Annotated in this window: 216 protein-coding genes, 5 tRNA genes, 2 pseudogenes and 2 riboswitches (2 of these 225 cut by a window edge); of the genes and pseudogenes, 146 read left to right on the forward strand and 77 right to left on the reverse strand. The window is 52.3% G+C overall.

Annotated elements, in window-relative coordinates; all coding sequences use genetic code 11:
* The 8 genes from H8B13_RS05475 to H8B13_RS05510 form a co-directional block, all read left to right on the forward strand.
* A protein-coding gene (locus tag H8B13_RS05475) for a site-specific integrase (RefSeq protein ID WP_187309829.1) crosses the window boundary here: on the forward strand, positions 1-1,091 show its 3' portion. 283 nt of this gene lie to the left of the window's left edge; only the last 1,091 of its 1,374 coding nucleotides appear in the window; the start codon falls outside the window, past its left edge; its stop codon occupies positions 1,089-1,091.
* 9 nt (positions 1,092-1,100) lie between these two features.
* Positions 1,101-2,702, forward strand: coding sequence for a hypothetical protein (locus H8B13_RS05480; protein WP_187309830.1), 1,602 nt, complete (start codon positions 1,101-1,103; stop codon positions 2,700-2,702).
* A 121-nt stretch (positions 2,703-2,823) separates the two neighbouring features.
* The gene (locus H8B13_RS21670; protein WP_187309831.1) at positions 2,824-3,123 is read left to right on the forward strand and encodes a helix-turn-helix domain-containing protein; all 300 of its coding nucleotides are present in this window, start codon (positions 2,824-2,826) and stop codon (positions 3,121-3,123) included.
* Entirely contained in the window at positions 3,113-4,240 is a 1,128-nt protein-coding gene (locus H8B13_RS05490; RefSeq protein ID WP_187309832.1) for an AAA family ATPase, read from the forward strand. The genes H8B13_RS21670 and H8B13_RS05490 overlap by 11 nt, the downstream gene beginning before the upstream one ends.
* A gap of 490 nt (positions 4,241-4,730) precedes the next feature.
* Positions 4,731-5,108, forward strand: coding sequence for an HNH endonuclease signature motif containing protein (locus H8B13_RS05495; protein ID WP_222841342.1), 378 nt, complete (start codon positions 4,731-4,733; stop codon positions 5,106-5,108).
* A 971-nt stretch (positions 5,109-6,079) separates the two neighbouring features.
* Positions 6,080-7,267 (forward strand): acyltransferase family protein, encoded by a 1,188-nt coding sequence (locus H8B13_RS05500; protein ID WP_187309833.1) that lies wholly within the window; start codon positions 6,080-6,082, stop codon positions 7,265-7,267.
* 382 nt (positions 7,268-7,649) lie between these two features.
* Positions 7,650-7,796, forward strand: coding sequence for a hypothetical protein (locus tag H8B13_RS05505; RefSeq protein ID WP_187309834.1), 147 nt, complete (start codon positions 7,650-7,652; stop codon positions 7,794-7,796).
* A 53-nt stretch (positions 7,797-7,849) separates the two neighbouring features.
* Positions 7,850-8,422, forward strand: coding sequence for a hypothetical protein (locus tag H8B13_RS05510; RefSeq protein ID WP_187309835.1), 573 nt, complete (start codon positions 7,850-7,852; stop codon positions 8,420-8,422).
* 58 nt (positions 8,423-8,480) lie between these two features.
* Here H8B13_RS05510 and H8B13_RS05515 read toward each other — a convergent pair whose 3' ends face one another.
* A complete protein-coding gene (locus tag H8B13_RS05515) occupies positions 8,481-8,930 on the reverse strand; it encodes a hypothetical protein (RefSeq protein WP_187309836.1) in 450 nt (149 codons plus the stop codon).
* A gap of 564 nt (positions 8,931-9,494) precedes the next feature.
* Positions 9,495-9,567: transfer RNA gene (locus H8B13_RS05520), tRNA-Gly, on the reverse strand.
* 150 nt (positions 9,568-9,717) lie between these two features.
* Between H8B13_RS05520 and H8B13_RS05525 the strand changes: the two genes are divergently transcribed.
* The 3 genes from H8B13_RS05525 to H8B13_RS05535 are packed head-to-tail and all read left to right on the forward strand — an operon-like array spanning position 9,718 to position 12,104.
* Positions 9,718-9,966 carry a hypothetical protein gene (locus H8B13_RS05525; protein WP_187309837.1) on the forward strand — a complete coding sequence of 83 codons (249 nt, stop codon included), beginning with the start codon at positions 9,718-9,720 and terminating at the stop codon, positions 9,964-9,966.
* Positions 9,967-10,025: 59 nt separating this feature from the next.
* Positions 10,026-10,562: a GNAT family N-acetyltransferase gene (locus H8B13_RS05530; RefSeq protein ID WP_187309838.1), complete on the forward strand. Its 537-nt coding sequence runs from the start codon at positions 10,026-10,028 to the stop codon at positions 10,560-10,562.
* A 15-nt stretch (positions 10,563-10,577) separates the two neighbouring features.
* On the forward strand, positions 10,578-12,104 hold the full coding sequence (locus H8B13_RS05535; protein ID WP_187309839.1) for a hypothetical protein: 1,527 nt from the start codon (positions 10,578-10,580) through the stop codon (positions 12,102-12,104).
* Between the two features lie 33 nt (positions 12,105-12,137).
* Here the strand turns inward: H8B13_RS05535 and H8B13_RS21150 are convergent, their stop codons facing one another.
* The 3 genes from H8B13_RS21150 to H8B13_RS05550 form a co-directional block, all read right to left on the reverse strand.
* Positions 12,138-14,444: a B12-binding domain-containing radical SAM protein gene (locus H8B13_RS21150; protein ID WP_187309840.1), complete on the reverse strand. Its 2,307-nt coding sequence runs from the start codon at positions 14,442-14,444 to the stop codon at positions 12,138-12,140.
* 136 nt (positions 14,445-14,580) lie between these two features.
* Positions 14,581-15,150, reverse strand: coding sequence for a helix-turn-helix domain-containing protein (locus tag H8B13_RS21505; protein ID WP_133271623.1), 570 nt, complete (start codon positions 15,148-15,150; stop codon positions 14,581-14,583).
* Positions 15,151-15,647: 497 nt separating this feature from the next.
* Positions 15,648-15,992 carry a hypothetical protein gene (locus H8B13_RS05550; RefSeq protein ID WP_187309841.1) on the reverse strand — a complete coding sequence of 115 codons (345 nt, stop codon included), beginning with the start codon at positions 15,990-15,992 and terminating at the stop codon, positions 15,648-15,650.
* A 164-nt stretch (positions 15,993-16,156) separates the two neighbouring features.
* On the opposite strand from H8B13_RS05550, the gene H8B13_RS05555 reads away from it, so the two are divergent.
* Positions 16,157-16,459 carry a hypothetical protein gene (locus tag H8B13_RS05555; RefSeq protein ID WP_187309842.1) on the forward strand — a complete coding sequence of 101 codons (303 nt, stop codon included), beginning with the start codon at positions 16,157-16,159 and terminating at the stop codon, positions 16,457-16,459.
* A gap of 65 nt (positions 16,460-16,524) precedes the next feature.
* On the opposite strand, the gene H8B13_RS05560 is transcribed toward H8B13_RS05555, so the two are convergent.
* Both H8B13_RS05560 and H8B13_RS05565 read right to left on the reverse strand, forming a co-directional pair.
* Positions 16,525-17,616: a DUF5074 domain-containing protein gene (locus H8B13_RS05560; RefSeq protein WP_187309843.1), complete on the reverse strand. Its 1,092-nt coding sequence runs from the start codon at positions 17,614-17,616 to the stop codon at positions 16,525-16,527.
* A 31-nt stretch (positions 17,617-17,647) separates the two neighbouring features.
* Positions 17,648-19,624, reverse strand: a complete 1,977-nt coding sequence (locus H8B13_RS05565) for a TonB-dependent receptor (RefSeq protein WP_187309844.1) — start codon at positions 19,622-19,624, stop codon at positions 17,648-17,650.
* A gap of 159 nt (positions 19,625-19,783) precedes the next feature.
* A riboswitch (cobalamin riboswitch) is annotated at positions 19,784-20,012 on the reverse strand.
* A gap of 112 nt (positions 20,013-20,124) precedes the next feature.
* On the opposite strand from H8B13_RS05565, the gene H8B13_RS05570 reads away from it, so the two are divergent.
* Positions 20,125-20,730, forward strand: a complete 606-nt coding sequence (locus H8B13_RS05570) for a DNA-3-methyladenine glycosylase (RefSeq protein ID WP_187309845.1) — start codon at positions 20,125-20,127, stop codon at positions 20,728-20,730.
* A gap of 125 nt (positions 20,731-20,855) precedes the next feature.
* On the opposite strand, the gene H8B13_RS05575 is transcribed toward H8B13_RS05570, so the two are convergent.
* Positions 20,856-22,073, reverse strand: coding sequence for a class I SAM-dependent methyltransferase (locus tag H8B13_RS05575; RefSeq protein ID WP_187309846.1), 1,218 nt, complete (start codon positions 22,071-22,073; stop codon positions 20,856-20,858).
* A 37-nt stretch (positions 22,074-22,110) separates the two neighbouring features.
* Positions 22,111-22,701 carry a hypothetical protein gene (locus H8B13_RS05580; RefSeq protein WP_187309847.1) on the reverse strand — a complete coding sequence of 197 codons (591 nt, stop codon included), beginning with the start codon at positions 22,699-22,701 and terminating at the stop codon, positions 22,111-22,113.
* 157 nt (positions 22,702-22,858) lie between these two features.
* On the opposite strand from H8B13_RS05580, the gene H8B13_RS05585 reads away from it, so the two are divergent.
* From H8B13_RS05585 to nadD, 9 genes are all read left to right on the forward strand, one after another.
* Positions 22,859-23,599 (forward strand): DUF4397 domain-containing protein, encoded by a 741-nt coding sequence (locus H8B13_RS05585; protein ID WP_187309848.1) that lies wholly within the window; start codon positions 22,859-22,861, stop codon positions 23,597-23,599.
* 124 nt (positions 23,600-23,723) lie between these two features.
* The gene (gene ahcY / locus H8B13_RS05590; protein WP_187309849.1) at positions 23,724-25,034 is read left to right on the forward strand and encodes an adenosylhomocysteinase; all 1,311 of its coding nucleotides are present in this window, start codon (positions 23,724-23,726) and stop codon (positions 25,032-25,034) included.
* A 169-nt stretch (positions 25,035-25,203) separates the two neighbouring features.
* Positions 25,204-25,971, forward strand: coding sequence for a glycosyltransferase family 2 protein (locus H8B13_RS05595; protein ID WP_187309850.1), 768 nt, complete (start codon positions 25,204-25,206; stop codon positions 25,969-25,971).
* Positions 25,968-27,011, forward strand: a complete 1,044-nt coding sequence (locus tag H8B13_RS05600; protein WP_187309851.1) for a glycosyltransferase family 9 protein — start codon at positions 25,968-25,970, stop codon at positions 27,009-27,011. The genes H8B13_RS05595 and H8B13_RS05600 overlap by 4 nt, the downstream gene beginning before the upstream one ends.
* Before the next feature lie 79 nt (positions 27,012-27,090).
* A complete protein-coding gene (locus H8B13_RS21510) occupies positions 27,091-28,323 on the forward strand; it encodes an O-antigen ligase family protein (protein ID WP_187309852.1) in 1,233 nt (410 codons plus the stop codon).
* 77 nt (positions 28,324-28,400) lie between these two features.
* The gene (locus H8B13_RS05610; RefSeq protein WP_166073307.1) at positions 28,401-29,045 is read left to right on the forward strand and encodes a sigma-70 family RNA polymerase sigma factor; all 645 of its coding nucleotides are present in this window, start codon (positions 28,401-28,403) and stop codon (positions 29,043-29,045) included.
* A gap of 22 nt (positions 29,046-29,067) precedes the next feature.
* Positions 29,068-29,352 carry a hypothetical protein gene (locus tag H8B13_RS05615; RefSeq protein WP_187309853.1) on the forward strand — a complete coding sequence of 95 codons (285 nt, stop codon included), beginning with the start codon at positions 29,068-29,070 and terminating at the stop codon, positions 29,350-29,352.
* Between the two features lie 9 nt (positions 29,353-29,361).
* A complete protein-coding gene (gene gmk, locus H8B13_RS05620; RefSeq protein ID WP_187309854.1) occupies positions 29,362-29,946 on the forward strand; it encodes a guanylate kinase in 585 nt (194 codons plus the stop codon).
* On the forward strand, positions 29,946-30,548 hold the full coding sequence (gene nadD, locus H8B13_RS05625) for a nicotinate (nicotinamide) nucleotide adenylyltransferase (protein ID WP_187310301.1): 603 nt from the start codon (positions 29,946-29,948) through the stop codon (positions 30,546-30,548). The genes gmk and nadD overlap by 1 nt, the downstream gene beginning before the upstream one ends.
* Before the next feature lie 58 nt (positions 30,549-30,606).
* Here the strand turns inward: nadD and frr are convergent, their stop codons facing one another.
* The 3 genes from frr to H8B13_RS05640 form a co-directional block, all read right to left on the reverse strand.
* A complete protein-coding gene (gene frr, locus H8B13_RS05630) occupies positions 30,607-31,170 on the reverse strand; it encodes a ribosome recycling factor (RefSeq protein ID WP_187309855.1) in 564 nt (187 codons plus the stop codon).
* 100 nt (positions 31,171-31,270) lie between these two features.
* On the reverse strand, positions 31,271-32,047 hold the full coding sequence (gene pyrH, locus H8B13_RS05635; RefSeq protein WP_187309856.1) for a UMP kinase: 777 nt from the start codon (positions 32,045-32,047) through the stop codon (positions 31,271-31,273).
* A gap of 68 nt (positions 32,048-32,115) precedes the next feature.
* A complete protein-coding gene (locus tag H8B13_RS05640; RefSeq protein WP_187309857.1) occupies positions 32,116-32,619 on the reverse strand; it encodes a biotin/lipoyl-containing protein in 504 nt (167 codons plus the stop codon).
* 97 nt (positions 32,620-32,716) lie between these two features.
* On the opposite strand from H8B13_RS05640, the gene H8B13_RS05645 reads away from it, so the two are divergent.
* The 53 genes and pseudogenes from H8B13_RS05645 to H8B13_RS05905 all read left to right on the forward strand — a co-directional run bounded on the left by H8B13_RS05645 (position 32,717) and on the right by H8B13_RS05905 (position 73,105).
* Positions 32,717-35,317 carry a M1 family metallopeptidase gene (locus H8B13_RS05645; RefSeq protein ID WP_187309858.1) on the forward strand — a complete coding sequence of 867 codons (2,601 nt, stop codon included), beginning with the start codon at positions 32,717-32,719 and terminating at the stop codon, positions 35,315-35,317.
* A 252-nt stretch (positions 35,318-35,569) separates the two neighbouring features.
* A tRNA-Tyr gene (locus tag H8B13_RS05650) sits at positions 35,570-35,652 on the forward strand.
* 99 nt (positions 35,653-35,751) lie between these two features.
* A tRNA-Gly gene (locus tag H8B13_RS05655) sits at positions 35,752-35,824 on the forward strand.
* Positions 35,825-35,899: 75 nt separating this feature from the next.
* A tRNA-Thr gene (locus tag H8B13_RS05660) sits at positions 35,900-35,971 on the forward strand.
* Positions 35,972-36,144: 173 nt separating this feature from the next.
* Positions 36,145-37,335, forward strand: coding sequence for an elongation factor Tu (tuf, locus tag H8B13_RS05665; RefSeq protein WP_187309859.1), 1,191 nt, complete (start codon positions 36,145-36,147; stop codon positions 37,333-37,335).
* 117 nt (positions 37,336-37,452) lie between these two features.
* Positions 37,453-37,523: transfer RNA gene (locus tag H8B13_RS05670), tRNA-Trp, on the forward strand.
* Positions 37,524-37,574: 51 nt separating this feature from the next.
* Positions 37,575-37,769: a preprotein translocase subunit SecE gene (gene secE / locus H8B13_RS05675; protein WP_133271645.1), complete on the forward strand. Its 195-nt coding sequence runs from the start codon at positions 37,575-37,577 to the stop codon at positions 37,767-37,769.
* An 11-nt stretch (positions 37,770-37,780) separates the two neighbouring features.
* Complete coding sequence (nusG, locus tag H8B13_RS05680; protein WP_133271646.1) at positions 37,781-38,341, forward strand: transcription termination/antitermination protein NusG; 561 nt, start codon at positions 37,781-37,783, stop codon at positions 38,339-38,341.
* 131 nt (positions 38,342-38,472) lie between these two features.
* Entirely contained in the window at positions 38,473-38,916 is a 444-nt protein-coding gene (gene rplK, locus H8B13_RS05685; protein ID WP_187309860.1) for a 50S ribosomal protein L11, read from the forward strand.
* A 21-nt stretch (positions 38,917-38,937) separates the two neighbouring features.
* On the forward strand, positions 38,938-39,633 hold the full coding sequence (rplA, locus tag H8B13_RS05690) for a 50S ribosomal protein L1 (RefSeq protein ID WP_133271648.1): 696 nt from the start codon (positions 38,938-38,940) through the stop codon (positions 39,631-39,633).
* A 17-nt stretch (positions 39,634-39,650) separates the two neighbouring features.
* Positions 39,651-40,205: a 50S ribosomal protein L10 gene (gene rplJ, locus H8B13_RS05695; protein ID WP_187309861.1), complete on the forward strand. Its 555-nt coding sequence runs from the start codon at positions 39,651-39,653 to the stop codon at positions 40,203-40,205.
* 68 nt (positions 40,206-40,273) lie between these two features.
* Positions 40,274-40,654 (forward strand): 50S ribosomal protein L7/L12, encoded by a 381-nt coding sequence (rplL, locus tag H8B13_RS05700; RefSeq protein ID WP_084445969.1) that lies wholly within the window; start codon positions 40,274-40,276, stop codon positions 40,652-40,654.
* Between the two features lie 203 nt (positions 40,655-40,857).
* Positions 40,858-44,748 carry a DNA-directed RNA polymerase subunit beta gene (rpoB, locus tag H8B13_RS05705; RefSeq protein WP_222841344.1) on the forward strand — a complete coding sequence of 1,297 codons (3,891 nt, stop codon included), beginning with the start codon at positions 40,858-40,860 and terminating at the stop codon, positions 44,746-44,748.
* Between the two features lie 66 nt (positions 44,749-44,814).
* On the forward strand, positions 44,815-45,024 hold the full coding sequence (locus tag H8B13_RS05710) for a hypothetical protein (protein ID WP_187309862.1): 210 nt from the start codon (positions 44,815-44,817) through the stop codon (positions 45,022-45,024).
* 279 nt (positions 45,025-45,303) lie between these two features.
* On the forward strand, positions 45,304-49,653 hold the full coding sequence (gene rpoC / locus H8B13_RS05715) for a DNA-directed RNA polymerase subunit beta' (protein ID WP_187309863.1): 4,350 nt from the start codon (positions 45,304-45,306) through the stop codon (positions 49,651-49,653).
* A 107-nt stretch (positions 49,654-49,760) separates the two neighbouring features.
* Positions 49,761-50,093 (forward strand): DUF3467 domain-containing protein, encoded by a 333-nt coding sequence (locus H8B13_RS05720; protein WP_187309864.1) that lies wholly within the window; start codon positions 49,761-49,763, stop codon positions 50,091-50,093.
* A gap of 267 nt (positions 50,094-50,360) precedes the next feature.
* The gene (rpsL, locus tag H8B13_RS05725) at positions 50,361-50,789 is read left to right on the forward strand and encodes a 30S ribosomal protein S12 (protein ID WP_084445982.1); all 429 of its coding nucleotides are present in this window, start codon (positions 50,361-50,363) and stop codon (positions 50,787-50,789) included.
* A gap of 86 nt (positions 50,790-50,875) precedes the next feature.
* On the forward strand, positions 50,876-51,343 hold the full coding sequence (rpsG, locus tag H8B13_RS05730) for a 30S ribosomal protein S7 (protein WP_100337277.1): 468 nt from the start codon (positions 50,876-50,878) through the stop codon (positions 51,341-51,343).
* Between the two features lie 98 nt (positions 51,344-51,441).
* Positions 51,442-53,583: an elongation factor G gene (gene fusA / locus H8B13_RS05735; protein WP_187309865.1), complete on the forward strand. Its 2,142-nt coding sequence runs from the start codon at positions 51,442-51,444 to the stop codon at positions 53,581-53,583.
* A 21-nt stretch (positions 53,584-53,604) separates the two neighbouring features.
* Complete coding sequence (gene rpsJ, locus H8B13_RS05740; protein WP_084445992.1) at positions 53,605-53,910, forward strand: 30S ribosomal protein S10; 306 nt, start codon at positions 53,605-53,607, stop codon at positions 53,908-53,910.
* Positions 53,911-54,399: 489 nt separating this feature from the next.
* On the forward strand, positions 54,400-55,299 hold the full coding sequence (locus H8B13_RS05745; RefSeq protein ID WP_187309866.1) for an O-antigen ligase family protein: 900 nt from the start codon (positions 54,400-54,402) through the stop codon (positions 55,297-55,299).
* A 191-nt stretch (positions 55,300-55,490) separates the two neighbouring features.
* A complete protein-coding gene (gene rplC / locus H8B13_RS05750) occupies positions 55,491-56,111 on the forward strand; it encodes a 50S ribosomal protein L3 (protein ID WP_133271654.1) in 621 nt (206 codons plus the stop codon).
* Between the two features lie 6 nt (positions 56,112-56,117).
* Positions 56,118-56,756 (forward strand): 50S ribosomal protein L4, encoded by a 639-nt coding sequence (gene rplD / locus H8B13_RS05755; RefSeq protein ID WP_133271655.1) that lies wholly within the window; start codon positions 56,118-56,120, stop codon positions 56,754-56,756.
* Positions 56,756-57,043, forward strand: a complete 288-nt coding sequence (rplW, locus tag H8B13_RS05760) for a 50S ribosomal protein L23 (protein WP_187309867.1) — start codon at positions 56,756-56,758, stop codon at positions 57,041-57,043. The genes rplD and rplW overlap by 1 nt, the downstream gene beginning before the upstream one ends.
* A 34-nt stretch (positions 57,044-57,077) precedes the next feature.
* Complete coding sequence (gene rplB / locus H8B13_RS05765; protein ID WP_187309868.1) at positions 57,078-57,905, forward strand: 50S ribosomal protein L2; 828 nt, start codon at positions 57,078-57,080, stop codon at positions 57,903-57,905.
* Between the two features lie 3 nt (positions 57,906-57,908).
* On the forward strand, positions 57,909-58,187 hold the full coding sequence (gene rpsS / locus H8B13_RS05770) for a 30S ribosomal protein S19 (RefSeq protein WP_133271658.1): 279 nt from the start codon (positions 57,909-57,911) through the stop codon (positions 58,185-58,187).
* A 1-nt stretch (position 58,188) separates the two neighbouring features.
* Positions 58,189-58,539 (forward strand): annotated as a pseudogene (gene rplV / locus H8B13_RS05775) (50S ribosomal protein L22); the annotation flags it as partial.
* Positions 58,540-58,673: 134 nt separating this feature from the next.
* The gene (gene rpsC / locus H8B13_RS05780) at positions 58,674-59,561 is read left to right on the forward strand and encodes a 30S ribosomal protein S3 (protein WP_187309870.1); all 888 of its coding nucleotides are present in this window, start codon (positions 58,674-58,676) and stop codon (positions 59,559-59,561) included.
* A 38-nt stretch (positions 59,562-59,599) separates the two neighbouring features.
* Positions 59,600-60,022: a 50S ribosomal protein L16 gene (rplP, locus tag H8B13_RS05785; protein ID WP_084446017.1), complete on the forward strand. Its 423-nt coding sequence runs from the start codon at positions 59,600-59,602 to the stop codon at positions 60,020-60,022.
* A 4-nt stretch (positions 60,023-60,026) separates the two neighbouring features.
* On the forward strand, positions 60,027-60,239 hold the full coding sequence (rpmC, locus tag H8B13_RS05790; protein WP_084446020.1) for a 50S ribosomal protein L29: 213 nt from the start codon (positions 60,027-60,029) through the stop codon (positions 60,237-60,239).
* Positions 60,240-60,241: 2 nt separating this feature from the next.
* Entirely contained in the window at positions 60,242-60,532 is a 291-nt protein-coding gene (rpsQ, locus tag H8B13_RS05795; protein ID WP_187309871.1) for a 30S ribosomal protein S17, read from the forward strand.
* Between the two features lies 1 nt (position 60,533).
* Complete coding sequence (gene rplN / locus H8B13_RS05800; protein ID WP_084446026.1) at positions 60,534-60,902, forward strand: 50S ribosomal protein L14; 369 nt, start codon at positions 60,534-60,536, stop codon at positions 60,900-60,902.
* A 12-nt stretch (positions 60,903-60,914) separates the two neighbouring features.
* A complete protein-coding gene (rplX, locus tag H8B13_RS05805) occupies positions 60,915-61,217 on the forward strand; it encodes a 50S ribosomal protein L24 (RefSeq protein WP_084446029.1) in 303 nt (100 codons plus the stop codon).
* Positions 61,218-61,232: 15 nt separating this feature from the next.
* Positions 61,233-61,793 carry a 50S ribosomal protein L5 gene (rplE, locus tag H8B13_RS05810; RefSeq protein ID WP_133271662.1) on the forward strand — a complete coding sequence of 187 codons (561 nt, stop codon included), beginning with the start codon at positions 61,233-61,235 and terminating at the stop codon, positions 61,791-61,793.
* Positions 61,786-62,055, forward strand: coding sequence for a 30S ribosomal protein S14 (gene rpsN / locus H8B13_RS05815; protein WP_084446035.1), 270 nt, complete (start codon positions 61,786-61,788; stop codon positions 62,053-62,055). Before rplE ends, rpsN begins: the two co-directional genes overlap by 8 nt.
* A 203-nt stretch (positions 62,056-62,258) precedes the next feature.
* Positions 62,259-62,657: a 30S ribosomal protein S8 gene (gene rpsH / locus H8B13_RS05820; protein WP_187309872.1), complete on the forward strand. Its 399-nt coding sequence runs from the start codon at positions 62,259-62,261 to the stop codon at positions 62,655-62,657.
* A gap of 18 nt (positions 62,658-62,675) precedes the next feature.
* Positions 62,676-63,230, forward strand: a complete 555-nt coding sequence (gene rplF / locus H8B13_RS05825; RefSeq protein ID WP_187309873.1) for a 50S ribosomal protein L6 — start codon at positions 62,676-62,678, stop codon at positions 63,228-63,230.
* Between the two features lie 9 nt (positions 63,231-63,239).
* Entirely contained in the window at positions 63,240-63,593 is a 354-nt protein-coding gene (gene rplR, locus H8B13_RS05830; RefSeq protein WP_187309874.1) for a 50S ribosomal protein L18, read from the forward strand.
* Between the two features lie 6 nt (positions 63,594-63,599).
* Positions 63,600-64,196 (forward strand): 30S ribosomal protein S5, encoded by a 597-nt coding sequence (gene rpsE / locus H8B13_RS05835; protein WP_133271666.1) that lies wholly within the window; start codon positions 63,600-63,602, stop codon positions 64,194-64,196.
* A gap of 5 nt (positions 64,197-64,201) precedes the next feature.
* A complete protein-coding gene (rpmD, locus tag H8B13_RS05840; protein WP_187309875.1) occupies positions 64,202-64,381 on the forward strand; it encodes a 50S ribosomal protein L30 in 180 nt (59 codons plus the stop codon).
* 13 nt (positions 64,382-64,394) lie between these two features.
* Positions 64,395-64,841 carry a 50S ribosomal protein L15 gene (gene rplO / locus H8B13_RS05845; RefSeq protein ID WP_187309876.1) on the forward strand — a complete coding sequence of 149 codons (447 nt, stop codon included), beginning with the start codon at positions 64,395-64,397 and terminating at the stop codon, positions 64,839-64,841.
* Positions 64,842-64,854: 13 nt separating this feature from the next.
* The gene (gene secY / locus H8B13_RS05850) at positions 64,855-66,171 is read left to right on the forward strand and encodes a preprotein translocase subunit SecY (RefSeq protein ID WP_187309877.1); all 1,317 of its coding nucleotides are present in this window, start codon (positions 64,855-64,857) and stop codon (positions 66,169-66,171) included.
* Positions 66,172-66,174: 3 nt separating this feature from the next.
* Positions 66,175-66,945 (forward strand): type I methionyl aminopeptidase, encoded by a 771-nt coding sequence (gene map, locus H8B13_RS05855; RefSeq protein WP_187309878.1) that lies wholly within the window; start codon positions 66,175-66,177, stop codon positions 66,943-66,945.
* 4 nt (positions 66,946-66,949) lie between these two features.
* The gene (infA, locus tag H8B13_RS05860) at positions 66,950-67,168 is read left to right on the forward strand and encodes a translation initiation factor IF-1 (protein WP_086592757.1); all 219 of its coding nucleotides are present in this window, start codon (positions 66,950-66,952) and stop codon (positions 67,166-67,168) included.
* A 12-nt stretch (positions 67,169-67,180) separates the two neighbouring features.
* Positions 67,181-67,297 carry a 50S ribosomal protein L36 gene (gene rpmJ, locus H8B13_RS05865; protein WP_071890035.1) on the forward strand — a complete coding sequence of 39 codons (117 nt, stop codon included), beginning with the start codon at positions 67,181-67,183 and terminating at the stop codon, positions 67,295-67,297.
* 22 nt (positions 67,298-67,319) lie between these two features.
* Positions 67,320-67,697, forward strand: a complete 378-nt coding sequence (gene rpsM / locus H8B13_RS05870; RefSeq protein WP_084446066.1) for a 30S ribosomal protein S13 — start codon at positions 67,320-67,322, stop codon at positions 67,695-67,697.
* 72 nt (positions 67,698-67,769) lie between these two features.
* Positions 67,770-68,162 (forward strand): 30S ribosomal protein S11, encoded by a 393-nt coding sequence (rpsK, locus tag H8B13_RS05875; protein WP_084446069.1) that lies wholly within the window; start codon positions 67,770-67,772, stop codon positions 68,160-68,162.
* A 143-nt stretch (positions 68,163-68,305) separates the two neighbouring features.
* Positions 68,306-68,911: a 30S ribosomal protein S4 gene (gene rpsD / locus H8B13_RS05880; protein ID WP_187309879.1), complete on the forward strand. Its 606-nt coding sequence runs from the start codon at positions 68,306-68,308 to the stop codon at positions 68,909-68,911.
* A 52-nt stretch (positions 68,912-68,963) separates the two neighbouring features.
* Complete coding sequence (locus H8B13_RS05885) at positions 68,964-69,953, forward strand: DNA-directed RNA polymerase subunit alpha (protein ID WP_187309880.1); 990 nt, start codon at positions 68,964-68,966, stop codon at positions 69,951-69,953.
* Between the two features lie 181 nt (positions 69,954-70,134).
* Entirely contained in the window at positions 70,135-70,734 is a 600-nt protein-coding gene (rplQ, locus tag H8B13_RS05890) for a 50S ribosomal protein L17 (RefSeq protein ID WP_187309881.1), read from the forward strand.
* Between the two features lie 214 nt (positions 70,735-70,948).
* Positions 70,949-72,220 (forward strand): phosphopyruvate hydratase, encoded by a 1,272-nt coding sequence (gene eno, locus H8B13_RS05895; protein ID WP_187309882.1) that lies wholly within the window; start codon positions 70,949-70,951, stop codon positions 72,218-72,220.
* Positions 72,221-72,317: 97 nt separating this feature from the next.
* Positions 72,318-72,632 carry an FtsB family cell division protein gene (locus tag H8B13_RS05900; protein ID WP_187309883.1) on the forward strand — a complete coding sequence of 105 codons (315 nt, stop codon included), beginning with the start codon at positions 72,318-72,320 and terminating at the stop codon, positions 72,630-72,632.
* Positions 72,633-72,667: 35 nt separating this feature from the next.
* Positions 72,668-73,105 carry a hypothetical protein gene (locus tag H8B13_RS05905; RefSeq protein ID WP_187309884.1) on the forward strand — a complete coding sequence of 146 codons (438 nt, stop codon included), beginning with the start codon at positions 72,668-72,670 and terminating at the stop codon, positions 73,103-73,105.
* 2 nt (positions 73,106-73,107) lie between these two features.
* Here the strand turns inward: H8B13_RS05905 and hscA are convergent, their stop codons facing one another.
* Positions 73,108-74,973 (reverse strand): Fe-S protein assembly chaperone HscA, encoded by a 1,866-nt coding sequence (gene hscA, locus H8B13_RS05910; protein ID WP_187309885.1) that lies wholly within the window; start codon positions 74,971-74,973, stop codon positions 73,108-73,110.
* Between the two features lie 518 nt (positions 74,974-75,491).
* Between hscA and H8B13_RS05915 the strand changes: the two genes are divergently transcribed.
* Positions 75,492-76,322, forward strand: a complete 831-nt coding sequence (locus H8B13_RS05915) for a murein L,D-transpeptidase catalytic domain family protein (protein WP_187309886.1) — start codon at positions 75,492-75,494, stop codon at positions 76,320-76,322.
* Positions 76,323-76,397: 75 nt separating this feature from the next.
* Here the strand turns inward: H8B13_RS05915 and H8B13_RS05920 are convergent, their stop codons facing one another.
* From H8B13_RS05920 to H8B13_RS05930, 3 genes are all read right to left on the reverse strand, one after another.
* The gene (locus H8B13_RS05920; protein ID WP_187309887.1) at positions 76,398-77,459 is read right to left on the reverse strand and encodes an Ldh family oxidoreductase; all 1,062 of its coding nucleotides are present in this window, start codon (positions 77,457-77,459) and stop codon (positions 76,398-76,400) included.
* 145 nt (positions 77,460-77,604) lie between these two features.
* Positions 77,605-78,558 (reverse strand): phosphatase, encoded by a 954-nt coding sequence (locus tag H8B13_RS05925; protein WP_187309888.1) that lies wholly within the window; start codon positions 78,556-78,558, stop codon positions 77,605-77,607.
* 51 nt (positions 78,559-78,609) lie between these two features.
* The gene (locus H8B13_RS05930) at positions 78,610-79,491 is read right to left on the reverse strand and encodes a class I SAM-dependent methyltransferase (RefSeq protein ID WP_187309889.1); all 882 of its coding nucleotides are present in this window, start codon (positions 79,489-79,491) and stop codon (positions 78,610-78,612) included.
* Between the two features lie 252 nt (positions 79,492-79,743).
* On the opposite strand from H8B13_RS05930, the gene dapF reads away from it, so the two are divergent.
* From dapF to H8B13_RS05995, 16 genes and pseudogenes are all read left to right on the forward strand, one after another.
* Positions 79,744-80,538, forward strand: coding sequence for a diaminopimelate epimerase (gene dapF, locus H8B13_RS05935; RefSeq protein WP_187309890.1), 795 nt, complete (start codon positions 79,744-79,746; stop codon positions 80,536-80,538).
* Positions 80,539-80,591: 53 nt separating this feature from the next.
* Positions 80,592-81,104: a GNAT family N-acetyltransferase gene (locus H8B13_RS05940; protein ID WP_187309891.1), complete on the forward strand. Its 513-nt coding sequence runs from the start codon at positions 80,592-80,594 to the stop codon at positions 81,102-81,104.
* A 225-nt stretch (positions 81,105-81,329) separates the two neighbouring features.
* The gene (locus H8B13_RS05945; protein ID WP_187309892.1) at positions 81,330-82,553 is read left to right on the forward strand and encodes a glycosyltransferase family 1 protein; all 1,224 of its coding nucleotides are present in this window, start codon (positions 81,330-81,332) and stop codon (positions 82,551-82,553) included.
* A 94-nt stretch (positions 82,554-82,647) separates the two neighbouring features.
* Complete coding sequence (glf, locus tag H8B13_RS05950; RefSeq protein ID WP_187309893.1) at positions 82,648-83,829, forward strand: UDP-galactopyranose mutase; 1,182 nt, start codon at positions 82,648-82,650, stop codon at positions 83,827-83,829.
* A 289-nt stretch (positions 83,830-84,118) separates the two neighbouring features.
* Positions 84,119-84,397: a hypothetical protein gene (locus H8B13_RS20985; RefSeq protein WP_222841345.1), complete on the forward strand. Its 279-nt coding sequence runs from the start codon at positions 84,119-84,121 to the stop codon at positions 84,395-84,397.
* On the forward strand, positions 84,382-84,624 hold the full coding sequence (locus H8B13_RS20990) for a hypothetical protein (RefSeq protein WP_222841346.1): 243 nt from the start codon (positions 84,382-84,384) through the stop codon (positions 84,622-84,624). Before H8B13_RS20985 ends, H8B13_RS20990 begins: the two co-directional genes overlap by 16 nt.
* A gap of 87 nt (positions 84,625-84,711) precedes the next feature.
* Entirely contained in the window at positions 84,712-85,011 is a 300-nt protein-coding gene (locus tag H8B13_RS20995) for a sugar nucleotide-binding protein (protein WP_222841347.1), read from the forward strand.
* An 18-nt stretch (positions 85,012-85,029) separates the two neighbouring features.
* A pseudogene (locus H8B13_RS21000) lies at positions 85,030-85,425 on the forward strand (sugar nucleotide-binding protein); the annotation flags it as partial.
* A 222-nt stretch (positions 85,426-85,647) separates the two neighbouring features.
* Positions 85,648-89,061 (forward strand): preprotein translocase subunit SecA, encoded by a 3,414-nt coding sequence (gene secA, locus H8B13_RS05960; RefSeq protein ID WP_187309894.1) that lies wholly within the window; start codon positions 85,648-85,650, stop codon positions 89,059-89,061.
* A 197-nt stretch (positions 89,062-89,258) separates the two neighbouring features.
* Positions 89,259-89,936 (forward strand): deoxyribose-phosphate aldolase, encoded by a 678-nt coding sequence (deoC, locus tag H8B13_RS05965; RefSeq protein WP_187309895.1) that lies wholly within the window; start codon positions 89,259-89,261, stop codon positions 89,934-89,936.
* The gene (locus H8B13_RS05970) at positions 89,917-90,444 is read left to right on the forward strand and encodes a sporulation protein (protein ID WP_187309896.1); all 528 of its coding nucleotides are present in this window, start codon (positions 89,917-89,919) and stop codon (positions 90,442-90,444) included. Before deoC ends, H8B13_RS05970 begins: the two co-directional genes overlap by 20 nt.
* Before the next feature lie 98 nt (positions 90,445-90,542).
* Positions 90,543-91,781, forward strand: a complete 1,239-nt coding sequence (locus H8B13_RS05975; RefSeq protein WP_187309897.1) for a M20 family metallopeptidase — start codon at positions 90,543-90,545, stop codon at positions 91,779-91,781.
* Positions 91,774-92,625 carry a hypothetical protein gene (locus H8B13_RS05980; RefSeq protein WP_187309898.1) on the forward strand — a complete coding sequence of 284 codons (852 nt, stop codon included), beginning with the start codon at positions 91,774-91,776 and terminating at the stop codon, positions 92,623-92,625. Before H8B13_RS05975 ends, H8B13_RS05980 begins: the two co-directional genes overlap by 8 nt.
* Positions 92,626-92,963: 338 nt before the next feature.
* Positions 92,964-93,428: an Hsp20/alpha crystallin family protein gene (locus tag H8B13_RS05985; protein ID WP_187309899.1), complete on the forward strand. Its 465-nt coding sequence runs from the start codon at positions 92,964-92,966 to the stop codon at positions 93,426-93,428.
* A gap of 188 nt (positions 93,429-93,616) precedes the next feature.
* Positions 93,617-95,125 carry a Do family serine endopeptidase gene (locus tag H8B13_RS05990; protein ID WP_261990250.1) on the forward strand — a complete coding sequence of 503 codons (1,509 nt, stop codon included), beginning with the start codon at positions 93,617-93,619 and terminating at the stop codon, positions 95,123-95,125.
* Positions 95,126-95,235: 110 nt separating this feature from the next.
* Positions 95,236-96,834 carry an aldehyde dehydrogenase family protein gene (locus H8B13_RS05995; RefSeq protein ID WP_187309900.1) on the forward strand — a complete coding sequence of 533 codons (1,599 nt, stop codon included), beginning with the start codon at positions 95,236-95,238 and terminating at the stop codon, positions 96,832-96,834.
* Between the two features lie 74 nt (positions 96,835-96,908).
* On the opposite strand, the gene H8B13_RS06000 is transcribed toward H8B13_RS05995, so the two are convergent.
* Complete coding sequence (locus H8B13_RS06000) at positions 96,909-97,424, reverse strand: hypothetical protein (protein ID WP_187309901.1); 516 nt, start codon at positions 97,422-97,424, stop codon at positions 96,909-96,911.
* Positions 97,425-97,621: 197 nt separating this feature from the next.
* Between H8B13_RS06000 and H8B13_RS06005 the strand changes: the two genes are divergently transcribed.
* From H8B13_RS06005 to H8B13_RS06035, 7 genes are all read left to right on the forward strand, one after another.
* A complete protein-coding gene (locus tag H8B13_RS06005) occupies positions 97,622-98,182 on the forward strand; it encodes an RNA polymerase sigma factor (RefSeq protein WP_187309902.1) in 561 nt (186 codons plus the stop codon).
* 99 nt (positions 98,183-98,281) lie between these two features.
* Entirely contained in the window at positions 98,282-99,031 is a 750-nt protein-coding gene (locus H8B13_RS06010; protein ID WP_187309903.1) for a hypothetical protein, read from the forward strand.
* Positions 99,028-100,278, forward strand: coding sequence for a hypothetical protein (locus H8B13_RS06015; RefSeq protein WP_187309904.1), 1,251 nt, complete (start codon positions 99,028-99,030; stop codon positions 100,276-100,278). The genes H8B13_RS06010 and H8B13_RS06015 overlap by 4 nt, the downstream gene beginning before the upstream one ends.
* A gap of 179 nt (positions 100,279-100,457) precedes the next feature.
* A complete protein-coding gene (locus H8B13_RS06020) occupies positions 100,458-101,015 on the forward strand; it encodes a PPC domain-containing DNA-binding protein (RefSeq protein ID WP_187309905.1) in 558 nt (185 codons plus the stop codon).
* A gap of 29 nt (positions 101,016-101,044) precedes the next feature.
* A complete protein-coding gene (locus tag H8B13_RS06025) occupies positions 101,045-101,557 on the forward strand; it encodes a PaaI family thioesterase (protein ID WP_187309906.1) in 513 nt (170 codons plus the stop codon).
* A 293-nt stretch (positions 101,558-101,850) separates the two neighbouring features.
* Complete coding sequence (locus tag H8B13_RS06030; protein ID WP_187309907.1) at positions 101,851-102,306, forward strand: BLUF domain-containing protein; 456 nt, start codon at positions 101,851-101,853, stop codon at positions 102,304-102,306.
* A 156-nt stretch (positions 102,307-102,462) separates the two neighbouring features.
* On the forward strand, positions 102,463-104,319 hold the full coding sequence (locus H8B13_RS06035) for a PAS domain-containing sensor histidine kinase (RefSeq protein WP_187309908.1): 1,857 nt from the start codon (positions 102,463-102,465) through the stop codon (positions 104,317-104,319).
* Positions 104,320-104,388: 69 nt separating this feature from the next.
* Here H8B13_RS06035 and H8B13_RS06040 read toward each other — a convergent pair whose 3' ends face one another.
* Both H8B13_RS06040 and H8B13_RS06045 read right to left on the reverse strand, forming a co-directional pair.
* Entirely contained in the window at positions 104,389-105,972 is a 1,584-nt protein-coding gene (locus H8B13_RS06040) for a DNA integrity scanning protein DisA nucleotide-binding domain protein (RefSeq protein WP_187309909.1), read from the reverse strand.
* Between the two features lie 94 nt (positions 105,973-106,066).
* The gene (locus tag H8B13_RS06045; protein ID WP_187309910.1) at positions 106,067-106,864 is read right to left on the reverse strand and encodes an energy transducer TonB; all 798 of its coding nucleotides are present in this window, start codon (positions 106,862-106,864) and stop codon (positions 106,067-106,069) included.
* 245 nt (positions 106,865-107,109) lie between these two features.
* On the opposite strand from H8B13_RS06045, the gene H8B13_RS21515 reads away from it, so the two are divergent.
* The 4 genes from H8B13_RS21515 (at position 107,110) to H8B13_RS06065 (ending at position 112,262) form a co-directional block, all read left to right on the forward strand.
* Complete coding sequence (locus H8B13_RS21515; protein WP_187309911.1) at positions 107,110-108,951, forward strand: MutS-related protein; 1,842 nt, start codon at positions 107,110-107,112, stop codon at positions 108,949-108,951.
* Between the two features lie 124 nt (positions 108,952-109,075).
* A complete protein-coding gene (locus H8B13_RS06055; RefSeq protein ID WP_187309912.1) occupies positions 109,076-110,047 on the forward strand; it encodes a bestrophin family protein in 972 nt (323 codons plus the stop codon).
* A 193-nt stretch (positions 110,048-110,240) separates the two neighbouring features.
* Positions 110,241-111,146: a LysR substrate-binding domain-containing protein gene (locus H8B13_RS06060; protein ID WP_187309913.1), complete on the forward strand. Its 906-nt coding sequence runs from the start codon at positions 110,241-110,243 to the stop codon at positions 111,144-111,146.
* An 87-nt stretch (positions 111,147-111,233) separates the two neighbouring features.
* A complete protein-coding gene (locus H8B13_RS06065) occupies positions 111,234-112,262 on the forward strand; it encodes a YeiH family protein (RefSeq protein ID WP_187309914.1) in 1,029 nt (342 codons plus the stop codon).
* A 67-nt stretch (positions 112,263-112,329) separates the two neighbouring features.
* Here the strand turns inward: H8B13_RS06065 and H8B13_RS06070 are convergent, their stop codons facing one another.
* Positions 112,330-112,518 carry a hypothetical protein gene (locus H8B13_RS06070; protein ID WP_187309915.1) on the reverse strand — a complete coding sequence of 63 codons (189 nt, stop codon included), beginning with the start codon at positions 112,516-112,518 and terminating at the stop codon, positions 112,330-112,332.
* 143 nt (positions 112,519-112,661) lie between these two features.
* Here H8B13_RS06070 and H8B13_RS06075 point away from each other — a divergent pair, with 143 nt between their 5' ends.
* From H8B13_RS06075 to H8B13_RS06095, 5 genes are all read left to right on the forward strand, one after another.
* Entirely contained in the window at positions 112,662-112,910 is a 249-nt protein-coding gene (locus H8B13_RS06075; RefSeq protein WP_133271704.1) for a hypothetical protein, read from the forward strand.
* A 10-nt stretch (positions 112,911-112,920) separates the two neighbouring features.
* Positions 112,921-113,649, forward strand: coding sequence for a hypothetical protein (locus H8B13_RS06080; RefSeq protein WP_187309916.1), 729 nt, complete (start codon positions 112,921-112,923; stop codon positions 113,647-113,649).
* A gap of 56 nt (positions 113,650-113,705) precedes the next feature.
* Positions 113,706-115,151: an SHOCT domain-containing protein gene (locus tag H8B13_RS06085; RefSeq protein ID WP_187309917.1), complete on the forward strand. Its 1,446-nt coding sequence runs from the start codon at positions 113,706-113,708 to the stop codon at positions 115,149-115,151.
* Positions 115,152-115,225: 74 nt separating this feature from the next.
* The gene (locus tag H8B13_RS06090) at positions 115,226-116,287 is read left to right on the forward strand and encodes a DUF3089 domain-containing protein (protein WP_261990279.1); all 1,062 of its coding nucleotides are present in this window, start codon (positions 115,226-115,228) and stop codon (positions 116,285-116,287) included.
* Positions 116,288-116,391: 104 nt separating this feature from the next.
* A complete protein-coding gene (locus tag H8B13_RS06095) occupies positions 116,392-116,640 on the forward strand; it encodes a hypothetical protein (protein ID WP_187309919.1) in 249 nt (82 codons plus the stop codon).
* Between the two features lie 53 nt (positions 116,641-116,693).
* Here the strand turns inward: H8B13_RS06095 and tsf are convergent, their stop codons facing one another.
* The 9 genes from tsf to recA form a co-directional block, all read right to left on the reverse strand.
* On the reverse strand, positions 116,694-117,530 hold the full coding sequence (gene tsf / locus H8B13_RS06100; protein WP_187309920.1) for a translation elongation factor Ts: 837 nt from the start codon (positions 117,528-117,530) through the stop codon (positions 116,694-116,696).
* Positions 117,531-117,692: 162 nt separating this feature from the next.
* Positions 117,693-118,460, reverse strand: coding sequence for a 30S ribosomal protein S2 (gene rpsB / locus H8B13_RS06105; RefSeq protein WP_187309921.1), 768 nt, complete (start codon positions 118,458-118,460; stop codon positions 117,693-117,695).
* A gap of 18 nt (positions 118,461-118,478) precedes the next feature.
* Positions 118,479-118,865, reverse strand: a complete 387-nt coding sequence (rpsI, locus tag H8B13_RS06110; RefSeq protein WP_084446168.1) for a 30S ribosomal protein S9 — start codon at positions 118,863-118,865, stop codon at positions 118,479-118,481.
* 39 nt (positions 118,866-118,904) lie between these two features.
* A complete protein-coding gene (gene rplM, locus H8B13_RS06115; protein WP_187309922.1) occupies positions 118,905-119,357 on the reverse strand; it encodes a 50S ribosomal protein L13 in 453 nt (150 codons plus the stop codon).
* Between the two features lie 224 nt (positions 119,358-119,581).
* Positions 119,582-120,295: an RluA family pseudouridine synthase gene (locus H8B13_RS06120; protein WP_187309923.1), complete on the reverse strand. Its 714-nt coding sequence runs from the start codon at positions 120,293-120,295 to the stop codon at positions 119,582-119,584.
* Positions 120,296-120,359: 64 nt separating this feature from the next.
* Positions 120,360-121,433, reverse strand: a complete 1,074-nt coding sequence (locus tag H8B13_RS06125; protein WP_187309924.1) for a sensor histidine kinase — start codon at positions 121,431-121,433, stop codon at positions 120,360-120,362.
* A gap of 121 nt (positions 121,434-121,554) precedes the next feature.
* On the reverse strand, positions 121,555-122,256 hold the full coding sequence (locus H8B13_RS06130; RefSeq protein ID WP_187309925.1) for a response regulator transcription factor: 702 nt from the start codon (positions 122,254-122,256) through the stop codon (positions 121,555-121,557).
* A gap of 103 nt (positions 122,257-122,359) precedes the next feature.
* Positions 122,360-123,196, reverse strand: coding sequence for a DUF3108 domain-containing protein (locus H8B13_RS06135; protein ID WP_187309926.1), 837 nt, complete (start codon positions 123,194-123,196; stop codon positions 122,360-122,362).
* Positions 123,197-123,443: 247 nt separating this feature from the next.
* The gene (gene recA / locus H8B13_RS06140) at positions 123,444-124,523 is read right to left on the reverse strand and encodes a recombinase RecA (RefSeq protein ID WP_187309927.1); all 1,080 of its coding nucleotides are present in this window, start codon (positions 124,521-124,523) and stop codon (positions 123,444-123,446) included.
* A 201-nt stretch (positions 124,524-124,724) separates the two neighbouring features.
* Here recA and H8B13_RS06145 point away from each other — a divergent pair, with 201 nt between their 5' ends.
* Positions 124,725-125,906 (forward strand): hypothetical protein, encoded by a 1,182-nt coding sequence (locus H8B13_RS06145; RefSeq protein WP_187309928.1) that lies wholly within the window; start codon positions 124,725-124,727, stop codon positions 125,904-125,906.
* 35 nt (positions 125,907-125,941) lie between these two features.
* Here H8B13_RS06145 and H8B13_RS06150 read toward each other — a convergent pair whose 3' ends face one another.
* The gene (locus H8B13_RS06150; protein ID WP_187309929.1) at positions 125,942-126,520 is read right to left on the reverse strand and encodes a GNAT family N-acetyltransferase; all 579 of its coding nucleotides are present in this window, start codon (positions 126,518-126,520) and stop codon (positions 125,942-125,944) included.
* A gap of 171 nt (positions 126,521-126,691) precedes the next feature.
* On the opposite strand from H8B13_RS06150, the gene H8B13_RS06155 reads away from it, so the two are divergent.
* Entirely contained in the window at positions 126,692-127,576 is an 885-nt protein-coding gene (locus H8B13_RS06155) for an SDR family NAD(P)-dependent oxidoreductase (RefSeq protein ID WP_187309930.1), read from the forward strand.
* A gap of 72 nt (positions 127,577-127,648) precedes the next feature.
* Here the strand turns inward: H8B13_RS06155 and H8B13_RS06160 are convergent, their stop codons facing one another.
* The 10 genes from H8B13_RS06160 to H8B13_RS06205 form a co-directional block, all read right to left on the reverse strand.
* A complete protein-coding gene (locus H8B13_RS06160) occupies positions 127,649-128,065 on the reverse strand; it encodes a hypothetical protein (protein ID WP_187309931.1) in 417 nt (138 codons plus the stop codon).
* 82 nt (positions 128,066-128,147) lie between these two features.
* Positions 128,148-129,113 carry an AAA family ATPase gene (locus H8B13_RS06165; protein WP_133271721.1) on the reverse strand — a complete coding sequence of 322 codons (966 nt, stop codon included), beginning with the start codon at positions 129,111-129,113 and terminating at the stop codon, positions 128,148-128,150.
* A 92-nt stretch (positions 129,114-129,205) separates the two neighbouring features.
* Positions 129,206-130,594 carry a peptidylprolyl isomerase gene (locus H8B13_RS06170; protein WP_187309932.1) on the reverse strand — a complete coding sequence of 463 codons (1,389 nt, stop codon included), beginning with the start codon at positions 130,592-130,594 and terminating at the stop codon, positions 129,206-129,208.
* Between the two features lie 290 nt (positions 130,595-130,884).
* Positions 130,885-133,206, reverse strand: a complete 2,322-nt coding sequence (locus H8B13_RS06175; RefSeq protein WP_187309933.1) for a peptidylprolyl isomerase — start codon at positions 133,204-133,206, stop codon at positions 130,885-130,887.
* A gap of 174 nt (positions 133,207-133,380) precedes the next feature.
* Entirely contained in the window at positions 133,381-133,794 is a 414-nt protein-coding gene (locus H8B13_RS06180; RefSeq protein WP_187309934.1) for an ATP-binding protein, read from the reverse strand.
* A 21-nt stretch (positions 133,795-133,815) separates the two neighbouring features.
* Positions 133,816-134,145, reverse strand: a complete 330-nt coding sequence (locus H8B13_RS06185; RefSeq protein ID WP_133271725.1) for an STAS domain-containing protein — start codon at positions 134,143-134,145, stop codon at positions 133,816-133,818.
* Positions 134,146-134,159: 14 nt separating this feature from the next.
* Entirely contained in the window at positions 134,160-136,256 is a 2,097-nt protein-coding gene (locus H8B13_RS06190) for a PP2C family protein-serine/threonine phosphatase (protein ID WP_187309935.1), read from the reverse strand.
* A gap of 379 nt (positions 136,257-136,635) precedes the next feature.
* Positions 136,636-138,108 (reverse strand): IMP dehydrogenase, encoded by a 1,473-nt coding sequence (gene guaB / locus H8B13_RS06195; RefSeq protein WP_187309936.1) that lies wholly within the window; start codon positions 138,106-138,108, stop codon positions 136,636-136,638.
* 218 nt (positions 138,109-138,326) lie between these two features.
* Entirely contained in the window at positions 138,327-140,867 is a 2,541-nt protein-coding gene (hrpB, locus tag H8B13_RS06200) for an ATP-dependent helicase HrpB (protein WP_187309937.1), read from the reverse strand.
* Positions 140,868-140,934: 67 nt separating this feature from the next.
* Positions 140,935-141,258: a rhodanese-like domain-containing protein gene (locus tag H8B13_RS06205; RefSeq protein WP_187309938.1), complete on the reverse strand. Its 324-nt coding sequence runs from the start codon at positions 141,256-141,258 to the stop codon at positions 140,935-140,937.
* Between the two features lie 99 nt (positions 141,259-141,357).
* On the opposite strand from H8B13_RS06205, the gene pnuC reads away from it, so the two are divergent.
* Genes pnuC through H8B13_RS06220 form a run of 3 tightly spaced genes read left to right on the forward strand, consistent with a single transcriptional unit; the run spans position 141,358 to position 143,374 of the window.
* Positions 141,358-141,972, forward strand: coding sequence for a nicotinamide riboside transporter PnuC (gene pnuC, locus H8B13_RS06210; protein ID WP_187309939.1), 615 nt, complete (start codon positions 141,358-141,360; stop codon positions 141,970-141,972).
* Positions 141,972-142,499 carry an AAA family ATPase gene (locus tag H8B13_RS06215; protein ID WP_187309940.1) on the forward strand — a complete coding sequence of 176 codons (528 nt, stop codon included), beginning with the start codon at positions 141,972-141,974 and terminating at the stop codon, positions 142,497-142,499. The genes pnuC and H8B13_RS06215 overlap by 1 nt, the downstream gene beginning before the upstream one ends.
* Complete coding sequence (locus H8B13_RS06220) at positions 142,496-143,374, forward strand: aldose 1-epimerase family protein (protein ID WP_187309941.1); 879 nt, start codon at positions 142,496-142,498, stop codon at positions 143,372-143,374. Before H8B13_RS06215 ends, H8B13_RS06220 begins: the two co-directional genes overlap by 4 nt.
* Before the next feature lie 115 nt (positions 143,375-143,489).
* Here H8B13_RS06220 and H8B13_RS06225 read toward each other — a convergent pair whose 3' ends face one another.
* Positions 143,490-143,735: a hypothetical protein gene (locus H8B13_RS06225; protein ID WP_187309942.1), complete on the reverse strand. Its 246-nt coding sequence runs from the start codon at positions 143,733-143,735 to the stop codon at positions 143,490-143,492.
* Positions 143,736-143,935: 200 nt separating this feature from the next.
* Positions 143,936-144,057, forward strand: a riboswitch (TPP riboswitch).
* 59 nt (positions 144,058-144,116) lie between these two features.
* On the opposite strand from H8B13_RS06225, the gene H8B13_RS06230 reads away from it, so the two are divergent.
* Positions 144,117-146,615 (forward strand): TonB-dependent receptor, encoded by a 2,499-nt coding sequence (locus H8B13_RS06230; protein ID WP_187309943.1) that lies wholly within the window; start codon positions 144,117-144,119, stop codon positions 146,613-146,615.
* A 169-nt stretch (positions 146,616-146,784) separates the two neighbouring features.
* On the opposite strand, the gene H8B13_RS06235 is transcribed toward H8B13_RS06230, so the two are convergent.
* The 3 genes from H8B13_RS06235 to H8B13_RS06245 all read right to left on the reverse strand — a co-directional run bounded on the left by H8B13_RS06235 (position 146,785) and on the right by H8B13_RS06245 (position 151,243).
* On the reverse strand, positions 146,785-148,524 hold the full coding sequence (locus tag H8B13_RS06235) for an APC family permease (protein WP_187309944.1): 1,740 nt from the start codon (positions 148,522-148,524) through the stop codon (positions 146,785-146,787).
* A 196-nt stretch (positions 148,525-148,720) separates the two neighbouring features.
* Entirely contained in the window at positions 148,721-149,401 is a 681-nt protein-coding gene (locus H8B13_RS06240) for a potassium channel family protein (protein WP_187309945.1), read from the reverse strand.
* A gap of 21 nt (positions 149,402-149,422) precedes the next feature.
* Entirely contained in the window at positions 149,423-151,243 is a 1,821-nt protein-coding gene (locus tag H8B13_RS06245; protein WP_187309946.1) for a TrkH family potassium uptake protein, read from the reverse strand.
* A gap of 275 nt (positions 151,244-151,518) precedes the next feature.
* Here H8B13_RS06245 and H8B13_RS06250 point away from each other — a divergent pair, with 275 nt between their 5' ends.
* Both H8B13_RS06250 and H8B13_RS06255 read left to right on the forward strand, forming a co-directional pair.
* Positions 151,519-152,754: an acyl-CoA dehydrogenase family protein gene (locus H8B13_RS06250; protein ID WP_261990251.1), complete on the forward strand. Its 1,236-nt coding sequence runs from the start codon at positions 151,519-151,521 to the stop codon at positions 152,752-152,754.
* A 152-nt stretch (positions 152,755-152,906) separates the two neighbouring features.
* A complete protein-coding gene (locus tag H8B13_RS06255) occupies positions 152,907-153,242 on the forward strand; it encodes an HIRAN domain-containing protein (RefSeq protein WP_187309947.1) in 336 nt (111 codons plus the stop codon).
* A gap of 62 nt (positions 153,243-153,304) precedes the next feature.
* Here the strand turns inward: H8B13_RS06255 and H8B13_RS06260 are convergent, their stop codons facing one another.
* Entirely contained in the window at positions 153,305-153,766 is a 462-nt protein-coding gene (locus H8B13_RS06260; RefSeq protein WP_187309948.1) for a DUF4268 domain-containing protein, read from the reverse strand.
* 202 nt (positions 153,767-153,968) lie between these two features.
* Here H8B13_RS06260 and H8B13_RS06265 point away from each other — a divergent pair, with 202 nt between their 5' ends.
* The 3 genes from H8B13_RS06265 (at position 153,969) to queG (ending at position 158,486) form a co-directional block, all read left to right on the forward strand.
* A complete protein-coding gene (locus tag H8B13_RS06265; protein ID WP_187309949.1) occupies positions 153,969-155,972 on the forward strand; it encodes a monovalent cation:proton antiporter family protein in 2,004 nt (667 codons plus the stop codon).
* Between the two features lie 314 nt (positions 155,973-156,286).
* Positions 156,287-157,342: a Holliday junction branch migration DNA helicase RuvB gene (ruvB, locus tag H8B13_RS06270; RefSeq protein ID WP_187309950.1), complete on the forward strand. Its 1,056-nt coding sequence runs from the start codon at positions 156,287-156,289 to the stop codon at positions 157,340-157,342.
* Between the two features lie 154 nt (positions 157,343-157,496).
* Positions 157,497-158,486: a tRNA epoxyqueuosine(34) reductase QueG gene (gene queG / locus H8B13_RS06275; protein WP_315985110.1), complete on the forward strand. Its 990-nt coding sequence runs from the start codon at positions 157,497-157,499 to the stop codon at positions 158,484-158,486.
* A 51-nt stretch (positions 158,487-158,537) separates the two neighbouring features.
* Here queG and H8B13_RS06280 read toward each other — a convergent pair whose 3' ends face one another.
* The 5 genes from H8B13_RS06280 to H8B13_RS06300 all read right to left on the reverse strand — a co-directional run bounded on the left by H8B13_RS06280 (position 158,538) and on the right by H8B13_RS06300 (position 162,622).
* The gene (locus tag H8B13_RS06280; RefSeq protein WP_187309951.1) at positions 158,538-158,726 is read right to left on the reverse strand and encodes a hypothetical protein; all 189 of its coding nucleotides are present in this window, start codon (positions 158,724-158,726) and stop codon (positions 158,538-158,540) included.
* A gap of 260 nt (positions 158,727-158,986) precedes the next feature.
* A complete protein-coding gene (locus H8B13_RS06285) occupies positions 158,987-159,868 on the reverse strand; it encodes a ferritin-like domain-containing protein (protein WP_187309952.1) in 882 nt (293 codons plus the stop codon).
* Between the two features lie 23 nt (positions 159,869-159,891).
* Positions 159,892-160,605, reverse strand: a complete 714-nt coding sequence (locus tag H8B13_RS06290; protein WP_187309953.1) for a ferritin-like domain-containing protein — start codon at positions 160,603-160,605, stop codon at positions 159,892-159,894.
* 195 nt (positions 160,606-160,800) lie between these two features.
* A complete protein-coding gene (locus tag H8B13_RS06295) occupies positions 160,801-161,793 on the reverse strand; it encodes a ferritin-like domain-containing protein (protein WP_187309954.1) in 993 nt (330 codons plus the stop codon).
* 49 nt (positions 161,794-161,842) lie between these two features.
* The gene (locus H8B13_RS06300; protein ID WP_187309955.1) at positions 161,843-162,622 is read right to left on the reverse strand and encodes a ferritin-like domain-containing protein; all 780 of its coding nucleotides are present in this window, start codon (positions 162,620-162,622) and stop codon (positions 161,843-161,845) included.
* Between the two features lie 316 nt (positions 162,623-162,938).
* Here H8B13_RS06300 and H8B13_RS06305 point away from each other — a divergent pair, with 316 nt between their 5' ends.
* The 3 genes from H8B13_RS06305 (at position 162,939) to H8B13_RS06315 (ending at position 166,433) form a co-directional block, all read left to right on the forward strand.
* Positions 162,939-164,399: a BatD family protein gene (locus tag H8B13_RS06305; RefSeq protein ID WP_187309956.1), complete on the forward strand. Its 1,461-nt coding sequence runs from the start codon at positions 162,939-162,941 to the stop codon at positions 164,397-164,399.
* Positions 164,400-164,557: 158 nt separating this feature from the next.
* Positions 164,558-165,637, forward strand: coding sequence for a chorismate synthase (gene aroC / locus H8B13_RS06310; protein ID WP_187309957.1), 1,080 nt, complete (start codon positions 164,558-164,560; stop codon positions 165,635-165,637).
* A 172-nt stretch (positions 165,638-165,809) separates the two neighbouring features.
* On the forward strand, positions 165,810-166,433 hold the full coding sequence (locus H8B13_RS06315; protein ID WP_187309958.1) for a NifU family protein: 624 nt from the start codon (positions 165,810-165,812) through the stop codon (positions 166,431-166,433).
* A 68-nt stretch (positions 166,434-166,501) separates the two neighbouring features.
* Here H8B13_RS06315 and secDF read toward each other — a convergent pair whose 3' ends face one another.
* The 5 genes from secDF to H8B13_RS06340 form a co-directional block, all read right to left on the reverse strand.
* Positions 166,502-169,492 (reverse strand): protein translocase subunit SecDF, encoded by a 2,991-nt coding sequence (gene secDF, locus H8B13_RS06320; RefSeq protein ID WP_187309959.1) that lies wholly within the window; start codon positions 169,490-169,492, stop codon positions 166,502-166,504.
* 149 nt (positions 169,493-169,641) lie between these two features.
* The gene (locus H8B13_RS06325; RefSeq protein WP_187309960.1) at positions 169,642-170,007 is read right to left on the reverse strand and encodes a hypothetical protein; all 366 of its coding nucleotides are present in this window, start codon (positions 170,005-170,007) and stop codon (positions 169,642-169,644) included.
* A 211-nt stretch (positions 170,008-170,218) separates the two neighbouring features.
* The gene (locus H8B13_RS06330) at positions 170,219-170,851 is read right to left on the reverse strand and encodes a uridine kinase (protein ID WP_133271753.1); all 633 of its coding nucleotides are present in this window, start codon (positions 170,849-170,851) and stop codon (positions 170,219-170,221) included.
* A gap of 208 nt (positions 170,852-171,059) precedes the next feature.
* On the reverse strand, positions 171,060-171,644 hold the full coding sequence (locus H8B13_RS06335; protein ID WP_187309961.1) for a non-canonical purine NTP diphosphatase: 585 nt from the start codon (positions 171,642-171,644) through the stop codon (positions 171,060-171,062).
* A gap of 61 nt (positions 171,645-171,705) precedes the next feature.
* A complete protein-coding gene (locus tag H8B13_RS06340) occupies positions 171,706-172,026 on the reverse strand; it encodes a hypothetical protein (protein WP_187309962.1) in 321 nt (106 codons plus the stop codon).
* 226 nt (positions 172,027-172,252) lie between these two features.
* Here H8B13_RS06340 and H8B13_RS06345 point away from each other — a divergent pair, with 226 nt between their 5' ends.
* From H8B13_RS06345 to H8B13_RS06370, 6 genes are all read left to right on the forward strand, one after another.
* The gene (locus H8B13_RS06345; protein WP_187309963.1) at positions 172,253-172,498 is read left to right on the forward strand and encodes a type B 50S ribosomal protein L31; all 246 of its coding nucleotides are present in this window, start codon (positions 172,253-172,255) and stop codon (positions 172,496-172,498) included.
* A 182-nt stretch (positions 172,499-172,680) separates the two neighbouring features.
* On the forward strand, positions 172,681-173,910 hold the full coding sequence (locus H8B13_RS06350; protein ID WP_187309964.1) for a GlmU family protein: 1,230 nt from the start codon (positions 172,681-172,683) through the stop codon (positions 173,908-173,910).
* Between the two features lie 21 nt (positions 173,911-173,931).
* Positions 173,932-175,065 (forward strand): ATP-binding protein, encoded by a 1,134-nt coding sequence (locus H8B13_RS06355; protein ID WP_187309965.1) that lies wholly within the window; start codon positions 173,932-173,934, stop codon positions 175,063-175,065.
* Positions 175,066-175,286: 221 nt separating this feature from the next.
* On the forward strand, positions 175,287-176,255 hold the full coding sequence (hemC, locus tag H8B13_RS06360) for a hydroxymethylbilane synthase (protein ID WP_222841351.1): 969 nt from the start codon (positions 175,287-175,289) through the stop codon (positions 176,253-176,255).
* An 81-nt stretch (positions 176,256-176,336) separates the two neighbouring features.
* Positions 176,337-176,978: a peptidylprolyl isomerase gene (locus H8B13_RS06365; protein WP_187309966.1), complete on the forward strand. Its 642-nt coding sequence runs from the start codon at positions 176,337-176,339 to the stop codon at positions 176,976-176,978.
* 29 nt (positions 176,979-177,007) lie between these two features.
* On the forward strand, positions 177,008-177,913 hold the full coding sequence (locus H8B13_RS06370; RefSeq protein ID WP_187309967.1) for an SDR family oxidoreductase: 906 nt from the start codon (positions 177,008-177,010) through the stop codon (positions 177,911-177,913).
* 116 nt (positions 177,914-178,029) lie between these two features.
* Here the strand turns inward: H8B13_RS06370 and H8B13_RS06375 are convergent, their stop codons facing one another.
* The 5 genes from H8B13_RS06375 to H8B13_RS06395 all read right to left on the reverse strand — a co-directional run bounded on the left by H8B13_RS06375 (position 178,030) and on the right by H8B13_RS06395 (position 182,725).
* Positions 178,030-178,251 (reverse strand): hypothetical protein, encoded by a 222-nt coding sequence (locus H8B13_RS06375; protein WP_187309968.1) that lies wholly within the window; start codon positions 178,249-178,251, stop codon positions 178,030-178,032.
* Between the two features lie 327 nt (positions 178,252-178,578).
* Entirely contained in the window at positions 178,579-179,583 is a 1,005-nt protein-coding gene (locus H8B13_RS06380) for an ABC transporter permease (RefSeq protein WP_187309969.1), read from the reverse strand.
* Entirely contained in the window at positions 179,580-180,380 is an 801-nt protein-coding gene (locus H8B13_RS06385) for an ABC transporter permease (RefSeq protein WP_187309970.1), read from the reverse strand. Before H8B13_RS06385 ends, H8B13_RS06380 begins: the two co-directional genes overlap by 4 nt.
* A gap of 258 nt (positions 180,381-180,638) precedes the next feature.
* Complete coding sequence (locus tag H8B13_RS06390) at positions 180,639-182,375, reverse strand: ABC transporter substrate-binding protein (RefSeq protein ID WP_187309971.1); 1,737 nt, start codon at positions 182,373-182,375, stop codon at positions 180,639-180,641.
* Between the two features lie 143 nt (positions 182,376-182,518).
* On the reverse strand, positions 182,519-182,725 hold the full coding sequence (locus tag H8B13_RS06395; RefSeq protein WP_187309972.1) for a hypothetical protein: 207 nt from the start codon (positions 182,723-182,725) through the stop codon (positions 182,519-182,521).
* A gap of 788 nt (positions 182,726-183,513) precedes the next feature.
* Between H8B13_RS06395 and H8B13_RS06400 the strand changes: the two genes are divergently transcribed.
* Positions 183,514-184,617, forward strand: coding sequence for a hypothetical protein (locus H8B13_RS06400; protein WP_187309973.1), 1,104 nt, complete (start codon positions 183,514-183,516; stop codon positions 184,615-184,617).
* Positions 184,618-184,688: 71 nt separating this feature from the next.
* Here the strand turns inward: H8B13_RS06400 and H8B13_RS06405 are convergent, their stop codons facing one another.
* On the reverse strand, positions 184,689-186,725 hold the full coding sequence (locus H8B13_RS06405; RefSeq protein WP_187309974.1) for an OmpA family protein: 2,037 nt from the start codon (positions 186,723-186,725) through the stop codon (positions 184,689-184,691).
* A 101-nt stretch (positions 186,726-186,826) separates the two neighbouring features.
* Positions 186,827-187,888: a tetratricopeptide repeat protein gene (locus H8B13_RS06410; protein ID WP_187309975.1), complete on the reverse strand. Its 1,062-nt coding sequence runs from the start codon at positions 187,886-187,888 to the stop codon at positions 186,827-186,829.
* 304 nt (positions 187,889-188,192) lie between these two features.
* On the opposite strand from H8B13_RS06410, the gene H8B13_RS06415 reads away from it, so the two are divergent.
* Positions 188,193-188,615, forward strand: a complete 423-nt coding sequence (locus H8B13_RS06415) for a BrxA/BrxB family bacilliredoxin (RefSeq protein ID WP_187309976.1) — start codon at positions 188,193-188,195, stop codon at positions 188,613-188,615.
* A gap of 87 nt (positions 188,616-188,702) precedes the next feature.
* On the opposite strand, the gene recQ is transcribed toward H8B13_RS06415, so the two are convergent.
* Entirely contained in the window at positions 188,703-190,901 is a 2,199-nt protein-coding gene (gene recQ / locus H8B13_RS06420) for a DNA helicase RecQ (RefSeq protein WP_187309977.1), read from the reverse strand.
* A gap of 248 nt (positions 190,902-191,149) precedes the next feature.
* Here recQ and H8B13_RS06425 point away from each other — a divergent pair, with 248 nt between their 5' ends.
* Both H8B13_RS06425 and H8B13_RS06430 read left to right on the forward strand, forming a co-directional pair.
* Positions 191,150-192,127: an SIS domain-containing protein gene (locus H8B13_RS06425; protein WP_410054430.1), complete on the forward strand. Its 978-nt coding sequence runs from the start codon at positions 191,150-191,152 to the stop codon at positions 192,125-192,127.
* Between the two features lie 139 nt (positions 192,128-192,266).
* Positions 192,267-193,355: a mannose-1-phosphate guanylyltransferase gene (locus H8B13_RS06430; protein WP_187309979.1), complete on the forward strand. Its 1,089-nt coding sequence runs from the start codon at positions 192,267-192,269 to the stop codon at positions 193,353-193,355.
* A 111-nt stretch (positions 193,356-193,466) separates the two neighbouring features.
* Here the strand turns inward: H8B13_RS06430 and rlmB are convergent, their stop codons facing one another.
* From rlmB to H8B13_RS06455, 5 genes are all read right to left on the reverse strand, one after another.
* Positions 193,467-194,399 carry a 23S rRNA (guanosine(2251)-2'-O)-methyltransferase RlmB gene (gene rlmB, locus H8B13_RS06435; RefSeq protein WP_261990253.1) on the reverse strand — a complete coding sequence of 311 codons (933 nt, stop codon included), beginning with the start codon at positions 194,397-194,399 and terminating at the stop codon, positions 193,467-193,469.
* Complete coding sequence (locus H8B13_RS06440) at positions 194,360-195,577, reverse strand: GWxTD domain-containing protein (RefSeq protein WP_187309980.1); 1,218 nt, start codon at positions 195,575-195,577, stop codon at positions 194,360-194,362. The genes rlmB and H8B13_RS06440 overlap by 40 nt, the downstream gene beginning before the upstream one ends.
* A gap of 169 nt (positions 195,578-195,746) precedes the next feature.
* On the reverse strand, positions 195,747-198,734 hold the full coding sequence (locus tag H8B13_RS06445; protein ID WP_187309981.1) for a DUF2723 domain-containing protein: 2,988 nt from the start codon (positions 198,732-198,734) through the stop codon (positions 195,747-195,749).
* A 200-nt stretch (positions 198,735-198,934) separates the two neighbouring features.
* Positions 198,935-199,522, reverse strand: a complete 588-nt coding sequence (locus H8B13_RS06450; RefSeq protein ID WP_187309982.1) for a T9SS type A sorting domain-containing protein — start codon at positions 199,520-199,522, stop codon at positions 198,935-198,937.
* A gap of 290 nt (positions 199,523-199,812) precedes the next feature.
* Entirely contained in the window at positions 199,813-200,589 is a 777-nt protein-coding gene (locus H8B13_RS06455) for a biotin--[acetyl-CoA-carboxylase] ligase (RefSeq protein WP_315985111.1), read from the reverse strand.
* 44 nt (positions 200,590-200,633) lie between these two features.
* Here H8B13_RS06455 and rsfS point away from each other — a divergent pair, with 44 nt between their 5' ends.
* Positions 200,634-201,044 (forward strand): ribosome silencing factor, encoded by a 411-nt coding sequence (rsfS, locus tag H8B13_RS06460; RefSeq protein ID WP_187309983.1) that lies wholly within the window; start codon positions 200,634-200,636, stop codon positions 201,042-201,044.
* A gap of 47 nt (positions 201,045-201,091) precedes the next feature.
* Positions 201,092-203,200, forward strand: coding sequence for an ATP-dependent zinc metalloprotease FtsH (ftsH, locus tag H8B13_RS06465; protein WP_187309984.1), 2,109 nt, complete (start codon positions 201,092-201,094; stop codon positions 203,198-203,200).
* Between the two features lie 72 nt (positions 203,201-203,272).
* Here the strand turns inward: ftsH and H8B13_RS06470 are convergent, their stop codons facing one another.
* Together H8B13_RS06470 and H8B13_RS06475 are read right to left on the reverse strand one after the other, a co-directional pair.
* Positions 203,273-204,358, reverse strand: coding sequence for a hypothetical protein (locus H8B13_RS06470; RefSeq protein ID WP_187309985.1), 1,086 nt, complete (start codon positions 204,356-204,358; stop codon positions 203,273-203,275).
* Between the two features lie 107 nt (positions 204,359-204,465).
* A complete protein-coding gene (locus H8B13_RS06475) occupies positions 204,466-205,452 on the reverse strand; it encodes a sulfatase-like hydrolase/transferase (protein WP_187309986.1) in 987 nt (328 codons plus the stop codon).
* A 159-nt stretch (positions 205,453-205,611) separates the two neighbouring features.
* Here H8B13_RS06475 and H8B13_RS06480 point away from each other — a divergent pair, with 159 nt between their 5' ends.
* The 5 genes from H8B13_RS06480 (at position 205,612) to H8B13_RS06500 (ending at position 212,269) form a co-directional block, all read left to right on the forward strand.
* Positions 205,612-206,265, forward strand: coding sequence for a lactate utilization protein C (locus H8B13_RS06480; protein ID WP_187309987.1), 654 nt, complete (start codon positions 205,612-205,614; stop codon positions 206,263-206,265).
* On the forward strand, positions 206,240-207,022 hold the full coding sequence (locus tag H8B13_RS06485; protein WP_187309988.1) for a UDP-2,3-diacylglucosamine diphosphatase: 783 nt from the start codon (positions 206,240-206,242) through the stop codon (positions 207,020-207,022). The genes H8B13_RS06480 and H8B13_RS06485 overlap by 26 nt, the downstream gene beginning before the upstream one ends.
* The gene (locus H8B13_RS06490; protein WP_187309989.1) at positions 206,982-207,944 is read left to right on the forward strand and encodes a hypothetical protein; all 963 of its coding nucleotides are present in this window, start codon (positions 206,982-206,984) and stop codon (positions 207,942-207,944) included. Before H8B13_RS06485 ends, H8B13_RS06490 begins: the two co-directional genes overlap by 41 nt.
* A gap of 301 nt (positions 207,945-208,245) precedes the next feature.
* Positions 208,246-209,406: a zinc-dependent alcohol dehydrogenase gene (locus H8B13_RS06495; RefSeq protein WP_187309990.1), complete on the forward strand. Its 1,161-nt coding sequence runs from the start codon at positions 208,246-208,248 to the stop codon at positions 209,404-209,406.
* Between the two features lie 391 nt (positions 209,407-209,797).
* On the forward strand, positions 209,798-212,269 hold the full coding sequence (locus H8B13_RS06500) for a S8 family serine peptidase (RefSeq protein WP_187309991.1): 2,472 nt from the start codon (positions 209,798-209,800) through the stop codon (positions 212,267-212,269).
* A gap of 140 nt (positions 212,270-212,409) precedes the next feature.
* On the opposite strand, the gene H8B13_RS06505 is transcribed toward H8B13_RS06500, so the two are convergent.
* Positions 212,410-213,222, reverse strand: coding sequence for a M57 family metalloprotease (locus H8B13_RS06505; RefSeq protein WP_187309992.1), 813 nt, complete (start codon positions 213,220-213,222; stop codon positions 212,410-212,412).
* A gap of 960 nt (positions 213,223-214,182) precedes the next feature.
* Between H8B13_RS06505 and H8B13_RS06510 the strand changes: the two genes are divergently transcribed.
* Positions 214,183-215,781, forward strand: a complete 1,599-nt coding sequence (locus H8B13_RS06510) for a regulatory iron-sulfur-containing complex subunit RicT (protein ID WP_315985112.1) — start codon at positions 214,183-214,185, stop codon at positions 215,779-215,781.
* 2 nt (positions 215,782-215,783) lie between these two features.
* The gene (locus H8B13_RS06515; protein WP_187309994.1) at positions 215,784-216,263 is read left to right on the forward strand and encodes a gliding motility lipoprotein GldH; all 480 of its coding nucleotides are present in this window, start codon (positions 215,784-215,786) and stop codon (positions 216,261-216,263) included.
* 190 nt (positions 216,264-216,453) lie between these two features.
* On the opposite strand, the gene H8B13_RS06520 is transcribed toward H8B13_RS06515, so the two are convergent.
* Positions 216,454-216,648 carry a cold-shock protein gene (locus H8B13_RS06520; protein ID WP_084446316.1) on the reverse strand — a complete coding sequence of 65 codons (195 nt, stop codon included), beginning with the start codon at positions 216,646-216,648 and terminating at the stop codon, positions 216,454-216,456.
* Between the two features lie 216 nt (positions 216,649-216,864).
* Entirely contained in the window at positions 216,865-217,056 is a 192-nt protein-coding gene (locus H8B13_RS06525; protein WP_133271788.1) for a cold-shock protein, read from the reverse strand.
* Positions 217,057-217,344: 288 nt separating this feature from the next.
* On the opposite strand from H8B13_RS06525, the gene H8B13_RS06530 reads away from it, so the two are divergent.
* Together H8B13_RS06530 and H8B13_RS06535 are read left to right on the forward strand one after the other, a co-directional pair.
* Complete coding sequence (locus H8B13_RS06530) at positions 217,345-217,569, forward strand: hypothetical protein (protein WP_187309995.1); 225 nt, start codon at positions 217,345-217,347, stop codon at positions 217,567-217,569.
* Positions 217,570-217,629: 60 nt separating this feature from the next.
* A complete protein-coding gene (locus H8B13_RS06535) occupies positions 217,630-218,739 on the forward strand; it encodes a hypothetical protein (protein ID WP_187309996.1) in 1,110 nt (369 codons plus the stop codon).
* Positions 218,740-218,839: 100 nt separating this feature from the next.
* Here H8B13_RS06535 and H8B13_RS06540 read toward each other — a convergent pair whose 3' ends face one another.
* Together H8B13_RS06540 and H8B13_RS06545 are read right to left on the reverse strand one after the other, a co-directional pair.
* Positions 218,840-219,724 (reverse strand): SDR family oxidoreductase, encoded by an 885-nt coding sequence (locus H8B13_RS06540; protein WP_187309997.1) that lies wholly within the window; start codon positions 219,722-219,724, stop codon positions 218,840-218,842.
* A gap of 86 nt (positions 219,725-219,810) precedes the next feature.
* On the reverse strand, positions 219,811-220,680 hold the full coding sequence (locus H8B13_RS06545; protein ID WP_187309998.1) for a hypothetical protein: 870 nt from the start codon (positions 220,678-220,680) through the stop codon (positions 219,811-219,813).
* Between the two features lie 165 nt (positions 220,681-220,845).
* Here H8B13_RS06545 and H8B13_RS06550 point away from each other — a divergent pair, with 165 nt between their 5' ends.
* A complete protein-coding gene (locus tag H8B13_RS06550) occupies positions 220,846-221,646 on the forward strand; it encodes a phosphatase PAP2 family protein (protein ID WP_187309999.1) in 801 nt (266 codons plus the stop codon).
* Between the two features lie 65 nt (positions 221,647-221,711).
* Here H8B13_RS06550 and H8B13_RS21520 read toward each other — a convergent pair whose 3' ends face one another.
* The gene (locus tag H8B13_RS21520; protein ID WP_187310000.1) at positions 221,712-222,707 is read right to left on the reverse strand and encodes a ComEA family DNA-binding protein; all 996 of its coding nucleotides are present in this window, start codon (positions 222,705-222,707) and stop codon (positions 221,712-221,714) included.
* 238 nt (positions 222,708-222,945) lie between these two features.
* Between H8B13_RS21520 and H8B13_RS06560 the strand changes: the two genes are divergently transcribed.
* A complete protein-coding gene (locus H8B13_RS06560; protein ID WP_187310001.1) occupies positions 222,946-223,554 on the forward strand; it encodes a DinB family protein in 609 nt (202 codons plus the stop codon).
* A gap of 3 nt (positions 223,555-223,557) precedes the next feature.
* Here the strand turns inward: H8B13_RS06560 and H8B13_RS06565 are convergent, their stop codons facing one another.
* Positions 223,558-224,319 carry a fatty acid desaturase gene (locus H8B13_RS06565; protein WP_187310002.1) on the reverse strand — a complete coding sequence of 254 codons (762 nt, stop codon included), beginning with the start codon at positions 224,317-224,319 and terminating at the stop codon, positions 223,558-223,560.
* Between the two features lie 394 nt (positions 224,320-224,713).
* Between H8B13_RS06565 and H8B13_RS06570 the strand changes: the two genes are divergently transcribed.
* Positions 224,714-230,686: the 5' portion of an alpha-2-macroglobulin family protein gene (locus tag H8B13_RS06570; RefSeq protein ID WP_187310003.1), read on the forward strand. The gene runs 213 nt beyond the window's last position; 5,973 of the gene's 6,186 nt are visible here — the first part of the coding sequence; its start codon is at positions 224,714-224,716; its stop codon lies beyond the right edge, outside the window.

Genomic DNA, 230,686 nt, shown 5'->3' on the forward strand with positions numbered 1-230,686 from the left:
TGATTGCGCGCAATGATGAGCAGCACACCGCCGCCGACGTAGCCCGTAAGGCAGCCGAAGCTCGTAAGGCTTCACGTCGGGTAAAGCTATTAGCCTACATAGAGGAATTAGCGGCAGGTATGGCAGCCGGTGGACAAATAGGCAATGCGACGGTGTATCGTGACCTAGGTAACCAGCTAGCAAAGTTCATCGCGGCGGAGGATAACACCCCAGAGCCACCATTAGGTAAAGGCAGAGAAAAGGAACGGGCCGAGTGGATACGGCAGCATGATATTCCATTCGACCGCGTAAGCGTAGGTTTCTGCCATGAGTGGGAAGCGACCCTACGTGCCACCGGAGCCGAGGAAATCACGCTTTCCTTACGGTTCCGCACGTTGCGGGCCGTGCTGAATAAGGCTATAGCAAATGGCTTAGCCAAAGCCGAACAGTACCCCTTCGCTCGCAACGTGGCTGAACGCCACAAGTTTCAGGTGGGCAAGTTCGATGTGTCCACGAGCAAGCGAGCTATTACCCGCGACGAGGTACGCAAGATTGAAGCGTATCAACCAACCACTGACCGGCTACGACTGGCGAAGGATGCGTTTATCTTCTCCTTCTATGCTGGCGGCATTAACTGGGTAGATTTAGCTCAACTACAGTGGCGCAACCTAGCTAATGATACCAGTGGCAACCTACGGCTCGCGTATGTACGCGACAAGACAGGGGGGAAATTTGCTTTGAAACTACAGCCCCCAGCCGCTGCCATTATCAACTACCACCGGCCCCATACTTATGCAGGTCCTGAGAGCTTTATCTTCCCCGTTCTCAATGCGGCTACCCACCGCACTAAACAGCAGATCAAAAACCGGCTGCACAAAGTGCTAGGGCAAGTAAATAAGGACTTAAAGCTACTGGCTGCGGAGATTGGTATAGATATACCCCTTACAACCTATGTCGCCCGTCATTCCTTTGCTACAAGCTTAAAGCGGGCCGGAGTGGCTACAGCAATTATCAGCGAGAGCATGGGGCACGCCTCTGAGGCAGTTACTGCCGTGTACTTGGATAGCTTCGCGTCAGACGTGTTAGATTCAGCTTTTGAAAACCTGTTATAGACTCATTTTATGCGATTTATATTAAAAAGTTCTAGCCCTATATTCAACTCACTTTTCCAATCACAGGAGAATCCAGTATCGCGATGGCTCTTTGAGCCAGTAACGCAAGTGTCACATTATAATTTAAATGCCACTGTCAACCCAGTATTCAGTAGCTTCTTACGAAAGGTGGAAATAGCTACCGGAGATATTGAGGAATCTAATGGGGATATAGACTTGGAGTTTGAAGTTATTAGAGATAGAGAATGTCCGCGTCTACTGGCTGCAACTCCCACCCTATTATTCTTAGATGTTGAAAGGTTACTTTCTTCACCGACTCAGACATTCTACGAATTTATCTACCAAACCAATAAGGATGAGGCGCCTCGCAAGACCCCAGGTAGCTTCTCACTCAATTACGAACTAGCTGAATTAGTTGGGCTACTGAAAAAGGACGGGCCGTGTACCTATGAATTGCCTTTTGATTGTCCCCAGCCACCAACATACCGAGAGGCACCTTATACGTTTAGCCAAGCTTATGACTTAGAACTTGAGTTGGAAAGTGCCAAACGCGCATTTATTTCAACAGTTGAAGGCGACTTACTACAACTTCGCTTTCCAACGCACAAATCATTAGAAAGGCAAGCAAGCTTGCTTAAACTTCTACTTAAGAACTTCAATGATGATGAGATACAAATTAAATATTCTCCAACCCCACACTATCTTAAAATATTCAATCAATGGACTGAAGAGCAGCGCAATGAATGGTCAAAATCAGCTCGTATCAGTCAAATCGAACGTTGGGCTGGTGGCAACCCTGATAGCTTAGCCTTTTGGCTAAAGACCGAAAGCAACCGATCTAGTTATATGCAACCCTTTCGGCATAGAGATCTTGAGCGCAATTATTCTCGGTTCAAAATAGAGCTTGAGATGATGCACGAGTACAGAGAGCACGATCGCACATCTGGGGATGCGGAGATAGAAGGGGATAGTTATGCTTTTGTAAGGGTCATAGCAAGGCGGGTGATACAGGAGACGCAGCAATGGGTGTGGAATTGTTACGCACAGTTAACAAGCGAGAAAAAGGCTACTAAGTATCTATTCAATAAGGAGGATAGGCACTTAGTCAAGCTACAACAGGAAGATGCTACAAAGCAGGCTTTGACATTTGAGGAGAGCTGGAATCTTCATCAGATTCCTTTATCACCAGTGAGCTCTATTCAACAAGATAGTGTCGTATCCTCGTTGTCTGATGCTGCACTCACACTCGAGAGAAGAAAAACACCAGGAAGACAAGCTACCTCAATTGCAAAACTTATAGATATTGAGATTGAAGAGGTACAGAGAATATTTACAAGCATACTAGCAGAGGATGCTAGTTCAGGAGAGCGCACAGCAGCGTTAATAGCATTGCGAGTTCAAGAATTTTTATCAGTCGCAAGTGCTACTAGAGCTGCTGAGTGGCTTGAGTTAGCGGGACTGGGAAAATGTACGATGCGTCGTACCCTATCAGACCAATGGGAAAACAAGGAGAAGGATGATTTTAAAAATAGAGCTGAAAGTAGAGTTTTCGAAGCAGTATCTAAAGAACTGAGCAAATACAGAGGAAGGCTAACTATTAATAATCAATAAGTTATATCATGTGATTTGCCTGAATTGCCAATTGGCAATTCTTGGCAATAAGTCCTAACAATCTTTGACCGTCGCCAACCACTAGTAAGCAATAGTGCTTACTGTAAAACGGTGACGCACAATGAACAACCCCTTTATTACAATAGAAGATTGGTTGAAGCGCATAGAAGCCAACCAGCAACGAATACTACAACGGCTGGACCAGCCCCAGCACCAAGGCCCAGAGTTGGGGAATATCGAGTTGGCCTGTGAGATCTTACGCCTGAGCAAGCCGCGTGTATACGCACTTGTCAGCAGCCGCTCCATACCAGTTATGAAAAGAGGCGGACGGCTAACGTTCAGCCGTTCGGAGTTAATAGAGTACTTGAAAGGCGGGAGCCGCGTTGTTGCCGCTGGGAAGGAGGTGCGCAATGGCCGGTAATAGCCACTCTCAAGTTCCCTCTCCGAAACAACGGCCGGCCCTGCTGAAAATCCTGCTGGCTGCGCAGGAACGCATTAAACAGCGGGCTACGGAGGAAAACATTGAGGAGCCCCCTTTCTTGCTACAATACGCGCAAGCTATCCTGTTCGCACGAACTGTCAGTATCATACAGGGGCAAAATGGCTCCCATAAAAGCCGGATAGTGGCTCTCATGGCTGCTGTGATTTTGGCCGGGCCAGACGCCGTATGCGAAACCCTAGGCTTCACGCGCGCCCCGGGCCGCTACGGCATTGTCTACATTGACACCGAGCGCAACCTAAGTAGTGAATACCCCGCCGCCATCCAACGGCTCAAACTGTGGGCCGGCTACCGGCGCGAGCAAATCCCCGCGAATCTGTGGCATACGTCGCTCATTGGTATCACTAATAGAGCAGAACGCTTTGAAGCCCTGACCGCCTACTTAGAGCACGTCCGGACGGAAGCTCAGGGAATGCACCTCGTGGTAATTATCGACATTATCACGGATTGCATTGAGGATTTCAACGACTCACGGGACAGCTTGCAATTCGTGGATATGCTGAACGAGAGCATTAACACCTACGATGTCACCTTTATCTGCGTCATTCACGAAAACCCCGGCACCGCCAAAGCAAGGGGCCACCTAGGCACTGAGATTATCAACAAAGGCGGCACGGCCTTACAGATTGGCTATATCAAAGCAGCGGGCAATACGGCCACTGACGTACTGGAATTGCGCTACGTGAAGCGCCGCCACGGTAAGCCCGGTCTGACGTTTCATGCCCGCTACGATGAGACCACCCAGCAGTTTACCTCCGCTACCCTGGCGCAGGTAACCGAAGCCCGCGCCGCCCGCCAGAAGGTTGCTACCCCCGACCAACTGCCTGCCGCCCTACTGGTTGCTCTTGCTCAGCCAGCCCCCCAACAGCAGGTAGTGGCCGCACTCTGCGAAACGTTAAAGGCTGGCGAGCGCACGATACGCGGCCGACTAAAGGCAACCGTAGGCACCACGTTCCCTAATAGAGAAGGTCAGCTAGTGCGCTTGGAAACCGCGAAGCTGGGCACAAAAACCCTGTACCAGTTGGTCCCGGCTGGATAGTGGCAAGCTGGCAATCCCTTGTAGGCCCTCTACCTGCTGCCACAATGTGCCTGCTTCTTTGTACTTATAGGCAACTGGCAAATACCCTATTAGTCATTGCCACGTTGCCACATTGCCCGAACGGCGCGGCAGTCAGCAAACCTTGACGCTAGGCGCTGAGCCTTCAACCTTCCCTCTGGTCAGGTTGGCCCTTCTCTTTTTTTCCTTTTGCCTTCCTACTCTCAGCTTTTAAAAGTGAGTCGTAGGCCAAGCGGACTGAAAGGAGCATTGGCCGGTCGTTGCTGATGTGTTGTGCTTTCGCTCCGTGTAAATAAAAGCATAGCTCACCCCAGCCGCAGCGGAGCGAAGGCGGCAAGCGGAGCGCGGCAGTACGTCCACGCCTCTCCCCTCTGATAGCCCTAATTGGGCACCCTGAACAGTCGAAACCATCCCTCCGGGCACCCCAAAAATGGGCACCCCGGCTCCCTCATGCCCTTCCCCAATGAATGCCATGACTATTTACCACGCGGAGACGCTGTTCTTCCGCATTAAAGGTTGGCCGCGCTATTACGTGAGCCGATGCGGCCAGGTGCTTTCCACAGTGGGCAAGCCTTGCCTTATGAAACCTAATATTCAAACCAAAGGCTACCGGCAAGTAGAGCTGTACCTAGACAAAGGCAAGCCAAGCCGCTTGCTAGTTCATCGGTTGGTAGCTGAACGCTTTTTGTCGCTTATAGCTGGCAAAGATCAGGTCAACCACAAGGACGGCAACCAACTCAACAACCACGTCAGCAACTTGGAGTGGGTGACCAACCGGGAAAATTACCGCCACGCCCGAGAACTGCGGTTCGCCCGAACTAGGCAGCAACGGTTCCCTTTCTGGAAGTAGGGGTACCTCGCCCTGCTCATAAACTTCTGTCAAGGTCTGAAAAACTACTAGCACAAACCGAGCTTTCACTCCCTTGCCGGGCTGTCTAGCTAGTAGCTGATTTTACCGGTGTAAGCCTCATCCTTTCCTCTCAAAATGCTGCACTACGCAGCCATATCCTCATTTTTATGGCATACGATAAGAGCCACTATTCCGATCCCCACCCCATGCTGTATAGCATTGTTGCGCCAGCCGCTTTGCGTAAGCTCCAGCGCACATACAAATTACCCCCAGCGGCTTTATTGCTTCTGCTGGCAGTGGATCTCGTTCGCAAGGAAACGGTCTATAACGCAAGCGCCGTGTATTTAGAAACTGGCTGGCTCAGTAAGTCACTTTTACGGGCGTATATCCGGCGGTTGGAAGCCGCTGGATACTTACAACGGCTTCCCCCACGACGACGGGCCGCGCGGCAACTTCTGCTGACCATCGATGGATTGGCCGTTGTCAACCAGTTAAAAAGGGACATGCGAGAGTCTTGTCGCAAGTTGGTGCCAGCTGGTCATTGGCCAAGACGTTCCTGAGGGCTATGCTTGCGACAAATGACCAAGTACCCTTCTCTCACCACATCGCTCAAAAAGGAAAACTAATTCTACTTACCCCGGTGAGTGCTAAGTCGAAGGGTGCCCTTATGCCCTTTTTTATTTGGAGACCTGATTTGCTTTCCAACGTGCAACCAAATCTGCCTTTGCTATGAAAAGAAATACCAAACGCCGAATCACACTCCGTGCTTGCATACAATGAATAGGCGAGGCGGAGGTGCTAGGCTGAATCCTGGCCATGTCCGCAGCAGCTTTGCTTGCTTGTCTGGCTCTACGGTTGGTAATTCTTTCTGTGCTATAAACTTGCTGGGATTATTTTTGCGGGAACATGAATGCCACCGCACTTCATGTTGTGTACCCTAATTCCCCTTCCTCTGCTACACTTAGCACCGTATGACATTACCGAATATACCCGAAGCGCATCCATCCAAGCAATCGCCTACCTACTATCCCGCATTAACTGGTATTCGAGCCATCGCTGCCTACATGGTCTTTATTGTTCATGTGAATCCTTTTAATGATTTAGGATTTCTAACGACACTATCTGGTTATTTTAACACGGGGGTGACTATATTCTTTGTCTTAAGCGGCTTTCTGATTACTGCCCGCTATTTCAAACGGGTTGAGATATCCCGTAACTGGGTACAGCGTTATATACGAAACAGGATCGCTCGCATTTATCCGCTATATTTTCTATTGACCATTGTCACATTTGCTGTCTATGAGATAGACCCCTCTTACGATGCCATGCACGTATGGACAAAATATAATGCATCAGATAAGTTGCTCGTGCCCTTTCTTAATTTGACGTTTCTCAAGGGGTTTTCCAATCAACTGATGTTTACTGGCATAAGCCCTGCATGGTCGCTGACCGTGGAAGAATGTTTTTACTTCGTTGCCCCATTTATATTTCTGATACTAGCTAGACGCAAGAACCTGATTATTCTGGTCGCCCTTGTTCTTGTCAGTATCGGTATAGCTTTAGTTTATGGAATAGGCCCAAAAAACTCCTATGGGTTTTTCGGCTCTCTGCCATTTATGTTCAACTTTACATTTTTTGGTCGATGCTTTGAGTTCCTATGTGGGATGGGCTTGGCGCTATTCATGCACCAGCGTAAAATACGCCAATCCAACTCCTTTCCTAAAATAACGGTCTTAGGAAGTGGGTGGATACTGCTGTGCTTAGTGTCCCTTGCTGCAATTGGCTCACCTTCAACGCTACTAGATGGCCCCAGCCACCCGCTATCCATTGCCGTAAACAACATAGTGCTTCCCCTGGGCATCGTGTTGCTCTTCTTTGGCTTAATTCACGAAAAATCCTACCTGCGAAAGTTGCTGGAAACTAAGACGTTCGATCTGTTGGGGAAAAGCTCTTATGCTTTCTACCTCATTCATTGGGGTATTTTGTATGTCGCCTTAGAGAAGCTATTTCCGGGTAGTGCTACTATCAAATTTATAGTAATGAATGGCGTAGCTATCCTACTTTATACATACGTGGAAAAGCCTCTGCATCAATTTATAATCAAACCAAAAAGGTCTGTATCTCCAGTTGAAGCCATTTTACCACAGCCATCTGTTTAGATTAGAAGCACGGAGTAAATATCTGTAGCTCATCTTAGCCTCTCCCAAAACGGAGGGGCTTTTTTGTGCGACTCGCTTGTATTGAGGCCCAACAACCTGTAGGCTTTCCACAAACAAATTCCGACTGACCAGGCCGAGGCGATTCTAAATTATGTGAGTGTGACAAAAGACCAAGTACCGTATTCTCATAGCATCGACCTAAAAGGAAAAGCGATTCTAAAATCCCCGGTGCCTTCTGATTAGGCCCCACCCGCCCTGCTGATATTCATTTTTGAAACTTATTAACGGCTGCTGAGCCATCGTTAGGAGCGCAAGCGTGCTGCGCACACAAGGCTATAAAGCAAAACGCACAACGTAATCATCAACCCTCATCCCATTGCTCATGCACGTACCAACCCCTACGGAGGCTTTCGCCTCATTGATCCAGCAGCTTGCCGCCAAGTCGCTTCCCCTAGTGGAGCGCATTACGCCCGAGTGCTTTGTTTCCGACACCGGCCTGCGCCCGCGTCGAGGCTTTTTAGTAGCTTAGGTGTCCACATTTGGCCTCGGCGCTATTTCCCCCAAATTCTTGCAGATATAATTATGGACCCTTCCCCAGCGAAAGATTCCTTAAGAAGTCCTTTCGACAATCCTCTTTGGCAAGCACGACTGGAGCAGAGCCGCAGGGAATTACAAGAGCATTCAGGCTTTGTGGCCGAATTAAGAGCGGAATCAGACAGAGGGCTTGCCATATTCGCTACTAGTTGGCTAGACCGGGCACTAGCAGATATGCTGGTTGCATTTATGGTATCTGATCAAAAAGCAGCGAGTTTTATAAAGGCAACCACTTACTATACTCGAACAAATATGGCTTATGCATTAGGGCTTATTTCGCCGGCGGAGCGCATAAACTGTGAACTGGTAGGGTCAATACGCAATAAATTTGCTCACAGATTTGATTTGAAGTTTTCCTTTTCGGAGCCAGAAATTGCGGCAATATGTAAAAAGCTAACCGGACCTATTGTTGATGGTGCACCAGTACCTCACAAGCAGGGAGATTCGCCCCGGAACATATTTTTCAGCGTCGTTGCTTTTCAGTACCATATCTGGCGACAACGCAAACCAGAAGCGCGCAGGACGGAGTACACTGAACCGCAGTGGGATTTAGCCTCATAAACAAAGAAGCCCCGGCGTAAGCTGGGGCTTCTGGATTCGGCAGGATTTAGTCTACAGCTTACTTCTTGGCTTTCCCTTTCCCTTTCCCATTGCCCTTCAGGGTGCCGGTGTAGGTAACAGCTCCAGTGGGTTCCGTCACGGCTACGGTATTATAGACCTGACCTTTGGTGGGGCCCTCCGCTATTTCCGTGTAGGTGGAGTTGAAGACAACACGCTGGGCGGGCCGTTTATCGGCCGGCAATGTACCTGTCAGTACCGAAGTGGAATTGCCTGAGGGGGTGATGACAAACTTTACCTGCTTCATGGGCAGGACGGCATCACTGGCCAAGGTGGGGATGCCCAAGCTGGCGTTGGGAATATCATAGACCTGTTCCGTTTTCGAGACGAACGCCCCGTGTCCTTGCTGCGTGGCCGTACGCACCGCGTTTTGCGCAAGGGCGACATTGCTCGTCAAGCATATACCAAGTAAAAAGGCCGCGCCTGCTAATTTTTGTTGTATCGTGTTCATGCGATGGTGCGATTAAGAGAAAAAGTTAGACTCAGCCGCGCATATTCAAATAGCGATCCAATAATTTTTGCTATCGTCTCAGCCTAAGCAAGACAGACGACAAGAGTTTAGCTTATGGCTTAGGCGGCTCGCTTTCGAGCAGGGTGCCCCGACGTAACTACTACTATGGCTTTAGTTGGTTGACGGCTTAGAGCGGAGTTAAACATAGTAAGTCGTTTTACCTCCTTCGTCTCCAATGCCCATTTCTATTTCATATGTATTACCTGTATCGGCCTCTGGGTGCGACGCAGCCCCCTGGTAAGGGCCGCATGGCCGGAAACATTCCTGTTTCTAATGCTCGCTTCGCCCTTGACCTTCGCCATCATATTGAGCCGGTATGAAGCATTTTTTCACACCTCCTTGAAATATCCGCTCCCCTTTCATTCCTAAGAGTAGCTGAGTTGCACACCGCTGCGCCTATTTGCACTACCGGCCAGAAGGAATGTAAAGCGTGGTGTAAACCAACGTGTAAACCAAATACAAGTCAGCCACTCAACATTGTTGTTAAGTGGCTGATTATGAATGAGCGAGAAACGAGGTTCGAACTCGCGACCCTCAGCTTGGGAAGCTGATGCTCTACCAACTGAGCTACTCTCGCGGGAGATTGGTAGAACAAAAATACGTTGCATAAATCAATTTACAACTACCGCGCGTATCGGGTAAGGAAGGCGGTGCGTTGAAGCAACGTCTGTGTTACTGACTTGTCCTGGGGTCTTTTTTTGGTCATTTATCTTTGAATGCATCCGCTATGGCTGATTTGCCGGCTAACCGTTCGCGTAGCTATTTGTATTTGATAGCAGGAGTCACGCTGTTTGTGCTTCAGCTTATCCGTCTGCCGGGCCATTATGCTGCCTGGCAGAGTGGCACTGTGGATGCATTTCGCCTTACCATGAGCGTAATTGCTTTGGTAGTGGCAGTACTTATGATTCGTTTTGGCTGGCGAATGCGGCGCGATGGCAAGGCTTCCGACGAGCCCGGCGACCATTCCATTTCCTGATTTGGTAGCTGCTCCCTGCTCACGGTGTAGCTTTGCACTGTTTTTACCCCTGGCTTACTATGTCTTCTCCGCTCCGCATTACGGTGGCCAAACGTACCGCTCCGGTGGCTGCTCAACTGGCTGAATTAGGTCGCCAAACCTTCCAGGCTACTTTCGCCGCCGATAATCGGCCGGAGGACATGGCCGCTTACATAGCCGAGAACTTCACTCCGGAAAAGCAATTGGTGGAACTGCAAGATCCGCAGACCACGTTTGTGCTGGCCCATATGCAGCAGGAATTGGTGGGGTATGCCAAGTTAGCGCTCAACTCTGTTTTGGGCTTAGAAGAAGGAAAGCCAGCGACTGGCCGCCTGGAAATTGAGCGTTTGTATGTACGCGAAGATTGGCTCGGCACCGGATTAGGGGCTACGCTCATGCGCCGGGCAATAGAAGAAGCGCGCACGCACAACTGCCGCACCATCGTTCTGGGAGTGTGGGAGCATAACCGCCGGGCAGTGGAGTTTTACAAGCGATTTGGCTTCAAGGAGATAGGTCGCCATGCGTTTCAGCTGGGGGATGATGTTCAGAACGATTTGATCCTGCGCAAAGGCTTGTAAAAGCCCCCACACTGCGTGACTGCGTTCTGGACTTACGTGTTCTTTTTAGTACTTACTCGGCAGTTCAAGGAGCAGGGAAATGAAACGCAACCGCGTCTTCCGCGTCAACTGCGTTACTTTGTCGTATTGCTCACCAACCCTTCTGTTGTGCGAAAAGACCGGCGCGTTACCCCTTTGTATTCTTTTTTATCGGTTAAGCTGAGTCATTGGTGGCTGCCATTTCTGCTGATTTATCTGCTCAGTGGCTGCTCATCTGATGGGCGTGAAGCGGCTAATATGCCGCCGCCTACCGGGCATTTCGAGGGGCCAATTACCTACCAGGGCACAGAGTTGCGTGCTACGCTTGATTTGCGTGAAGTAAAGCCCGGCCAGTTGCAAGGCGAGGTGCGCTTAGCCGATCGTCAGAACCTAAGCCTACCTGCCCAGCAGATGACGTATCAGCATCCGCGCCTTATAGTGCGCTGGACTACGGGCACCACTTCCGATTTTGTAATCAATCTGACGCGTGAAGGTGATTTCCTGAAAGGAAAATTCGCGGCTGACAGCACAGAAGCCGAAATTCTAATGGTGCGCCGCGGTGATGCGGAGCCATTGCCTTACTTCGAACAGTCATTGCGCGTGCGCAGTGGCGGCAGTACGTTGCCAGCCACCGTGCTCATGCCTGATGATACATTACAAGTGCATCCAGCCGTAGTATTGCTCCAAAATGCCCCCCAGCGCGCGTCCCTGGCTATGCATATCCTAACGGATCTGTTGGCACGGCGGGGTGTGGTGGTTATGCTGGTAGCCGGACGGCCAGCTACTGCCGTGTCCTCAGTGAGTCCCAATTCGCTGGCCGCTGATGTGCTGGCGGCTGCTCGGGCGCTGAAGCGCGTTGCGGGCGTCGATACCACGCAGATTGGTTTGGTGGGGAGCGGCGCCGGAGCTACGGCGCTGGCTTTGGCAGCCAGCCAAGACAATAAGGAGAACAGCTTAATAAAGTACGTGGTGGCTTTGGGCGCGCCCGGAACTTCCAATGCAGCCAAGAATGCCGAAGAGATTGACCGTCAGTTGCGGCAGCAGGACGCCAGTGCAGCCGACCGGCGACTAGTCGCGCTTACTCGCACTCAACTAGAGCAGTATGTGCGACGCGAAGGACGAGGTGATACGACAAAGCTGCACCGTAATCTGCGCAAAATAGCCCCCCAACCGTGGGCTGCCACTACTGGTTTGCCCACTTGGGTGCCGAGCAAAGCCGAATTGGAACAACCGAAGTGGCAGGAGCTAGTTTTCGACCCTAGGGCAGTTTGGGAGAAGGTACGTGTACCCGTTTTGCTACTGTATGGCGGGGCCGATACAACCCTGAATGTACAAGCCAGCGCCAACCGCCTACGCGGGAATGCCGGTCGCCGGCGGGGCTCCGTGGTGCGGGTTTATGCTGGCGCCGACCAACAGCTCTTGCTGCCAGCCGGCACCCAGAATGGTAAATGGCAATGGCCAAGCCCGGTTCCTGGCTATGTGGACGACCTCACCGCTTGGCTACGCGAGCGACTGGAGCGATAAGAAAGGAGTAGGCAAATTCTCCTCAGTAAGTCCTTAAAACAGCAGCAAGCCTTTCTCGCGGAGCTTCAACCAAGTGCCTGAACTCAGGAAGCGCTCGAAGGAAAGACCGGCTTCGGCCGTTGGAAAACTGCTGGCTGCCTCTTTCAACAACACTTTCGTGTCATAGTCGGTGGTGAGCTGGGTAAGAAGTGTGTACAGCCATTGACCAATGGTGGGTATTGTCTTTACCTCAAAGTCTTCGGCCTGCTCGTAGAAAGTGAGTACGGCCTGGGGGGCTTTTTTGCTTGATTCCAGCCGAATTTCTGGGGCGTTTCCGAGCCAAAATAGACGCAGATTCTGCTTCGCAAAATCTGGCTTGGGCGCTTCCTGTACGGCCTGTTGAATCAGGTGACGTGGTAGCGTAGGGCGGGGTACTTTGAAATCGAACCAAAAAGAAAGCGGCTCCGCCAGATTCACCCCGTGCAGATAATTATAGAGGGCTTTCGCCAAGCCGGGCCCAAATTGCTCATGGTCGGCGCCGGTGGGGTCGTCGTGCCAAAGGTCATTCCAGGCAAAGTCGCCGGGCTCTGGACCGATGGGCACTACCTGATACTTCGCCGGATTTTTCCCCACGGGGCTATGTGCCGTCATGGAAAAGCGGTGCCAGTAGCCCGATTGAATGACGCCCGCCGCGAATAGCTGGCGCACTACTTCCAGCGAATTAATTGTTTCCTGAGCGGTTTGAGTCGGGAAACCATACATCAGATAGGCGTGCACCATGATGCCCGCCTGGGTAAATCCATCCGTCACGCGGGCAACCTGGGCAATGGTTACGCCTTTTTCCATCAGCGCCAGCAGCCTGTCAGACGCTACTTCCAAGCCACCCGAAACCGCAATACAACCAGAAGCCGCCAGCAAGCGGCAGATGTCGGGAGAGAAGGTTTTCTCGAATCGAATATTGCCCCACCAAGTGATGTTGGTGCGGCGTTTTAGTAGCTCCACGGCCAAGTCACGCAGGGCCAGGGGCGGGGCAGCTTCGTCGACGAAGTGAAAGCCCGTTTGGCCGGTTTGCTGCACAATCTGCTCGATGCGATCGGCGAGTAGAGCGGCGGGGGCCGTTTCGTAGCGGGAGATATAGTCGAGCGTAACATCGCAGAAAGAGCAGCGCTTCCAGTAGCAGCCGTGGGCTACGGTAAGCTTGTTCCAGCGCCCGTCGCTCCACAGCCGGTGCATCGGGTTCAGTACTTCTATCACCGACAAATACTCACTCAAAGGCAAGTCGCTGTAGTCGGGCGTACCTACTTCGTGGTGCGGAATATTCGGAGCTTCCGTGTTATTCAAGTATTCTACCTCACCAGCTTCATTGCGCAGAAAGGTGCGTTGGAGATGAGATTTATATAATTGACCGTCATGCAGCGCGGCGCGAAGCATCTCGCGTGCTGACGAGAAGTTAGTACTCCCACTAAACACGCGAGATGCTTCGCGCTGCGCTGCATAACGGTCTATATGTTCTTGTTCAATAAACTCAAGCAGCCGCAGCCACGGTCCTTCACCGTCGTCCAGCGTCAAATAGTCGATATAATCGAAGAAGCGCGGCTCCTTTATCTGACGTAGCTCGGTGTTAGGGTAGCCGCCGCCCATAAGGGTTTTGGCCTCCGGCCGTAGCTCTTTCACACGCCCAGCGAGGCGCAGCGCTCCATATAAATTACCCGGAAACGGCACCGTGAAACCAACGACATCAGGCTCCGTGCGCGCCACAAGGTCATCAAACGATTCTAGCAGCAGTTGATCCAACAGGTTTGGCGGTGCTTGCAACGCCTCATACAGTGGCTCGAAGCTGGTAGCCGATAATGCCAACTTTTCGGCGTAGCGCGAAAAGCCAAACTGCGGCCCTACCGTTTCTTTTATTAAGTCGGCGAGGTCTTCCAGGTAAAGCGTGGCTAAGTGGCGGGCCTGATCGGTGAGGCCCATGGTGCCAAATGCTGTATCAAGGTCGGCTACGTTATCAAAGCGGGAAGCTTCGGGTAGGTAGCGGCCATGACAGATCCGTGGGGCCAGCGTATTGTCCTTGTTCTGCAAAAAGCGGATGACCGGCTCAATAGTAGCTAAGTAGCTGTGTTGCAGCCGCACCATCCGCCGGGCATTATCCGAAAGCTCAAAGCTGCCAGCTTCGATAGCCTCAAACACACGCCGCAGCCCATTCTTCGAAAAAAGCTTTAATACCAGCTCTAAGCCAAGGTCAGCCTGCGTGCTGGCGTAGCCGCGCGCGCGCAGAAAGCCTTTTAGATAAGCTGTAGCCGGGTACGGCGTGTTAAGCTGGGTAAGCGGCGGGGTTACAAGAAGAATGCGAAGACTACTCACGACGGCACAACAACGGGAAAGGGCACAAAGATACCGAACCGTGACGGCGCACGAATCCGTTCCGCCACGCTGCCAGTGTTTTGCCTATGAGGTGCAGTTTGCCCGAACACTGAGGAGCAAAAAGCCCCCAGCTTTCCTATAATTCGTCCAGCGACATCCGCTTCGGCATCAGGTCGCGGCGGAATTCACTGACGGAGCGGCCCGTTACCTGCCGAAACTGATTGCTCAGATGCTGACCGCTGCTATAGCGCATGTGGTCGGCTATTTCGCTGAGCGTCAACTCACCGTAGCTCAACATTTCCTTGACGCGCTCAATCTTAAGACGAATCAGGTATTTCTCAATGGTGAGGTTGGCGGTGCGCGAAAAGACTTTGCTTAAATGTGAATACGTAGCCGAAAATCGGTCGGTGAGGAAGGCCGACGTGGTGAGCGGCATGCGCGCGGTGCGCAAGTGCTCCAGGTATTCAGCTAAGGAAGTTTTTATTTGCTCGGTAAGCTGCTCGGCACGCCCGGTCAGGACATCGAAACCAGCTTCGCGCAGCAAAGGAGCTACCGTAGCGGGGTCGACGGGCGTGGTGTGCTTTAGTTGGGCATGGCCCAATTTGACTTCTGTAGGTTGATACCCAGCCTGTTCGAGCACGTGGTGCACGGCTTCAATGCAACGTGGGCAAACCATGTTTTTAATGTAGAGCAGCGTAGTTTTCACGGGCGAGGTTTTGGTTTTTGGTCTGAACGCGGGGCCAGACGAGCCGACTTCCGCGAAGGTGAGTTAGGAACTGCAACAGAACGCGCACGCTGATCGGATTTAGGCTGATTTACTGCCCAACCCGGACCGAACCAGTTAGCTGCCGCCCAGTTTATGAAAGGGACAACACCTAAAAAGGTAACGGCTAAGAGCCAGAAAAATAAAAAAAACGCGCCAAACACACGGACCAACAATTCATTCTGCACACCGAATACGTAGATCACCAGCAAAATGGCGAGTAGTAGGCTTATGCCGGCTATTATGCCCGTACGGCGCAATAATGGACGATAAGTGACTAGTACAGAGCGACTGGCAGACATTGCAAAAGTGTAAGCAGAATGACAAAGATATTGTTTCTAGAAATTCTGAGCCTTCCGCGCGGCTACCCAGCCCGGTAGCTCGTGTTGTAAGGGTTGTTCTTGGTCGTCATCAGACCAAGTATTCATTTGCTTAAGAAGCTACGTGACAGGCAAGCCAAATTCGGCTTGCAAACGGTGAGATAAAGTCTCGGCGGATGCGGGGCACGAGCCCCAAGTACCCAATTCGGTAAGTGTAGCATCCAGACGAATACGCTTGGAGATGCTGTTTTTGCCATTGGACTGATAGGCAGCCCTCAAGATAGGATATTCCGAACGAAAAAGGTCGAGCCGGTCAGTGCGGCCCTCGGATTCCTCAGCTAGACAAACTAAAACAGACAACTGATTAGGCCCGGATGGGCGGTGTTCGCTGGCCAGTTGTCCCGCTAAGGCTCCGAGCGCAGAAAAGCGTTGCGCAGCATGGAGTGGGGCCGAAGAAATGAGCATAAGCGAAGGGTTGAGGTTCGGTTTGCGAATTCTAATGTACATACATCCATTTAATTTTTCTAGTTCGACATCGTATCGTCTCCGTTGAAAACCAACTACCATCATAAACTACCGTATCATAGCCTGACCCCTTTTATTGCCTTGTATATCCTTGCACCCAACTCATGAAAACTTCCTTTTTGTCTCGAATTGTGCTCCTGGGGGGCATTCTTGCCGTTTCGCTCACCAGCTGCAGCACCGGCACCGACCCAGGCGAAACCAACGTAGAAAGCGGCTCCGCGAAAGAGCAGGTAAACGAAAATAAGTCGGATGCCAACGACCCGGACGATAAGCTCTACACGACCTCCGACGCTGCCACCAACGGCGCTACGGCCGATACCTCTACCGTAAAAACTGGCAAGCAGGTGTATGACGAAGCCGATGACCGCCGTGACGAAAACGTGAATGGCAAGGCCGGCCCACAGTAACTAACTCAATAAAAAAGCCCCCCAGACTTGTCTGGGGGGCTTTTTTATTGAGTTAAACCTAAGTCTTAGTAAAACACAAAGCTATTTGGGCCAATGTTCACGCCAAACGAATCGATGGCCATGCCCGTGGGTTGGTAGCGGATAACCTTACCGGTAGTCGTGAAAGGGGCAATAGACCCGTAAATCGTGTTATCCTGCGGGTCGATGCCTAAGCCGTAGAAGTTCCGACGCAAAAGAGGCGTAGCGGGCAACGTCGTAGCGGTTGCGTTAAGCTGATATACGGCGCTGCCATAGCTATAGTATAGCTGGTCCTTAGCTCCGTTGATAACCAGATTGCTGGGGCCGCCACTAGCAAATGGAAGAACAGTTTGGTTGGTCGGGGTGCCTGGCGCAAACCGAATCATGTTGCCCTTGGTAGAAGAAACAACGGCAAAGGTGGGCGCCGGACCATAGCGGGTAATGCCCGCACAAGCCACCCATATATTGCCATTTTTGTCCTGCACTAAACTGCTAGGGCCATCCTGTACTTGAATGGTGGTTTCTACCGCATCAGAAGTGGGATTGATAACACTGATGGTGTTTTCATCTGAGTTCGCGACGTACAAACGGCCATTAGCCAAAAGCAGCTGCTCGGGCTGACGGCCTACCGGAATAGATTTGGTTACGGTATTCGTGCGCAGATCTATGACCGCCACCCGGCCTGGCTTGCCCCGTTCAACCCACTCCGACAGGTATGCTTTCGATGAGCTTACGGCTACGAGGTAGCGCGGCTGCTGCAACCGGTCGATAGTAGCTACCTGCTTAAAGTCGGCCATGGTTACCACTTCTACCTTGCCAGTCGCATTTACCACAATGTAGCCCTGGTCACCAACTACGGTCATCGACTGCACCACATCGCCCAGAATGCGGCCATTGACTTTAGTGAACAGGTTATTATCGACAACCGTCTTAGACGTTTTGCTAAATAAGCTGATGGCACCGTTAGGAGTGTTAAACTGGCCCTCATTCACGACATACACATTAGACCCATTACCAGCAGGCGCGGGCGGACCGGTAAGCGGACCATCACTTTCTGGATCACAGCCAAACAGGGTAAGCGCGCCGATACCCGTGAGCAGGGTGCGCGTGAGAAAAGGAGAAAGACGGAGTTGGAACATATATAAAAGGGTAAAAAGAAAGGAAGCTTGATTAGCGCCAAGTGAGGCGGAGACTGAGCGCGGCATTGCGGGGCGGCATGGCCCGGTAGGCATATACTTGGTAGTCGCGGTTGGTGAGGTTGAAACCTTGCGCCAGCACTGTCACGGCCCAGTTAGGCGCAATAGCCAGCGTCCGGCCCAGGCTAGCATTCAGTAGGGTGTAAGACGGCAGGAAGTCGACGGCCGAAGCGTCGGTGTAGCGGTAGCCGGTGAAGGTGAGGCCAGTAGTAAGCTGCCATTTGTGCCAGCTCTGATCAGTAGTGAAGGCAAATGAGTGCAGCGGCACGTAAGGCAGCTGGCGACCCGAGGGGTCGGGGTCTTCAGCCCGGCCTTCTACCTTTTCCGACTCGGTAAAGCCATAAGCCGCACGCGCAACGAGTGAATAAGCCCCCCAGTGGCCAGTCAGCTGAGAACTGGCTTCCAAACCACGGGCGCGTACCTGGCGCAGGTTGCGCGGCGTATAATCTCCTTGGGTATTCGGCAACCACTGCACCCAATCATTTACCAACTGGTGATAGGCCGTGAGTTCTGTTTGAAGATTCCAGGGGGCATTCTTAGTGAACTGATGCCGCAGGCCAGCTTCGTAGCCAATGCCGTTTTCGGGGCGAAGGTTCGGGTCGCCTGTACGCCAGAAACGCTCGTTCAGGGTAGGCGCACGGTAGCTACGTGAGGCACTGACTTTCAGCGATACTTGCTGAACAGGAGTTTGCCAAAACTGCCACTCGGCCCCCACGGTAGGAGCGAGCGGTGGCCGTCTGCCCGAGATGAATGCCTGCCGCAGATTGGCCGTGAGTTGCAAGCGAGGAACAGGATCGTAGCGTAGCAGCCCGAAGCCAGAAAACCGGTTTTCGGACACTGGTTTTCCGTAGCCGTCCACTTCAGCCGCGAAGTGTTGCGCTTCGCCACCTATTCGCAGGCTCGCTTTTGAGTTGAAAGTAACTGTGTGTTCGGCCTGTGCCTGTGTGGTGCGGACACGCGAATTACTCGTCAGATCGTCGTTTTGGTAATCAATAACGTCCTCAAACCACGCTACCCGCACCGCCGACTCATGACGCCCGGAGGCTACGTGGCGGTAGCCAGCCAGCAGGCGGCGGCTTTGGTCTTGCTCGCGAGCATGGTTGTTGCCTGAGCCAATGGCGGGCTGAAGCTGCCGGTCGGCATCCGTGAGCCAGATGGCCGCCATGAGCTCGCCATGCTCCCCCAAACGCAGAGTGGCATCCTGACTTAGGCTCCACTGGCGCACAGCCGCATTCTGCTGCCGCCGACGTACTAAGCCCGTTATTTCGGGTGAGTTATAGGGAAAATCGTTGCGGGCTTCACGGTAGGAAGCCGCCGTACGCACAGCTACTTTTTGGTTGCTAAAGCGACCTTCCAGACTCCCAGCCTCCAAACCATACTGGCCCGCATCAAGCTGTGCGCTTACTTGGGTGCCTGCTCCCCATCGAATAGGCGAGGAAAGTAGTACGGTGCCGCCCACGGCGCCGGTGCCATACGTAGCGCCGGCGGGTCCATGTTGTACATCAACTCTGGTATTGCCACCGGCAGGTAAAAGGGCAAAATCAGCCTCTCCTAGCGAAGGCAAGTTGATATTGAAGCCATTCCACAGCACTGCTGTGTGCCTGGCCGAGGTACCCCGAATGGTGATAGAAGACAGCTGTCCCGGCCCGTAGTTCTTAATAAATAAGGGTGTGCGTGCCGCTAGTACGTCTGTAAGTGTGCCCGTGCGGTACTGAGTTAGGGCCAACGAGTCGATAGTAGTGAGGCGGCTTCCTACGGCAAACCGGCCGGGGCGGGCGGCCTGTACCCGCACATCGGGCAACACCTGAACGGTAGAAAGCTGACTGGAATCGGAAGGTGAACTACCGACGGCGTGAGTCTGCTGGGCCTGACTAGAAGAAGCGCCGAAAAAGCCCCCCAACAACCCAATTGCCGCCAAAAGCCAGCGCCGCCAAAATCTTTGTGTACGCATGATCCGAACTAAATTTTCGGTTTAGGAAAATTCAGTTCAAAACCTCGCATAAATTCTCCTAAAGCAGGAAAACTATCGCGAAGCCGAGGCCGAAAACAGGGAAACCGGACGCACGGAGCGGCCACTGCATTCATTCTCCGCCTTTCCTCCGAAAGCGCTGAACATTAAACTTGTACAGGCAGGTCTCCTGGCTTGCTTCGAGTGGTGCCGCCTTCCCATTTCTCGGGCTCCTGCTAGGGTAGAAGCCTTCAACGAAACAGTGGCAGGTGAATTGGCCCACCCTTCTATGAAGCGTACAGTTGCGGGGACAGCTCCCGATTTGAACGGGATTCCCTTTTCAGCCTCGCCCCACAATCGGGGTCTGGCCACCTATAACAGGCGCAAATATAACGGCATTCAGCCGAATACAACGCTTACGAAGCTAAGCCACAAGTTGATCGAGTAAGTACAAACTCATCTGTAGCCGTATAGGAGTTGAAAATACTCTGATAGAATAGATAATGGCCACCAAATTGCCCCCCAGCTTCTACCGTCGCCCCGATCCTGTCCAAATTGCTCGCGAGTTGCTCGGCAAGCATGTTTTTTCAAACCTGAATGGTGAGCTGACGGGTGGTCGCATTGTGGAAGCCGAGGCGTATTCTCATGTCGGCGACAATTCCCTTACGATGCACCTCAAACGGCGTGGAAAACACGCACAGCCTTTGCTGGAGCCGGGCGGCCATGCGTATCTCTATCAGGTATATCAACGGCATACTCTGTTCAACATCAGTACCAATGAAGCCAATAAGCCTGACACTGTGCTCATTCGGGCTATTGAGCCCTCAGAAGGAATAGAGATAATGCTGCAGCGACGCGGCCAAGCAATAATTTCTCCTAAACTGACTGCTGGCCCAGGCTTACTTACGCAGGCCCTGAATATTACGCCTGCTCTCACCGGTACTGACCTACAAGGCGACATTCTTTGGCTAGAAGACCATGGCGAAATAATTCCCGACGAGCAGGTGAAGCGTAGCCCACGCGTAGGCCTAGCCTATGCCGGCGATGAAGCAGCCAACCTGCCTTGGCGCTTTCGCATCATCGGCAGTCCATGGACAAGCAAAGCCTAACTACAAATAAATCGCCCTGATGAGCAGACGGACTTCTTCTCATCTACAGATATAAAAAGCCCCCAGATGTATTATGGGGGCTTTTTATATCTGTAGATAATTATTGAATTGATTACACAATCTGATTACTCTGTCCAGTCTGAAAAATCTGCGGTTTGGCTTTTCTCACAGACCAGCACCATAAGACGGCCGCGCAGGTCGGTGGTAGCAAACAGATACGTATCGCCACCCTCCCGGATACCGGTTCGAAGGCGAAACTCAGCTACGGAGTCAGGGAAGTTGCGCGTAGTGACGTGGGCGCGAGCCTCGGGTCCAAGGTGGGGGAGGAGGGCGTCGCGGTCGTAGCGCTCGGTGGCCCGAATGCGGAAAATACGTCCTGGGAAGTCGGGTCGAAGCGTGTCGGCGGTGTATAAGTGGCTGTGTTGGTGAAGCTTCAGCAGCTCAAAGGCAGTGCCTATGCTCTTGAAACCACCAGCTTTAAGTATTGCCACATTCGGCTCGTACAGATACTGTTGGGGCTCAGCGTAGCGTGGTATCGCGCGCGCCTCCCGGGCCCTGTTTAAACGAAATTCCTGCTGCTCTCCGTTGCGCAGCAGATTGACCGTAAAGCGCTCCGGATCTACGGCAGCCTCTGGCCCTAGCTCATACAATACTTCTTTACACTCATTGTCAACGGCTACCACCCATAAGCGGCGCACTTGTCGCAACTCGCTCAGGGCCTGCTCAATATCAAGCATGGGCGACGTTTTAAGCAATACCCGACGGCTTTTATGCAGTAATAAAGGCAAGAGGCGGAGTACATCGGGCTCGCAATCCTGTAGGCGGAATATTTTACGGGCTGCCGTATCGCGCCGCGCCGGATCGAGGTAAATCCAATCGAACGTATCCGGCGTGTTTTTGAGGAAGTCCACGGCATCACCGGCATGACAGTGCACTGTATTAATGCCGAGTTGCGCCAGATTATATTCTACTACCGCTACCAGTTTGGGGTCGCGCTCTACGTAATGCACCTCTGGTATGAGGGCGGCAAAATACGTGGCATCAACTCCAAAGCCACCGGTCAAGTCAGCTAATCGTTGTCCGCTTACGAGGCTTGCCTTAAAAGCAGCCGCCCGGGCTGAGGAAGCCTGCTCAACAGATACTGCGCTGGGAAAAATCAGGTCGGGATTATCAGCCCAAGCTGGAATTTTGGAGCGAGCCTTCTGGCGCGCCTGAATCTGGCGTACAAGGTCGGGCACTGGCAGGCCCGGAAAGCGTCGGGCCTGGAGGGCAAGTTGGGCGGGGTCGTGGTGCAGGTGGTCGGCAACGTACTGACGGGCCGCGTCGGGCAGCGGAAAGTCCATAGCTATGCTTACGCAAAAACGCTCTCTTTAGCGCAACCTAGCGCAAATTCCAACGCAAAGCCAACTGAGGTTTGCCCGTGGGAGCAGCAGTAAGACCTACAGCAGCAGGCGATATACGCTGAAAAACGCTCCCGCGGGCAGCAGGCCAGCTTGCGTTATGCGCTTCTACAGCTCGTTGAAAATGAGTATTGGTGTTGCGGCTGATGAACACATTAGCCAGCAAACTGGCAGCGGCTACACCTATTGCAATCTTCTGTGGATTGCTGAAGTAGCGCTCCTCGCCTTCGCCCGCCAGCACCTGTTGGCCATAAAAGCCTAAGGCGCCTACAAAAGTTAAACGCTCGGCCAAGAACAGCCATTTTTGCTGCCGGTAGCGATTTAAGTGGTCTAAAGCCTGGGTATTACCAGCCAAATAAGGACGCAAACGCTGCCCAAAAAAGCCGGCGTTCTGGTACTCATTATTACCCTGGGGGGCAAAATAGAAGTTCTTTTGGGAGCCATTCAGGCCACGGCCTTGGTCCTCAGGGCTAAGGCGCAAAATAGTGGGAGTTTGCTGAGCGTGCGCACCCCTAAATGTTAGCAAGAAGCTGAGCAATAAGGCAAAAGAACGAAAAGGATGGATATTCATAGGAGCAGCAAGCGGCAATAGGTAGGTAAAGGATAAGGGACTACAGGGCGGCGGAATTAGTTCAGTGAGAACAAAAACTTTCAACTCCTAACTCAACAAAAGGGCCAAGCTCTACGTTCTGAGGCCAGTTTACCTAGGTTCCACATTTAATTTGCTTATGACAACTCTCGCAACTGCTTTTCGCCGCTACCTTCTGCTGGCTGCAATGCCCGCCGCCGCGTTAGCCTTCTCCGGCTGCGGCGACGATGATGACAATGGTCCGGGTAATGGCCGGGTGATGGCCGTGCATGCGGCTGCTTCCGCCAACGTGCGCGTGAAAGTCCTGATCAATAACTCGGAAGTCGGCCAACTTAATTATGGTCAGAATTCGAGCTACCTGAATGCTCCAGCTGGCGCACAGGAAGTAAAAATCAACGTCGCTGCGTCTGACCAGAATGCTGCAACGCAAACCGTTACCATTGAGCGCGACAAGAATCAGTCGTTGTTTGCTTATGCTCCAAACACGACAGCAAATGCCGTTGCTTTGCTAGCCGTCTCCGATGATTTGGCCGCTCCAGCTACTGGCAAAGCTAAAATCCGCTTAGTACACCTTGGCCAAGGTGCTCCTAGCCCTGTCAACCTGGCGCAGGCATCGGCATCAGGTGCCCCGGTGAATGTTATTCCTACGGTAGCATTTCCCACGGCTTCAGCTTTTGTAGAAATAACGCCTGGTGATTACAACTTTGTAGTGACGAACAGCACCAATGCTACCGTAACCTCGGTAGGTAATGGAACGGGCGCAGGTACCGGCACTCGCAACTACGCTGCTGGCAAAATTTACACTGTGCTTGTGCGCGGTGTAGCCAGCAGCCTCGATCAAACCTTGCAGCCCAGAGCAACGGTAATTGAGAATAACTAGCTTAGCAGCAGCTACTAATTAGCTCTAAAAGAACCTGTTCCTTATCGGAGCAGGTTCTTTGTTTTTCATCTCCAACTAACAATTTGATTACCTTTGTAGTTGAATAGCAAAAAAACACTATATCATGGTTGATACGACCTACGTTCCTTACAAAGTAAAAGACATGTCGCTGGCCGAGTGGGGCCGCAAGGAAATCCGTTTGGCAGAGGCTGAGATGCCAGGCCTAATGGCTTTGCGCGAAGAATTTGGCGCTTCGCAGCCGCTGAAAGGTGCCCGCATCGCTGGCTGCCTGCACATGACTATCCAAACTGCCGTACTCATCGAGACGCTCATCGCGCTTGGTGCTGACGTGACTTGGTCATCGTGCAATATATTCTCTACCCAAGACCATGCTGCCGCTGCTATTGCTGCTGCGGGCATCCCGGTCTATGCTTGGAAGGGCATGAATGAGGAGGAGTTCAACTGGTGCATCGAGCAGACCCTGTATTTCGGTGAAGATCGTCAGCCCCTGAACATGATTCTGGACGACGGCGGCGATCTTACCAACATGGTCCTCAACAACTTCCCTGAGTTGGCTGCTGGTATCAAAGGCATTTCGGAAGAAACCACCACTGGCGTATTACGCCTCTTGGATCGAGTAAAGAACGGCTCCTTGCTAATGCCCGCTTTCAACATTAACGACTCCGTAACCAAGTCGAAGTTCGACAACAAATATGGTTGCAAAGAGTCGGCGGTAGACGCTATCCGTCGGGCAACTGACGTGATGATGGCCGGCAAAATCGCTGTTGTAGCAGGCTACGGCGACGTAGGAAAAGGTACCGCTGCTTCATTGCGCGGTGCTGGTGCCCGCGTTATCGTCACTGAGATCGACCCAATTTGCGCACTGCAAGCTGCTATGGACGGCTACGCCGTGAAGAAGATGTCGAATGCCATTAAAGAGGCCGACATCGTAGTAACTGCTACCGGCAACTGCGATATCATCACGGAAGAGCACTTCCGCGCTCTGAAGGATAAGGCTATTGTCTGCAACATCGGTCACTTCGATGATGAAATCGATATGGCTTGGCTTAATGGCAACTATGGCCACACCAAAGACACAGTGAAGCCACAGGTTGACTTGTATAACATCGACGGCAAAGAGGTGATCATTCTGGCCGAAGGCCGCTTGGTAAACCTTGGCTGCGCTACCGGTCACCCTTCGTTTGTGATGTCAAACTCGTTCACTAACCAGGTATTGGCACAATTGGAGTTGTGGCAGAATGCTGACCAGTACGAGAACAAAGTATATACGCTGCCTAAGCACCTCGACGAGAAAGTAGCTTATCTGCACTTGGCTAAAATTGGTGTAGAATTAGACGAGCTACGGCCGAAGCAGGCACAGTACATCGGTGTAGATGTACAAGGCCCGTTCAAGTCGGACCTGTACCGCTACTAGAATTTAATTAAATTATTGAAAAAGCCCCCCAGATACCATCCGGGGGGCTTTTTTGTTGTTTTAATACATTCTGCCAAAACCCTTATACCTGCTTTGCCTTCTTAGTCGAGCGTTATAGATTTAACAGAAAAGGCCAGCGCTATGCAATCATTACAGATATTTGCCCTCCATGCTCCTTTCTCTCTCCGTCGTCATTATTACGTTTAATGAAGAGCGCAACATCGGCCGTTGTCTGGATGCGCTTGGCGACATTGCCGATGAAGTAGTAGTGGTTGACTCTTTCTCAACCGATAAGACAGTAAGCATCTGCGAGAGTCGGCAGGCCCGAGTTGTTCAGCACGCTTTTGCCGGCTACGTGGAGCAGAAGAATTTCGCCACGGCCCAAGCTCGCTTCGATCATGTGCTCCAACTCGATGCCGATGAAGTGCTGACTGATGAGCTGCGCCAAAGCATTCGAGAGGCAAAGCAGAACTGGCAGGGCGCGGGCTACACCTTAGCTCGTCTCACAAATTACTGCGGTACCTGGGTGCGCCACGGCGGCTGGTACCCCGACCGGAAGCTGCGCCTCTACGACCGGCGCCTAGGTCGCTGGACTGGCCTGCTCCTGCACGAGCGCTACGAAGTGACTGGGGGGCAAAATATCGGCGCCTTATCCGGCGACTTGCTCCATTACTCCTACGATTCGGTAGCACAACACGTCGCGCAGCTCAACCGTTTTACCAGTATTGCGGCCGAGGAAATGGTGCTACGCGGTAAGCAAAACGCTACGCTTTTTCATCTTCTGCTCAAGCCTATCTGGAAGTTTGTGCACGGTTATTTTCTGCGTCTGGGCTTTTTAGATGGTTTTGCCGGTCTGTGTATCGCCAGCATTTCTGCGGGGGGCGTTTTTTTAAAATACGCCAAGCTGCGTACTCAATCGACACCTTCCGCTAAATGAAAACCTTTCTGGTAAGCCGGACCGATGCTATTGGCGACGTGGTATTAACCTTGCCCGTTTGTGGGCAGCTGAAGCGCTTGTTTCCGGGCTGTCGGGTGGTGCTTATAGGCCGCACGTACACACAAGCCGTGGCAGAGGCTTGTCCGCAGGTTGATGGATTTATCAATGTAGATGAGTTGCTAAAATTGCCTCCCAGCGCACAAGTTGGGTTACTAAGAGCAGCGGAAGCTACCGCTATTATTCATGTTTTCCCCAATAAAGCACTGGCTCGGTTGGCGCAGCAAGCAGGTATACCGACTCGTATCGGCACGCGCAACCGCTGGTTTCATTGGCTGACTTGCAATCGGCTGGTGGCTTTAAGTCGCCGTCACTCTCTTCTGCATGAAGCCCAGCTAAATCTACAACTGTTGAGCCCTTTAAGCGCTATTAAAGCCGATTTACCATTAGCTGAGGTAGCTGTCCTAAGTAAGCTGCAGCCAACAGAGCCGTTGGGGGGTAATTTTAGACAGTTGCTTGAGGCTCGTAAAACTGGGCAACTCAATATCATTTTACATCCTAGTTCGCGTGGCAGCGCCCGCGAATGGGGCCATGACCATTTTGCCACCCTTGCGCATTTGCTACACCAAGCTGGACATCGTGTATTCATTACCGGCACTGCTGCTGACGGCGAAATGTTACGCCCGTGGCTTACAGAACATGCTGCTGCTCTTAGCGCAGACTTAACTGGGCAACTCTCCCTACCCCAGCTTCTAGCGTTTATTCACGCCACCGACGGATTGGTAGCGGCCAGCACGGGCCCGTTGCATCTGGCCGCCGCACTGGGCCGACATGCTCTAGGCATTTATCCGCCCCTGCGACCTACCGACCCCGGGCGTTGGGCACCGCTCGGGCCTTATGCTGAGTACCTCGTGTTCGACCGTCCCAACTGTACCGATTGCCGGATGCAGCCTGCGGCTTGCACCTGCGTGCGTGCAATTAAGCCGGCGCAGGTGTTGGCACGTATTTCGGGGTGGCAACCGTTAGCTATTTCTGCATCCTGATATTTTGGCGTTAATTTCTCATTCTGCTCCTCCTACCTCCTTACTGCCAAGTTTGCGTCAAGCTTGGCAACAGGGCCGCGTGTCACAATATCTCTTGTTGCTGGCTTGTGTGGCTGGGGTCGTTGGCCTTTTTGCTTCACGAGCATTGGTAGCGCTGAGCCCGGTGGTGGGCGTAGCTGCCGCCGTAGCTAACCCCAATGCACGACTGGCTTTGGCGCAATGGCTGCGCAATAAATCAGCCTGGAGCTTGGCGCTGTTGTACCTATTGTTGGTAGTAAGTGGCTTGTACACTGAAGACTGGCCAGTTTGGCAGCACCAGATGTATCGGCAGCTTCCCCTGATAGGTGTGCCATTGGCCTTCGCCTTGGCCGTGCCGCTCAGCGGCCGTCAGCGCTATACAGTTGGGTGTGTGTTCGTGGCTGGGGTTACGCTTATAGGCGGCGCCACGGTTGTTCGTTATCTGCTCAATCCGCTTTTCAATAACGAACTGATTATGATGGGACAAAATACCCCTTCCGTAACGGGCATATTCCACATTCATTTCGGCCTGATGCTGGCCTTGGCTGCTTACTTCGGGCCGCTATTAAGCCGTAGTACGTATGCGGGGAAGGTTGCGCGGGTGTTGCTGATTCTGGGGGGCATTTCTGCGGCCATAGCGCTGCATGTTTTGGCCTATCGAACGGGGCTATTGGTGCTCTATGCCGCTTTGCTGGTAAATGGAGTGCTGCTCATTGTTAGGCAGCGGCGCTTTCTGTTGGGGGGCATTTTGCTGGCCTTCCTGTTTATTGTGCCATTCCTGACTTATAATTTTCTCACCTCTTTCCGTTACCGAGTGCTAGGCACGGCCTACGATATATCCCAATTTTCTGCAGATCGGGATATCAATGACTTCTCTGTATCGCAGCGCTTCGCCGCTTGGGAAACAGCCCGTGTAATCACCACTTTTAGGCCGTGGGTGGGCGTAGGCCTTGCCGATGTGCGGGCTGAGATGATGCGCCAGTACGAATGGCGTGACTATGGGCTGACGCCCGCCAACCGCGTCATGATTCATAATCAATACCTGCACTACCTAGTGGGGGGCGGCTTAATCGGCTTGTTTCTTTGGCTGCTGGTTCTGCTTGGACCGCTGGCGCAACCTAGTTTGCGTAGAAACCCGTACGTGATACATTTCCTGGTCGTAATGGGCACCGGAATGCTGGTTGATTCACTGTTGGAGCTGCAAATAGGCTTCAACTTATTCGTGTTTCTTTACGGTTTTCTTGTGGTGGCCGGTGAGCGCCGCAGCCAAGAGGCTGTCGTGAACCTTCCCTGAGCGAACGGGTATAGTAGTATACGTTTCTTGGCCGATTGTCCTTTTTTGGTGATATTCGGCCGTAATTTTTAGCCTCCATGAGCGATTCTCCCGAACGGGTACCCAAACTGAGCAAGGAAGAAAAAGACCGGCGGTTTCAGGCCGAACTGATGCCGGTGCTCGACCCGCTCTACAACTTTGCCTACCGCCTCACTCTCGACGAAGACGACGCCAACGACCTCGTGCAGGAGACCTATTTGAAGGCCTATCGGTTCTTTGAGTATTTCGAACAGGGAACCAACGCGAAAGCGTGGCTGTTTCGCATCCTGAAAAACTCGTTCATCAACGACTTCCGAAAAAAGAGTAAGCAACCCGCCAAAGTCGACTACAGCGAAATTGAGGGTTACTATAATACGGAAGACGTAGAGGCCGAGGGCGATGTAGGAAGCACGTCGTCGGATATGCGGCAGCAGTCTGTGCGCGACCTCATCGGCGATGAGGTAGCCAGCGCGCTCAACTCGCTGCCCGTAGATTTCCGCACCGTCATTATTCTCTGTGATCTGGAAGGATTCACCTATGAAGAAATGGCCAAGGTGCTGGATATTCCTATCGGTACGGTGCGTTCCCGTTTGCACCGGGCTCGCAACTTCCTGAAAGAAAAATTAGAGAAATACGCTAAATCAATGGGCTATGGCAACGAACAAGAAAACGACGCTGACGCTCTCCTCACAGACGAAGATTAACAATAATACTTCTGGCTCCCTTATGGAAACTACCTCTACCACAGCCCCCAACCAGCATGCCGCCGCTTCTGGTCCTGATTGCGAACGTGTGAACACGATTCTCGACCAAATTATTGTGGGGCAGGATCCCAATGAGGAGGATGAAGAATATTTCATCAATCACGCCGAAGACTGTTCTCCCTGCTTCGATAGCATTGATAAACAGCAGGTTTTCGTTGGTTTTATTAATGAGAAAGTAGGTCGCAAGGGTGCTCCTTCTTCACTTCCCCACACCATTATGGCGAGAGTTCAGGCAGAAATGGCCTAATTTCGCCTCATGCAGGGTAAAATCATCGTGTTTTCGGCCCCCTCCGGAGCCGGCAAAACCACTATAGTCCATCGGCTGCTGGAACGGGTTCCAGAGCTAAGCTTTTCAATCTCAGCTTGCACCCGCGATCGACGCGGCCGCACTGAAGCCAACGGCAAGGACTATTACTTCATCTCCGTTCAGGAATTTCAGGAGAAAATCCGCCACGATGAGTTTGTCGAGTGGGAAGAAGTGTATGAGGGGGCTTTTTATGGCACCCTCAAATCTGAGATTGAGCGCATCTGGGAGAGCGGCAAACATGCTGTCTTGGATGTTGACGTCAAGGGTGGCCTGAGTATCAAAGAGTTTTACAAAGACCGCGCATTAGCAGTATTTGTAAAACCACCCTCGCTGGAGGTATTAGAGGAGCGACTAAAATCGCGTGCTACCGACTCAGCGGCCAGCATATCGGCCAGGCTGTATAAAGCCAACTTCGAACTCACATTTGAGGATCGATTTGACGTAACTATCGTTAATGATGACCTTAATGAGGCTATGGCTCAGGCGCAGAAGCTGGTGCGTGAGTTTATAACTGCAGAACCTGCTATTCTGTGATTTCGGGCCCATCATCAGAACAAGAGCACAAAAAGGTAGGATTGCTTTTCGGCTCTTTCAATCCTATTCATACTGGACACCTCATTTTGGCGAATTTTATGGCTACACACACCGATCTGGATGCGGTGTGGCTAGTAGTGTCGCCACAGAGTCCATTTAAGGTAGGCCAGGAAATGCTGCCCGAAGAGGAACGGCTGGAACTGGTTGAAATGGCCATTGCCGGAAACGACCGGTTGCGGACTCTGGATATTGAGGCGCACATGCCGAAACCCAGCTACACCATTAACACACTTGATGAACTGGTTCGTCTGCATCCGCAGCATCAGTTTGTGTTGCTAATGGGTGAAGACAATCTGCCCGATTTGCCGCGTTGGAAGCAGGCTGACCGTATTCTGGCCGAGCACGAAGTGTATGTGTACCCCCGGCCCGACGTCGATTCCACGAACTTGAAAACGCATCCCAGCGTGCGTATAGTAGAGGCTCCTTTGCTTGATATCTCTGCCACGTTTATCCGCGACTGTGTGCGAGGCGGCAAGTCAATTCGTTATCTAGTTCCTGATTCGGTAGAGAAAAGAATTCTGACTGCCGGTTATTGGCAGTAATATTAAAAAAGTCCCCCAGATTAGTCTGGGGGACTTTTTTAATGAATGAAAAGAAGAATCAAACCGTCATAATCTCGGCTTCCTTCTTACTCATCAAATCATCAATTTTGGTAATATAGCTGTCAGTAGCTTTCTGAACTTTAGCTTCAGCGTCCTTCACTGCGTCTTCGGCAGCGCCTTCTTTCAGCAGCTTGCGCAACGACTCGTTCACGTCTTTGCGAATACCACGGATGCGTACTTTACCACCTTCCGATTCATTTTTCACCTGTTTCACTAGGTCGCGGCGGCGCTCCTCCGTCATTGGAGGAATGTTCAGGCGAACACCTTCCGCATCTGACTGAGGGTTAAGACCTAAGTCACTGTTCTTGATGGCCTTTACGATCTCACCAATGATATTTTTCTCCCAAGCTTTGATATAAAGCGAACGAGCATCAGGAGTTGAAACATTTGCTACTTGGCTAATGGGGGTAGGCGTGCCATAATAGTCAACCCGGATACCATCAAGCATAGCTGGTGAGGCCTTGCCAGCCCGTATGCGACTCAGCTCCAAGTTGGTGTGTTGCAGAGCCTTGCCCATTGATTCCTCCGCCTCGCTCAGATAAAACTGAATTTCTTCGTCCATTGTGGAAATATGTGAATGTTAAAAGTTGAGTATTGAAGAAGAACTACGAATTAATTTGGCAGTTACTATTCAGAACTCATGATATCAGGTGTGCGAGTTATTACGCTGGTAAATTCAGATTAGGTTGTAGGCTGCTGTGCTTGGCATCCAATATTTGCCCCCCAGCGCCTTCCATCGACACGCGCGTGCCGATATTCTCGCCGTCGATTAGCCGCTGCAAGTTGCCGGTTTTGTTCATGTCGAATACAACGATAGGCAGGTTGTTTTCTTTGCAGAGCGTGAAAGCAGTCATGTCCATTACGTTCAGATTCTTCTCTATCACCTCATCGAATGAGATTTCGGGGAAACGCACAGCGGAAGGATCTTTCTCCGGGTCGGCAGAATAAATACCGTCTACCCGTGTACCTTTCAATACTACGTCGGCCTCAATCTCGATGGCTCGCAACGAAGCCGCCGAGTCGGTTGTGAAGTAGGGTGAGCCGATACCAGCTCCAAAAATAACGACGCGGCCTTTCTCTAAGTGCCGCAAAGCACGTCGCCGAATGTACGGCTCGCATACCTGCTGAATAGTAAGACCAGAAAGCAGGCGAGTGTTCACCTCAAGCTTTTCGAGGGCGCTCTGCAAGGCCATGGAGTTAATGACCGTGGCCAGCATGCCCATGTAATCACCTTGCACCCGGTCGAGACCAAATGTTTCGGCTTGCACGCCCCGGAAGATATTGCCGCCACCGATTACTACCGCTAACTGCGTACCTGTAGCTGCTACCGCTTTTATTTCTTCAGCATACTGCATCAGTCGATTGGCATCGATACCGTATTGCTGTTGGCCCATCAGCGCCTCACCGCTTAGCTTGAGCAGAATTCGTTTGTACTTCAAAGTGGTGGAAGTTGGTAAATAAGATGCTTACAAAAATGGGTAGCCTACACTACCCATTCCAAATGCATTTATGTGAACTGTACGAGCACTTGGCCCTTCTGCACGTTATCGCGCAAATTTATTTTGATGGCACCAATCGTAACGTCGCTTGGGGCTTTCAGAATATTCTCCATTTTCATCGCTTCCAATACCAGAAGCGGGTCACCTTTCTGTACCGTTTGGCCGGGCTCTACCCGGATATCCACAATCAGACCGGGCATTGGGGCTTTTAACTCGTGCACTTTGTTGGCCGCAGCATTGCTCATGCCCAGCTTATCGAGCAGCAAGTCGAAGCGGTCTTTAGCCTGCAAATCAACGATGCGATTATTCAGCTTTAACTGAAGTGCTTTAGCCGCATAATCAATAGTGATTAGCTCAGCGGAGTAGGAGCGCCCTTCATAAAGGATATGGTAGCGACCAGAACCCAGCGGTACAATATCCCAATTAAAGGGCTCATTATCTACGCTAATAGAGCCGTTGGCCTGGTACTCAATGTCCCATAATTGATCGGGTCCGGTGCGTACTTGCAACATAGGGGAGGGGCGGTAAAAGACGGAAAGGGGCTTAAAGATAGGCCAAATCTGAAATAATTTCGGAACTTTAGCCATCCTTTCCTTATTGCCACCCAGCATGAAATACTCGGTCCTCGGCGCTCTTAGCCTGGTCCTTACGTGTCACTTCGGGGCTCCGGCTCAGGCGGTGAAATCCTATAAACCGGCAACGAATAAGGCTGCTGTAAGCAAAAGAACTCCTTCTGGTGCTGCTTCACCAACTGCCCAAACGGCTCCAGTTGCTCCTTTAGTAGTGCCTTCCTGGTTGCCTCCCAGTAATCCTATACAGCCATCAGCTACCGTCTTCACCGACGTACTTGATACAAAGCTCGACGTGCGGTTTGATTGGGCCAAACAACAGTTGCTAAGCACCGCTTTGCTCACATTACGCCCACACTTCTACACCCAGAACCAAGTTGTACTTGATGCCAAAGGCTTCGACATTAAAAACGTGCGTTTGGTTACGGGCAATAAAGACAAAACGCTTACTTACGGATACGACAAGCGTAAGCTGACAATCAACTTGGATCGTCAATACACGCGCTCTGAGACGTACCAGGTTCGCATCAACTACGTCGCCAAGCCCAACGAATTGCCTGCCAATGGTAGCGCAGCCATTACCTCCGATAAGGGCTTATACTTCGTGAATCCGCTGGGCACCGAGAAAAATAAGCCCAAGCAAATCTGGACGCAGGGAGAGACTGAGGCTAATTCATGCTGGTTTCCGACCATCGATAAGCCAAATCAGCGGATGACTCAGGAAATTGCCATGACGGTAGAGGAGCAATACAAAACGCTCTCAAATGGTCTGTTAATTTCTTCTAAAAAGAACTCTGATGGCACTCGCACCGATGTGTGGAAGCAGTCATTGCCCGCTGCTCCTTACCTGACCATGATGGCTGTCGGCAATTTTGCTGTAGTCAGTGACAGTTGGAGAGGCAAAACAGTGGACTATTATGTCGATCCACAGTACCAGAGCACGGCCAAGGCAGTATTCGGGAACACGCCCGAAATGATGGAATTTTACTCCCAGAAACTCGGGGTAGACTTTCCGTGGGAGAAGTACTCCCAGATTGCTGTGCATGATTTCGTGTCGGGAGCAATGGAAAACACGACGGCTGTTACGTTCGAACAGTCTATTGTGCAGCGCTCGGCCCGCGACATTCATGATATGACTTACGACGCAGAGTCGACCATCACCCACGAACTGTTCCATCACTGGTTCGGTGACTACGTTACGAGCGAGTCGTGGGCCAATCTGCCGCTTAATGAGTCATTCGCAGATTATTCGGAGTTTCTGTGGGCTGAGCACAAGTATGGTGCTGATGCCGCCGCATTAGTACAGCAGAAGAGCCTAGGTCAATATTTAGACGAAGCAAGAAGTAAGCGTGAGCCACTAATACGCTATCAGTATGCCAGCCAAGAAGATATGTTTGACCGTCATTCCTATAATAAGGGAGGGCGGGTGCTGCATATGTTGCGCAAGCATGTCGGTGATGAAGCCTTTTTCGCTTCCCTAAATCGCTACCTAACTCAACACAAATACACAGCTGTTGAGCTATCCGAGTTGCGCACGGCGTTCGAGGATGTGACCGGTGAGGACTTGATGTGGTTCTTCGATCAGTGGTTTCTACAACGGGGGCATCCTGAGTTGCGTGTTACCCACAGTTATGCTGGGGGGCAAATTGCACTCCGGATTCAGCAACTCCAAGATTCTACCTTCTCGCCTATCTACCGTTTGCCTATTACCGTCACAACGTGGGTAAGCAATCAGGCTACCGACCATAGAATCGTTATCACGAAAGCCAACCAAACCTTTCAATTACCCGCCAGTCAGCGCCCTACTTTAGTGAAATTTGATTCTGGGGGGCAATTATTAGCTGATATTGATGAAGAGTTGACGCAAGATGAGTTGCTCTATCAGTACTATCACGCTCGCAACTACTTGCAGAAATACGAAGCCATTGAAAAGCTGCGCCCAAAGCTAGCGGACTTGGCGGTAAGCGGTATGATGCGCAACGCCCTGAATGATAACTTTTGGGCCGTGCGCCAAGCCGCTGCAGAAGCGCTCCGGCGCTACAAAGGATCGGAAGGAAATGCTGTGCGAACTGAGTTGAAACATGTAGCAACTACGGATAAGAAAAGCCAAGTCCGAGCTGCCGCATTAGCAAGCCTATCCTCCTTTCAGAATGAAGATTTTGGGTCTATATACACTGTTGCTCTTGCTGACAGCTCCAATCTTGTGGTTAGTGCTGCTATCAACGCTCTTGCTAAGGCCCCCACTATTGAATCGAGAGCACAAATAAATAACCTACAGGAAAAAGCCAGCCCCAGTTTATTAGGTGCTTTGTCAAATTACTACGCCCTCAATGGTAGCGTTGATCAGTACCAATGGTATTTGGGCCGCATGAGCGAAGTAAGCGACGAAGATCTATACGAATCTTACTTGCAGAACTTTGCCACCTTCATGTTGCGAATGCCTCCTGTTGAGCGCGATAAAGGAGTGCAGCGCTTAGAAAGCTATGCCCGTTCACATTCGCGTGACATTGTGCGACTGGGGGCCTACAAGGCACTAAGCACGATGGCTCCCAGTATGCCGACTCTAAAAACAACACTTCAGGACATTCGCACAAAAGAAAAAGACCCCAACCTGAAGACCATGTATACATTGCTTCAGTAAAGCGAAGGCAATCCTTTGTGACTCTCAGACAGGCAATTGACTTTTAAATTAGCCGTTCTTCTACAGCGCCGTGGGGGGCAATTTCGGAAAGAAGCCATCCGCACCCAGAAAAAATATTGAAAGCTTTTCGCTCGTGAGCTTGACTTACATCAGAAAGCCGTTAATTTTGCAACTCCTTTTGCCACCCTGCCACTTAGGGTGGTTATTTTAAAGGAGAAAATCTTCTCTATAAATGGTAGAGAAAATACACTTGGGGAGGTTCCAGAGCGGCCAAATGGGACAGACTGTAACTCTGTTAGCGTAAGCTTTCGAAGGTTCGAATCCTTCTCTCCCCACAGAGTAAGCTCAGAAATTTGAGAATTGAGTTGTTAGAACGGTAGCTAGTATGCCACTTCCTTTAACAGTTCAACTCTCAAATTCCTAAGCCTAATATCGCGGGAGTAGCTCAGTTGGTAGAGCGACAGCCTTCCAAGCTGTAGGTCGCGAGTTCGAACCTCGTCTCCCGCTCTTTGTCGTTTATTAGTCTTGCACCAATGCTTAGTTGTGGTAAGGCTCTTAGAAGATGAATAGCATCTATACCAAGCCGTTTTAGCTCAGTGGTAGAGCACTTCCTTGGTAAGGAAGAGGTCATGGGTTCAAATCCCATAAATGGCTCACAATATCTAGTACTAATACCGGCGGAGCAGCGCGACTGCACCGTTTGGATCTGTCAGCGAGATAAAGCGACATGCAGATGCTTTAAAAATAGCGCTGCGTTTCGCTTTCTTGTAGGTTAGCTCAGTCGCGTTTTCCTCTCATCACCACTACATTTCTCTAATCTCATTACAATGGCTAAAGAAAATTTTGATCGTTCCAAACCGCACGTGAACATCGGTACCATCGGGCACGTCGACCACGGCAAAACAACCCTGACCGCTGCTATCACCACGGTATTGGCGGGCAAAGGTTTGGCCGCTAAGCGTGACTTCTCCTCAATCGACAATGCTCCTGAGGAAAAAGAGCGTGGTATCACTATCAACACGGCTCACGTTGAGTACGCTACCGAAAACCGCCACTATGCTCACGTTGACTGCCCTGGTCACGCTGACTATGTGAAGAACATGGTAACGGGTGCTGCTCAGATGGACGGTGCTATCCTCGTGGTAGCTGCCACTGATGGCCCAATGCCTCAGACCCGCGAGCACATTCTGTTGGCTCGCCAGGTAGGTGTACCTCAGCTAGTAGTGTTCATGAACAAAGTCGACATGGTCGATGACCCTGAGTTGCTCGAACTTGTTGAGATGGAAATCCGCGAGTTGCTCTCATTCTACGACTTTGACGGCGATAATATTCCAGTTATTCAAGGTTCTGCTCTGGGTGGCCTGAATGGTGACGCTGCTTGGGTTCCTAAGATCGAGGAGCTGATGGCTGCAGTTGATAGCTTCATTCCAATCCCTGCTCGTTTGACTGACCTGCCTTTCCTGATGCCTGTAGAGGACGTGTTCTCTATCACAGGTCGTGGTACGGTAGCAACTGGGCGTATCGAGCGTGGTATCATCAACTCTGGTGAGCAAGTTGATATCCTCGGTATGGGCGCTGCCCCCGGCTTGAAATCGACGGTAACTGGCGTGGAGATGTTCCGCAAAATCCTTGACCGTGGTGAAGCTGGCGACAACGTAGGTTTGTTGCTACGTGGTATTGAAAAAGAAGCCATCCGTCGCGGTATGGTTATTTGCAAGCCAGGTTCTGTAACTCCTCACCAGAAGTTCAAGGCTGAGGTTTACGTTCTATCGAAGGAAGAAGGTGGTCGTCACACGCCATTCTTCAACAACTACCGTCCTCAGTTCTATCTACGTACTACTGACGTTACTGGTATTATCACTCTGCCAGAAGGTGTAGAAATGGTAATGCCTGGTGACAACATCACTATCCAAGTGGAGTTGATCAGCAAAGTAGCTATGGAGAAAGGTCTTCGTTTCGCTATCCGCGAAGGTGGCCGAACCGTAGGAGCTGGTCAGGTAACTGAAATCCTCGACTAATTATTAATAGTCAAGACGATCCGCCTCCGATTTTTCGGGGGCGGATTTGTTTTGAACCTATATTACCTTACATTTGCACTCCCAATTGAGACATTTGTTTCGTGGGGTGCATTTTTTACGGGCGTAGTTCAAGGGTAGAATAGAGGTCTCCAAAACCTTTGATGGGAGTTCGAATCTCTCCGCCCGTGCAAAAAGGCCGTTTGTGCGGTCAAATCTTAAAGCCTAACCTGGCTCCAGACATGAGTAAGCTGACAAATTACATCCGCGAGACTACTGAGGAGATGCGTTACAAAGTAACGTGGCCTTCTTTTGAGGAACTGCAAAAGAGTGCCGGTTTGGTACTACTTGGTTCACTCATCTTTGCTGCTGTCGTTGGTCTGATGGACTTAGTGTTCAATACAGGCTTGGAGGCTTTCTACAATTCATTCCGTTAATCGGCTGATCAATGGGAGAATTGAAATGGTATGTAGTTCGTTCTGTGAGCGGACAGGAGAAGAAAGCTAAGCAGTATCTGGAAACAGAACTTGGCCGACACAACCTGACGGAAATGGTGCCACAGGTGCTAATTCCAATTGAGAAAGTATTCGAAATGCGCAACGGTAAGAAGCGCGTTCGGGAACGTAACCTCTACCCAGGTTATATTATTATTCATGCCGATCTAACCCACGGTGAGGTTGATCACATTATTACTAGCACGCCGGGTGTTATCGGATGGGTGGGTGATAAGGATAGCAAAACTGCCTCTAGTAAGCCCGCTCCATTACATATTTCAGAGGTTAACCGCATTCTGGGTATTGTAGATGAGCAGGAAGAGCAAACGGCATCATTGGAAACCCCTTTCATCACAGGTGAGCTTGTTAAAGTAATTGACGGCGCATTTAGTGGATTCTCAGGTACTGTTTCTGAAGTGTTTGAAGAGCGTAAGAAGCTCAATGTAATCGTTAAAATTTTCGGCCGTAGCACTCCAATGGAATTGAGCTATACACAGGTCGAAAAGGAATCATAAGATCAAGATTTTATCGTCGCTGGCTAGTCGCTTCGAGTCAGTGATGCTTCCACATAGTATAATTCGAAGCAAATTTTAAAACTGATGGCCCACGGTGTTACGACCAGCAAGCCTGAAGCCTTTTAACACCAATGGCCAAAGAAATTAAAGGTTATCTGCGACTGCAGATAAAGGGAGGCGCCGCGAATCCTTCGCCGCCGGTTGGACCTGCACTTGGTAGCAAAGGCCTTAACATCATGGAATTTTGCAAGCAGTTTAATGCTCGCACCCAGGATAAGGCCGGCCAGGTATGTCCCGTTTTGATCACCATGTACACCGACAAGTCTTTTGACTTTGTGGTGAAAACGCCCCCCGCGCCGGTATTGCTGCTCGAAGCTGCAAAAATACAAAGTGGGTCGAAGGAGCCTAACCGTAACAAGGTTGGCTCGGTTACCTGGGATCAGGTGCGCCAGATTGCTGAAACCAAAATGACTGACCTCAATGCTTTCAAGATTGAGTCGGCTATGAAGCTTGTGGCTGGAACAGCCCGTAGCATGGGTATCACCGTCAAGGGCGATTCTCCCTTTGCCAACTAACTTTTAATCCTAGAAAAGCTCATGGCAAAAGTTAGCAAGAAACGCAAGGAAGCCCTTGCCAAGCACGACCTGACGCAAGTACGGTCACTAGTTGAGGCAGCGAAAATAGTGAAGGACATTACTTACACTAAGTTCGACTCATCTGTTGATATCGATGTGCGTTTGGGCGTTGACCCCCGTAAAGCCGACCAAATGGTACGTGGCGTAGCCACATTGCCCCACGGTACTGGCAAAACCGTTCGTGTACTAGCTCTAGTAACACCTGATAAAGAAGCTGAAGCAACTGCTGCTGGAGCCGACTTTGTTGGCCTTGATGACTATATCTCGAAAATCGAGAAAGGCTGGACTGATATCGACGTGATCATCACAATGCCGTCAGTAATGGCTAAAGTAGGCCGTTTGGGTCGTGTACTTGGTCCTCGTGGTCTGATGCCTAACCCTAAGTCAGGTACTGTTACGACTGACGTAGCTAAAGCTGTGCAAGAAGTAAAAGCTGGTAAAATCGACTTCAAAGTTGATAAGACAGGTATCATTCACTGCAGCGTAGGCAAAGTATCATTCGACGACAACAAACTCGCCGAAAACGCTTTCGAAGTGATTCAAACGCTAACGCGTCTGAAGCCTTCGTCGGCTAAGGGTACTTATATCAAGAGCATCACGCTTTCGAGCACGATGAGCCCGGCTGTTCCGGTAGACACGACGGTAACTTCCGCCTAACTAACTGACGACGAACTATGACCCGGGAAGAAAAACAAGACCTCGTCAACGAGTTGAGCGAAAAGTTTCAATCGCACAACGCGTTCTATATTACGGATGCCTCTACGATGTCCGTGGCGAAGATTAACGATTTCCGTCGCCTGTGCTTCAACCGCGGGATGGAGTACAAAGTGTACAAGAACACGTTGATCCGAAAAGCACTCGATACCCTCGGTGGTGATACTACCGAGATGGACGAAGCTTTAAAAGGCCAATCAGGCATCCTGTTCTCAAAAGAGTCAGGTAATGCACCAGCCAAATTGTTAAAGGATTTCTACAAGCAGCAGAACTACAGCAAAACTGCAGTTCCTAAGCCAGCACTAAAAGGCGCACTTATTGACAGTGGCGTTTACGTTGGTGTTGATAAGTTAGAAATGCTTAGCACTATTAAAGGCAAGCAGGAACTCCTCGGTGAAATCATCGGGTTGCTGCAATCACCTGCCAAGAATGTTATCTCTGCTCTGTCGAGCGGCGGCAGCAAACTGGCTGGTATCCTTAAGACACTTTCCGAAAAAGAAGAGGTTGCAGGCTAACCGCTGCTCATCTTTTTCACTTTCAATTTCCAAACGATTCAATAACCTTTTTTTAACAATCTACAGAAATGGCAGATTTGAAAGCATTCGCTGAGCAGCTCGTTAGCCTGACGGTGAAAGAAGTAAACGAACTGGCTACTATCCTGAAAGACGAGTATGGCATTGAGCCTGCTGCGGCTGCTCCAGTAATGATGGCCGGTGGTGGTGGTGGCGCTGCTGCTGAAGCTCCTGAGGAGAAGACCTCGTTCGACGTAATCCTGAAGGCTGCTGGCGGCGCTAAGCTGGCTGTAGTTAAATTGGTGAAAGACCTGACTGGTCTTGGCTTGAAAGAAGCTAAAGAACTAGTTGACGGTGCTCCTAAGCCTTTGAAAGAAGGTGTTACCAAAGACGAAGCCGACACGCTGAAGAAGCAACTGGAAGAAGCCGGCGCTGAAGTAGAAGTTAAGTAAGCTGCGGCCCGCTTTTTCTCCTATAAACTTGGATAGGCCTGGCAACTAAGCCAGGTCTTTTCCTGTTTGTAGGCTATAAGTTTTAATAAAATGCCCCCCAGCGCCGCATTGCGGCTTTTCGTGCCTACGGGTACGTAGGTGGGATTGGTCAAGTTGACCAGAGTGAGTAAGCTTCAGTGTCCATTTCTTAAGACCCAAACGCATTGGCTACACCGAAAGCAGAGGCTTTACAGAAAGCCGTTGAGCGAATCAATTTCGCCAAGATTAAAAAAGTTATCGAGTATCCGGACTTCTTGGACGTGCAACTGCAGTCGTTTCAAGATTTCTTCCAGTTGGAGACTGCGGCCGAAAGCCGTGCCGACGAGGGCCTATTTAAGGTGTTCGCAGAGAACTTTCCAATCTCGGACTCGCGCGAGAACTTTGTGCTGCAGTTTATGGATTATCACGTCGATCCGCCGAAATATTCGGTCGACGAGTGTATTGACCGTGGTTTGACTTACTCTGTCCCGTTGAAGGCTAAGCTTCGTCTTATCTGCAACGATACGGATAATGAGGACTTCGAGACGATTGAGCAGGAAGTATTTTTGGGAAATATCCCTTACATGACAGAAAAAGGCTCTTTCGTTATCAACGGTGCCGAGCGTGTTATTGTGTCGCAGTTGCACCGGTCCCCTGGTGTATTCTTCGCCCAGAGCAAGCACACAAACGGTACTAAGCTGTACTCAGCGCGTATCATTCCGTTCAAAGGTTCGTGGATTGAGTTTGCCACAGACGTGAACAACGTGATGTACGCCTACATCGACCGGAAGAAGAAGTTCCCGGTAACGACTCTGCTCCGTGCTATTGGTTACGGAACTGACAAAGACATTCTCGACCTGTTCGGTTTGTCGGAGGAGGTGAAGGCTGAGAAGAAGAGCTTGAAGAAAGCAGTAGGCCGTAAGTTGGCTGCTCGGGTACTACGTACTTGGACTGAAGACTTCGTGGATGAGGATACTGGTGAAGTGGTATCTATCGACCGTAACGAAGTTCTGTTGGAGCGTGACTCCACTATTCAGGAAGAAGACATCGATGTAATCCTGAATGCAGGTCCGAAGTCTATCATTCTTCACAAAGAGAATGTGAACATTGCGGACTTCGCCATTATCTATAACACCCTACAGAAGGACAACTCCAACTCGGAGAAGGAAGCTGTGGAGCAAATTTATCGTCAGCTCCGTAACACGGAGGCTCCTGACGAAGAAACTGCTCGTGACATTATCCAGAAACTGTTCTTCTCTGATAAGCGCTACGACCTCGGTGACGTTGGTCGTTACCGCATCAATAAGAAGCTTGGTCTTGATAAGAACTGGGAAGCTCGGGTACTGACCAATGAGGATATCGTTCTCATCGTAAAATACCTGATCGGTCTTATTAACTCGAAGGCAGTAGTCGATGACATTGACCACTTGTCTAACCGTCGGGTACGTACGGTTGGGGAGCAGCTTTATGCCCAGTTTGGTGTAGGCCTGGCCCGTATGGCGCGTACTATCAAGGAGCGTATGAATGTGCGCGACAACGAGGACTTCAAGCCAGTTGACTTGATCAACGCTCGTACGTTGTCGTCAGTTATTAACTCCTTCTTCGGCACGAACCAACTTTCTCAGTTCATGGACCAGACCAACCCGTTGGCCGAGGTGACGCACAAGCGTCGCGTATCGGCACTGGGGCCAGGAGGTCTATCACGAGAGCGTGCTGGTTTTGAAGTACGTGACGTGCACTATACCCACTATGGTCGTCTTTGCACCATCGAAACTCCTGAGGGACCTAATATCGGCCTGATCTCTTCATTGTGCGTTCACGCCCGCGTGAATGGCATGGGCTTTATCGAAACTCCTTACCGCGCAGTAAAAGAAGGTAAGGTTGACGTAAGTCACGAAGTGAAATATTTGACCGCTGAAGAAGAAGATACTCACCACATCGCGCAGGCTAATGCTCGCATCGATGATAAGGGTAACTTCTTGTCAGAATTGGTTAAAGGCCGCTTCGAAGGCGACTTCCCAGTTGTAGAGCCAGCCGAGTATTCCTATATGGACGTTGCGCCTAACCAGATTGTATCAGTAGCTGCTTCGTTGATTCCTTTCTTGGAGCACGATGACGCTAACCGGGCACTGATGGGCTCGAACATGCAACGTCAGGCTGTGCCGCTTCTCCGTCCTGAAGCTCCTATCGTGGGCACGGGTTTGGAGGGACGTACTGCTATTGACTCGCGCACGCTGGTTGTAGCCGAAGGTGATGGTGAAATTGATTATGTAGACGCTAATAAGATTATCGTTCGCTATGATCTGACTGCTGAAGATGTACTTGTGAGCTTTGATGCTGAACGAGTATCCTACGACCTTATTAAATTCCGTCGTACTAACCAAGACACTTGCATTAACCTCACGCCACTGGTGAAGAAAGGCCAGCGGGTAACGAAGGGCGAGCCGCTGTGCGAAGGTTATGGTACCAATAAGGGTGAGCTAGCTCTAGGTCGTAACATGCAGGTGGCCTTTATGCCATGGCAAGGTTACAACTTCGAGGATGCTATCGTTATCTCAGAACGTGTAGTTCGCGACGATATCTTCACTTCTATCCACATTGAGGAATTCGAGCTAGAAGTTCGGGAGACGAAGCGTGGTGAGGAGGAGTTGACGTCGGAGATTCCCAATGTGAGCGAGGAAGCTGTTCGTAACCTCGACGATAACGGTATTATCCGTTTGGGTGCAGAGGTGAAGGAAGGCGACATACTCATCGGTAAGATCACCCCTAAGGGTGAAACTGACCCAACGCCTGAAGAGAAGCTTCTTCGCGCCATCTTTGGCGACAAAGCTGGTGATGTGAAAGACGCTTCACTTAAGGCGCCGCCATCTTTGAATGGTGTGGTTATCGGTACCAAGCTGTTCTCGCGTCCGAAGAAAGACAAGAACCTGCGCGCTAAGTCGAAGAAGGAAGTAGAAGAGTTGAAAGACCGCTACGCCCAAGAGCTTCGGAGTGTGAAGGCAGTGATGGTTGACAAACTAGTGCAGCTTTTGGAGGGCAAAACCTCTCAGGGTGTAAAACACAAGTTTGGCGACGAGATCTTGTCGAAAGGTGTGAAGTTCGGTAAGAAGAACGTCACCGAGGCGCTCTTCCCCGAGAAGAACCCTTATAAGGATGAGAGCAACTACGCTGTACCGGAAGAGGTAAATATGTTCAAGGACCTAATCCTAGAGAACTGGACCGCCGATGAGAAAGTGAATAACATGCTGCTGCAATTGGTGAAGAATTACGCCAAGCGCCGAAACACTATTACGGCTCGTTTCAAGCGTGACAGGTTTACCCTGGAAGTAGGTGATGAACTCCCCGCAGGTATCGTGCAGCTGGCCAAAGTGTACATCGCCAAGAAGCGTAAGCTGAAGGTAGGGGACAAAATGGCTGGTCGTCACGGTAACAAGGGGGTTGTAGCCCGCATCGTACGCGATGAGGATATGCCTTTCTTGGCTGATGGTACGCCAATGGACATCGTGCTTAACCCGCTCGGTGTACCAAGCCGCATGAACATCGGTCAGATATATGAGACTGTATTGGGTTGGGCTGGCTTGAAGCTAGGCCGTACCTACGCTACCCCGATTTTCGATGGTGCTACCGAAGAGGAAGTATCCCGCGAGTTGGCAGAAGCTGGACTGCCGCACTTCGGTCGCTCCTACCTACACGATGGTCTCACTGGTCAGCAGTTCGACCAGCCGGTGACCGTAGGTGTCATCTATATGCTGAAACTGGGTCACTTAGTTGATGATAAGATGCACGCTCGTTCCATCGGACCATACTCGCTCATTACGCAGCAGCCGCTAGGTGGTAAGGCACAGTTTGGTGGTCAGCGCTTCGGCGAGATGGAAGTGTGGGCGTTGGAGGCCTTCGGTGCTTCGAACGTGCTACAGGAAATCCTGACGGTGAAGTCGGACGACGTTGTCGGCCGAGCCAAAGCTTACGAAGCCATCGTGAAGGGTGACGTGCTACCTAAGCCAAATATCCCTGAGTCATTCAACGTACTCATTCATGAGTTGCGTGGACTGGCGCTGGAAATCACGCTTGATTAATGCTTGAAATTAATGGCTGCTGGTGTTTCAATACCAGCAGCCAATTCTTGCTTCACTTAAACCTAAATGACTGCTCTTCCATTTCTGTTTGGCGGTGTAAGGTTGATTTTAGGATTAGTAATATTGATTAAGACGTTAGGAATGTTTGGTCAAACAGCCAACCCTGATAGCTTTTTCAAAAAACGCCAAGGTGTTTCTGTTGTCTTGGCTACTTTTTTAATTCTATCGGGTCTTTACACTTTGCTTTTCTCCACAGTTGATACATATAATATGTAGTCTAAGGCAAGCTAATTGTAACGCATAATGCTAATAGCTCAATAGATACTTTTCAGGCGATGTTCCGAGACAAGGTCAGAACATCAATATCAAGCCTGATGAGTTTTACGAGAGTTTGATTGTAAAATTGACCTGGCGAAAACCTACTGTGTGGCGTACCTGTCCGACCCACAGAGCACTTTTTGCGGAGTCAAACTGTTATTTTCTTCTCGACTTCTCATAAGCGCGACGAAATTAATTAACAGAAAAAAAGCCAACAGCTAATAAAAGCTACCATACATGGCATTTGCAAAGAATAAAAAACTGGTGCAGGACTTCTCGAAAGTCACTATTTCGCTGGCCTCGCCCGAATCCATCTTAGAGCGGTCGAATGGGGAAGTAGTGAAACCCGAGACTATAAACTACCGGACGTATAAACCCGAGATGGGGGGGCTTTTTTGCGAGCGGATTTTTGGTCCTGTGAAGGACTGGGAATGCCACTGCGGTAAATACAAGCGCATCCGTTACAAGGGCATCATCTGCGACCGTTGCGGCGTGGAGGTAACTGAGAAGAAGGTGCGTCGGGAGCGTATGGGCCACATCGAACTGGTGGTGCCTGTTGCTCACATCTGGTATTTCAAGTCCCTGCCCAATAAAATCGGTTACTTGCTGGGCCTGCCTACCAAGAAGCTTGACCAGATTATCTACTACGAGCGCTATGTGGTAGTTCAGCCTGGTGTATTAGCCGAAGAAGGCGTACAGCAGCTTGACTTCCTTACCGAAGACGAGTACTTGGACATCATCGATAAACTTCCCCGCGAGAATCAGATGCTGCCCAATGAAGACCCCAATAAATTTATTGCCCGGATGGGGGCTGACGCGCTGCAACTTCTGTTGGAGCGTACCAACCTCGACGAGCTTTCCTATAGTTTGCGTGACTCTGCAGCCCACGAGACTTCGCAGCAGCGTAAAGCTGATGCGTTGAAGCGTCTGCGTGTAGTAGAAGCTTTCCGCGACGCGGCTACTCGTATCGAGAACAAACCTGAATGGATGGTGATTCGCATGGTGCCGGTGATTCCACCGGAGCTGCGTCCGCTGGTTCCATTGGATGGGGGGCGTTTTGCTACCTCCGACTTGAATGACCTATACCGTCGCGTTATTATCCGTAACAACCGCCTCAAGCGCCTGATCGAAATCAAGGCTCCTGAGGTGATTCTGCGGAACGAGAAGCGCATGCTGCAGGAAGCTGTTGACTCGCTCTTCGACAACTCGCGTAAGGTGAATGCCGTGCGCGCCGAAGGTAACCGTGCGCTGAAGTCGCTGTCCGATATGCTGAAAGGCAAGCAGGGCCGCTTCCGTCAGAACTTGCTCGGTAAGCGTGTTGACTACTCTGGCCGTTCGGTTATTGTGGTTGGCCCTGAGTTGAAGCTACATGAGTGCGGTCTGCCTAAGAACATGGCAGCTGAGCTGTTCAAGCCATTTATTATCCGGAAGCTTATTGAGCGCGGTATCGTGAAGACGGTGAAATCAGCGAAGAAGATTGTTGACCGTAAGGATGCCGTAGTGTGGGATATTCTGGAGAACGTGCTGAAAGGCCATCCAGTCCTGCTCAACCGTGCTCCTACCTTGCACCGCTTGGGTATCCAGGCTTTCCAGCCTCGCCTGATCGAGGGTAAAGCTATCCAACTGCACCCACTCGTTTGTACGGCATTCAACGCTGACTTTGACGGTGACCAGATGGCTGTGCACGTTCCGCTAGGACCGGCCGCTATCCTAGAAGCCTCAACGCTAATGCTGGCTTCGCACAACATTCTGAACCCAGCCAACGGCGCGCCTATCGCGGTACCGTCGCAGGACATGGTACTCGGTCTGTACTACGTAACCAAAGGCAAGCGCAGCACCGACGACGAGAAAGTACAGGGCGAAGGCCGTGTATTCTACTCGGACGAGGAAGTTGTTATTGCTATCAATGAAGGTCAGCTTTCGAAGCACGCCTTTATTAAGGTACGTACGAAAGTGCGGAACGAGAATGACGAGCTTGTTACCAAGATTATCGAGACCGTAGCTGGCCGTGTTCTGTTCAACCAGTTGGTTCCTGAGGAAGTAGGCTTCGTTGACGAACTACTGACTAAGAAGAAGCTTCAGCAGATCATCTCGCTTGTATTCAAGCGTACGGGTATGGCCCGCACGGCTCAGTTCCTCGACGACATCAAGACGCTGGGCTTCCAGTCGGCTTACAAAGGTGGCTTGTCGATGGGTCTAGGTGATATTCAGATTCCAAAGGAGAAGGATGCTCTTATCGCTCAGGCGCAGGCCGACGTGGTAGCAGTAACCCAAAACTACCAGATGGGTCTGATTACCGATAACGAGCGTTACAACCAGGTTATCGATATTTGGACGCGTATCAATAACCAGATCACGGAGACACTCATGGGCCGCCTCGAAAAGGAGAACCAGGGTTTCAACTCGATCTACATGATGATGCACTCCGGTGCTCGTGGCTCACGTGAGCAGATTCGTCAGCTCGGCGGTATGCGGGGTCTGATGGCTAAGCCTCAGAAATCGCTGCAAGGCTCAGTAGGTGAGATTATTGAAAACCCGATTCTGTCTAACTTCAAAGAAGGTCTGGACGTTATCGAGTACTTTATCTCAACCCACGGTGCTCGTAAAGGTCTTGCCGATACAGCTCTGAAAACAGCTGACGCTGGTTACTTGACTCGTCGTCTGGTAGACGTATCGCAAGACGTTATTGTAAACGAGGTAGACTGCGGTACTCTTCGTGGCCTAGAGGTTTCGGCCTTGAAGGATAACGAGGACATCGTAGAGTCACTTGCTGAGCGTATTCTTGGCCGTGTTGCAGTTCACAATGTTGTGAACCCGCTGAATGACGAGATAATCTTGGCCGCTGGTGAGGAAATTACCGAGGAAATCACTCGCCTAATTGACAATACAGCTATTGAGACGGTAGAAATCCGTTCGGTACTGACTTGTGAATCGAAGCGTGGTATCTGCGCTAAGTGCTACGGTCGTAACCTGTCTTCTGGCCGCATGGTACAGAAAGGTGAAGCCGTTGGTGTAATCGCCGCTCAGTCCATCGGTGAGCCTGGTACCCAGCTTACCCTGCGTACCTTCCACGTAGGTGGTACTGCTTCTAACATTGCTGTTGAAGCTAGCATCCGTGCTAAGTTCGCTGGCACGGTCGAGTTCGAAGATATTCGTACGGTAGCTACTACTACCGACGAAGGTGTGAAGGGCAAAGTAGTAATGGGTCGCTCAGGAGAGGTTCGGATTGTAGATTCTGCCACTGGCAAAGTCTTCATTTCAAACCACGTTCCTTATGGCTCTTTCCTGATTGTTGACGAAGGTCAGCAAGTGGAGAAGGGCGATGAGCTTTGCAACTGGGATCCTTACAACGCTGTCATCCTTTCGGAGTTTGATGGTACGGTTCAGTATGACGCTATTACGGAAGGCATCACTTACCGTGAGGAGTCGGATGAGCAGACGGGTCACCGCGAAAAGGTTATCATAGAGTCAAAAGCCAAGGATCAGAACCCATCGATCATCGTTAGAGCCGCTAAGAAAGGCGACACTGAAGGTCAGAAGGGTTACAGCATCCCAGTAGGTTCTCACCTTAACGTGGAAAATGGCGACAAGATCAAGGCTGGTCACATTCTGGCTAAGATTCCTCGCGCTATTGGTAAGACTCGCGACATCACCGGTGGTCTGCCCCGAGTGACGGAACTGTTCGAAGCCCGTAATCCATCGAACCCGGCCGTAGTGTCGGAAATCGACGGTGTGGTAACGTATGGTACAGTGAAGCGTGGTAACCGTGAAATCTTCATTGAGTCGAAAGACGGCGTGAAGAAGAAGTACATGGTGCCGCTGTCCAAGCACATTCTAGTGCAGGATAACGACTTCATTCGTGCTGGTATGCCGCTCTCCGATGGTGCTATTACGCCATCCGACATCCTGAGCATTCAGGGCCCGGGTGCTGTACAGGAGTACCTCGTGAACGAGATTCAGGAAGTATACCGCTTGCAGGGTGTGAAAATCAACGATAAGCACATTGAGGTGGTAGTTCGCCAGATGATGCAAAAGGTGGTTATCCTTGATGCCGGCGACACGACTTTCCTCGAAAATCAGGTGATTGATAAGATCGTCTTCATGGAGGAGAACGATACCATCATCGACATGAAGGTGGTAACCGATGCTGGCGACTCTACGGAGTTGAAGCCTGGTCAGATTGTGAGTGCCCGCCGCCTGCGCGACGAGAACTCCAGCCTGAAACGCCGTGACTTGAAATTGGTGGAAGTGCGCGACGCACAGCCTTCCGTTTCGCGTCCGACCTTACAAGGCATCACCCAAGCCTCATTGGGTACGCAGAGTTTCATCTCGGCCGCTTCCTTCCAGGAAACGACCAAGGTACTTAGCGAAGCGGCTATCCGTGGCAAAGCTGATGAACTGCTAGGCCTGAAGGAGAACGTAATTGTTGGTCACCTCATCCCGGCTGGTACCGGCTTGCGCGAGTACACTCGCCAGGTTGTGGGCTCGAAGGAGGAGATGGAAGCAGCTGCCGCTGCTCCTAAGGCTGACACTGAAACGAAGCGCCCCGCTCGCGCAAGCAAGCGTGAGGCTTCTATTCAGGAGTAGTATTTGATACGTGAGTAAAGAGAAAAGCCGACTGGATACTTTCCGGTCGGCTTTTCTCTTTTCACTAATTTTGATTTCAATCTATTATTTGCTTCCAACCTTACCTTATGAATCTCCCTCCTGATCAAAATGCCCCCCAAGATCCGAACGCAATTAATATTGAGCTGTCAGAGCAAATTGCGGAAGGTGAGTACGCCAATCTGGCTATGATAGCGCATAGCAGTGGGGAGTTTGTTATTGACTTTATCCGACTGATGCCGGGCTTGCCAAAAGCGAAGGTTAAAGCTCGCATTGTTATAACACCAGAACACGCTAAGCGCCTACTTGCCGCGCTAGCTGATAACGTAGACCGTTTCGAGCAGACATTTGGACCGATAAAATCTCAGCCTGATATGCCAAACTTCCCGATGAATTTTGGCGGTACAATGGGGGAGGCGTAAACATTGTAAGTAAGCTGAACCTTATCAGGGTGTTTGTAGCTTATTTATAAACAACTCGAAAAAGCCCCCCAGCTGCTATTTGCGACTTTTTGGGGCAAATATGAGAGTGTTATGTATGGTTAAGTGGAGTGAGAGATAAGTTACTTGCTATAAAGCACTTTCCCTAAAACAAACTATTTCAACCTGTTTGCTATTGTAAAGCAACTTCTATACCTTTGCAAGCCTAATTTTTTGGGAGAGAACCCTCCTTGACAAACCATTCCGTAGATGCCTACCATCAATCAGTTAGTACGAAAGGGAAGAGAAAAGCTGACGACTAAGTCAAAGTCGCCGGCACTCGATTCCTGCCCGCAGCGCCGTGGCGTTTGCACCCGTGTATATACCACTACGCCCAAGAAGCCAAACTCGGCGATGCGTAAAGTCGCTCGTGTGCGTCTCACCAACGGCAAAGAAGTCAACGCCTACATTCCAGGCGAAGGCCACAACCTGCAGGAGCACAGCATCGTGCTAATTCGCGGTGGCCGCGTGAAGGACCTTCCCGGTGTACGTTATCACATCATCCGCGGTGCTCTTGATACCGCTGGCGTAGGTGGTCGTACCCAGCGTCGTTCGAAGTATGGCGCTAAGCGTCCGAAGCCAGGGCAGCCCGCTGCAACCGGCAAAGGCGGTAAGCCAGCACCCGGCAAGAAAAAATAATTAAATAAGAGATGAGTAGTAAGAAGTGAGAGGTGAGACGCAGTTCTTATCTCACTTCTCACTTCTCGGTACTCACTTCTGATAAAATGAGAAAGTCAAAACCAAAGAAGCGCATTCTCCTGCCCGACCCTAAGTACAAGGAGACGCTGGTAACCCGTTTCGTCAACTACATGATGTATGACGGAAAGAAGAACTTAGCTTACACCATTTTCTACGATGCCTGCGAACTAGTAGAGCAGCGCACCAAGGAGAATGGCCTCGAAATGTGGCGCAAGGCTTTGAACAATGTAATGCCGACTGTAGAAGTAAAGAGCCGCCGCGTAGGTGGTGCTACCTTCCAAGTGCCGATCGAAGTTCGTCCTGATCGTCGTATTTCAGTAGGTGCCAAGTGGATGATTCAATACGCTCGTCGTCGTGGTGAGAAGACCATGAAAGATAAACTGGCCGGCGAAATCATCGCCGCTGCTAAAGGCGAAGGTGCTTCAGTGAAAAAGAAAGACGATACGCACCGGATGGCGGAAGCCAACAAGGCTTTCTCGCACTTCCGTTTCTAAAGGAGAAAATTAGGGACTTGGGGACTAAGGAGCTTCAGGAGATGTTGTATCATTTCTACGCTCTTTGGTCCCCAAGCTCTTAAGACCCTACAAATAAAATGGCTAAACAAGACCTCAAATACCTCCGCAACATTGGGATTATGGCGCACATCGACGCCGGTAAGACCACGACTTCGGAGCGCATTCTGTATTACACAGGCAAAACCCACAAGATCGGGGAAGTGCACGAAGGTGCCGCCACGATGGACTGGATGGAGCAAGAGCAGGAGCGGGGCATCACGATTACGTCGGCTGCTACTACTACCTTCTGGAACTATCCAACAGACGCCAGCGGTGAACCCACAAGCGAAACCAAGCAATACAAAATTAACTTGATTGATACTCCAGGCCACGTTGACTTTACCGTAGAGGTAGAGCGCTCGTTGCGTGTACTGGATGGAGCTGTTGCGTTATTCTGTGCAGTATCAGGTGTAGAGCCTCAGTCGGAGACTGTATGGCGTCAGGCTGATAAGTACAAAGTACCCCGCATCTGCTTCGTTAACAAGATGGATCGTGCCGGTGCTGACTTCTTCAAGGCTGTAGCTGAGATTAAGGATAAGCTAGGTGCGAACCCAGTTCCATTGCAAATTCCGATTGGCGCCGAAGACACTTTTAAAGGTGTAGTTGATTTGCTGACCGGTAAGGCAATCGTATGGGATGATGCTACACAAGGCAAAGCCTATCACGAGATTCCCGTACCCGAGGATCTGGTGGAGACGGTAGCCGAATGGCGTCAGAAACTAATAGAAAGCGTTGCCGAGTATGACGACGCTCTGTTGGAGAAGTTCTTCGAAGATCCAGAGAGCATCACACGTGAGGAAATGATGGTTGTTATCCGCCAGGCGGTTATCGACATGAAGTTTTCGCCGGTAATGTGCGGCTCAGCCTTCAAAAACAAAGGTGTTCAGTCGATGCTGGACGGTGTAATGGCTTACTTGCCTTCACCGCTGGATATGCCTCCCATCATTGGTACCAACCCAGATACCAATGAAGAAGAGGTTCGTCTGCCTACTACCGACGCACCATTTGCTGCTCTAGCTTTCAAAATTGCTACTGACCCCTTCGTAGGTCGCTTGTGCTTCTTCCGTTGCTACAGTGGTACGCTGGAAGCTGGCTCTTATGTGTTCAACAACCGTACGGAAAAGAAAGAGCGTATCTCGCGTTTGATGCAGATGCACTCTAACAAGCAGAACCCAATCGACCGCCTAGAGGCTGGTGATATCGGTGCTGGTGTTGGTTTCAAAGACATCAAAACGGGTGACACCCTCACTGATGAGAAGCACCGTTTGGTGTTGGAGTCGATGAGCTTCCCTGAGCCTGTAATCGGCTACGCCATTGAGCCTAAAACTCAGGCTGACGTTGATAAGATGGGTATGGCCATCGCTAAACTCGTAGAAGAAGACCCTACCTTGACCGTAAACACTGACCCTGAGACGGGCCAGACTGTATTGCGTGGCATGGGTGAGCTTCACTTGGAAATCATCATCGACCGCATGCGTCGTGAATTCAAGGTGGAGATTAACCAGGGTGCTCCTCAGGTTGCCTACAAAGAGATTCTGACCAAGAAAGTAGAGCACCGCGAGACTTACAAGAAGCAGACTGGTGGTCGTGGTAAATTTGGCGACATCGTATTCGAAATCGGTCCGAAAGAGACTGAGCCAGAAAAAGCTGGTTTTGAATTCGAGAATGCTATCGTTGGTGGTGTAATTCCCCGCGAATTCATAGCTCCAATTCAGAAGGGCTTTGAGGAAGCAATGAAGAACGGCCCTCTGGCTGGCTTCCCATTGGATTCCATGAAAGTTCGCTTGTTCCATGGCTCCTTCCACGACGTTGACTCGGACGCCCTGTCGTTCGAACTAGCTGCCCGTGGTGGTTTCCGTGAAGCGGCCCGTCAGGCTGGTCCCAAACTGCTTGAGCCCATAATGGCTGTTGAGGTTGTTTGCCCAGACGAGTACACTGGTCCCGTAACTGGTGACTTGAACCGTCGTCGTGGTATCATGAAGGGTATGGATACCAAAGCTGGTGCTCAACTCATCAAGGCCGACGTACCATTATCGGAACTGTTCGGTTATGTAACTGACCTGCGCACCATTTCGTCGGGTCGCGCTTCTGCTTCGCTCACCTTCTCTCACTACGAGCAGGTACCATCGAACTTGGCTGAAGGCATTGTTGCCAAAACCAAAGGTCACGCCGTTCGCTAATTCGCTTTCAAGACTTAAGACATGAACCAGAAAATTCGCATTAAACTCAAGTCCTACGATCACAACCTCGTAGACAAGTCGTCCGAGAAGATCGTGAAAGCGGTGAAGGCTACGGGCGCTATCGTGAGCGGTCCAATTCCGTTGCCTACTAAAAAGGAGAAGTTCACAGTTCTTCGTTCGCCCCACGTGAACAAGAAGTCGCGTGAGCAATTCCAGCTTTGTACGTACAAGCGCCTCGTTGACATCTACTCAACTTCATCGAAGACAGTAGATGCCCTGATGAAGCTTGAACTGCCCAGCGGTGTAGATGTAGAAATTAAAGTCTGAGGACTGGTTTCAACGGTCAACAAAAAAGCCCCCCGGATTGATTCTTGGGGGCTTTTTTGTTGCGTAAGTTATAATATGAGCTATAATTGTGCTCGTTTAAGATGTTTATATACAGTGTCCCTAGCCACCACTCTCACTGCTGATCGGACCGAACTATCAACTACGGCTAGTTTAGCATTGATACTTATTGGCCTTTTTACAAGTGACTTTCTATCTCAAGTTTCCACTATAGGTATATTATGCTTACTACTAACGGCACTGTTGCACAGCATTGCGCATCGGCAAATCATCCAAAAGAAGCAATAGCGAGTGTATGCTGCATTTACTGGTGTGTTCTTTCTACAATTGGTTGCAGGCCTCAACACAAGTGTAGCAAATAAGGTAGCATTCTTAGCTGATGTACAACAGCAGCTTCCTTTTCTGGTGCTGCCTAGATCATTCTGGCTGCTGCCACCGCTATCATCACGGACTTAGCGGCGACTTTACCTAATGTTCTATTATCTGGTTGTACTATCAGCGCTCGGAAGTACAGCTTATTATCTGCTGCATACAACTAAGATAAATCAGCTTTATTATCAGTCTCAGATTATGCCGACGGTTCCCGATTATATACGGTTTAGCCTGATGGTTACTTTGGCTGTAGCTATTGGGGGGCTTTTCTTATCAAATAATGTAGTTAAGAGAGGCCATCGAATAACAGTGTTTCTGGCAACTGCCTTTTTAATTCTGTATTTATACTTGCTATCGGTACGAAGCGGATTTATAGCTTTTAATATGCTGGATTTTGTAACGCTACTCTGGTATATGGCAAAACGACGCTATTTCCGGGCACTATGCACAGGAGGTCTTTTACTAATGCTTCCATTCCTAAGCTTTTGGTGCTTTCCTACCTTCTACAATAAATACTACAATACCAAAGATGATGTAGGGAGGGTGGAGGAGGTGAGTTCAGCTAATAACTTCTCGCTAGTCGGACGAGTGTATTCTTATAAAGTTGGCTTGCAGCTCGCGCAAGCACATCCTTTTGTAGGAGTGGGAAAAGCGGATATGGAGGATGAGATAACCACTTATTATAAAGCCGATTTTCCAGACATAAAACCATCAGCCTATCTGTTACCGCACAATCAGTTTCTATACGGCTTGGTGGCTTTCGGTGGGCTCGGTCTGCTAATTTTCATCGGGTGCTTTTACTACCCATTATATTGGTCCCTGACCAAAACGGCACCTTTGCTGATGGCTCAATACTTAATTATCTCCTTATACTTCCTAGCAGAATATAGCCTTGATCAGAAAAATAAAACAGGCTTATTATTCGCTTTACTATTCCTGTTATTACCAGTAAACGACCTGATGTCTCCGGGCCCGTTCAGAAGCAGGCTGGAGACTTAGCTAGCCTGGGAACCATTAAGCAGAAATGATTGATAAAGAGCCTGTAGCTTGTGGCTCCGAAACGTGGCGCCTCCAAAAATATTTTAAACCGTAGTTTGAATAAAGCATTAAAATTGTCTAGCTTTGCACTCCCATTACGAAAACGTCATAAGGGCGTTTTCTCTGTGTCTTCTTAATTAAATCAAAAACGAATGCCTGGCATCATCGGTAAAAAAATCGGTATGACAAGCCTCTTCACTCCGGACGGGAAAAACATTCCCTGCACGCTCATCGAAGCGGGTCCGTGCGTAGTGACGCAGGTTAAGACTATCGAAAAGGACGGCTACACAGCTGTTCAGCTCGGTTACGGCGAGAAAAAAGCCAAGAATACCACCAAAGCACTGGCTGGCCATTTTGCCAAAGCCGGTACTACTCCTAAGAAAAAACTTGTTGAGTTTCGCCTCGACGCAGAGTCTACGTACGCTGCTGGTGCCGAAATCAAAGCTGACCTTTTTGAGGAAGGCGAGTTTGTCGACGTAGTAGGAACCTCAAAAGGTAAGGGTTTCCAGGGTGTTGTGAAGCGTTACAACTTTGCTGGTGTGGGTGGTCAAACCCACGGTCAGCATAACCGTCTTCGTCACCCTGGTTCTATCGGTGCCTGCTCTTGGCCTTCACGCGTATTCAAAGGAATGCGCATGGGTGGTCGTATGGGCGGTGATCGTGTGAAGATCCAGAACTTGAAGGTAATGCGCATTGTAGCCGACAAAAACCTGATTCTGGTTAGCGGCTCGGTTCCCGGCGCCAAGAATTCTTATGTGGTCCTGGAAAAATAACGCGAGATGGAACTGTCAGTATATAACATCAAAGGCGAGGACACAGGCCGCAAGGTTACGTTGTCTGACGCTATCTTCGGTTTAGAGCCGAATGAGCACGTGATGTACCTCGACGTGAAGCAATACTTGGCCAATCAGCGCCAGGGCACGCACAAGTCGAAGCAGCGTCACGAAGTGCAGGGCACTACCAAGAAGCTCAAGAAGCAAAAAGGTACGGGCGGTGCTCGTGCTGGTAGCATGAAGTCGCCCGTATTCATTGGTGGTGGTCGCGTATTTGGCCCCCAGCCCCGTGACTACGGCTTCAAGCTGAACAAAAAGACGAAGCGGGTTGCTCGTTTGTCGGCTCTGAGTACGTTGGCTCAGGAAGGCAAAGTAGCTTTGGTAGAAACCATTACGTTAGATGCCCCCCGTACGAAAGATTTCCTTTCGATTCTGACTGGGTTGAAGCTGAACAACGGCAAGAAAACCTTGCTCGTAACCGGCGAAGCCAACAAGAACGTGCTGCTATCGGCGCGCAACATTCAGAAAGTGACCGTGGCTACGCCTGTTGCTCTGAACACGCACGACCTGCTTAACACGGATACCTTGTTATTGTCAGAGGACGGGCTGAAGTCGTTGGAACAACTTTATACCCCTGCTGAGTAATGAGCACGTTGAAGAAACCTATCGTGACCGAGAAGGCCACGGCGCTGAACGAAAAAGGTCAGTACGCTTTCGAAGTAGAGCGTACAGCTAATAAGGTTCAGATCAAAAAAGAGATCGAACAACTGTATGGTGTAACGGTAACGGGCATTAGCACGATCCGCACCAATGGCAAGATGAAGTCTAAATTTCAGAAAGGTGGTGCCGTATCAGGCCGTCGTCCTCATGGAAAGAAGGCTATCGTGACTGTGAAGGAAGGCGATATCATCGACTTCTATAGCGGTATATAAGCAGAGCTTACTCGCAAGCGCATTTTAAGATAAAATGGCACTCAAAAAACTAAGACCAACATCACCGGGTCAACGATTTCGCATCGCCCCGGCCTTCGACGAGATAACCACGTCGACGCCGGAGAAATCGTTGTTGGCACCCATGGAAAAATCCGGTGGCCGAAACAATTCGGGTAAAATGTCTAACCGCTACATCGGCGGTGGACACAAGCAGAAGTATCGTATCATCGACTTCAAGCGTGACAAAGCTGGTGTTCCAGCCACGGTGAAGACGATCGAGTACGATCCTAACCGCACGGCGCGCATCGCTCTACTTAACTACGTTGATGGCGAGAAACGTTATATCATCGCTCCCGCTGGCTTAGAAGTGGGTACTACTGTAGTTGCTGGCCCTGGGGTCGCTCCTGAAGTAGGCAATGCTTTGACATTGCGCGAAATGCCCCTTGGTACTATTGTTCACAATATTGAACTTATGCCTGGTGGTGGTGCTGCTATCGCTCGCTCTGCTGGTACTTATGCTCAGTTAGTGGCACGCGAGGATAAGTATGCTACGCTGAAATTACCTTCTGGTGAGATGCGTATGGTGCTCGTTACCTGCATGGCTACGGTTGGTACCGTTTCAAATGGCGACCATATGAACGTGCGCCTTGGCAAAGCTGGTCGCAATCGTTGGATGGGCCGTCGTCCACGTGTACGTGGTGTTGCAATGAACCCAGTCGATCACCCAATGGGTGGTGGCGAAGGCAAATCGTCAGGTGGTCACCCACGTAGCCGTAATGGCATTATTGCTAAGGGTCAGAAGACTCGCAATAAGAATAAGTACTCCGAGCAACTCATCGTAAACCGTAAAGGCAAAAAGTAAGCAATGGCACGTTCGCTAAAAAAAGGGCCGTACATTGACTTCCGGCTCGAGAAGAAAGTAACGGCAATGGAAGATTCTGGTAAGAAATCAGTGGTGAAGACTTGGTCGCGTCGCTCGATGATTTCGCCAGACTTCGTAGGCCACACCTTCGCTGTACACAATGGGAATAAGTTTATCCCAGTGTACGTGACTGAAAACATGGTTGGACACAAGCTCGGTGAGTTCGCACCTACACGCAACTTCCGTGGCCACGTAGCCAAAAAAGATAAAGGCAAGCGCTAAGATGGAAGCAACAGCTAAACTCCGCAATGTGCCTACCTCGCCTCGCAAGATGCGTTTGGTAGCCGATATGGTCCGCGGTCAAAAAGTGACCCGCGCCTTGGGCTTGCTAAAGTTTGAAGCTAATTCAGGTGCTGAGCGCATCGAGAAATTGCTTCTTTCTGCTTTGTCTAACTGGCAGCAGAAAAACGAAGACGGGCGCATCGAAGACGCTAACCTTTATATCAAAGAGATATTCGTTGATGAAGGTCGTCAGTTGAAGCGTCTGCGTCCTGCTCCTCAGGGTCGCGGTCACCGCATCCGCAAGCGCAGCAACCACGTGACGTTGGTAATTGATTCGAAGGTTGAGCCGCTAGGCAGCAAGGCTGCAGTTAAGCAAGCCTCCGAGCAAAAACCAACTGAAGCGAAAGCTGGTGCTACTCGCACCCGTCGTAGCTCGACTAAGAAAACCACTACTGAAAACAAGGCAGAAGCCACCGCATAAGCACTATGGGACAGAAAGTAAATCCGGTTGGCTTCCGCTTAGGTGTCATCAAAGGATGGGACTCGAACTGGTACGGCGGTAAGGACTTTGCCGACAAGCTGGTAGAGGACGAGAAAATCCGCAAATATATCCTCGCGCGTATCCCGAAAGGCGGTATTTCCCGCATCGTAATCGAGCGTACCTTGAAGCGTATCACCATTACTATCAATACGGCTCGTCCAGGTGTAGTTATTGGTAAAGGCGGTCAGGAAGTTGATAAGATCAAAGACGAGCTGAAGCAGATCACTAGCAAAGACGTTCAGATCAACATCTTCGAAATTAAACGTCCGGAACTCGATGCTAAGCTAGTAGGTGAGAGCATTGCTCAGCAGCTACAGGCTCGTATCTCGTTCCGTCGTGCAATGAAGCAGGCTATCCAAGCTGCAATGCGTGTAGGTGCTGAAGGCATCAAAGTGCAGTGCGGTGGTCGTCTCGGTGGCGCTGAAATTGCTCGCTCGGAGCAGTATAAAGAAGGGCGTACTCCGCTGCACACTCTCCGTGCTGACATTGATTATGCTTTGTCAGAAGCTCAGACTGTGTATGGCAAGATCGGCATCAAAGTATGGATCATGCGTGGTGAGGTATTCGGCAAGCCTGACTTGTCACCTAACCAGCAGCCAGCTAACCAAGGCGCCGACAGCCGTGGCGGAAACGACCGTGGTCCACGTGGTGAGCGTGGTGACCGTGGTGGTGATCGTGGCCCGCGCCGTGACCGCAATGATCGTGGTGGTGAAGGCCGTGGCGACCGAGGTGGTGATAACCGCGGTGGTCAAGGTGGTGGCCCACGCCGCAATAGCGGTGCCGGTGGTGCTGGTGGAGGGCAAAACCGCGGTGGTGGTGCTCCTCGTCGCTAACCCTTTTTCTTTTTTCGAATCTCTATTTTTCGATAATCATGTTACAACCGAAAAGGACCAAGTATCGCAAGATGCAAAAGGGTCGCGTAACAGGCCTAGCCTACCGCGGCAGCTCCATTGACTTCGGTTCATTCGCTATCAAGTCGCTGGAAACTGCGTGGATCACGGCTCGCCAAATTGAGGCAGCTCGTATCGCTATGACCCGTGCTATGAAGCGTGAAGGTCAAGTTTGGATCCGCATTTTCCCTGATAAGCCTATTACCAAGAAGCCCGCTGAAGTGCGTATGGGTAAAGGTAAAGGCTCACCCGAGTATTGGGTTGCCATTGTACATCCAGGCACTATCATGTTCGAATCGGACGGTGTTCCACTTGAAGTAGCCCAGGAGTCACTGCGTCTAGCGGCGCAAAAATTGCCCGTGAAGACCAAGTTTGTTGTTCGTCGCGACTACGTAGAAAACTAGTAAGATGAAAAACGCTGATATTCGTGCTCTCTCAGTAGAAGAGCTAAAGAACCAGATTAAGACCGAACAGACTAGTGGCCAGTCGCTGCGTTTCGCGCACGCTATCTCTCCTCTAGAGAATCCGATTCGCCTGAAGCATAGCCGCAAGAACGTAGCTCGTCTGAAGACTGAGTTGACCCGTCGCGAGAACGAGCAGGCAAACCAAACTGCTAAATAACGATGGCAACTAACACAGACCAGCAGGTTACCGGCACCCTTGACCGGAACATGCGTAAAGAAATTACTGGGCGTGTCTCTAGCTCCAAAATGGATAAATCTATCACGGTAGTGGTAGAGGAAAAGCAGAAGCACCCCATTTATGGCAAGTTCGTGAGCAAGACCACAAAGTTCATGGCTCATGATGAGAACAACGAATGTGGCGAAGGTGATACCGTACGGATTATGTCCACTCGGCCGCTAAGCAAAAACAAGCGTTGGAGATTAGTAGAAATCGTAGAGCGCGCCAAGTAAGATGATACAACAAGAATCCCGTCTGACCGTCGCTGATAATAGCGGCGCTAAAGAAGTGCTCTGCATCCGTGTCCTCGGCGGCACCGGTAAGAAATATGCTAGCGTAGGCGATAAGATCGTTGTTTCGATTAAATCAGCTATACCTTCTGGCAACGCTAAAAAAGGCACTGTATCTAGAGCAGTAGTTGTTCGCACGAAGAAAGAAGTGCGTCGTAAAGACGGCTCTTACATTCGTTTCGATGATAATGCTGCGGTACTGCTCAATAACAACGATGAACCCCGTGGCACCCGCATCTTCGGACCTGTGGCTCGTGAGTTACGTGAGCGTCAGTTTATGAAGATTGTTTCACTGGCCCCTGAGGTTTTATAAGCATAGTAGCAAATGGCAACGAAAGCAAAAGACCAAAAGCCAGTGAAATTGCACGTAAAAACTGGCGATACCGTTAAGGTGATTGCTGGTGATGAGCGTGGCAAGACTGGTACCATCAAATCGGTTAACCGCACTTCACAGCGCGTTATCATCGAGGGTTTGAACCTAGTGACGAAGCACAACAAGCCGAGCGCTAAAAACCCTCAGGGTGGTATTACCAAGATCGAGGCTCCCATTCATGTGAGCAACGTGCAGCCCATTGACCCCAAGACGGGTGAGCGGGTACGCAAAAATGCCCCCCAGCAAAACGCCTAACCCGGCTTTACGACAATGGCTCGACTCAGAGAAATATATCAGAAAGACGTGGTGCCTGCGCTCCAGGAGAAATTCCAGTTCAAGAGCGTAATGCAGGTGCCACGCATCACTAAGATCTGTATCAACCGCGGTATCGGTGCAGCAGTAGCTGACAAGAAACTTGTTGATAATGGTGTGGATGAGCTGACGACCATCACTGGTCAGAAAGCTGTTCCTACTATCGCTAAGCGTTCGGTATCTAACTTTAAGCTTCGCGAGGGCATGCCCATCGGTGCTAAAGTCACCCTGCGTGGTGAGCGCATGTATGAGTTCATGGACCGTCTGTTGACAGTTGCTTTACCTCGTGTACGCGACTTCAAAGGCATTAACGATAAGGGCTTCGATGGCCGTGGGAATTACACCCTTGGTATCAAAGAACAGATCATCTTCCCGGAAATTTCCATTGACAAGATCAAGTCAATTTCTGGTATGGACATCACTTTTGTTACAACCGCCGAGAACGACGAGCAGAGCTATGAGCTGCTTAAGGCTTTCGGAATGCCCTTCACTAACGCCAAGAAAGAAAATAATGGCTAAGGAATCCGTTAAAGCAAGAGAAAGAAAGCGTATCGCTACAGTTGCTCGTTATGCTGAGAAGCGTAAGGCACTCAAGGCTGCTGGCGATTATGAAGGTCTAGATAAGTTACCACGCAACGCTTCACCAGTGCGTGTTCACAACCGCGACAAGATCAACGGTCGTCCTCGTGGTTACATGCGTAAGTTCGGCATCAGCCGTGTTACGTTCCGTGAAATGGCACTAGCTGGTAAGATCCCCGGAGTAACTAAGTCGAGCTGGTAGTATGAATATAGCCAGTACGCCTTCTCAAACGGTGTGCTGGCTATTTTTTACTTCAATTACGAAATAGGCTCAAGAAACCATTGGCCGTGCCCCGATAGCCGAGCCAAGTAGTCTTAACTGAAAATTTCGCTGTTGCTTTCTGCAGCTGCGAAATTTTCTTATCTTTGCGCTCCCTAAAAAGGAGTGTAGCTTTTCTATATCAAATGAATACAGATCCAATTGCTGATTTTTTAACTCGGGTGCGTAATGCCATCAAGGCAAACCACCGGGTAGTAGAAATACCGGCCAGCAACATCAAAAAGGAAATCACGAAAGTGCTCTACCATAAGGGCTACATTCAGAGCTACCGCTTTGATGACTCATCGGTACAAGGCACAATCAAGATTGCGCTTAAGTACAATCCTGCTACCAAGCAGCCAGCTATCACGAAGCTGGAGCGTGTGAGCACGCCTGGTCTGCGTAAGTACGCTCACGTGGAGAATCTGCCACGCGTATTAAGCGGCCTTGGAGTAGCTATCCTGTCTACGTCGAAGGGCGTGATGACAGAGAAAGAAGCCAAAAACGAAAACGTGGGCGGCGAGGTGCTGTGCTACGTTTACTAAGCGAGAGGAAACAGAAATATGTCACGCATTGGTAAACTGCCGATCAGCCTGCCCGCTAACGTGCAGATTGATATTAGCAAAGAAAACGAAGTAACCGTTAAGGGTCCAAAAGGAACTTTGACCACTCCTGTAGACCGCGACATCACCGTTTCTACTGCCGATGGTCAACTCGTAGTTGAACGTCCTACTGAGCAGAAGCGTCATAAGGCTATGCACGGTTTGTATCGTTCGCTTATCAACAACATGGTTGTTGGTGTGAGTGATGGCTATTCGGAACGTTTAGAGTTAGTAGGTGTAGGTTATAAAGCTGCAATGGCTGGTACTACGCTCGAACTTTCTTTAGGTTACTCGCACAATATTTTCTTGGCACTGCCTAAGGAAGTAACTGCTACTGCTCTTACAGAGAAAGGTAAAAACCCTATTGTTACTCTGACTAGCATCGATAAGCAATTGTTAGGTCAAGTGGCTGCAAAAATCCGTTCGTTGCGTAAAGTCGAGCCCTATAAAGGCAAAGGTGTACGCTTCGTGGGTGAGCAGATTCGTCGCAAGGCTGGTAAAACGGCTTCGAAATAATTTCGCATTATGGCTTTTGATAAAGCAACAAGAAGAAAGCGGATCCAGCGCATCATCCGTACGCGGGTGGCTGGCACGTCCGATCGGCCGCGTTTGTCGGTGTTTCGTAGCAATAAGGGTATCTACGCCCAAATTATTGACGACACCATTGGCCAAACGCTGGTATCTGTATCATCTAAGCACGTAACAACGGCTGATGATGTTACCCCAGTAGCTTCTGCTGCTGCAGTAGGCAAAGAAATTGCCTCCCGCGCTCAGGAGAAGGGTATCACAAAAGTAGTGTTCGACCGTTCAGGTTACCTCTACCACGGCCGCGTAAAATCATTGGCAGAAGGAGCCCGCGAAGGCGGCCTCAATTTCTAAATCATCATGGCAGAATTTAACAACAGCAACCGTGGTGGTGGCAATGACCGTGGCGGCAACGATCGTCGCGGTGGTGGCAATGATCGTGGTGGTAACCGGGACCAAACTCCCCGCGCTGGTGACACGGACCTAAAAGAAAAAGTAGTAGCCATCAACCGAGTAGCCAAAGTGGTAAAAGGTGGTCGTCGCTTTAGCTTCTCTGCAATTGTAGTGGTAGGTGACGGCAACGGTACTGTAGGTTTCGGCCTAGGTAAGGCTAACGAGGTAACTGATGCTATTGCAAAGGGTATCGATGATGCTAAGAAGAACCTAGTAAAAGTTCCTCTCTATAAGCATACCGTTCCTCACGTGATGGAAGGTAAGTATTCAGGTGGCTTCGTTCTAGTACAGCCAGCAGCAGCTGGTACCGGCGTAATTGCTGGTGGTGCTATGCGTGCTGTATTCGAAAGCGCTGGTATCAAAGATGTGCTAGCTAAGTCGAAAGGCTCGTCTAACCCGCACAACGTGGTGAAGGCTACCTTCGATGCTCTTTTGAAGATGCGCGACCCCATGCAAATCGCACAGCAACGCGGCATCACTCTCCAACAAGTTTTTAACGGCTAGAAGAGATGGCGCAGATTAAAATCAAATTGATAAAAAGCGTGATTGACCGCCCTGAGCGTCAAAAGCGCACGGTTCAGGCCTTGGGTCTGGGTAAAATCGGTAGCACCTCGGAGAAAGAAAACACCCCCCAGATTGCTGGTATGGTGGCCGCAGTGCAGCATTTGATCGAAGTAACCGAACTTTAAGAAGTAACTCAACATGAATCTCAGCAATCTAAAACCTGCCGTAGGCGCAACGCGCAATGAAAAGCGCATTGGTCGCGGTACGGGTTCGGGCCGCGGTGGTACATCTACCCGTGGTCACAAAGGGCAGAAGTCACGTTCGGGCTACTCTAAGAAGTCAGGCTTTGAAGGTGGTCAGATGCCTCTGCAGCGTCGTGTGCCTAAGTTTGGTTTCACGAACATCAATCGTGTAGAGTACAAGGGTATCAACCTTGACGCTCTGCAGAGCCTAATGGATAAAGACAGCACAACCACTATGGATGTAGCTTACTTTGTATCCAATGGCCTTGTTTCTAAGAACGCTAAAATCAAAATTCTTGGCCGGGGTGAAATCACTCAAGCTGTAGAAGTGCATGCGCATGCTTTTTCTAAATCTGCTGTTGAGGCGATTGAAAAGGCAGGTGGCAAAGCAGTGACTTTATAAAGCCTGACTGGCAATGAAGAAGTTTATCGAGACGATAAAGAATATTTTTGCGATTGAGGATCTGCGTATGCGGATTCTCAATACGCTTTTTTTCATTGCTATCTACCGGCTAGGTTCTTTTGTAGTGCTGCCTGGGGTAGATGCTACCAGATTAAAGCAAGGAGCTGAAGGTCTCTTCGGAATCCTAGATACATTGCTAGGTGGAGCATTTAGTAATGCCTCCATCTTCGCACTCGGCATTATGCCCTATATATCGGCTTCTATTGTACTGCAATTGCTAACTATAGCAGTGCCTTACTTCCAGAAGCTTCAAAAGGAAGGAGAGTCAGGTCGTAAGAAGATCAATCAATACACCCGTATTCTGACCATCCCGATTGTGATGGCTCAGTCGATTGGCTTCATTGCAACTATTACCCCTGAGGCTATCATTTCTCCCGGTACATTCTTTACAATCTCCACCATGATCATTATCACGGCTGGAACATTGTTCTGCATGTGGCTTGGAGAAAAGATTACTGATAAAGGCATTGGTAATGGCATTTCCATGATCATTATGATCGGAATCGTTTCTCGATTCCCAGGAGCCATTATCGGTGAAGCAGCTGCTAAAGGCATGCGTGGATCGTTGATCTTCTTGATTGAGATGGTTGTGCTCTTCCTAGTTGTAATGGCTGTGATTGTGCTGACGCAAGCGGTTCGCCGTATCCCAGTACAGTACGCAAAGCAGGTAGGTGGAACCACGCAGCTCAATGCTCAGCGCCAGTTCATTCCCTTGAAGGTGAATGCTGCTGGTGTAATGCCAATCATCTTTGCTCAGTCATTGATGTTTGTTCCAGCTATAGTTGCTTCGATTTGGCAGAACGACAGTGATACGGCTAGTTATATTGGAGTTAAGTTTTCGGACTATACATCTTGGCAGTACAACCTTGTGTTCGCTACTCTGATTATTGTCTTTACTTATTTCTACACTGCTATCAGCGTCAATCCTAATCAGATTGCTGATGATTTGAAACGCAGTGGTGGCTTTGTTCCCGGAGTGAAGCCTGGTCGTGATACGTCCGAGCATATGGATGAGATTCTGACTCGTATCACATTGCCAGGGGCTATTGCACTTGCTCTCATTGCAATCTTCCCTGCTCTAGCTTTGTTGGCAGGCGTAACTCGTCCTTTTTCTGCCTTCTACGGTGGTACTTCTCTTATTATCATGGTAGGTGTTGTTTTAGATACGCTGAATCAAGTGGAAAGCTACTTGCTCATGCGTCATTATGACGGCATGATGAAGACAGGTAAGCTGAGAGGTAGATCGCAAAATGTAGCGATGGCTTCTTAAGTCATGGTTGTTTACAAGACCGAAGAAGAAATAGAACTCATTCGGGCTAGTGCGAAAGTTTTAGCCCAGGCTCACGGAGAAGTCGCGAGCCTTATCAAGGAGGGAGTAACCACCCGTGAGCTGGACAAGCGTGCGGAGGAGTTTATTCGAGATAATGGGGGGCAACCTTCATTTAAAGGCTATAACGACTTTCCTTTTAGCCTTTGCATCTCACCTAATTCAGTTGTAGTACATGGGTTTCCCAGTGATTATACTTTGAAAGGTGGAGATATTGTTTCGATCGACTGTGGTGTATTCCTCAATGGTTATCACAGTGATAGTGCTTACACTTACCCAATCGGGGAGGTAGAGCCTGAGGTGCTCAACTTATTAGCTCATACTAAGCAGTCTTTGTATCTCGGTATCGAGCAAGCTGTGGCCGGCAACCGGATGGGTGACGTTGGCTATGCGATTCAGAGCTTTGTTGAGAAGCAAGGTTATGGAGTCGTTAGAGAGTTGGTTGGTCATGGTTTAGGTAAGAAGCTACACGAGCGGCCTGAGGTGCCTAACTACGGTAAACGTGGTTCTGGCCTCAAGTTGCAAACGGGGTTAGTCATTGCAATTGAGCCTATGGTCAACTTAGGTGTCAAGCATATTGTCCAAGAAAAAGATGGTTGGACCATCCGCACCAAAGACAAGAAGCCCTCAGCCCATTTTGAGCATACAGTAGTTGTTAGAAAAGACAAGGCGGAAATTTTAACCTCCTTCGAATACATAGAAAAAGCCTTACAGTAGCCTTATGGCCAAACAATCCTCCATTGAGCAGGACGGAGTAATCTTAGAAGCACTCTCTAATGCGATGTTTCGTGTTGAGTTGGAAAACGGTCATCAATTGGTGGCCCACATTTCTGGGAAGATGCGTATGCACTACATTAAAATTCTGCCTGGAGATAAGGTGAAGCTGGAAATGTCGCCCTACGACTTATCAAAGGGACGCATTGTTTACCGTTACAAATAATTTACTGACGACATGAAAGTCAAAGCATCGGTCAAAAAGCGCAGCGTTGACTGTAAGGTAATTCGCCGCAAAGGCAAACTTTACGTCATTAACAAAAAGAACCCTCGCTATAAGCAGCGTCAAGGTTAAACCATTCGTTTTATAAAAGCATATGGCTCGTATTGCAGGGGTTGATATCCCGGACAACAAGCGCGGCGAAATCGCCCTCACGTACATTTTCGGCATTGGCCGTTCTTTAGCTCAGAAGATTCTTGGTCAAGCCGGCATCTCTGTTGATAAGAAGGTTAAAGACTGGACGGAGGCTGAAGCCAGCGAAATCCGTGCTATCATCGCCGCCCAGCACAAGACTGAGGGTGTTCTACGCTCAGAAGTGCAGCTCAACATCAAGCGCCTGATGGACATTGGTAGCTACCGTGGATTGCGTCACCGTAAGGGACTACCAGTTCGTGGTCAGCGCACCAAGAACAATTCACGTACTCGCAAGGGTAAGCGTAAGACTGTTGCCAACAAGAAGAAGGCTACTAAATAAACAGTAGCGGAAATCGTTGCTTGCTGATACGAAGTGAGCATCAACACCTTCCGCATTTTTTGCGATAACTAAATGGCACAAAAGAGAAAAGACAAAGCCAAGAAGCGCGTTGTAGTTGTAGAGCAAGTTGGTCAGATTCACATCAAAGCCTCTTTCAACAACATCATCATCTCCATCACCAACAACAATGGCCAGGTTATTTCCTGGGCCTCTGCTGGTAAGATGGGCTTCCGTGGCTCAAAGAAGAATACTCCATACGCTGCTCAGATGGCAGCTACGGATTGCGGTAAAGTTGCCCATGACCTGGGCATGCGCAAAGCCGAAGTATTTGTAAAAGGACCAGGCTCAGGTCGTGAGTCGGCTATCCGTACCCTCCAGAATGTGGGCATTGAGGTAACTACCATCCGCGACGTAACACCGCTGCCCCACAACGGCTGCCGTCCGCCTAAGCGTCGTCGCGTCTGATATACTGAACAGGCAAAGCGTAGGTTGTTCGTCTACGAATTTGCCCCCTGGTGTCGGGTTTCCGATGCGTATGCACCTGTTGCAACGCGTCTGCGAGGCTCGACATTCGCGGTTCAACCCCTGCAAAACTCAACATCCTCGAAATGGCACGTTACACCGGTCCTAAAACCAAGATTGCCCGTCGCTTTGCTGAGCCGATTTTCGGTCCGAGCAAGGCACTCAACAAAAAGAATTATCCTCCCGGCCAGCATGGTCGTGGTCGCCGCAAGAAACAGTCGGAATATGCTATCCAGTTGATGGAGAAGCAAAAGGTAAAGTACATGTATGGTGTACTAGAGAAGCAATTCGAAAACCTATTCCATAAAGCTGCTGCTCTTCCCGGCATTACTGGTGATAACCTGCTGGCTCTGCTAGAGTCACGCTTGGATAACACAGTATATCGCTTAGGAGTAGCTCCTACCCGTCGTGCTGCTCGCCAGTTGGTACTGCACAAGCATATCACGGTGAATGGTGAAGTTGTTAACATCGCATCATATAAGCTGCGCCCTGGTGACATCATTGGTGTTCGTGAGAAGTCAAAGTCGCTGGAAACCATCACCACTAGCTTGAGCGCTCGCAACGCCCGCGCTTTCTCGTGGTTAGAGTGGGACGGCAAGGAAATGGTGGGCAAGTTTACCAATGCCCCCTCGCGTGAGTTGATCCCGGAGAAGATTCAGGAGCAGCTGATTGTCGAGCTTTACTCTAAGTAATTGCCCCCGGCAACCTTCGTTTTTCCCTTGTTGTATTTTTAAAGCCCCACTTATGTCAATCTTAGCTTTTCAAATGCCGGAGAAAGTTGTGATGGAGAAATCCGATGACTTTTACGGAACGTTTGAATTCAAACCGCTGGAGAAAGGCTACGGCGTCACGATAGGCAATGCTTTGCGCCGTATCCTGCTGTCGTCGCTGGAGGGCTATGCCGTTACATCGGTTCGCACGCCCAGCGTGCTGCACGAATTTATGACCATTGAGGGGGTGATCGAGGACATGTCCGAAATCATCCTTAACCTGAAAATGGTCCGCTTCAAGAAGGTAAGCGACGCTATTGAGGACAAGATAACCGTTCGCATCAAGGGCCAGGAGACATTCACAGCCGGCGATATCAATAAGTTTACCAACGGCTTCCAAGTACTGAACCCAGATTTGGTTATCTGCCATGTAGACGTTAACACTGAGCTGGAATTTGAGTTAGCCGTGCAGAAAGGTCGGGGTTATGTACCCGCCGAAGAGAATAAGCCTACCGATCAAGTATTCGGACAGATTGCTATTGATGCCATCTTCACACCTATTAAAAATGTGAAATACAGCATCGAGAACACCCGTGTAGAGCAGAAGACTGACTATGAGAAGCTTCTCATTGAGATTCAGACGGACGGCTCTATTCACCCCGAAGAAGCACTGAAAGGTGCTGCTAATATCTTGATTCAGCACTTCATGCTGTTCTCAGACAATACAATGACCTTCGAAACGGCTAAAGCCGAAGAAGAAGAGACTGTAGACGAAGAGACGCTGCACATGCGCAAGGTTCTGAAGACGCCATTGGCGGACATGGACCTGTCAGTGCGCGCTTACAACTGCCTCAAGGCTGCCGATATCAAAACGCTCGGTGACTTGGTACAGTTGGATATGAGTGACATGATGAAGTTCCGCAACTTCGGTAAGAAGTCGCTGACTGAGTTGGAGAATCTTGTAGAAGAAAAAGGTCTGAACTTCGGTATGGACTTGAGCAAGTATAAGCTCGACGAAGACTAGTATTTCCGGATAATGGCTGAACTGTTGATGGCTACATGCCTGGACAGTTCAGCTATTGTTTTTAATTTTATTTCAGTGTGCCCGAGGTTGGGCGGTTCTAATGAGGTGGCTGCGAAAAGCAAGCTGCCCGCCGTGGTCGCCCAGCGCAAGCACATACACCCCGCATACGCACAATAACAAAATGAGACACGGTAAAACCCTAAACCACTTAGGCCGCACAGCTGCGCATCGCAACTCTATGCTGTCTAACATGGCTTCTTCGCTGATCATGTATAAGCGTGTATCAACGACGGTAGCTAAAGCCAAAGCTTTGCGCAAGTTTGTAGAGCCTCTGCTGACCAAAGCGAAGAGCGACACTACGCACGCGCGTCGTACGGTATTCGCTACTCTGCAGAACAAGGAGTCACTGAAGGAGTTGTTTGGTGATGTAGCCGCTAAAATCGCTAACCGTCCCGGTGGCTATACTCGCATTATTAAGCTTAGCGAGAATCGCTTAGGCGACAATGCTGAGTTGTGCATCATCGAGCTGGTTGATTACAACGAGACTTTGCTGGAAGCTAAGAATGTTGGCGAAGCCAAGACGACGACTCGTCGCTCACGTGGCCGCAAGAAGTCGGCTACGGCCGGTGAAGGTGGTTCTTCGGCTGAAGTGGTATCTGAGCCTACAGCTGCTGCTCCGGTAGTAGCTACCGCCGCTCCTGAAGATACGCCTACGACGACCGTTAAGGAAGACGAGACGCGTAATGAAGCTAAAGCTAAGGACGAAGAAGCTGCTTCTTAGTCTTAAGTTAACAAAGTGAAAAGGGGCATGCCAACTGGTATGCCCCTTTTTCATTTTAGGGGCTTTGGTGGGCAAATCTTAGCTTATACCGTGTAGTACGCTTTCCTCTACAGCTAATTCCTTACCTTGCCAGCGCCTTTTGGCAGATCCAAACTCTAACTTAGTTTTAAGCAAAGCGGCTTTTCGCTTCATTTTTAACCTTTATTCTTTCATCATGAGCATTATCTCCGCCATTCACGCCCGGCAGATTTTTGATTCACGCGGCAATCCTACAGTTGAAGTGGATGTTACGACAGACAACGGGGTTGTAGGCCGTGCGGCCGTGCCATCAGGGGCTTCAACCGGTAAGCACGAAGCCGTGGAGCTCCGCGACGATGATAAGTCGATGTACATGGGCAAGGGAGTGCTCAAAGCTGTTGAGAACGTCAATAGTACGATAGCTGAAGAGCTGATTGGCTTCTCGGTATATGAGCAAAGTCTGCTCGACCGAATTATGATGGAGCTGGATGGTACGCCTAATAAAGCTAACCTAGGTGCTAATGCTATTCTGGGTGTATCGCTGGCAATTGCTCGCGCGGCGGCCCAGGAAGCAGGCATGCCGCTTTACCGCTACGTGGGTGGGGTAGGTGCCTCTACACTGCCGGTGCCGATGATGAACATCCTGAACGGCGGCTCGCACGCTGATAACTCTATCGACTTTCAGGAATTCATGATCATGCCCGTAGGGGCCGAGTCATTCTCGGAAGGCTTGCGCTGGGGCACTGAGATATTTCACCATTTGAAAAATGTGCTGAAAAAGCAGGGCCTGAGCACCAACGTAGGCGACGAAGGTGGCTTTGCACCAAACATCAAGTCAAATGAAGAGGCCATCAAGGTAGTATTGCAAGCCATAGAGACGGCCGGATACCGCCCAGGTGAGGATGTGATGATTGCCATGGACGCAGCCGCTTCTGAGTTTTACGAGAATGGTATGTACCACTTTAAGAAAAGCTCAGGCGACAAGCTGACGTCTTCTGAGATGGTTAACTACTGGGCTGATTGGGTTAGCAAGTATCCTATCCTAAGCATCGAAGATGGTATGGACGAAGATGACTGGGCTGGTTGGAAGCAGCACACGGAAAGCCTGGGGGGCAAAATTCAGCTTGTAGGCGACGACTTGTTCGTTACCAACGTAGACCGTTTGCAGCGCGGTATTGATGAGAATATTGCCAATGCTATTCTCATCAAGGTAAACCAGATTGGTACGCTCACGGAGACTATCGACGCTATTAATCTGGGTCGTCGGAATGGTTATAAGAGCGTGATGTCGCATCGCTCGGGTGAAACCGAGGATAACACGATTGCTGATTTGGCGGTGGCATTAAACACCGGCCAGATCAAAACGGGCTCTGCTTCGCGCTCTGACCGGATGGCGAAATACAACCAGTTGCTTCGTATTGAGGAAGAATTAGGTGAAATAGCCTACTATCCTGGCCGCAAAATGTAGTTAATTAGATTGTGCTAATTCTTTCCTGATTAGCTAATACTAAAAACGGCACCATAGCTCAATAGGCTGTGGTGCCGTTTTTAGTATATTTGAGCCTATGAGCTTTTCCGTTTTTCTTGCTACCGCAGCGCGCGTTGTACGCAGCTTTTACTTTCTGACTGGAGTAAGCTTCGTTGTGTGGATGTTCGTTTTTGACGCTAACGACCTGCTTAAGCAGTATGATATGTATAAAAAGTGGCGTGAGCTGCAAACGGAAAAAGAGTACTATCTGACTAACATTGAGACGGTGAAGAAGGAGCGCGCTGAACTGCTCAGCAGTCCTGAGCTATTGGAGAAGTTTGCCCGTGAGCGGTACATTATGAAGCGTCCTGGTGAAGATGTATTCATATTGGTACCGCAGGAAGAAGAATAATGCAGATTTCCATCATTGACAACTGTAACCCGCATATGCGCCCTTGGCGCTTGGGGGGCAAATTGGTTGTCTTAGCACTGCTGTTACTACTAAGCCTGCCGGCAACCGCTCAATCCTCACAAATTCAAGTAGCCCGACAGTTCCTGATTTCAGTGCTGCGCGGCGATAACTCCGCGGCGTATAAGCTGCTAGCGCCGGAAGTAAGTAGCACTATCTCAAAGAAGCAGTTTCGGGCAGCGGTGCGGCCCTTGTATGAGCAGGGCCGCGAGCTAGGCAGCCCAATCGCACTGTATAAGCTGGGCTTACGACTAGGCGAAGAGGCACAACCTCGCTATTTCTATACTTTCTCATTCAAAAGCGACACACTGCAGCCTATGCCCCGCGTAATGCTCGACGTTACATTTCGAGATACTACGGCCATGCGTATTCTGAGCTTCGGTATGATTCCGGCCCCGCAGAGCAAACGCAAGTAAGGCTACTCAATTTTCTTGCCCGTCATGGCCTGCTTGATGGAAATGTTCATCACCCGCTCAGCAAATGGGCTGGTTAGGCTTTCTAACTCGTCTACGGCTTTCAGAATTGTGTCCTTATCCTGGGTAGTAAGGGCATCTTTCAGATTCTGAACCGAGGCGGCGGTCAGCGTAATTTCGTCTTCGGTTAGATACTGAGAGTTCTTATCAACGAAGCGTTCTACCTGATAAATCATCTGCTCGGCTACGGTACGGGCTTCGATGACCATACGCGCTGTCACGTCCTCACGAGCGTGAGTAAGCGAATCCATGAGCATCTTCTCTACCTGCTCATCGGTGAGGCCATATTGCGGCTTTATCTCGACTGCTTGATGAGTATTCGAGCGGAGCTCCAGCGCCTCTACTTTCAAAATGCCGTCAGCGTTCAGAATAAAGTTGACATCAACTTTGGGCAAACCTGCGGGCATGGCGGGGATACCGCGAAGGTCAAACTCGGCCAGCTTACGGTTTTCCTTTACTAAATCCCGCTCGCCTTGGTACACGGAAATCTTCAGATTCACTTGCCCATCGACGCTGGTGGTGTACTGGCGCCCGGCTTTGGTCGGAATCTTAGAGTTTCGGGGGATGATAGGGTCCATAAGCCCGCCCAAGGTTTCAATGCCTAACGTGAGTGGTGTGACATCGAGCAGGAGAACATCGCGACGGTTGCCACCTAATATGTCGGCCTGAATAGCAGCTCCTAAGGCTACTACTTCATCCGGGTTGAGCGAGCTGTTAGCCGGTTGCTGGAAGAATTCGGACACCGTATCGTACACTAATGGCACGCGCGTCGAGCCTCCTACCAATAACACAGCGTCGAGGGCGCTGGGGGGCAATTTGGCGTCTGTTAGAGCTTGCTGGCAGGCGTTGATGGTACGAGCTATCAAAGGGCGGATCAAATCATTAAACTCCGCTTTGGTAAGCTGCACCTGGCCAGCGCCGGGCAGGTCAGCGATAAATTCGTCGTGTTGGCTTAAGTGCTTTTTAGCTTGCTCGGCGGTTAGTCGGAGCTGTTGCTTGAGTTGGCCATCGGTGGCTGCGGCGAGCTGGCCGTTTAGATTATACCGTTGAATCCAGTGCTCACTCACCAGGCGGTCAAAGTCATCACCACCAAGGTAGGTGTCGCCATTGGTGCTAAGTACCTCAAATATTCCCTGCTGAATGCGCAGAATGCTGATGTCGAAGGTCCCACCGCCGAGGTCGTACACGGCTACGGTTTTCTCCTCATCGGGTGATAAGCCAATGCCGTAGGCTAGCGCGGCGGCAGTGGGTTCATTCACGATGCGCAGCACTTCCAGGCCGGCTAAGCGGCCGGCGTCGCGGGTAGCCTGGCGTTGCGAGTCGTTGAAGTAAGCAGGTACCGTAATTACTGCCTTATTTACGGGCGTCTTAAGCGCGTGCTCCGCACGGGCTCGCAGCTCTTTCAGAATCTCAGCAGATAGCTCGATAGGGGAATAAAAATGCCCCCCAACGCGGATTTTGACTAATCCTTCCGAGTTATCATCAATGATTTTATAGCCCAGCTGTCCAGCGTGCTCCCCCAGGTCGCGGTACGATTTGCCCAGCAGACGCTTTACGGAGTAAATCGTGTTCTGCGGATCGGTGAGGAGGTATTGCTTGGCCTCGGTGCCTACAATGGGATCATCATCGGCGGGGAAGTGAACTACGCTGGGCACAATGGTGCCGCGGCCCTGATCGTTGATGGCCACTGGCTGCCGGCCTTCGGGGTGAATGTAGGCCACTAAGCTGTTCGTGGTGCCCAGATCAATGCCGACGATGATTTCTTCCTGCTGAATACTCCCGGTAGAGAGGTTTATTGCGACTTTAGCCATGAATGCGAAGGACAACGCGCCGAAGCGGTAGATGAGCAAAGCGAATTTGCAGCTAGCAACTAACTAGAACCGCTTTGGAGCAACAAAAGTAGATAAGAAATGTGGGCAGCCTTTGTTTACGCCTTCAGCGAAGAAGTGATAGTAAGATTGAGAAGGAAATAAAATCATTTCACGAAAACGACCGCGCAGCCCCAAACGGTTGGAATACGCCCTCTACATTGTTCAGACATTGTTTTTTAACGTAAGCCGCTTAACTTGTATAGTGTTATAGATTGAGGCTGACACATGAAACTAGCTTGCTCGACGGTGGTATCCGAAGGCCGGAAAAACGGCTGATAGGGGGCTAGTGAGGTACAGATGAAAAGCCTTAAAGGAATCAAAAAGGCCTTCAGGATGTTGAAGCAACTCCAAGTAATCTTAAATAAATGGCTATATCGTAAGGCTTTGCGTATAATAGCTTTTGTGTGAAGAAGGTAAGCTCTGCTTAGCTAAGTTACTCATCCTAAAGAACCAAGCAGATGGAAAAGACCAGTGTAGTACATCGTCAGCGTTTGAAGCGCCGTGCCCGCCGGGTAGTTAGGCGCATGCTGCCCTTTATGGCTTCGCTGTTTATGGCCACCCCGCTGGCTACGCCCATCAAAAGCACTATGGCTAATGCGAAGGGCGTAGAGGTAAAAATGCCGACGGAAAAGGAAATGGAAACTGCCTTTTTCAATCAGCGCATGAGCGATCTTTACCGCGACCTGAATGTGGAGCAGCAGGGCTTACGCTTTGAAGTGTTTGAGAAAGCGATGACGGGCTATCTCAATCTACGTAATGAAGATAAGCTCGGCGACAAGCAGCTTCTGACGGTCGTTGACTTCGAAAAGCCTTCCACTGAGAAGCGTCTGTGGGTATTAGACCTTGACAAGAAAGAAGTAAAGTTCCATACGCTCGTGGCTCATGGTCGTAACTCAGGCGAAAACCTGACTAGCACTTTCTCTAATGAGAATGAGTCAAATATGAGCAGCCTGGGCTTCTATGTAACTCAGGATGAGTATATTGGCAAACACGGCCGTTCACTCAAGCTGGAGGGCGTAGATGAAGGCTACAACAGCAATGCTTTGGCCCGTTCCGTAGTAATGCACGGTGCCGATTATGTGAGTGAAGAGTTTGTTCGGCAGTATGGTCGTTTAGGCCGCAGCCTTGGTTGCCCAGCCTTGCCCATGGACCAGTACGCTCAGATTATTGATGAAGTAGGCGGCAAAACCTGCTTGTTCCTCAATGGCCCGGATGAGAACTACTCCTCTAAGTATCTGAACCATGATGTAGCCTTGTCTACTTTGGTTAGCGCCAATCAAATGATTTAAGTTTAGTCGATTGATAAAAAAGCCCCCCAGAACCAGTTCTGGGGGGCTTTTTTATGCTGTATGTTGCGTCAGGGACTAGAGTTGCACGCCGAATTTTCGACCAACCGTTTCCAGATCCTGTACTACGGTTTCAAGTAAAGGAATGCCTCCCAGCAAGCGCTCGGCGGCCATTTCGCGCTCTGGGTCGCCGGGGATGAGCACTTGCTGGCCATCGACGGCGCGGGCTTGGCGGAAAGTGGAAATCCAGTTATCCATATGCGCTTTGAACTCGGCAGCCGGGCGGAAAGCATCGACGCGCATGGCCCCAAAAAAATGGCCGATGCCTTGACCCACCGGGTCGGCGGGCGGCTGGAGGAAGGCAACGAAAGGCGGCACCCAAGGTCCATAGTTAGCCCCTGATAGCACCGCCGAAAAAATATCGACTATGCTGCCCAGGCAATACCCTTTATGCGAGCCAGTTTCGCCCCCCAGTGGCAGTAAGGCGCCCCCGTCTTTCAGCTCATTCGGGTTAGTCGAAGCTTGTCCCTGCGCATCCTGAATCCAGCCAGCAGGCGCGGGCTGCTGCTTACGCTGCAGAATCTCAAGCTTACCATTAGCGGCCGTCGTAGTGGCAAAGTCAGCCACAAAATCGGGCTGCTCGCCGGCGGGGATGGCCACGGCAATGGGATTAGTGCCCAGCAAACGATCGAGCGAGTGGGTGGGCGCTACCAAAGGGCTAGCATTGGTCATAGCAATCCCAATCATATCGTGGGCCAGCGCTTTCATGGCATGGTAGCCCGCGATGCCGAAGTGGTTGGAGTTTTTTACCGAAACCCAGCCTGTGCCCGCAATACGCGCTTTTTCCAAAGCCACCTGCATCGCCTTGGGCGCCACCACCAGCCCTAGGCCGCCATCGCCATCTACTACAGCCGTGCTGGGCGTTTCGTACACTACGCCCACCCGCGGCATTGGATTGATACGGCCTGCTTCCCAAAGACGCACATAGCCAATGAGGCGGGCTACGCCATGCGAGTCGATGCCGCGCAGGTCAGCCGCCAGCAGTGCTTCCGTGGCCGTTGTAGCGTCGGCTTCGGGGCAGCCAATACTGCGGAATACGGCCTCGGTGAACGTGAACAGGTGATTATAGGAAAAGGTCATAGCAGGAAATAGCAGCAAGCTCTGCCGTGTAGTCGTGAGTTATTAAAGAGGAAACTGCGCAGCTGTATGCGCAGAATAGGTGAGAAGGCGGCTGGGGGGCAAATCTTGCCTTATTCACCCAAATAGTACTGGCGCTTGCGTGGATTTAGGCGCTTAGAATCTCCGCCAGCAAGCCTTCCTTCAAGGCATAAGTTGAGGCTCTTATGTTGGAATCAGTGAGTTGGTAGGTTGTCAAGATGAAATCAACCAGGACGCAGGCCACCACAATCATATCGGCGCGCATGGGCGTCATGCCGGGCATTGCCAGGCGCTGGGCGTGGGTGGTAGTGAGCAGCATTTCGTAGCTCTGATAAAAGCTCTGAAGCGTGATTTCAGTAACGGGCGGCGGCATTTCAGGACGAAACTCGTTGCGCTGCGCTGCCTGCAAATCCCCCAGCGTATCAAAGGTGCCAGAAGCCCCAACCAAGCCAACCGGACGGAACTGCTGTACAGCCGCTGTCAGCGGCGCAAGCTGCACCGCCAAGTATTCCTTCTCCTCGCGCACATCGTCGGCCGTAAGAGGATCATGCTTAAAAAATAAGTCCAGCAAGCGCTGAGCCCCAATCTCAAAGCTTTGTTTCCAGAAAATGGTGTCCTCGTTGGCAATAATGAATTCGACACTACCGCCGCCAATATCTACCAACAAATGGGGCGTGTGGCCTAGTGCCACGGCTTGTCGCATGCCTTTGCAGATCAGCTCCGCTTCCCGGTCACCCGGAATAATATCTACTTTAATACCTGTCTGCTCGAAAATGTCCTCGGTTAGCTCTACGCCATTGCGGGAGCTGCGCACGGCGCTGGTAGCCGTAGCACGTACATCCGTAACTTGGTGCAGCTCTATTTCCTCCTGAAAAGCCGTTAGCGTGTGCAACGCCCGCGCATACGCCTCGGGCGCAATTTCGCCGCTGCTGATGCCGCCTTCGCCCAGTTTCACGCCCACTTTGGTACGCAGCAGTACGGTGGGCTCAGCATCGGAGCCCGTGGGGGGCATTTCTACGATGAGCAGGTGAAACGTGTTAGTGCCCATGTCAATCAGGGCCAGACGCGGCGATTTGGTCATCGTCATGGAGTATGAATTCAATAAGAGGCTCACCTTATCCAAGGGGTGGCCCTAGGAGCTAAAGCGGCAAAACGTGCCTAGTGGCAGCTTGCGCTGGCCTTGGTCGTGCAGATAAATCTCGCCGATTTCGCGGGTACCTCGAACAGCCGGAAAAATATCAGCGACCAGATTATCCAGAATAAGCGCCGAGAAACCCAGCGAGTACAAGTTGATCAGAAAAAAATGGTCCTGCGGGTCAAGCAGCTCTTTACAGAGCTTAAGCAATTCATTTAGCTCATCTTCCAGCTGCCACTTCTCCCCATTCGGGCCACGGCCGTAGGCGGGCGGATCGAGGATAAGGCCTTGGTATTTGCTGCCGCGTTTTACTTCGCGGCGCACGTACTTCATCGCATCTTCCACCAGCCAGCGTACTCCATCGAGCTTGCTGGCTTCCATATTGTCGCGGGCCCAGAAGTTGACTTGCTTCACCGAGTCGAGGTGAGTGACATCGGCGCCGGCGGCACGGGCAGCTAAGGTAGCCGCGCCAGTGTAAGCAAACAGGTTGAGTACCCGCGGCAGCGTGGCTTTTCGCTTTTTGGTTTGCTCAAAGATGAAGCGCCAGTTAGGATCCTGCTCCGGGAATAACCCTACGTGCTTAAAAGCCGACAACCCCAGCCGAAAGCGCAAATGCAAATCGCCCTGGTCATAGTTAATCACCCATTGCTCGGGCATGCCAGACTTCAGCTGCCACTGCCCGCGCTCCTGGCTGCCCTTTTCGCGGCGAAACGTGGCGTGGGCCCGTTCCCACTCGCTGGGGGGCAAATGTTGGTCCCAGATGGCCTGGGGCTCGGGTCGGGCCAGCACGTATTTGCCGAAGCGTTCAAGCTTTTCAAAGTTGCCCGCGTCGAGCAATTCATAATCGGGCCAAGTGCCGGTAGTGAGGAAGGAATACATAAGGCGTCGTAAAGCTGCCGCTGGGCAGGCAGCCAAAGGTAAGGCAGTCGCGTAAGCTTTGTGGTTGATCGTGTTATTTTAGGACCGGCGGCTGGTAGCGGAACCAGTTACGAAGCGCCTTTTTACCGGCTGATGCTGCATGACTTTCGTTGTATCGGTCAACCGACGGTATCATAAAAACGGAATTTTTGCCTAAGTGAAGTACTGCCATCAAGCTACATTTTTACCGCCCATAAATGCGACCTTTGCCTTATGACACTTCGTTTCTATAAATACCAGGGCACCGGCAACGACTTTGTGATGGTGGATGACCGTGAGCGGCAGTTTGATGAGAGCAACCATCAGCTGGTGCGCCACCTCTGCGACCGGCGGCTGGGAATCGGAGCCGATGGTCTGATTCTGCTGCGTCTGCACGCCGACTACGATTTCGAGATGGTGTATTTCAATGCCAATGGGTATCTGGGTTCGATGTGTGGCAATGGCGGGCGCTGCACCGTGGCCTTCGCCCACCACTTAGGAGCTATTGAAAACGAAACTCGCTTCATTGCCGCCGACGGTGCGCACGAAGCCCATATAGAGACTGATGGCACCGTAAACCTGCGCATGCAGGATGTGCTGGGCCAGCAGGAGGTAAGTGAAGACGGCGTATTCCTGAATACGGGCTCGCCCCACATTGTGCGGTTTCTGGACCCAAGCCGTTTGGCCGAGCTAAATGTGGTTAGTGAGGGCCGGGCCATTCGCTACAATGAGCGGTTTCGGGAGCGCGGGACAAACGTAAACTTTGCAGAAATGCCCCCCACACCCGATTTGCCTTGGCAGGTACGCACCTACGAGCGGGGCGTGGAGGATGAGACTCTCTCCTGTGGCACCGGCGTAACGGCTGTTGCGCTGGCAGCTTCGCGGCGCGGGGCCGTTAGTCCAGTAAACTTGCGTACCCCCGGCGGCGACCTACGGGTAACTTTTGAGGCGCAGCCCGATGGCTCCTTCATCAATATTTACCTTAGTGGCCCCGCCCTGCGCGTATTTGAGGGCAGCATAGACGTATAGTTGACAGGTATTTTGCCCCCCAGCAGACTGCTGAGCTTATAAATTTCAGGTCAATGGCATCTGCCCCGGTTTTTTTGCGCGCCCTCGAAGACTCTGATCTGGAGTTTCTGTATGCATTGGAAAATGACCGTGATATATGGGGGGTGTCAGATACCATGGCGCCCGTGTCGCGCTACGCGTTGCGTGAGTACTTAGCTCATGCTGCTGCCGATTTCTACGAAGTGCGCCAGCTACGGCTCGTTATCTGCGCTCAGACGGATGGACGCGCCGTGGGCATCCTCGATATCTTCGACTTCCAGCCGCTGCATCTGCGGGCTGGGCTAGGTATTACGGTGCTGAGCGCAGAACGACGGCGTAGTTTCGCCTTGGCCGCACTAACGCTAGGCTTGGAGTACGCTCGCCTCACGCTGCGTCTGCACCAACTGTATTGTACAGTAGCGGCTACCAACCAAGCCAGTTTGCGCCTATTCCGGAAAGCTGGTTTCCGGCGGGTTGGTGTTCGAAAGGATTGGCTGCGGACTACTAGTGGGTGGGATGATGCTGTTGAGCTTCAAAAGATATTATAATAACTACTGTATAAGGCAATTAGCGACATGCTAGTTACTTACAGATTTTGGAGCAAAGTGGAAGAAGAGTTAGTGTTGAGGTTATTTTTTGCTAATTAAAATAGCATTAAAAAATAAACATCTTTTTTAGCAAACGGCCGTATAGATAAAGCGTTGTAGCACCGGAGAATTATACTGTTGAGTTAGCGCTTCCGGTTTACCACGATACTTTCTAGCCATTTGTCTATGCCGATTTCTACCTCGGCGGGAACGCCTACGCGCGCTTCAGCCTCCGTACCAACCCAAATTCCCGCTTCTTCCCAAACCACTACCATTACTTCTTCCTCTTACACTTTACCAGATCTGGTTTGCTTTGCGCACCTGCATTGGGATTTTGTATGGCAGCGTCCTCAGCACTTGCTGTCGCGTTTTGCGCAGTATGGGCGGGTTTTCTATGTAGAAGAGCCATTTGTGCACGGCGATGATGCGTCGCTTGAAGCGCACTTCGAAATAAAAGAGCGTCAGAATGGAGTGAAAGTGCTGGTGGCTCATCTGCCAGCCGGCCTTAGTGAGGCTGCTACTGATCAGGCGCAGGCGAAGCTGCTGACGCAGTATTTTGCTGAAAATAGCATCAATCAGTTTGTATCGTGGTACTATACCCCTATGGCACTGAGCAAATCACGCCATTTGCAGGCCGCACTCACCGTGTACGACTGCATGGACGAGTTGGCAAATTTCAAATTTGCCCCCCCGCGGTTACGTGAGTTGGAGCATGAGCTTTTTGAGCGCGCCAACCTAGTATTCACGGGCGGTCAGAGCCTGTACGAGGCCAAAAGCTTGCAGCACGCCGATGCGCACGCTTTCCCGAGCAGCATTGATAAAGCCCATTTTGGCCAAGCCCGTGAAGCCGGCGTTGACCCTGCCGATCAGGCTACTATTGCACATCCTCGTGTCGGGTTCTTTGGCGTAGTCGATGAGCGTCTGGATATTGAGTTGCTAGGCCAACTAGCCAAAGCTCATCCAGAATGGCAGTTTGTCATTATCGGGCCTGTGGTGAAGATTGAGCAGGCCGCGCTGCCGCGAACTTCCAACATTCATTATCTGGGGGGCAAAGATTATAAGGAACTACCTATGTATTTGCGGGGTTGGGATGTAGCTACGTTGCTTTTTGCTGATAACGAGAGCACTAAGTTTATTTCGCCCACCAAAACGCCCGAGTACCTAGCAGCGGGCAAGCCGGTAGTTAGCACGCCTATTCGAGATGTAGTGCGGCCTTACGGAGAGTTGAACCTTGTGCAGATTGCGGCGGCCGCCGACGAATTCGGACAAGCTATTGGGCGAGCACTGAAGCAAAAAGACGATGCCGAGTGGCTCGCGCGCACGGATGATTATTTGGCCACTATTTCCTGGGACCGTACCTGGCAGGATATGGTAAACCTGATGCAGCAGCGCCTCGCCAACAAGAAATAATAGGACAAAACCGAATAGACGGTGGTCCTCGTAACTGTTCAATCTTTAAGTAGCCTTACCGCCCCTTATTCCTCACCAAAACACAAACTTAGCTATGTTCGATTATCTGATCGTTGGGGCCGGCTTCGCTGGCAGCGTACTAGCCGAACGGCTCGCTACCCGCTCTAACAAAAAAGTTTTGATTATTGATAAGCGCAACCACATTGCTGGTAACGCCTATGATCATTACAACGAAGATGGTGTGCTGGTGCACAAATATGGCCCTCACATTTTCCACACTAACTCAAAAGACGTATTCGAATACCTTTCCAATTTTACTGATTGGCGCCCTTACGAGCACCGCGTACTGGCCTCCGTCGATGGTCAAATGGTGCCGATGCCGATTAATCTGGACACCATTAATAAGCTTTATGGGCTTAGCCTGAATAGCTTTGAGGTGGAGCAGTTTCTGGAGTCGTTGGCCGAAACCATTCCGGTTATCAAAACGTCGGAAGACGTGGTAGTAAGCAAGGTTGGCCGCGAGCTGTACGAGAAGTTCTTTAAGAACTACACGCGCAAGCAGTGGGGCATGGACCCGTCGGAACTGGATAAGTCAGTGACCTCGCGCGTGCCTACCCGCACCAACCGCGACGACCGCTACTTCACCGATACGTACCAGGCTATGCCGCTACACGGCTATACCCGTATGTTTGATAAGATGCTCGATCATCCGAACATCAAGGTGATGCTCAACACAGATTATCACGAAATCATCGACTTTGTGCCCTTCAAGGAAATTATCTTTACGGGACCGGTTGATGAGTATTTCGACTTCAAGTTTGGTAAACTGCCTTATCGCTCGCTGGAGTTCAAGCACGAAACACTGAACGTAGAGAAGTTCCTGGCTGCGCCGGTAGTTAATTATCCTAACGAGCACCTGTACACGCGCATTACCGAGTTCAAGGCTCTCACTGGTCAGCAGCACCCCAAGACCAGCGTAGTATATGAGTATCCTAAAGCTGAAGGAGACCCTTACTACCCAATTCCGCGCCTCGAAAATGCTGAGTTATATAATAAGTACAAGAAGTTAGCTGACGAAACGCCCAATGTTCACTTTGTAGGTCGCTTGGCTACCTATAAGTACTACAACATGGACCAAGTAGTGGCACAAGCGCTCACCTTGTATAAGAAGCTAACCGAGAAAACGGAAGAAGCTCAGCAAGCCAAAAAACCAGCTATTTCCGGCTCGACTTCATTAGTAGAAAAGCTGGTTTCCCGCGCTCCGGCTAAGGAATAACGTTTTAACTACAAACGGATGTCAGACGTCTGTCACCCTGTGTAGGGAATGAGTCAACTTTAAGTCAAAAAAGCTCCCCAGCTCCTGACCATAAAGCTCCTCGTTCCGCGCAGGGTGACAGAACTGTTTTCGAATGGTGCCAACTCAACAGTTTTGATGCAGGTGCAGGCAGCCCTAAACTGATAGAAGGATGGAAAAAGTAGACATGTGGGGAGGCGTTGAGTGCACCATACGACGAATTGGCGATGGGTATTCCGACTAGCTCGTGAGCAGTGGCAACCGCACCTGAATGGAGGACTTAGACCAATTCGCTGAGTTAGGAATTAGTAAGCTGAGCTACCCCATACTCTGGGAGCAGGTAGCGCCGGAAAGCCTAGATAATCCAGACTGGACATGGACCGATGAGCGCATAGCCCGCCTGCGCGAACTGGGAATCGACCCCATTGTTACCTTATTACATTACGGCAGCGGCCCGCGCTACACGGCCCTGCACAAGGATAGCTTTGCGCCCCACTTGGCGCGCTTTGCCCGTATAGTAGCCGTGCGCTATCCGTGGATAAGTGGATAAAGCACTATACGCCCGTAAACGAGCCTCTGACCACTGCCCGCTTCAGGGGCCTGTACGGCATCTGGTATCCGCACGCTTTCGATGATCATACGTTCGTCCGGATTCAGCTGAATTATATAAGGGGCGTGAGGGATGCGATGAAGACTATTCGGGAAGTGAATCCGGAGGCCCAACTCATACAGACCGAGGATCTGGGCAAGACGCATTGCACTCCAGGCTTGGCCTGACAAACCGAATTCGAAAATATCCGGCGCTGGCTCACCTGCGATTTGCTCTGCGGGTACGTTGATCGGCACCATTCCTTTTGGTGCTACTTGCCTAAGAATGGTGCATCGGAGACCGAATTGCTGGAGCTTGCCAAAGACCCTTTTCCACCTGATATATTTAGTATCAACTACTACATCACTGCCGCCTGCGCCTACCGCGAAATTCCTTTTCTAACATTTTCTTCTGACCTCGTATTCGACGATAATAAGTCGTCCCCTTATGTAGAAACGGATACTCCTTGCCCCCTAAACGTGTATGGCAATAGCAAGCGCCCCGCCGAGCGTGATATGCTGGCTGGCTTGCCAAATGCGTTGGTAGTGCGTACAAGTGCCTTTTTTAGCCCCTAAGATGAGTACAACTTCGTATACTTTGCCTTGCGGACGGGGCATCACAAGCAAGCATTCGAGGCTGCCGACGATGTTTTGATTTCGCCTACCTATGTTCCGGATTTGATAAATAAGTCGCTCAACCTGCTCATTGACGAGGAGAAAGGCGTGTGGCACTTAGCTAATCAGGGTACCTATACCTTGGCCGATTTGGCGCGTTTGGCCGCCGATATGGCTAATCTGGATACCTCCTTCGTGGTACCGCGCTCTATGCAGGCATTTGGCTTGGCTGCGGCTCACCCGATGTATAGCGTTCTGAGCAGCGAGCACGGCAATATGATACCCTCAGTGGAGGAGCGGCTGGGGCGGTGCGTATCCGAAATGATGGATAATATCAGCAACTCTTCCGAAGAGCATATTGCCGTAGCGTCTTAAAGTAGCTTGGAGTCGCAACGGCTACACACCGTCATTTCTGTTCTGATTAGTCAAAAAAGCCCCCCAGAGCCTGACAACTTTTCTGTCCCGGAAACCCCGCACACTCTTTGAGGTGACGGGGTTTCGCCGTTTTGGAGGCTGGGGGGCATTTTGGCCGGTACTTTCCCAAAAACGCCGTAAATTTGGAGTGCGCCTTGGCGTTTTAAGCTAAATAATATCCGCATGTTTGATTTTCTAGGGAAAACCGTCGCCAAGATTTTCGGCTCCAAATCGGAGCGGGACTTGAAGGAGATTATCCCATACGTGGCGCTTATCAACGCCGAATATGCCAAACTGGCATCGCTCTCCGACGACCAGCTGCGCGAGCAGACCCAGGAAGTCCGTGCGCGTATCGATGCTCACCTCAAGGCTACCGACGACCAGATAGCCAGCCTGCATCAGCGCATCACTGACCAGCCGAACCTGGATATCACGCAGAAAGAGCAGCTCTTCGACCAGATCGACGCGCTCGAAAAGCAGCGTAATAAGGAGCTGGAAGTAGTGCTGCTGCAAGTGCTGCCTGCGTCTTTTGCTATTGTAAAAGAAACGGCGCGCCGCTATAAAGAAAACGGTCAGCTCACCGTTACTGCCACCGACTACGACCGCGAATACGCGACCCGCAAGCAGAACGTCACCATTCAGGGCGACCAGGCCGTGTGGGCAAACAAGTGGATTGCCGGCGGCGCCGAAATCACCTGGGACATGGTGCACTACGATGTGCAGCTGATTGGCGGTGTGGTGCTGCACCAAGGTAAGATTGCCGAAATGGCAACGGGTGAAGGTAAAACGCTGGTTTCGACTTTGCCTGCCTTCCTCAATGCGCTGGCTAAGCGCGGCGTACACCTTGTAACGGTGAACGACTACCTCGCCAAGCGTGACTCGGAGTGGAATGCGCCGCTGTTCGAGTTTCACGGCATCACCGTAGACTGCATCGACAAGCACCAGCCGAACACGGATGCGCGCCGCCGCGCCTACGCTGCCGACATTACCTACGGCACCAACAACGAGTTTGGCTTCGACTACCTGCGTGACAACATGGCGCGCGAAACCGAAGAGCTAGTGCAGCGCAAGCACCACTACGCTATGGTCGACGAAGTTGACTCTGTACTGATTGACGATGCCCGGACGCCGCTGATTATCTCCGGCCCGGTTCCACGTGGTGATGTACACGAATTTTATCAGCTGAAGCCCCGCATTCAAATGCTGGTGGACGCTCAGAAAAAGATAGTGCAGGACTATTTGGTGCAGGCTCGTAAGCTCATTAAGGAAGGTAAAGACGGTGCAGAAGCTGGTGGGAAGGATGGCGAAGGTGGGTTGATGCTGTTCCGTGCTTACCGTGGCCTGCCCAAGAGCAAGCCACTGATCAAGTTCTTGTCGGAGACCGGTATGCGTGCCATTCTCCAAAAGACGGAGAACTTCTACCTAGCCGACAACTCGCGGCAGATGCCAAAGGCCGATGAGCCGTTGTACTTCACGATCGACGAGAAAAATAACCAGATTGAGCTGACTGAAAAGGGCATCGACCTGATTACGGCTCAAGGTGAAGATCCGCAGCTATTCATCATGCCCGACATCGGGATGGAAATAGCCAAAATCGAGAATAGCAAAGCCATTGGCGACGAGGATAAGCTGCACCAGAAGGAAAAGCTGATGCAGGACTATCAAGAGAAGTCTGAGCGGGTACACACCGTAAACCAGCTGCTGAAGGCCTACACGCTGTTTGAGCGCGACGACCAATATATCCTAACCGAAGATGGCAAGGTGAAAATCGTGGATGAGCAGACCGGCCGCGTAATGGAAGGTCGTCGCTACTCCGATGGCTTGCACCAGGCTATTGAAGCGAAGGAGAACGTGCGCGTAGAAGATGCCACCCAGACCTACGCTACCGTTACCCTCCAGAACTACTTCCGCATGTACCATAAGCTGGCCGGTATGACTGGTACGGCCGAAACGGAAGCGGGCGAGTTCTGGCAGATCTACAAGCTCGACGTAGTCGTGATTCCGACCAACCGTCAGATCTCACGCAAAGACGAGCACGACAAGGTTTATAAGACGGTGCGTGAGAAGTACAATGCCGTAGCCGAGGAGATTCAAACATTGGTACAAGCTGGCCGCCCCGTGCTGGTGGGTACTACTTCGGTAGAAATTTCGGAACTGGTAAGCCGTATGCTGAAGCTGCGCGGTATTCAACACCAGGTGTTGAACGCTAAGCAAAACCAGCGCGAAGCAGAGATTGTGGCCGGTGCAGGCTTCCCCGGCACTGTGACCATTGCCACCAACATGGCTGGTCGTGGTACCGACATCAAGCTGAAAGAAACCTCTCGCGAGTCGGGTGGTCTGGCTATTATCGGTACGGAACGGCACGAAAGCCGCCGGGTTGACAGGCAGTTGCGCGGTCGTGCCGGTCGTCAGGGCGACCCAGGTTCTTCACAGTTCTTCGTGTCGTTGGAAGATAACTTGATGCGTTTGTTCGGCTCGGACCGCATTGCTAAACTCATGGACCGTATGGGTCTGGAGGAAGGCGAAGTGATTCAGCACTCCATGATTACAAGCAGCATTGAGCGAGCCCAGAAGAAAGTGGAGGAAAATAACTTCGGTACGCGGAAGCGCCTGTTGGAGTACGACGACGTAATGAACGCTCAGCGCGAAGTGGTGTACAAGCGTCGCCGCAACGCCCTGTTTGGTGAGCGTCTAGAATTGGATATCTGGAACATGATTTACGATGTCTGCGACGACATCGTGAACGTGCACAAGATCAGCAACGACTACGAGGACTTCAAGCTGGCCGTTATCCGGGTGTTCGGTTACGATACCCACCTTACGGCTCAGGATCTGACGGGCTCGCAGGCGCCTGCGTTGGCGCAGAAGCTGTACGATGAAGCTCTTGGCTATTATCAGAGCAAGAATGACCACATCGCGGCCAACACCTTGCCGCTGGTTAATGACCTGATCAACCAGAATGCGCCTTTCGAGAACATCGCCATTCCGTTCACTGATGGCCGCAAGCAGATTACGGTAGTTACCAACCTACGCCGCAACCAAGCCACCGGAGGCCACGAAACAATTCGGGGCATGGAGAAAATCGTGGTGCTTTCAACCATTGATACGGCTTGGACTCAGCATCTGCGTCAGATGGACGATTTGAAGCAGGTAGTTCAGAACGCGGTGTACGAACAGAAAGACCCGCTGTTGGTGTACAAGTTTGAGTCGTTTGAGCTGTTCAAGCAGATGATTGGCAAAGTGAACGAGGAAACCGTATCCTTCCTTTTCCGCGCCGACATCCCGATGCAGCAGGAAAGCGGCCACACCCAAGAGCCGGAGTTCTTTGTAGAGGCCGATTTGCCCCCCGCACCGAAAGCTCCCAAGCTGAAGGCGCAGAAGGAAGTATCCTCAGTTTCACTCGGTGCCGGACCAGAAGATATGGGCCCCGAGCCGGCTCCGGTACTGGAAAAACAGCAGCCAGCGCGCGCTCACAAAGTGGCTAATCGCAACGATAAAGTAAGCGTGCAGTACATGGATGGCCGCATCGTGCGCGATGTGAAGTACAAAACCGTAGAGGATGATGTGCTGAATAACCGCTGCGTGTTGGTTGACTAACATCAGCCCTGAGTTCAGCAATTGAAGCGAGTGGCAGGTGGCTTTTTAGGAAGCTGTCTGCCATTTGTTATTTGGCAGTGTTTCTGTGTATGCTAGGCACCGGAAATACTGACCATTGGCGTGCTAAAGCAAACACTGGTGGCTGTGCAAATCCGATTTAGCGCTACCTTACCTTTGCCTTCTTGTTGATTCAGTTTATGAGCCTTCCTGTTGCCCAACTTGCTGCTTCCATCGATCATACCTTATTGCGCCCCGATGCTACGCCAGATGAAATAGCCCAATTGTGCGCCGAAGCAGTGCAGTTTAAATTTGCTACGGTGTGTGTGCCGCCTTGCTACGTGCGTTTTGCCGCCGAGCAACTGCGGGGGGCAATTCCGGTGTGTACCGTGGTTGGCTTTCCGCTGGGGTATCAAATCACCAAAGTCAAGTTTTTTGAAGCTCATCAAGCGCTCAACGATGGAGCGACAGAAATTGATATGGTTATCAATATCGGCGCCTTTAAGTCGGGAAGAGTAGAGGAAGTAGAAGACGAAATTGGCCAGTTGGTAGAGCTTTGTCACTTCAAAAACGCAATTTTGAAGGTGATTATCGAAACGGCTCTACTTACGGAAGAAGAGATAATAACCGCTTGCCGGATCTGCGCGGCTGTGGGGGCCGATTTTGTGAAAACATCGACCGGGTTTGCTGCCCGTGGGGCTTCTGTAGCCGATATTACCCTTATGCGTGACCATTTGCCCCCCAGAGTCCGCATAAAAGCTGCGGGGGGCATTCGGACCCGGGTAGCGGCGCTAGCTTTGCTGGCAGCTGGTGCCCACCGAATAGGGTCCTCCAATAGTTTGGTTCTGTTGAAAGAAGATGAAATTCCTGCTACGTAACGTGTTCTTATTTTCCGCCTTACTCTCGCTGGCGTCGTGTGCGGCCTCAGGAGTTGGTAAGGCCATTACCCCCGATACTACCCGGCGGTCGGTGCCGGCCGAAGATCTGAGCCGTTACCGGCCCGTATTCACATCGCCGGCAGCTACTGCCCAGCCCGTTGGTCCGAAGCCCGCCGTAATGCCGACAAATCACGTGAACAGCCAGATTGACCAACGTCTTCGCGATCAAGCTGTCACCAACATGAACGTGAAGTATGCCCAAGGCTACCGCATTCTGGCTTACGTAGGCTTGGAGCGTGACCAGGCAATGGCAATCCGCCGCGCTGTTATTAGTCGCTACCCAGAGGAAACGGACTATATTACTTTTAAACAGCCGACCTATCGTCTGCTTATTGGTGATTACTTAACTCGTTTGGAAGCCGAGCAAGCTATGCTGCGCATCAAGCCCCTGGCGCCGAAAGCCCAACTACAGCCGACGCAAGTAGTGCTGAACAAAACCCGTTTTTAGTCTGCCGGGGGCTACATACCAGATGGCCTGCTAAGCTCTAGCACGCATTCTCTGTATAAAGCCGAATTACCTGCTACCAGAAACACTACGTCTTTACTATGAGCCAGAACCTTATTTCCCGTATCCAACAGCTAGCTGCCGCCACCGCTGCCGAAACTGTTGCTTTACGCGAGCATCTGCACGCGCATCCTGAGCTTTCTTTTCAGGAAGTAAACACGGCTGCTTTTGTAACGGCAGAGCTGAAAAAGCTTGGTTTGACTCCGCAGCCGCTGGCCAATACGGGTGTAGTAGCGCTTATCGAAGGCAATAACCCCGGTAGCCGCACCGTAGCCCTGCGCGCCGATATGGATGCGCTGCCCATTCAGGAAACCAATGACGTACCGTACCGCTCCACTAATCCGGGCGTAATGCATGCCTGCGGTCATGATGTGCACACCTCTTCCTTGCTGGGAACGGCCCGTATTCTGACCCAGTTGCGCACTGAGTTTGAAGGTACTGTTAAGCTCATTTTCCAGCCCGGCGAGGAAATTCTGCCCGGTGGTGCTTCGCTAATGATTAGAGAAGGCGTCCTAGAAAACCCGGCCCCGGCCAGCGTATTTGGTCAGCACGTATTTCCAATGCTGCCTGCAGGTAAGATTGGGTTGCGGCCCGGTCGCTACATGGCCAGCACCGACGAACTCTACATGACTGTGCGGGGTAAGGGCGGCCACGGCGCCATGCCCGAGCAAAATATAGACCCTGTATTGGTTACAGCCCATATCATCGTCGCTGCCCAGCAGATTGTGAGCCGCCGTGCTAATCCTAAGCTACCCTCGGTGCTTTCATTTGGTAAAGTCATCGCGAATGGGGCTACCAATGTCATTCCGAATGAAGTGTACGTGGAAGGTACTTTTCGCACCCTAAATGAAGAGTGGCGTAATGAGGCCCACGTGCATTTGCGTAAGCTGGTGGAAGGTATAGCCGAATCGATGGGAGCCACCTGTGAACTGGAGATTCGCCGAGGCTATCCGTACCTCGAAAATGAGCCGCAGCTGACAGCTCGTACCCGTGCTGCGGCTGAGGAATACTTGGGCGCAGAAAACGTGGTTGAGCTCGATCAGTGGATGGCCGCTGAGGATTTTGCCTACTTCTCCCAGCAAGCTGATGCCTGTTTTTACCGATTAGGCACGAGTACTTCCGACGGGCGCCACAGGTCCTCGGTACATACGCCCACCTTCGACATCGACCCCAAAGCTCTCGAAACTGGTCCTGGTCTTATGGCCTGGCTTACCTTGCGCGAGTTAGGTACCACCGCTCACTCTGTTGCTGCCGATACTTCGGCCACTCTCAATGCATAAAGCTTATTTCGAAAAAATGCCCCCCAGCGTCTGGGGGGTATTTTTGGTTGTTCTAGTAGTTGGGCTGCTAAGCGGATCCGTTGCCCAAGGTCAAAGCCGTCGGGTTGTAAATGGTCTGGGCTTGGCGCCATCACTGCAAGCTGAATATGCGTTGTCCGGCGATGACTATGTATTCTTGGGAACCAATACGCCCTTCTCCACTGGCGGCTTCGATGGTCTTGACCTTGATCGGGTGGGACTGAATGTCGGCTATGAGCGTTTTTGGAACACCCACTGGAGCGGTGGCGCAACTCTAGCACTGAGTGGCTATTCCACGGCTCGTGATGGGGATGTGTCACCGCTTTATGTTGATGTGATTCCAGAGCTGTTTTTGCGGCATTGGAATACGCTAGGCAGCTTCAATTTTCGCCAGAGGCTCGGTCTTGAATACCTAATTCCGGGTGGGGAAGGCAATGAAAGCCGAGCCCGTACACGCCTCCGTTTCGACCTTGATCGGCTGATTCCGGTGGGTAGTGTGGTGCTGCGGCCGCGCCTCTCGTATGAAGCATTTGCATACCTGCGCTTCCAGCGGGACGAAGATGAGCCCAAAGAGCGCACCATTGACTTCACGTCTCTGCGCGCCGAAGTTGGTTTGCGACTATCTGACCATTTGGACTTCACCCCTTGGTTTGCTTACCAAAGTGCGTATAATAACGTGCTCCAACAGACCGACATTGATGGCAAAGTCGTGATTCCGGGAGGCCGCCGCAACTTTGTGACCCCCGTGCTCGGCTTGGATTTGCGCTATACTATTTTCAAGGGTAAGCAGGTATTTGAGCGGCGTCAGCTACCCACGCAGCACTAGCGTTGTCTAAGCATTCTTGGGTTAAATGATGCAAGCGCTAGGGGGCTTTTTTGTTGGATCAGCTTTCCAATTTATGGTAGACAAGCCGAAATCTGTTGCTTGGTCTGATTAAAATTTGCGACATTAAGTCACTGTCTTACACAATCCTAATAGTGTCCCTGAGGTTTATAATGACATTTTTTTGGCCATACTAAAGATCAACTAATTAGCTGTTGTAGCTAATGCAGACTTTTTGGCAGTAGAAATTAGCTATATGAGTGTTGGTACAGAATTTATTCAATGAGGATGTCGCCGCTTTAAAACGGCCTTCTCTTTGACTCTTAAAATTATCTGTAACCATGGCCACTATTCTGTATAACAACCGTCCTGCTACTCGCCCAACCCGCGCTTTCAACTCTGTATTAAATGAGCTTTTGCGCGACACGCTGCCAACCGCTACTGAGCCTGCAAAATCCTTCATTCCCCAGGCCGATATCCTTGAATCTGAGGCTGGCTTTGAGCTGCATTTAGCGTTGCCCGGCGTAGCGAAAGAGGCTGTAAAAATTGATTTCCAAGAAGGTAAGCTTGTGATCAGCGGCGAGCGAAAAGCGCCCGAAGCTCCTGAGGTGAAAGAAGGTGAGACGCAAAATGCCCCCCGATTCCGTCGCGTAGAAACCAACTATGGCAACTTCACCCGCACCTTCCGCCTGCCCGATACAGTGGATGTGACGGCAATTGAAGCCGAAATGACAGACGGTATCCTGCGTGTTCGTTTGCCTTTTGACAATAAGAAAGTGACCAAGCACCACATTGAGGTGCATTAAGAATATGATTTAAAAAAAGGCTCTGTATTTGGAGCCTTTTTTTAAATCTCTCCTGTTGTACATACAAGCAACCTCGCTACGTTAGGTTGCATCTTATAGTAGATAGTAGAAGCGAGATTCATATTTGAACCTTGCGTTTTTTGCTTTAAATTCATCTTCTTCTCATATCCAATCCTCGTTTCTTACCCATGCAAGCAAAACAAATGATGCTCGGCCTGCTCGGTTCTGCCATTCTGGGCGGGGGCGTGGCCGTGGGCGGGTATAAGCTATTAGAGCCTACCAACTCCAACGCGCCGCAGGTAGTAGCCGCCGATCCGAATGTGCGCTATACCAGTGAGTTGCGCAACAGTGATTATGTAGTGCCGGAAGGGCTGAACTTCGTGGCGGCTGCTTCGTCGGTGACGCCGGCCGTGGTGCACGTAATGACGGAGTACGCGCCCAAAATGCGCAGCAATGCCGGCTCTCAGCGCATGGACCCGCTTTTGCGTCAGTTCTTCGGTGAAGATTTTGATCAGTATCATCAGTCGCCGCAGGCTGGCCCTCAGATGGGCTCGGGCTCGGGTGTTATCATCGCGGCTAATGGCTATATCGTCACCAATAATCACGTGATTGACAAGGCCGATAAAATTGAAGTCGTACTGGACGATAAGCGTAAATACAAGGCTGAGTTGGTGGGCACTGATCCTACCACCGACCTTGCCCTCCTGAAGGTACAAGCCGACAACCTGCCCTTTGTGCGCTACGGCAACTCCGACAATGTGAAGGTTGGGGAGTGGGTGCTGGCTATCGGTAACCCGTTCAACCTTAACTCGACCGTAACGGCTGGTATTATTTCCGCGAAAGGCCGCAATATTGGTATTCTGCAGCGCGAAGACCGCATGGGCCTTGAGTCGTTTTTGCAAACTGACGCAGTTGTAAACCGGGGTAACTCGGGTGGTGCGCTGATAAACCTGAATGGCGACCTAGTGGGTATCAACTCGGCTATTGCCTCTCAAAGCGGCAATTTCGAAGGCTATTCTTTCGCGGTGCCTAGCAGCATTGTGAGTAAAGTAGTAGATGACCTGCTGAAATATAAAGTAGTGCAGCGCGCTTTGCTAGGTGTTCAGATCCGGGAAGTAGACGCCCGACTGGCTTCTGAGAAAAAGCTCAAGAACCTCAACGGCGTATATGTTGAGGAACTGAGTGAAAACAGCGCCGCCGCGGCCGCTGGCCTCGAAAAAGGCGACGTGATTACCGAAATCAACGGCGCGAAGGTGAACACTTCATCGCAGTTGCAGGAGCAGGTAGCTCGCTACCGCCCTGGCGACAAGATTAAAGTAGCCTTCCTGCGTGGCAACAACGAGCGCACTGCTACTACTACGCTCCGCAATGCTACCGGCACTACCGATGTGGTACGGGCTGAAGTAGCGAAGGCGGTGAAGTACGAGGGTGCTACGCTGGAGCCTGTGACGAGCCAGGAGTTGAGCAAGCTCGGCATCGAAGGTGGAGCCAAGATCAAGGGCATCCGCGACAGCAACTTCCGCCAGACGGGCATTGCCGATGGCTTCATCATCACCCGCATCGACAAGAATAAGGTTGTTAAGCCCCAGGACGTGCAGCGCTATTTGGAAATTGCCAAAAACGGTGACGGTGCCTTAGTTGAGGGTATTTATCCTGATGGCCGTAAAGCTTACTATCCTATCGGTCAGGCCGAATAAGCGACTTAGTTAGAGCACTAAAAAAGCCCCCCAGAAAACTGGGGGGCTTTTTTGTTAGTTTTGTTACTCTTACATCCCACCCCTTCCCAGCCTTTACTCTCCTTGATTTTATGAAACAAGCACTCGAAGAAGCCACCGCCACGGGCACCGATGTACAAGAGCACGATCCGCACGGTATCAAGGCGGTATTGCGTGAATTAGGCATTGAAGCCCGCAATCCAGCCTTCAGCACCGGTTTGAAATGGGGCGGTGCCAGCAACACCAAGACCCGCGCTATCCATTCGCCCGCTGATGGGCAGCTGATTGGGGAAGTAAGCTTTGCCACCGCCGCCGACTATGAGCAGGTAGTGCAAACGGCTCAAGAGGCATTTCAGACCTGGCGCCTCGTGCCCGCTCCCAAGCGCGGCGAGATCGTCCGCCAAATCGGTAATAAGCTGCGCGACTACAAGGAGCCACTCGGCAAGCTGGTGAGCTACGAGATGGGCAAAATCCTGCAGGAAGGCTTAGGCGAAGTGCAGGAAATGATTGATATCTGCGACTTCGCCGTGGGCCTGTCACGTCAGCTGCACGGCTTCACCATGCACTCGGAGCGGCCCGCCCACCGCATGTACGACCAGTATCACCCGCTGGGCGTAGTCGGTATTATTTCGGCTTTTAACTTCCCGGTAGCCGTGTGGAGCTGGAATGCTATGCTGGCCGCTGTCTGTGGTGATGTGAGCGTCTGGAAACCCTCCGAAAAAACGCCACTCACGGCGGTAGCTGTGCAGCATATTCTGCGCGACGTACTGACCAAGAATGAACTGCCCGAGGGCATTTTTAACCTCATCATTGGTGATGCTGAAATTGGCCAGTTGATGGCCGCCGATGGCCGCGTGCCATTGGTATCGGCTACTGGCTCTACTCGTATGGGCAAGAAGGTAGGCGAAGTAGTAGGCGCTCGTTTGGGCCGGGCGCTACTAGAGTTGGGGGGCAATAATGCCATCATCCTCACCGAGCACGCCGATCTGGATATTGCCATGCGCGCCGTGGTATTCGGTGCTGTGGGCACGGCCGGTCAGCGCTGCACCACTACGCGCCGCCTCATCATTCACGAGTCCATTTTTGAGGACGTAAAGCAGCGTTTGCTCACCATATACCCCAAGCTGCCCATTGGCAATCCGCTGACGGAAGGCACGTTAGTAGGTCCGCTGATTGACGAAGCCGCCGTGCGCGGATTTAGCGAAGCGCTAGCAGCCGTACAGCAGGAGGGAGGTAAAGTGCTGACTGGGGGGCAAATTCTGACCGGCGACCAGTATCCGGGGGGCAATTATGTGCAGCCCGCTTTGGTCGAAGCCGAGAATCAGTACCACACCGTGCAAGAGGAAACCTTCGCGCCCATCCTGTATCTGATTAGATATAGCGGCGACGTGGAGGCAGCCATTGCCTTACAAAATGGTGTGCGCCAAGGCTTATCCTCGTCCATCTTCACCCTAAATATGCGCGAAGCCGAAGCATTTCTGTCGCAGGCGGGCTCCGACTGCGGCATTGCCAACGTCAACATCGGTACTTCCGGTGCCGAGATCGGGGGCGCATTCGGTGGCGAAAAAGAAACCGGCGGTGGCCGCGAATCCGGCTCCGACGCCTGGAAAATCTATATGCGCCGCCAGACAAATACCATCAATTATTCGCGGGAGCTACCCTTGGCGCAGGGGATTAAGTTTGATATATAATCTAGAAAGTAGATAGTTGTAGCCTAAGTTAATTAAGAACAAAGCCCGCCTGGACTACTAGGCGGGCTTTGTTCTTAATCGGCTATCTTGATGTCTCCATGGCCTTTATAATAAAGAATCGAGCCTTCATAAAACACGTAATACATCCGGTATATCTTACCTTTTTCAAATTTGTCGCCGCCGAAAATTGGTAGTTGCAGGCCAAAGCTTTTAGGGGGAATTTCAGTGTTGAATAACACTTTGTAGTTTCCGTCTACGATTACGCATCTACCTGAAAAATTAGATGCCGCAGTTTTTCGATAATCGAAATTAGCAACTCCATATGCTGGATTGACAGGATTGGGGTAGAAACTAATTTCCTGGATACCACCCTGGGGTAGACCATTTAGGTCAATTTCTAAATCAGCAAAAAGCTTTTTTTCTTCATTGCTCCAAGTATTATCTAGCGTCCAGTCAGATGGGTCCTTTTGTGTTTGACGACGGTTCACATCGTCACGGTATTCAATGCCCTCGTATGGACTAAAATCGTCTTTATCCTGGCAGCTGCTGATTACGCCGATCGAAAATAATAAGAGTAAAACTTTCTTCATAAAAATAGTAGTGCAGGTATTAGGAAAGCGTTTCAACAATAAGGCCAGCGTTCTAATTGTTTCCTTAAACCCCGTGCAACCCCACCCTGCATCGACTTGTCTTTCTCTCGCTTACCCATCAGAACGAGCAGTTTAGCGAAGAAATTCGGATATTCACGGGCTGTTATTTTTGAGCATGCACAACCCAAATACCGCACATGGAGGCTTTTGCGTATACTGATATCAACGCCCCATTGGTGGAGCGTTGCCGCCTGGGCGACCGCCGTGCCCAAGCTGAAATCTATAAGCGCTACGCGAAGGCAATGTTCAATGCCTCCCTGCGCATCACCGGCGACTTTGCCGAGGCCGAGGACGTGTTGCAGGAGTCATTTCTGAGCGCGTTTCGCGAGCTGCATAGCTACAAAGGCGACTCATCGTTTGGTAGCTGGCTCAAGCGCATCGTCATTAATAAAAGTATTAACTGCCTGCGCAATAGGCGCTTGCAGCTGGTGCCGCTAGCTGATCAGCACGATTCGGTGGGCTCCGATCAGGACGACGACACCGACTTTACGGAAGTAAGCTGGCGCGCCGACCGATTGCGGCGCTGCATTCAGGAACTACCCGATGGGTATCGCGTAGTACTCTCACTGTACCTGCTCGAAGGCTATGACCACGCTGAAATAGCAGGTATCCTCAACATAACCGAATCAACCTCCAAATCGCAGTATAGCAGGGCCCGAAAAAAATTGCTGGAACTAGGGCGCCAGCACGGATTGTAAAGCACCTAGTAAGTGTTGGATAAACCGGCCGGACTAACGCTCCACCCACATAGCCGCGGATCATGGTCGAAGGGAAGAAACGTGCGAATAACCACCTGTATGAACGAGAATAAGAAATCACTTGAAGCTTTCGTAGAGCAGCACCGCGCCGACTTCGACGCGTTCGAGCCGCGTCCCGATCTGTGGGACAGCATCGAAGAGGAGCTGACGACGCACTCTGTGGCGTTCGACGACACGGAGGAAGTGCCCTTGCGCGTGATAAAACTGGCCCCCGAGCCAGTAATACCAGCCAAAAAAGCTTCCTGGAATAGCCGCTTTGGCATTGCCGCCGCTATTGCCGTTACGGTACTAGCCGGTGGGGGGCTTTTCTGGCAAAACTCCGCCTCGCCAACTGCCTCTGTTTGGACAAGCATTAGTCCTGCGCCTTACCTTACCATGGCTCCTACTGAGGAAGAAACCAACGACTCCTTTTATTACGGAACCAACCCTGTAGCTACAGCGGCAGCTAATGCGCCTACCCAGCGTCTGAACACGGCGGTGAAGCAAATGGAAACCTACTTTGCCTCCCAGATTAAAGAACGGGCCGGCGAGTTGCGCCAGTTGGAAGAAGAAAGCTCTAACGCTCCCGCCGCTGATTGGCAACGGGAGCTAGCAGTGCTCGACTCAACGTATGCTCAACTCAAAACCGAGCTATACCGCAACCCAGAGCCTGATATGGTGCTCGATGCCATGAATCGCAACCTGCAAATCAGGGTTGATATCTTAAACCAGCAGTTGCGGACCCGCGAAAGAATGCTGGAGTACCACACTGATGAGCCAGAAGTGGCCAAAAACAGTCGCAAGCGATGAAAACGGTCCTGATGGGTTTTAACTATTGTCTGTTGTCGCTGGCTGCGAGCCTGCTGCTGATTTCGCAAGGAAAAGCTGAGCAGCTTTCTCCACTGGAGCCGACGACTGTTGTCATTGATAATTATCACCAAGGAACTGGCACCGCTCAGCCAAGTATGCCGCAGCAGGGTGGCGCTTCACCTTCCACGGCGCCAGTACAGCAAGGCAGCCAAGGCCAGCAGGAGATGAGTGCAGTGCCTGCCGTAGAAAAAAGCCGCAAGCTGAGCCGCACCTTTGCGGCTCGTGCCGACAAGCCATATTCCCTGCAAACCCGTTACGGCCGCGTCCAGATTAATACCTGGAACCGCACCGAAATCCGCACCGACGTCGACATCATTACCCGCGCCGACTCTGACGAAAAAGCGCAGGAGCTGATGAATATGATTCAGGTGAAAATGCTGGAAAACGACCCAAATACGGGCGGAATTGCCGTTCAGTCGAAGTTTGGGGCTATGCCTAATGGCTGCGCCAGTCGGCAGCGACTCTACGAAGTGAATTACACCGTTTGGCTGCCCAAAAACACGAATTTACGGGTGTACAATACTTTCGGCGACATCAGCATCAATAACGATTTGACAGGCACTACGGAGCTGGCAGTAGAATACGGCAGCCTGCGCACAAGCCGCTTGGATGGTCCGCAGAACCTGTTACGTGTAGGTAATGGTCAGAGCACCATTGCTTTCGCCGGCAAAGCCAGCATCGATGCTTCTTACTCCAAACTCCGCTTAGATGCGGGGGAAGTGGTAGACTTGCGCAACAACTACTCCGACATCGACATCGGTACTGTGCGCGATCTGACGGTACACAGCAAGTACGGCGACGTGGCTCTGGGTACTGTTCGCAACCTGCGCGGCTCGTCGGGCTTCTCCAAGTTTAGCATTGATCAGTTAAATGATCAGTTGGATATGAAAGTGCAGTATTGCCCTGTGTTTGAAGTTCGCAACACCGGTAAAAACTTCCGTCAGATTAATCTGGATGGGGGCTACAGTACTTTCCTGCTAAATTTCTCGGAAGGTGCCGGCTTTGACTTTGATGTAAATACTCAGCACGGCAAGCTGTTAGTAGACAAAGAGTTAGTGCGCGTCCGGTCGGAGGAAAGTAGCTCCACCACCAGCGATACGCAAGGCAAGTTCGGTGGGGCCAGCGCCAAAAATTCGGGTAACGTAAACATCAAAGTGCGCTACGGCAACGTGAGCTTTAATAAATAGGGCGCTGCAACGCCCTCATCACTATCGTTCTGGTGGTGAGTGCAGAAGGATAGTGAGAAGAGGAGAAAAATCAGCTAGAGCTGGCTTTTCTCCTCTTTATTTTTTGCTATACTCTACACTGGGGGCAAAATTCATTCACTGTTGGTCAGCGGCTACCTTTGCGCTACCAACCTGTATATATGCGCCTTTTACTCACTATTTTTTTGCTGGGACTAACTGTTTTAAAGGCTATTGCTCAAACCAAGACCGCTATGTCCTCGCCTGCTACACCCGTCGTAGCCGCCCTATCGTCGCCTATGCGCACGTATGCGCTCCGCTTGGCACCTGGTCAGGATTTGCGGCAGCAACTGCAGGTTTTTGCACAGGCCAATCAGATAAAGGCCGCCACTATTGTTACGGGCGTTGGTAGCCTAACCACTGTTAAGTTGCGCCTCGCCAATCAGCCTGGACCAACTGAGTATAAAGGGCATTTTGAGGTAGTGTCGCTGGTGGGTACGCTCTCCATAAATGGCAGCCACCTGCATCTGGCCGTTGCTGATTCTACGGGCCGGACTATTGGGGGTCATTTAGTAGATGGCAACCTGGTTTACACCACAATGGAACTGGTAGTGGGTGTGCTGGAAGAGCTGGACTTTCGGCGCGAAACAGATCCTGTTTCTACCTATCAGGAGTTGGTGGTTTATCCGGCTGATCATAAGGCCAAAAAGGCGCGACAAAACAAATCTCCAAAGCCATAAAGTAGTGCCATTCCAGTAACTTACCTACTATGATGTCTTCCTCACCCGTTGTGCCCGCCGACACGCCCCAGGCTGCCGCTTTTCGTCGTGCCATCCAGAATCCGTTGAAGCTGCGCCTGTTTATGCTGCGCAGCTTACCCATGGCTTACCTGGCAGGTCTGCGCGTGCGCGACGTAACGCCGGAACAGGCTACAGTGACGGTGCCGTATAAGTACCTGACGAAAAACCCCTTTCGTAGCATCTACTTCGCCTGCCTGAGCATGGCCGCCGAAATGGCTAGTGGTGTGCTCGCGCTGATGCATATCAGCAGCGGCTCGCCTGTATCGATGCTTGTAACGGGGCTAGAGGCGGAATTTATGAAAAAGGCTGTGGGGCTCATCAGCTTCACTAGCTTCGATGGTGCCCGTATTGGTCAGGCTATTGCCGAGAGCCGTGCTACTGGCGAGGGTCGCACCGTAGTATGCACCAGCACCGGAACCGATCAGGCCGGTGATATGGTGGCCATTTTTCGGATTACGTGGTCGTTTCGGGCTAAGCGCTAAAAAGACTAAGCTGTACTTCAGTTGGGTAGAATAAGGTTGGAATTCCGACTCTTGGCGTTGCTGGGGGGCTTTTTTACTGGAAAACTGCGTATTTTTAAATCGAAGTGCCTGAATTACAGTTGAGATTGTGCTTGTCTCAAATGCCAGTATACTACTGATACCCGGCGCAATCTCCGTCTGCGAGAACCAGATAATAAAGACTCCGTATCTTGCAAGCTCGTCATTAGAGCTGCTTGCCACTTGGCAGATTCTGAGACTTTTTGAACCCTGTGTAGTGGCCCATGTTTTCTCGTATGAACCATATTGCTTACATGAGCCGGGCTGTTCGGCCTCTATCTGATGAGGAATTGCAGGAGCTGCTGGCGCAATGCCGCCGCGATAATGCCCGCAACAATGTCACTGGCATCCTGTTTTACAGCCACGGCAACATCGCCCAACTGATTGAGGGCGACCCAGCTATTATTAGGCCGCTCTTTGAAAAGATTGCTCTGGATGGGCGTCACTCTAACGTGGTCAAGCTCACGGATAAGCCGATTGAATCGCGGAGCTTCCCTGACTGGTCGATGGCATTTCATCCGATTGATCCGGAAGGGTTTAGTACACTGACGGGCTTCTTTCTGCCCCATCAGATGCCTGCTACACCTGATACGCTCAGTATTGCTGACGCCCTTCTGGTTGATTTGGTGCGCCAGGCCGTATTTGGGGCTAATGATGCAGTCACTGAGCCAGTAAGCACTGACAATCAGTAGTGCTGCTTCCTGCTAAGGCAGTTACTACTCATGAGGATAAAGATTGAGCCCCTTTAGCAGAAAAACAGTTGTTGGTCCGCGTTTAGGCTGCATTTTCTTCTGTTCGCGGCTAGACTAATGCCACATTTCATTTTGTTGCTGTCTTGATTTATCTACATGCGTGACCAGGAGCTTCAGCGTATCCTACGGCACATGCCGGCTGGTATTGCTACCCTGTTGGGCCCTGAGCTGCGATATGGCTTTGTAAACGAAGCCATGCAGGCCTTATTAGGCGGAAATACCCCTGAGGGCCAGCCCTTGGCCGATGCATCGCTACCCGCCGATCTGCGTGAAGTCATGCAGAAGGTCTACGACTCGGGAAGTCCTTTCGTCGCCAAAGCCTATGGCTTGCCTCTTCCCGCAAGCAACGACGAGCCGCCTACGCCGCGCTACTTTGATATTGCCCTCGAACCCTTGCAGGATGATGCAGACCAAGTACATGGCCTGCTATTATTTGCGGTTGATGTGACAGGACAGGAAGAGGCACGCCAACGTGCCCATGAACTGGCTCTCGAAACGCGCCGACTGGATGCGCGCTTACGCGTTCTAACCGAAACTGCCCCCCAGATTACCTTTACCGTTGACGCAGCTGGCAAATACGAGTATGTAAGTCCGCAGTGGTACTACTTCACCGGGCAGCCTCCCACCGCTGATCTGGATGCGATTTGGCCGCTGCTTGTCCACCCCGAGGATCGGTTGCGGGTGTTGTATCAAATGGAGGCCGCGCGAAAGGCTGGTATTGGGTGGAGCCACGAATACCGGCTACGGCGCCATGATGGGCAATACCGCTGGCTGCTTAGCCGGGCCGTACCCGAGCTGCACGCCCCTGACCAAGCCGCTTACTGGCACGGGGCCGTTACGGAAGTGCACGATCAGCGCGAGTTAGCCGATGCCCTGCGTCGGGGTGAAGCGGAACTACGTTTTCTGGCCGATAGTATTCCCCAGCTTATCTGGACGGCCACCGCTGAAGGATTTATCGACTATTATAATCAGCACACTGCCGAGTATACCGGCATGGCGGCCGATGAGCTAGGGCCCACGGGCTGGGTGTCCTTGATTCATTCTTCTGAGCAAACCAGTGCTGCACGCCGCTGGGTACAATGCGTAGCCACCGGCGAAAGCTTTGACGGCCTTTTCCAGATGCGCCGCCACGATGGCCAGTACCGCTGGCACATCATCCGGGCCCGGCAGCTGACCGATGCCCGGGGGCTGCGCTGGTTTGGCGCGTGCACGGATGTAGACGATCAGCACCGTCTGCGCGAAGTGCTACAACACCAATATGACGAGCTGGCGCGCACCAACCGCGACTTGGATACTTTCGTGTACACCGCCTCACATGATCTGAAACAGCCTTTGTTTAACCTTAGGGGGCTTTTTGATGAGCTGCGCCGCACAGCCACCTTCGATGACGAGGAGCACGAAGTGCTGCTGCGAATGGTTGATGGGGCTTTGGGACAGCTGGACGTTACGCTCCATGATTTGGCCGCTACGGTGCAGGAGCAACGGCAGTTAACAGCCCCCACTGAGGCAATCGACTTGCGTAGTGTAGCCGAGGAAGTGCTGCTGGGTTTGCGCGTACTCGTAGAGGATGCGGAAGCAACTGTAACCCTTAACTTTGGGGCTGCTCCTACCTTGATATACGGCCGCGCCAACTTGCGTAGCGTACTGCACAATCTGCTGAGTAACGCCATTAAGTATGCCTGCCCTGAGCGCCCGCCGCGCATAACCATAACGAGCGGTGTGACTGATACTAGTCAACCCTGGCTGAAAGTGCAGGACAATGGCCTAGGTATGGAAGTGAACAAAGAGGCCGACCCAATATTTCAACTCTTTGACCGTCAGCATTCACACATTAGTGGCACTGGTGTGGGGCTCTATCTGGTACAGCGCATTGTTACGAGCCGTGGGGGGCATTTAGACGTAGCTAGTACTGTGGGCGAAGGCACAACCTTTACGGTATATTGGTTTAGCTAAACTCAAAGCCAATACGCCTTCCATGGCTTTGTAAGGCTGGACACTAAGTGCAATTTGCCCCCCAGCGCTCTATTCTTCCTCCGCCAAGCTTTCCTTCGTAATCACGTCCACCATTCCGTCTTCGCTTACCACAATCGCCATGCACGGATATGGGCTGCTCTCCACGTAGCGAATGGCAGAGTTGTAGCGGGCGCCGCGCGTACTGGTGCCCCGCCCCGAAGCCTTGCCATCGAGAATAACCCCGATAGAATAACAGTAAGACTCGGGATCCACGAGCACGGCGCCATCAATAGACGTAACGAGGCGGGTGATGAGCGGCGTGAGCGGAACGGGCTCAATAAGTGTGCATTGTAGCTTGAGGCGGTCGGCTTCGGCCAGCGCTTCGGTCGTGACGACGACGAGCGTACCATGCTTTTGCCGACTTGCTTCCAGCACCACGTCCCAGAGGCGCTCCACTTTTTCGGGGGCGGTCAGATCGAAGGTGCGGCGCAGGTCTTTGCGGAACTGGCTGCGGTTGAGGCGCGCACGTGGCAGACTAGGGTTGCCATAGGTGGTACGCATCAGTACTTTGCCATCGTGCTGAAACTCCCACGCATAGTGCGTCACAAAGTTGATAACGAACAGATCTTCCCGGCTTGGATCGTAATGACCGATAGGTCGGCCGAGGGCATACACATTCTCGCCATCAGCGAGCAAGCTCACGTCGGAAGTAGTCATTTCAAGCAGCTTGCGCACAGCCCGGTAGTCGGTGAGTGGGGTAGGGCAGGTAAGGGCAAAAACTTCCTCCAGATTAGGGTGGCGGCGCTTGGCCAGATACATCTTGCCCACACCCTCCGCGCCCTCATAGCGTAGGGAAGAAATAGTGTTGTAGGTAGCAAACAGCTTTGCCGTGGCCGGACTGAGGCCCAACGCCTGTGCAGGCGTATCCATGAGCAGCTTACCAGCGGCGCGCAGTAGCTCGTCGGTTTCGCGGTGACGCAGCAGCATACCCGAGCCAGGTTCGGGCTCCGTCAATGACTTCACGCACTCCTCATGAAAACGCAGCACCGCCGCCAGGCCCAGCGAGGACGCCAGCAAGCGGCCATCGGTGTAATAGCGGTTGGGCGTGAGGGCCGGGTGAGTGCGCAGAACTTTGCGGTTGAGGCGCAAAACCGTCAGCACGTAAAAATCACCAATTTGAATGGGTATGCCGGCGAAAGACTGGCGCTTTTTATCAACTGAATCTACTTTATCGAGGACTTCCTGCACCGCCAGACGCAGGCCAATGGCGTGCTGCTTCCGGCGAATCATTTCCTCACTCATTACCTGCTCGCGGTCAAAATAAGCCCCCCAGGGTTCCCGGAGCTGAAATTCCTGGCCCCGCGCCAGCACTCGACTGAAATGGGCGAAATCAAGGCCACAGTCAGCAGGCTCCAGGCAGATGGCAGAGAGTACATCTTCGTTTTTCTGGTGAGGCTCAGCCACCGGAATACCAAGCAGGAGCACGTCAGGCGCTAAGTCATCATCGAGCGTATCGAAAATGCCATTAGCAATAGCCTGAGCTGCCTGCTGGAAACGAGATTGGTACACCCATATTACCTGCGAGCAGGGTGCAGGCAAGGGCATGGTGGGTGCTACAGGAGGAGCCGAAACGAGAGGAAGCGGAGAAAGCATAGTGTAGGCAGTAAGAAAACGGAGCGGAACAAATAAATATAAGTCACTGATTTATAATGATATGGATTACAATTGTGTTGCTGATGCGTAGCTTTTACAGCTGAAACACAACCGGCAACACCATCTTTTGCTTCATCGGCTGTCCTTTATAGCGGGCGGGCGTCCATTTGGGGGCCGCTTTGATAAGACGCAGCGCTTCCTCATCGAGGCCCGAGCCAAGGCGCTTAATAACCTTAGGCTCAACGAGCGAGCCGTCCTTCTCCACGATAAACTCCATCATCACGCGGCCTTCCACCTTGCGCTGACGGGCCAGGGTCGGGTATTTCTGGTTTTCCTGAATCCAAGTAAAAAAGGCCTCGGTGCCGCCTACGGGGCGAGCCGGCTCATCGGGTTTTACCATGGTTGCGCCCGATGGAGTAGTAGCTCCGGCAGGCGCCGCAGCAGCAGTAGCCCCCAATTCATCCGCTGGAATAGCAAATGACACAGGTACCGTGACACGCTGCCGAACTTTTGCCCCCCGGTGCTGCGCCGGCGTCCACTTTGGGCCACCTTTTATGAGGCGAATAGCTTCCTGATCCAACTCTGAGTCGAGGGGCTGCGTGACGGTCACATTGGAAATAACGCCCGACTTTTCTACTACAAACGTAACGGGCGCCGTGCCCTGCACGCCGCGCTTTAAGGCGCCCGTGGGGTAGCGTTGATTATCGGCCAGATACTGCGCGTACGCTTCCACGCCACCCACGGGCACAGCGGGCTGACCGACACTGTCGTAAATCTCGTTGGCGTCGGGCTTGGGGGCTTTCAGCTTTTGTTGCGCTTGAGCGCTAGAAAAGCCTGCGACACTTATCATCAGAAACAAGCTCAAACGGCGTAGGGAACGCAATAGCGGCATAAAGCAAAAAATAAGATTGGGTACACGCTTGTGACACAACAACCACACCAGTGGCCCACTGGGTTCAGATGAAGCCCGATGTGACGCAAGCCGGCTCTTTTGATGGTCTGGTACCTGACAAAAAGTAGTATCGTTTACTAAGACCTTAGGCATAGAATAACTTGAGTCGCCTCTAGAGCACTAGACGGATAACTCCGGGAAATGCCTTAGGCTTTGGTACTTTTAGGCTCAACTGTCGCTTGCCCGTGCCCCAACCTGCTGCCTTTCGCCCGCTTTCCGTCGCGCCCGCCGACGTATTCACTGACAATCTTGCTGCCCACGCCAAGCAGGAGCAGTACTATGGGCGCCGCCACCAAGCAGTGGCTTGGATTCGGGTAGTCGTGTTCGGGGCGGGGGCGCTGGGAGGCTATTACTTGTTCAGCAATGGCAGCAACTTGGCTGGACTGGCCTATGTGCTGGCTTTGTACGTGGTATTTGTGCTGGTCATGCGTTGGCACAGCCGCCTCGGGTACCGCTACAATCACTATCGGCTGTTGGGCCTGATCAACCAGGAGGAGCTGGCACGCCTGGGGGGCAAATTGATGCAGTTCGACGCTGGCACCCGTTACCTGGATTCCAGCCACGCCTACGCCGCCGACCTCGATGTGTTTGGTCCGCACTCCTTGTTCCAACTGCTCAGCCGCGCTACCTCCCGCCTGGGCCAGGATCGACTTGCTGACTGGCTGCGGCAAGCTGCCACGCCAGCCGTCGTGCGCGCCCGTCAGACTGCTGTGGCCGAATTGACCCCTGATGTTACCTGGCAGCAGGAGTGGCAGGCGAGGGCCCGGCACTTTCCGCGTCAGAACGACGATCCGCGCCGCTTCGCTGCCTGGCTACAGCAGCCCGATTTCTTCGCCGACAAAGCGTGGCTTAAAGTGGCTTTGTTCGTTCTGCCGCCGCTGGCCCTCACCAGCGCAGGGCTGTGGCTATCGGGCTATTCGTTTGGAGTCGTTGTGCCGTTTTTGCTGCTGCTGGGAGGCATTAATCACTATTACCGCGTAGCCCGCGACGACTACTTCGAGCACAGCGACAGCATGTACGATGTGCTGCGCGCCTACCGCGACCAGCTAACATTGCTCGAAACACAGACGTTTACATCGCCTCAATTGGTAGAATTGCAGGCTGTCGTAAGTGCGCCGGGCGCTGTGCCTGCCTCGCAGCTTATTGGTCAGCTAGCCAGCATTGTGGCCTATTTCTCTATGCGGCAAAGTACGCTGGCGGCCTTTTTTGCCAATAATCTGCTGTTCTGGGATTTCTTCTGGATGTGGCGCCTCGAAGCCTGGAAGCGGAAGCTGGGGGGCAAATTGGCGACTATGCTCGATGTAGTGGCCGAGGTAGAAGCTTTGGTAAGTCTGGCGGCGTATCAGTTTGCTAACCCTACGTACACAGTGCCCGAGTTCAGCCCGGAAGCGCTGGAGTTTACGGCCGAAGCCTTGGGACATCCGCTTATCTTCAGCACCGAGCGCATCACTAACGATTTCAGCACAATAGGGGCGGGGTGCACGGGTGTGGTTACAGGCTCCAATATGTCGGGCAAAACCACCTTTTTACGTACCGTGGGTGTGAATATGGTGCTGGCGTTGGCTGGCGGGGCCGTTTGTGCCCGCCACTTGCGCCTAAGTTCGGCCCAGGTGTATACGGCCATGCGCACCCAGGATAATCTGGCCGAAAGCACTTCCTCATTCTATGCTGAATTGAAGCGTCTGCGCCTCTTGCTGGAGCTAACGGCCGCGGGTACGCCCGTTTTTTACCTGCTCGACGAAATTCTGAAAGGCACCAACTCCCGCGACCGGCACCGCGGGGCGCGCGCGCTTATTCACCAGCTCCACCAGCGCCCCGCCAGCGGCCTCATCAGCACCCACGATCTGGAGTTGGGCGCGTTGGCCGAGGAGTTGCCTGGTGCCGTTACCAATTACAGCTTCAACAGCACCATCGAAGGCGACGAAATTCGGTTTGACTATCACCTCACGCCGGGCTTATGCCGTAGCTTCAACGCCAGCAAGCTGATGCAACTCATGGGCATCGCCATTGATGTTTCGGCCGATTAATTCAGACAAATGCTAGCCTTCAACTGTTGCGTACTGCCTGATTGTTGAGCTTTTGCGTAAAGAGCAAATGGCCCCTGCACCTCTGCGGGGTCTCTCCATCTGTAGCTTTTTATTTTACTGAAGCGTGTACGTTCGTAATAATATTCGCTGGCGCGTCGTCTGGAAGTTCTCCTGGCGTAGCGTATGCATCTTTCTACTTCATGCCTTTTTGGTGTGCGTAGTGTATGGTCCACTGAATTTCAAGTCAATTGCTATTCCGTGGCAGCCCGTGGCCACGCTGGGTATTGCGGTTTCCTTCTATATCGGCTTTAAGAATAACGGTTCCTACGACCGTTTCTGGGAAGGCCGGCAGCTATGGGGTGGTATCGTTAACTACAGCCGCCTGTGGGCGGTGCAGGCGCTGGAGTTTGTGACTTCCCGCGTAGATGCCCCCGACGTAGATGCCCCCGAAGCCACCGCTGAGGAACTGACTGGTCGGCACCAGCGGCTCGTGCACCGCCAGATAGCTTGGTGTAATTCCGTACGATTGCAATTGCGCCGCCAGGTACCCGACTATTGGGATAGCGATGTAGCTCCTTTTCTGAGCCAGAGGGAAAGTGACAATATTCGGGATTTACAAAATCCAGCGGCGCATATCATCCGGCTTCAGGCCGCCGAGCTGCGGATTCTTCGTGAAGATCGGGGCCTACTCAACGACTTTCAACACATGCGCCTTATGCAGACGCTGGAGGAGCTATATAACCTGCAAGGTGGCTGCGAGCGAATCAAGAACACGCCTTTTCCGCGCCAGTATGCCTACTACAGCTTCGTATTCGTGTGGTTGTTTTCCTTGCTGCTGCCTCTGGGTCTGATCAGCGAGTTTGCTCAAATGGGCCCCGATCATATCTGGCTCACTATTCCGTTTTCGGTGCTCATATCATGGGTGTTCAACACGATTGAAGTGGTAGGGCATACCAGCGAAAACCCGTTCGAGAACCAGATGAACGACGTGCCCATGACCAGCATTTGCCGCACCATCGAAATTGACCTGCGCGAAATGCTGGGCGAAACGAATGTGCCAAAAAAGCTGGAGCCCATAGACGACATCCTGTACTAGAAGTCTATTGAACACCTATATGACGGTCATGCAGAGCGAAGCGAAGCATCTCGCGTGTTTAGTGAGATTACTACTCCAGATAAACACGCGAGATGCTTCGGCTCTGCTTCTGCATGACGGCCTTTGAGAATTTAAGATTAAAGCTGAAAACGCCTGCACAAGTCAAATTCTGGCGCTAATCGTAGCTTGCAGCATGCCTGATTTTCGTTTGCGTGTTTTTCAAGCGGTGGCGCGTCACTTGAGCTTTACCAGAGCCGCGCAAGAGCTATTCATTACCCAGCCCGCCGTCACAAAGCATATTCGGGAGCTGGAAATGAGCTACGGCCAACGCCTCTTTGAGCGGCGGGGCAACCGCGTGAGCCTTACTACTGCCGGTACGCTGCTACTTACCCACGCCGATGAAGTAGAGCTATTACACGAGCGCCTGCAAAACCAGCTCCACGCTCTGCACGATGAAGCGGCCGGACGACTGCGTCTGGGAGCCAGTACCACGCTGGCTCAGTATGTGCTGCCGCCCATTTTGCCCGGTTTTCAGGCTCAATATCCGCGCGTGGAGCTGACCTTGCTCAACGGCAACTCCGAGCATATTGCTGAGGCGTTGCTCAGGGGGCAAATTGACCTGGGCTTTGTAGAAGGTCAGATTAAAAACCGCGACCTCCATTATGAGCTTCTCCTCGAGGATGAGTTGGTAGCCGTGCGTTGCGCTAATCCTGGAAAAAAGCCCTCCGAGAACATGACATTGGCCGATGCGCTTCAGCACCCTCTGGTATTGCGGGAGCGCGGCTCCGGTACGCTTGAAGTGCTGGAATATGCGTTGCGCGAGCACAAAATCAAGCTCTCAGATCTAAACGTTGCGCTTTATCTGGATAACACGGAAGGCATTAAATCATATCTGGAGGCAGCGCCCCATTGCCTGGGTTTTGTGTCGCGGCGCGCCTTGATGAAGGAAGTAGCGGCTGGCTGGCTGGAAATTGTGCTCATGCAGGAATTGCACCTCTCTAGGCGCTTTGAAGTAGTGTGGGTTCAGGGCCAACCCTTATCCGCTCAGGCGCAGCGTTTTCTGACGTATACACATCGGCATAGGAAGCTTAGCTTATAACTATAAGTTATTATTGATAATCAATTTTGATTATCGAATGCGCTCAAAAAGCGTTGTTCTGGAATAGAGCTTGTAGCACTTTACTCCATGAAACTTGCCCGCCCTTTTGCTTCCCATTCTACCCACGATGACTCAGCACACCATAATCCAGCGTCGTTTTTAAAGCATCCATTCTTGGTGTTTGGCTATCCGCTGACACCACAGCAGGTCCTTTTCTGGGTCGGGCTGATCTTCTGCCTCACACCTTTGGCCTCGCCACCGGTGGCCTTGGGTTTGGGCTTGTTGGTAGCTCTGCTGATCGGCAATCCATTTGCTGCCCAAACGCATAAGTACACGAGTAAGCTGCTGCAATACTCGGTAGTAGGGTTAGGTTTCGGCATCAATGCCAGCGCCGCTGCTCAGGCCGGGCGCCAGGGGTTTGTGTTTACCATTGCTACTATTTTGGGTACACTGGTGCTGGGCTACGGGTTGGGCCGCTGGCTGGGCATTGAGCGCAAAACGGCCCACCTGATTTCGTGTGGTACTGCTATCTGTGGCGGAAGCGCTATTGCCGCAGTAGGCCCGGTAATACAAGCCGAAAAGTCACAGTTTTCGGTGGCTTTGGGTACTGTGTTCGTACTCAATTCGGTGGCGCTATTGGTTTTTCCAGCCCTGGGCCACGCCATGCAGATGACCCAAAATCAATTTGGCTTGTGGTGCGCCATTGCCATTCATGATACCAGCTCGGTAGTAGGCGCTGCCAGCCACTACGGCGACCAAGCCTTGCAGGTGGCTACTACCGTGAAGCTTTCCCGCGCTCTATGGATAATACCGGTGGCGCTTGGCACGGCCTTTTTGTTTAAAACGCCCGGCACCAAGGTTAAGGTGCCTTACTTCATTCTGGGGTTTATTGGAGCTATGCTGCTAACTACCTACGTGCCGGCGTTGCGCGGGGCGGGGGCAGTGGCAGCCCAGATAGCGAAAGTAAGCCTGACGCTGACGTTGTTCCTGATTGGGGCGGGCCTGTCGATGGAGGTGGTGCGCGAAGTGGGCGTGCGGCCTTTTGGGTTGGGAGTGCTGCTGTGGCTGGTTATTTCGGCTACTTCGCTGTGGGTTATTCTGCACACCGTGGCCTAGTTTTTAGCTAATAAAAAAGCCCCCAACGCAATGCTGGGGGGCTTTTTAGTGATCTGTAGGTGGTCGATTACTCTTTTGTAGGCTTCTTGAGGCCCGAGCCGCTTTTCTTACCACCACCATCTTGCTTATTGACGGTGGCCCAAGCCCGACGCTCCGCTTCGTCTTCCGACAAGCCTTGCTTTTCGTAAGTTTCCTCAATGTGTTCGGCCTTACGCTTCTGCTTGTTGGTGTAAGCCGATTTATCTCCTTGTGGCATGATAAAAATGGTTGACGGGGAAAAGAAGGGGGCGGTAAAGTCGTATAGGCGACCATCAGATTGCGGGGTTTCACGGCGGCACAAGTCGTTGTTGAGCGCGGGCTGCCTATCTTCGCCTATTCGTCAGAAAAAGTCCCCCAGCCATGCGCCACGTAGCCGATATTCCGCACCCTGATGCCAAAATCACGCTTTTTTCTTGGAACGGTAAGTACCTGATCAAGTTGGAAAAAGGTCCTTTGGAGCAAACGTACAAGGTCAGCGAAATGGACCTGACCGGTGGCGATGCCGAAGTCCGCACCTTGCTCGACGATGAGTTTCTGCAAGCTGCCGTGCAACGCTTCGAGCACATGCGCCAGGATCTGCACGCTACCTTCGAGCGCCACGACATTTAGCTCGCCTCCGATGAAAAAAATATACCTGCTTATGCTCCTGGGGGGCTTTTTAGGGTTGCTGTCTCAGCCCGCCGCTGCGCAGCTTTACGATGTGCGCGACGGCACCGTCAGTTTTGAGCGCAAAGAGCGCGAGGCCCTGAAGGTACAGGTTGATGGCACTGCGCAGTGGCTACGCGATTACTGGCAAGCCTGGCTGAAAGACACCTACAGCATCCGGCTGAAGGGCGACGGCACGTTTGGCGTGGGCAAAAAGGACTTGCTGGTAGCTAAGCAGACGCCCGTTTCCAGCGTATCGGGCAAGCTGATCGACCTGTACTCCAGCGTCGTTGCCCCTGCCGATACCGTAGCTGAATTGGCCGTGTGGGCCACGTTGGGAGGCAATTCTTTCATGTCGGCCAGTCAAACGCCTTCGGAGTATGCGGCCATGCGCACCATGGTTCAGAGCTTTGCTGCCGCCGCCCGCAGCAAAGCTTACAGAGACCAAATAGCGGAGGCAGAGAAGCAAGTGAAGGATGTGGAAAAGGAGCGGGAGAAGCTGGAAAAGAACATCCAGAACCTGCAAGCTAACACCACCAGCAATCTGGCCCGCATCGAAACGCTCCAAAAGCAAAACGTAGAAAATACGCTCAAAGCCCGTCAGGATTCGGTTAAACTGATAACCAACGCTCAGCAATTGGAGCTGCGCAAACTTCGCTTAGAACGGCGACGTGATCGTCTGACCACACTTGAACGTAAGTAGGTAGCAAATGCGTTTTGCCGTTGCTTTTGCTTCGGTTTATTTGCCGCCTTTGCCCTATGGAAAACGAGCCTTCTGCCCTTGCTACCTTACGCCAGTTGAAAGAATGGCTGGATGCAGGCGCCATCACGCCCGCTGAATTTGAGGTACTCAAACGCAAGCTGCTCTTCAGCGATACAAGCGAGTCAACTGCTGCCCCCGCGACGCCACCGTCTGCACTGCCAAGCCCGCCCCCAGCGCCGGCTGACTCTGTTGCTACGCCTGCTACGGTAGTCACATCTTCTGCGCCCCTGCCGCCACCGCCTCCGTCTTGGGACTTTAAGCATGATCCGACGGTCACGGTTCGGCCGGCAGAAGATCCAGTGACGCCTGCTGCGAATGTAGCCCCGTCGCGCGTAGAGCCCGCGCCGCGCTCTGCCACCCCGATTCCACCTGTATTCACACCGCCAGTGGTGCCGCCTGTGCCACCGGTTGTGCCTCCGCGCGAGCAAAGCCAGGCCTCACCCAAAAGGCCAGCTCCGCCAATTGATACTTTTACGCGCCCTGTTGAGATGGTGAAAGTGGGTTCATCGTCTTACCGCGACGCTGATTCTCTCACGCCCACCGAGCCCCAGGTTTCGGATAGTCGACGCTCTCGTCCGGCTATCCCGCCGCCGTCTGGTCGAAGCCCGCTGGCTACTGCTCTTATTATCGGAGGTATTTTGGCCTTGCTCGCCCTGATAGCCTACTTAGTGATGGATGATCGGGAGTCCGAACGCCTCACGAGTCTCTCGCGCTCCGGAGCCGATACCGTTAGTGTTGCGCCGGAAATCGGCCCCCAAGTCGAGCAGTTGGAACTTCCGCCCGCAACTGATACCAATTTAGAATCAGATACTGCCCGGGTAACCCCTGCCTTACCTGCCACGCCCCCCGTAGCTACCACCGATTCTGCTCGTAGCGCTCCGTCACCCGCCGCGCAGGCACCCGTAATAACAGTTCCCTCACCTTCAGCGTCAGAAACGACGGCGCCTGCTACCAATTCGGCTCCATCTACTGCCCCAGAGGAAGGTCAAGCTGATCCTACAGAGCAGCCACCAGTTACCACTCCGGCACCAAGCGCAAAAGTGGGGGAGGTTGAAGCAAAAGTTCGTAGCGCGCTTAGCTCATACTATGAAGATCTGAAAGCGCCGCCTTTCAATGCGGCACAGCATTTTGCGCCCATCGTCGAGCGATTTTATACTTTGCAGAACACCACGCCGGCCGCCATTAGCGCCGAGTTAGATAGGTCGCACTTTCCGGAGTTTTTGGAAGGTGAAACCCAGGGCGTACCCGGCAGCCTGACTATCAGCGAGCCCGTGCGCGATGGGTCGCGGGTAGTCACCTATTTGGAAAAAAGCCGGGCATTCCGCAAATCCCGTCAGCAGTACCAGAATACGACTGCCCAAGTGCGCATCCGCTTTAACCGCGATTTCAAAATCGTATATCTACGCCAGGAGCGACTACTGGAAAACACGTTTTCAGAGTAAATTTGCGCTTTGTCATTTAGCGCTTGGCAGCCCACGGCTTCTGTGCGGGCTTCCATATTTTTGCTTTTCGTGTGATGCTGCTTATTGCTTTGACGCGCCCGTTGCGCCAGTTCCACTGGATTCTGTTGCTAGGCGTACTTTCTTCCTGCTTAGGCGTTATCAAGCCAGTTCGGAGCTTCACAGCCTATAAAACTGCCCCCGCCCCCGATTATGCGCAGGAAACCAATTGGGCTGCGCTTCCCTCGCGCCGTGATTCCGCCGATGCCGTACCCAAAAACTCCGGTCTGCGCGACCAACAAGCTACTGCGGCGGCTGATGTATTTTTCATTCACCTCACGACGCTCATCCGCCCGCACGGCTGGAATGGCTCTACCACAGATGCGGCGTTAAACACCTTCACCGATCAGTTTAGCATTCGTCGCCAGGCCTCAGTTTTTAATGCTGCTGGTCGGGTATATGCCCCGCGCTACCGTCAGGCTGCCCTCTATAGCTTCTTCGATAGTGATAGCAGCGCGAATGCCAGTGCTGCCCTGGATCTGGCGTACCAAGACGTAAAAACTGCTTTCCAGTATTACCTGGACCATTATAACGAAGGCCGCTCCATCATTCTCGCGGGCCATAGTCAAGGTGCATTTCATGCTCAGCGCCTCCTTCATGATTTCTTCGACCAAAACCCTAAGCGTCGTAGCCAATTGGTGGCCGCGTATTTAGTGGGCTTCAAAGTAAATCCTGCCGCATACCAAAACTTGCGTCCCTGCGAGGATTCCACTCAAACCAACTGCTTTATAAGCTGGAATACCGGTGAGTGGGGCTACAGCTACGAGCCCTACCGTGACGCCCTAGCTATCAATCCGCTCACCTGGACCCGCGACACCGCCGCCGCGCCCTCTTCTCTTAACAGAGGCAGTGTTCCTCAATCCTTCAACCGCATTGACAAAGCTGTCGCTGATGCTAAAGTACACGACGGCGTACTTTGGGTGCATCCGCCCACTGTTTCCGGCTACCCACGCTTTTTGATTCCCGGCCGCCCTGAGCTACGGCATTCTTTCCACATTGCCGATTATGGGCTGTACTATATAAACGTGCGCGAGAATGCTGTGACGCGGGTACGGGCATGGCAGCGAGTCAATCAATAAGCTATCTATAATGAAAAGGTATCTGACGCGACTGATGGCAGCAATTGGTGCCTTCACTATTTTAAAGTTTTTCTACGATACTTATCGTCTACAAAAAGATGCCAATGGGTACTTGGCTAAACTGTGAAAAAGTCAAAGTTGGGATGACTTTAGAGGCTGCGAAAAAGCTAATGGGAGACTATAATTACTATGAGCGCGCCAACCGAAGTGAGATCTGGACATTTTATAACAACGAAAAAGCGAAGCAGTATTTCTTGACTTACCCTGCTCCATTTGCAGCATCAGAAGGAACTTGGATTCACTTTGATCCCGAAACTCAATTAGTAATTGGGGTGACTTGTGGGGAAAAATAAAAGCCCCCCAGCAACTTGCTGGGGGGCTTTTTTATTGTCGAAGCTAAGAAAGCTTAGCCACCAATAACTACGCGCTTGAAATCCGTTACCGTCATGCCCTTCTGCTTCTTGTCGAGCAACTGAGCGATGGTGATTGAATTGTCTTTCACAAATTCTTGGTTCAGCAAAGTATTGTCCTTGTAGAACTTGTTCAGTTTGCCTTGCGCAATCTTCTCCAGCATAGCTTCGGGCTTGCCTTCGGCACGCGCTTGCTCTTTGCCAATTTCGATTTCACGCTCAACGGTAGCAGAGTCAACACCTTCTTTGTCTACGGCTACTGGCTTCATCGCTACGATTTGCATCGCTACGTCGCGGCCCACTTCAGTCACATCGGCGCCGGCTACATTCTTCAGGCCTACAAGCACGCCTTTCTTGTTGTCGGAGTGAATGTAAGAAGCTACTTTCTCAGCAGTCAGCGTAGCGTAAGTTACGTCCAGCTTCTCGCCGATTTTACCCATCAGATCGGTGATGTGGTCTTGCAGAGTCAGGCCGTCAGCTTCTTTGGTTGCCAACAGATCTTCCTTGGTGCCAGCGTTAGTACGCACGGCAGCATCCAGAATCTGCTGGGTCAACTCACGGAAGTTAGCCACTTTAGCTACTGATTCGGTTTCGCAAGCCAAAGCAACCAGCTTACCAGTGGTGCCATCTTCGCTTACCTGTACCAATACTAGGCCTTCGGAAGTAGCATTGTCAGCACGCTTGTCAGCGATTTTCTGGCCTTGCTTGCGCAGAATGTCACGAGCGGCTTCGAAATCGCCGTTAGCTTCGGTCAAAGCTTTTTTGCAATCCATCATGCCCGCGCCAGTCATAGCGCGCAGCTTGTTCACGTCTTGGGCGGTAATTGCTGCCATTTCTTAAAAAGTTAGTAGCTAGCTAAACGCTAGAAATTAGAATGTTATGTAGGGGCGTTTATACAAGAAGCTAGGAGCTAAGAGGAAAAACAGAATCCGAAAGTTGGTTCAACCCACCGGATCCTATCTTCTATCTCTTAACTCCTAGCTTCTTCTAAACGCTTATTCGTCGGCGGCTTGCTTTTCCTTGATGCCTTCCTCTTCGGACTGCTTCTTGTCAGCTTCTTCCTTATCAACTTTGCGCTCCGACAGACCTTCTTCGATGGCCTTGCTCATAGCACCTACAATGAGGGAGATAGACTTTGAAGCGTCGTCGTTAGCAGGAATTGGGAAGTCAACCAGCTCAGGGTTAGAGTTAGTATCGCACATTGCGAATACCGGTATACCTAGCTTCTTAGCTTCTTTTACAGCAATGTGCTCACGCTTTACGTCGATTACGAACAGAGCAGCAGGCAGACGGCTTAGGTCGGCTACGCCGCCTAGTACGCGCTCCAGCTTCTCACGCTCACGCGACATCATCAGACGCTCGCGCTTGGCCATAGCAGCATAAGCAGTATTCTCTTTTACCATCTTGTCGATGGTGCTCATTTTCTTCAGCGACTTACGAACCGTAGCGAAGTTGGTGAGCATGCCACCCAACCAACGATCGGTTACGAAAGGCATTTTAAGGCGCTTAGCCTCTTCAGTTACAATCTCCTGAGCCTGCTTCTTGGTAGCAACAAACATTACTTTCCGACCGCTCTTGGCGATGTTACGGATAGCGTTGGTAGCCTGATCCAGCGAAGCGAGGGTTTTGTTCAGGTCAATGATATGGATGCCGTTCTTCTCCATGAAGATGTACGGCGCCATTTTTGGATCCCACTTGCGCGTAAGGTGACCAAAGTGGGCACCCGCGTCGAGCAGGTCTTTATATGTGGTGGACTGAGCCATGATGAATTTCCTCTGGTTTTAGCGTTTCGAGAACTGGAACGAGCGGCGGGCCTTACGCTTACCGAACTTCTTGCGCTCCACCATGCGGGGGTCGCGCGTCATGAAGCCTTCTTTCTTAAGAGCCGGCCGTGATTCAGCGTCCTCGCCTACCAGCGCTTTCGAGATAGCTAAGCGAATGGCCTCGGCCTGAGCCGAAATGCCGCCACCGCGCACATTTACTTTCACGTCGTACTGCCCGAGTTTCTCGAGTGTAGCGAAGGGCTGGTTCACGATGTTTTCCAGGAGTTCGTTGCCAAAATAGGCCTTCATTTCCCGGTCATTGATAGTGATATTCCCTTGCCCGGCCTGCATGTAGATGCGGGCCACCGAGGTTTTTCTTCTACCAGAGGTGTTGGAGATTTCCATTAAAGAAAAGTTAGAAAAAAATACGAAAGCCGTCGTGACTTACAGTTTGTTCAAAGTGGCATCCACAGGCTGCTGGGCAGCGTGGGGGTGCTCAGCGCCCTCATACACGAACAGGCTGCGGAATTGCTCGCGGCCCAAACGGTTGTGAGGCAACATGCCGCGTACGGCGTGCTCTATCACACGAGTCGATGACTTCTCCATCACCTCACGCATAGTTTTGCGCTTTTGACCACCGGGATAACCCGAATGCGAGATGTAGATTTTTTCAGTCATTTTCTTGCCCGTCACACGCAGCTTATCAGCGTTGATGACGATAACCGAGTCGCCGCAATCAGAGTTGGGCGTAAACGAGGGCTTGTGCTTGCCGCGCAGGATGTTGGCAATCTGGCTGGCAACGCGACCCAGCGGGGCCACGCTGGCGTCAACGACAACCCAGCCCTTGTTGGCGTTGGCTTTGTTGACGGATTGCGTCTTGAAGCTCAGATGATCCATTGGGAAGAAGGTAAGCGGTTGGAAATGAGAATAGAACGGACCAGGGTCCGGGAAAAACGGACACAAAGTTACCGCCTTTCGATTGATATGCAAGGGTGCCTATGATATTTGTGCCTGAGTAGCACGTACTTTCAAGAACTGTAATGATTTGTGGGGGGCAATTTTGGGTTTATCCAAATCCCTAATTAGATCAGCACGTCGGGCATTTGAACCAGTTGTTTGGTCTATTTGAGTTGCCGCATATTTTCCACCAATACCCGAAAATCCTTTGGGTATGGTGCTTCCACGGTCACCTCTTCACCATTGAGGCGAGCAAACGTGAGTTTAGCTGCATGCAAAGCGAATCGCTTGATGAAAGGCTGTTCCTCTTCGCCGGACTTCATGTTAAACTTCTTTTTCAGCGAAGACAAAAAGAATTCTTCCCCTCCGTACAGCGTGTCGTTTACGATGGGTGCCTGCAGGTACATGAGGTGCAAACGTATTTGGTGCATACGGCCGGTTATAGGCACGCACTGGACCAGCGTATGCTTGGCAAATGTTTCGAGCGTGGTGAAGTAAGTTTCGGCGGCCTTGCCTTTATAAGCCAGCCGAGCCTTGCCTTTCGTGGTTGTTTCAATACTCCGATCTACCAATTTATTGTCGAAATGATGGACGCCCCAAGCTACAGCGTGGTAGTTCTTTTTCACCTCCCGGTTCTCAAACTGCATGGAGAGGTGACGGTAGGCCTCTGGGTTCTTGGCCAAGGCCAAAGCACCAGACGTTTCCTTGTCTAGGCGATGGCAGGCCTGCATATCGGAATGGTACTGGCGGGCCATGCGCAGAATGTTGGGTGCACCGCCCACGCGCTCATCAAGCGTAGCTAGAAAAGGCGGCTTGTTGATGACGATGTAATCGTCGTCTTCAAACAGGATAAGATCTTGAAAATCGGGTTGCTTCATAACGGGCCGCAAAGGTACGAAGCAAAACACGCTTTACAGCCTATGCGGTAGACGACCTTATGGACTACGCCTGGGGTGTTTCTGTAGCCTTTGTCGGCCTACGTGGCTTTGCTAACTTAAACTCCAGCGAGGTGCCTTGTCCAGCTTCACTGCGCACTCGGATGGTCGATTTGTGCGCTTCTACGATATGCTTGCTAATGGCAAGGCCTAACCCCGAGCCGCCGGAATCGCGGGAACGGCTTTTATCGATACGATAGAAGCGCTCGAAAATGCGGTTTTGGTGCTGCTTTGGGATGCCCTCACCATCGTCGCGAACGGAAACACGGACAGCTTTGCTGGTTTCGGCCAGCATGACGGTTACATGACCAGCCTCGCGACCATATTTTATGGCATTATCAATCAGGTTGACCAGCACTTGCCGAATGCGGTTGCGGTCGGCAAGCACCAAAATGCCTCCCACAGATTCGTTCGACAGTATTAATTCGAGCTTAACTTGGCGCTGGGTGGCTCTGGATTCCAATTGCTCAAATATCTCGCGTACTAGCTCGCCCAAGTCGAATGCTTGCCGTCGCATCCGAACTACTCCTTTTTCCAGCTGAGAGATGGTTACTAAATCCTGTACTAACTCGTCAAGAGTATCGAGGCTGGTAGCGGCTTTCTTGAGAAACTTCTGGCGCAGAAACTCGTCGTCCATGTCGCCATCCAAAACGGTGTGAAGAAAACCCTGAGCGGCAAAAATGGGCGTTTTCAACTCGTGTGATACATCGGCCAAAAACTCGCGGCGAAGTGTTTGCAGGCGTTTTAGCTCGTCTATTTCCCGTTGCTTTCGCTCCGCCATTTGTAGTATCTCATCCCGCATGCGCTTTAGAGGCTCAGGCCGAAACAAAAATTTATTCGACAGCTTCCGAAACTCCTTGCGCTTGACGTTTTCTAGGCCAGCGTAGATGTTGTTGATTTCACGAAAGATCAACGCCTCAAACGCCAAATAAACGAGTAGAAAGCAAGCCGCTACGGTGATACCCGCAGCCAAAAATGCTTGCTGAAACGGGAGCGTCGGCACCGTCCAAGCGAACGTAACGAGCACCGCTGCCACAAGCAAGGCAATAAGAATGGCAATCGAGCGGGAAGAGAAATCCATGAGCTGAAGCGAGGTGTTGTGCGGGGCTAAGACTAGCTGCCGCAAGCCCAAATATAAAGCCGACCCTGTAGCAGGGCCGGCTTTTTACCGGTGCAGATAAATCAAATTCTGACTCCGCAAATCATTCATCGATGTTAAACTTATAACCCACACCCTTGATAGTTTGGATGTGATGGTCGCCGACTTTTTCTCGCACTTTGCGCACATGCACATCTACCGTACGAGCCAGTACAAACACATCATTACCCCAAATATTTTGAAGCAATTCTTCGCGGCCAAATACCTTATGAGGCGAAGCAGCAAGGAAAGCCAATAGCTCAAACTCCTTTTTGGGCAATGATATTTTGCGTCCTTCCTGATACACAGCAAAGCCCGTCCGGTCGATGCGCAAACCGTTGATTTCGATGGTATCCAGCACCACTTGCGGATCTTTGTCGCGGCGTACGAAGGCGGCCAGGCGGCCCATAAGGGCGCGGGGCTTGATAGGCTTGGCAATGAAGTCATCAGCGCCGGCCTCGAAGGCGGCTACTTCCGAAAACTCCTCGGCACGGGCCGTCAGGAAGATGATGTACGTGTCTTTGAACTTGGGCAAGGTCCGCAGCTGCCGACAGGTATCGATACCATCAAGATGGGGCATCATTACATCGAGCAATACAATGTCGGGCTCGAACTGGGGGGCAATTTCCAGAGCTTTGCGGCCGTCAGGAGCAGTCGCTACGTCGTAGCCTTCCTTGCGCAGGTTGTATTCCAGCAGTTCTACAATGTCTGGGTCATCATCGACTACCAGAATTTTGTAGGAGTTAGGGGGTGCGGTTGGTTGCACAGGGCAGAGGTTTGAGTCAGAAGAATAATCGACTACAAAATTACCGTTTGCTGAGACCAACCTAATGTTACCTTATTGTGAACTGCCTCGGCGAGTAGTTTACTCAGGGATTGGCACCAGCGCGAGCCAATACATTCAAACGGTGCTTTAGGCCTTGATATTTATACATATCCACTTTAACAGCGCCTACAAACATCTCAGCTTGAATAAGTACCGGAATCTTGTTGCGGTCATCGGAAAGATAAACAGAAACGCCGTCCTCTCCGCGGAAGAGCTTGTTGGGGGGCATTTTGGGTACTAACCGAATAGCGCGAATAATGCCTGCCTTGGTTTCCACGGTTTCGCGGCCTTTGTACACCACGTCCATGTTGTACACCTCATTACTGAAAAAACCCTGTACCCGAATCACTTCGCCCACCCGCCGCTTGTCGTAGTCGAGGGTACGCAGGAAGTAAAAACCGCTCACCAGATCCTGCACATTCTCCGGTATTTTATACGTGCCCCGCTTCACAGGGTCCTTTTCTTTCTTGCGCGACTCTACGCTGGCCATATTTTTATAATGGTCAAAGTCAACGGTTTCGCGCTTGCGGTAGGTGTTCTCCTCAATATTGCGGTAGAAGCGCTGGGGGAGAATACTGGTCGTATCGATAAAGGTGCGCCAGGTGTCGCGGACACGCAGAAAAAAATCGAAAGAGCCTAGTGTGCGGCCCGTTACGGTAGCCTGGTAGCAAGGCCGGTCGTTGATGCGATGCAATGCGCTGGAGACTTCAATGGTGGCCTCAGCTGCGTTTATTAGCCCATAATGCACTTTGTAATGCATTTTCTCGCCCTTAGTAAAGCTGGTGTTCTTAACTGTGCGCGACCCGTCTGCCGGCTGCCAGGCCAGCAGCGCCAGCAAAGGCAGCAAAAGCGGAAAAAGCAGAAACCAGCGGCGAGTCATGAAAGGCAAACCAAAAAGTGATTCAGCTGACACTAAGTCAAATGAAATGCCAGCAAATATATCCCTAACCCTGCGAACGACCGGCAAGATAGGACTAAGCGAAACGTCAACGCTTAAAAACGAGTTGCACGCCGATGTGGATTGCAGTTTGCACTCAACGGCTTAAGGACGCAGCTATATTGCTGAATAAAAAGCCCCCCAGAAATCATCTGGGAGGCTTTATTTGAATTACAAAAACGCAGAAAGATTAATCGTCGTCTTCGTCAATCGACTCATCGGTAGGAATGGCAGCCAGCGCAGCCGCAGGCTCGCCCTTCACCATTGCCCGAATCTTTGCTTCAATCTCGTCAGCTAGCTCAGGATTGTCGTGCAGAATGGTTTTCACACCCTCACGGCCCTGACCCAAACGGTCGCCGTTGTAGCTGAACCAAGAGCCCGACTTTGCGATAATGTTCATATCAACGCCCAAATCGAGAATCTCGCCGACTTTGGAAATACCCTCGCCATAGATGATGTCGAACTCAACTACTTTGAATGGCGGTGCTACTTTGTTCTTCACCACCTTCACTTTCGTGCGGTTGCCGGTCACGTTGTCCTTGTCTTCCTTGATCTGACCAATACGGCGAATATCAAGCCGAACAGATGCGTAGAACTTCAGTGCGTTACCACCAGTAGTTGTTTCGGGCGAACCGAACATAACCCCGATTTTCTCGCGAAGCTGGTTGATGAAAATGCAGCAGCAGCCGGTTTTGTTGATAGTGCCGGTGAGCTTCCGTAGGGCCTGGCTCATCAAGCGGGCGTGCAAGCCTACTTTCGAGTCGCCCATGTCGCCTTCCAGTTCACCTTTCGGCACAAGTGCAGCTACGGAGTCAATAACGATGATATCGATGGCACCGCTGGAAATCAGCTGGTCAGCAATTTCAAGGGCTTGCTCACCGTTGTCGGGCTGCGAGATAAGCAGGTTTTCGGTGTCGATGCCTAGTTTCTCGGCATAGCTACGGTCGAAGGCGTGCTCGGCGTCGATGAAAGCAGCCATGCCGCCTTTCTTCTGAGCTTCGGCAATGCAGTGCAGCGTAAGCGTAGTTTTACCGCTCGACTCAGGACCGTAAATCTCTACGACCCGGCCCCGGGGCAGACCACCGATGCCGAGGGCAATGTCCAGCCCGAGCGAGCCGGTACTGATAGCAGGAATATCAACGACTTTGTTGTCGCTCAATTTCATGACAGTGCCTTTGCCGTAGTTCTTGTCGAGCTTGTCCAGCGTAAGCTGAAGAGCTTTCATTTTCTCGGCGTTGGCGTTGACAACTTTGTCAGTGGATGCAGCCATTAGAATGGGGTTGGGGTATAAATGCTTAGGTTTGGTGAAATTAGGCTTTTTAGGCCGTTTTTACAAGTTGAAAGGCCGCTTTCTAGGTGTCAGTTAAGGCTGTTCTAGGTCGGCTGTGGGTAACATAGGTAAGCTATATTTTGTGCCCGCAATGCTAAAAATATTTGCTGATTCTGGGAAAAATAAATAATGCTAAAATTTTTGTCAAAGGTAGTCATTGATACCCAGATCAAACCGGTTTTTTGGCGAGCAGTTGGCCTGCTTTTTAGTTTATTGCTAAGCAGCTTTCCGGTCGCTGCCCAGCTCGATAATCACGCCTTTCAATACTCGTTGCCGATCAAGCCAGAGTATGAAGGCCAGCTTCGAGTAGCTGTGCAGGGCTTCCTGTTTACGAAGGATAACGAGTATTTCAACAAAATAGACGAGGGCCGAACATATTATGGAACGCAGTTAGCTCCACGTCTCGTGTATTTTCCTAGTGCTAACATCCGCTTGGAAGCCGGCATCTTTCTGTATAAAGACTACGGCACTTCACGCCTGCGGCAGGTGCGGCCCATGTTTACGGCCAAGTACCAAAATGGCCCCCACAGCTTTCTATTCGGAAATATTGAAGGGCATTTGCAGCACAACTACATTGAGCCGCTGTTTGATTTTGAGCGTGTGATGACCAACCGGCTAGAAGAGGGCATGCAGTACAAGCTCCAGACCGACCGCGTAAAGCTCGACGCCTGGGTTGACTGGCAGCGGCAGCAGTACCGATTCAGCAACTTTCAGGAGCAGGTAGCCGGCGGCCTCACTTCCGAAGTCACGGCGTATCAGGACTCGGCGGGCTGGCGGCTGGGCGTTGTGCCGCTGCAGTTTCTGGCAATGCACCGTGGGGGGCAAATTGACACGATTGCCACTCCTTTACAAACCTTGTTCAACTTCGCTACCGGCCTGCGCGTGCGGCGTAAGCTGTCCGCCACTGGCTTTGTGCATGCAGTACATTTTGATGGTTACTTCACGCGCTATACCGACTACTCTTTCACGGAAGTATTGCCTTACGATAAGGGAAATGGTCTGTATCTGAATGCGGGGGTGAATACGCGACTCTCCAATATTATGGTCAGCTATTGGTCGGGAAATGGTTTTATCTCGCCCCAGGGCGGCCGGCTATACCAGTCTATTTCCAGCACCGTCAACAACGCCGACTTCACCCAGCGTCGCCGCGAATTGCTCATTCTACGCATGTTCAGCGATTTTCACCTGCCCGGCAACATCCTGCTGACAACCCGCTTTGAGCCTTTTTATGACTTTAACCGCCGGCAGATAGAGTTTTCCTTCGGAACGTACCTGAACTTCAATCAGGAGTTTTTTCTGACCAAGCTACGGCGGGCAGACTAATGTAAGCGAAGGCTTTTTTGCCTCAAAGAAGCGTATCAGGGCCGGTTAAGCGCGAAATAGAGAATATCGGACCCCTTCTCTGATTTCCGGGGAGACCATAAACGCGGTTGTGGTGGCACTAGCTGAAAGCCATTCGCGACCGCGACCGCACAGCTGCGCGGGTTATCGACCCGGCAACGGATAATCAGGCGGTCGGCGTTGATAATGGAGCTAAAGCCTAGCTGTACGGCCGCTGTTAGCGCCTCACGAGCGTAACCATGACCTTCGGCTTCTGAAGCAAGGTAGTAGCCAATTTCGGCCGTAATAATGCGGGCCCAAGTAGGCTTCAGACTGATGTCGCCTAAATATTGCCCCCCAGCCGTGCCCCAAATGCCCAGCACGAACATCCGCTTGGTGTGCCAATCCAGATCGAAGGACTCTAAGATGCGGCCAGCATCGGCAGAAGTTTGAACGGCGGCCAAGCGGGCCGGAAACGCTTCCTGAAGCCTAGCACGATCCTTTTCAAGAACCGCGAAAAATGCTGCCTCGTCGGATGGCACGTAGGGCCGCAGAGTGAGGCGGGGCGTGAGCAAAGGCAAGCGAGCCGGTGAAAGGGGCTGATCGGCGGGGTACATAATTTGGCGCAAGCAACAAGCTACCCTACGCGCAAACCAAACTCTGGGATGATAGAAGCAGGGCAATAGTAACTCTGGGGGGCAAATACCGTTTGTTTTAATCAGCTATCAATCAATGAGAAGGGGTTTTTCTTCATCATCAAACCTATTATCAACCTAACACTAACTGCTATGAAAAGAAGGTTGGAAGGCAAAGTTGCTATTGTAACTGGCGGCGGTACTGGCATTGGCGAAGCTATCAGCAAACGATTTGCGCAAGAAGGCGCGGCCGTAGTGGTCGTGGGCCTCGATACGGACCCCGTGCGCGAAGTAGTAGACGAAATTCAAGCTCGTGGCGGTCGCGCCATCGGCTTCCTGGGCGATATTTCCTGGCAGGAAGCGGCCGAAGAATGCGTGAAACTAGCGATACATGACTTCGGCAAGCTGGATATTCTGATCAATAATGCCGGCGTGTTTCCCGCCACCTCAACTATCGATAAGTATCCGATAGAGGCGTTTGAGTACATGATTAAGCACAATGTGTACTCCAACTTCATGATGACCCGCGCGGCCATTCCTTACTTGCAGAAAACGCGCGGCAATATAGTATCGGCTGGCTCAGAAGCAGGGCATATGGGTATTCCCCAAAACTCACCGTATGGCGGCACCAAAGGCTTCGTGCACGCTTTCCAGCGCGGCGTAGCCGTGGAGCAGGCCAAGTTCGGGGTGCGGTCTAATATTGTGGGTCCTGGCCCTATCGACACGGCCTGGACGCACAAGGAAACCGGCCCGATGACTGCCAAAATGGAAAAGCAAACAGTGCAGGGCGTACCAATGGGCCGCCGCGGCACGCCGGAAGAAGTAGCCAACGTCTACTTGTTCCTAGCCTCCGATGAAGCCAGCTACGTAACCGGTGCGACGTATTTCGTGGATGGCGGCGTAACACTCTCTAAAGGTCCGCACGGCGATGAAGTGCCCAGCAAGCTTCGCCAAGAGCCAGCTAACGACCTCAACCTTCAACACGAGCGCGACGGCCATACGAAGGTGAAATCTGAGTATAAAGCAACAATGAGCTAATACTTCTTTTGCCTTAACAAAAAAGCCCCCCAGAGTCAATCTGGGGGGCTTTTTTGTTCGTGAGCAATCTGTTTATGGATGCTTATACTGCAAAGGACTTCCTAGTGCTTGCTGAATGCGCATTACGTTTACCTGACGGGCAGCCTCGTTGAAAAACTCCAAACGGCGAATCAGCATTTCTTTCACCAGCATACGTCCTTCTGGGGTGCGCATTACGGCTTTTTTGTCATCAAGAATGCGTTGCATGATGGCTTCAGTTTCGGCTTCACGCTGTACATACTGGTCACGAAACTCAGCTAGGCGAGCCAAGCCGTCGGAAGTCAAGCGGAATTGAGCGCCGCCCTGGTTCAATACTTCGCAGAGTACATATACTTCCAGCGGCAGGGAGGTTGCCAGCGTGGTGGTGCGCAAATCGAGGCCCGCCTGCAAGGCATCCAGAATAATAGCAATGTTGCGCTCGAATTGCTGGTAATAACCGGAAGCTTCCATCCTTGAAAAATTGGGCGTTAAATGTTGAATGCGAAAGGGAATAGAAATTACAAATCTAGGCTCTATTCAAGCTTTCAGCGCACTAGAGTAATTCTTTTACAATCTGCTCTACTGAAATTCCTTCGGCTTCGGCTTTAAAATTACGCACCAAGCGATGGCGCAGAATAGGCAGCGCCACGGCTTTCACGTCCTCAATGTCAGGCGAGTACTTGCCGTTGAGCAAGGCGTTACATTTGGCTCCCACAATAAGATGTTGTGAAGCCCGCGGTCCAGCTCCCCACTCCAGCAACTGCGTAGCCCGGGCGGCGCCCCGATCCGTGTTTGGACGGGTTTTGTGCACTAGATTAACGGCGTACTCTACTACATTATCGGCCACGGGTACACGGCGCACCAAGTGCTGAAACGCCTGGATATCATCGCCGTGTAATATTTTGCTTACCGTAGGACGATGATCGGAAGTCGTGTTTTTCACGATTTGCAACTCGGCATCGTAGCTAGGGTAGCCGAGCTGAATATTGAACATGAAGCGGTCGAGCTGGGCTTCGGGTAGGGGATAGGTGCCTTCCTGCTCAATGGGGTTTTGGGTGGCCAACACAAAGAAAGGCCGCTCCAATGGGTAGCGCTGCCCCGCCACGGTTACAGAATATTCCTGCATGCTTTCCAGCAAAGCCGCTTGTGTCTTGGGTGGCGTCCGGTTAATCTCGTCCGCCAGCACGATGTTGGCAAACACGGGGCCTTTTACAAAGTGAAAATCGCGCTGCTGATTCATCGTTTCCGAGCCCACAATGTCGGAAGGCATCAGGTCAGGAGTGAACTGAATGCGGTTGAACGACAGATCCAGGGAGTCGGCAATTGTTTGGATGAGTAATGTCTTGGCTAGGCCCGGCACTCCTACCAATAAGCAATGCCCCTGCGAAAATACGGCCGTCAGCACCAGGCGAACTACCTCGTCTTGCCCAATGATAATTTTACCGATTTCCTGCCGCAAGGCTTGGTAAGACTGAGCCAACGCATCAGCAGCTTCTTTATCGGAAGAGAAATTTCGCATGTAAGGGGGGAGCTAGAAACCAAGAGCTAGGAGTGAGAAGCCGGAAACACACTGGTAGGTGTTCCTCTCCTCTCACTCCTAGCTCCTAAAAGTTAATTAACTGCATTAAGCAGCTTACAGTCAGCGTACTGCGGATCTACTTCGATATAGACGTCGCCGCGGTTCTTCTTAAACCACTCATCCAGCGCCTTGTTTTTCTTTTCGTTGAGAGCAGCGGCGGCTATTTTCTGGTAGTCGTCCTGTAGGTTGGCTTGGTGGGGCGGATTGTTCGATTTCAGCCACAGAATACGCATAGCGTCCTTTCCGTCGTCGGTGCGGTAAGGCATGGGAGGCGTGATGCTGCCCACTTTCATAGTATCAATGGTGAAGAAAATGGCCGGATCGATCTTATCTAGTGGCAAGTAGTTGCTCCGGTCTTGTGGGTTCTGAATCAGGCCGCCGTTGCCGCTGGTGTTTTTGTCGTCGGAGAAATCTTTGGCAGCTTTGGCAAACGTGATACTGTCGGCCAAAATGCGCTTGCGGATTTTGCTGAGTTGCACGGCCGCCTCACTCACGTCGGAGGTACCGGTAGCTGGCTTCAGCAGAATGTGACGGGTGCTGAAAGTCTCACCTTTGCGCTCGATGAGCTGGATAAGATGAAAGCCAAACTGCGACTCTACAATGGGTGACAATTGGCCAGGCTCCAAGCGTAAAGCGGCGGCCTCGTACTCGGGTACCAACTCACGACGCTTAAAAAAGCCTAAGTAGCCACCTTGCGCCGCGGAGCCAGGATCTTGGGAAAACTCCTTAGCAAGCTTCTCAAAGTCTTCACCTGCTATGATGCGCGCCCGAATCTCATTGAGCTTCGCCTGTGTTTCCTGCTTGGCCTTCTGGTTAACTTGGGCAAACTTAATAATCTGGCCTACTTCTACTTCGGTGGAATAGTAAGGCAAGCTGTCCTTTGGAATGCGGTTGAAAAACTGCTTTACCTCGCGAGGTGTAACCGTTACTTTACCGGCAATCTCTTCCTGCATCTTCTGCTGAATGAGCTGCTCCTTCACTTGTGGCCGCAAGTCGTCCTTAAGCTGCTTAATGGGCTTTTTGTAATACTCTTCCAGCTTCTGCTCCGACCCAATTTGCTGTACGAAGTAGGCCATACGCCGGTCGAGCTCACCTCTTACTTGGTCATCTTCCACCACCACGGAGTCAACCTCGGCTTTTGCCAGCATGAGCTTATTTAGCACAATGCTTTCCAAAATCTGGCACTTCACATTAGGAGGCAATGGCTTGCCCTCAGCGCGCGATAGTTCCTGCTGATAAATATTTTCGAGGTCGGAGCGCAGGACAATCTGATTGTCCAGCTTCACGATAATGGCGTCCACGGTTTGGCGACCTACGGGCCGGGCCACGCCTAGCTGAGCCAAACCAGTGCTAACCGCACCCACTAGCAAGCCACCGCTCAACAGCGCTACACGAGCCGCCGTACGAAATAATTGAGTCATGTAATTCAGAAAATAAGAGGCTGAAAAGCAAAGAATATTCAGCCCACCGGCTACCGAAACGCGAAAAGCCGCCGGTAAATTTCAACATAAATCCCTTCTCCGGCAAAAAGCTGGATTTGAGGCCCGAAAAGAGCGTTTCGGAGTAAAGAGACCGGGTTGCTAGCTAACGTTGCGTGGACCACCAACTTTTAGCGGGCAGCACCGAGCTGGCGGTAGGAATGAAAAAGCCCCCCAGAAACAGCAGCCTTCGCTAGACTCTCTGGGGGGCTTTTTTCGGAAGCTGAAGCAGCTTACTTAGTGATCAGCTTGTTTACTTCCGCCTCATTGACTTGTACCGGGTACTGAGTACGCAACTGCCCCAGCCATTGCTTTTCCAGATAATTCTGATAGTCGGAAGTAGCCTGGCCACGCGTTTCAGATAAGGATTTAGGTCCGGCAGGTAGTGCTTTTTCAATGGTAACAGCATAGTAGCGGCCATCTTTCTGTACCGGATAAGTGCCCGGTCCACGGTCCATTACTTCATCTACCACTTTGCTGTCGCCCTTCTGGAAGCTCTGCTTGATAATCTGCACGGCCAGGGGGTTCTTGGCATTCAGGTTCTCCTCCAATACAGCAGGGCTCGTGCTAGTCAGGGCGAGCAAGGCCGAAGCGTCAGCAGCTGGAGTCGTAGTCGTCTTCGTGCTGATGCGGTTAGCTGGTACGCCTTTACCCGTTAGGTGGGTTGCTACTGCCGCCACACGGCGCTGAGCCAATGCAGCTGTTTCGCCCCGCTTTACCCGGCCAGTTATGGTCAAACTCAGGGTTGTATCAGCCGTCAGGCTAGCTGCCAAGCCGTCGAGGCTAGCTTGGGTGGCGGGCAAAATAGTAGCTTGACCTGTGCGAAAGGTTACTGGCAGCGGCTTGTTGCGCGTCACTTCGTAGCGACCAACTGCCAATTGCTTTTGAGCCTGAGTTAGCAACGCTGGCGAGGCCGCATTAATCATTGTGGCCTGTACACGAGGTCCCCACTGATAATTAGCTTGGTTAGCGGTGAAAAACTGCTGCAATCCCACTGTATCCGTCAGCGCCTTCGACCATACTTTCTCATCCATCAGCTGGAAAAGCAATATGCCGTCGCGGTACTCTTTTACCAGCATGCGATAGTCCTCATACTTGGTATCGAGGTTAGCCTTTTCAAATTCCGTCAGACTTTGATCCACATACTGATCGTACAACTGCTGCATCACAAAGCGCGGATCAGCACCAGCGCGCGGGCGCTGGCTTTGCTGCACGTAGGTTAGGAAGTCCTTAATAGGATAGGCTTTGCCTTTGATGGTGAAGAGCGGAGCATCACTGCTTACAGCTATCTCGCCTTTTTTGCGCTTGCCACTTGGGAATTTGCTTAAGAAAGTGTCTGACTTGAAACGGCCATTTACCAGTGCTGTATCGGCCTGGGCCAACAAAGCGTCACGTACGGGGGACATTTCTACAAACTGATTTTCCTGCCGAATGCGCTTGAGAAAGGCCGCCCGGTTTAGCTCCGAGCGCGAGTCCTTGGCTACTTTGCTCTTGAGGGTAGGAGCCATGGCCTCAAAAGTGGGTACAGGCTGCTTTTCGATAAGCTTGATAATATGCCAGCCATACGGCGTCTGAACCGGCGCCGAAATGTCGCCGGGCTTCTGAAGCTTAAAGGCTACTTCCTCGAAGCTTGGAATCATGCGTCCGGTGCCGAAAGCGGGCAACTCGCCACCATTGGCCGCCGAGCCAGCATCTTCCGAAAACTGCGTTACCAGCTTGTCCCAGTCTTCGCGCCGACGCAAGCGGGAGTACAACTCGTCCGCTTTCTTCTTAGCCGTTACTGAATCGGCCTTAGGCATGCCGGGCGTGGCCCGAATCATGAGGTGAGCTACTTTAATCTCGCCCTGCGCAGGTCGCACGTCGTTTACCTTAATCACGTGGTACCCAAAACGCGTCCGAACCGGGGCGGAAACTTCGCCGGCTTTGGTCTTATATGCTACGTTTTCAAATGGATACACCATCTGCATAGCCGTGAAATAGCCGAGCTGCCCGCCATTATCGCGAGCCGAAGGATCTTCCGAGGCCTGACGAGCTACTTGGTTGAAGTCTTCGCCGCTGGTAACGCGCTGGCGCAACGCCACCGCCTTCTGATAGGCTGCCAAGGTATCCCGTGGGTCAGCATCAGGAGCGACGCGCACCAAAATATGGGAGGCGCTGATCTCCTTGCTCAACCGGTCGTAGGCCTCCCGCACGAGTTGATCGGTCACGCTTTTCTCAGTCAGGTAAGGCTGGGCCAGCTGCTGCTTATAGCCGTCAAGCTCGCGCTGAAAGGCCTGCGTGGTATCGAGGCCACGCTGCTCTGCTTCCAGCACCTTCAGCTTGAAGTTGGTGTACAGATCCAGATACTCCGTCACGTTGGCACGGGTGCCGTAGTCGGGAGCCGTGGCGTTGTTTTTCCGGTATACGTAGGCAAATTCCGAGGCCGGTACTATCTGCTTTCCCAGCGTAACTACTGCCGGCTGCTTAGCGGCGGACGTTGTGGACTTGGTAGACTGGCATCCGATGGCCAGTAGCGCGCCAGCACCAAGGCTAGCGTACAAAATGCGTTTGGGCATAAAGAAAAAAAGATGCGACACGAACAATAACTCTATCATGACCCTGCGGGCCGAGTCGTTGCCAGATGCAATTTTACGGATTTTTTTTGGCCTAACTCAGCCTGCTATCAAACTGAGCGTGTACAAAAAAGCCCCCCAGCGGCTGGGGGGCTTTTTGAAAATCTGAACGTTGGACTACACCACTTTCTTGTAGAGCCGGCAAACGTTGTGGTTGCCGGAGGAAGAAAACTCGACGCGGTCCATAATGCGGTTGACGAGTGCCATGCCTACGCCGCCTTTCTTCCCGAGACGAATGTGCTCCAGCAAATCGGGTTCCCGAAAGGTGGATGGCAAATACGATTCCTTGCTGTCGTCTTCTATCTCGATGCCAAACATATGGTCTTCCATGGCCAGCTTGAGTTGCAGATACTGCGATTCGTTCTCCGCATTGGCATGAATGATCAGATTGGCCACCACCTCATCAACGGCCAGTACAATCTGGTTGATGTGCAATTCGGATAAGTGGTACACAGACAGATAGGCGCTCACGAAGTCGCGTACTGTCTTCAGGTTAGCCCGGCTACAACTTATGCGAATTACGTTTTTCATCCCCTCGTTACACTGTCAAGCTTATATAGCAGTCGCCTCCGACTCGGAAGGCACGATGGTCATCAGCGTATCTAACCCCAGAATCTCAAATACGTTGTGCACTTTTTCCTGCATGTTAAAAAATACCAATTTCACATTGGCATCCTGGAAGCGCTGTAAGTGGGAAATGAATACGCCAAGGCCTGCGGAAGAAATGTAGTTCAGGCGCTGGCAATCAATTAATACTTTCTGATAATTCAGGATTTCGGGCTTGGTTAGTTCCGTATCAAGAATCACAGAAGAGCTAGCATCCAACTCGCCATCGAGGCTGAGCGTGAGCGTGTGCGCGGTGGTTTGTTGCGTGATTTTCATAGGACCCATCTACGTCAGACAATTGGTTCTGGTTGGGACGCCCGGAACTTGATAACAAGCAAGGTCTGGTCGTCGTGCATTGGCTGACCGCGGCTGAATTCCGCTAGGTCTTCCAGAATCATATTCTTGATTTCGTCGGCCTCAAGGTAATACGTACGCTCCAGCATCTGTTGCAGACGATCCTCGCCGTATTCTTCCTTATTTGCCCCCCGTGCTTCCACAATGCCATCTGTGTAGATTACCATTACGTCACCAGGGTTATAATCGTAGAATTGGTTCTTAATATGTTTTTCGTAGGCGTCGTGGCGAATAATGCCCAAGCCTAAGCCCGCCGTGCGGAAGTACGACACTTCCTCCTTGATGGAATGGTAATATAGTGTGTGACAATGACCGGCTCGTGCAAAAACAAAGCCACGGTTCTCATAATCTATTATATATAGAGATGCTGTAATAAAAGACGACTTTTCGAGACAATGAACCAAGGCTTTGTTGGCCATAGCCATAAACTTGCTGGGCACCGGAAACTTCTCGCGCTCATTGCGGGCCAATGGATTTTCCTGCATCAGAGCATGGAAAATACCTTTCATTTGGGCCATATGAAAAGCCGCCGTAATGCCCTTACCCGACACATCACCGATCAGAATGGCAAGGCGCTGACCCGGTAGGTGCAAGAAGTCGTAAAAATCGCCCCCCACTTCCTTGGCAGCCATCGCATGTGAGCTGATTTCAAACCAATTATCAATAGGCAGGTCCTTCGGAATCAAACTTTCCTGTACGGTGGAAGCAATTTTAAGCTCCTCCTGCACACGCTCATTCTGAATAGAAGCCGCAACTAGCTGAAGGTTCTCGATGCTAAGAATCGTCTGGCTGGTGAAGGTTTGCAGAATGCCCAGATTCTCACGATCAAAGCCCTGAGGCTGATTTTTTAGCATGTACAAAGCCCCATACTGGCGCTTTGTAGAGCGCAAAGGCATCACGATAAGCGAACCGAAAGGTAGGCCTAAACTGCGAAAGCCGCTGCTATTGGGCAGGTCATTATTCAGGTACTCAATGTGGCCCAAGTTGTAATCTGCCAGCAGCCCCCGAATAGCAGTGCACTGTTCCTCGGTGATGTGGTAGCGCTGACCTTTATACATTTCGTCGCTCGCCTCTACATCAAGCCAAGCGGCGTCGGCCTCCACGGTTTGCACGGTAGCATCGAAGAGCATACTGTATACGTCTTCTTCCGTCTGACCACGCTGGATAAGCTGCGTAAGGCGCTGCAGACTTAAAATTTCCTCTCGCTTCTGCTCAAAGACGCCCGCTGTGGGCAAATTAAAGAACGTAACAAACAGCCCCATCACGGCATAGAAAGCCGCGAAAAATACTGTAAGCAGTAAAAACGCATGCTGAGACTCAGGAGCTATCAGCTTAGGATCGTACTGAATTCGCACGAAGTAGGCCACAAAAATGGTCATGCACAGCAGGATAGCTAGTTGCATAAATACCACCTCCCACTTCTGCCGCCGGTTCAGATAGGCCACCCATTTCTGGTTGCCGCTCAGATACACACCAAAAATGGCCAATCCACCAATAACTAACAGCGATACGGGGGTTGGCAACTCCCAGCCCAACAGCCGGAATAGCAGCGTGCCACCTAACAGGATTTCAAAAAACTCCCACTCGCGGCGCAGCCTGCCCGAAGACCGGAACAGCACCAATGACCGCCACGTGTAGGTCGTGCTGGCCAAGAAAAGAATGAACAGACCTAAGTTGATGGTATAAATAACCGCGAAAAAGGTCCGGTCGCTACTTGGTAGCTGGTACTGTACAAAGCGCTCCAGTAAGTGTAGGGCAACACAAATACTGGCCAGTATACCTGGTCCGAGCACTAATCGACGGAACAAACCGACAAAGTCGGTGCCCCGCAACGGGTCCGGCTGGAGACGGTAGTACATAAATACTCCGGCAGCAAAAACAGCTTGGGCAACCAGAATCACCCACTCAGGTGGGGCAGATAGAGAAGCCGTTTCAGGCTGGCTAGCGCGAAGAAGCGTACTAACCAGCAGCACGACCCAGCTAATTAGCGTAAGGGGTAATAGCGTGGCTGTTAGCCTCTGGCTAGAGGGCATAGAGAGTAATTAAATACAAATTACGCGTAATTAAGAAACAACCGGAGCAAACTGAAAGATTGAGCAAGATAAAGCCTTATAAATTAAGTAAGGCCTGATGTCTTTTCGCTTATCCACGACCTGCATTCAGGATAAGACGGCTCCGAATTGGGGCCACCTAAAGTAATCTAAATCTGTATGAGTCGATTATAGGCTGTAGAAAGCACATTATATAAACTCTATGTCTACGTACTTATGGCGGTTTTTTTGAGTACAAATACAGGGCCTGAGTTATTTGTTGTATGCTTTCGACCGGACAGAAAGGCGGGCTTATTAGTCATAAGAATGCCACCAGCTGATAAGCTGGTGGCATAGTATAATTCAATATAAACGCGTGGAGTTAACGGCTGCTATAGTTAGGCGACTCACTGGTGATCTGTACGTCGTGAGGGTGGCTTTCACGTAAGCCAGCGCCTGTGATGCGTACCATACGGGCTTCCTGCAATACGGCTATGGTAGGGGCGCCACAGTAGCCCATGCCAGCCCGCAAGCCACCTGCTAGTTGATACAGAACCTCGCTCACGCCGCCCTTAAACGGTACGCGGCCAACGATGCCCTCTGGTACGAGTTTCTTTACATCATCTTCCGAAGACTGAAAGTAACGGTCCTTTGAGCCGTCTTCCATGGCCTCCACCGAGCCCATTCCCCGATAGGTTTTGAACTTGCGGCCTTCGTAAATAATTACTTCACCAGGAGCTTCCTCGGTGCCCGCCAGCATAGAGCCAATCATGACGGAGGAGGCGCCACCCGCGAAAGCTTTGACTGCGTCGCCTGAGAACTTCACGCCCCCATCTGCAATAAGCGGAACTCCAGTGCCTTCGAGGCCGCGAGCTGCTTCTAATACAGCGGAAAGCTGAGGTACTCCAATGCCGGCAATAATGCGGGTGGTGCAGATAGAGCCAGGCCCAACACCCACTTTTACAGCATCAGCACCCGCGTCGGCTAGGGCTCGGGCACCTTCAGCGGTGGCTACGTTGCCAGCAATTACTTCCAGCTCGGGATACTGTTGCTTGATGCTGCGAACGGCATCCAGTACGCCTTTTGAGTGACCATGTGCTGTGTCTACACTCACTACATCTACGCCGGCTTGCACCAAGGCTGCTACCCGGTCAAGCAAATCCGGGGTTACGCCCACGGCGGCACCTACGCGCAGGCGACCGTACACGTCCTTACACGCTCGGGGAGTGCGACGGCGCTTACGAATGTCTTTGTATGTAATGAGTCCCGTAAGGCGGCCTTGCTCATCCACAACCGGTAGTTTTTCAACTTTGAACTCCTGTAGTAAGTCCTCGGCTTGAGCCATGTCGGTGCCGGTAGCGGCGGTGATGAGATTGTCGCGGGTCATTACCTCCGCCACCGAGCGCTCCATATCCTTTTCAAAGCGCAAGTCACGGTTGGTTAGAATGCCCTTCAAGTGACGTTCTTCGTCCACAATGGGGATGCCGCCGATTTTGTGCTGGCGCATGAGCTGCTTGGCGTCGCCTAGGGTAGCCGTTTCAGAAAGCGTAAACGGGTCCAGAATCATTCCGCTTTCCGAGCGCTTCACCCGGCGCACCTGCTCGGCCTGAGCCTTGATGCTCATGTTCTTATGAATAATCCCGATTCCGCCCTCCTGAGCCATCGTGATGGCCAGCTCGTATTCAGTTACGGTATCCATGGCTGCCGATACGAAGGGCAGGTTCAGACGGATATTGCGGGTAAGCTGGGAGCTGGTGTCGGCGTCGCGGGGCAATACCTCCGAATAGGCAGGTAGCAGCAGAACGTCGTCGTAGGTAAGGGCCTCGAAGGCAATTTTGGCAGATTGGTCAGCCATGGCAACAAGAAGATTAGGTGACTCTTATTGCCGGGTAAAGCTACGACGAAAAGTTGGGTTACGTCGCTGAGATTGAGAATCTTCTCATTATTAAATGGTGAAGCAACCCAACAAAGGGGCCTTTGTCAGGCATGTTTATCAAAGATTTGCCCCCAATGACCCCATATAAAAAGGACCGGGGCAGGCCTGGCCTAGGAGTACGCAATAGGGGTGCTCCCTTACTTTAAGCCATTTTGCCGACGCGTGCCCCGCCTAGGTTCCGCTTCCAGGGGGTTATCGGGCCAGTAATGTTTCGGATAACGGCCGCGCATATCCTTGCGTACCTCGAAGTAGCCCGTGGCCCAGAAAGAGCGCAGATCCCGCGTGACCTGTACGGGTCGGTGGCCGGGCGAAAGCAAGTGCATAGTAAGCGGAATTTGCCCCCCAGCTACTCGCGGCGTATCCAAAAGCCCAAAAACCTCCTGTAAGCGCACCGCCAGCGCGGGCGCTGCGGAGTCAGCGTAGTTAATGCGAATGCGCGAGCCGGTTGGAACCACAATATGGGAAGGCGCTAAACGGTCCAGCTCTTGGCGTTGCGCCCAGCCGCTCGGCAACCAGCTCAGCAGGGCTTCACTTAAATCCAGCCGGTTTACCTCGGCAAGAGAGCGCATGCCTATAAGAAAAGGTCCAAGCCACTCTGATAGACGGAGTTGTAGAGCAGCATCTGACACATCAGGCCACTCAGTAGAGCTTATATGGTGCAGAAAAGCCAGCCGCTCGCGCAAATGCTGCGCCTCTTCAGTCCAAGGCAAGCGTACAATTCCCTGACGTTGTAACCCATGCAGTAAAGCTTCTTCTACAGCGGCCGGATCAGGTTGGGAAAGTGGCTGGTCAGCGAGAGTTAGCGCTCCCAAACGACGCAGACGGCGGGCGACCACTCGCCCAGCGGCCTCATCCCAGCGTACTTCTTCTGAATTGGTTATGAGCTCTGGGAAATGATGTTCGAGTTCGGCGCGGTCGAGGGGGGCAGCAAGTACGGCACGCGGCGCGGTGGCATTCCCATCCAGGTGAGCCACGGCAAAAAACACAGCTTCCTGACCAAAATGCTCGGCTGGCAACAAGGCGCGCTGACCAGTTACGAGTCGGACGCGCTCGGGCGTTTCGCGCTGGGCCAGGCGGTCGGGGTAAGCAAGGGCAGCCAGCAGGCCGGCCGCATCAGGTTCAATAGTGGAATTAAGAACATTAGCCCGATTTCGGAGCACTACTGCTGCCTCACGTACTCTGTGCATGGCTCCGCTATCGGGCACCAAGCCGGGCAGGGGCGTCCGACCCGTCATTAGGGCTTCAAGACGCAGACGCAAATCGGGTGGGGCGGGGGCGCTGTCGGCTGGTCGCAATAGGTCGCGTTCCGTGAGCAAAGCAGCTAATGCGCAGGCAGTGGAGCCGTGTCCCGCTTCTTTGCCTCGTAGTACCAGATGGCCTAAACGAGGGACCAACCCCAGCCCAGCTAAAGCACGACCATGCGGCGTTGGAGGTCCGGGGGGCAAAATAGCGCCCAACCTGACCAGCAAGTCGCGGGCCTGTGCTAGGGCCGGAGCAGGTGGCGCATCAAGCCAGCGCAAAGCAGCTGGGTCGTAGGTTCCCCATAGCGCCAACTCAAGGGCAAGGCCACTCAAGTCGGCGGTAAGGATTTCGGGGGGCAAATGTGCCGGACGTTCAGCATGCTCAGCTTCAGTCCAAAGGCGTACGCAGGTTCCTGGCCCTAAACGGCCGGCGCGCCCACGGCGTTGGTCGGCCGCAGCCTGACTCACGGGGACCGTTTGGAGCGTGCTCAAGCCCGTGCGGGGCTCAAAGTGTGGGACTCGGGCGTAACCCCCATCAATCACCACTCGCACTCCTTCAATGGTCAAGCTGGTCTCAGCAATGCTGGTGGCCAATACTATTTTGCGGCGCCCTGCCAGTGCAGGTCGAAGAGCCGCATCCTGCTGCTCAGCGGGCAACTCACCATGCAGCACATGCACGTCAACAGCAGGCGCCAGTGTGCCGACTAGGCGCTCAGCCACGCGGCGCTGATCAGCTAGGCCAGGCAGAAACACCAGCACGTCGCCGAGCGGATGATGAGCCAGCGCCTCACGAATAGCAGTCGGTACCAAGGCAGTCAGGCGCTCGGTGGGGCGATTTCCGGCCGCTGCAACCCGACTGGGGGGCAAATAATGCGTACTGACCGGATGTTGCAGACCTGCGCTTCGTACTACTGGCGCTCCCAGCCAAGTGCCCAAGCGCTCTGCTTCCAGCGTAGCACTCATGATAAGAATTCGCAAGTCGGGGCGCAGTACTGCCTGGGCATCAAGGGCCAGGGCTAAGCCCAAGTCGGCCTGCACGCTGCGCTCATGAAACTCATCAAACAGCACGGCCGCTACACCTTCCAGCGCCGGATCATCCTGCAACATGCGCGTCAGAATGACCTCCGTAGCTACTTCAATGCGGGTTTTGGCCGAAATCCGACTTTCTAATCGCACCCGATAACCCACGGTTTGTCCTACCGGCTCGCCGAGGAGCTGAGCCATGCGTGCCGCCGCCGCCCGTGCGGCAAGCCGCCGCGGTTCGAGCACGATAATGCGCCCGGTGGGCGGCATCCAGGGTGCGTTTAGCAAAGCCAGCGGAACCAATGTCGTTTTGCCCGCTCCCGGCGGCGCCTGCAATACGGCGCAATTCGTTGAGCCAAGCGTAGAAAGTAGCTCGGGTAGGGCCGCGCGAATAGGCAGATCTGGGAGTTGCAAGTCGATGGATTATGTAGAATATCTTATCTGGAAGGTGGATGTATGCCAGCCAGACCGTTATGACCAACTAATATATCGCTACTGAAGGGTCAACCTGTACGCTCCAAGCATGAATTCCTCCTCGCAGATTCAGTAGGTTCGTGAGGCCATGACGATGCTGCAAATAACCCAGCGCCTGCGCCGAGCGGACTCCGTGGTGGCATATCAGAACTACCGGCCGGTCGGTGGCCAGCTTTTCTACGTGCTGCGGAATATCGCCCAAAGGCAGCAGCAAACTGCCTTCTATATGACAGTATTCATACTCCTCCGGCTCGCGCACGTCCACGAGTTGCAGCAATTCGCCACGCTGTAGACGGGCGTGCAGATCTTGAGGAGTGAGTTCAGGAAGCATAGCGTAAGGTTAGGGTTGGGCTGCAAAAAGGCGGCTGGGGGGCAAAAATAAGGGAAGCCTTGCTACCTTCGGTCTTTCCCATGGTCTAAACAACAGTGTGTGGCCTTATCTGATTTGTGGTCTGGCTTGCTGGCCAGCAGCCCCGTAGAGTTGGCTGGGGTGATAACGGGTATAGCCTGCGTATGGCTGGCTGCTCGCAATTCTATCTGGAACTTCCCCACCGCGTTAGTTAGCTGCGCCCTCTACGTTATCGTGTTTTGGGAGGCGCGCCTATATTCCGATATGGCTTTGCAGGGCGTATTTATTGCCTTAGCATTTTATGGCTGGTACCAATGGCTGTATGGTGGTCCGCAAGCGCAGGAACTGCCCGTAACGCGGGCCACGTCGCAGCAATGGACGTGGTTGAGCGCCGTAGCGGTAGCCTATGCAGTAGGAGTGGGCTATGCTTTAAGCGAGCACACCGATGCCGCCATTCCGTACTGGGATAGCTCTACCACAGCCATCAGCTTGGTAGCACAAGTGCTGCTGACGCGCAAAAAGCTCGAAAACTGGATACTCTGGCTGGTGGTCGATGTCGCTTATATCGGCTTGTACTGGCACCGCGAGCTTTATCTTACAGCGGGGCTATATGCGGTGTACTTGGTGCTGGCAGCCTATGGCTACCTAGAGTGGCGTCGGCTGCTACGAGCCAACCTTCAGCCGCAAACTGCCTAATGCTGCGCGTCGCTATTACCGGCCCTGAGTCAACGGGGAAATCAACGTTGAGCCGTCAGCTAGCCGAGCACTACGGTACCACCTGGGCTCCTGAGTACGCCCGACACTATCTGGAAGAGCACGGTGCGAGCTACACTCTACAAGACTTAGAGCAAATAGCCCGCGGCCAACTAGCTGCTGAAGCTACGGCGGCAGCCGCGGCGCACGAAGTCGTATTCTTCGATACGGATCTGTTGGTGATTAAAATATGGGCGGAAGACGCGTTTGGGCAATGTCCAGCCTGGATTCAGCGCCACTTAGAGCAACAGCGCTACGACCTGGTTCTGCTGCCTGGCATCGACTTGCCTTGGGCGTTTGATCCCCTACGCGAGCACCCACATCGTCGCCAGTATTTTTATGATTTATACCTAGCCGAGCTGCAAGCGATGGGCGCTACTTGTCTCGAAATAAGCGGCCCAAGTGGCCAACGGTTTGAGCAAGCGCGTAAGGCAGTAGATCTCCTGAAAAAACAAGCTCTATCTACATGATTTTTTCTCTCGAAAACGACCAGTGCCGCGTAACCGTGAACTCTCACGGCGCCGAATTAAGCAGCTTTATTCGCAAAGATCTTAACAACCTAGAGTATATCTGGCAAGCCGACCCAGCCGTGTGGGCGCGCCATGCGCCCGTACTCTTTCCCATCGTAGGCCGCTTGCCGCTGGATACGTACCTGCACGAAGGCAAGGAGTACAAGTTACCCCAGCACGGATTTGCTCGCGACCAGCAGTTTGCTTTGCTTAGCCAAACCAGCGATGAGCTGATTTTTAGCTTGAAGGCTGATGAAAACACGCGCGCGCTCTATCCCTTCGATTTTGAGCTGATCATCCGCTACCAATTGCGGGGCAATAGGCTGGTAGTAGGTTGGCAAGTACATAACCGGGCTGCTGAGCAGGAATTGCTGTTTAGTATTGGGGCGCACCCGGCGTTTCGGTGCCCGTTGCTGCCCGACGAGCAGTTTGAGGACTATTGTTTCGAGTTCGATCATGCCGTCAGCTTTGAGCGGCATTTGCTGGCTGGTGGTCTGCTCACAGGCCAGACGGAACCCGTATTAAATGACCAAACGGAGCTGCCCCTGACCTACGAGTTATTCGCTGATGATGCGCTGGTGTTGAAAAAGTTCGACTTCACTCACCTCACCTTACGGAGCCGTACATCCGAGCGTGCCGTGCGCGTGCGCTTCGATGGGTTTCCATATTTAGGTCTCTGGACCAAAGGCCCCGGTGCTCCTTTCGTATGCGTAGAGCCTTGGCAGGGCGTGGCCAGCACGGTCGGCGGCCCACAGGAATTAGCCAATAAAGAAGGTATTCTGAATTTGCCCCCCAACCAGACATTTACCACCGAATACAGCATTACAGTGGAATAACGGAACCGCTGGTTGGCTTACACGAAAAAGCCCCTATGGCCTGCTCCAAGGTGCTGCGTCAGCCACGATGACAGCAGGGGAGCGGGCCGCAGGGGCTTTTCTTGCTTAACTACCGCTACGAAAGGAGCGGCGCAGTCGGGCGACTCGGGGAAGTAGGCCGACGGTTGTAGTCGGGCTCCCAGTCGTTGATGGGGCGCGTGATGCCAGGGGGCAAATCCAGGTCTGGCAGGCCGTCGTCGAGCGGCTCACCGCCCTCATCGTCGTTATCAGAAGAGGGTGGACGCTGGTAACGACGCCGGGGCACGACCATGAAATAGGCGAGAATGGCAAGAACCACGAGCGTATAAACAAGGCTGATCATGGTGGGTAATGACTGAAGTTCAACGCAGTATGAGGATCATAGGCTCCGATGATAAACTAACGGGGCCGGGGCAGAGTTGTTTTCGAACGACACAATTTTCCTGGCCGGGTAGTGCCTTCCCTAAGTTACATAGTTTTTGAGTGAAAGTAAAGCCCCACGCTCTATCGGTAGGAACTATAAATCACTGGTTGTAGCTTTGCAACGAAGTTTAGGGGTGCCCCACCAACTTAACCGGTCATTTTGCCGGCAGCGGGGCTGAGATCATACCCATTGAACCTGATCCGGGTAATGCTGGCGAAGGGAACAAACGGTCCGCGAACGTAAAAACCGATCCTCCGACCCCTGGAGGGCGGTTCGTTCCACCTTTTCCATTTTTCACTTTTGAAAAAGTACGTATTGACCGTCGCGGCGCTTCTGGCGCTATCCGGCGCGGCATGGGCGCAAGGCTCAGTGTCCGGAACTCTGCATGCCTCCAGCCCCGACGCCAGCCAGCAGCCTGTGCCCGGAGCCACTATCTACCTCGACGGCCAGGCCGTGGGCGCTACCGCCGCCGACGGTTCGTTTCAAGTGCCCGCCGTGCCTGCCGGTTTGCATGCACTCCGGTTTACGGCCATCGGGTTTGAGCCCGCCACGGTGCAGATAGTTGGGCAATCGGAGCTTCAGCAGGTGCCGGCAGTGCTGCTGCAATCTGCGTCAGTCATTATTGGCGAAGCTCTCGTAACGGCCTCCCGCGCCAACGACCGCACAGCCACTGCTTACTCCAACCTCAGCCGCGAAGACCTCGACAAGCGCAACTTCGCCCAGGACCTACCTTACCTGCTCGACCAGACGCCTTCTGTAGTCGTGACCTCCGATGCCGGCGCCGGCGTGGGCTACACCGATATTCGCATTCGGGGCACGAGCAATACGGGTATCAACATGACCATCAACGGCGTGCCGTTGAACGACCCGGAGTCGCGGGGGGCTTTTTTGGTGAACCTGCCTGACCTGGCTTCGTCGGTGAGCAGCCTGCAGGTGCAGCGCGGCGTGGGTACCAGCCAAAACGGCGGCGCGGCTTTTGGGGCCAGCATCAATATCTCAACGCTTGATGTGCGCCGCGAGGCTTACGCCGAAACCCAGAATGCCTACGGCTCTTTTAATACCTGGAAAAACAACGTGCAGTTTGGCACGGGACTGCTTGGGGGGCATTTTACTATTGATGGCCGCCTTTCGCGCATCGCCACCGATGGCTACATGAACCGCGCCGAGTCGGATCTGAAATCGTACTATCTGGCCGCTGGCTACCAGGCCAAGAATACGCTAATTAAGTTCATCACTTTCTCGGGGCGGGAGAAAACCTACCAGGCCTGGAACGGTGTGCCCGAGCCGGCCATTACCGGCAACCGCGACTTGCTGCAAACCTATGTGGACAACGGTGAGCTGTCCACCACCGATGCCGAGCGCGTGCTGCAAGAAGGCCGCCGCTATAGCTACTACACTTACGATAATCAAACCGATAATTACCAGCAAAACCACTACCAGCTTCACCTCTCGCAGGGCTTGGGTCAGGATTGGAACATTGGGGCGGCTCTGCACCTCACGCGTGGCTTTGGCTACTACGAAAGCTTCCGCGCCAATCGGCGGTTTTCGGCTTACAACCTTCCCAACGTAGTGCTAGGCAACCAAACCGTTTCCCGCACCGACTTGGTGGATCAAAAGTGGCTGGATAACTACTTCTACGGCGGCACCTTCGCCTTGAATTACCAGCCCAAAAACAACGACAAGTTCGAGGCGACGCTTGGCGGGGCCGTAAATCGCTTCGACAATGACCACTACGGCGAAATCATTTGGGCGCAGTACGCTTCTACCAGCAACATTCGCCAGCGCTACTACTTCAACGAAGCGACCAAGTCGGATTACAACACCTACGCCCGCGCCACCTGGCAGGTGCTACCCCGGCTCGGCATGTACGGCGACCTGCAACTGCGCCACATCAAATACAGCATCGATGGGGTAGAGGACGACCAGAACGACGTCACGACCCGCGCCGAATACACATTTTTTAACCCTAAAGCCGGCGCCACTTTCTCTCTGGCCGAAGGGCAGCAGCTCTACGCCAGCTTCGCAGTGGGCCAGCGCGAGCCCGTGCGCGCTGACTTCACCGACCGTCCCGCCGGCGACCAAAGCGCCAAAGCCGAACGTCTCGAAGACTTCGAAGCTGGCTACCGCCTAAACCTGTCGGCCCTCAACCTGCTGACGCCTCGCACGGCGCTGCGCTTGGAGGCCAACTACTTCTACATGAATTATCGCAACCAGCTGGTCGCTACCGGCCAGCTAAACGACGTGGGCACCGCGCTGCGCACCAACGTGACCCGCAGCTACCGCACCGGCGTCGAGCTAACGGGCTTTATATCAGCCGATGATAAAATCAGCCTGAGCAGCACGCTCACGCTCAGCCGCAACCGTATTCTGGACTACCGCGACGTTTCCTACGACGAAGACTTTAACCCCGTAGTAGCCACCGAAGGCCGCACAACCACTATTTCCTATTCGCCGTCGGCCGTGTCGGCGCACACGCTGGAGGGCCAGCCGCTGAACGGGCTGCGTGTGGCGTTGCTCTACAAAACCGTGAGCCGCCAGCATCTCGATAATTCTGCCAACGAAGCCCGTAGCATTCAACCCTATCAGGTGCTCGATTTTCGGGTGCGCTACGCACTTCGCCCCACGTTTATGAAGGAAATAGAGCTGGCTTTGCTCGTCAATAATGTGCTCAACCGTGAGTACGTGGCCAATGGCTACACCTACGGCTACCTTGGCGCCAGCGGACAGCAGGAAACTTTCAACTGGTATTACCCCCAGGCTACACGCAACTTCCTGGTTTCGGTGGGCTTAAAGATTTGAATCGCGGATTTTGCAGATTAGTCCGCTTCCTCAGATGGTGGCGGGGATTTAACGCCCATAAAAAAGCCCCCCCAGAACTGTTCTGGGGGGCTTTTTTGCTCAATGAAAGCGACATATTTAGTAAAAAGCAATTGTCACCACCATCCGAGGAAGCGGACTAATCTGCAACTCAAATAATTAACCGCACGCCACCTAGTTCGGAGACGTGGTAAGGAAATTGGTCGCCGGGCGAGCCAATAAACATGAAGTTCTTCGGTATCTGCCATTCCTGTGAGAGCTTGTCAATCAGCTCAGGGCCAAACTTGCCCTCCATACTCACAAAATCTACTTCAATTTGGTCGTATGCACGATCCAATACACGGATATCAGTGAGTAAGTCCTGCGGATACGTTTCACCAGGTCTGAGCAGCGTCACGATTTTTAGCTTGGTCGTAAATTCATTTTCTACCACGTAAGCCATCACCTTGTTGAGGTTCGATACGTTGTCACCCTTCGTAAAAAAGACGAACTCCTGTTGGTGCAGCTCCCGCAGCATCTGCCGCAGCTTAAGACGCACTAGGCGCGAAAAGCGAGGCGACTGCTCGGCAAAGGAATTAGCGGCTGCCAATATTAGGTTTAGGATGCCAATGCGGTTCAGCATCACATAAATCAGCACCATGGCTGGCAGAAAGTACGACAGAAACACAACCAGGTAATCCGGGTGAATTTTGATGTTGCCATACAAGGCCACCAGAATACTGATAAGGGCCAGCGTTACGGTAAGAATACCCGCGTACACTGGCCGTGGTAGCTTGGGCCGCTTACGCTTGAGCAAAAAGTTGCCCAGCGCGAAGAACGCCATGACCGCCAAAAACGAAATGGTGTACACCCCCGATAGCGGCCCCAGTTGCCCATTGGTAATCAGCAGCACCGATACGCACAGCAGGAAGAAGGTTATGAGGATGATATAATTGCTCTCGTTCTTGTTTTCCTTCAGAAAGAATTGGGGCAGAATGCGGTCTAGGGTCATGCGCTTCATCAGGCCGCTTACCCCCACAAAAGACGTAAGCACGGCCCCACTGAGTACGGCCACCGCATCCACCGAAATCAGCATACCCAGCCAGGCGCCGCCGGTAGTGTTGCCCAGATGCGACAGTAGCGTTTCGGTATGCTTCCCAACCTCGCCCATCGGTAGGGCCGCTACGGCCAGAAAGGCAATAGCTGGGTTGAAGAAGCTCACCACTATCCACATATTGCGCAGGGTTTTGCCAAATACGCCCCGGGCCTGCTCTTCCACAAAGTTGGCGGAGCTCTCAAACCCCGAAATGCCTAGCATAGCCGCGCTAAACCCGAAAAACAACGCATTCGCTATGCTGCCGCCTTTCAGAGGCAGACTGAAATTAGCGGTGAGTACATCCGTACCGTGGGTGGTTAAGTACCAGATGGCGCTGCCTACCAGCAAGGTAAGCGAGATAAGATGCACCAGGAAAATAGCCACCGCCACCTTTGCCGACTCTGATATGCCCAGAATAGTAAGCACCAAAAATAGCCCCAGTAGCCCTAGCGTAGCCCAGATTATCGGCAGGCCGTGCCACAGCGTGTGTAAGTAGTGCATGGCTTCGCTGGCCGAAATAACCGCCGTAGCCATGTAGGATAGAATAGTTAGACAGGCCGCCAAGGCTGCGTTGCGCTTACTGGTCGTGTTCAGGAGCACGTTATAGGCGCCGCCATTCAGCGGGAGGGCGCCCACCACTTCGCCGTATATCTTCCGAAAAAGGAACAGTACGGCGCCCACCATAAGGAGCGCAATCCAGGCGTATTGCCCGGCGTAGGCAATGGCCAAAGCGGATACGTACAAGCACGAAGAGGAAATGTCATTGCCGCAAATGGCAGTGGCTTCCAGTTCGTTAAGCTTCTTCTCGTGACTCATATAAGTAGGAAAAGCGGGCGTAGAAACGACAAACCGCAATTTGCCGGCTGAATACCAGCTAAGCAGCCGCTGGGGGGCTTTTTAGCTTTAGTGGAACTGAATGTAAGGGTAATGCAGGAACGACTGTACGGCTAAGCCAAATAAATGGACAACTCTGCAAAAAAATGCCTCCATATGTATCAAAAGCAGCTTTAAGCTATTGCAATAATTTCTTTATGTCTTCCATTCTGCCGAAAAGCACTAGCGTATCACCGGCTTCAAACACGGTATCGGGGGCTACTACGCCAATAGCCGCTGGCTTGCGCTGGGGGCGGCCAAATAAGTTGGTATCATCCTTCAATCGAATGATAGTCAGTACATTAATATTGTATTTCTGACGAAAGTTGGTCTCCTGTATTGTTTTGCCCACGTAATGCGTGGGCACCGTCGCCTGAATGATATTGTAATCTTCGGTTAGCTCCAGCGAATCCAGAATGCCTTTCAAGTCGAGACTTTTAGCGAGGCGCTCGGCCGATTCCATTTCGGGCCTGATAATCTTATCTACTCCAATGGCCTCCAGTACTGTTTGGTGCAGGGGTGAAATAGCCCGGCCAATAAGCCGTTTTACTCGAAGCTGCTTGAAGTTGGCCACGGCCATCACCGAAGCCCCAAAATCTTCGCCAATGCCCACCAGCACTACATCGGTATCGTTGATGGGGAGTGTAGAGAGGGCCTGCTGATCTTTAGCGTCTAGGCAAACAGTATGCGTAATGCGGTCTTTGTATTGGGTAACCTTGGCAATATCGTTATCAACGGAAATAACCTCGTGGCCCATTTCCGTAAGCCTAATTGATAGCGACGAGCCAAAGTAGCCCAACCCGACAATGATGAATTTCATGTGCGTTTGCTCAGCAGTATGTTAGGTAATAATAATGTTTTCGGAAGGGTAGCGGTAGTTCAGATTGTTAACCTTGCTTAATACACCAGCAATCAAAGTGAACGTACCTACGCGCCCCAAAAACATAGTTACAATGATGACTAGCTTGCTGCCGGTAGTCAGCTCAGGCGTCAGATTTAGGCTCAGCCCGACGGTGCTATAGGCAGAGAAAGCCTCAAAAGCCACTTTTAAGAGGGGTATGCCGGGGTTGAAATACGCAATAAGAAGCGTAGCCAGACCGATAACCAAGAACGACAGCATCATGACGGCAAAAGCCTGCTGCACGGACTTGCTCGGCACCTGACGACCAAACAACTCCAACCGTTCCTTGCCGCGCGCAATACTGGAAATGTTCAGGAAGGCGAGCGCGAATGTGGTGGTCTTGATGCCGCCGCCTGTCGAGCCCGGCGAGGCCCCCACCCACATGAGCAGCAGATAAATCAATACCAGCGGCACGCTCAGCTGAGACATATCAACGGTGTTGAAGCCAGCGGTACGGGGCGTAACACCCCCGAACAAGGCCGCTACAAATTTGCCAAAACCGCTGTGTTCACTCAGGGTATTATTGTACTCAATAGCATAGAACAGAAAAGTGCCCCCCACGAGCAAAATGGCTGAAGTAAGCAGTACCAGCTTGGTATTCACATTGATAATGCGCGGGATATACACGTAGCGCTCCCGATGATATACTTGCTGCCAGCGGTTTCTGATTCTTTTCTGCAGATAGCTGTATAGGTTGAAAATGATAGGGAAGCCAAGTCCTCCTATAACAATTAGCGCAATTACTACAAGTTGCAAGCTATAGTTGAAGCGAAAGTTGATGTCGTATAAGCCGGCTGAGAGGGTCGAGAACCCGGCGTTGCAGAAGGCGGAGATGGAATGAAAAATGGCAAAGCCGATGCGGTCGTGTAGCTGCGGTATTTCTGCTGGCCCGATGGATGCATAAATGAGGCACGCGCCCACAAATTCAACCAAAAAGGTGATCCAGACAATGTTGCCGATGGTGCGCATGGTGTTGCCAATACTATCCTCATTAACAAGACCTTGCATGAAAAGCTGGTTCTGAAATGACGATGAGCGTTGGAAAAACAACGTCAGGAAGCTGGTGAAAGTCATGATACCTAGCCCACCAAGCTGAATCAGGACGATGATGACCACTTTGCCAAAGGTGGTAAAGTAAGTGGCCGTATCAACGGTAATCAGACCCGTGACGCAAACGGCGCTGGCGGAAGTAAAAAGGGCATCGAGCAGACTAATGCCATTTACGGTGGCTCGGGGCAGCAGTAGTAAGCCGGTACCCAGCAAAATCAACAGAATAAAGCTGGCTATAAATAGAAGGGCTGGGTTGTAGCGCAGCTGATAAAACGTGAGAGAGCGTCGGGAGAGCTCGATCAGGAACACATACAGCAGCACGATCAATATCAGAAAATCCTCTTCTATATATCGACTCAGCCGGGTACCTGTCAGCACAAGTTGCTCGGGAAAGAAGGTCAAAAACGCTCCATACGCCCCCAGTAGAATCAAAATACACTCTACTATCACCCAACCCTTCGGTACGCCCGACCGGTTGAGCAGAATCAGGCGCAGACTTAGAACCAGCACAAGGCCCAGTGTATACACGCCGTAGAAAGTGTTGAGCGTAGCATCGGCGGCGGCTGTATGAGCAAATCCCAGATCGTACAGAAATACGAGTAAACCACCCAAGCTCAGGTAAAACAGCACCGAATCAGCCTTGCCGATCAGCTTTGAGCGATGCTTTTCTAGCTGGCCATCAAGGTGTTCTCTTATTTTAACACGGTACATCTTCGTTCAACTAAAGACTTAAGCAAACTGCCGCCCTGCAAAGGGGCTATCGTAGGTAATAGAGCGGTAAGCTTAGCTGCTCGGGCTTACAAGCTACTTCGCAATGGATATGCGCTACGTAGTTTGGAGACGGAAAGATGATGAATCAATTTGGGATGCGCTGGAACCCGCTTAGCGGTGGGCTGTTCTGAGAGTGTGCCGGATTGGATACGCGAACAGCCACCCCAGCCCGAAATTTTTATCTTTGAGCTTCCCACCCCATTTATACTTCTGTTATGTCATCTCAAGCCGACGTTCTCTCGCCCGAATCCAAAGCTCACACCGCCCAGAAAGGCAGTACCAACGCCGCCGGCTTCACCGATTATTTCGACCTCGACGGCCTGCTCACCGAGGAGCACAAGCTCATCCGTCAGAGCATCCGCGACTTCGTGAAGCGCGAGATTTCGCCCAGCATCGAGAAGTGGGCCCAGCAGGCGCATTTTCCCTCCGAAATCGTGCGCAAGTTTGGCGATGTCGGCGCTTTTGGTCCTACCATTCCGGCCGAGTACGGCGGCGGCGGCCTCGACTACATCAGCTACGGCCTGATTATGCAGGAAATTGAGCGCGGCGACTCCGGCATGCGCTCCACGGCCTCGGTGCAGGGCTCCCTGGTGATGTTCCCGATTTACCAGTACGGCTCGGAGGAACAGCGGCGCAAGTTTCTGCCCAAGCTGGCCTCGGGCGAATGGCTGGGCTGCTTCGGTCTTACGGAGCCTGACCATGGCTCCAACCCCGGCGGTATGGTTACGAAGCTGGAAGACAAAGGCGACTACTATATCCTGAATGGTGCCAAGCTCTGGATTTCCAACTCGCCCAAGTGCCAGGTTGCCGTGGTATGGGCAAAAAACGAACAAGGCCGCATCAAAGGCGTTATCGTGGAGCGTGGAATGGAAGGCTTCACTACTCCCGAAATTCATAACAAATGGAGCTTGCGCGCCAGCACCACCGGCGAGTTGGTCTTCGACAACGTGCGCATCCCGAAAGAGAACATCCTGCCCAATGTGGAAGGCCTAAAAGGCCCCCTGAGCTGCCTCGACTCGGCCCGCTTCGGTATTGCCTGGGGGGCAATTGGTGCCGCCATCGACTGCTACGAATCGGCCCTGAAGTACTCGCTGGAGCGCGAGCAGTTCGGCAAGCCGATTGCCGCTTTCCAATTGCAGCAGCGCAAGCTGGCCGAAATGATTACCGAAATCACCAAGGCACAGCTTATGGCTTGGCGCTTAGGTGTTTTGAAAAACGAAGGCAAAGCTACCAGCGCCCAAATCAGTATGGCCAAGCGCAATTCCGTGGATATGGCTCTGCATATTGCCCGCGAAGCCCGTCAGATTCACGGCGGTATGGGTATCACAGGCGAGTACCCCATCATGCGCCACATGATGAACCTAGAGTCGGTGATTACTTATGAAGGCACCCACGATATTCATTTGCTCATTACGGGTGCGGATATTACGGGTATTCAGGCGTTTAAGTAATATCTAGTTGTTTGAAGAAGGGCCAGCTTATGTATATAAGCTGGCCCTTCTTGCTTAGATCGTTTTGCCAATACGAACCAAGATTGACACTGCTTTCTCCAGTAAACCTATATTAGCTCATCTTTTACGAATTACTCTCCTTGCTTGCTGCTATGGCTGCTGACTCCGCTTCGCCTTTAGTATTACTTGAATGCCTGATTGCCGGTACTTCACACCGCGAGGGCTTGAAGGCCTACGAGCCAAATTTGCAGATTGGTCAAGATCTGACCGTAGCCCGAGAAGCTGACAGCGCCTACGATGACTGGGCCGTGCGCGTATACACCGCCGGCGCTGAGCCGATGTGGCTGGGGTACTTGCCCGAGGGTCGGAACGAAACTGTAGCTCGACTGCTCGATGCTGGTTTTGAGCTGACGGGCCGCCTCACGCACAAAGCCTGGGAAGATGACTGGCTATACCTGGAAATGGAAGTGCTGCTCTTGCGCAAGTAAATAGCTAAAAGAACAAATGTGTAAAAAAGCCCCCCAGCATGCTAGGGGGCTTTTTTGACCTGCTACCGCAGTTCCTCAAACGCGTACTGCGCGTTGCTCCAAAACTCGTCCAGCGCAATCAGGCGCGGCTTGAAGAAGGAAATTAGCGCGGGCCAGTCGTCGCGGCTGAATAGGTTGACGGGCTGCAACTCTTGGTAAATGCGGCTGAGGGGCTGACCATTCGCATCCTGCGCTTCCAACTCCCAATGCCAGGCTTCGCCCAACGTTTCCTCCAGCATAGCTTTCAATTGCTCAAACTGCTCGAAAAACAGCTGGCGAATTTCCGCGTCGGCGTGGGTGAGCTCAATGCCAATGGTGGCGCGGCGGTTGTCGGCGTGCAGGCGGAAATACAGGTTTTTGTAGCCGGTTTTGTAGTTGATCCAGTTGATGGGCGTGCCTTCGGTCGAGGGTACGGGGGCCATGTATTGGCCAAACGTAGTCCAGAAGGCTTGGCGAAACTGCGCTACTTCCGCTTTACTATACATTCTTTGTTTGCTCCTTTTTGCGTCTTTGTCAGCACTTGGTACGCAAAAATAGTGTTAGCGGCTTAGTGAGCAGCAATGGCTTTATTGCCCATAGACCGAGCTTACCAAGGTCTTGACTACTATCTTGAGGTGTTTGGGCAAAATTCACGGACCTTTGGAATAAAATTGCCCTTAGCGCCAGTTTTATTTACCTCAGAAGTTTATGCACGTTCCTATATTTTCTGATGTCATTATTATCCTGCTGCTCTCGGTAGGCGTCATTCTGCTGGTTAATAAGCTGCGGCTGCCGTCTATTGTGGGGTTTCTGGTCACGGGTATTGTGGCGGGCCCGTCAGCGCTGGGCTTGGTGAAGGCCCAGGGCGACGTGGATATGCTGGCCGAACTGGGTGTAATTCTGCTTATGTTTACTATCGGCCTGGAGTTCTCGCTCTCCAGCCTTTCGCGGCTCAAGCGGGCCGTATTTCTGGGAGGTAGCTTGCAGGTTGGCCTTACCATTGGCGCTACTTACCTGCTGGCAGTGGCATTCGGGTATTCGACGCCTGAAGCCGTATTTCTGGGCTTTCTGCTGGCTTTGAGCAGCACCGCCATCGTGCTCAAGCTCCTGCAGGACCGGCTGGAGATGGAGTCGCTGCACGGGCAGGTAATACTGGCCATCCTCATCTTTCAGGACTTGATTGTAGTGCCCATGATGCTGCTTACGCCCATGCTGGCAGGCAAAGGCGCCGGCAACCCCTGGGCCGATCTGGGCTTGCTGGCAGTAAAAATCAGTGGGGTGTTGGCGCTGGTGTGGTTTGGGGCGCGCTACCTTATGCCACGCCTGTTGTTTGTGGTGGCCCGAACGCGCAGCCGCGAGTTGTTCTTGCTCACTACCATCGGCACCTGTCTGGGTGTGGCGTGGCTCACGTCTACAGTGGGGCTTTCGCTGGCGCTGGGGGCCTTTTTGGCGGGCCTTATTATCTCCGAATCGGAGTACAGCTACGAGGCCGTCAGTAATATTCTGCCTTTCCGCGAGATTTTCGCTAGCTTCTTTTTTGTGTCCATTGGTATGCTGCTCGACGTCCGGTTTTTCTTGGAAAATCCGCTTACCATCGTGCTCATTACCTTGGCCGTTATGGCCGTCAAGTTCCTGCTCACGGTGGGCGCTGCCCTAGCCCTGCGGCTGCCCATGCGCTCGGTGCTGCTGATTGGTCTGGCCCTGTGCCAAGTAGGGGAGTTTGCCTTTATTCTGTCTAAAGTGGGGCTGGAAGCGGGCCTGATGCAGCAGCGCGAGTACCAGTATTTCCTAGCCGTTTCTATCCTGACCATGAGCCTGACGCCCTTGGTAATGCTGGGCGCCGAGCCTTTTGCCACGTTTCTGCTGCGACTACGGATTTTCCAGTCGCTGGACCAGGGCCTGCGCATGCAGACCGACCAGCTGCCCCCCGAGCAGGAGCAGAAGCTCAGCGACCACTTGGTGGTGATGGGCTACGGCTTCAACGGCCGCAACCTGGTGAAAGCTGCCAAATATGCCAAGGTGCCCTATGTAATTATCGAGACGAACCCCATTACGGTACGCCAGGAGCGGGAAAAAGGTGAGCCTATTCTGTACGGCGACGCCTCGCAGGAGCATGTGCTGGAGCAGGCCCACGTAGCGCATGCCCGCGTGATGGTAGTCGCTATATCGGACCCGGCCAGCAGCCGCCGCATTGTGGTATCTCTGCGCAAGATGAACCCCAACTCCTGCATTTTTGTGCGCACCCGTTACATCCACGAGATGGAGGAGCTGTACCGTCTCGGCGCCACCGAAGTAATACCGGAGGAGCTGGAAGCTTCTATTGAGATCTTCTCGCGGGTGCTGGCCAAGTACCTGGTACCTATGCCTGAAATCGACAGGCTCATCAGTGAACTGCGCGCCGGGCGCTATGATATGCTGCGCCGCCGCTCCCTCACGGATGGCGAGTGGTCATCGATGCACATTTCGCTGGCCGACGCCGAAATGTCGACCTTCCAGGTGTCCAAAGAAGGGGAACTGGTGGGCAAATCCTTATCGGAGACCGAGGTGCGGCAGCGCTTTGGCATCAGTTTGCTGGCTATCCGGCGTGGGGGAAAGATGTTATACGAAATGACCGGCGACACGGTCATCGAGCCCAACGATACGCTTTACATCTTTGGTCAGCCCGAGCGTGTACAGGAATTCGTCCGTAGCGCGGATTCAGTCCTACACTAATTAATTGACTCAAAAAGGCCGTCGTGCAGAGCGTAGCATCTTGCGTGCTGTCGTTGCCAAGCCGACTCATCTCCCAATAGAATGTCATGCAGAGCAAAATGAAGCATCTCGCGGGCTGACGCGGGATTAGCACTCCAGCTAAACATGCTAAATGCTTCGCGCCGCTCTGCATGACGTTCTTCTGTATCAAGTTTATTTTTTTTTGCTAAAATGTTTAGTTATAATAGACTATACTAAATATTTTTACTAAAACGGGAAGCATTTTGCCCCCCAAAGCGTTATCTTCACTCAACGCCAAACCTAGTATTTACGCTATGCGCGAAGCATTTCTCACCGGTGGCAGTGACCACATGGACCCTTCTGAAAAGGAGATTGATAAGGCACTGCGGCCGCTCAGCTTCTCCGACTTTACGGGTCAGGATAAAATCGTCGAGAACCTGAAAATATTCGTGGCAGCCGCTCGTCGGCGGGGCGAAGCCCTCGATCACGTCCTGCTCCACGGACCTCCCGGCCTGGGCAAAACCACCTTGTCGCACATTATTGCGGCCGAGTTGGAAGCTGGTATCAAAATGACCAGCGGTCCGGTGCTTGACAAGCCTTCCGACCTGGCGGGGCTGCTGACCAACCTGGAGCCCAACGACGTACTCTTCATCGACGAGATTCACCGCCTCAACCCCGTGGTGGAGGAATATCTGTACTCGGCCATGGAGGATTATCGGATCGACATTATGCTCGACTCCGGTCCGAATGCGCGCTCGGTACAGATTTCACTGTCGCCATTTACGCTCATCGGTGCTACTACGCGCTCCGGCTTGCTGACCTCACCACTTCGTGCTCGTTTTGGTATCAACGCCCGCCTGGAGTACTACGACTCAGCCCTGCTAACCAGCATTGTAAAGCGCTCAGCTGAGATTTTGAATACGCCTATTCATGATGATGCGGCCTTCGAAATTGCTCGCCGGTCGCGTGGTACGCCGCGTATCGCCAATAACTTGTTGCGCCGCACCCGCGACTTCGCCCAGATAAAAGGCACTGGCACCATCACCGTCGACATCGCTCAGTTTGCCCTAAACGCCCTCGACGTGGACCAAAACGGCCTAGACGAGATGGACGTGCGCATTCTAACGACCATCATCGACAAGTTCAAAGGTGGCCCGGTTGGCTTGAGCACCATTGCTACGGCCTGCTCCGAGGAATCGGAAACTATCGAAGAAGTGTACGAGCCTTTCCTGATTCAGGAAGGATACATTAAGCGTACTTCCCGGGGCCGCGAAGCTACGGAGGCCGCGTACCGGCACTTGGGCAAGCTCATGCCGCAGCACCTGCGCGGCAACTCGCCCGGCGATTTGTTTGGAGAGCAGCCCGTTTAGGCAACTCCTTATTTGATTCAACTATTACATGGAACGCACCGCCCACAGCGGTGCGTTTCTTTTTTTCAGCCGTACTTTGCCCTGAAGTGGCGGGGCCGCACTGCCGTTTTTTATCTTGTTGCAGCCGTTTTGAGCGACATTTTCAGTATACTCCGTGACCGTAAGCGAAACCATCCAAAGCCGTAATGCCGCTTTTATCAAGCGCCGGGCGGCAGAGCTGGGCTTTATGTACTGCGGCATCTCGAAGGCGGAATTTCTGGAGGAAGAAGCCCCCCGCCTCGAAAACTGGCTCAACCGGCAGATGCACGGGCAGATGGGCTACATGGCCAATCACTTCGATAAGCGCCTCGACCCGCGCCTGTTGGTAGATGGGGCCAAATCGGTGATTTCGCTTCTATTGAATTATTACCCTGCCGAGGAAGACCAGCAGCCCGCTGATACGCTGCACATCAGCAAATACGCCTACGGCCGCGATTATCACTTCGTCATCAAAGACAAGCTCAAAACGCTGCTGGCCGATATTCAGCAGGAAATAGGCGAAGTAGGCGGCCGCGTGTTCGTCGATTCGGCGCCGGTGATGGACAAGGTGTGGGCCAAGAAAAGCGGCCTGGGCTGGGTGGGCAAAAACTCCAACCTCATCACGCCCGGCGTAGGCAGCTTTTACTTCATTGCCGAGCTAATTGTAGACCTGGAGTTGACCCCCGACGGTCCCATCAAAGACTACTGCGGTACCTGTCGCAAGTGCATGGACGCTTGCCCCACCGACGCCATTTCGGAGCCCTATGTGGTGGATGGCAGCAAGTGCATCAGCTATTTCACTATTGAGCTAAAGGACCAGATTCCGACGGAGGTGGGGGGCAAATTGGGTAACTGGGTTTTTGGCTGCGACATCTGCCAGGACGTGTGCCCCTGGAACCGCTTCGCCAAGCCTCACCAAGAACTGCAGTTTCGGGCTCACCCCCAATTCAAGGAAATGCGCACTTCCGATTGGCAGGAAATTACCCACGAGCTATTTACGGAGCTGTTTCGGCAGTCGGCGGTAAAGCGTACGGGCTACGCGGGTCTCACGCGTACTATTCAGTTTGTAAGCGAGACTGACTCCACTTCTTATAACGAAGCAAGAGCCACGAGCGAGGAAGCCTGAGTGGCTTTCCTGGCTTGTGGCTCTTGCCTGGATGGGTACTTACCTTCGGCTTTAAGCAGCTTGGGCAAAAACGCGGTTGAGTATGCGCTGGTAGATGCTCGCGAACTGCTCGTAGCACCAGGTTTTTAGTTGAGTTAACTCTTCTGGCACAAGCATGCGAAGGGCCTTGCGCAACTCTTTTTCAAATAGGATTTTGTCGAAGCTTACTTTAAGCAGAATGGTTTTCGCATATTCCAACATCGCAATGAATAGTAATAAAGGTGGGTGGTAAAGGGTAGGACGCGAGGGGTAATAGATATACGAAAGCCACATAAAAAGGCTTTCTCCGAGGAGCAAAAGCGTTAGTATATTTTCAAATGGTACAACGCCATTAGAGAATAATACCAAAGATAAGATATGTCCCAATCAGGTTGCAAGCTCATGAATGAAAAAAGAGCGACATAAGTCGCTCTTTAGAAGTATATTAAGTATAAAATCAGGGTTTATCAGTAACCTGTCTGTTAGTAGGTGAAAATACTTACGAGCGAAGTCGCCGTGCTGGCTGGTATCGGCTCATCGAAGGCCTCAGCCACTTTAGCTACGGCTACTACCGTGTTCAGCGGTGCCTGATCGAAGGGTACTTGTCTGAGGCCAGCCATAAACTGATTGACTAAGTCTTCGCTAGCGTATACCGCGTCGGTTTTGCCTGGCACCGCAATACTGGTATCACTCGCGCTTACCCAGTTCTTGACATTTGCCCCCCGAGCCCGCCGCATACTGCGAATGTGGGACGCGTGCCGAGCCTCTACAGAATGAATACGCAAAGCTGCTTCGAGCAGTGAATTATCCGTTTGCAGGAAACCAACCTGCCCTTTGTAAGCCCGTACGCCGGCATCTTCCAGAGTTTGAGCTACTTGCAGAAACGTGTCGAAGTTTGTAAACACATCAGCGAATACGGCGGGTTGAGCGCCATTCTTACTGCCTGTGAAGTCGAAGCGGGGCTTAGTAGGCAGCGTGCCGCCCGACGCCTGAATAACGCGCTCCATAAACCGCACGTGCTGCTGCTCGTGGCGATAGATAGTCTCAATTGCCGGGCGAGTGCCCGCAGGGAAGAAACCGGCGGGCACGCTGGGCGCGCCAGCCACTAGCCCCAGAGCGCGGGCATAAAACTCGCTCTCGAGGTATTCCAGTATAAGGGCGAGGTTCAGGGAGTCGAGGATAGTGCGGATGTCGCGGGCCTGGGCCGGCATGATGGCCGTGCCAAGTGCCAGGGGCAACGCAGCTAGCGCCGCCTTACGACCTAACTGACTCAGGGGGGCAAATGCGGCCCGACGCGAGCTAAGCCGGTCGTACAGGGTGGGATCTACTTCGGCCAGATCGGCGAGGAGTTTAAGAATATTCATAACGCAGGAGTAACCGAAGACGCTTAGGCAGGAAGGCTGGCCGCCGAGATAGTAATGTTGAGAAAAGTGTTTACCACGGCTATTACCTGAGCAGGCGTTTTGGCCGCATCGAGCCCATCAAGCGCGCTACCATCATTGACGACTACATCGGCCGTAGCGAACGAATTGGGCTGCACCAGGTCACGGACCAAGGCCGCGTGGCGCGCTTCTACGGAGGCAATTTTGCCCGCTATGCCCAAGTATACCGGATCGGTGAAGAGCTTGCCGGCGCCATTGTAGGCGGCTACTCCCAGGTCTTCCAGCGTTTGAGCGGCTGCGAGTACTCCTGCGCGCGTGGTTAGTGTAAAGGAGCTGAAGTTGAATACAGCCGTACCGATGGCGCTCGTGCCCAGCGCAAACTTGAAGAACTCGCGGTGAATGACTTCGTGGTCGCGTATATCGGTGAAGTAGGCCAGTTCAGTGGACGGCATATCGGCGGGGGGCGTGGCTACTACTTTATCGTAGAAAGCGGCCTCCAATTGCTCCAGCAGATAAACATAGTTGAGCAGGCCAGTGTCGCCGGTGCCGAGGGTAAATGCCTGCTCGGGCGTAACCTCCGGCGTTTCGTCTTCTTTGTCGCAGCCCGCCAATACCAAAGCTGATGAAGCGGCCGTAGCGCCGGCTACTCTGAAAAAAGTACGTCTTAGCACCGGTCGCGCCGAAAACAGGCGAGAGAGAGAAGTAGATTTCGTATCCATAAAAGCGAAAGAATCAATCTAAAAAAGCCCCCCAGAAGCGAAAGCGGGCACAACACAAGCAAAGATAGCCCGATAAGCCAACTCCGGTTATGGGTAGGAGCGTGCAAAGCGGTAAAGTGTTGCATGGTTGAGCTAAAAAACAAAAAAGGACGACCCGTAGGCCGTCCTTTTCAAGAAAATAACAGTGGGCAGCGACTAGATGAACGTGCTGCCAGTAATTACGAACGTACGAGCGATATCCGATACTACTGGTACGGGTAGCGCCTCATCGAAAGCCTCCGAGAAGGCCGCCGCTGGGAAGTTCAAAGAAGATAAAGCTGTCTGAAGGTTTACACCGCCTTGCGTCACGTTTTCTTCACCAGGGAAGGTGATAACCGCAGGAGTGTAAGCTGGAGCAGCGCCCATGGCGTATACTGGGGCCGTTTGTGCTGGGGCTGGTCCGCCACCGTCGTTGCCAGAAACCCAACTCTTAGGCGAAGCGCTTCGGTCAGTGCCGGCAGCAGCGGTTTGCGAAGCTGCATTGTTCATGGCACCAGCACGACGCATCGTACGAATACGCGAGGCGTGACGAGCTTCTACCGAGTGAATGTTCAGAGCTGCGGTTAGCACGTCTTTGTTGCTGGCAAGGTAAGGAGCACCGCCTTTGTAGGCACGTACGCCTGTGTCTTCTAGTGCCTGCGCTACGGCCAGGAAGGTAGCAGGGGCAGTGAATACCGTGGCAAAAGGACCAGGAGTACCACCTTTGCCACCCGTGAAGTCGAACGTATTAGCGGCTGGGGCATCAATAGCGTTCGTGCCTAGAGCCGTGCGCAGAAAGGCTACGTGAGCCGTTTCGTCGTTACGAATTTTTTCCAGGGCCGCCAGGTTGGTGGCGCTGAAGCCAGCACGCAGGGCAGTTTGTACAGCAGTAGCCGTAGCGCCCATGGCACCTAAGCCTTGGTTGTAGAAAGCGGCCTCCAGATATTCCAGCTTCAAAGCGAAGTTGAGAACATCATTTACGCCGGGTGCCATGCTGGTTTGCGCATACGCCTTGTTCAGAACGGCACCGAACGCCATCGGCACTGCGGCGGCAGCCAGGGTTTTGCCCATGCCGCTCATGTGCTTGAAAATGCTGCGGCGAGAATCCAGACGATCGTACACCTCAGGGTCTACTTTCTCGATTTCAGAAATTATTTGGAAGATGTTCATAACTACAAGTCAATGATTGAGTGGGGATGAAGACTACAGGCAACCTGCGTTACACAAGGCCGGAAACATTCAGCTTAGAGCCTTCAGCCAAGAATGTGTTGGCGGCAGCTACAACTTCCGTTGGGGTTTTAGAGATTTCTAAGCCACTTGAGTTAATCACGTCAGTTCCAACGAAATTGCCTTCCTGCAGCAAGTCACGGATGATTGCGGCGTGACGAGCTTCAACCGAAACGATTTTGCCAGCCAGCAGCAAATAGAGAGGACCATTGCCGGTAGTAGAGATAAACCGGCCGGCACCGTTGTATGCCGATACGCCTAAGTCTTCGAATGCTTTGGCGGCACCCAACACACTGGCCCGATCATTAAAGTTGATAGCGCTGAAGTTTGGAGTGAGGTCCTTAATAATAGCCGTTGGGGCTGCGCCAGTAATAGCTGCCTTAAAGAACTCGCGGTGAATAACTTCGTGATAATAAAGGTCGTCCAATATCTGACGTTCTGCGCTGCTGGCATTCAGGCCAGTATAGTAAGAGCCCGTCCGCAGCTGGGTATAGAAAGCCGCTTCTAGCTGCTCCAAGGCATATGCATAGTTCAACACGCCCACATCACCTGAGCCTACACTAACGGTAGTGGCACCGGGAGTAGGTGTAACGGGCGGGGTAGGAGCTGCGGGGTCAGGGAATACTTCATCGTCATCGCAACCTGATAGAAGTAAAGCCGTGGCACCAGCCGTAGCACCGGCATACATAAAGAATGAGCGACGCTTGATGGGCACGTATAAGGGCTTATCAAAGCCAGTATCGTCTCCGCCTGCTTTGGTGATCTTGGACATGAGAAAAAAATTAGGGTGAATAGTGAAGAAAAGTTTAGGCAATAGCTTTCCAGCACGCCTGTGTAGGCGTTTTTTGTAATAATCTTAGAAAAGAAGATTATTTAAACACCACTTACGGCTCAGTTCACAGATCGGATTGCAGTGAGCGATTTTATTTTGTGTAACTTTTTGTCATAAGTCTTAAACAAAATATTAGTCCAGTTGCAAAAAATGGGGCTGCTGGCACCAAACCCACTTTCTGCGTAGCTTTGGTAGGTTGTCCTGTATTGCTATGTTCAGTCGATGGTTTGCTCTGTGGGGGGCTTTTTTTCTGGTTTTGTTGTTCGGAGAGGGCGTTCAGGCGCAAGCTCCTGATGCAAAGGCGCGCATTATTCTGGGCAAAGCAGAATTTCCCATTAATGAATACTATACCATCAGTTTTAGCCTGAGCGGGGCGCCGCTGGAGCGCTACTCTGCGTTCCCAGATCTGGAAGGATTTAAAAAGAGCGGAAAATCGAGCACCACTACCACCCGTATCGTAAACGGGCAAAGCTCGTCGGAGCTGACCATCACGCAGCGTTACGCGGCTTATGATGAGGGTGAATTTGTGGTGAAGCCATTCACTATGACCGTTAATGGGCTGACTATACGCTCACCGGGTGCCACCCTAACCGTAAAAACGCAGCCCGCCACCACCTCGGTCCCGGCTACTCCGCCCCCCGCGCCCGCGCAGGAAGCACCGGGCATTGGACTGCTGGACCAGTTGTTTGGCAAACCTAAGCCCCAGGAATATATGGAGCCCAAGGACAACGCTTTTCTGGCTTTGGTCCCCGACAAAACGACCATTTTTACGGGTGAAGGTGTGCATATTGGGCTGTACTTCTACCTCACGCCCGCCGACCAGGGCCTACTGGCCTTTCACAACTTTGCCGGCCAGCTCCCCGATATTCTACGCCAATTGAGGCAGCCTACAGCTTGGGAAGAGTCGTTCGACGAGCAGGAGATTTATCCCGAAACAGTAGTAGCAGGGGGCAAAACCTACTTGCGCTACCGCTTATATGAGGCAGAATTTTATCCGCTCAACGCTCAGCCTTTAGTATTTCCGGAGGTGGCTTTGCAAATGATTAAGTACCGCATAGCCAAAAAGCCCGAAGCGGGCCTCGATAACCGGCTGGCCGGCTACAAAACCTACCGCACCACGGCCCGCACTATTCCGGTGCGGGTGCTGCCGCCTCATCCGCTCCGCGACCAGGTGCCGGTAGGTAATTATCAGTTGAGGGAAGCTATCGACCGCACTACTTTTCGCACGGGGCAGCCATTTACTTACTCCTTTATAGTGGAAGGGGAAGGCAACCTAAGCACGCTAAATGCCCCCCAGCCGCCGCAGTCCAGGCCCAGGCTGGAAATTTATGGGCCCGATGTGCAGCAGGAGCTAAAGCGCCAAAGCGGAAGGGTAGGCGGCAGCAAGCAGTTTCGCTACCGCCTGGTGCCAACTAAGCCGGGTCCAGTGCCGCTCGATAGCTTGTTTTCGCTTATTATTTTTAATCCGACCACAGCCCGCTACGATACGCTGCGGCCCGAAATTGCCCCCCAGGTGCAGGGGCAGAAGCAAGCCGGAGCTGCCTTCCACGCCCGGCCCGACGATCCTTTTTATCAGCAAGTGCTGACCTCCGCCGACAATACTTTGCAGCCAGTGGATGCGTATGCCGCTGTGCGCCGTTACGCCAATATTATTCTGGGGGCGCTGCTCATTCTGGCGGGAATAGGCTGGTGGCGTGGCCGCCGTGTGGAGCCCTAATGCTTCATGAAATTGAATTGGCGGCGCGGACTTAAACAGGTAATATAGACTAAACTTACGTCGCGTCTGACCAGCCCGGCCGCAGCTTTGTTAGTAGCTTTGAAGCCACTTTAGATTCAGCTTTTGAGGTCAGGCTTCTAACTACTAGCGTATTTCATATGAGTAACTCTTTTGGTAAGCTATTTCGAATCACCACATTTGGAGAGTCGCACGGGGTTGGTATTGGCGTAATAATAGATGGCTGCCCGGCTGGTCTGGCCGTTACCACCGATACAATTCAGACGGCGCTGGACCGGCGGCGGCCGGGCCAATCAGACTTAACTACGCCCCGTAGCGAGGCTGATAAGGTTGAGATTTTGTCTGGGTTGTTTGAGGGCAAAACGACTGGTACGCCCATTAGCTTGCTTATCCGCAACCAGGACCAAGCCAGCCACGACTACGCCCACGTGGAGCATGCCTACCGCCCATCGCACGCCGACTATACCTACGATATGAAGTATGGTCGCCGCGACTATCGGGGTGGGGGCCGTAGTTCGGCCCGCGAGACGGCGGCCCGCGTGGCAGCCGGTGCTGTGGCCGCTCAGTTGTTAGCTCATTATGGCATTGTGGCGCAAAGCTACGTGTCGCAGGTAGGCGGCGTAGCCGTGCCAGTGGGGTATGAGCAGCTCGATTTGACTCTAATAGAAAGCAACGCCGTGCGCTGCCCTGATCCCGCCACCGCCGAGCGGATGATGAGCCTCATCCGCCAGACCCGCGACCGACAAGATACTGTTGGTGGCTTGGTGACAGGCGTGGTACGTGGGGTGCCCGCTGGCCTGGGCGAGCCCGTGTTTGATAAGCTGCACGCTGAATTGGGCAAGGCAATGCTCAGCATCAATGCCGTGAAGGGCTTCGAATACGGCTCCGGATTTGAGGGTACACTGTTATTCGGCTCGGAGCACAACGATGCTTTTTATACTGACGAAGCTGGGGCCGTGCGCACCCGCACCAACCACTCGGGGGGCATACAGGGGGGCATTTCGAATGGGCAGGATATTTATTTTCGGGTGGCCTTCAAGCCTGTGGCGACCATTTTGCAGCCCCAAACTACCATAAACGACCAAGGCGAGGAAATTACATTGGCCGGTAAAGGCCGGCACGACCCATGCGTGCTGCCCCGCGCCGTGCCCATCGTGGATGCTATGACCAACTTGGTACTGGCGGATATGCTGCTGCGCAGCCGGGCCAATAAGGTGTAGGACATTCACAGAGATGCGGTAGGGAAAGAGCTGCCGCCCCAGCATTCCCCGTGGTTTTGGTATCTTTGCAACATCCGGCAGGCGTCGGTGGTTTTAGCTCTAACGGGCTAGCAATTCACCGTTAACCTGCGTAATTTCTCTTCGTATTCTCGCTTTTAAGCCCTTCAACCTTATGGCTGAACTAACTGCCCCGGCCGCTCCGGTTTCTATATACGCCGAAGCCAGCCCCAATCCCGAATCCATGAAATTCGTGCTCAACACCCAGTTCCTCAGCGAAGGGGTGAGCGTGGATTATCCTAACCTGGAAGCTGCGTCGAACTCGCCGTTGGCTCAGGAACTGTTCAACTTCGACTACGTCGGTCGTGTATTCATTGCAGCCAACTTTGTTACCATCACCAAGACCACTGATCATCAGTGGGCACACCTCATCCCGGAGCTCCGCAGTTTCCTGAAGTCGTATGTAGAGGCTGGTGGTCCTATTTTCCTCGTCGATCCGGCGGCTGAGCAGAAGGCCGCGCAGGAAATTGCCGCCAACGGCAGCCATTCCGAGCAGGATCAGCAAACAAGCCAAAAGATTATTGATCTGCTCGAAAACTATGTGCGGCCCGCCGTGGAGCAGGATGGTGGCAATATCACCTTCAAAAGCTACCAAGACGGCATCGTGACCGTGAACTTGCAAGGCTCGTGCTCAGGTTGCCCATCGGCTACTGTCACGCTCAAGTCGGGTATCGAAAACCTGCTTAAGCGTATGGTCCCCGAGGTAAAAGAAGTAGTAGCCGAAGGCATTACGATTTAATAAATTACCAGCATAAAAAAGCCCCCCAGAACTATTCTGGGGGGCTTTTTTATGCTGGTAAACTAAGCCTAGCGCGTAGCCGTCGAGGGCGAGAGCTTCGACGCGTCAGTGTCAGGTGTGTCGGTAGCCAGCGGATCGTGATGACGGCGCTCCTTGCTGCCATAGGTATCCAACACAAGCGGAGTGGCAATAAACAGTGTCGAATAGGCACCCACAATTACACCCACAATCATGGAGTAAGAGAAGGAGCGCAGGGTTTCACCACCAAAGATGAACAACACGATTACCACCATCAATACCGTAGCAGAAGTGATAATTGTGCGAGAGAAGGTGCTGTTCAACGCTGGGTTTGCTACCTGAGCAAACGTCAGCTTGGGGTTCTCCTCCAAGTACTCCCGGATACGGTCGTAAATAACCACGGTATCGTTGATGGAGAAACCCAAAATGGTAAGCACTGAGGCCACAAACACCTGGTCCATTTCGTAGGTAACACCAAAAAGACGAGCAATCGGGAAAGCCACGATTACGATCAGCACGTCATGCAACAAAGCGACAACGGCGGCCATAGAATACTGCCATTTTTCGAAGCGGAAGAGCACATACACGAAGATGCCGATAACGGATAGCAGCAGGCTAATTACTGATGACTGCTTGATGTCGTCGGCTACGGTAGCGCCTACTTTCGAGCTGCTTTTAATAACTGGATTAGCTGAGGCGTACTGACGCAGACCCACTTGTACGGCTTGTTCCACTTTTTGATCAGCCTCAGTGCTCTCGTCGTTAGCCAAGTAGCTGGTAGTGATGCGCAGGCGGTTAGGCGCGCCGAACGTTTTCACTTCGGTGCCCGCACCTTCCAAGTCATCGGCTAGTGCGGCCCGAACATCGGAGGCTACCATGTTTTTGTTGAAATCGACGGTGTAGCTCCGGCCACCCCGGAAGTCAACGCCCAAGTTTGGCCCGCCCTGAATAGCCATCAACACAAAGCCAAATATGATAACGGCGGTGGAGGCTATGTAAGCAATCTTACGTTTGCCTACGATGTCAAAGTTGAAGGCCTTATTCAGGTTAAGGGAGAGAGGACCTTTGAAGCTTAGGTTCGCGGTAGTCTTACCCTTAATCATCCAATCGATGATGAGGTGAGAGAGGAACACAGCCGTCAGGAATGAGGTAAGAATACCGATTCCGAGCGTGATAGCGAAGCTTTGTACCGGCCCCGTACCGAAAAAACCTAGGATAAGGGCGATGAGAAGCGTAGTGATGTTGGAGTCGAAGATAGCTGAGAACGCAAGGCTATAGCCTTTGTTAACCGCATCCTGAATACTCAAGCCTGCCTGTAGTTCCTCGCGTATCCGCTCGAAGATCAGTACGTTGGCATCAACCGCCATACCGAAAGTCAATACCAAACCGGCAATACCGGGAAGCGTGAGGGCAGTGCCAAACTGCGCCAGTACACCCAACACCAGGAAGATGTTGAAGATAAGAGCCAGGTTAGCTACCATACCGGCCTTACCATAGTATAGGCCCATGAAAACGATGATGATAATCAGACCAGCCAGCGAAGAGTACAAACCCTGAGCAATAGCTTCCTTACCCAATGACGGACCAACAACGGCCTCTTCTACAATGCGCGTAGGAGCGGGCAGCTTACCAGCCTTCAATACATTGGATAAGTCTTGGGCTTCTTCAATCGTAAAATTGCCGGAGATGCTGGAATTGCCCCCCGAAATTTCAGCTTGTACTACCGGTGCAGAGTACACATTGTCATCAAGCACGATGGCTACCTGACGGCCAACATTGGCGGCGGTTAGCTTCTGCCACCGGCGGGCGCCAGTGGGGTTCATTTGCATTGAAACTTCAGGGCGTCCGCCTTGGTCGTAATCCTGGCGGGCGTCGCTTACTACTTCACCACCCAAGGGCGCTACGGCATCAGTCGTTTTGCGAATAGCGTAGAGCTGCAAATATTCCTGCTTGTCTACTACAGTAGGCTTCACATCCCACAGGAACTTCAGATTGGGGGGCAAAACTGCTTTAGCTTCCGCACTAGCTAGTAGGTCATTCACCCGAGCAGTGTCGCGTACGTTGGAACCAAGCGCTCCGGGCATCGTGAACAAGCGAGCCAACAGGCTGCTCTGTTGTAGGTTGGCAGAGTCGGTAGTAGCCGCCGCGTTCTTCTTGGCAAGCTGGCTGGCCAGCGAGGTAGAATCGCCAGTGACGGCGGTAGCAGCAGTGTCGGTAGTTGTGGCGGCTACCGCAGGCTTATTGGTAGCGTCTTTAGCTACCAGCACTTCATTTAGTTGATTGAGGTAGGGGGCAAATTCGTCGTTGCGCCATACTTCCCAGAATTCCAGTTTAGCTTGGCCTTGCAACAGCTTGCGTACACGCTCAGGGTTATCAACGCCGGGCAATTCAATCTGAATGCGACCCGTGCCTTTCACCCGCTGAATGTTGGGCTGATTTACACCAAACTTGTCAACGCGGGTACGCAGGATGTTGAAAGAGCGGTCGATAGCTTCTTCCACTTCCCGGTCGATTGCACCAATAATCTGGGGATTCGTGGAGTTGATGTCGATGCCACGGCTTTTGTTGGTGGTGTTCGCGAAAATGCGAGCCAGTTTTCCATCAGGCGCAATTGAACGATATGCCTGAGCAAACAACGACGTGAATGGCGTGCCCGAGTTGGTCTTTTGCAACTCCTGAGCCTGCGCCAGCGCTTTAGTGAAAGCAGCATCTTTTGAGTTGCCGGACATGGCCCGCACAATCTCAACGGGCGATACTTCCAGCGTCACGTGCATGCCGCCTTTCAAGTCAAGGCCAAGGCCCAACTCGCTCTGGCGCACATCCTTGTAAGTGTAGTCTACCCCCAGAACGTTAATCACAGGCGCGCGCCATACCGAGTCGAGGTAGCGCTGACGCTTCAGCTGGTTCACCTCCCCGTTGCGGGTGGCATACGTTTCAGCCTGTTGCTGCACCCGGCGCGACACCATGGTGAACGACAGGAAGTAAATGCACAACACCGATACAATAAGGGTGAGGGCGATAATAAGTCCTTTATTACGCATACTAAGTAGTTGATTTGTTACTGTGCTATTATACTATTATGCTGAGTACTTCAAATGCTGTTTTTCTACTGAAGTGGATTGGCGAAAGCGATAAGCACCCGGCACTAGCGGCGCATTAGCTTTTTATTCAGTAGAAGGCAGCAACTCAGCTAGGGCGCCTGTGGCGAGAGCGCGGCCAAAAGCAGGCGGGCGCGGAAAAAATCCGGTAAAGCACCGGGCTGGGGGGCAAATTTCAAGGTCTGCGCCAGCAGGCGAGGCCAGGTAAGCGGCACCGACGCTGGAAACCAGGCGTCAGCGGTGGGGGCCAGCCAAACGGCCACGCTGCCCGTTGCTTCCAGAGTTACTTTCTGCTTTACTACGGCTGCCTTCGGGGCCGCGCCAATACGCGCCATTTGCCCCCCAGGTACCTGCAGTGTAGCCACCGTCCGATGGTTCAGCCCTAGCACAAATAGCAACGTAGCCGCGAGCAGCACGAAACGGAAATGAGCTAAAAAAGTGAGGCGAGCGGAGATCATTAGCAAACTAAACGCTACAAATATAGCCATTTGGGCTGCGCAGCCCAAAGTAGTTGCATCTCAGGGGGCTATTTTAACTGCTAAATGCAACTGCTGCTACCACCAAATGATTCAAAAATGAATCATTCAAACACTACTCAATAGCTATTCTAAACAGAAAGAGCGTAGCTACACGGCTACGCTCTTTCTGTTTGCTTCCCTACGAAAAAGCCTACTCTTGGCGAGCGGCTGCCACTTTGGTGCGCAAAAACGACACTAGTACCTCAAGACCTTTATCAAAGTGTCGGTTATTCGGAATCACAATGTCAGCATCCTGCTTAAAAGGCTTGATATATTTCTCGTAAGTAGGCGCTACGTGGTGGGTGTAGCGGTAGAGCACATCTTCCAAATCGTAGCCTCTCTCGTCGCGGTCGCGGACAATGCGGCGCTGCAACTTCACGTGCTCGCGAGCATCGATGTACACCTTCAGGTCGAGCAGGCGAGCTACTTCCTCGAAGTAGAAAACAAAAATGCCCTCCACCACGACAATTGGGGAAGGGCGAAACACCAGCTCTTTAGGCTGAACATTCGGGTTGTTGAACGTGTACTCCGGGCGCCGAACCTCCAGTCCCTGACTGATACGCAATACATCGGCTGCGTAAGCCGCCGAGTCAATAGAGGAAGGCAAGTCGAAGTTAGTGACGCCGTTGGGGTCAACCAGTTGGCTTTCACGCGGGTGGTAATAGTTGTCCTGCGATATCAGACAAATATCGTCTTCAGGAAAAGAAGCAAGCAGACGGCGCAGAAAGGTGGTTTTGCCAGAGGCGCTGCCACCCGTAATACCGACGATGAAAGGATGTTGCATGGGGTGGGAAAGCGGCCCGTACCAGCAGGGCCAACCGTGCAAAATTAAGCAAAATGACGCCAGCGTCACGTCTTTTTCGAAAAAACGTGGTTGTGTCGGGCTAGTGGTGTCTCTGTAGTAAAGTCGTTGAAAGGCCCCATAAGTCTCAGCTAGCGAGCAGCAAAACTCACGCTGGGGGGCATTTTTTGCTGAAAACAGCAAGCCTGATTTAGCTCTCCCTTTCGGCCAGAAACGTTATTAACTGACCTACTGCCCGACCCCGATGGCTCAGACTATTCTTCTGCTCAGGTGTCATTTCAGCAAAGGTTTGGTGGTGACCAGCAGGCTCGAAAATCGGGTCGTAGCCGAAGCCGGCCTGTCCGCGTGCCTCTTCCACAATGCGGCCTTCCACTACGCCATTAAATTCCTGCCACTCTCCATTGGGCAGCACCAGCGCAATGACCGTGCGGAACCGGGCACTACGGTCAGCCGTGGGGGGCAAATCCTGAAGCAGTTTGGCCATGTTGTCGGCGGCGTTGCGCTGGGGGCCGGCGTAGCGAGCCGAGTACACGCCGGGCGCGCCGCCAAGGGCATCTACCTCCAGGCCGGTGTCGTCGGCGAAGCAAGAGGTTTGGTAGTGCTGCCATACGTACTCAGCTTTTTGCCGGGCATTGCCCGAGAGCGTATCCTGGGTTTCGGGCAACTCTTCGAGGCAGCCAATATCCTGCAAACTCACCAGCTCAATTGTCGACGGCAGTAGGGCCCTGACTTCGCTAAGCTTGTGCTCGTTATTGGTGGCAAAACAGATACGCATGCGTTCGGATGGAAATGTGTGTTGAAAATCCGGACAGAGCCGGTATTGGGAACAAGATTGATTATCGAAACATAATCCTGATGCTGCGCCAGGCCTGCTCTAGCTCTTCAGAAACAGAATTCCAAAACAGGATAAAGCCATCCTGAGCGTTTTTTTGATTCTGATAACCGGACACCTTGATTGCTTCAGCACGCAAAGCGCTGGAGTCGGTTTCGCTGGACAAATCGAGGTCACGCTCAAGATTATGCGCTACTTTTTCGGCAGGAAATTGGTACGCCAATGCTCCTGGAGCAAAGGGTAAGGGCTGAGCCGTACTCGCTGCATATTGAGCATAAGGGTAAACCGGACTAGCTGGTGGCAAAGTGGAAAAGCGCAGCTGCAAAGCAAGCGTAACCAAGAGCAAACCAGATGAATACAACATAAATGTATACTAAAAACGCAATAAGGATAGCGCTCAAAACTAATCAAAAACCGCTAGTATGCTCACTGTAAGGCGTAAGGCCTAGGAAAAGCCCCCCACAAGTTTTTAATTTCAAACGGAACGCGTACTTTTGCAATCCCTTCCGCAAAATCGGCAGGCATAGAAGGTTTTAACGGTATTTCCGACCATGAAAAAAGACATCCATCCCGAGTACCGCGAAGTCGTGTTTCAGGACACTTCCAGCGACTTCAAATTTATCACTCGCTCCACGATGAACTCTACTGAGAGCATCACAATGGAGGATGGTAAGACTTATCCAGTTGTAAAAGTGGAAGTTAGCAGCGCTTCGCACCCCTTCTACACCGGCAAAAACGTATTTATTGACACTGCTGGCCGCGTGGAGAAATTCCGCAACCGCTACCAGAAGAAGTAGTCATTCGGTTATCCGTTCTGCGTTGCCTACCATGGCGACTTAAAGAACCAAGTATTAAAAACTCCCACTGGCATGTCTGGTGGGAGTTTTTATTTGTGCCAACTTGCCGACGAATATATCTGGGGGCCAAATTGCCCCCCAGTCCTGACAACCGACTCGTGACACCTGTCACCAAAAAAGCTATGCACGTCCTACTCTTCGACGACCCTGCTATTCGGCCGCGCCTGTTGCCCTTCACGTTTACTCGGCCCGTAGCTGCCCTGCGTTGCGGCATCCTGACCATTGCCGAAAAGTGGCAGCACCGCTTAGGCCAAGAGGTTTTTTATCTGACGGAAGCCTACCTGCAAGCCAAGTTTCCGGCTGGAGCTGTAAGCGGCCCGGCATTAGTAATCAATGGTGCCGTGCTGCCCGATGACTTATTGGCGCGACAGGTGCAAAATTTGCCCCCCGGACAAGCGCTCGTCGATGGCGACTTGCTGGTGGCTGCTCATCTGCCCGATGCCAGCAAAGTAGCTGAGCTAATTCAGGATGGCTTAGCTAGCACCACCGAAGTAGCCGAGCCCGTGACCGTAATCAGTGAGTTATGGCACCTGTTTCTGCGCAATGGCGCCGAGATTCGGCAGGATTTCGACCTACTTACTCGTGGCCGAAAATCAGAACCTATCGGCGATGTGCATACCATCGTGTACGAAGCTGAAAGTATCTTTATTGAGCCCGGAGTGAAGATTCGAGCGGCCATTCTGAACGCGGAAGAGGGTCCGATTTATCTGGGCAAAAACTCCCAAGTCCACGAAGGTGCTATTATAAAAGGCCCCCTGGCTTTGTGCGAGGGCTCCCACATCAACCCAGGAGCCAAAATGCGTGGCGACAACACCGTGGGTCCTTACTGCAAAGTGGGCGGCGAAGTGGGTAATTCTATCTTTTTCGGCTATGCCAACAAAGGCCACGACGGCTACCTGGGCAACTCCGTGATAGGAGAGTGGTGCAATCTGGGCGCCGACACCAATACTTCTAACCTTAAGAACAACTACGCCCCGGTCAAAATCTGGAGCCACGCGGCGGGCCGTTTCGTAAATACGGGCCAGCAATTCTGCGGACTGATGATGGGCGACCACAGCAAATGCGGCATCAATACCATGTTCAACACCGGTACGGTGGTAGGCGTAGGGGCCAATATTTTTGGGGCAGGATTTCCGCGCACGTTCATCCCGAGCTTCAGCTGGGGTGGCTCAGCGGGCTTCGAAACCTTTAAGCTCCCCAAAGTAGCCGAAGTGGCTGAGCGCGTAATGGCTCGGCGTCAACTGGAATATAGCGCCACGGAGCAGGCAATCATGCAGCATGTATTTGAGGCAACGGCCAAGGATAGAGTGTGGGAAAGAGCTAGCGGAACGCAGCCATCAGTTATAGAATAGCCTAACCAAGCGACTACGTTCATGCGCTTCGCTGAAATTCCTGATCAAATTAAAGTAAAGCAGTTGCTGGTGCAGTCGGTGCAGCGGCAGCACGTGGCGCACGCGCAGCTTTTTCGTGGTGCCGAGGGCTCGGCCGCTCTGGGGCTGGCTCTAGCCTATGCCACTTTCTTGAACTGTGAGGGCCGCACCCCCGCCGATGCGGATTCTTGCGGGAAGTGCCCGGCTTGTCAGAAGATGGATAAGCTGATTCATCCTGATTTAAACTTCATAGTGCCTGTCACCAGCACCAAGCAAGTGCCGAAGGATGCAGTAACCAGCAAGTTTGCCGCCGACTGGCGCACCTTTGTGCTGGATAATCCTTACCAGGGACTTAATGACTGGATGCAGCACATTGGTGCTGAGAACAAACAGGGCAGTATTTCCAAGGAGGAAAGCCTGCAACTATTAAAGTTGGTGTCGCTGAAAGCGTTTGAGGGACGCTTTAAAATCGTGATTATCTGGCTGCCCGAGCTGATGCATCCTGCTGCTTCCAACGCGGTGCTGAAGCTGCTGGAAGAACCCCCGGCCGCCACTATTTTTCTGCTGGTCAGCCATGCGCCCGAACAGCTCCTGCCCACCATCATCAGCCGAGTGCAACCAGTAATAGTGCGGCCTTTCACCGAAGATGAGCTGACAGCTTATCTGCACAATGAGCAGTACATACCTGAGGCCAAAGCCCGCCAACTCGCTCAGATAGCCGACGGTAACCTCGGAACTGCCCTGGCCTCTCGTACCGCCCCAGACAACGACTACTTTACCTTTTTCACCGAATGGATGCGCCTGTGTTTTCAGGACAACTTTTCCAAAGTGCTGGAGAAAAGCGACGAGTTTCAAAAGATGGGACGCGAAAATCAGAAGGAGTTTTTACATTACGCCCTCGGATTACTGCGCAAAGTGTTGCTGTACGGCCTCGATCCACAATTAATCCCGCATCTGCCCGCCGCCGAGCAACAGTTTGTGACGCGCTTCAGCCGCTTCGTGCATCCCGGCAATGCTGAGTCCATTACCACTGAGCTGAACGATGCTCACTACCATGTGGAGCGCAATGCCAATCCGCGCATGGTGTTCGTGGATACCTCTTTACGGATAGCAGAATTGCTAAAAATGCCTGTCTAAGCCCTGTAAAGGCACAAAATACAATTTGCTAATTAGCTATAGCTACTGCTAAACCAGCTATAGCCATGTCGTTGGTGAAGGCATTTGTAGCTTTGCACAGTGTCACGGATGGGGGAGTAAAAGCAATCTAAGCGTCATCATGCAGAACTTACTAATGTCTGACAGGCTCAAAATTGCCCCCCAGCAAGCTTTAATGAGTTGTATTTAATTAAAATAGTTAGTTGAAAACCACGCTCTTCGACCATCCCATCCGCATAGGTACCCGTGGTAGCCGATTGGCACTGTGGCAGGCTAACCACGTAGCGGCCTGCCTAGAGCGGGAGTTATTTCAAACTGAAATCGTCATTATCACTACTAAAGGCGACATGGTGCTCGACCGCTCCCTCGATAAAATCGGGGCTAAAGGCGTGTTCACGGAAGAGCTAGAAGAAAGTCTGCGCAATGGCACTATAGATATTGCAGTACATAGCGCCAAGGACGTGCAGAGCACTATTCCGGATGATCTGGAACTGCTGGCCTTCATGGAACGGGAGAAGGTGAACGATGTAATCGTGAGCTTTGACCCTAGCTTCTCTCTACAGCAGCCAAACATTATATTGGGCACCAGCAGTACGCGGCGGCGCTCCATGCTCAAGCGCTATTACCCTGATATCATCACGGCAGAAGCTCGCGGTAATCTGCAAACCCGTTTGCGCAAGCTAGAAGAAGGTCAATATGATGCGTTGGTGCTGGCCTTTGCCGGCGTACACCGTATGGAGTACGACCACCTGATTACGCATGTGCTACCCGAAACGCAGTTTGTGCCGGCGGCCGGCCAGGGAAGTGTCGCTATCGAGTGCGCTAAGAATCTAGATTTAGGACGTAAAGTGGCTATCCAAGGTATTCTAGACCACGCTGACACGCATGCCTGCCTGCGCGCCGAGCGAGCCTTTCTGCGCACTATGGAGGGTGGCTGCAGCATTCCATCCTTTGCCCTTGCAACGTACACCGATGAAGGCTTGCTTCAGCTCCACGGTGGCCTCATTAGCCTCGATGGGCAGCAGTACGTAGAGGAAATCAGCGCCATCACCGACGTAGATCAAGCAGAGACTATGGGCATCAGCTTAGCTGAAACGGTGCTCAGTCGTGGTGGCAAGCAAATTTTAACTGAGATCCGCAGTCATCGTGAGTCGGAGTCAAGTACGTTTTAAGCTGATTCAGCCTGAAATGCGAATTCGGCATTTGGCACACCAACCTTATTTAAACCCATTACTACCACAGTTCTTAGTGTCATGAATAGTACTTTCCGCGTTTGGGCGTTAGTGTCAGCGTTCTTGTTCCTTATTTCACCCGCTATTCAGGCTAAAAAAGCCTCCCGCAAAAGCAAAAAGGATCAGGTAGTCACCATCAATACCAATCTGGGTGAAATGAAACTGATTCTCTATGATCAGACTCCTCAGCATAAAGCTAATTTTTTGAAGCTGGCCGAAAGCGGCTTCTATGATGGCACAGCATTTCACCGCGTTATACGGGACTTTATGATTCAGGGGGGCGATCCAAACACCAAAGACGCCGATCCTAACAACGATGGTGCTGGTCAGCCTGATGCTGCTTCTATTCCCGCCGAAATTCGGCCTGAGCTACAGCATAAGTTCGGGGCGGTGGCTGCCGCTCGTCAGGGGGACTATGTTAATCCTACCCGCGCCAGTAGCGCCTCGCAGTTTTATATTGTTCAGAATCATCAGGGCACCAAGCATCTGGATGGTGCATATACAGTATTCGGACAGGTAATTAGTGGGTTGGATATAATCGACAAAATTGCCGCCCAGCCAACCGGACCCCGCGACCGGCCCACCACCGATGTGAAGATGACTGTGAAGGTGGACAAGCTGAAAAAGAAGAAAATCACGCAGCTATACGGGTACCAATACTAAGATCTCCCCACTATAAAATTCATTCGTGTATGCGTATTCTACTCACCGGTTCTAATGGGTTGTTAGGCCAGAAGTTAGTCGAATTGCTTCGGCAGCAACAAGGCGTCGAAATCATTGCTACTTCGCGTGGCACTAACAAGCTGGCAGACCATTATCCTGACCTTCGCTTCGTGCCACTGGATGTAACCGACCGAAGCCAGGTACAGCAGGTGATAAGCACCGAAAAGCCGACTCATCTTATTCACACGGCTGCCATGACCAATGTGGATGAGTGCGAATTAAATAGGGAGTCGTGCTGGCTTCAGAACGTAACAGCCGTGGAGCACCTCGTGGAGGCCTGTGAGCAGCAGCAGGTTCATCTCACTCATGTGAGTACTGACTTTATATTCAGCGGCGAAAAAGGCCCCCTGACAGAGGAAGAAGTACCGGCTCCCATCAACTTTTATGGAGAAAGCAAGCTGGCCGCTGAACAAGCGGTACAAGCTAGTAAAGGCTCTTGGGCCATTGTGCGGACGGTGCTTGTCTATGGCATCGTGCATGACTATGGCCGCACCAACATCGTGCTCTGGGTGCGCGATTCGCTACGCGCTGGGAAAGAGATTAAAGTTGTCGACGACCAGTTCCGCACGCCTACTTTAGCCGAAGACCTGGCGCAGGGCTGTTGGCTGGTGGCACAGCATAATGCGACGGGCATCTACAATATCAGTAGCAGCGAGCTGCTGACGCCTTACCAGATGGCTTTGCAGGTTGCCGACTATTTCGAACTCGACAAATCGCTGATTATAAAAGCCGACGGCAGTACGTTTACGCAGCCCGCCAAGCGCCCTCCGCGCACTGGCTTCATTATTACCAAAGCCCAGCGCGAACTAGGTTTCAAGCCACACACTTTTCAGGAAGGAATAGCCTTACTGGCCCGCCAAACGGGAGAGGCATAAACGCAAAAAACCCGCGGGCAGAACCTGCGGGTTTTTTAACACACCTATTGCAACAACCTTTATTGTTTCGACAGCGCCGCGAGCAAATGCCGCGTGCCGAAACCATTTATTTTAATTTACCAATTGCCATCCGTTGCTGAGGCGACCATGCCTACAAGCAAATTGCCAACTATAACTGCCCGGCCACTGCGCAAAGCAGATTGTGCCACAGCATAGGGGACCAAGTCTCCATCAATAGTTTCAAAATCGGACATCTGCGGGGCCGATTGCCGCGCCATTTCTATCAATAAGTAACGCAAAGCGTACCCCTGACGACGTTTCAAAAGTAAAGAGGGCATAAGAGCTTAGATCAGGCAAGCGGAGTAAAAACCAGTAGGGCTTCCAAGCCCTTCCCGATCTTCGTTACAATAGTACGACTGTAATATACCTTGTGGAAAGGAACACAAACCTACTTTTGTGACTTGAACTATTTTAATATTTTATACTTATTCTTCTTTATCCTAGGAGTGATAATTGTGTAGCAATAGCAATATCTATCCTTTTATGAGGTTTTAATGAATTTGAGACTTCAAAACTGATTATTAATGCTACCAAACCCCTATTGGCTATATATCTTCTAAAAAGGAATAATTCTTCGCTTTTTGTGACATATGAAAAAATATATATTATGCAGTAATTCTGTTAGCAGTTAGTTGGCGGAGCGCTAATGTGGTTCCTGCTAGCGCTAAAGCAGGAAAAATAATCAGCCACCAGGCGGTTGGATCAAGCCGGGCGGCGGCTAATGTGCGGCCCCAACTAGGCATTCCGGATGGCAGACCAACTCCGAGAAAGGAAAGCGTGGTTTCTAAACCAATGAGATCACTAAGGCTGAGAGGAAATGCTGTGCGCACCGTTCGCCAGGCATTTGGCAATGCGTGACGCCACAGAATTTGCCCCCCAGACAAGCCTATAGCTCTAGCTGATTCGATGTAGGGCAGAGCACGCACTCTCAGAAGCTCTGCACGCACCAGGTGAGCTGGCTCGGGCCAATAAGTGAAGGTTAAGAGTAGAAATAGACCTATCAAGGAAGAATCCTGCACGGCAGCTAACGCCAGAATAAGCACCAAACGCGGCACTGAAGCCAGCAAAGATGCAGCACCCAGTACCAGACGATCAATCGGCAAAGGCCACGAAAGCCGTAGCATAGGGATTCGCATCAGCGGTTTGCTTATCACAGTAACAGCCACTAAGCCCAAAAGCAGGGTCCACCAAAGTGGAGGGAAATCAGAGGCAAGTCCTACTGCTCCCAGAAACAACAAGCTCGTTATCAGCCAGTAAACAATAGGAATATGAAACCCGGAATTACCCCAGAAGCCAGCTGTACTGCCCAGAAAAGTGCCTAAGACAGTTGCAGCAAAGGCTGCTGGCAAGCTCACCAATAACGCCGTGCGCGCTCCGTACACCAAAGCTGTTAACACATCACGACCGTATCCATCAGTTCCCAGCCAATGACGAGAAGGTTTGACGTCGCTGGGGGGCAAAAACGGAGACTGAGCTATATTATTTAGGTCGACAGAATCGGGCGGAAAAGGCAAGGGGAGCCACGGAGCCAGCAGGCCAACACTGGCTACCAGCAGCAGCCAGCCGATTGCAATCATCTGTAGAGTTGATCCCTTTTTGTGCAGCCTCATGCCTGCAAACGAATTCGTGGATCCGTTAGAAAGTACAGCATATCAGCTACTACAAGCCCAAGCAGACGCATCATTGCTACCAGTAAAACGCCCCCCACAAGCACCGGAAAGTCATGCGCTGCGGCGGCGTCAGCCAGCAGCCTGCCCATGCCAGGCAATGCAAAAATTACCTCCACTACCACGGCGCCTGCCACAAGTGCGGGCAGCAAATCGGTGAGTAAGACAATGATTGGCAGCATCGCATTACGTAAGGCATGCCGCGTGGCTACTTGATAAGCCGAAAGTCCTTTAGCGCGAGCGGTATTTGCATAATTAGCTCCCAGTTCATGACGTAGAGCGTCATGGAGCTGCACAACTAAGGACGGCAGCTTCACTAGAATTAAACTAGCTAGCGGGAGCGCGCTATAATAGAGGTAAGAACTGATTTGAACGTTCCAGGGGGTATTTTCGGTGGTTTGTTGGCCCATGCCATACGCCGGGAAAAGCGGAATAATATCAGGATTGGCCAGCAGTAACATTAACCCCAACGCCACTACAAATAGCGGCAAGGCATCAATTCCGTACAAAATACTGAGCAGAAACGCCGGTCCACCGCACACGAGCCACAAGGCCAGAATAACCGATAGCAGGGTAGCTAGTAACGCGGCGCTAGTAGTTAGGGGCAACGTAAACCACAGTGCCTCACCTAAGACGGCCGTAACCGGTTGGCCACTACGATATGATTGGCCCAAATCCCCTTTTACTGCGTTGCTAAGCCACCGATGATATTGATTGTCAGTACCATTCCATTGCCACACCGTACCAGCCGTAGAATGAATACGAGAAAAGTAGAAGACTGGCCCCGCAAGTCCTAGTCGTTGTTGTACCCTCAGAAGTGTAGCTTCACGTTCGGCTGCAGTAATGCTCCGGCTTCCCACACTTTTATCGATTAGGGCTTGGCCTAATAAATCATCGGTAGGGAGCGTCCGGCTAAGCAGAAAAACAATTGAAACAATGGCCCAGGTGGCTGGAATAGTGCGTAGAAGCCGGTACAAAAGAAAACGCCCCATGCTGATCTAGCTTTCCGGCAGCGGTTCGATCGTCGTAACGTCGTAGCCTGGTCGTAGGCCCGATACGCGCAGATTGGTAAGTCGTCGGTCTGCAGCCAGGCGGTAGCGATAAACAAACAGAACAACAATAGGGCTCTCTGTTCGCATAATCACCTGAAACTTACGCAGCAGTTGTGCTTTGCGGGCTGGGTTTTCCTCACGCACAATAGCTTTAATAAGCTTGTCACTTGTTGGTGTCCCAAAGCGAGTAAAGTTGCTGATGTCAATACTCGCAGAGTGTAAGATAGGACTGAAATCGTAGGCAAAAGGATTGCCCGACAGTGTACGCAGGTAAACATCAAAGTCGCCGGCTCGTAGCTTACTTAGCAGTAGAGTTGATTCAGTAGGCCTCAACTGAATGGGAATGCCAATCTGGGCTGCCGCGTTGCGGAGCTGTAATGCGATGGTTTCGAAGGTAGCATCACCTGCCCGATAGGTAATACTCAACTCCAGAGCTTGAGTTTGCCCCCCCGCTGTAGGCCGTGTCCAGCCGCCTGCACCTTGCCTTGCCCAGCCTGCTTGACTCAATAGTACTTCTGCTTGTTGGGGCGCAAAAGTGAGCAGGGGAAGACTATCATTATACAATGCCTTTTCCTGTGGATTAATAAGCCCAACACTCGGATATGCCATGCCATTTTGGGTGGCTTTAATGAGTGCTGGTATATTAAATAAGTGGTTCAGGGCTTGGCGTGTCAGCCGGTCATTAAGCGGAGCGCGGCTGGTATTAAAGCCTGCCAGAACCATTTCGTAGGAGTCGGCGGTGTAGAAGCGCAACGCCTGCTTGCCGTTTTCTGATGTACGAAGGCGGTCGAATTCGTTTGCGGGCACCATTGGATAAACGTCTATGTCACCCCGCCGCAACGCCAGCAACGCAGTAGCGTTATCAGGAATTATCTGAAAGTCAATCTGTTTTGGGACTGCTAGTAATGGAGGCTGCTGTACGGGCAGCTGGTCGGCCCACCAGTTCGTTTTACGGCGAAAGGTAAGGGCTTGCCCACTGCGCCAGGCTGTCAATTGATAAGGGCCTGAACCAGGAAGATTCATTGGGCTCTTATCCAGATTAGCTGCGTTATAACGCCGCACAAAATCCGCTAGTACGGGATATTGACTTAAGGAAACGAGAGCGGGCTGGGTCAGAACGGTTAAAGGAATGGTACGTAGCTGCCGTTTTGGATCTAATACATACTCTGGGAGAATTGGATAATCGCCGGAGTCATGCACATACTCAGGCGCACGCCCACGGCATACAAGCGTAAATTGGCGTGCGTCAGCTGAGTCCAGCCGCACATCCTGAATAAAGCTAAAACGGGTCCGGGCTGCTTCATTCGGCAAACCCGGAGAGTTCATTAATTTCAGGGTAAAGGCCACATCCTGAGCCACTATGGGTTGTCCATTATCCCATTTGGCAGCATTGCGGAGCCGGTACGTAAGCAGTGTGAGCGAGTCTTGGTGCTGCACTATAGGCAGCTTTTCGGCCAACCATGGTACCCACACCTGCTTTTGGTTATCTACGGTCAGCAGGTTTTGGTATAATAACCCAATGGCTTGGTTAGCAAGATCATTAGGAATTATGAGCGGATTTAATGACTCAGGGTCTCGCACCCACCGCACCCGAACCGCATCAGAAGGCGAGGCTTGTGGATTGCAAGCGGGCAAAAAACCAATAAGAATGTAGAGACTCAGCCCCCAGATTAATCGCCGCATAAGCTAACAACCGCGTAGAAACGGCGCCGGGCAAGTTAGCTAAGATTCCCCAACTGATGGAGGTGTATCTTAGCTAACTTGCCCGAAGCGTATATGAAATGGTAGGTAAAGTGCCTACTGAGCGTTTCTAATATCTATAGACCCTAGCGAACGTTACCGTCGCTCCAGCCGCTGCTGCCGCCGTCAGCCGTTAGGTTGCCATCGCTCCAGCCGCTACTGCCACCCTTAGTCGATGCAGATACATTGCCATCGCTCCAACCGCTGCTGCCACCTTTAGCAGTTGCATTAGTAGTAGGAGAGGAAACTAGAGTAGCAAATTGAAGAAGGGCGAGAGCAAGTAATTCTAGCATGATGTCAGTTAGTTGTGGAGAGTTCAAGTATTGAACTACACAAATGTGAGACGTTTGGGATGGATAAGAAAGGAAGATTAACGTTCAAATATGACTAGGATATTATAAATATTAATTTGGGCGTAATTGATAATAAAAAACAAATCTAAACTTATTTATATTAATTTTTTTATGTAATTGGCATTATAGTTAGGGTATTCAGAGTGGGTTTAGTATAAAATTAAGATATAGTTTAATTATGAACTTACTGAGCTTGAAAGCCAATTGCTATGGGTAGGTTGCTTAATTTGGAAGCACAAATCACGGATATTTGCCTCATTACATAACAAGCCCATCTGACTTTCTAAAATTGTACTCTATCTATGGAAGACATCAGTAATCTGGCTAAAATAATTATTGATAGACGAGTTGGAATGCCTCCTCTAATTGATTTTAGCGCAAAATCATCCTCTAATAAAGAAATTGATTTGGTCCAGATGCTGAGTAGTGAGCAACAGGCTACTCAGCTTCAAGTTGTTAAGGCGCTCTATGCTAAGGTTAATTCCACAAACCAGGCAGCTTTCCGTAAGCTGAAGTCGAGAGTACAGAAGAAGCTGCTCAACCACTTATATTTCCTTGATCATACAGATCCCCGTCATCTGATCTCAAGGCGGTACGAACTGCAATGCTTAGAACTGTTTCATCAGGCAAATATATTGTTCAGGGAAAGTGAGTTTGAGCTTGCTGAACGTTTAGCACGAAAGTGTCTGCGACTGGCGCTGGATGGCGAGTTTACGCAGTATACAGTAATGAGTTTAGGCTTCCTGCGCGATTTGTATGCACAGTTAAGAAAGCCTACACAATATCGTACGATTTCTGATCAACTGGTTCACTATCAGAATGTGGCAGTGGTAGAAGAGCAGGCCAAAAATGTGTATCTGGGTGTGCGGATGGAGCAGGCCCAAACGGTGCGTTCGCGGCGTGTATTGCTAAATGAGCTCTCCGAACACATCACTAAAATTGAGGCATTGCATCGCAAAATTAACACCTACAATACCTTCGAATATGTGTATCGTTTGCAATTGATGCGCGAGGAACTGTCAGGAAATTTTGAAGAAATTATTAAGATAACCGGTACAACAGAGGCGTTATTTGAGGAAGGTAAAGTCAACAAAAAGCGGTTTGACACCCGATTCAATAAGTTCATCAGTGTGTGGGCGCATTTGCGGGGCCGCCAGGTAGAGCACGGACTACAGCTCGCTGAGGAATACATCAAGGACTTTCATCCTTCCTCAGCGAACTGGTTCTACTTCTTGGAGCACTACATGCTGCTGGCATTGCACGCCAAGGAGTACAGTAAAGCATACGAAATACTACGTTTAGCGCGCAAAAATCCCTACTATGGGAAGCAGCGCGCGGCGGCCATACAGCGTTGGGACCTGTTTGAAGTGTACCTGCACTTCATTCAGCCCGAGGGAACTGCTCTGCGGCTACAGTTCAGCCAGTTTATTCAAACTGTACCTGACTATAGCCGCGACAAGCAAGGCTATAACGTGGCCATTCTGGTGCTACAGTTTCTGTATTATCTGCGGCAGCGCAATCTGGATGCATTGCTTACCCGTCTGGAAGGGCTGCGTAAGTATGAGCAGAATCACTTGCGCGACCCGGCTACCTTGCGTAGTCAACTGTTTTTTCGGCTGCTGCTGCTGACTGTGCGGGAAGATTTTGCCCCCCAGGCCTGCGAGAAGAAAGGCCAAAGTCTGCTTAACCGCTTGCGGGAAGCTCCGCAGCCTGGCGACGCGTATGCGGAGAGCGAGATCATTCCCTACGAAGACCTCTGGGCATTGACTCTCAATATCTTGCGGGTTAATGCCGAGGCACAGGCTGCCGAAGAAGCAGAACATGAACGCTAAAGCCCGCGTTACATCATAAAAAAGCCCCCCAGCAGTATAATGGGGGCTTTTTTTATAAAATTCCTGCCAGGTTACTTACCTGTCACTTTAAACTCCGTGCGGCGGTTGAGCTGGCGGCCTGCTTTTGTGCCGTTTGGTGCCACGGGCTGCGCATCACCATAGCCAGCGAAGGTAAGGCGCGCTTTATCGATGCCTTTGCCCACCAAATAATCTACGACCGCCTTCGCGCGCCGCTGCGACAAATCTTTATTGTAAGCGCTTTGGCCTACGTTATCGGTGTGGCCGCTGATTTCCAGACGCAGGGCTGGAGCTTCGGTCAATAGTTTCTGCAAACGCTCCAGTTCACTGGTGCTTTCGCGCCGCAAAGTGGCCTTATCGAAGTCGAAGAAAATATTGTTGAGCACGACTTTAACCCCGACATCCAGCTTTTTGAGGCCAATATCTTTTATCACCTCTGAATATGCCGCGCCGGCTGGCAGATCAAAGTTTTCAGAGTGGAACAAGTACCCCTCCTGACGCACTACAATGCCGTAATTAACGCCCGAGGGAAGCGACACCAGATAACGACCCGACTGCGCATTCGCCAGAAAGGAAGCAATAACTTCATTGCGCTGGTTATCGATTACCTCGATTGTGGCTTCCAGCGGTTGCTTTGTGACATCGTCCGTCACTACACCTTTCAGAATAGTTACCTGAGCTGTGGCAATAGGCACCGGTGGAGCCAACATAGTTTCTTTTATTGGCTGTATCCGACTAGCCAACAATTGATCTTCCTGAGAAAGTATGGGGGGCTTTTCCGGACCTAGAAAAGTGATCTGGTAAATGTCTTTGCCCCCCAAACCTTCTTCACGAAAGCTGGAATAGTAGCCGTGGCGACCGGAAGCAGAGATTACAAAAAACACATCGTCGTCGGGGGTGTTGATCGGCCAGCCAAGGTTTTCGGGCGCGCTCCATTTGCCGTTTTCAAACACCGATTTGAAGATATCGTAGCCGCCCATCGAGTTGTGACCCTCCGAGCTGAAGTACATTGTTTTGCCGTCGGGGTGGAGGAACACGCCTTCCTCGCCATACGGAGTATTAATGGTAGAACCAAGGTTCAGGGCCGGGCCGCGGCCTTCCAATTCCACTTTGTAAATGTCGCGGCTGCCCAGTCCGCCTTCCTTGTCGCTCACGAAGTACAGGCTGCGTCCGTCAGGCGTGTAAGCCGCCGACGACTCGTGGCCTTTGCTGTTGATGCGGGCGCCCAAGCGCTGGGGCTTGCGCCACTCCGCGCCGCGCAAGTTGGCTTCGTGCAGGTCGCCGCCATTGTCCTCCACATACACCAGCATGCGCTGCCCATCGGGCGCGAGCCCGACGGTAGCATCGTGGCCATCGGTGTTTACCGGGGCCTTTAGATTGCGGGCCGCGGCCCATTTTTGGCCTGTGCGGGTGCTTTGATAAATATCTTCGAAAAAGCCGCCGGTTTCGGGGTCGGTTTGCTCTCCGGTTGAGTTATCGCGCCGCGAGGTAAACATCAGCACCGATTCATCAGCCGAGATTACCGGACTGTAGTCAGCGTAGGGCGAGTTGATGCTCGGGCCAGCGTTATCAATAAAAGCACGAACGGGCTTTTTGCTCATTTTCTGCCCGTTCTCGCACTCGGTTATCTTCTTGCGAATATCAGCCAAGATCGGAGCGGTATTTTTGCCCCCCGAGGCCGGCTGAGCGGCTTTGTATTCAGCAATGGCTTCCTGCCATTTTCCATTTAAATGTAATCCCCGACCCAGCAAGTAATGAATGCGCGGATCAGCATCGGGGCTCAGCTTATACGACTTTTGCAAATAGCTAAGCGCCCGCGGCTTAAAACCCGAGTGCAAGTAGCAATCGCCGATTTTAAGGTTTAGCTCCGCATTATCTGGGTTAAACTTTTGGGCGGCTAGGTAGTGAGGCAATGCCTGCTCGTAGCGGGGCGGGTCCATATCGTAACTACCGTCACCTTCTTTCATCTCGCGCAAGGCAGCTTTCAGACCCTCTTTATTGTCACCAAAACGGTCTTTGCTAAACTCAACGCTCTGCGCATGGGCTGCTTGTGCGAAGAGCAGGATAGCGAATAGAAATAGCTTATACATTGTGGTACTGTATTAATCTGACGTGTTTTCCTCTGCGCTGATCAGCGTCTGGGGATATTTAGCATTTGCCGTCGTGCAGCTCGCCGCGTATATATCAGGCTTTATTCGCTGCCACAGCCGGAGTTCGCGGCATAGCTGCTGGCGGCTTCCAGGCCAAGCTCGGCGGCTTTGCGCCAGTCTTGGCAAGCGCCACCCGCGTCGCGGATCATTTCGCGTGCGTGGCCGCGGTTGAGATAAGCTTCTGCGTATTGTGGATTAAGGCTGATAGCCTTGCTTGCATCAGCAACCGCTTTTTTGTAGTCCTCCAGCTTGAGGTAGGCTGCCGCCCGATTATTCCAGGCAAAAGTATAGGAAGCATTGAGGCTGAGCGCCTTGCTAAAATCCTCAGCAGCTCCGCGATAGTCGGCCGCCTCGTAGCGGGCACTACCACGGTTGCTGTAGGCTATGGCGTTATCCGTTTTCTTGGTCAGATAGTCGTTGTAATCAGCTATAGCGCCTTTTAAGTCACCTGCACGACGGCGGGTGGCTGCCCGATTTAGAAGGGCGGGCAGCAAATCGGGCTGTAGGGTCAGGGCTTTCGTGTAGTCCTGAATGGCCGCCGTAAAGTTGCTGAGCTGCCGTTGAGCACTAGCTCGGTCGTGGTAAGCGTAGGCATAGTTTGGGTCAGCTTTTAACGCCTGATCAAAGTCGCTCTTAGCCGCTTGGTACTCGCCTTTTTCGAATCGCAATGCCCCCCGATAATACCAGGCCGGCGCGAAATCGGCTTTGGTTTCGGTGGCTTTTGTATAGTCCTGCTCGGCTTCAGTGCGTTGCCCCATTGCCTCGCGAGCTTGGCCCCGCCCGAAGTAGGAGGTATGACCCGTCGGCTCCAATCGGATGGCCGCGTCATAATCCTGCACGGCCTGCGAATACTCTTTTAGCTCGTAGCGCGTGGTAGCGCGGTTGTAATACGCTTTGGCGAAGTCGGGGCGAGCAGCCAGTGCTTTGTCAAAATCCTGAATTGCAGCCTGATAGCTCTTGCTGTTGTATTTCGTTACGCCACTGTTATAAAGCTTCTCCGCTAGTTGGGCCGGTGGTAGCGTGCTGGCACGCACAGTGTCGACCTGAGCGTGGGTAGTGCCAGCAATACCAGCCAGAATAAACAGTATATAGATGCGTAGCATGTTATTCAGTATAGATGATTTTCAGGTGTTAAATATAATTTTATTTGCTCAATAAGCCTGTATGATAGTTATTAACTTTATTGAATTGTATTTTGTTAATAATAATTTGATTTATGCTTTAGTCAAAATACTTTATAGTAATCATTGCTAAGGCGGCACAGCTTGTGCTTTATCTTTATTTAAATTCGATGGGGCGCAACCAGTGTCCTTAAATAATGGTTGTGCAGGCGACGCCGAAGTTTGCGTATTTTTGCGCAGCCTCCGGGCCACTCATTTGATTTTTTCATTTCAGCCTACATCTCTCATGGCATCATATCCCGAATACATGGTAGCTCCTATCCGCCAAGACCTTACGTCGGCCGGCTTCGAGCAACTTATGACCCCCGAAGAAGTTGATTCAGTGCTCAACGAGCAGAGCGGTACCGTGCTGGTAGCCGTCAACTCGGTATGTGGCTGCGCCGCTGCTAAAGCCCGCCCAGCCCTAAAAATGGCCTTGGCCAGCGCCGACAAGAAGCCTGCTAAGCTGGTGACTGTATTTGCCGGCATGGAAACCGAAGCCGTTGAGAAAGCACGTCAGCATATGCTGCCATATCCGCCCTCATCACCTTGCATTGCCTTGTTTAAAGATGGTGAGCTAGTGCATATGATTGAGCGCTACCACATTGAAGGTAGCGACACGATGCGTATTGTAAATAATCTGCAAGGCGCATTCGAAGAGTATTGCTAGATATTTGATTCAGATCATACTGTTTATCTAGCACAAAAAAGCCCCCCAGATATGTCTGGGGGGCTTTTTTGTGGGTCAAGCTGCTATTTAGTTGGCGTACTCGCTCAGAAACTTGATGCGCATGAGGCGCAGATCTTCCTCTGTATACTCATCAGGGCCGAGTTCTTTCAGGGCTACAGCAATATTGTCGGTGTTCGACTGCAGGAAATAATCCGTGATTTCGGCCTGGCGGTCGTGGTCTAGGATGCCGTCGATGTAGTAGTTAAGGTTGAGCTTGGTGCCGGCGTAGCAGATGTGCTCAATCTCTTCCATTAGCTCACGCATGTCGATGCCTTTGGAAGAAGCTATTTCCTCCAAATCCATCTTCTTGTCGATTTGCTGAATGATATAAATCTTGATTTTTGACTTGTTGACGGCCGATTTCACCACTACATCAGCAGCCGTCATGATGTCGTTATCCTCAACGTACTTTTGAATCAGCTGCAAAAAAGGCCCCCCAAACTTGGTAGCCTTGCCCTGACCAACGCCGCCCACGTGGGCAAGATCATCCATCTTCACAGGGAAGGTGGTGGCCATTTCCTTCAACGATGGATCTTGGAACAAGACGTAAGGAGGCAGGTTTTTATCCTTCGCAATCTTCTTGCGCAGGGCCTTCAGCATTTCAAATAATGCCTCGTCGTGGCCGGCGGCCTGCTGCACCTCTTCTTGTTGCTGCTCCTGCTGAACCTCCTCGTCGTAGTTGTGGTCCTTGGTGAGCTTAATTGAATGAGGATTTTCGATAAATTCTTGACCTTTAGGACTCATTTTAACGACCCCAAAATTTTCAATATCCTTTTCTAAAAAACCATTGAGTAGCACCTGACGGAGCACCGAGTGCCAGAAGGCAGCATCATGTTCTTTGCCTTGCCCATATACGTCCAGTTTGTTGTGGCCGTAACTTTCCACATGGGCATTATTCATACCCATCAGCACCGTACCGATGTGCTCGAGGCCGAAACGCTCCTCCGTAAGAACTACGGCTTTTAAGGCCATTAGTACTTCGTCTTTAGCCTCAAAACGCTCTTTCGGGTGTTTGCAGTTGTCGCAGAAGCCGCAGTCTTTCTCAAACGTCTCGCCGAAATAGTGCAGCAGCTGCTTGCGCCGACACACCGCCGAATCGGCGTAGTTGGCCATTTCCTGTAAGAGCAGCTTGGAGTTGTCGCGCTCCGTAACGGGCTTATCCTTGTTAAACTTCTCCAGCTTCACGATATCATCGTAGCTGTAGAACATAAGGCAATTGCCCTCTAAGCCATCACGACCGCCGCGGCCAGTCTCCTGGTAATAGCCTTCAATGCTTTTGGGCGTATCGTAGTGAATCACAAAGCGCACGTCGGGCTTATCGATGCCCATGCCGAATGCGATGGTGGCCACAATAACGTCGGCTTCCTCATTCAGAAACGCATCCTGATTAGCCATTCGGACCTGCGGATCGAGGCCAGCGTGGTAGGGTAGGGCCTTCACGTCATTTACGCGCAGTAACTCTGCAATCTCTTCAACCTTCTTGCGCGACAGGCAATACACAATGCCAGCCTTGCCTTTGTGCTGCTTGACGTATTGAATCAGCTGCTTTTTAGTGTTGTGCTTCGGCCGGACTTCGTAATAGAGGTTGGTGCGATTGAACGACGTTTTGAACACTGAAGCGTCGTCCATTTGCAGGTTTTTCTGAATATCCAGCTGCACTTTGGGCGTGGCCGTAGCCGTAAGCGCAATGATAGGCACATTAGCCCCTAGGTTATCAATAATGCCGCGAATTTTGCGGTACTCGGGCCGGAAATCGTGGCCCCACTCCGAGATGCAGTGCGCTTCGTCGATGGCTACGAATGAAATGGTAGCCTTTTGCAGGAAGTCGATGGTTTCGTCTTTGGTGAGCGACTCAGGGGCAACGTACAGCAGGCGCACCTCACCACTGATTACATCTTTTTTGACCCGATTAATTTCTGATTTCGATAGCGTTGAGTTCAGAAACTGGGCATTCACGCCAAAAGCATTCAACTGATCGACCTGATTTTTCATCAAGGCAATCAGGGGAGAAATCACTATGGCTGTGCCCGGCAACACTAGCGCCGGCAGCTGGTAACAGAGCGACTTTCCCGCCCCAGTTGGCATGATAACGAAGGTATTATGACCGTCAATGACGTTTTGGATGACGGCTTCCTGGGTGCCGCGGAACTGGCCGTACCCGAAAACTTCCTTTAACTTGCCTTTCAGATCAGCCGTGGGCGCTGTTACTTGTTTTAGGGCTGGCATGGTCTCTCTCACTTACTCGGTTTTGAATTGCGAACAGGAGTACAACACCGCATGTTGAACTCTCAATCTAATGGTTTTTTGGTATTTATCTAAACAGTAGTTGGTTACTATCCAATTAAGTACAGCGTTGAAGCAACGATATCCGCCATGAAAAAAGCAACACGGCCAGCCTAGGGCTTGAAACCAACAACGGGATGAACAACCAACTACTAGGCACCGACTACTCGGTACCGACTATCAAATTTAGATTGAAACCGCAGAACGAACTCAACTCAATTGCAAAAAAAGTGCTTCATGAAGAAGCAAGCGCTATTCAGGGCGTAGCAGAGGCCTTGGAGAAGACACCTGATTTTGCACTATGCATAGAATCAATACTCTCTTTGCGGGGTAGGGTAGTGGTAACCGGCATTGGTAAAAGCGCCCATATTGCGGCCAAAATAGTGGCTACACTGAACTCTACGGGTACTCCGGCCCTGTTCATGCACGCCGCTGATGCTATTCATGGCGACTTGGGTATGATTCAAGCAGAAGATTTTGTCATTGCCATCAGTAAAAGCGGTGACACACCGGAAATAAAAGTGCTAGTGCCCTTACTAAAGCGTAAAGGTGTGCCCTTGGCTGCCTTGGTTTCCAATGCCGATTCTTATTTAGCTGTACAGGCCAACTACGTGCTGCACGCGCCCGTTACCCGCGAGGCTTGCCCCCACAATTTGGCCCCCACCACCAGTACAACCGCCGCACTAGCTCTGGGCGATGCCTTGGCTGTGTGCCTGCTTGAGTCGCGGGAGTTTACTTCCGCCGACTTCGCTCGGCTGCATCCAGGTGGCACCTTGGGGAAGAAGCTTTACCTGAAGGTAGGTGACTTAAGTAGGCAGAATCAGGCGCCGCAAGTGCTTGAAAATGCCCCCCTGCGGGATATTATTCTCGAAATATCAGGCAAGCGACTGGGTGCAACGGCTGTGCTCAGCGAGGGTGACAACCGTCTGTTAGGTATTATAACTGATGGTGACCTACGCCGGATGCTCACCAACTTCACCAATCTGGAAGATGTGCGGGCCCACAATATCCTCACGCCAGCGCCTGTCACTATTGATGTTGAAGACTTTGCAGCCGAAGCGCTGGCTCGCATGCAGCAGCGCAATATCACACAGCTCATTGTGACAGATGCTGGTCGGTTTAGCGGCTTTATCCATCTTCATGATTTGCTGCGTGAAGGCTTGGTATAGAAATCAGGAAGCTACTTCTTTCAGTGCGTTTTAGCCCTCGCGTTTTGGCCGGATTCGTGCACAAGGGGGCGCAACCCTGAAATATTTCGGACCTTCGCTTCTGATCTTACTTTAACCCGGCTTCGGTGAGGCCTGCTCTATGACTCAAAATACGTATCTCGTCGTGATGGCGGGCGGCATTGGTAGCCGCTTCTGGCCCTTTAGCCGCACGAATCATCCCAAACAGTTTCACGATGTAATGGGAGTCGGTCGATCGATGCTGCAGCTTACAGTAGATCGTTTTACCGGAATTTGCCCCCCAGAGAATGTTTTTGTAGTAACTAACCGCGATTACAGTGAGTTGGTGGAGCAGCACTTGCCGGATTTGCCCCCCGACCAGATTCTGGGTGAGCCAATTGGCCGGAACACGGCGCCGTGCATTGCCTACGCCAGCTACCGCATCGCGCAGCGCGACCCCAAAGCAGTCATCATCGTGACGCCCGCCGACCACGCCGTGCAGCGTGAGGAGGAGTTTCGGGGTATTATCAGCCAGGCCGTAGCAAGCGCCCGCGCTCAGGATATTCTTATTACGCTCGGCATTCAGCCTTCCCGCCCTGATACCGGCTACGGCTACATTCAGTTTATTGATGGCGACCAGAGCGAGTTGTATGGCAACCTGCGGAAGGTGAAGACCTTTACTGAGAAGCCGAATCTGGAACTGGCAAAGATGTTTGTGGATAGCGGCGACTTCCTATGGAATTCCGGCTTATTTATCTGGCGGGCCGAAGTGATTTTGCAGGCTTTCCATCAATACCTCGGCGACATTGCGGAAGTGTTTGATGAAGGACTCGATCAGCTGGGAACCAGTAAGGAAGCAGATTTTATTACGAATGCATATTCCCGCTGCCGCAACATCAGCATCGACTATGGCATCATGGAAAAGGCCGACAACGTGTACGTGCTGCCCGCTGACTTCGGTTGGAGCGACCTAGGTACCTGGGATTCACTGCATCGCATCGGCCGTGGTGATGAGAATGGCAACGTTATAGATGGCGATGTCATTCTGTATGATACCCGCGAGTGCGTTATTAAAACTCCCTCTGAGCGTTTGGTGGTAGTACAGGGCTTAGAGGGCTATATCGTGGCTGAGTACGATAACGTGCTGCTCATTTGCAAGCGCACGGAAGAGCAGCGAGTGAAAGAATTTGTGGCCGATGTTCGGGCCAAAAAAGGTAGCGGCTATAACTAGCCTGCATCCGTAGCAAGTAAAAGCAGTACCCGGCGGCTGACTCACTGAGATAGCCGCCGTGTGCTGCTTTTTGTTGAGTAACGTAACGAAATCTTTACTAAGATCTGATGGCTACTTGCTTTGTAGGCGTTGCCGCGAAACTTCAAACAACATAATCCCACTGGCTACGGATACATTCAGGGAGCCAATTTGACCAGCCATTGGAATGCGCACTTTATGGTCGGCGAGCCGCAAGTATTCGGGTGAAATACCATCTTCCTCGCTGCCCATGAGCACCGCAACAGGCCCGGTAAAATCTACACTGGCGGTTTCGAGGCTGGTCTCGGCCTTTTCCGTACACGCTACTACCTGCACGCCTGACTGTTGAAGGAAGGTAATAGTTTCCTTCAAATTAGGCTCCCGGCATACCGGAATCAAATTTAAAGCACCAGCAGAGGTTTTAAGCGCATCGCCATTTATTTGAGCAGCGCCGCGGCTTGGAACTACGATGGCGTGTACGCCTAAACACTCAGCATTACGGGCAATAGCGCCAAAATTGCGCACGTCCGTTACTCGGTCAAGCAGAAGGAGCAAGGGCGTTTTGCCTGCCTCAAATAAGCCCGCCAGAATACTGTCTAGGGGAGCATAATCGATAGGTGAAACGAAGGCAACTGCGCCTTGGTGGTTTTTGCGGGTCAGGTCGTTGAGCTTCTCCAGCGGCACCAGCGACACCGGAATCGTAGCGGCTTTGGCCAATTCCGTTATTTCCTGGGTAATGCTGTTTTTGGTGCCCCGCAGCAGATAAATCTTCTCCAGCGTCCGGCCCGCGCTCAGAGCTTCTTGAATAGGACGCAAGCCAAACAACATATCGATACTACGGTCGGCAGCTGGCCGGTGCGGATAACGCGGCTTGTAGTCAGGCTTAGGCCCTGAATTACCCGAGCGGGCAGCATCTGGCCGGTCACGGTCGCGACGGGGCTCGTGGCGCGTGCCGTTTTCATCGTAAAAAGTACGGCGCTGCTCGTTCAGCGGGCGGGACGGGCGTTCGTCAGGGCTTTTCTCCATTGCTCCACGGCGGCATACCAAAGCATTTCGTGCTCGGGTCGGCGCACCAATTCATAGTGTTCGGGAGCAAAGGTACTGGGTTTGGCGCGGAACACATAGGTGCTGTTGCCCACGTTGGGCTGGCGGTAGATCCAGCGTTCCTCCGAGGCGGTACGATACACTGCATCAGGCGGTCCCATCACCACGTAAAGCATGCCCCTATCAGTCATCCAACCGGCTTTGTAAGCGGAGAAAAGCTGGTTAGCCGCTGACACACGGCCATAATACGTACGGATAAGCTGGCGAGCTCCGGCCTGCTGCCCGTTAGCTGCATTCAGCCAAAATTGGTCGACTGCTTTTTTAGGCGAAGGAGCATCATACAGCTTTTTGCGCTCAACAGACGAAGTGAGGTAAATAAGTGGCTGGATTAAATCAGAGGCGGTAGTCAGCTCCGGAAAGTTGTTTTCCTCGACTAACAAGCTACTGGCTGGACCACCTGAGCCATTATTCAGCAAATACAAACCAGCCCGCTGCAATGCCACTAGTTGCCCTGCCTGAAAGGTGATGGAATCTTGGACGCCCAGCGTACGCGAAGCCGGTGGCTGGGCGGCTGGATTGGTCATGGGGGGCAAAGCTGCCGTAAAATTGCTTTCGTAGCGCCGCAGCAGTAAGGGCTGATCTAGGCCGAAAGTGCTTACTTCGAATGGTTCGTTTGCATGCACATACCGGCGCAGAAGAGGAGCCCCCGCAGAATCGATGAGGATAAAGGGCCGTGCAAGTCGCTCGGCGGTGAGTAGGAGCCAAGCCTCGTCGCCAGTGTCAGCAGCGTTGGGGCCCGGCTGTAAGCTTAGTACTTGCCCGGTCCGCAACCTGGAGAGGGGCACACAAAACTCAACTAAAGCCGAAGTGCCTACACGTTTGGTGTGCTTAGCAAGCTGACTTACTGAGTCTTGCCATACAGGCTGTTGAGCATCGTAGCTCGGCCACACTGCTATACGCAACGGCTGACCTGACCCAACGACGCTCCCATTTGGAAAGCGCACATACAAGCGCAAACTATCCGCTTCTTGACGAGTGTCGACTACTACGCGCCGCGCTAAACTGTATTGCCCAGCAAAGTCGCGGCGTGTAGCTGCCTGCCTGCTGGATACCAGTAAGAGCAGAAAGCAGAATAGTAGCAGTAAGGGGCGTTTAGTCATGGATTACAGCATATACAGCCTTAAACGAATTTTATCGACTGGTCATTAATTAATAACGAGTTAGCTTTATTTTAATTGATTGATATTAAAAAGCCCCCCAGGTTGATACTGGGGGGCTTTTTATAAAATGGTTGCTAGTCTAACTCCAGAAATCAGGTTAGCAGGAGCTTTACTGACGTGGGTAATACTGGTTCAGCAACTCCACAGCCTTAGCCGCACGTGCTTGATCCTTGATCTGCTCAGCGGCCTGATACACACTTTGCAGCGTAAGCAGGTTGCTCTGAATTTCCATCTCAAACAAGCTGCCATTCGTGGTAGAATAATACGCCAGCGCCTGCTGGGCGCGGTTGGTCATTGTATCCAGAATATCGGTGGCTTTCTTCCGCTCACCTACTGCCACTAGTGGTCCTACAAATTGCGGCGTGTAGTAATCATACGGAATAGACGCATCGGGCATCACAGTGAAGGCCTTATCCAGTATCTGCTTCGCTTTTACCTTGTCGCCGGCGGCCAAGTAAGCCTCGGTTAGGCGGGCAAATTTCTCACGATAGTTAGCCGGGAAACGCAAGCTGTTCTCATCGTAATAGACCTTGGGGTCGTTTAGGTTGCGGAAGGCGAACTTCTTCATCATGTTTTCAAACATGAGGTCCTTGGCCACGTAACCTTCATTGCCGCGTGGGTCATAATTGGGGTCCCGGGCCGGCAGGATGCGATAAGCCATACCTTCCAGCTGGAAGTAAGGCTGCAAGTTCATCATGTCAGACGGCACGACAGTACTGGAGAAGTAAATAGGGCGCTGCCAGTTGCTGGTAGCCAGCATGTCCAGAATCACCAGGTTTTTCTTCTCAATGGCGCCACCTCCCATGTCCCACTCCATGCGGGGCACTAGCTGTTTGCGACGCTCGGCTGGAATAATGCCGGAGCGCATAATCGCAGCTGTATCGACGGGCAAGAAAAACTTCTTGGTAGGGAATGACAGCAGCGAACGGCCACTCTGGGTTTGCACTTGCAGCAGCGGGCTGTTCTCGTCAACCAGCTGAATAAACTCCTTCAGATTAACTTGCTGTACCGCCGGATTCTCTACGAAAGGCAGATAATCGTTGGTGCCTTGCACGTAGTTCTGCGGCTTCATCGAAATAGGCAGCGGCTGCGACTTATAGGCGCGGCGACGCATCTGCTCGATGTACCAATCGGTGTTCAGGTAGCTGAGTACGGCCACGCGCACATCTGTACGAATGCCTTCGACTTCCTGGGCATACCAAAGCGGGAAGGTGTCATTGTCACCGTTTGTGAACAGGATGGCATTCGGTGCTAGTGAGTTAAGCAGATTCTTGGCCGAGTCTACGGAACTGTAGCGGTCCGAGCGGTCGTGGTCGTCCCAGCCTTGCGCAGCCATAATGCCAGGCGCCAAAAGGCCAAGCGCAAGCGCTACGCCAGCCCGCACCGTGTCGGCTTTGAGCACACTTCGTAATAGCTCTGCCAATCCAATCACGCCTAAGCCAATCCAGATGGCGAAGGCGTAGGTAGAGCCCGTAAATGTATAGTCACGCTCCCGGGGCTCAATGGGCGGCTGGTTCAGGTAAAGCACGATGGCCAAGCCCGTGAATAAGAATAAAAGCCCTACAATGAAGGCATTTCGTCCGTCGCGCTGGGCATGGAAGAATAAGCCCACTAAGCCCAGAATCAGCGGAATAGCCAGGAAGTTATTGTGGGCTTTGCTGCCACCGATACGAACGGGTAGTTCGCTCGCACTTGCACTGGAAGGCCATACTACCCCCGATTGCTGCACGTCACTTTCGCGGCCCACGAAGTTCCAGAGGAAATAGCGCCAGTACATATGGCCCATCTGGTAGCGGAACAGAAAGCTCAGGTTCTGGCCCATGGTAGGCTTCACTTCTGGCTGCACATCTACCCACTTCTGGTAGTAGCGAATATGATCAGGCTGCGGGCTATAGAGGCGCGGAAGGAGCATTTTGTCTTCGTCCCGATAGATGGTTTCGAGACGACGCTCCGCAATTACATATTTGTCGCCATCGCGCACATAGCGCGGCGCACCCTCAATCTGATCAACAGGCTGAGCGCTGAACTGCGGACCGTAGAGCAAAGGCCGGTCGCCATATTGCTCGCGCTTGAGGTAGCTCACGAAGGAAAGCACATCGTCGGGCTTATTCTCATCGATAGTCGGGTTAAAACCCGAGCGAATCGGCACAATCAGATACGACGAGTAGCCGATCAGAATAAACACGAACACCAGCATACCGGTGTTCACAAGTTGGCTGCCTTTGCGGTAGGAGTAGCGGAAGCCAAAATAAATAATGGCCAGCAGCAGCAATACAAAGATAATAACACCCCAGTTGAAGGGCAGACCTACGCTGTTCACAAAGAACACCTCGAAGGCTCCAGCAATAGTTGGCAGACCAGGAATAATTCCTGCTAGGATAGAGCCCACGATAATCATACTCACCACCAGCGTCAAAATGCCCCCCAGCAGGGTAGGATTGGCCGTGCGACGGTAATAATAAATAAAGCCCAATGCTGGCAGTGCCAATAGGTTGAGCAAGTGAACGCCGATAGACAAGCCAATGATATAGGCGATTAAGATTAGCCACTTATCGGAATCAGGCTCCTGAGCGCGGTTTTCCCACTTCAGCATAATCCAGACAACCACCGCCGTACACAGCGACGACATGGCGTATACCTCACCTTCCACAGCATTAAACCAGAATGAATCGGAGAAGGCAAAAGCCAACGCACCTACCACACCGGCTCCTAGAATCAGCAGGGTTTGGCCAAAAGTTGGCTCTAGGTTAGGCTCCAGGTTTGGTACGGCGCGGTGCAGCACCAACTTCTTAGCAAGCATGGTGATGGTCCAGAACAGGAAGAGCACGGTAAACGAGCTGCTCAGCGCCGATAGAGCATTCACCAGCACCGCCACTTTGGTTACGTCGCCGAAAGAGAACAGCGAGAAAATGCGTCCTAATAAAAGGAAGGTAGGAGCACCGGGCGGGTGAGGTACAAGCAGTTTGTAGGAGCAGGCAATAAATTCGCCGCAGTCCCAGTAACTGGCGGTGGGCTCCAGGGTAATCAGGTAAGTAAGTGTGGCAATGGCGAATACGAGCCAGCCAACCAGGTTATTCAGACTTTTATAAGGGTGCATACTAGCTTGGTCAGAGAAGGGCCAAAAGTAGATAATAAATCCGGCCGTACCGCAGATTTGCCCCCCAGTTCATTTCTGACTGCTTTTTTAGTGCACAAAAAAAGCAGCTGATTGGTTCGGCTGCTTTTTAGAATGCGGAATATGCTGTAAAAAACGGTCAGGCGACGACTTGCTTGACGAGCAAAACTAGCCTTTTTGATCTAGTTCTGTAGTACCAAACGCTTCGTGCTTACCACTTTATCGTTTACGAGTAGGCTATAGAAATACATGCCAGCTGGCAAATCAGAGAGATTCATTGCAATACCGGTGCTAGCCATATCAGGACGTAGGGGCAGGGTGCGCACCTCGCGGCCAATGATGTTGCTAAGACGGAATTTATAGTCTGGGCCAGGAGCCTGTGAAAGACTAACGACCACCATTCCACGGGTCGGGTTAGGGTACACGCTCAAAGTAGGCGCGTTAAGCCGAGCTTCTTGGATGGGAGTTGCCGCGGCAGTTACTGCCTTAGCCGAAGATTGCCCCCCAAGGCCCGAAAATGGGCTGCGAAACGCGAAAATGGTCGGCGCTGGCAAATTGCTAAACGGCGTGTTGCGGAAAGTATTAGTAGAAAATTCTGTGCGCAGAGGAGTAGTGAGGCGGCTTGAGCGGCTGCCTAAGCCCATTTGATATTGTTGGGGGCCACCACTTATCGGTGGCGGATATTGGGGCGGCTGCACCGTGGTGGCAACCGCCGACAGCTGCGCCATAAACAGCGTCAGCACTAATAATAAACGAGTAGAGATAATCATGGTGTGTTCAGTTAGAATGAGCTTGGCACCTGAAGAGTAATCAAGTAGTCAGCGCGTAGTAAAAAAAATGCTGAGCTTTATACAGTTAGTGAAAAAAACAAACGTCGTGCCTGCTTCCTCAGAATGCCATTTACTCAGCAGATAGATACTTCCTTAGATGCAAAGGTTGCAAGAAGGTTTATTGTTCCATTAAATTATTTGAATGTAATCAAAAACTTAGATGTTACTATGTATTCTATATTAACTCCCTGTTAGTCTAGACGAAACGCTCGTTTATATCGACTAGATATTTAAGGCGATTGAGGGCTAGGCAAATACTTTATCTGTTGTAAACCAAAGTGTCTCAGTTCGCTGTCTATTTCCACAAGCAGTTGTCCGGCCTCATCTACGCCCCTTATTCTGCCTGTTACTGCTCGCCCGTCTACTTCATAAAGATGGGGCTCTTGGTAGCGGTAAAGTACTTTCAGGTAGGCTCGATGCAAAGCTGCGACCTGCCCAGACCGTAGCTGCAAATAGCGTTTCTCCAGACACTCCAGCAGCCGACTAGCCAGCGCGGGCAGTGCATATTGCCTGCCCGTAAGGCAAGCCAAAGACGTGGCTGTAGGCACCGCAAATTCTCGCTGGTTTATATTTAAGCCCAAACCAACGATACTTGATTGAATTTTAGGGCCGCTTAAGGTGTTTTCGATTAAAATGCCCCCCAGCTTTTGTTCCCCGAAAAAAATATCGTTTGGCCACTTCACCCGAAGCGCGGGGTCGGGGCCGAGCATACCGCTAGCCCAGTCGTACACGGCTAAGGCTACGGCCTGGCTGAGCTGAAACTGATCGGGGGCAGCTAAGAACGTGGGGCGCCAGACGACCGACATCGTCAGATTTTCGCCGGGCTGGGCTTCCCAGCGGTTGCCACGTTGGCCGCGGCCGGCGGTCTGTTTGTCGGTAATGACCACGCAGCCGTCGGTGGCGCGGTTTTGGCCAACTAAGCGCTGTGCCTCCGTGTTTGTAGAGGCACATTCGGGCAACCAGATTAGCTGTTGGCCCGTGAAGAGGGTTTGGGGGGAAATAACCACCGCCTGATTTTCTTACTTTGTGATTTCAAACCTAACAATACCCTATGAAAAGTACCCTGGTTCGGCAAGATTCGGACAGTTTGGCAGATGTAGTCGTGCGCGGCATGCAGGAGAAAAAGGCAGTTGACATTGTAGTGCTAAACCTTAAGGAACTTAAGAACGCCGTTGCCGATTACTTCGTTATCTGCTCCGCTTCCTCCGACACCCAGCTCGACGCCATTGCCCGCTCAGTAGAAGAAGAAGTAGAGAAGATAACTGGTCAGAATCCTTGGCAAACTGAAGGACGCACCAACCGCGAGTGGGTGCTGCTGGACTACGTAGATGTCGTCGTACACGTTTTTCTGCGCGACCGTCGTCAGTTTTACGCACTCGAAGAGTTGTGGGGCGACGCGGATATAAAGTATTTAGAGGAGGAAAACGTCTCTGTTCCTAACACAGTGGGACCGAACAAATAGCGCAGGCGGCGTGTTCCGCCTTTGTCTTTCCCTGACATATCTCATTCATGCCTAATACAACACCCAAAAAGAAAAAGCCCATGCTACCGACGCCCACGCCGCGGCCAAGCATGCAGCTTTTGGTGCTGGGCGGGTTGGTATTGTTCATCTTCGCGATGTTCTATTTCAACCGCAGCAACTCTACCGTTGACATCAATCAGCAGAAATTTGAACAAATGCTGCTAGCCGGTGACGTGCGCGACGTAACACTCGTGAACGACCGGGCCGTAGAGGTGACGCTGAAGCCGGAAGCCGCCAAAAGCGCTAAGTACAACGATGAGCTGTCTCGCCGCGGACCGCTCACCCTCGAGCAAGGCCCACAGTTTGCCTTCCGGGTTGTGGATGGCAAAACATTTAAAGAAGACCTTGATAAGATTCAGGCTAATCTGCCGCGCGAGCAGCAAGTAGGCCTGAACATCGACCAGCGTCAGGATGGCTACGGCCTGCTTTCTAGTTGGGGCCTAATTATCCTGCTCATGGTAGGTTTCTGGTTCCTGATGCGCCGCATGAGCGGAGCGGGCGGACCTGGGGGGCAAATCTTCAACATCGGCAAGTCACGCGCTGCTCTCTTTGAGGGTGGCGACAAGGTAAAAATTACTTTTAAGGACGTAGCCGGTCTGGAAGAAGCCAAAGAGGAAGTAGAAGAAATTGTAGAGTTTCTCCGCAATCCTTCGAAGTTTACGGTTCTGGGGGGCAAAATTCCGAAAGGCGCACTGCTCGTAGGTCCTCCCGGTACGGGTAAAACCCTTATGGCGAAAGCTGTGGCCGGTGAAGCCGACGTGCCTTTCTTCTCGCTGTCTGGTTCCGACTTCGTAGAAATGTTTGTGGGTGTAGGTGCTGCTCGGGTACGTGACTTGTTTAAGCAAGCCAAAGCCAAAGCGCCCTGTATCATATTCATCGACGAGATTGACGCCATTGGCCGCAGCCGCAGCAGCGGCAAGATGCCCGGCGGCAACGACGAGCGCGAGAACACGCTGAACTCGCTGCTGGTAGAGATGGACGGCTTCGGCACTGATTCCGGCGTTATCATCCTCGCCGCTACCAACCGTCCTGATACGCTTGACTCTGCGTTGCTGCGTCCCGGTCGTTTCGACCGTCAGATCAGCATCGATAAGCCAGACATCAATGGTCGCACCCAGATTTTCCAGGTGCACTTGAAGCCGCTGACATTGGGTCCTGATGTAGATGCTCGTAAGCTGGCTGCTCAAACTCCTGGTTTTGCCGGTGCTGAGATAGCTAACGTCTGCAACGAGGCCGCGCTTATTGCCGCTCGCCGCGACAAGAAGATGGTAACAATGCAGGACTTCACCGACGCCGTTGACCGCGTGATTGGTGGTTTGGAGAAGAAGAACAAGATCATTTCGCCTAACGAAAAGCGGATTGTTGCCTACCACGAAGCTGGCCACGCCATTGCCGGTTGGTTCCTGGAGCACGCTGATCCTTTGGTGAAAGTGAGTATTGTGCCCCGTGGGGTGGCCGCGTTGGGTTATGCCCAATATCTGCCTCGTGAGCAATTCCTATACAACACGGAGCAGCTCACCGATGAGATGTGCATGGCCCTTGGAGGTCGTGCGGCTGAAGACTTGGTTTTCGGTAAAATCTCGACGGGTGCCCTCAGCGACTTGGAGCGCATCACCAAGATGGCGTATAGCATCGTAACTATGTATGGCATGAATGAGAAGCTGGGTAACATTTCCTTCTATGATTCGAAGGGGCAGAATGAATATGGTTTCAGCAAGCCATATTCGGAAGCTACTTCCCAGATGATCGACGAGGAAGTACGCACCATCATCTCTGATGCCTACGAGCGCACGAAAGCGCTGCTCACCGACCGTCGTCATGAGCTGGAAATTGTAGCTAAAGAGTTGCTGGAAAAGGAAGTACTGCTGCAAGACGACTTAGAGCGTCTGGTAGGTAAGCGTCCTTATGATACCCAGACCAGCTACCAGGCTCACATGGCTGGCACCGACCGCAGCGAAACCCTGAGCGAGCGTAAAAATGAGCACCCCATTCCGCTCAGCGACGACCTGCCCGAAAGCAATCTGCCAGGCTTGGATTATGGCCCGGATGGTAGCAACGAAGGCCGCCAGGATACACCTGTAGGAACGACCTTATAAGAAAAAACAGCCATAAAAAAGCCCCCCAGATACACATCTGGGGGGCTTTTTTATGGCTGTTCCTGAAATGCGTTACTCCAATCCTTTGACATTCGTGTACCGTTGGCCATTCCTGATTCCAGCACGCACAATACTGCGCTCAAAGTCCTTAGAGTTATTCAGCGTTTTATAAAAATCATCTAGATACTTGGTAGCGAAGAGCTTCTCTTCCTGGTCTAGATAAGGACACGTCAAATAGACATTATAGATAGCTGGTCGTCGGCTGTTAAATAGCTTAATAACCTCTGCATACATCTCAGGCGGGAAGTCGTAGCCCCGAAAAAGGCGCTGCCGCACCGATGTGATACCGAGTTGCTCAGGGGGCACAGCGTATGGCGCCATCACTATACCGCTGTAGTCAAAATCGTAAGCCACTGGAACGGGCTTGGCTTGCTGATTTATGCTTAGTATGCGGATGTTGTGCCGATAAGGAACCGACCAATCCGTATTGCCTATCATGTATTGAAAGAGCGCAAGCGTGGCCATGTCTTTCTGATTCATGTGTTCCATGCCAATAAAAAACTGCTTTGGAACTAGGGTCGCATCGTTGCGCGCTGCCATGGCCTTTGCCTCTTCCAGGAAAAATGCATAATGAACGTCGGCTCTGCCTTTACGTTCGTTGTCCTTGTAGGTGATGCGGCAAAGTCTTACCCGAAAGCTCTTGTCGGTCAGGAGATTGTAGACTTTATATACCAAGTATTCCCGCAGCGTGTAGGTGTCGCTCAAGCAATGGGTGATGAGTTTCAGCTCTTTCACTTTACCGAAAGGCGAGCCCAATATGTCCGGTGGAAAGCTTACCAGCAATGGTGGGAAGCCGCATACAGTCGGGTCTTTGCGCCGGTTTCCACGCACTTTTACCTGCACTGCCACGGTTTTTAGCGCGGCAGCGGTATCCCGATACATAAGGACGGCTGGATGGAAGCCAGGAGTAGCCCCCCGATCCTTCAAAATATTCTGTAGCGGTAGCGCCAGCGTAAGCTCTACTACTTCGTCTCGGGCAAAGAAGGGATTTTCGCTGGTGGTGGCAGATACCTTTTCCTGATTACCAGCCGGTGTAATTTGTGGCTGGTAAAGCAGCAGGCATAGGCTTGCTATAACCGATGAAATCCAGACTATCACAGCGAAATGCCATCTTATAGCTTAGGAGTTGAATGGTCTGCCTAATAGAGTCGCAACTAGCTATACAGTAACGATTTTTTGTATCAGAATACTCTGAATATAGCTGATTACCAGCGCTTAAACAAGCCCTGAATTACTTTTCCCTGGCTTTGCTCCAGCGGAAATTCTAGCAGATGGGCCACCGTAGACGGTACATCTGTCAGCGTGTACGTTTCGGTTAGCGTGCGGCCTCTTTTAAAGTCCGGCCCAAGAGCCAGCAGACTAATATGTCGGCACCCTTCGCAGTCATCCCCATGATCCACGAACCCTCCATCGATGCCATCGAGATGGCGGCCGTGGTCATTGGTGATGAGTAGGGTCGTCGAATTTCTATAGGCCTTGTTCTTTTGCAGAAAATCGTACAGCTCGCCTACGTATTTATCATCGCGTGCTATGCCCCGCAGGTAATTCTCCCAGTTAGCGGCGTGCGCGAAGCCATCGGGCTCCATAAAGTTGATAAGCACTAAGTTGGGCTTGTGCTGGGTTAGGATTCGTTTAGCAGCTACCAATGTCAGCGAATCGGCGCGGTAGCCGCTGCCGGGGCCACTTATGCCGCAGTCCATTGAGGGCTGAAACTGATCTTTCCATTCTGGATTTTGGGTATTCGCCAGGATGTGCAGCTTGTCTTTGCTGGTAATCAGCCAAGCCGCCGTGGCAGGCTTGCCGGTAGCTTTGCGCCAAATCTGAAAAATAGATGGCTGCTGCGGTAGCTCCGCCTCAAAGTTGTCGATGGGCTGATTGATGCCCGTTGTAAGGGCGACGTGGCCGGAATTAGTGTAGGTGAAGGCGTTGTTGTAAAAGTTGGAAAAGAATACGCCGCGGGGCTTCATCCGACTGGCCATCTGAGGAATAATGCCGGGATTAGTGCCCCAGGTTTCGGAATACCGGGGACCATCAATAACTACGATGATGACGTTTTTGGTGCGCAGGCCTTTCTTTGCGGGTGGGGGGGCAAATGAAAAGAGGATAAGCACCCACAAGAAAAGAGCATATCGCCGCCAGTTGATGCTAGCTACAAAAAGGCCTAGTCGGGCACGATTGATAAATAAAGCCATGGCGTTTAGCTTGATAAAGAGCGTTTTGGCTTTCGATAATCGGAGGCAAGAAATTGAGGGCAAATGCTATATAACTGGTAATCAATATATAAAATAATCGCCACTTGTCCAACAGAGAATGGGGCGTTGCTTGGTTTGACTCTGCTACCTTTGCCTATCATGTCTGATACCTCCCGCGACCGTATGCTGCGCCGCATCCGTGAGGCGCTGCTGCAACCGGCGCCCCAGCCGGCTGCCCCCGATTTTTCTGCTCCGCTGCATCCTCCACTAACCGATGATCTGGCCATCCACTTTGCCCAAAGCTTCGCTAGGGTTGGGGGGGCTTTTTATTACTGCGAGTCGGAAGAGCATTTCTTCGACCAACTCTTCATCTACAAAAAAGACAAGCAACTGGATAACCTCTTTGTCTGGGAGCCGGAGCTAAAGAAGATGCTGCACGAAGGCGGTGTGGCTTTTAGCGGCGACGAAGCCAACTTTATTAAAAAAGCGGACGCTGGTCTTACCACCTGCGAAGCGCTGGTTGCCCGCACGGGCAGCATTTTGGTAAGCGCTGCTTCGGCCGCCGGCCGCCGCCTGAGCATTTACCCCGATCAGCATTTAGTACTAGCCCGAACCTCTCAAATTGTGCCTGACATCGGCGATGCGCTAGGAGTAGTAACCAACCGCTACGGTGACCGGCTGCCTTCCATGATTTCGCTGACTACGGGCCCCAGCCGCACGGCTGATATCGAAAAAACGTTGGTGCTCGGAGCCCATGGTCCGCGTAGCCTCGTGTTGTTTTTGTTGGATGACGCGCCCCTTGCAACTACCTGATCTAGCGCTGCCACCCGGCCGCAAGGTGTATTTCGCCTCCGACTTTCATCTCGGCGCCCCCGACGCTGCTAGTTCCGCCGCGCGGGAGCGCCGCATTGTGCGCTGGCTCGACACCGTGGCTCAAGATGCGGGCGCTATCTATCTGCTGGGGGATATTTTTGACTTCTGGTTTGAATATCGCCATGCCGTGCCGCGTGGCTTTATTCGCTTGCAAGGCAAACTAGCCGAACTCACCGATGCGGGTCTGCCTGTTACTTTCTTCACTGGCAACCACGATATGTGGATGTTCGATTACTTTACCAAAGAGTTGAACATACCCATTCTGCGCCACCCCGTAAGCCAGCGCATCGGCAACCAACTATTTCATATTGGGCACGGCGACGGGCTAGGACCGAAAGACTACACCTATAAAGCACTCAAGCGCGTATTTGCCAGCCCCGTATCGCAGTGGCTGTTCGCGCGTCTGCATCCAAATTTTGGAATTGGATTAGCCAACAAATGGAGCCGCCGTAGCCGAATACAGAACGCGGCCGCTGATGAAAAGTATTTTGGCGAAGACGAGTGGCTGCTCGTTTATTGCCGCGAGCTAGAGCAGCGCTACCACCACGACTACTACGTTTTTGGCCACCGCCACTTGCCGCTCGATGTACCGGTAGCGCCCGGCAGCCGCTACCTTAACCTAGGCGAGTGGGTCAATTATTGCTCATATGCCGTGTATGACGGACACGATCTGGCTTTGCAACATTTTGAGCAGTAGACGCTTACTGGGGGGCAAATTTGCGTCTTTGCTCGTGCTGCTAATATTGTCAGCCGGATCCCTGCAAGCCCAGACCACCTCGCCTCGGGCGGGCTCCGTCGTGCCGCCTTCCCGCACTGCGCCCGACTCTGTGAACAAAGGGAAAATTGCCCCCCAGAGCACAGTAGCTTTAGGTGCTAATGGCTGGACGCTGGTGCGTACCATTAGTTTGCGCCAGCCCGGCGCGGCTTCTCTTGATCGGCGCGGCAACCTGTACGTAGCCGACGACCAAGACAACATCCACCAGTACGGACCCGACGGCCAGCCGCTGAACGTGTACTCGCCGCCCTTGCCGGGTCACACCGCCCAACTCGAAGCTTGGAACGTGTCCAAGATTATGGCTTTCTATGACGACCGACAGGAAATCCGCCTGTTAGATCGGTTTTTGGCTCCCATTACCCAAATTCGCCTCGGCGACTATTTCGATGGCCTCGTACGAGTAGCTACCCTAGCACCCGACGACAAGCTGTGGCTGCTCGACGAAAGCGACCTAACCCTGCGCCAGTTCGACCCCACGGTTCAGCGTTTTGGGCAAAGCACACCCCTGGATCTGATCATTGGCCGGAGCAAGCCCGATTTTCGCTTCCTGCGACAGTATCAGAACAACCTGTACCTTGTGGACCGCACCAGCGGCATCTTTGTATTCGATAACCTGGGGAATTACCGCAAAAAACTTCCTTTCACTGGCCTGAGCACCGCAGGCTTTCGTGGGGATGAGTTGTATTATCTAACCGATGGCTTACTGCACTTTTTTCAGCTGTATACATTGGCCGAACGCACTCAGCCACTACCAAAAGTAGAAGGCAGCACGAACCAAATATTGATGGGAGAGCAATTTGCTTATTTGCTGACGCCCACGGCTGTGTTGGTTTACAAGCTTTAATCGGCTTTCAAAATGGTTGTAGAGACGCGTATTCGCGTCTCCTCGGTGACGACACTGGACCAACTAAACAATGATTAAGACGCGAATACGCGTCTCTACAGCCTGTGGTGCTATATAGCGACGCAGCCAACTTACTCAGCCTTTCTGCCTTGTGCTGAAAGGTTTTTTGTGTTGCTTATCAACGTTCTACAATTCCTATTGGATACAACCTCAGCCGGAATCTGACCGTTAAGCTTACTACTACTTAGGCGCTTCGTGGCGCTTGCTGACCTCCTTATTTTTCCAACCTAACCCTATCACTATGAAAGCACTCGTGTTTCACGGGATGAAAGACGTTCGCGTTGACAACGTGGATGATCCCCAGATTGAAGACGCTCGTGACGCCATTATTCGCGTGACCAGCACCGCCATTTGCGGCTCCGATCTTCACATTTATAACGGCGGCATTCCGCAGCCCCGGCCTATGGTACTAGGTCATGAGTTTATGGGTATTGTGGAGGAAGTAGGCAAAGGTGTTGGTAACCTGAAGCGCGGCGACCGGGTAGTGGTGCCTTTTCCGATTGCTTGCGGTACTTGCTTCTTCTGTAATCACGAGTTGCCCGGGCACTGCGAAAATTCAAATCCCGATCATTATGGCCCCGAAGGTGGCGTAATGACTCAAAAAGGCGGCGCTCTATTCGGTTACACCGACATATACGGCGGCTACAATGGCGGACAGGCTGAGTACGTGCGCGTACCCTACGCCGACTACAGCCCCCGCGTAATTCCGGATAGCCTCACCGATGAGCAGGCCTTATTCCTAACTGATATCTTCCCCACAGGCTACTCCGCCATTGATTGGGGCGAAGTAAAAGGTGGCGAGTTCGTCGTAATCTTCGGGGCCGGCCCGGTAGGAATTATGGCTGCCAAATCAGCCTGGCTGCGCGGCGCGGCACGAGTCCTCATCGTCGACCCACTGGAATATCGTCTGGATAAAGCCCAGCAAACTGCCCACTGTGAAGCCCTCGTGTGGCACGACCACAAGCAAGTAGTGGAAGTAATTCGCGAACTGACGCAAGGCCGTGGAGCCGATGTTTGCGTGGAAGCCGTTGGTTTCGAGCCGGTGCGTAACTTAGCAGATCGGGCTAAGGCGGTTATTAATTTCGAAAAAGGCTCCATGAAAGTGCTGGAAGCCTGCATGAGCGCTGTGCGTCGGGGCGGTATAGTATCGGTAGTAGGCGTGTATGGCTCGCCCTACGACAATTTCCCCTTGCATCAGTTCTTCGACAAAGGCATCACCCTACGTGGTGGCCAGGCACCGGCCCAAAAGCACATTGATAAGCTGCTCAAATACGTAGTCGACGGCAAAGTGCAACTCGATGATATCATCACGCATACACTGCCTCTAAGTCAGGCGGCGCATGGCTATGACATCTTCCGCAATAAGAAAGATAACTGCGTAAAAGTGGTGCTTAAGCCATAATTGAGTATGTTTTTCCCTTCATAAAAGAAGCGCCCAGCACTAGTGCTAGGCGCTTCTTTTATGAAATTATGAGGCCATAAAAGTTCGCTTTACCACGAAAGTAGAACCCTACAGTACAGGCAGGATTCTGCTTATATTTGGTCAAGAACATTAATCTAAATCGGGCCGCGCCCGCTGCTACTCTATACGTTCGTGCATGGGGAATAACTACGAATCTAGCACGCACAGACTGGTGAGTAAAAGTGGGTTATGGCTGTTGTGGCTGCTGTGGCTGCCGGGTATAAGCCGGGCGCAGGACCGCTCATGGGCTCAGGTGGCACCGCAGCAAAAGTTAGCCCCACCGCTTCGAACTGCCGCTCCGAAGTCAGATACAACCTCATACCGTGTCAGTGTGCAATCTGCCACTGAATTTAACGCTTGGATGCGCCAAGAGATGCCTTCAGTACGGGTCAGTAGATACGCCGCGCCCGGCGGTGCTTATACGTTGACTGGTGTAAATGCCCGCCACCTAGCCAAGTTATTGCTTTGTCCTTGGGTTACTTTCGTGGATGTACGGAGTCGCCTAGCTCATGAAGAACGCCCGCTGAACAACTCTGATCTAATCACCAATACTATTGCCCCGCTACATGCTCGCTTTCCTGGCTTGGCGGGTCAGGGAATGACGGTATCGGTAAAAGAAAGGCCATTTGATCCGGCTGATATCGATTTTCGGGGCCGGGTTGTAGCTGCCGAAGCACCTGCGCAGGCAGTTTCGGCACACGCTACGGCTATGGCCACGCTTATTGCTGGCGGAGGCAACTCGGCCCCGTCGGGGAAAGGTGCCGCCTGGCAGGCCCGCCTAAGTAGCGCTGACTTTAGAGAGTTGATGCCTGACGACGGAGCCCGTTTGACCCAATCAGGAGTGTCGGTGCAAAACCATTCTTACGGCGTCACTATTGAGAACTACTACGGCCTGGAAACCCGTGCTTACGATGCGCATGCCACCCAGTATCCGCAACTGGTGCACGTGTTTTCCTCTGGCAACGATGGCGACAAGACCAGTCCCAGCGGACCCTACGCCGGCCTGGCGGGTGTCGCTAATCTGACTGGCCAGTTCAAGATGTCAAAAAATACCTTGAGCGTGGGTGCTACCGATAGCCGCGGAAACGTTGTGCCGCTTAGCTCGCGTGGCCCGGCGTATGATGGGCGCGTGAAGCCGGAACTAGTAGCCTATGGCGCCGACGGCTCCTCCGATGCCGCCGCGTTGGTTTCGGGGGTGAGCTTGCTGGTGCAGCAAGCCTATAAAGAGCAGCTGGGGGGCATTTTGCCCCCCGCCGCCCTTGTAAAGGCGGTGCTGCTCAATAGCGCTAACGACACCGGCCGTCCGGCCATAGATTTTGAAAGCGGCTATGGCCAGGCCGATGCGATGGGAGCTGTGCAGACGATCCGCGAACGACGGTTCTTTACAAGCTCAGCCACGCAGAATTCCGCGCAGGTGTTTACTATCACGGTGCCGGCCGGCAGCCCGGAGTTGAAGATCACGCTGGCCTGGCACGATGTCGCTGCTGCCCCCGACGTATCTCAGGCGCTTGTCAATGACCTTGATTTAGAACTGTTTCGCCCTGCCACCAAGCAACGTTGGAAGCCCTGGGTGTTGAGCAATTACCCTCACCTGGATTCACTGGCTCTGCCCGCCCGTCGCCGTCCCGATCATCTCAACAACGTAGAGCAAATAACGATAGCCGCGCCAGCTGCGGGTGTTTATGAATTGCACGTGCGAGGATTTTCGGTGCCCCAGGGGCCGCAGACGTTTAGTGTTGCCTATGAGTTTGGGGAAACTGTTTTTGCTTGGCTCAATCCGCTCGTAGGTTCAACATTTGCCCCAAGCGCCGCCCAGGAGTTGCGTTGGCATTGGGCGGGCGCTGTCACCACAGCCCGCCTCGAATATCAGCCGGTAGGCAGTACCGCTTGGCAGGTGATTAATCCAGCCCTGGAACTGAAAACCGGATTTACCACCTGGACAACCCCCAACACTGCTACCACCGCTCAGTTGCGAATGGTAACACCAACTGATCTTTACCTCTCCGAGATATTCACGATTCATGCGCCGCTGAGCTTGCGGGTCGGTTATGCGTGTCCGGAAGAAGCGCTACTGCACTGGCCAGCTGTGGCTGGTGCGACCGAATACCAGCTATATGGCCTAAGTACTACTGGCTTGCAACCCCTGCAGCGCACCCCAGATACGGTAGCTGTTCTTTCCGTAACCGAGCTGCCATTCCGTTATTTCGCTGTAGCACCTGTGCTGGGGGGCAAAATGGGGGAGCGGAGCCCCAGTATCGAGTACAGCCAGCAGGGAACGGGCTGCTACGTGCGCTCTTTCATTCCGCGCCAAGCGGTTACAGATACGGTTTTGCTCGACCTTGAGATCGGCACCGCCTACGGTTTGGCGAGCATCGATCTGGAGCGCCAAACCCTCGATGGCAGCTACGAAACCATACAGACCATCGGGCCTGTAAAGGATCTGCAATTTGCCTTCCCCGACCCAGCGCCCAACTCTGGGCTCAACAACTACCGGGTGCGGTTGAGTACGACTGGGGGGCAAATTTTCTATAGCGAAATTGAAGCCGTGCAGTACGCGCGCACCGGGGAGTTGCTGGCGTATCCCAATCCGGTGCAGGCAGGCGAGCCCCTCCAACTCATCACGGGGACTACTGGCTCTGTTCATATTCAACTTTATGACCTGCTCGGACGCTTAGTACGTGAAGCCACTGCTACCGGAACCATTAACTCACTTGATACCAGCGGGGTGCAAAGCGGCACCTACCTCGTCCGAGTGACACCCGAAAGCGGCCCTCGAATTACGCAGCGCATTGTTGTGCTCTAAAACCATCACAACCCGCAACGACCTTAAAGGCAAGAAGCCCCAACTCCAGTTGAGTCGGGGCTTCTTGTTTGCATCCGTTCAAGATACGTTTAACTATTGATGCGTACAGGCATCGGTACTAAGCCAGTGGGTGGGACCGGCTAGTATAGGTAGCGAAGTGCTGTACGGTCATTGGCGTTGAAGTAGCGGTTAGAACCAGTTCCGATGCAAGCCAGCATCCACGAGTTTGGGTCGGCGCCGCTTGGAGTGCCGGGGATAAGAATAGCGCCTACCGTGCTAGCGCCTTCGTTGGTGTACTGACCACCGCAGCTATAGCTCCGGTCCATGTAGTCGGTGTGGCGGAAACCGATGCAGTGACCAACTTCGTGGGCCAAAATAGTAGCCAGGTAGTTCGTGTTGGGGCTAGAGCCGATAGCGCCAACGTTTACTTGTACGCGGTTATAAGCGTTGCCTCCCGATGGGAAGCCAGCCGAAGCTAAGTACTCAGATCCGCTAGGCGCGGCCGTCATCAGAATGCCATAGTTAGAAGACACGCGCTGGAAGCGAATCAGCAGGCCCTCTGCATTGTAACGACGAATAGCCTCGTCGACGGCTGCTACATAGGTGGAAGGCAAACTGGTAGAAACTGCAATGCCAATCGTGCGGCCCGAGCCAACGCTTACTAGGTTGTTGGTGCGATACTGCTCTTCCTCGCCCACACGCAGCATTTTGTAATCGGGCTTGCTGTTCAAATCAGCATCGGAGAGGATAATGTCGCCCTCTACTAAGTAGCCATCTTCTACGCGCTTGGCATTCTGGGTACTGAGCCCCAAGTCTTGGATTTTGGATTTGACTTCTGCTGAAATTTCGTCTTTAGCAACTACTTGGTTACCGTCTTCTTTTTGACAGGAAGAAAGGGCTAATACCGAGCAGGCAAACAGGGTAAGCGAAGAGAGGTAATTTTGGATTTTCATACAGAACTGATGTGATTTTGGGTGAAAATGGGTGGGAAGATGAACGGATGCGGTATGCGGGAAATATTCTAAAAATTCAAAAAAGACAGGTTGTGATTTTGCGCAGAAACTCCCGGTTGCTTTCCGAAATCGGAAAAACACGCTTTAAAGCCAGAAAATAGATAGCCAGGTAGCCTAATGAAGACTACAGCCAGGAAAGTAGTATGACAAAACAGTACCTAAGCAACTGCTATCAGCGTCATACAAGTAGGAAAAGCGGGAATGGGAGGCACTAGGGGGCGAAGTTGACCTTCGCGCCAAAGGGCAAGGTTCACTTGCAGCCTAAGCGGCAGGCAAGTTGAACATACAATGCGCGGGCGGCTCGGCCGAACTGAGGCAAAGCGTTGAGCAGAAACGGTAAGTAAAAGAGGGCCCATAGTACACCGTGTATCGGACGAGGAGTTTCGTGCGATGGTACTGTTGCCAGAAAGGTGTGGGGTAGAGGAGCGGGGGAGAATCAGAATAATCTAATTCTGGGTGTTTGTACGAATATATATAAATAAGGTGATGATTTTAATAAAGAAAAGTTGAAAATAATCACTGTAATATCATATGTGCTTGATAGTCTGTGAGATTATTTCATAAAAAAGTGTTAAAGTTTAAGAGGCCTTACTCTTCAATCAGGATTTAGCGGGGCAGAGAGTAAACACTAGCTTACAAGAGGCATGAGCTGAACAGTAGTTTGCTGGCTTTTGCCTTTCTTAGCTTATCATGTAGTGGCTTTGATAGATCTATCATTTCTTCTCGTTGATAAGAATAAAATGGTTCTCTGATTGTTAGGGCCCTTGGCATCAGACAGATAAGTGGCTTCTGGATTGAGCCTTACGACAGGTCCGGAAGCACGCCTTCTAAATGACTATCTTTGTTCATAATGGTTTTCGTGCGGATTTTATTGCCGCCTCACTATATATACTTCAAGCCGTGGCTTGCACTTCATGTTCCTCCGGTGGGGGCTGTTCTACAACTGCTAAGGGCTGCGGCTCTAAGGGCAGCTGTAGTTCTGGCTGTACCCGCCTCAACGTATTCGACTGGCTTCAGGACGTAGCCCTGCCCAGCGATTTTAAAGAGTTCGACATTGTGGAAATCCGCTTTAAAGGCGGCCGCAAAGAATTTTACCGCAATAAAACCCGCTTGCCTTTGGTAACCGGCGATGCCGTGGTAGTAGAAGCTGCTGGCAACGGCTGGCATCTGGGCCACGTGTCGCTGAAAGGCGAGCTTGTGCGCCTGCAAATGCGCAAGAAAAAGGCTGAGGTAGAAGCGAAAGACATGCGCAACATTCTGCGGGTGGCTACTGAGCAGGACGAGGAGCGCTGGCAAGCCGTGCGCGACCTCGAAACGGGTACCATGTTCCGGGCGCGATCGGTAGTGGAAGAGCTGCGCCTCAAAATGAAGCTTTCGGACGTGGAGTACCAGGCCGACCGTACCCGCGCAACCTTCTTTTACTCAGCCGAAGACCGCGTCGATTTCCGCGACCTGATTCGCCGCCTAGCCGACGAGTTTCGGGTGCGGGTGGATATGCGTCAGATTTCGCTGCGCCATGAGGCTGGCCGGCTAGGGGGCATTGGCTCCTGCGGCCGCGAACTATGCTGCTCTACCTGGCTCACCGACTTTAAAAGTGTGAGTACCACGGCGGCCCGCTATCAGAACCTGAGCTTGAACCCCGCCAAGCTTTCGGGCCAGTGCGGACGCCTCAAGTGCTGCCTGAACTATGAGCTCGATACCTACCTCGACGCTCTCAAGGATATTCCGCAAGTGCAGCGCCCCTTGCTGACGGAAAAAGGAGAGGCCTTCTTGCAGAAGACCGACATATTCAAAAAAAGAATGTGGTTTGCTCTGCGCGGCGATAATAACTGGGTGATGCTGGATACAGAGCGTGTGCGCGAAATTCAGGACATGAATAAGCGTGGCGAAAAGCCCGATAATCTGCTGGCACCCGTTCGGGAAGAGGAGCGTGCTCCCGAGGTTTCGGCCCATGTGGAAGGTAATCTCGACCGCCTCGACGACAAGATAAAAGGTGGCAAGCGCCCCAAGCGCCGGAAAAAGAAGGAAGGTACGGAAGCTAGCGCCCCTGTCGCGGCACCCGCCCGCACGGCCGTTTCAAAGTCGGCACCGGATTCTTCCAATGGCATTGAGGTGCCCGCGGCTATGCCCTCCGACGAGGCTCGTCGGCCACGGGGAGCGGCGGCCCGACCCCTTAATCGGCGCAATAACCGCTCTCGTTCCGAAGGTGGCCGCTCAGGCGAACCACGCGCCGACAACAAGCGCCCCGAGGCTACTCCCCGGCCCGAAGGCAGTGTTGCTGCGCCGCGCCCCCCGCGTGGCGAAAATCGCCCCCCACGCGAAGGAAACGGTCGTCCTGCCGGTGATGCTAACGCTGCTCGTGACGCCAATGCACCGCGGGAGGCTGGTGCCAACCGTAGCGGCCGCGAAAATCGTCCCCCACGGCGCGGCCCGCGTCCGCCACGCCCAGGCGGTGGCGAAGGCAATACTGGTACATCTGCTACGCCCTCAGCTTCTTAAGTATGCGTTTGTTACTCCGACTGTGGCCGGTGCTTTCCTTATTACTGCTGGCTGCCTGCGACCAGAATCAAGTATTCGAGAAGAATGCCGACTTCGATAACTATACATGGACTGTACAGGAAAAGCCTGCGTTTGAGTTTGAAATTCAGGATACTACCCAGCGTTATAACATTTGTTTTAATGTCCGCAACGCTTCCATATACGGCTATTATAATCTGTATGTGAAGCACCAGCTATTTGGGCCCGATGGCAAACCGATATCGGCGCTGCTGCACCAGATGATTCTTATGGACCCCCAAACGGGCGAGCCTCGCGGCAAGGGAACCGGTGATATTTATGATCATCAGTTTGTGGCGCTGCGCAACCAGCAGTTTCGGCAACCCGGCACGTATAAAATCGTGCTTGAGCAGTACATGCGCCAAGACCAGCTGCCCGGCATTATGGCTGTAGGAGTGCGTGTAGCCAAGGCTGAAAATAAGTAGGCCTACAATTGCCAATGAAAAAAGCCCCCCAGAATATTCTGGGGGGCTTTTTTCATTGGCAATTCAGAAAGCTATGATACAATAGCTATGACTGGCAAGGACTTAACTAGTAGGAGCAGGCCACAAAAAAATCCCGTCCCAGCAAGAGCTAAGACGGGATTCAGAGTGCAGCGTTAGCTGTCCGAAAGGACTATTGTACGATGCGCACGTTTACGGCATTCAGGCCTTTTTTGCCTTGCTGAACCTCAAACTCTACGCGGTCAGTATCGCGGACGGGCTGCATAAGGCCGGTAGCGTGAACGAAGATATCTTCGCCGCCGCCGTCGGGGGTGATGAAGCCAAATCCTTTGGTTTCATTGAAAAATTTTACGATACCGGTGCTCATAATAAAAAAATGTGGTGAAGAATGGGGTAAAGATAGCGTTAATTCCGGTTTGTAGAAGTTAACCTCCCTCATATCATCATTAGGGAGCCTAAAAAGCGTATCAAAACAGGAGCTAACCTATTTGCAGGGCGTTTTTAAACGACGAAAAGCAAGAAAAAATAATTACTTCGGCCTCAATAAGAAAGAACTCTGTGGTTGAAGCCAACTGAGGTGACGCTAGATGCGCTCAACCTTCACCGCGTTCAATCCTTTCTTGCCTTCAATTATATCAAACGATACCCGATCATTTTCGCGAATTTCATGAATCAGGCCCGTCTGGTGAACGAATATTTCCTGATTGTCCTCATCCTGAACGATAAAGCCGAAGCCTTTAGACTCATTAAAGAATTTTACTTTGCCCGTTTTCATTGACTGATACTAACTAAGGTTGTAGGTTAAATAACGAGCAAAATTAAGGCTATTTTCTTATCCCTGTTACTAGTTGAGCTGATAAATAGCCAGGAAAGAGGAGCTTCAAAAGCCTGTTTGGGGGGTATAGGGCTACTAATAAGAACGAAAAACAACTGCTTTTATCACGCTATATGATAGCGACAGCGGGTTTTACCGCCTATTCACCCAAATCAACTCTGTGCTAGCGGGCGCGTATAGTTATTTAGTAGCATCGCCATTGTTTTTTCATCTTAAATAGTCTGCCCCATGAAAAACGAACCTAGAAATCAGAACGAGAATATGACTCCTGAAGGCCTTTATACTGATTCGCACGCAGCCGCATCGAGCGAATCGTTGGCTGCCTCGGAAATGAGTGTAGGGAAAGGCGCCGTAACGGGCGAAGAAGGTAAGGAAGAAAACAAAGAGGCCAACCCTTTAGTAATGGGGCAAAATCCTGATAGAGAATGGCTTTCGGGAAACCGGTCCAACTAAACTGCCAAGAAAGTGGGGCGCTGACCTCAGCAGCTCAACTCCTCTTGCTACCTGATAATTATGCAAAACGAACAGCCCGAACAAAACGCTAAGCTTGATCCTGAAGCAGGCAATCCGCTGGCGAATAGCCGCACGCAGCCCGAAACGCCGGGCATGACGGGCCACTCGTCGGCTGGGGCTCCGCTCCCCAAAACGGCCCCGGCTGCGGCAGCTAACCCGGAAGATATAAATGAGCAGCCTGCCATAGCATTACCCAACCCATACATTGACCTCGCAAACGACCCGACCATTGAGGTACCATATGGCGGTAACTTTGGCAATAGCACCCAGCCCATTTTTCACGATGAAGATAGGCTTGAGAATCAGTTGAGCGGTCCGGGCCGTGGCGAATTTGGCCCCCAGGATGCTGGCTCAACACAAGGTGGCTACGGCGACCAGTACCGCGCCGACGAAGTGTACGGAGGAAAACTAGGTGTTCAGCAAGCCACCAGAGGAGGTTACGAAGGTGGAAAGCCAGAAAATAATACGGCCCCAACTGCCGCACAGTACTCAAGCGCGCCCCAGCCGGATCGTCCGGAGGGCAGCACTTTTGGCACTGAACCTGGCACACCCCTGAGTGGCACGACGGTGGATAGTTATTACGAGAACGATAATGACTCGCCTAGAAGTGGAACTGGATATAGTGAGGATTATGGACGTACATCGATAGGTGGCGGAACCTCAACAGCTGGCGCCAATTTGCCCCCCAACCAACGCAACCAGACCGAAAACTACCGGCCGTCGCAAGAAGGCCACGACAGCGATGGATTAGCTTACCAGCCAGTGACTACCGCGCCGCGCACTACCGAACTGGGTGGCCGCGATGAGCCCGGCCCGACAGGTGAGCCTGAATCGCCTACGACCAGCGCTGGATCTGCTTCCCGCACGGGGTACGTAGAGTCGGATGGGGAGCGCAGTGAGAGCGGAGATGCGGCGGAAGGGATTGGGTCGCGTGGGGGATCTTATAATGACGTCAACGCTAACAAGAACACCGGCGGCGCATCGGCAGAAGAAACTATTCGTGCCGAGGATAATGAAGCTCCGGTGCCGCCGCGCGCCAATGAAACGAGCGACTACGGAACTACGCCCCGTCGCAATGCCGGCCGCGACAACGACATAGACCGACAGTAAAGCCGTTTGGCATTGCTTAATAGTTTTATCAACAAAAAGCCCCCCAGACTATTTTGGGGGGCTTTTTTGCGGCTGTTTAAGGGTTAACAGTAAATGGCGTTTAAGACGCCGGATGAAAACAGTGTTGGTTGTCGTGGGCAAACTGCTCTATCGTGTGGGGCGCGTGGCCCGTGAGCTCTTGCACGGTGGAAGTGGTATCGGCGGCATAGCCGGCTCTGCTGATGGCGTGCAACTCCAGCAAAGCATCCGTCAGCCAAGCAGGCAGTTGCTGAGCCATTGCCTGGCGGGCGGCGGATTCGGGCACATCTACATATTCAACTGCCCGGCCACACGCCTTACTGATGGCCCGGGCCACTTCCTGCCCGCTAACAGCCGCCGGCCCGGTCAGGGTATAGGCTCGGCCGTGGTGTTGGTTTATGTCAGCCGTCAGGATGGTGGCAGCCACAGCGGCAATATCACGCACATCGATATAAGCAACTTTTGCCTCTCCCAAAGGCAAATAGAATTTGCCCTCATGCCGGATGGAGTAGCCGTATTGCTCCGCGAAGTTCTGCATAAAGCCCCCTGGGCGTAAGATGCAGTATGGCAGGCCGCTTTGATCCAAATACTTTTCTACTTCGCGGTGCCAGCGCCCAAACTGGATTCCTGGTTCCGCATCGGCTCCAGCCACCGACAACCGCACAATCTGCTGTACGCCTGCCTGCTTGGCAATATCAATAAACTGCTTGCTGATTGCCACCTGATCCTCGGTGACGGGCGTAATCATAAATACCCGCCCCACGCCGGTAAGCGCAACGTGCAACGTTTCAGGCTTATGAAAATCCATCTCGACCAGCTGTACGCCGGAGGTAATATGACTGAATCGGTCGCCCTTAATAATAGAGTGCACCCCGGCGCGCACCGTCACGCCACGATTAGCCAGGGCCAATACTGCTTCGGTGCCTACAGTGCCCGTTGCGCCAGTAACCAGAATTGTATGTGACATTTGGTAGGTGTTGAGGAGTGAAGGTGAAAGAGCATCTAAGGATACATGAATAACGTAAGCGTACTGATTCCGGCGCTCAGCGGTTATTATTTCTTCTGATAGGCAGCCCGGAAGATTTTTCCTTTCTCATTACTGAGTAGAAAGTCGCGGTCGTTGATAAAGACGATGGCTTCGGCCTGACCGGTTTGTGGAAGCGGTAAGCAGCTTTTGTCTCCGTCAAAAAGCTTAGCGCCCGCTTTTCGCTCAATCAGGTAAGCGTAGCCGTAACCCAGTAAGGCCACCGTGCGACCATCAGGACTGATGTCGGCGGCGGTAATCCAGGTATTGGTTTGCATGCTGTCTACCAGGCGAGCGGTGTAGGTGCCGGGGCGCGCCGGTAGTACATAATACTTGACCCAGTTGCCCTCACCGCGGTTTTTGGTGAATAAGTGCAGGCTGTCCTGATAAAAGAAAAAAGCCTCACAGTCGAAGTTGCGGGCAATTTTTTTGGGTGGAAACTGGCGCTGGTCGGGGTACTCAAACTTAATCGTATCGACTTCCTGCAACTCGGGGCCGCTGAGGCGATATATGGCCAGGTTGCGGCGCTTATTCTGGTTATTTCCAAAGTCACCGATGTATATGTTGCCTTCTTCATCCCGCGCCAAATCCTCCCAATCAATGTTGGTGAGTGGCGCCAGGTCCACCTCCTGCAACCGGTCGCCCTGCATGGTCACTTTGTAGAGTTTGGCCGTGTTGCCGCCGTCGCCGTGGGTCCAGAGGTCGCCTTCGTCGTTGGCAATTTCCAGCCCGGAGCTTTCTACTACTTTGTCCTTATGTAGGCGGCCCACCTGCTTTACCTGGTAAGTCTGACTAACCCGGTTGAAGTCGCCGCGCCCTTTGTCGTTGGCGCAGCCACAGAGAACCGTGTGAAAAAAGATAAGAAGGGGGAAAAGCTTGTCGCGTAGCAATAAGGCCATGAGATAGTGAGTTAGCAAAGTGCTGAGCGTGGCGCGGCTGAACTATTAACATCCGGCGTTGGCCATCCATACGAAAGGCGAACCCGAATGGGCGAACCAAGGCGCAAATGGCAAACGAATAGCCTAGCTTTCCCGCCTTATTACGTAGTGCTAAATCCTCAGCTGATGCCAAGTTTCTTGAAGTCCATTGTCGGAATAGGCCTGTTACTGTCTGCCATTACCGCACACGCTCAGGGTGTCATTGCCGTGCTACCTGTCGCCGACTCTGTACTAGCCTCTCAAACTTCGTCGCCCCCACGCTTGCGGCCGACTGCGACTACGTGGCGGGTGGCAGTGCCTGTCGCCCTGATTGGTCTGGGCTACATCGGGCGCAACGAAAACTTCGTGGACGAGGCCAAGGAAGCTATTCAGTACGAAACCCGCGAGGCTTTTCCCCAATTCCACTCGCACCTAGATGCCTACACGCGCCATGCGCCTATCGTAGCCGCTTTTGCTTTGCAAGCGGCTGGCCTGCGTGGTGAGCGAGGCGTAGTACCCTTCACGCTAATTTATGGCTTGTCTCACGTTGTAAACAGCACACTGACCAGCGGACTCAAGTATCTGGTCCAAGAGCGTCGGCCTGATGTAGCTGCTGATTTTTCCTCTTTTCCCTCAGCTCACACCAGCGAAGCCTTTATGGCGGCCACGCTCCTGCACGAGCAATTTGGCCACGCTCATCCGTGGCTAAGCGTGGCCGGCTATTCGGTAGCGGTAGCTACCGGAACAATGCGCGTGCTAAACGACCGGCACTGGGCGTCGGACGTGGTGGCTGGCGCGGCAGTAGGCTTTCTATCGGCCGAAACGGTGTGGCGCTTATATCCGGTGCTAGTCCGGCGGCTACCAAGGCATTTCGGTCAAAAAATGCTGTTAATACCCACGTACGCGTCTGGTGGTACGGTGGGAGCAGCGCTGGCTGTGCACCTTTAATGAAAGTAAAAAGCCCCCCAGCAACTTGCTATTGGTGCGGCGCAGCGAAATACGACCTGTAAAAGCTAGAACCGCAGGTAAGGCTGAAGCTTCTCAAAGGTCGCATCGTCGAGGATGCGGATTTTGCGCAGGTCGGTGGCTTGCTGGTAAGGGCCGTGCTGCTGCCGGTAGGCTACCAGCACTCGGCCCAAGCGCAAACCCACGTACGGATGGTCTTTCAGCTCAGCCAGCGTGGCGTTGTTTACGTCAATGGGAGTAGGAGTAAAGCTTGCCGCAACGAACGTGTATTTGCGCAGGCTATCCACTAGGTCGGGGGGCAAATTATAGATTTCGCCTATCTGCTCTTCCCGCGAAAAGCCCCCCAGCCGCGCCCGATAGGCCACCACCCGGCCCGACAGTCCCCGCCCGATACCCCGAATCTGCATGAGCTGGGTGGTATCAGCCGCATTCAGATCGAAGGGCGCCAGGTTAGTAGGCTTGCGTGGGAATTTGCTGGCCGGGAAGGGCGCCGACCGCTCTGGGTAGCGGCTTTTTGTGGTGGCATAAGCGGCGCGGGCAGGCAGCTCATCTGGCAGCTGCATGAAAGGCGCCAGACGAGCGTACACCGAATCTGCAAGGCCATACGTGCGGCGGATCTGCGCTTTGGCTTTGAAGCCCTGAATGACATCACGGTACTTCACCATGCGCTGGGCTACGTAGCGCGACACTCCGCGCGCCTCCCAATCTATCGCCGACAAAGCATTAGGATCGAAAGGGGAGAGGGCTACCTGCGCTACAGGCGGCTGGGGGGCTTTTCGGCGCGGATAGCGGCTGGCGTAGGTGCGCGGCTGACGGGCGGCGGCCAACTCGGCGGCTAGCGCGTCAAGCTGACGCTGGTCGGCTTTGGGGTCGTAGTGGGGAAGGGCCGGCTGAAGTAGCCGGGGCAATACCAGCCACAATATGAGCAGTAGCAATAGCACTACAAACCCGGACGTCTCGCGGCGCGAAAATCCAAAATACCGCCGTACCACGTCGCGCAGGGCTATATGCGAGGCTTTGCGGGGACGCTGATGCTTAAGCACGAAGAAGGTAAAATATAACTAAAAACTGATACTAGCTACTCACGTAAATCAAGTCTCGCATTTGCATAAATCAAGCCTCAAAGCAGTTGTAGCCCAATTAATTTCGGATCAGGCAAGCAAAAACAGCTGAATTGTCTATTAATTGAGACTTTGCTGCGCGGTCTAAAAATTGGCGAAAACCGCTGTAGCCCGTATCATTACATATTCGTTTTTCGTTCTGCTGCTCACACCTCCACCTATGCCTTCCGCCGTCGTTCGTACTCCTGAGTTTTTTGATCAGCTCGCCGCCTCTGTGCGTTCGGCGCGGGAGGTGGTGACGCAGCAGCTACGGCATCTGAGCGAAGACCAACTCAATCGGCGTCCTTCGCCGGATACCTGGAGTGTGGGGCAGTGTTTGGAGCATCTCACCATCGTGGGCGGCCATCATCTGCCGGCAGTAGTTCGCAAGGTTAAGGCTGCGAGCGAGCGGGGAACTAGGCCAGCTGAAACGGTAAAGTCCGGCTTTATTGGGGGGCGACTGGTGCAGTCCATGCGCACGCCGGTTAGCCAGAAAGCACTCAAAACGCCCCAGCGCTACGCACCTAGCGGCAGCCGCCTGCCGCGTACGGTAGTAGAAGTATTCGGTCGCCAACTCGACGAACTATTAAATCTTATTGATCAAGCGCGCACTATAAACGCCAACCGTGTGCGCATTCCCAACCCGCTGATTCCGCTGCTCCAACTGCGCCTCACCGATGAGTTTGCCTTCCTAGTAGCGCATATAGAACGGCATATGGCGCAGGTAGAGCGCGTATTGCAAGCTACCAAGCGTCCGCAGGACGAGGCAGAAGCCAAGCCAGCTGAGTAGCAATTAGTGATGATGGTCGTGCTCTGGTGGCGCTGGCAACTCCGCCGCCGCACGTGGTAATAGCGCCGTCGGTACACGCGGATAATGGTGGTGCACGTGGTGAAACGCGAATGAAGCCATCACTGGCGTCCATATTTGCGCTAAAGCTGCCGCGGCCCGCGCCGCCGGGTTTTGAGCAGCCAAATGGTGCGGAATATAGGAGGCCCAGATCGGCATGGTGGCGCTCATAAAGAAAGCCACACCCCAATACACCAGCCCGACCAAAGAACCGGCAAAAACATACAACCCCACAAAGAAGACTAGTAAAGCCACGGTATAGCCCGTCTCAAGTAGTTGCTTGCGGCGGGTGTGGGGGGCAATTTTCCACGACTCACGGCGCAGCGTCAGGATGTGGTAAGGTCCCTGCCACAGCATCCGCGAAAATCGCCAGTTGGCGGGCGCACCTTCAGGGTCGTCTTCCGTGAGACAACGGCCATGGTGGCGTAAGTGCGTTACCTGCATGGCGTGTCCGCTTTTCAGAATAAGCAACGCGCTAAGCACTAATATTCGCTCATTATCCTCTTTGGGTAAGCCCAGTGCATTATGCATGGCATCATGCATCTGCACAAAGGCCGCCAAGCACACGGCTACCGCTAGCGGCACCGCGGCCCACCACCAGCTAGCCAAAGCGGCGGCTATGTAGAGGGCAGCCAGCACCCACGGACAGGCTAATTCAATCCGGCGCTGCTGGGCGGTGAGCTGCAAATGAACGGTGACTTTCCTCATATTTATGATAGATAAGTAGAAGGAACTACAAGCAGCAGATTGAGCCTGCTACGATACTGTAACTGTACTTCATTCTCTCTTTTCTTCCCGGCGAGGCAAGGTATATGCCGGAATCTGTTCGGGGGGCTTTTTTAGTTGCCCGAACGAGGTAGCGACGCGTATTCGCTTCTCCCCGTTGAACGATGACTCCTTTACATCCTGTGCAAACAACGACCGCGACGATTAGACGCATATTCGCGTCTAATCGTCGTTTGAATGACGCAAGATCCTTTTCACGGTTAAACAGCTTGTAGACGCATTTTTAGCAAAAAAACAGGCGGCCGCTTATGGAATCTGTGCTGCTTGCGCATCTGGTTTTTACCAACTTACTCGTCGCTTTCTATTATTCTGCCCTATGCGTCTGATTAGCCTGTTTGTTCTGTTATTGCTCGCCATGTTTAGCCCTACTTCTATATCGGCGCCCGACCCTAAGAAGTGGCGGCAGATTGACGCTTTGCTGGCCAAAGACCAGACGGCGTCGGCGGCTAAGCTCATTGACGAGATATACCAGCAGGCGCGGCAGCGGCAGGACACGCCGGAGTACATAAGGGCAGTGCTCTATAAACTGCGCGTGCTGCAAGCCAAAGAGGAAGAAGCGGACGAAAAAGCCATTGCCCTAGTGGAGGCCGACCTGAAAACGGCCAGGTTTCCGGCTAGGCCTGTTCTGCATAGTCTGCTGGCTCAGCTTTACGCGACCTATTACGATGAGCACCGCTACCAGCTCTACGACCGCACCACCCAAGCCCCTTCCGACGCTGCCGCTGCCGATATTCGCACCTGGGATGCGGCCCGCCTGGGCAGCGCCGTGGTGCGCCACTACCGTGCTTCGCTCGCGGATGAGCCCCAGCGCCAGCAGCAACTAACCTTGAAGGAGCTAGGCTACACCGTGCGCCTGGGCGATGCGGAGGGCCAAACGCGCCGGCCCACGCTCTACGATTTGCTGGCGCACCGGGCCGTAGATGGCTTGGGAAACGATGAATTCTACGTTATGAAGCCGGCCCAGCAGTTCGAGCTTCAGGACAAAAACCTGTTCAGTCCCGCCGCCGAGTTCGTGCGCCTCAAGCTAACCGCGCCGGCCGTTGATTCCCTGAACGGCCAGTTTCATGCCCTCCAGGTATTGCAGGCGCTTACCGCGTTTCGACTGACGGACGCCAAAAATCCCACTGCCTTAGCCGATGTGGAATTGAAGCGCCTGCACTACGCACACGAGCATACGGAACTGGCCGACAACGATGAGCTATACCAAACTGCTCTGGCCCGCAGCGCGGAAACATTTAAAGCCCTGCCGATATCAACGGAGTTCTTGGTAGCGCAGGCCGAGAATGTTCTCAATGAAGACGAGCCGGCTCAGGCGCGAGCGTTGACTTTAGAGGCCGAAAAACGCTTTCCGAAGTCGCGTGGGGGGCAAAATGCGCTGGCGTTGCGTCGGCGTATTGAAGCAGTGGAGGTTAAATCCACCACAGAAGAAGTGCTGCTGCCGAATCAGCCGTGGCTGCTGAAGCTGGAGGTGCGCAATGCCGCTATGCTTTACGCGAAGGCGTATCGGGTGAGCAGCGCCTTAGCCATTCGCCAGCAGGAGCATCCCGAAGTATATCAAAATCAACTATTTCAGAAAACATATGCCCGCGCGCTGGCCGCTGCCCCTGCTGCCGCCTGGACACTTAACGTACCGGGTCCGGCTGATTATGAAAGCCACTCGGTACAATACGCCGGCCCGGCGCTGCCGCTGGGTCAGTACTTAATTGTGGTGAGTACGGCGGCCGAAAACCCGACACAAAAGCGGGCCGGCGTGACGACTGTATTTGCGGAGCTTAGCGTGAGTGAGCTAAGCCAGATCCGGCGGAGCGCGAGCACCCAAGAGGGGCCGGAACTGCTGGTAATGCACCGCCAAAGCGGTCAGCCGCTGGCTGGGGTGCAGGTGCTGCCCTTCTTCCGGTATTACGACCAACCGAGCCGGGAATACAAGACCCGTCGGGGTGCGGTGCTCACGACTACGGCCGAAGGTCTGACTCAGGTGCCGATCGGTACGACGACTGGGCAGAATACTCAACTCGGCGCCCTACTGCTCACCAAAGGCCGCGACTCCCTGCTGGTACGGGAAGGCAACAACTACTTCCCGCGCCGCAGCCGCGATTCGCAGCCCGAACAGCCCCAGCGCCGCACGTTTCTCTACACCGACCGCGCGATTTACCGCCCCGGCCAAACGCTGTATTTCAAAGGGATTTTGACCGAAAGCACGGCCGGCAAATCCCGCTTGTTAACCAAGCAGGCCGTATCGGTGCGGCTCCAGGATGTGAATGGGCAAACCGTGCAAACACTGCCGTTCACTACTTCAACGTTCGGTTCTTTCCACGGCTCCATCGTGCTGCCCACGGGCTTGTTGAATGGGGAAATGAGTCTGCAAACCGACCATGGCAGCGTCAGCTTCGCGGTGGAAGACTACAAGCGGCCCACGTTTCAGGTCACGTTTGAGCCGGTGCAGGGCACGCCAGTGCTGGGGCAGGAGGTAACAATGCGCGGCAAAGCCACCGCCTACGCCGGCCAGCCGATTGACGGCGCCGCGGTAAGCTACCGCGTCGTGCGCCGCACGCTGTGGCACATGTTTAGCCGAGGCTTCGGTGGTGGTCGGCCCGAAGTGGAAATCCTGAGCGGTACAGTTCAAACTGACTCGGTAGGGGGCTTTTCGGTGAAATTCACTGCGAAAGGGGAGGATGCCAGCCAGCAAAAGCGCGGTCCCTGGGAGCCCAGCTACGTGTTCGAAGTAACCGCCGACGTCACCGACGCGGCTGGCGAAACCCGTACCGGCCAGGAGCAGGTAAGTATCGGGAAGGAAGCCCTCACCTTGCGCCTGGAACTGCCGGAGCTGCTGAACCGCGAGAAAATGCCCCCCATCCGCCTGTTCAGCACCAACGCCACGGGCGAAGCTCAGCCAGCTCGCGGTATGTTGCGCCTCTACCGTCTCACGCCCCCGGCCCGCGCTCTGCGCCCCAGACTATGGGAGCGACCCGAGCGCGAAGCCCTGAGCCCGGAAGAGTTTAAGCGCCTGTTTCCGCTGGATGCCTACGCTCAGGAAGACAACGACAGCACCTGGGCCCGCACGCTGGTGCTCACCCAAGAATTTGATACCGAAAAATCGCCGCTCCTGCCGCTACTGGCCGCGCCGCTAGCTCAGCAGCCTACGGGTCGCTACGTGCTGGAAGCCACAGCGGCGCCAGTTGCCAATAGTCAGCCCGCCAAAACTGAGCAGCGGTTTACTCTATATGTGCCCTCGGCCAAGACGCTCCCCATCCCCACGCCCGATTGGTTTATCGCGCTTCAGGACAGCGTAGCGCCTGGCCAGACTGCCCGTTTTCTGGTAGGCAGCTCGGAAGCTGGTGCGCGCGTGTTGCTGGAAGCGGAGGCGAAAGGTGAAACGCTGCGCCGCGAATGGCTCACGCTGGCGGCGGGCGAGCAGCGGCTCGTAGAAATTCCGGTGCCGGCCAGCCTCGGCGAAACGCAGCTCTACGTGCATACCACACAAGTGCGCGACAATCGCCTCTACACCCACACGGCCTCGATACAGGTAGCCACGCCACCCGCCCCGCTGGTGCTCAGCATCGCCACCTTCCGCGACAAGCTCCAGCCCGGCCAGCGCGAAACCTGGCGCATCACTGTTCAGCAAGCGAATGGCAAACCCGCTGACGCCGAACTGCTCGCCACGCTCTACGACCAGTCGCTGGACGCATTTCGCCCGCATAGCTTCACGGATCTGGATTTCCCTAAGCCTTATTATCCGGCTGTGCTAGCGTGGCAAGGCCGATTCCATACACAGGAATCGGAAGGGCTAATGAACCAGACAGTGTATGGGCCGAACGTGCGGGACATTGTTTATCCGCATATTAATCTGTGGGGTTCGGCAGAAGAGAATGCGGACAAGGTTTATATGATGGTCGAAAGTGTGAAAGGAAACACCGATATGGCTGCCGATGAAATAGTAGTTGCTCAGCGAAGCAGCTCTAACATGGCAAAAATGCGAATGCCGCTACCACCACCGCCACCTAGTGCTCCACCCGCGCCTGGAATGTCAGATGAAATTCCAGACCAAGAAGAGTTGCGCGATAAACCTCGCGAGGTAGATTTCTCCACCATTCAAGCCCGCAAAGACTTCCGCGAAACGGCCTTCTGGCTGCCCGACCTCCGCACCAATGCCCTGGGCGAAACCGTGCTGGAATTTCAGATGCCCGAAGCCGTGACGCGCTGGCAACTGCTGGCCCTGGCCCACGACCAGCAGCTCCACTCCGGCCTACTGCGCCGGGAATTGGTGACGCAAAAGCAGCTTCAGGTAACGCCCAATGCCCCGCGCTTCTTCCGCGAAGGTGACCAGTTGCGCCTCACTACCAAGCTCAGCAATCTCACCGACCAGCCCATGCAAGGCACGGCCCAGCTGTTCCTGCTTGATGCTCGCACCCAGCAACCGCTGGAAGGTATTGTTCTCAAAAGCGCTGCAAACCTCAAATTCGATTTGAAGGCCAACCAAAGCAGTGCCCTGGCCTGGGACCTAGCTATTCCGGAAACCGCCGAAGGCCGAGTGCCGCTCGAAGCCATTACCTACCGGGTTGTGGCTCAAACCAATGCGCCGAAGCAGACCAGGCGCAAAGCCAAAAAAGCCCCCCAGGCCACGTATTCCGATGGCGAAGAGAATACGCTGCCCGTGCTGCCGAACCGTCTGCTCGTGACGGAAAGTCTGCCGCTGCCCATTGTGGGGCCGGCCACGCGGGAATTTGAGCTGAAGAAGCTAACCAGCACTACCTCGCCCACGCGCCGCAACTATTCGCTCACGCTGGAAATGACCCAGAATCCGGCGTGGTACGCGGGGCAGGCGCTGCCCTACCTGATGGAGTACCCGTATGAGTGCTCGGAGCAGATATTTAGTCGGCTGTACGCCAATCTGCTGGCAGCCAAGATTCTGCAAAGCAACCCGCGCTTCAGAACAATGCTGGAAGAGTGGAAGCGCGCTGCCCAAGCCGGCGACAAAGCAGCGCTCACCAGTAAGCTGGAGCAAAACCAGGAGCTGAAGAATTTGCTGTTACAGGAAACGCCTTGGGTGCGCGACGCCCAGTCGGAGACGGAGCGGATGCGCCGCCTCACGGAGCTGTTTGACGAGCCGCGCCTGAAAGCGGAAACCACCCGCGCCCTCGCCAAGCTGGCCCAGATGCAAAAGCCCAATGGCGCCTTCCCCTGGTTTGAGAAGATGCACGACGACCGCTACATCACCCAGCTCATCGTGGCTGGGTTTGGCAAGCTGACCAAGCTAGGCGCTTTCGATGCCAGCCAAAACGCGACTGGGGGGCAAATTTTGCGCAACGCCTTGGGCTACCTTGATGAGCAACTGATGCGCGACTACGACAACCTGCGCAAGCAACCCAAAGTCGATCTGAAGCAAAACCACCTCGCTGACCTGCACATTCAGGCCCTGTACGCCCGCAGCTTCTGGCCAAGCCAAGCCGTTGCCAAACCCGCGCAGCCAGCTTACGACTATTACCAGCAGCAAGCCGCCACCTATTGGCCCGCCCAGACGCGCTACCTGCAAGCCCTCACCGCCCTGGCCCTGCATCGCGGCAAAACGGCTCCCACCGCCGTGCGCAATATCCTGCAAGCCCTCACCGAAAACGCCCTGCACTCCCCGGAACTGGGTATGTACTGGAAGGAAGTGCGCGGTGGCTACTACTGGCGCGAGGCGTCCACCGAAACTCAGGCAACCTTAATAGAGGCTTTCGATGAAGTGCAGAACGACCAGAAATCGGTGGATGAAATGAAGCTCTGGCTGCTCAAGCAGAAGCAAACCCAGAACTGGGAAAGCACCCGCGCCACCGCCGACGCCTGCTACGCCCTGCTTCTACGCGGCTCCGACTGGTTGCAACCCACTCAGCCCATTCAGGTAACAGTAGGCGGCGCGCCCATCCAGCCCACCGCCCAGCAGGCCGGCACCGGTTACTTCAAAACCACCTTTCCGAATACCAGCATTAAGCCAGGTCAAGGGAAAGTAACCGTAAAAAAGACGGATGCGGGCGTGGCCTGGGGGGCACTTTACTGGCAGTACTTCGAGCAGTTGGATAAAATAACGCCCGCTGCTACGCCGTTGCAGCTAGAGCGTCAGCTGTTTCGGGAGCAGCGCACCGCTGGCGGCCCCAAGCTGGAACCACTGACGGCCGCGGCGCCGTTGCGAGTTGGGGAGGTGCTGGTAGTACGCTTGACGCTGCGCACCGATCGCAACCTGGAATACGTGCATTTGAAGGATCAGCGAGCCGCCGGTTTGGAGCTAATCAGCCAGGTATCGGGCTACCGCTAT

The sequence above is a fragment of the Hymenobacter sp. BT188 genome (genome assembly GCF_014333585.1).
In the GTDB taxonomy this organism is placed as follows: domain Bacteria; phylum Bacteroidota; class Bacteroidia; order Cytophagales; family Hymenobacteraceae; genus Hymenobacter.

Excerpts from the sequence above, each read along its gene's own strand:
- H8B13_RS05480 (WP_187309830.1), top strand. The coding sequence starts at position 1,101 with ATGCGATTTATATTAAAAAGTTCTAGCCCTATATTCAACTCACTTTTC.
- H8B13_RS21670 (WP_187309831.1), top strand. The coding sequence starts at position 2,824 with ATGAACAACCCCTTTATTACAATAGAAGATTGGTTGAAGCGCATAGAA.
- H8B13_RS05490 (WP_187309832.1), top strand. The coding sequence starts at position 3,113 with ATGGCCGGTAATAGCCACTCTCAAGTTCCCTCTCCGAAACAACGGCCG.
- H8B13_RS05495 (WP_222841342.1), top strand. The coding sequence starts at position 4,731 with ATGACTATTTACCACGCGGAGACGCTGTTCTTCCGCATTAAAGGTTGG.
- H8B13_RS05500 (WP_187309833.1), top strand. The coding sequence starts at position 6,080 with ATGACATTACCGAATATACCCGAAGCGCATCCATCCAAGCAATCGCCT.
- H8B13_RS05505 (WP_187309834.1), top strand. The coding sequence starts at position 7,650 with ATGCACGTACCAACCCCTACGGAGGCTTTCGCCTCATTGATCCAGCAG.
- H8B13_RS05510 (WP_187309835.1), top strand. The coding sequence starts at position 7,850 with ATGGACCCTTCCCCAGCGAAAGATTCCTTAAGAAGTCCTTTCGACAAT.
- H8B13_RS05515 (WP_187309836.1), bottom strand. The coding sequence starts at position 8,930 with ATGAACACGATACAACAAAAATTAGCAGGCGCGGCCTTTTTACTTGGT.
- H8B13_RS05525 (WP_187309837.1), top strand. The coding sequence starts at position 9,718 with ATGGCTGATTTGCCGGCTAACCGTTCGCGTAGCTATTTGTATTTGATA.
- H8B13_RS05530 (WP_187309838.1), top strand. The coding sequence starts at position 10,026 with ATGTCTTCTCCGCTCCGCATTACGGTGGCCAAACGTACCGCTCCGGTG.
- H8B13_RS05550 (WP_187309841.1), bottom strand. The coding sequence starts at position 15,992 with ATGCTCATTTCTTCGGCCCCACTCCATGCTGCGCAACGCTTTTCTGCG.
- H8B13_RS05555 (WP_187309842.1), top strand. The coding sequence starts at position 16,157 with ATGAAAACTTCCTTTTTGTCTCGAATTGTGCTCCTGGGGGGCATTCTT.
- H8B13_RS05560 (WP_187309843.1), bottom strand. The coding sequence starts at position 17,616 with ATGTTCCAACTCCGTCTTTCTCCTTTTCTCACGCGCACCCTGCTCACG.
- H8B13_RS05565 (WP_187309844.1), bottom strand. The coding sequence starts at position 19,624 with ATGCGTACACAAAGATTTTGGCGGCGCTGGCTTTTGGCGGCAATTGGG.
- H8B13_RS05570 (WP_187309845.1), top strand. The coding sequence starts at position 20,125 with ATGGCCACCAAATTGCCCCCCAGCTTCTACCGTCGCCCCGATCCTGTC.
- H8B13_RS05575 (WP_187309846.1), bottom strand. The coding sequence starts at position 22,073 with ATGGACTTTCCGCTGCCCGACGCGGCCCGTCAGTACGTTGCCGACCAC.
- H8B13_RS05580 (WP_187309847.1), bottom strand. The coding sequence starts at position 22,701 with ATGAATATCCATCCTTTTCGTTCTTTTGCCTTATTGCTCAGCTTCTTG.
- H8B13_RS05585 (WP_187309848.1), top strand. The coding sequence starts at position 22,859 with ATGACAACTCTCGCAACTGCTTTTCGCCGCTACCTTCTGCTGGCTGCA.
- ahcY (WP_187309849.1), top strand. The coding sequence starts at position 23,724 with ATGGTTGATACGACCTACGTTCCTTACAAAGTAAAAGACATGTCGCTG.
- H8B13_RS05595 (WP_187309850.1), top strand. The coding sequence starts at position 25,204 with ATGCTCCTTTCTCTCTCCGTCGTCATTATTACGTTTAATGAAGAGCGC.
- H8B13_RS05600 (WP_187309851.1), top strand. The coding sequence starts at position 25,968 with ATGAAAACCTTTCTGGTAAGCCGGACCGATGCTATTGGCGACGTGGTA.
- H8B13_RS05610 (WP_166073307.1), top strand. The coding sequence starts at position 28,401 with ATGAGCGATTCTCCCGAACGGGTACCCAAACTGAGCAAGGAAGAAAAA.
- H8B13_RS05615 (WP_187309853.1), top strand. The coding sequence starts at position 29,068 with ATGGAAACTACCTCTACCACAGCCCCCAACCAGCATGCCGCCGCTTCT.
- gmk (WP_187309854.1), top strand. The coding sequence starts at position 29,362 with ATGCAGGGTAAAATCATCGTGTTTTCGGCCCCCTCCGGAGCCGGCAAA.
- frr (WP_187309855.1), bottom strand. The coding sequence starts at position 31,170 with ATGGACGAAGAAATTCAGTTTTATCTGAGCGAGGCGGAGGAATCAATG.
- H8B13_RS05640 (WP_187309857.1), bottom strand. The coding sequence starts at position 32,619 with ATGTTGCAAGTACGCACCGGACCCGATCAATTATGGGACATTGAGTAC.
- H8B13_RS05645 (WP_187309858.1), top strand. The coding sequence starts at position 32,717 with ATGAAATACTCGGTCCTCGGCGCTCTTAGCCTGGTCCTTACGTGTCAC.
- tuf (WP_187309859.1), top strand. The coding sequence starts at position 36,145 with ATGGCTAAAGAAAATTTTGATCGTTCCAAACCGCACGTGAACATCGGT.
- secE (WP_133271645.1), top strand. The coding sequence starts at position 37,575 with ATGAGTAAGCTGACAAATTACATCCGCGAGACTACTGAGGAGATGCGT.
- nusG (WP_133271646.1), top strand. The coding sequence starts at position 37,781 with ATGGGAGAATTGAAATGGTATGTAGTTCGTTCTGTGAGCGGACAGGAG.
- rplK (WP_187309860.1), top strand. The coding sequence starts at position 38,473 with ATGGCCAAAGAAATTAAAGGTTATCTGCGACTGCAGATAAAGGGAGGC.
- rplA (WP_133271648.1), top strand. The coding sequence starts at position 38,938 with ATGGCAAAAGTTAGCAAGAAACGCAAGGAAGCCCTTGCCAAGCACGAC.
- rplJ (WP_187309861.1), top strand. The coding sequence starts at position 39,651 with ATGACCCGGGAAGAAAAACAAGACCTCGTCAACGAGTTGAGCGAAAAG.
- rplL (WP_084445969.1), top strand. The coding sequence starts at position 40,274 with ATGGCAGATTTGAAAGCATTCGCTGAGCAGCTCGTTAGCCTGACGGTG.
- H8B13_RS05710 (WP_187309862.1), top strand. The coding sequence starts at position 44,815 with ATGACTGCTCTTCCATTTCTGTTTGGCGGTGTAAGGTTGATTTTAGGA.
- rpoC (WP_187309863.1), top strand. The coding sequence starts at position 45,304 with ATGGCATTTGCAAAGAATAAAAAACTGGTGCAGGACTTCTCGAAAGTC.
- H8B13_RS05720 (WP_187309864.1), top strand. The coding sequence starts at position 49,761 with ATGAATCTCCCTCCTGATCAAAATGCCCCCCAAGATCCGAACGCAATT.
- rpsL (WP_084445982.1), top strand. The coding sequence starts at position 50,361 with ATGCCTACCATCAATCAGTTAGTACGAAAGGGAAGAGAAAAGCTGACG.
- rpsG (WP_100337277.1), top strand. The coding sequence starts at position 50,876 with ATGAGAAAGTCAAAACCAAAGAAGCGCATTCTCCTGCCCGACCCTAAG.
- fusA (WP_187309865.1), top strand. The coding sequence starts at position 51,442 with ATGGCTAAACAAGACCTCAAATACCTCCGCAACATTGGGATTATGGCG.
- rpsJ (WP_084445992.1), top strand. The coding sequence starts at position 53,605 with ATGAACCAGAAAATTCGCATTAAACTCAAGTCCTACGATCACAACCTC.
- H8B13_RS05745 (WP_187309866.1), top strand. The coding sequence starts at position 54,400 with ATGTTCTATTATCTGGTTGTACTATCAGCGCTCGGAAGTACAGCTTAT.
- rplC (WP_133271654.1), top strand. The coding sequence starts at position 55,491 with ATGCCTGGCATCATCGGTAAAAAAATCGGTATGACAAGCCTCTTCACT.
- rplD (WP_133271655.1), top strand. The coding sequence starts at position 56,118 with ATGGAACTGTCAGTATATAACATCAAAGGCGAGGACACAGGCCGCAAG.
- rplW (WP_187309867.1), top strand. The coding sequence starts at position 56,756 with ATGAGCACGTTGAAGAAACCTATCGTGACCGAGAAGGCCACGGCGCTG.
- rplB (WP_187309868.1), top strand. The coding sequence starts at position 57,078 with ATGGCACTCAAAAAACTAAGACCAACATCACCGGGTCAACGATTTCGC.
- rpsS (WP_133271658.1), top strand. The coding sequence starts at position 57,909 with ATGGCACGTTCGCTAAAAAAAGGGCCGTACATTGACTTCCGGCTCGAG.
- rpsC (WP_187309870.1), top strand. The coding sequence starts at position 58,674 with ATGGGACAGAAAGTAAATCCGGTTGGCTTCCGCTTAGGTGTCATCAAA.
- rplP (WP_084446017.1), top strand. The coding sequence starts at position 59,600 with ATGTTACAACCGAAAAGGACCAAGTATCGCAAGATGCAAAAGGGTCGC.
- rpmC (WP_084446020.1), top strand. The coding sequence starts at position 60,027 with ATGAAAAACGCTGATATTCGTGCTCTCTCAGTAGAAGAGCTAAAGAAC.
- rpsQ (WP_187309871.1), top strand. The coding sequence starts at position 60,242 with ATGGCAACTAACACAGACCAGCAGGTTACCGGCACCCTTGACCGGAAC.
- rplN (WP_084446026.1), top strand. The coding sequence starts at position 60,534 with ATGATACAACAAGAATCCCGTCTGACCGTCGCTGATAATAGCGGCGCT.
- rplX (WP_084446029.1), top strand. The coding sequence starts at position 60,915 with ATGGCAACGAAAGCAAAAGACCAAAAGCCAGTGAAATTGCACGTAAAA.
- rplE (WP_133271662.1), top strand. The coding sequence starts at position 61,233 with ATGGCTCGACTCAGAGAAATATATCAGAAAGACGTGGTGCCTGCGCTC.
- rpsN (WP_084446035.1), top strand. The coding sequence starts at position 61,786 with ATGGCTAAGGAATCCGTTAAAGCAAGAGAAAGAAAGCGTATCGCTACA.
- rpsH (WP_187309872.1), top strand. The coding sequence starts at position 62,259 with ATGAATACAGATCCAATTGCTGATTTTTTAACTCGGGTGCGTAATGCC.
- rplF (WP_187309873.1), top strand. The coding sequence starts at position 62,676 with ATGTCACGCATTGGTAAACTGCCGATCAGCCTGCCCGCTAACGTGCAG.
- rplR (WP_187309874.1), top strand. The coding sequence starts at position 63,240 with ATGGCTTTTGATAAAGCAACAAGAAGAAAGCGGATCCAGCGCATCATC.
- rpsE (WP_133271666.1), top strand. The coding sequence starts at position 63,600 with ATGGCAGAATTTAACAACAGCAACCGTGGTGGTGGCAATGACCGTGGC.
- rpmD (WP_187309875.1), top strand. The coding sequence starts at position 64,202 with ATGGCGCAGATTAAAATCAAATTGATAAAAAGCGTGATTGACCGCCCT.
- rplO (WP_187309876.1), top strand. The coding sequence starts at position 64,395 with ATGAATCTCAGCAATCTAAAACCTGCCGTAGGCGCAACGCGCAATGAA.
- secY (WP_187309877.1), top strand. The coding sequence starts at position 64,855 with ATGAAGAAGTTTATCGAGACGATAAAGAATATTTTTGCGATTGAGGAT.
- map (WP_187309878.1), top strand. The coding sequence starts at position 66,175 with ATGGTTGTTTACAAGACCGAAGAAGAAATAGAACTCATTCGGGCTAGT.
- infA (WP_086592757.1), top strand. The coding sequence starts at position 66,950 with ATGGCCAAACAATCCTCCATTGAGCAGGACGGAGTAATCTTAGAAGCA.
- rpmJ (WP_071890035.1), top strand. The coding sequence starts at position 67,181 with ATGAAAGTCAAAGCATCGGTCAAAAAGCGCAGCGTTGACTGTAAGGTA.
- rpsM (WP_084446066.1), top strand. The coding sequence starts at position 67,320 with ATGGCTCGTATTGCAGGGGTTGATATCCCGGACAACAAGCGCGGCGAA.
- rpsK (WP_084446069.1), top strand. The coding sequence starts at position 67,770 with ATGGCACAAAAGAGAAAAGACAAAGCCAAGAAGCGCGTTGTAGTTGTA.
- rpsD (WP_187309879.1), top strand. The coding sequence starts at position 68,306 with ATGGCACGTTACACCGGTCCTAAAACCAAGATTGCCCGTCGCTTTGCT.
- H8B13_RS05885 (WP_187309880.1), top strand. The coding sequence starts at position 68,964 with ATGTCAATCTTAGCTTTTCAAATGCCGGAGAAAGTTGTGATGGAGAAA.
- rplQ (WP_187309881.1), top strand. The coding sequence starts at position 70,135 with ATGAGACACGGTAAAACCCTAAACCACTTAGGCCGCACAGCTGCGCAT.
- eno (WP_187309882.1), top strand. The coding sequence starts at position 70,949 with ATGAGCATTATCTCCGCCATTCACGCCCGGCAGATTTTTGATTCACGC.
- H8B13_RS05900 (WP_187309883.1), top strand. The coding sequence starts at position 72,318 with ATGAGCTTTTCCGTTTTTCTTGCTACCGCAGCGCGCGTTGTACGCAGC.
- H8B13_RS05905 (WP_187309884.1), top strand. The coding sequence starts at position 72,668 with ATGCGCCCTTGGCGCTTGGGGGGCAAATTGGTTGTCTTAGCACTGCTG.
- hscA (WP_187309885.1), bottom strand. The coding sequence starts at position 74,973 with ATGGCTAAAGTCGCAATAAACCTCTCTACCGGGAGTATTCAGCAGGAA.
- H8B13_RS05915 (WP_187309886.1), top strand. The coding sequence starts at position 75,492 with ATGGAAAAGACCAGTGTAGTACATCGTCAGCGTTTGAAGCGCCGTGCC.
- H8B13_RS05920 (WP_187309887.1), bottom strand. The coding sequence starts at position 77,459 with ATGACCTTTTCCTATAATCACCTGTTCACGTTCACCGAGGCCGTATTC.
- H8B13_RS05925 (WP_187309888.1), bottom strand. The coding sequence starts at position 78,558 with ATGACCAAATCGCCGCGTCTGGCCCTGATTGACATGGGCACTAACACG.
- H8B13_RS05930 (WP_187309889.1), bottom strand. The coding sequence starts at position 79,491 with ATGTATTCCTTCCTCACTACCGGCACTTGGCCCGATTATGAATTGCTC.
- dapF (WP_187309890.1), top strand. The coding sequence starts at position 79,744 with ATGACACTTCGTTTCTATAAATACCAGGGCACCGGCAACGACTTTGTG.
- H8B13_RS05940 (WP_187309891.1), top strand. The coding sequence starts at position 80,592 with ATGGCATCTGCCCCGGTTTTTTTGCGCGCCCTCGAAGACTCTGATCTG.
- H8B13_RS05945 (WP_187309892.1), top strand. The coding sequence starts at position 81,330 with ATGCCGATTTCTACCTCGGCGGGAACGCCTACGCGCGCTTCAGCCTCC.
- glf (WP_187309893.1), top strand. The coding sequence starts at position 82,648 with ATGTTCGATTATCTGATCGTTGGGGCCGGCTTCGCTGGCAGCGTACTA.
- H8B13_RS20985 (WP_222841345.1), top strand. The coding sequence starts at position 84,119 with ATGGAGGACTTAGACCAATTCGCTGAGTTAGGAATTAGTAAGCTGAGC.
- secA (WP_187309894.1), top strand. The coding sequence starts at position 85,648 with ATGTTTGATTTTCTAGGGAAAACCGTCGCCAAGATTTTCGGCTCCAAA.
- deoC (WP_187309895.1), top strand. The coding sequence starts at position 89,259 with ATGAGCCTTCCTGTTGCCCAACTTGCTGCTTCCATCGATCATACCTTA.
- H8B13_RS05970 (WP_187309896.1), top strand. The coding sequence starts at position 89,917 with ATGAAATTCCTGCTACGTAACGTGTTCTTATTTTCCGCCTTACTCTCG.
- H8B13_RS05975 (WP_187309897.1), top strand. The coding sequence starts at position 90,543 with ATGAGCCAGAACCTTATTTCCCGTATCCAACAGCTAGCTGCCGCCACC.
- H8B13_RS05980 (WP_187309898.1), top strand. The coding sequence starts at position 91,774 with ATGCATAAAGCTTATTTCGAAAAAATGCCCCCCAGCGTCTGGGGGGTA.
- H8B13_RS05985 (WP_187309899.1), top strand. The coding sequence starts at position 92,964 with ATGGCCACTATTCTGTATAACAACCGTCCTGCTACTCGCCCAACCCGC.
- H8B13_RS05990 (WP_261990250.1), top strand. The coding sequence starts at position 93,617 with ATGCAAGCAAAACAAATGATGCTCGGCCTGCTCGGTTCTGCCATTCTG.
- H8B13_RS05995 (WP_187309900.1), top strand. The coding sequence starts at position 95,236 with ATGAAACAAGCACTCGAAGAAGCCACCGCCACGGGCACCGATGTACAA.
- H8B13_RS06000 (WP_187309901.1), bottom strand. The coding sequence starts at position 97,424 with ATGAAGAAAGTTTTACTCTTATTATTTTCGATCGGCGTAATCAGCAGC.
- H8B13_RS06005 (WP_187309902.1), top strand. The coding sequence starts at position 97,622 with ATGGAGGCTTTTGCGTATACTGATATCAACGCCCCATTGGTGGAGCGT.
- H8B13_RS06010 (WP_187309903.1), top strand. The coding sequence starts at position 98,282 with ATGAACGAGAATAAGAAATCACTTGAAGCTTTCGTAGAGCAGCACCGC.
- H8B13_RS06015 (WP_187309904.1), top strand. The coding sequence starts at position 99,028 with ATGAAAACGGTCCTGATGGGTTTTAACTATTGTCTGTTGTCGCTGGCT.
- H8B13_RS06020 (WP_187309905.1), top strand. The coding sequence starts at position 100,458 with ATGCGCCTTTTACTCACTATTTTTTTGCTGGGACTAACTGTTTTAAAG.
- H8B13_RS06025 (WP_187309906.1), top strand. The coding sequence starts at position 101,045 with ATGATGTCTTCCTCACCCGTTGTGCCCGCCGACACGCCCCAGGCTGCC.
- H8B13_RS06030 (WP_187309907.1), top strand. The coding sequence starts at position 101,851 with ATGAACCATATTGCTTACATGAGCCGGGCTGTTCGGCCTCTATCTGAT.
- H8B13_RS06035 (WP_187309908.1), top strand. The coding sequence starts at position 102,463 with ATGCGTGACCAGGAGCTTCAGCGTATCCTACGGCACATGCCGGCTGGT.
- H8B13_RS06040 (WP_187309909.1), bottom strand. The coding sequence starts at position 105,972 with ATGCTTTCTCCGCTTCCTCTCGTTTCGGCTCCTCCTGTAGCACCCACC.
- H8B13_RS06045 (WP_187309910.1), bottom strand. The coding sequence starts at position 106,864 with ATGCCGCTATTGCGTTCCCTACGCCGTTTGAGCTTGTTTCTGATGATA.
- H8B13_RS06060 (WP_187309913.1), top strand. The coding sequence starts at position 110,241 with ATGCCTGATTTTCGTTTGCGTGTTTTTCAAGCGGTGGCGCGTCACTTG.
- H8B13_RS06065 (WP_187309914.1), top strand. The coding sequence starts at position 111,234 with ATGAAACTTGCCCGCCCTTTTGCTTCCCATTCTACCCACGATGACTCA.
- H8B13_RS06070 (WP_187309915.1), bottom strand. The coding sequence starts at position 112,518 with ATGCCACAAGGAGATAAATCGGCTTACACCAACAAGCAGAAGCGTAAG.
- H8B13_RS06075 (WP_133271704.1), top strand. The coding sequence starts at position 112,662 with ATGCGCCACGTAGCCGATATTCCGCACCCTGATGCCAAAATCACGCTT.
- H8B13_RS06080 (WP_187309916.1), top strand. The coding sequence starts at position 112,921 with ATGAAAAAAATATACCTGCTTATGCTCCTGGGGGGCTTTTTAGGGTTG.
- H8B13_RS06085 (WP_187309917.1), top strand. The coding sequence starts at position 113,706 with ATGGAAAACGAGCCTTCTGCCCTTGCTACCTTACGCCAGTTGAAAGAA.
- H8B13_RS06090 (WP_261990279.1), top strand. The coding sequence starts at position 115,226 with ATGCTGCTTATTGCTTTGACGCGCCCGTTGCGCCAGTTCCACTGGATT.
- H8B13_RS06095 (WP_187309919.1), top strand. The coding sequence starts at position 116,392 with ATGGGTACTTGGCTAAACTGTGAAAAAGTCAAAGTTGGGATGACTTTA.
- tsf (WP_187309920.1), bottom strand. The coding sequence starts at position 117,530 with ATGGCAGCAATTACCGCCCAAGACGTGAACAAGCTGCGCGCTATGACT.
- rpsB (WP_187309921.1), bottom strand. The coding sequence starts at position 118,460 with ATGGCTCAGTCCACCACATATAAAGACCTGCTCGACGCGGGTGCCCAC.
- rpsI (WP_084446168.1), bottom strand. The coding sequence starts at position 118,865 with ATGGAAATCTCCAACACCTCTGGTAGAAGAAAAACCTCGGTGGCCCGC.
- rplM (WP_187309922.1), bottom strand. The coding sequence starts at position 119,357 with ATGGATCATCTGAGCTTCAAGACGCAATCCGTCAACAAAGCCAACGCC.
- H8B13_RS06120 (WP_187309923.1), bottom strand. The coding sequence starts at position 120,295 with ATGAAGCAACCCGATTTTCAAGATCTTATCCTGTTTGAAGACGACGAT.
- H8B13_RS06125 (WP_187309924.1), bottom strand. The coding sequence starts at position 121,433 with ATGGATTTCTCTTCCCGCTCGATTGCCATTCTTATTGCCTTGCTTGTG.
- H8B13_RS06135 (WP_187309926.1), bottom strand. The coding sequence starts at position 123,196 with ATGACTCGCCGCTGGTTTCTGCTTTTTCCGCTTTTGCTGCCTTTGCTG.
- recA (WP_187309927.1), bottom strand. The coding sequence starts at position 124,523 with ATGGCTGCATCCACTGACAAAGTTGTCAACGCCAACGCCGAGAAAATG.
- H8B13_RS06150 (WP_187309929.1), bottom strand. The coding sequence starts at position 126,520 with ATGTACCCCGCCGATCAGCCCCTTTCACCGGCTCGCTTGCCTTTGCTC.
- H8B13_RS06155 (WP_187309930.1), top strand. The coding sequence starts at position 126,692 with ATGAAAAGAAGGTTGGAAGGCAAAGTTGCTATTGTAACTGGCGGCGGT.
- H8B13_RS06160 (WP_187309931.1), bottom strand. The coding sequence starts at position 128,065 with ATGGAAGCTTCCGGTTATTACCAGCAATTCGAGCGCAACATTGCTATT.
- H8B13_RS06165 (WP_133271721.1), bottom strand. The coding sequence starts at position 129,113 with ATGCGAAATTTCTCTTCCGATAAAGAAGCTGCTGATGCGTTGGCTCAG.
- H8B13_RS06170 (WP_187309932.1), bottom strand. The coding sequence starts at position 130,594 with ATGACTCAATTATTTCGTACGGCGGCTCGTGTAGCGCTGTTGAGCGGT.
- H8B13_RS06175 (WP_187309933.1), bottom strand. The coding sequence starts at position 133,206 with ATGCCCAAACGCATTTTGTACGCTAGCCTTGGTGCTGGCGCGCTACTG.
- H8B13_RS06180 (WP_187309934.1), bottom strand. The coding sequence starts at position 133,794 with ATGAAAAACGTAATTCGCATAAGTTGTAGCCGGGCTAACCTGAAGACA.
- H8B13_RS06185 (WP_133271725.1), bottom strand. The coding sequence starts at position 134,145 with ATGAAAATCACGCAACAAACCACCGCGCACACGCTCACGCTCAGCCTC.
- H8B13_RS06190 (WP_187309935.1), bottom strand. The coding sequence starts at position 136,256 with ATGCCCTCTAGCCAGAGGCTAACAGCCACGCTATTACCCCTTACGCTA.
- guaB (WP_187309936.1), bottom strand. The coding sequence starts at position 138,108 with ATGGCTGACCAATCTGCCAAAATTGCCTTCGAGGCCCTTACCTACGAC.
- H8B13_RS06205 (WP_187309938.1), bottom strand. The coding sequence starts at position 141,258 with ATGCTTCCTGAACTCACTCCTCAAGATCTGCACGCCCGTCTACAGCGT.
- H8B13_RS06215 (WP_187309940.1), top strand. The coding sequence starts at position 141,972 with ATGCTGCGCGTCGCTATTACCGGCCCTGAGTCAACGGGGAAATCAACG.
- H8B13_RS06220 (WP_187309941.1), top strand. The coding sequence starts at position 142,496 with ATGATTTTTTCTCTCGAAAACGACCAGTGCCGCGTAACCGTGAACTCT.
- H8B13_RS06225 (WP_187309942.1), bottom strand. The coding sequence starts at position 143,735 with ATGATCAGCCTTGTTTATACGCTCGTGGTTCTTGCCATTCTCGCCTAT.
- H8B13_RS06235 (WP_187309944.1), bottom strand. The coding sequence starts at position 148,524 with ATGAGTCACGAGAAGAAGCTTAACGAACTGGAAGCCACTGCCATTTGC.
- H8B13_RS06240 (WP_187309945.1), bottom strand. The coding sequence starts at position 149,401 with ATGAAATTCATCATTGTCGGGTTGGGCTACTTTGGCTCGTCGCTATCA.
- H8B13_RS06245 (WP_187309946.1), bottom strand. The coding sequence starts at position 151,243 with ATGTACCGTGTTAAAATAAGAGAACACCTTGATGGCCAGCTAGAAAAG.
- H8B13_RS06250 (WP_261990251.1), top strand. The coding sequence starts at position 151,519 with ATGTCATCTCAAGCCGACGTTCTCTCGCCCGAATCCAAAGCTCACACC.
- H8B13_RS06255 (WP_187309947.1), top strand. The coding sequence starts at position 152,907 with ATGGCTGCTGACTCCGCTTCGCCTTTAGTATTACTTGAATGCCTGATT.
- H8B13_RS06260 (WP_187309948.1), bottom strand. The coding sequence starts at position 153,766 with ATGTATAGTAAAGCGGAAGTAGCGCAGTTTCGCCAAGCCTTCTGGACT.
- H8B13_RS06265 (WP_187309949.1), top strand. The coding sequence starts at position 153,969 with ATGCACGTTCCTATATTTTCTGATGTCATTATTATCCTGCTGCTCTCG.
- ruvB (WP_187309950.1), top strand. The coding sequence starts at position 156,287 with ATGCGCGAAGCATTTCTCACCGGTGGCAGTGACCACATGGACCCTTCT.
- H8B13_RS06280 (WP_187309951.1), bottom strand. The coding sequence starts at position 158,726 with ATGTTGGAATATGCGAAAACCATTCTGCTTAAAGTAAGCTTCGACAAA.
- H8B13_RS06285 (WP_187309952.1), bottom strand. The coding sequence starts at position 159,868 with ATGAATATTCTTAAACTCCTCGCCGATCTGGCCGAAGTAGATCCCACC.
- H8B13_RS06290 (WP_187309953.1), bottom strand. The coding sequence starts at position 160,605 with ATGGATACGAAATCTACTTCTCTCTCTCGCCTGTTTTCGGCGCGACCG.
- H8B13_RS06295 (WP_187309954.1), bottom strand. The coding sequence starts at position 161,793 with ATGAACATCTTCCAAATAATTTCTGAAATCGAGAAAGTAGACCCTGAG.
- H8B13_RS06300 (WP_187309955.1), bottom strand. The coding sequence starts at position 162,622 with ATGTCCAAGATCACCAAAGCAGGCGGAGACGATACTGGCTTTGATAAG.
- aroC (WP_187309957.1), top strand. The coding sequence starts at position 164,558 with ATGAGTAACTCTTTTGGTAAGCTATTTCGAATCACCACATTTGGAGAG.
- H8B13_RS06315 (WP_187309958.1), top strand. The coding sequence starts at position 165,810 with ATGGCTGAACTAACTGCCCCGGCCGCTCCGGTTTCTATATACGCCGAA.
- secDF (WP_187309959.1), bottom strand. The coding sequence starts at position 169,492 with ATGCGTAATAAAGGACTTATTATCGCCCTCACCCTTATTGTATCGGTG.
- H8B13_RS06325 (WP_187309960.1), bottom strand. The coding sequence starts at position 170,007 with ATGATCTCCGCTCGCCTCACTTTTTTAGCTCATTTCCGTTTCGTGCTG.
- H8B13_RS06330 (WP_133271753.1), bottom strand. The coding sequence starts at position 170,851 with ATGCAACATCCTTTCATCGTCGGTATTACGGGTGGCAGCGCCTCTGGC.
- H8B13_RS06335 (WP_187309961.1), bottom strand. The coding sequence starts at position 171,644 with ATGCGTATCTGTTTTGCCACCAATAACGAGCACAAGCTTAGCGAAGTC.
- H8B13_RS06345 (WP_187309963.1), top strand. The coding sequence starts at position 172,253 with ATGAAAAAAGACATCCATCCCGAGTACCGCGAAGTCGTGTTTCAGGAC.
- H8B13_RS06350 (WP_187309964.1), top strand. The coding sequence starts at position 172,681 with ATGCACGTCCTACTCTTCGACGACCCTGCTATTCGGCCGCGCCTGTTG.
- H8B13_RS06355 (WP_187309965.1), top strand. The coding sequence starts at position 173,932 with ATGCGCTTCGCTGAAATTCCTGATCAAATTAAAGTAAAGCAGTTGCTG.
- H8B13_RS06365 (WP_187309966.1), top strand. The coding sequence starts at position 176,337 with ATGAATAGTACTTTCCGCGTTTGGGCGTTAGTGTCAGCGTTCTTGTTC.
- H8B13_RS06370 (WP_187309967.1), top strand. The coding sequence starts at position 177,008 with ATGCGTATTCTACTCACCGGTTCTAATGGGTTGTTAGGCCAGAAGTTA.
- H8B13_RS06375 (WP_187309968.1), bottom strand. The coding sequence starts at position 178,251 with ATGCCCTCTTTACTTTTGAAACGTCGTCAGGGGTACGCTTTGCGTTAC.
- H8B13_RS06380 (WP_187309969.1), bottom strand. The coding sequence starts at position 179,583 with ATGAGGCTGCACAAAAAGGGATCAACTCTACAGATGATTGCAATCGGC.
- H8B13_RS06390 (WP_187309971.1), bottom strand. The coding sequence starts at position 182,375 with ATGCGGCGATTAATCTGGGGGCTGAGTCTCTACATTCTTATTGGTTTT.
- H8B13_RS06395 (WP_187309972.1), bottom strand. The coding sequence starts at position 182,725 with ATGCTAGAATTACTTGCTCTCGCCCTTCTTCAATTTGCTACTCTAGTT.
- H8B13_RS06400 (WP_187309973.1), top strand. The coding sequence starts at position 183,514 with ATGAGTTTAGGCTTCCTGCGCGATTTGTATGCACAGTTAAGAAAGCCT.
- H8B13_RS06405 (WP_187309974.1), bottom strand. The coding sequence starts at position 186,725 with ATGTATAAGCTATTTCTATTCGCTATCCTGCTCTTCGCACAAGCAGCC.
- H8B13_RS06410 (WP_187309975.1), bottom strand. The coding sequence starts at position 187,888 with ATGCTACGCATCTATATACTGTTTATTCTGGCTGGTATTGCTGGCACT.
- H8B13_RS06415 (WP_187309976.1), top strand. The coding sequence starts at position 188,193 with ATGGCATCATATCCCGAATACATGGTAGCTCCTATCCGCCAAGACCTT.
- recQ (WP_187309977.1), bottom strand. The coding sequence starts at position 190,901 with ATGCCAGCCCTAAAACAAGTAACAGCGCCCACGGCTGATCTGAAAGGC.
- H8B13_RS06430 (WP_187309979.1), top strand. The coding sequence starts at position 192,267 with ATGACTCAAAATACGTATCTCGTCGTGATGGCGGGCGGCATTGGTAGC.
- rlmB (WP_261990253.1), bottom strand. The coding sequence starts at position 194,399 with ATGGAGAAAAGCCCTGACGAACGCCCGTCCCGCCCGCTGAACGAGCAG.
- H8B13_RS06440 (WP_187309980.1), bottom strand. The coding sequence starts at position 195,577 with ATGACTAAACGCCCCTTACTGCTACTATTCTGCTTTCTGCTCTTACTG.
- H8B13_RS06445 (WP_187309981.1), bottom strand. The coding sequence starts at position 198,734 with ATGCACCCTTATAAAAGTCTGAATAACCTGGTTGGCTGGCTCGTATTC.
- H8B13_RS06450 (WP_187309982.1), bottom strand. The coding sequence starts at position 199,522 with ATGATTATCTCTACTCGTTTATTATTAGTGCTGACGCTGTTTATGGCG.
- rsfS (WP_187309983.1), top strand. The coding sequence starts at position 200,634 with ATGAAAAGTACCCTGGTTCGGCAAGATTCGGACAGTTTGGCAGATGTA.
- ftsH (WP_187309984.1), top strand. The coding sequence starts at position 201,092 with ATGCCTAATACAACACCCAAAAAGAAAAAGCCCATGCTACCGACGCCC.
- H8B13_RS06475 (WP_187309986.1), bottom strand. The coding sequence starts at position 205,452 with ATGGCTTTATTTATCAATCGTGCCCGACTAGGCCTTTTTGTAGCTAGC.
- H8B13_RS06480 (WP_187309987.1), top strand. The coding sequence starts at position 205,612 with ATGTCTGATACCTCCCGCGACCGTATGCTGCGCCGCATCCGTGAGGCG.
- H8B13_RS06485 (WP_187309988.1), top strand. The coding sequence starts at position 206,240 with ATGACGCGCCCCTTGCAACTACCTGATCTAGCGCTGCCACCCGGCCGC.
- H8B13_RS06490 (WP_187309989.1), top strand. The coding sequence starts at position 206,982 with ATGACGGACACGATCTGGCTTTGCAACATTTTGAGCAGTAGACGCTTA.
- H8B13_RS06495 (WP_187309990.1), top strand. The coding sequence starts at position 208,246 with ATGAAAGCACTCGTGTTTCACGGGATGAAAGACGTTCGCGTTGACAAC.
- H8B13_RS06505 (WP_187309992.1), bottom strand. The coding sequence starts at position 213,222 with ATGAAAATCCAAAATTACCTCTCTTCGCTTACCCTGTTTGCCTGCTCG.
- H8B13_RS06515 (WP_187309994.1), top strand. The coding sequence starts at position 215,784 with ATGCGTTTGTTACTCCGACTGTGGCCGGTGCTTTCCTTATTACTGCTG.
- H8B13_RS06520 (WP_084446316.1), bottom strand. The coding sequence starts at position 216,648 with ATGAGCACCGGTATCGTAAAATTTTTCAATGAAACCAAAGGATTTGGC.
- H8B13_RS06525 (WP_133271788.1), bottom strand. The coding sequence starts at position 217,056 with ATGAAAACGGGCAAAGTAAAATTCTTTAATGAGTCTAAAGGCTTCGGC.
- H8B13_RS06530 (WP_187309995.1), top strand. The coding sequence starts at position 217,345 with ATGAAAAACGAACCTAGAAATCAGAACGAGAATATGACTCCTGAAGGC.
- H8B13_RS06535 (WP_187309996.1), top strand. The coding sequence starts at position 217,630 with ATGCAAAACGAACAGCCCGAACAAAACGCTAAGCTTGATCCTGAAGCA.
- H8B13_RS06540 (WP_187309997.1), bottom strand. The coding sequence starts at position 219,724 with ATGTCACATACAATTCTGGTTACTGGCGCAACGGGCACTGTAGGCACC.
- H8B13_RS06545 (WP_187309998.1), bottom strand. The coding sequence starts at position 220,680 with ATGGCCTTATTGCTACGCGACAAGCTTTTCCCCCTTCTTATCTTTTTT.
- H8B13_RS06550 (WP_187309999.1), top strand. The coding sequence starts at position 220,846 with ATGCCAAGTTTCTTGAAGTCCATTGTCGGAATAGGCCTGTTACTGTCT.
- H8B13_RS06560 (WP_187310001.1), top strand. The coding sequence starts at position 222,946 with ATGCCTTCCGCCGTCGTTCGTACTCCTGAGTTTTTTGATCAGCTCGCC.
- H8B13_RS06565 (WP_187310002.1), bottom strand. The coding sequence starts at position 224,319 with ATGAGGAAAGTCACCGTTCATTTGCAGCTCACCGCCCAGCAGCGCCGG.